This is a genomic window from Bacillus sp. FSL H8-0534, from assembly GCF_038005885.1.
GTDB classification, from domain to species: domain Bacteria; phylum Bacillota; class Bacilli; order Bacillales; family Bacillaceae_G; genus Bacillus_A; species Bacillus_A pseudomycoides.
Genome location: NZ_JBBOUC010000001.1, coordinates 3903211 through 4133896 on the forward strand (window position 1 = coordinate 3903211; position 230686 = coordinate 4133896).

Annotated in this window: 236 protein-coding genes, 10 pseudogenes and 7 other annotated features (2 of these 253 running past the window's edge); of the genes and pseudogenes, 177 read left to right on the top strand and 69 right to left on the bottom strand. The window is 37.2% G+C overall.

The genetic code is table 11. The annotated features are described in order from the left end of the window. From MHH71_RS19800 to MHH71_RS19830, 7 genes and pseudogenes are all read right to left on the bottom strand, one after another. Window positions 1-821: the 5' portion of a PepSY-associated TM helix domain-containing protein gene (locus MHH71_RS19800; protein ID WP_003208782.1), read on the bottom strand. Its footprint begins 490 nt before the window's first position; 821 of the gene's 1311 nt are visible here — the first part of the coding sequence; the start codon lies at window positions 819-821; its stop codon lies beyond the left edge, outside the window. Window positions 822-995: 174 nt separating this feature from the next. Further along, window positions 996-1538, bottom strand: coding sequence for a hypothetical protein (locus MHH71_RS19805; RefSeq protein WP_006096275.1), 543 nt, complete (start codon window positions 1536-1538; stop codon window positions 996-998). Between the two features lie 12 nt (window positions 1539-1550). Continuing rightward, the gene (locus MHH71_RS19810) at window positions 1551-2234 is read right to left on the bottom strand and encodes an aspartate/glutamate racemase family protein (RefSeq protein WP_033799168.1); all 684 of its coding nucleotides are present in this window, start codon (window positions 2232-2234) and stop codon (window positions 1551-1553) included. Between the two features lie 53 nt (window positions 2235-2287). Continuing rightward, a pseudogene (locus tag MHH71_RS19815) lies at window positions 2288-2497 on the bottom strand (ATP-binding cassette domain-containing protein); the annotation flags it as partial. Then, window positions 2480-2626: pseudogene (locus MHH71_RS19820) on the bottom strand (ATP-binding cassette domain-containing protein); the annotation flags it as partial. The pseudogenes MHH71_RS19820 and MHH71_RS19815, both read right to left, overlap by 18 nt. A 127-nt stretch (window positions 2627-2753) precedes the next feature. Further along, on the bottom strand, window positions 2754-3326 hold the full coding sequence (locus MHH71_RS19825; protein ID WP_033799167.1) for a class I SAM-dependent methyltransferase: 573 nt from the start codon (window positions 3324-3326) through the stop codon (window positions 2754-2756). Then, a complete protein-coding gene (locus tag MHH71_RS19830; protein WP_006096271.1) occupies window positions 3323-4282 on the bottom strand; it encodes a TIGR01212 family radical SAM protein in 960 nt (319 codons plus the stop codon). Before MHH71_RS19830 ends, MHH71_RS19825 begins: the two co-directional genes overlap by 4 nt. A 110-nt stretch (window positions 4283-4392) precedes the next feature. Here MHH71_RS19830 and MHH71_RS19835 point away from each other — a divergent pair, with 110 nt between their 5' ends. The 9 genes and pseudogenes from MHH71_RS19835 (at window position 4393) to MHH71_RS19875 (ending at window position 13907) form a co-directional block, all read left to right on the top strand. Next, complete coding sequence (locus MHH71_RS19835) at window positions 4393-4656, top strand: YtzC family protein (protein WP_003208776.1); 264 nt, start codon at window positions 4393-4395, stop codon at window positions 4654-4656. 15 nt (window positions 4657-4671) lie between these two features. After that, window positions 4672-4821, top strand: a complete 150-nt coding sequence (locus MHH71_RS19840; RefSeq protein WP_003208774.1) for a hypothetical protein — start codon at window positions 4672-4674, stop codon at window positions 4819-4821. Between the two features lie 4 nt (window positions 4822-4825). Next, window positions 4826-4957: pseudogene (locus MHH71_RS19845) on the top strand (DUF418 domain-containing protein); the annotation flags it as partial. A 151-nt stretch (window positions 4958-5108) separates the two neighbouring features. Next, window positions 5109-5471, top strand: a complete 363-nt coding sequence (locus tag MHH71_RS19850) for a VOC family protein (RefSeq protein ID WP_006096270.1) — start codon at window positions 5109-5111, stop codon at window positions 5469-5471. 450 nt (window positions 5472-5921) lie between these two features. Continuing rightward, the gene (locus MHH71_RS19855; RefSeq protein WP_018782089.1) at window positions 5922-6683 is read left to right on the top strand and encodes an ABC transporter ATP-binding protein; all 762 of its coding nucleotides are present in this window, start codon (window positions 5922-5924) and stop codon (window positions 6681-6683) included. A 16-nt stretch (window positions 6684-6699) separates the two neighbouring features. Continuing rightward, on the top strand, window positions 6700-8553 hold the full coding sequence (locus MHH71_RS19860; protein ID WP_006096268.1) for an FtsX-like permease family protein: 1854 nt from the start codon (window positions 6700-6702) through the stop codon (window positions 8551-8553). Window positions 8554-8717: 164 nt separating this feature from the next. Continuing rightward, on the top strand, window positions 8718-9911 hold the full coding sequence (locus MHH71_RS19865) for an MDR family MFS transporter (RefSeq protein ID WP_006096267.1): 1194 nt from the start codon (window positions 8718-8720) through the stop codon (window positions 9909-9911). Window positions 9912-9963: 52 nt separating this feature from the next. Beyond that, window positions 9964-10251 (top strand) — a binding site (T-box leader). A 66-nt stretch (window positions 10252-10317) separates the two neighbouring features. After that, on the top strand, window positions 10318-12726 hold the full coding sequence (gene leuS / locus MHH71_RS19870; RefSeq protein WP_006096266.1) for a leucine--tRNA ligase: 2409 nt from the start codon (window positions 10318-10320) through the stop codon (window positions 12724-12726). A 146-nt stretch (window positions 12727-12872) separates the two neighbouring features. Further along, on the top strand, window positions 12873-13907 hold the full coding sequence (locus MHH71_RS19875; protein ID WP_327844029.1) for a hypothetical protein: 1035 nt from the start codon (window positions 12873-12875) through the stop codon (window positions 13905-13907). A gap of 484 nt (window positions 13908-14391) precedes the next feature. Here MHH71_RS19875 and MHH71_RS19880 read toward each other — a convergent pair whose 3' ends face one another. The 5 genes from MHH71_RS19880 to MHH71_RS19900 form a co-directional block, all read right to left on the bottom strand. Beyond that, complete coding sequence (locus MHH71_RS19880) at window positions 14392-14820, bottom strand: haloacid dehalogenase (RefSeq protein ID WP_003201351.1); 429 nt, start codon at window positions 14818-14820, stop codon at window positions 14392-14394. A 96-nt stretch (window positions 14821-14916) separates the two neighbouring features. After that, window positions 14917-15102: a hypothetical protein gene (locus MHH71_RS19885; protein ID WP_003201353.1), complete on the bottom strand. Its 186-nt coding sequence runs from the start codon at window positions 15100-15102 to the stop codon at window positions 14917-14919. Window positions 15103-15227: 125 nt separating this feature from the next. Then, on the bottom strand, window positions 15228-16307 hold the full coding sequence (locus MHH71_RS19890) for a Ger(x)C family spore germination protein (RefSeq protein WP_033799166.1): 1080 nt from the start codon (window positions 16305-16307) through the stop codon (window positions 15228-15230). Further along, entirely contained in the window at window positions 16283-17377 is a 1095-nt protein-coding gene (locus tag MHH71_RS19895) for a spore germination protein (RefSeq protein WP_006096264.1), read from the bottom strand. Before MHH71_RS19895 ends, MHH71_RS19890 begins: the two co-directional genes overlap by 25 nt. 16 nt (window positions 17378-17393) lie before the next feature. Continuing rightward, entirely contained in the window at window positions 17394-19304 is a 1911-nt protein-coding gene (locus tag MHH71_RS19900; RefSeq protein WP_006096263.1) for a spore germination protein, read from the bottom strand. Window positions 19305-19506: 202 nt separating this feature from the next. On the opposite strand from MHH71_RS19900, the gene MHH71_RS19905 reads away from it, so the two are divergent. The 5 genes from MHH71_RS19905 to MHH71_RS19930 all read left to right on the top strand — a co-directional run bounded on the left by MHH71_RS19905 (window position 19507) and on the right by MHH71_RS19930 (window position 23342). Next, window positions 19507-20625, top strand: coding sequence for an alpha/beta fold hydrolase (locus tag MHH71_RS19905; protein WP_006096262.1), 1119 nt, complete (start codon window positions 19507-19509; stop codon window positions 20623-20625). 708 nt (window positions 20626-21333) lie between these two features. Continuing rightward, entirely contained in the window at window positions 21334-21639 is a 306-nt protein-coding gene (locus MHH71_RS19915; protein ID WP_003201171.1) for a rhodanese-like domain-containing protein, read from the top strand. 135 nt (window positions 21640-21774) lie between these two features. Then, window positions 21775-22002 (top strand): spore germination protein, encoded by a 228-nt coding sequence (locus MHH71_RS19920; protein WP_033794772.1) that lies wholly within the window; start codon window positions 21775-21777, stop codon window positions 22000-22002. A gap of 18 nt (window positions 22003-22020) precedes the next feature. Further along, the gene (locus MHH71_RS19925) at window positions 22021-22341 is read left to right on the top strand and encodes a hypothetical protein (RefSeq protein ID WP_003201175.1); all 321 of its coding nucleotides are present in this window, start codon (window positions 22021-22023) and stop codon (window positions 22339-22341) included. A gap of 404 nt (window positions 22342-22745) precedes the next feature. Continuing rightward, window positions 22746-23342, top strand: a complete 597-nt coding sequence (locus MHH71_RS19930; RefSeq protein WP_006096260.1) for a YHYH domain-containing protein — start codon at window positions 22746-22748, stop codon at window positions 23340-23342. Between the two features lie 73 nt (window positions 23343-23415). On the opposite strand, the gene narI is transcribed toward MHH71_RS19930, so the two are convergent. From narI to MHH71_RS19960, 6 genes are all read right to left on the bottom strand, one after another. Further along, window positions 23416-24117 (bottom strand): respiratory nitrate reductase subunit gamma, encoded by a 702-nt coding sequence (gene narI / locus MHH71_RS19935; RefSeq protein WP_006096259.1) that lies wholly within the window; start codon window positions 24115-24117, stop codon window positions 23416-23418. Between the two features lie 17 nt (window positions 24118-24134). Further along, window positions 24135-24665, bottom strand: coding sequence for a nitrate reductase molybdenum cofactor assembly chaperone (gene narJ / locus MHH71_RS19940; RefSeq protein WP_003201180.1), 531 nt, complete (start codon window positions 24663-24665; stop codon window positions 24135-24137). Between the two features lie 18 nt (window positions 24666-24683). Further along, window positions 24684-26159, bottom strand: coding sequence for a nitrate reductase subunit beta (gene narH / locus MHH71_RS19945; protein ID WP_018782825.1), 1476 nt, complete (start codon window positions 26157-26159; stop codon window positions 24684-24686). Next, on the bottom strand, window positions 26149-29832 hold the full coding sequence (locus MHH71_RS19950) for a nitrate reductase subunit alpha (protein WP_033799165.1): 3684 nt from the start codon (window positions 29830-29832) through the stop codon (window positions 26149-26151). The genes narH and MHH71_RS19950 overlap by 11 nt, the downstream gene beginning before the upstream one ends. A 217-nt stretch (window positions 29833-30049) precedes the next feature. Further along, entirely contained in the window at window positions 30050-30742 is a 693-nt protein-coding gene (locus MHH71_RS19955) for a Crp/Fnr family transcriptional regulator (protein WP_033799164.1), read from the bottom strand. Between the two features lie 172 nt (window positions 30743-30914). Next, window positions 30915-31586, bottom strand: a complete 672-nt coding sequence (locus MHH71_RS19960) for an NAD(P)H-dependent oxidoreductase (RefSeq protein ID WP_006096255.1) — start codon at window positions 31584-31586, stop codon at window positions 30915-30917. Between the two features lie 140 nt (window positions 31587-31726). On the opposite strand from MHH71_RS19960, the gene MHH71_RS19965 reads away from it, so the two are divergent. From MHH71_RS19965 to MHH71_RS19975, 3 genes are all read left to right on the top strand, one after another. Next, window positions 31727-32053, top strand: a complete 327-nt coding sequence (locus MHH71_RS19965; RefSeq protein WP_018764554.1) for a winged helix-turn-helix transcriptional regulator — start codon at window positions 31727-31729, stop codon at window positions 32051-32053. Window positions 32054-32278: 225 nt separating this feature from the next. Beyond that, on the top strand, window positions 32279-33292 hold the full coding sequence (gene moaA, locus MHH71_RS19970) for a GTP 3',8-cyclase MoaA (RefSeq protein WP_033799163.1): 1014 nt from the start codon (window positions 32279-32281) through the stop codon (window positions 33290-33292). Between the two features lie 16 nt (window positions 33293-33308). Beyond that, window positions 33309-34322: a molybdopterin-synthase adenylyltransferase MoeB gene (locus MHH71_RS19975; protein WP_033799162.1), complete on the top strand. Its 1014-nt coding sequence runs from the start codon at window positions 33309-33311 to the stop codon at window positions 34320-34322. A gap of 35 nt (window positions 34323-34357) precedes the next feature. Here MHH71_RS19975 and moaC read toward each other — a convergent pair whose 3' ends face one another. After that, on the bottom strand, window positions 34358-34849 hold the full coding sequence (gene moaC / locus MHH71_RS19980; RefSeq protein WP_018764551.1) for a cyclic pyranopterin monophosphate synthase MoaC: 492 nt from the start codon (window positions 34847-34849) through the stop codon (window positions 34358-34360). Window positions 34850-34944: 95 nt separating this feature from the next. Between moaC and MHH71_RS19985 the strand changes: the two genes are divergently transcribed. The 5 genes from MHH71_RS19985 (at window position 34945) to MHH71_RS20005 (ending at window position 38677) form a co-directional block, all read left to right on the top strand. Beyond that, on the top strand, window positions 34945-36234 hold the full coding sequence (locus tag MHH71_RS19985) for a molybdopterin molybdotransferase MoeA (RefSeq protein ID WP_033799161.1): 1290 nt from the start codon (window positions 34945-34947) through the stop codon (window positions 36232-36234). Further along, window positions 36198-36719, top strand: a complete 522-nt coding sequence (mobB, locus tag MHH71_RS19990; protein WP_026008463.1) for a molybdopterin-guanine dinucleotide biosynthesis protein B — start codon at window positions 36198-36200, stop codon at window positions 36717-36719. The genes MHH71_RS19985 and mobB overlap by 37 nt, the downstream gene beginning before the upstream one ends. After that, entirely contained in the window at window positions 36716-37186 is a 471-nt protein-coding gene (locus MHH71_RS19995; RefSeq protein WP_033799160.1) for a molybdenum cofactor biosynthesis protein MoaE, read from the top strand. Before mobB ends, MHH71_RS19995 begins: the two co-directional genes overlap by 4 nt. Beyond that, complete coding sequence (gene moaD / locus MHH71_RS20000) at window positions 37183-37416, top strand: molybdopterin converting factor subunit 1 (RefSeq protein WP_033799159.1); 234 nt, start codon at window positions 37183-37185, stop codon at window positions 37414-37416. The genes MHH71_RS19995 and moaD overlap by 4 nt, the downstream gene beginning before the upstream one ends. A 91-nt stretch (window positions 37417-37507) precedes the next feature. Beyond that, complete coding sequence (locus MHH71_RS20005; RefSeq protein WP_006096249.1) at window positions 37508-38677, top strand: nitrate/nitrite transporter; 1170 nt, start codon at window positions 37508-37510, stop codon at window positions 38675-38677. 303 nt (window positions 38678-38980) lie between these two features. On the opposite strand, the gene MHH71_RS20010 is transcribed toward MHH71_RS20005, so the two are convergent. Continuing rightward, a complete protein-coding gene (locus MHH71_RS20010; RefSeq protein WP_003201207.1) occupies window positions 38981-39475 on the bottom strand; it encodes a CarD family transcriptional regulator in 495 nt (164 codons plus the stop codon). 285 nt (window positions 39476-39760) lie between these two features. Between MHH71_RS20010 and MHH71_RS20015 the strand changes: the two genes are divergently transcribed. Together MHH71_RS20015 and MHH71_RS20020 are read left to right on the top strand one after the other, a co-directional pair. Then, complete coding sequence (locus tag MHH71_RS20015) at window positions 39761-39997, top strand: DUF2553 family protein (RefSeq protein WP_029427646.1); 237 nt, start codon at window positions 39761-39763, stop codon at window positions 39995-39997. Between the two features lies 1 nt (window position 39998). Beyond that, on the top strand, window positions 39999-40181 hold the full coding sequence (locus MHH71_RS20020; protein ID WP_003201211.1) for a sporulation protein Cse60: 183 nt from the start codon (window positions 39999-40001) through the stop codon (window positions 40179-40181). Between the two features lie 34 nt (window positions 40182-40215). On the opposite strand, the gene MHH71_RS20025 is transcribed toward MHH71_RS20020, so the two are convergent. Next, complete coding sequence (locus MHH71_RS20025) at window positions 40216-40434, bottom strand: DUF3973 domain-containing protein (protein ID WP_018764542.1); 219 nt, start codon at window positions 40432-40434, stop codon at window positions 40216-40218. 359 nt (window positions 40435-40793) lie between these two features. On the opposite strand from MHH71_RS20025, the gene MHH71_RS20030 reads away from it, so the two are divergent. After that, window positions 40794-41222 (top strand): SRPBCC family protein, encoded by a 429-nt coding sequence (locus MHH71_RS20030; protein WP_006096246.1) that lies wholly within the window; start codon window positions 40794-40796, stop codon window positions 41220-41222. Further along, a complete protein-coding gene (locus MHH71_RS20035; RefSeq protein WP_006096245.1) occupies window positions 41223-41546 on the top strand; it encodes an ArsR/SmtB family transcription factor in 324 nt (107 codons plus the stop codon). A gap of 71 nt (window positions 41547-41617) precedes the next feature. Here MHH71_RS20035 and MHH71_RS20040 read toward each other — a convergent pair whose 3' ends face one another. Both MHH71_RS20040 and MHH71_RS20045 read right to left on the bottom strand, forming a co-directional pair. Continuing rightward, on the bottom strand, window positions 41618-43051 hold the full coding sequence (locus tag MHH71_RS20040; protein ID WP_018782815.1) for an MDR family MFS transporter: 1434 nt from the start codon (window positions 43049-43051) through the stop codon (window positions 41618-41620). Between the two features lie 107 nt (window positions 43052-43158). Beyond that, complete coding sequence (locus MHH71_RS20045) at window positions 43159-44430, bottom strand: NAD(P)/FAD-dependent oxidoreductase (RefSeq protein WP_006096244.1); 1272 nt, start codon at window positions 44428-44430, stop codon at window positions 43159-43161. A 150-nt stretch (window positions 44431-44580) separates the two neighbouring features. Between MHH71_RS20045 and MHH71_RS20050 the strand changes: the two genes are divergently transcribed. Both MHH71_RS20050 and MHH71_RS20055 read left to right on the top strand, forming a co-directional pair. Then, window positions 44581-46233: a putative polysaccharide biosynthesis protein gene (locus MHH71_RS20050; RefSeq protein WP_006096243.1), complete on the top strand. Its 1653-nt coding sequence runs from the start codon at window positions 44581-44583 to the stop codon at window positions 46231-46233. 42 nt (window positions 46234-46275) lie between these two features. Further along, on the top strand, window positions 46276-47010 hold the full coding sequence (locus MHH71_RS20055) for a pseudouridine synthase (RefSeq protein WP_003201223.1): 735 nt from the start codon (window positions 46276-46278) through the stop codon (window positions 47008-47010). A gap of 82 nt (window positions 47011-47092) precedes the next feature. On the opposite strand, the gene MHH71_RS20060 is transcribed toward MHH71_RS20055, so the two are convergent. Further along, window positions 47093-47314, bottom strand: a complete 222-nt coding sequence (locus MHH71_RS20060) for a DeoR family transcriptional regulator (RefSeq protein ID WP_000805512.1) — start codon at window positions 47312-47314, stop codon at window positions 47093-47095. Window positions 47315-47671: 357 nt separating this feature from the next. Between MHH71_RS20060 and pepV the strand changes: the two genes are divergently transcribed. The 4 genes from pepV (at window position 47672) to MHH71_RS20080 (ending at window position 53601) form a co-directional block, all read left to right on the top strand. Next, window positions 47672-49078: a dipeptidase PepV gene (pepV, locus tag MHH71_RS20065; RefSeq protein WP_006096242.1), complete on the top strand. Its 1407-nt coding sequence runs from the start codon at window positions 47672-47674 to the stop codon at window positions 49076-49078. A gap of 113 nt (window positions 49079-49191) precedes the next feature. Beyond that, entirely contained in the window at window positions 49192-49746 is a 555-nt protein-coding gene (thpR, locus tag MHH71_RS20070; protein ID WP_018782813.1) for an RNA 2',3'-cyclic phosphodiesterase, read from the top strand. A gap of 429 nt (window positions 49747-50175) precedes the next feature. Continuing rightward, complete coding sequence (gene pulA / locus MHH71_RS20075; RefSeq protein ID WP_006096240.1) at window positions 50176-52317, top strand: type I pullulanase; 2142 nt, start codon at window positions 50176-50178, stop codon at window positions 52315-52317. Window positions 52318-52803: 486 nt separating this feature from the next. Beyond that, a complete protein-coding gene (locus MHH71_RS20080) occupies window positions 52804-53601 on the top strand; it encodes a phosphotransferase family protein (RefSeq protein ID WP_006096238.1) in 798 nt (265 codons plus the stop codon). An 8-nt stretch (window positions 53602-53609) separates the two neighbouring features. On the opposite strand, the gene MHH71_RS20085 is transcribed toward MHH71_RS20080, so the two are convergent. Continuing rightward, window positions 53610-53888: a YtzH-like family protein gene (locus MHH71_RS20085; protein WP_003201233.1), complete on the bottom strand. Its 279-nt coding sequence runs from the start codon at window positions 53886-53888 to the stop codon at window positions 53610-53612. Window positions 53889-54162: 274 nt separating this feature from the next. Here MHH71_RS20085 and trmB point away from each other — a divergent pair, with 274 nt between their 5' ends. The 7 genes and pseudogenes from trmB (at window position 54163) to MHH71_RS20120 (ending at window position 62082) form a co-directional block, all read left to right on the top strand. After that, a complete protein-coding gene (gene trmB, locus MHH71_RS20090; protein WP_003201235.1) occupies window positions 54163-54816 on the top strand; it encodes a tRNA (guanosine(46)-N7)-methyltransferase TrmB in 654 nt (217 codons plus the stop codon). Window positions 54817-55044: 228 nt separating this feature from the next. Continuing rightward, complete coding sequence (locus MHH71_RS20095; RefSeq protein ID WP_033799157.1) at window positions 55045-55908, top strand: YtnP family quorum-quenching lactonase; 864 nt, start codon at window positions 55045-55047, stop codon at window positions 55906-55908. A gap of 203 nt (window positions 55909-56111) precedes the next feature. Continuing rightward, window positions 56112-57674 (top strand): fatty acid--CoA ligase, encoded by a 1563-nt coding sequence (locus MHH71_RS20100; RefSeq protein ID WP_033799156.1) that lies wholly within the window; start codon window positions 56112-56114, stop codon window positions 57672-57674. Then, window positions 57674-58811: pseudogene (locus MHH71_RS20105) on the top strand (acyl-CoA dehydrogenase family protein). The gene MHH71_RS20100 and the pseudogene MHH71_RS20105 overlap by 1 nt, the downstream one beginning before the upstream one ends. Next, entirely contained in the window at window positions 58811-59926 is a 1116-nt protein-coding gene (locus MHH71_RS20110) for a CaiB/BaiF CoA transferase family protein (protein WP_006096233.1), read from the top strand. Before MHH71_RS20105 ends, MHH71_RS20110 begins: the two are co-directional and overlap by 1 nt. A 135-nt stretch (window positions 59927-60061) precedes the next feature. Continuing rightward, window positions 60062-60934 (top strand): 3-hydroxyacyl-CoA dehydrogenase family protein, encoded by an 873-nt coding sequence (locus MHH71_RS20115; protein WP_003201245.1) that lies wholly within the window; start codon window positions 60062-60064, stop codon window positions 60932-60934. Continuing rightward, window positions 60931-62082, top strand: a complete 1152-nt coding sequence (locus MHH71_RS20120) for a thiolase family protein (RefSeq protein WP_033799155.1) — start codon at window positions 60931-60933, stop codon at window positions 62080-62082. The genes MHH71_RS20115 and MHH71_RS20120 overlap by 4 nt, the downstream gene beginning before the upstream one ends. A 192-nt stretch (window positions 62083-62274) precedes the next feature. Here MHH71_RS20120 and MHH71_RS20125 read toward each other — a convergent pair whose 3' ends face one another. Then, window positions 62275-62586: a PepSY domain-containing protein gene (locus MHH71_RS20125; RefSeq protein ID WP_003201250.1), complete on the bottom strand. Its 312-nt coding sequence runs from the start codon at window positions 62584-62586 to the stop codon at window positions 62275-62277. Window positions 62587-62728: 142 nt separating this feature from the next. On the opposite strand from MHH71_RS20125, the gene MHH71_RS20130 reads away from it, so the two are divergent. From MHH71_RS20130 to MHH71_RS20200, 15 genes are all read left to right on the top strand, one after another. Beyond that, on the top strand, window positions 62729-63802 hold the full coding sequence (locus tag MHH71_RS20130; RefSeq protein ID WP_016116681.1) for a M42 family metallopeptidase: 1074 nt from the start codon (window positions 62729-62731) through the stop codon (window positions 63800-63802). A 201-nt stretch (window positions 63803-64003) separates the two neighbouring features. Next, window positions 64004-64513, top strand: a complete 510-nt coding sequence (locus MHH71_RS20135; protein ID WP_003201255.1) for a DUF84 family protein — start codon at window positions 64004-64006, stop codon at window positions 64511-64513. An 82-nt stretch (window positions 64514-64595) separates the two neighbouring features. Next, window positions 64596-64910, top strand: a complete 315-nt coding sequence (locus MHH71_RS20140) for a thioredoxin family protein (protein ID WP_006096230.1) — start codon at window positions 64596-64598, stop codon at window positions 64908-64910. An 80-nt stretch (window positions 64911-64990) separates the two neighbouring features. Beyond that, on the top strand, window positions 64991-65803 hold the full coding sequence (locus MHH71_RS20145; RefSeq protein WP_033799154.1) for a DUF1444 domain-containing protein: 813 nt from the start codon (window positions 64991-64993) through the stop codon (window positions 65801-65803). Further along, window positions 65800-66414, top strand: a complete 615-nt coding sequence (gene ytpR / locus MHH71_RS20150; protein WP_018764527.1) for a YtpR family tRNA-binding protein — start codon at window positions 65800-65802, stop codon at window positions 66412-66414. Before MHH71_RS20145 ends, ytpR begins: the two co-directional genes overlap by 4 nt. Window positions 66415-66947: 533 nt before the next feature. Then, window positions 66948-67304 carry a hypothetical protein gene (locus tag MHH71_RS20155; RefSeq protein ID WP_006096228.1) on the top strand — a complete coding sequence of 119 codons (357 nt, stop codon included), beginning with the start codon at window positions 66948-66950 and terminating at the stop codon, window positions 67302-67304. Window positions 67305-67543: 239 nt separating this feature from the next. Then, window positions 67544-68518: an N-acetylmuramoyl-L-alanine amidase gene (locus MHH71_RS20160; protein WP_033799153.1), complete on the top strand. Its 975-nt coding sequence runs from the start codon at window positions 67544-67546 to the stop codon at window positions 68516-68518. Between the two features lie 322 nt (window positions 68519-68840). Continuing rightward, on the top strand, window positions 68841-72284 hold the full coding sequence (locus tag MHH71_RS20165; protein ID WP_340724926.1) for a DNA translocase FtsK: 3444 nt from the start codon (window positions 68841-68843) through the stop codon (window positions 72282-72284). A 60-nt stretch (window positions 72285-72344) separates the two neighbouring features. Continuing rightward, a complete protein-coding gene (locus MHH71_RS20170; protein ID WP_006096096.1) occupies window positions 72345-73463 on the top strand; it encodes a nicotinate phosphoribosyltransferase in 1119 nt (372 codons plus the stop codon). 251 nt (window positions 73464-73714) lie between these two features. After that, window positions 73715-75025, top strand: coding sequence for a UDP-N-acetylmuramate--L-alanine ligase (gene murC / locus MHH71_RS20175; protein WP_003201097.1), 1311 nt, complete (start codon window positions 73715-73717; stop codon window positions 75023-75025). 38 nt (window positions 75026-75063) lie between these two features. Next, complete coding sequence (locus tag MHH71_RS20180; RefSeq protein WP_018782797.1) at window positions 75064-75498, top strand: DMT family transporter; 435 nt, start codon at window positions 75064-75066, stop codon at window positions 75496-75498. 64 nt (window positions 75499-75562) lie between these two features. After that, window positions 75563-76111 carry a GNAT family N-acetyltransferase gene (locus tag MHH71_RS20185; RefSeq protein ID WP_006096098.1) on the top strand — a complete coding sequence of 183 codons (549 nt, stop codon included), beginning with the start codon at window positions 75563-75565 and terminating at the stop codon, window positions 76109-76111. Beyond that, window positions 76108-76599 carry a GNAT family N-acetyltransferase gene (locus MHH71_RS20190; RefSeq protein ID WP_018782796.1) on the top strand — a complete coding sequence of 164 codons (492 nt, stop codon included), beginning with the start codon at window positions 76108-76110 and terminating at the stop codon, window positions 76597-76599. The genes MHH71_RS20185 and MHH71_RS20190 overlap by 4 nt, the downstream gene beginning before the upstream one ends. 90 nt (window positions 76600-76689) lie before the next feature. Further along, window positions 76690-77088 carry a PH domain-containing protein gene (locus MHH71_RS20195; protein WP_033799127.1) on the top strand — a complete coding sequence of 133 codons (399 nt, stop codon included), beginning with the start codon at window positions 76690-76692 and terminating at the stop codon, window positions 77086-77088. A gap of 13 nt (window positions 77089-77101) precedes the next feature. Further along, a complete protein-coding gene (locus tag MHH71_RS20200; RefSeq protein ID WP_018764520.1) occupies window positions 77102-77287 on the top strand; it encodes a hypothetical protein in 186 nt (61 codons plus the stop codon). A gap of 69 nt (window positions 77288-77356) precedes the next feature. On the opposite strand, the gene MHH71_RS20205 is transcribed toward MHH71_RS20200, so the two are convergent. Further along, the gene (locus MHH71_RS20205; protein ID WP_033796453.1) at window positions 77357-78472 is read right to left on the bottom strand and encodes an aminopeptidase; all 1116 of its coding nucleotides are present in this window, start codon (window positions 78470-78472) and stop codon (window positions 77357-77359) included. 142 nt (window positions 78473-78614) lie between these two features. Here MHH71_RS20205 and MHH71_RS20210 point away from each other — a divergent pair, with 142 nt between their 5' ends. The 6 genes from MHH71_RS20210 to MHH71_RS20235 all read left to right on the top strand — a co-directional run bounded on the left by MHH71_RS20210 (window position 78615) and on the right by MHH71_RS20235 (window position 83147). Continuing rightward, window positions 78615-79172 carry a DUF948 domain-containing protein gene (locus MHH71_RS20210; protein ID WP_003201109.1) on the top strand — a complete coding sequence of 186 codons (558 nt, stop codon included), beginning with the start codon at window positions 78615-78617 and terminating at the stop codon, window positions 79170-79172. Between the two features lies 1 nt (window position 79173). After that, window positions 79174-79500 (top strand): bacillithiol system redox-active protein YtxJ, encoded by a 327-nt coding sequence (ytxJ, locus tag MHH71_RS20215; protein ID WP_033799128.1) that lies wholly within the window; start codon window positions 79174-79176, stop codon window positions 79498-79500. Window positions 79501-79855: 355 nt separating this feature from the next. Then, window positions 79856-80926, top strand: a complete 1071-nt coding sequence (locus MHH71_RS20220; protein ID WP_006096104.1) for a bifunctional 3-deoxy-7-phosphoheptulonate synthase/chorismate mutase — start codon at window positions 79856-79858, stop codon at window positions 80924-80926. Between the two features lie 273 nt (window positions 80927-81199). Continuing rightward, window positions 81200-82198 carry a catabolite control protein A gene (gene ccpA / locus MHH71_RS20225; RefSeq protein ID WP_006096105.1) on the top strand — a complete coding sequence of 333 codons (999 nt, stop codon included), beginning with the start codon at window positions 81200-81202 and terminating at the stop codon, window positions 82196-82198. Between the two features lie 125 nt (window positions 82199-82323). Then, the gene (locus MHH71_RS20230) at window positions 82324-82452 is read left to right on the top strand and encodes a hypothetical protein (RefSeq protein WP_255261511.1); all 129 of its coding nucleotides are present in this window, start codon (window positions 82324-82326) and stop codon (window positions 82450-82452) included. 422 nt (window positions 82453-82874) lie between these two features. Then, window positions 82875-83147, top strand: coding sequence for a DUF3917 domain-containing protein (locus MHH71_RS20235; RefSeq protein WP_016116657.1), 273 nt, complete (start codon window positions 82875-82877; stop codon window positions 83145-83147). Window positions 83148-83194: 47 nt separating this feature from the next. On the opposite strand, the gene mscL is transcribed toward MHH71_RS20235, so the two are convergent. Together mscL and MHH71_RS20245 are read right to left on the bottom strand one after the other, a co-directional pair. After that, window positions 83195-83593 (bottom strand): large conductance mechanosensitive channel protein MscL, encoded by a 399-nt coding sequence (gene mscL / locus MHH71_RS20240; protein WP_006096108.1) that lies wholly within the window; start codon window positions 83591-83593, stop codon window positions 83195-83197. 156 nt (window positions 83594-83749) lie between these two features. Beyond that, window positions 83750-84676, bottom strand: coding sequence for a Gfo/Idh/MocA family protein (locus tag MHH71_RS20245; RefSeq protein ID WP_033799129.1), 927 nt, complete (start codon window positions 84674-84676; stop codon window positions 83750-83752). Between the two features lie 132 nt (window positions 84677-84808). Between MHH71_RS20245 and MHH71_RS20250 the strand changes: the two are divergent. After that, window positions 84809-84916: pseudogene (locus MHH71_RS20250) on the top strand (DNA-binding response regulator); the annotation flags it as partial. Window positions 84917-84921: 5 nt separating this feature from the next. Here MHH71_RS20250 and MHH71_RS20255 read toward each other — a convergent pair. Genes MHH71_RS20255 through MHH71_RS20270 form a run of 4 tightly spaced genes read right to left on the bottom strand, consistent with a single transcriptional unit; the run spans window position 84922 to window position 88289 of the window. Beyond that, the gene (locus MHH71_RS20255; RefSeq protein WP_006096110.1) at window positions 84922-85779 is read right to left on the bottom strand and encodes an alpha/beta fold hydrolase; all 858 of its coding nucleotides are present in this window, start codon (window positions 85777-85779) and stop codon (window positions 84922-84924) included. A gap of 52 nt (window positions 85780-85831) precedes the next feature. Next, window positions 85832-86998 carry an acetoin utilization protein AcuC gene (locus tag MHH71_RS20260; RefSeq protein WP_078211648.1) on the bottom strand — a complete coding sequence of 389 codons (1167 nt, stop codon included), beginning with the start codon at window positions 86996-86998 and terminating at the stop codon, window positions 85832-85834. Then, window positions 86995-87639 (bottom strand): acetoin utilization AcuB family protein, encoded by a 645-nt coding sequence (locus MHH71_RS20265; protein WP_003201129.1) that lies wholly within the window; start codon window positions 87637-87639, stop codon window positions 86995-86997. Before MHH71_RS20265 ends, MHH71_RS20260 begins: the two co-directional genes overlap by 4 nt. A 17-nt stretch (window positions 87640-87656) precedes the next feature. Beyond that, window positions 87657-88289 (bottom strand): GNAT family N-acetyltransferase, encoded by a 633-nt coding sequence (locus tag MHH71_RS20270; RefSeq protein WP_018764512.1) that lies wholly within the window; start codon window positions 88287-88289, stop codon window positions 87657-87659. Between the two features lie 180 nt (window positions 88290-88469). Between MHH71_RS20270 and acsA the strand changes: the two genes are divergently transcribed. From acsA to MHH71_RS20295, 5 genes are all read left to right on the top strand, one after another. Beyond that, window positions 88470-90188, top strand: a complete 1719-nt coding sequence (gene acsA, locus MHH71_RS20275; protein WP_006096112.1) for an acetate--CoA ligase — start codon at window positions 88470-88472, stop codon at window positions 90186-90188. 100 nt (window positions 90189-90288) lie between these two features. Further along, a complete protein-coding gene (locus MHH71_RS20280) occupies window positions 90289-90846 on the top strand; it encodes a maltose acetyltransferase domain-containing protein (RefSeq protein WP_033799131.1) in 558 nt (185 codons plus the stop codon). A gap of 66 nt (window positions 90847-90912) precedes the next feature. Next, entirely contained in the window at window positions 90913-91368 is a 456-nt protein-coding gene (locus MHH71_RS20285) for a hypothetical protein (RefSeq protein ID WP_006096114.1), read from the top strand. Further along, complete coding sequence (locus MHH71_RS20290; protein ID WP_033799132.1) at window positions 91349-91894, top strand: RNA polymerase sigma factor; 546 nt, start codon at window positions 91349-91351, stop codon at window positions 91892-91894. Before MHH71_RS20285 ends, MHH71_RS20290 begins: the two co-directional genes overlap by 20 nt. Next, entirely contained in the window at window positions 91875-92120 is a 246-nt protein-coding gene (locus MHH71_RS20295) for a hypothetical protein (RefSeq protein ID WP_018782782.1), read from the top strand. Before MHH71_RS20290 ends, MHH71_RS20295 begins: the two co-directional genes overlap by 20 nt. 92 nt (window positions 92121-92212) lie before the next feature. Here MHH71_RS20295 and MHH71_RS20300 read toward each other — a convergent pair whose 3' ends face one another. Further along, the gene (locus tag MHH71_RS20300) at window positions 92213-92908 is read right to left on the bottom strand and encodes a YqeB family protein (protein ID WP_006096117.1); all 696 of its coding nucleotides are present in this window, start codon (window positions 92906-92908) and stop codon (window positions 92213-92215) included. Between the two features lie 72 nt (window positions 92909-92980). Beyond that, window positions 92981-93571 (bottom strand): TetR/AcrR family transcriptional regulator, encoded by a 591-nt coding sequence (locus tag MHH71_RS20305; RefSeq protein WP_006096118.1) that lies wholly within the window; start codon window positions 93569-93571, stop codon window positions 92981-92983. A gap of 239 nt (window positions 93572-93810) precedes the next feature. Then, window positions 93811-94036: a binding site (T-box leader), on the top strand. A 67-nt stretch (window positions 94037-94103) separates the two neighbouring features. On the opposite strand from MHH71_RS20305, the gene tyrS reads away from it, so the two are divergent. From tyrS to MHH71_RS20320, 3 genes and pseudogenes are all read left to right on the top strand, one after another. After that, window positions 94104-95360, top strand: coding sequence for a tyrosine--tRNA ligase (gene tyrS, locus MHH71_RS20310; protein ID WP_003201146.1), 1257 nt, complete (start codon window positions 94104-94106; stop codon window positions 95358-95360). Between the two features lie 144 nt (window positions 95361-95504). Next, a complete protein-coding gene (locus tag MHH71_RS20315) occupies window positions 95505-95633 on the top strand; it encodes a hypothetical protein (protein ID WP_003201148.1) in 129 nt (42 codons plus the stop codon). 165 nt (window positions 95634-95798) lie between these two features. Further along, window positions 95799-97068 (top strand): annotated as a pseudogene (locus MHH71_RS20320) (IS3 family transposase). A 63-nt stretch (window positions 97069-97131) separates the two neighbouring features. Here MHH71_RS20320 and MHH71_RS20325 read toward each other — a convergent pair. Both MHH71_RS20325 and rpsD read right to left on the bottom strand, forming a co-directional pair. Further along, a complete protein-coding gene (locus MHH71_RS20325; RefSeq protein WP_006096121.1) occupies window positions 97132-97446 on the bottom strand; it encodes a hypothetical protein in 315 nt (104 codons plus the stop codon). An 817-nt stretch (window positions 97447-98263) separates the two neighbouring features. Next, window positions 98264-98866, bottom strand: a complete 603-nt coding sequence (gene rpsD, locus MHH71_RS20330) for a 30S ribosomal protein S4 (RefSeq protein WP_006096123.1) — start codon at window positions 98864-98866, stop codon at window positions 98264-98266. A gap of 352 nt (window positions 98867-99218) precedes the next feature. Between rpsD and megL the strand changes: the two genes are divergently transcribed. Beyond that, window positions 99219-100409 carry a methionine gamma-lyase gene (megL, locus tag MHH71_RS20335; protein ID WP_033799133.1) on the top strand — a complete coding sequence of 397 codons (1191 nt, stop codon included), beginning with the start codon at window positions 99219-99221 and terminating at the stop codon, window positions 100407-100409. A 43-nt stretch (window positions 100410-100452) separates the two neighbouring features. On the opposite strand, the gene MHH71_RS20340 is transcribed toward megL, so the two are convergent. Then, complete coding sequence (locus MHH71_RS20340; protein ID WP_033799134.1) at window positions 100453-100932, bottom strand: GAF domain-containing protein; 480 nt, start codon at window positions 100930-100932, stop codon at window positions 100453-100455. A gap of 149 nt (window positions 100933-101081) precedes the next feature. On the opposite strand from MHH71_RS20340, the gene refZ reads away from it, so the two are divergent. Then, window positions 101082-101720: a forespore capture DNA-binding protein RefZ gene (gene refZ, locus MHH71_RS20345; protein ID WP_018781589.1), complete on the top strand. Its 639-nt coding sequence runs from the start codon at window positions 101082-101084 to the stop codon at window positions 101718-101720. Between the two features lie 46 nt (window positions 101721-101766). Here the strand turns inward: refZ and MHH71_RS20350 are convergent, their stop codons facing one another. Then, a complete protein-coding gene (locus MHH71_RS20350) occupies window positions 101767-102711 on the bottom strand; it encodes a DMT family transporter (protein ID WP_003201158.1) in 945 nt (314 codons plus the stop codon). Window positions 102712-102852: 141 nt separating this feature from the next. On the opposite strand from MHH71_RS20350, the gene MHH71_RS20355 reads away from it, so the two are divergent. From MHH71_RS20355 to MHH71_RS20390, 8 genes are all read left to right on the top strand, one after another. Continuing rightward, the gene (locus MHH71_RS20355; protein ID WP_006096127.1) at window positions 102853-103683 is read left to right on the top strand and encodes a LysR family transcriptional regulator; all 831 of its coding nucleotides are present in this window, start codon (window positions 102853-102855) and stop codon (window positions 103681-103683) included. A gap of 243 nt (window positions 103684-103926) precedes the next feature. Beyond that, window positions 103927-105636: a septation ring formation regulator EzrA gene (gene ezrA / locus MHH71_RS20360; RefSeq protein ID WP_018764505.1), complete on the top strand. Its 1710-nt coding sequence runs from the start codon at window positions 103927-103929 to the stop codon at window positions 105634-105636. 210 nt (window positions 105637-105846) lie between these two features. Continuing rightward, on the top strand, window positions 105847-106989 hold the full coding sequence (locus MHH71_RS20365; RefSeq protein WP_006096129.1) for a cysteine desulfurase family protein: 1143 nt from the start codon (window positions 105847-105849) through the stop codon (window positions 106987-106989). A gap of 6 nt (window positions 106990-106995) precedes the next feature. Next, window positions 106996-108207 carry a tRNA uracil 4-sulfurtransferase ThiI gene (gene thiI, locus MHH71_RS20370; protein ID WP_006096130.1) on the top strand — a complete coding sequence of 404 codons (1212 nt, stop codon included), beginning with the start codon at window positions 106996-106998 and terminating at the stop codon, window positions 108205-108207. Window positions 108208-108286: 79 nt separating this feature from the next. Continuing rightward, complete coding sequence (locus MHH71_RS20375) at window positions 108287-108481, top strand: small, acid-soluble spore protein, alpha/beta type (protein ID WP_000168892.1); 195 nt, start codon at window positions 108287-108289, stop codon at window positions 108479-108481. 152 nt (window positions 108482-108633) lie between these two features. Next, window positions 108634-110220 carry an acyl-CoA synthetase MbcS gene (gene mbcS, locus MHH71_RS20380; protein WP_006096131.1) on the top strand — a complete coding sequence of 529 codons (1587 nt, stop codon included), beginning with the start codon at window positions 108634-108636 and terminating at the stop codon, window positions 110218-110220. 119 nt (window positions 110221-110339) lie between these two features. Continuing rightward, entirely contained in the window at window positions 110340-110771 is a 432-nt protein-coding gene (locus MHH71_RS20385; RefSeq protein WP_033799135.1) for a VOC family protein, read from the top strand. 86 nt (window positions 110772-110857) lie between these two features. After that, a complete protein-coding gene (locus MHH71_RS20390; RefSeq protein WP_006096133.1) occupies window positions 110858-112420 on the top strand; it encodes an amidohydrolase in 1563 nt (520 codons plus the stop codon). A gap of 97 nt (window positions 112421-112517) precedes the next feature. Here MHH71_RS20390 and MHH71_RS20395 read toward each other — a convergent pair whose 3' ends face one another. Continuing rightward, window positions 112518-113321, bottom strand: coding sequence for an NAD kinase (locus tag MHH71_RS20395; protein ID WP_018781597.1), 804 nt, complete (start codon window positions 113319-113321; stop codon window positions 112518-112520). 194 nt (window positions 113322-113515) lie between these two features. Here MHH71_RS20395 and MHH71_RS20400 point away from each other — a divergent pair, with 194 nt between their 5' ends. The 5 genes from MHH71_RS20400 to MHH71_RS20420 all read left to right on the top strand — a co-directional run bounded on the left by MHH71_RS20400 (window position 113516) and on the right by MHH71_RS20420 (window position 118015). Further along, a complete protein-coding gene (locus MHH71_RS20400; protein WP_006096134.1) occupies window positions 113516-114154 on the top strand; it encodes a DUF2953 domain-containing protein in 639 nt (212 codons plus the stop codon). Window positions 114155-114163: 9 nt separating this feature from the next. Then, a complete protein-coding gene (gene ytfJ, locus MHH71_RS20405; RefSeq protein WP_006096135.1) occupies window positions 114164-114559 on the top strand; it encodes a GerW family sporulation protein in 396 nt (131 codons plus the stop codon). Window positions 114560-114694: 135 nt separating this feature from the next. Next, window positions 114695-115195 (top strand): thiol peroxidase, encoded by a 501-nt coding sequence (gene tpx, locus MHH71_RS20410; RefSeq protein WP_003201032.1) that lies wholly within the window; start codon window positions 114695-114697, stop codon window positions 115193-115195. A gap of 343 nt (window positions 115196-115538) precedes the next feature. Beyond that, window positions 115539-116528: a class I SAM-dependent methyltransferase gene (locus tag MHH71_RS20415; protein ID WP_018781599.1), complete on the top strand. Its 990-nt coding sequence runs from the start codon at window positions 115539-115541 to the stop codon at window positions 116526-116528. A 293-nt stretch (window positions 116529-116821) separates the two neighbouring features. Further along, complete coding sequence (locus MHH71_RS20420) at window positions 116822-118015, top strand: acetate kinase (RefSeq protein ID WP_006096136.1); 1194 nt, start codon at window positions 116822-116824, stop codon at window positions 118013-118015. A gap of 22 nt (window positions 118016-118037) precedes the next feature. On the opposite strand, the gene MHH71_RS20425 is transcribed toward MHH71_RS20420, so the two are convergent. Next, window positions 118038-118475 carry an NUDIX hydrolase gene (locus MHH71_RS20425; RefSeq protein WP_033799136.1) on the bottom strand — a complete coding sequence of 146 codons (438 nt, stop codon included), beginning with the start codon at window positions 118473-118475 and terminating at the stop codon, window positions 118038-118040. 109 nt (window positions 118476-118584) lie between these two features. Between MHH71_RS20425 and MHH71_RS20430 the strand changes: the two genes are divergently transcribed. Beyond that, complete coding sequence (locus tag MHH71_RS20430; RefSeq protein ID WP_033799137.1) at window positions 118585-119418, top strand: EcsC family protein; 834 nt, start codon at window positions 118585-118587, stop codon at window positions 119416-119418. Between the two features lie 29 nt (window positions 119419-119447). Here the strand turns inward: MHH71_RS20430 and MHH71_RS20435 are convergent, their stop codons facing one another. After that, complete coding sequence (locus tag MHH71_RS20435) at window positions 119448-120098, bottom strand: YitT family protein (RefSeq protein ID WP_003201042.1); 651 nt, start codon at window positions 120096-120098, stop codon at window positions 119448-119450. A 904-nt stretch (window positions 120099-121002) separates the two neighbouring features. Here MHH71_RS20435 and MHH71_RS20440 point away from each other — a divergent pair. The 4 genes from MHH71_RS20440 to MHH71_RS20455 all read left to right on the top strand — a co-directional run bounded on the left by MHH71_RS20440 (window position 121003) and on the right by MHH71_RS20455 (window position 124305). Next, window positions 121003-121197 carry a hypothetical protein gene (locus tag MHH71_RS20440; protein WP_006096140.1) on the top strand — a complete coding sequence of 65 codons (195 nt, stop codon included), beginning with the start codon at window positions 121003-121005 and terminating at the stop codon, window positions 121195-121197. A 271-nt stretch (window positions 121198-121468) separates the two neighbouring features. Then, on the top strand, window positions 121469-122095 hold the full coding sequence (locus tag MHH71_RS20445; RefSeq protein WP_033799138.1) for a DUF4247 domain-containing protein: 627 nt from the start codon (window positions 121469-121471) through the stop codon (window positions 122093-122095). 13 nt (window positions 122096-122108) lie between these two features. Continuing rightward, the gene (locus MHH71_RS20450) at window positions 122109-122522 is read left to right on the top strand and encodes a DUF350 domain-containing protein (protein ID WP_006096142.1); all 414 of its coding nucleotides are present in this window, start codon (window positions 122109-122111) and stop codon (window positions 122520-122522) included. A gap of 235 nt (window positions 122523-122757) precedes the next feature. Then, entirely contained in the window at window positions 122758-124305 is a 1548-nt protein-coding gene (locus tag MHH71_RS20455) for a polyamine aminopropyltransferase (RefSeq protein WP_006096143.1), read from the top strand. 38 nt (window positions 124306-124343) lie between these two features. On the opposite strand, the gene MHH71_RS20460 is transcribed toward MHH71_RS20455, so the two are convergent. Continuing rightward, window positions 124344-124661: a radical SAM protein gene (locus MHH71_RS20460; RefSeq protein WP_018781605.1), complete on the bottom strand. Its 318-nt coding sequence runs from the start codon at window positions 124659-124661 to the stop codon at window positions 124344-124346. 167 nt (window positions 124662-124828) lie between these two features. Between MHH71_RS20460 and MHH71_RS20465 the strand changes: the two genes are divergently transcribed. From MHH71_RS20465 to MHH71_RS20480, 4 genes are all read left to right on the top strand, one after another. After that, on the top strand, window positions 124829-126034 hold the full coding sequence (locus MHH71_RS20465; protein WP_018781606.1) for an argininosuccinate synthase: 1206 nt from the start codon (window positions 124829-124831) through the stop codon (window positions 126032-126034). Then, window positions 126031-127419, top strand: coding sequence for an argininosuccinate lyase (gene argH / locus MHH71_RS20470; protein ID WP_018781607.1), 1389 nt, complete (start codon window positions 126031-126033; stop codon window positions 127417-127419). Before MHH71_RS20465 ends, argH begins: the two co-directional genes overlap by 4 nt. Before the next feature lie 205 nt (window positions 127420-127624). Next, on the top strand, window positions 127625-127978 hold the full coding sequence (locus tag MHH71_RS20475) for a DUF3139 domain-containing protein (RefSeq protein WP_033799713.1): 354 nt from the start codon (window positions 127625-127627) through the stop codon (window positions 127976-127978). Window positions 127979-128274: 296 nt separating this feature from the next. Continuing rightward, a complete protein-coding gene (locus tag MHH71_RS20480; protein WP_006096148.1) occupies window positions 128275-128505 on the top strand; it encodes a hypothetical protein in 231 nt (76 codons plus the stop codon). Between the two features lie 50 nt (window positions 128506-128555). Here the strand turns inward: MHH71_RS20480 and MHH71_RS20485 are convergent, their stop codons facing one another. Then, window positions 128556-129125: a DinB family protein gene (locus tag MHH71_RS20485; RefSeq protein ID WP_006096149.1), complete on the bottom strand. Its 570-nt coding sequence runs from the start codon at window positions 129123-129125 to the stop codon at window positions 128556-128558. 433 nt (window positions 129126-129558) lie between these two features. Between MHH71_RS20485 and MHH71_RS20490 the strand changes: the two genes are divergently transcribed. Further along, entirely contained in the window at window positions 129559-129900 is a 342-nt protein-coding gene (locus tag MHH71_RS20490) for a zinc ribbon domain-containing protein YjdM (RefSeq protein ID WP_003201064.1), read from the top strand. Window positions 129901-130035: 135 nt separating this feature from the next. Here MHH71_RS20490 and MHH71_RS20495 read toward each other — a convergent pair whose 3' ends face one another. Continuing rightward, window positions 130036-130215: a hypothetical protein gene (locus tag MHH71_RS20495; RefSeq protein ID WP_000502255.1), complete on the bottom strand. Its 180-nt coding sequence runs from the start codon at window positions 130213-130215 to the stop codon at window positions 130036-130038. A 115-nt stretch (window positions 130216-130330) separates the two neighbouring features. On the opposite strand from MHH71_RS20495, the gene MHH71_RS20500 reads away from it, so the two are divergent. Continuing rightward, complete coding sequence (locus MHH71_RS20500) at window positions 130331-131026, top strand: hypothetical protein (RefSeq protein ID WP_033799139.1); 696 nt, start codon at window positions 130331-130333, stop codon at window positions 131024-131026. A 43-nt stretch (window positions 131027-131069) separates the two neighbouring features. Here MHH71_RS20500 and MHH71_RS20505 read toward each other — a convergent pair whose 3' ends face one another. Beyond that, window positions 131070-131528 carry a universal stress protein gene (locus MHH71_RS20505; protein WP_006096151.1) on the bottom strand — a complete coding sequence of 153 codons (459 nt, stop codon included), beginning with the start codon at window positions 131526-131528 and terminating at the stop codon, window positions 131070-131072. 148 nt (window positions 131529-131676) lie between these two features. Here MHH71_RS20505 and MHH71_RS20510 point away from each other — a divergent pair, with 148 nt between their 5' ends. From MHH71_RS20510 to MHH71_RS20550, 9 genes and pseudogenes are all read left to right on the top strand, one after another. Further along, window positions 131677-132474, top strand: a complete 798-nt coding sequence (locus MHH71_RS20510) for an SDR family oxidoreductase (protein WP_003208709.1) — start codon at window positions 131677-131679, stop codon at window positions 132472-132474. A 276-nt stretch (window positions 132475-132750) separates the two neighbouring features. After that, a complete protein-coding gene (gene ald, locus MHH71_RS20515; RefSeq protein WP_006096152.1) occupies window positions 132751-133884 on the top strand; it encodes an alanine dehydrogenase in 1134 nt (377 codons plus the stop codon). Between the two features lie 145 nt (window positions 133885-134029). Then, window positions 134030-134464 carry a hypothetical protein gene (locus MHH71_RS20520; RefSeq protein ID WP_006096153.1) on the top strand — a complete coding sequence of 145 codons (435 nt, stop codon included), beginning with the start codon at window positions 134030-134032 and terminating at the stop codon, window positions 134462-134464. A gap of 119 nt (window positions 134465-134583) precedes the next feature. Continuing rightward, entirely contained in the window at window positions 134584-134802 is a 219-nt protein-coding gene (locus MHH71_RS20525) for a hypothetical protein (protein WP_006096154.1), read from the top strand. Window positions 134803-134828: 26 nt separating this feature from the next. Next, the gene (locus tag MHH71_RS20530) at window positions 134829-135161 is read left to right on the top strand and encodes a cupin domain-containing protein (RefSeq protein WP_003201081.1); all 333 of its coding nucleotides are present in this window, start codon (window positions 134829-134831) and stop codon (window positions 135159-135161) included. Further along, window positions 135158-135952, top strand: coding sequence for a GNAT family N-acetyltransferase (locus tag MHH71_RS20535; RefSeq protein ID WP_006096155.1), 795 nt, complete (start codon window positions 135158-135160; stop codon window positions 135950-135952). Before MHH71_RS20530 ends, MHH71_RS20535 begins: the two co-directional genes overlap by 4 nt. A 3-nt stretch (window positions 135953-135955) precedes the next feature. Next, window positions 135956-136300, top strand: coding sequence for a DUF6176 family protein (locus tag MHH71_RS20540; protein ID WP_033799140.1), 345 nt, complete (start codon window positions 135956-135958; stop codon window positions 136298-136300). A gap of 177 nt (window positions 136301-136477) precedes the next feature. Further along, window positions 136478-136612 (top strand): annotated as a pseudogene (locus MHH71_RS20545) (anti sigma factor C-terminal domain-containing protein); the annotation flags it as partial. A 64-nt stretch (window positions 136613-136676) separates the two neighbouring features. Continuing rightward, the gene (locus MHH71_RS20550; protein ID WP_018764479.1) at window positions 136677-136883 is read left to right on the top strand and encodes a hypothetical protein; all 207 of its coding nucleotides are present in this window, start codon (window positions 136677-136679) and stop codon (window positions 136881-136883) included. A 13-nt stretch (window positions 136884-136896) separates the two neighbouring features. Here MHH71_RS20550 and MHH71_RS20555 read toward each other — a convergent pair whose 3' ends face one another. Continuing rightward, window positions 136897-137730, bottom strand: coding sequence for a DUF2785 domain-containing protein (locus tag MHH71_RS20555; RefSeq protein WP_006096158.1), 834 nt, complete (start codon window positions 137728-137730; stop codon window positions 136897-136899). A 190-nt stretch (window positions 137731-137920) separates the two neighbouring features. Here MHH71_RS20555 and MHH71_RS20560 point away from each other — a divergent pair, with 190 nt between their 5' ends. Then, entirely contained in the window at window positions 137921-138325 is a 405-nt protein-coding gene (locus MHH71_RS20560; RefSeq protein WP_033799141.1) for a DUF3221 domain-containing protein, read from the top strand. Between the two features lie 29 nt (window positions 138326-138354). Here MHH71_RS20560 and pepQ read toward each other — a convergent pair whose 3' ends face one another. Further along, entirely contained in the window at window positions 138355-139452 is a 1098-nt protein-coding gene (gene pepQ, locus MHH71_RS20565; RefSeq protein ID WP_006096160.1) for a Xaa-Pro dipeptidase, read from the bottom strand. A gap of 147 nt (window positions 139453-139599) precedes the next feature. On the opposite strand from pepQ, the gene MHH71_RS20570 reads away from it, so the two are divergent. Further along, window positions 139600-140283 carry a metal-dependent hydrolase gene (locus tag MHH71_RS20570; protein ID WP_006096161.1) on the top strand — a complete coding sequence of 228 codons (684 nt, stop codon included), beginning with the start codon at window positions 139600-139602 and terminating at the stop codon, window positions 140281-140283. 41 nt (window positions 140284-140324) lie between these two features. On the opposite strand, the gene MHH71_RS20575 is transcribed toward MHH71_RS20570, so the two are convergent. Further along, the gene (locus MHH71_RS20575) at window positions 140325-140483 is read right to left on the bottom strand and encodes a hypothetical protein (RefSeq protein ID WP_078211643.1); all 159 of its coding nucleotides are present in this window, start codon (window positions 140481-140483) and stop codon (window positions 140325-140327) included. A 247-nt stretch (window positions 140484-140730) separates the two neighbouring features. Between MHH71_RS20575 and MHH71_RS20580 the strand changes: the two genes are divergently transcribed. Together MHH71_RS20580 and MHH71_RS20585 are read left to right on the top strand one after the other, a co-directional pair. Further along, window positions 140731-142044: a DRTGG domain-containing protein gene (locus MHH71_RS20580; RefSeq protein ID WP_006096163.1), complete on the top strand. Its 1314-nt coding sequence runs from the start codon at window positions 140731-140733 to the stop codon at window positions 142042-142044. Window positions 142045-142449: 405 nt separating this feature from the next. Further along, on the top strand, window positions 142450-142716 hold the full coding sequence (locus tag MHH71_RS20585; protein WP_006096164.1) for a DUF3949 domain-containing protein: 267 nt from the start codon (window positions 142450-142452) through the stop codon (window positions 142714-142716). A 6-nt stretch (window positions 142717-142722) separates the two neighbouring features. Here the strand turns inward: MHH71_RS20585 and MHH71_RS20590 are convergent, their stop codons facing one another. Then, entirely contained in the window at window positions 142723-143028 is a 306-nt protein-coding gene (locus MHH71_RS20590; protein ID WP_006096165.1) for a YtpI family protein, read from the bottom strand. Between the two features lie 439 nt (window positions 143029-143467). Between MHH71_RS20590 and MHH71_RS20595 the strand changes: the two genes are divergently transcribed. Continuing rightward, complete coding sequence (locus tag MHH71_RS20595; protein ID WP_033799714.1) at window positions 143468-144400, top strand: DHH family phosphoesterase; 933 nt, start codon at window positions 143468-143470, stop codon at window positions 144398-144400. 48 nt (window positions 144401-144448) lie between these two features. Here MHH71_RS20595 and ytrI read toward each other — a convergent pair whose 3' ends face one another. Together ytrI and MHH71_RS20605 are read right to left on the bottom strand one after the other, a co-directional pair. Then, entirely contained in the window at window positions 144449-144952 is a 504-nt protein-coding gene (gene ytrI / locus MHH71_RS20600; RefSeq protein WP_018764469.1) for a sporulation membrane protein YtrI, read from the bottom strand. Then, a complete protein-coding gene (locus tag MHH71_RS20605) occupies window positions 144949-145284 on the bottom strand; it encodes a YtrH family sporulation protein (RefSeq protein ID WP_026008455.1) in 336 nt (111 codons plus the stop codon). Before MHH71_RS20605 ends, ytrI begins: the two co-directional genes overlap by 4 nt. Before the next feature lie 117 nt (window positions 145285-145401). Between MHH71_RS20605 and dnaE the strand changes: the two genes are divergently transcribed. The 8 genes from dnaE (at window position 145402) to MHH71_RS20645 (ending at window position 156336) form a co-directional block, all read left to right on the top strand. Further along, window positions 145402-148731, top strand: a complete 3330-nt coding sequence (gene dnaE / locus MHH71_RS20610; RefSeq protein ID WP_033799142.1) for a DNA polymerase III subunit alpha — start codon at window positions 145402-145404, stop codon at window positions 148729-148731. A 133-nt stretch (window positions 148732-148864) separates the two neighbouring features. Beyond that, entirely contained in the window at window positions 148865-150073 is a 1209-nt protein-coding gene (locus MHH71_RS20615) for an NAD(P)-dependent malic enzyme (RefSeq protein WP_167535704.1), read from the top strand. A 14-nt stretch (window positions 150074-150087) separates the two neighbouring features. Then, complete coding sequence (locus MHH71_RS20620) at window positions 150088-150732, top strand: FadR/GntR family transcriptional regulator (protein WP_003200956.1); 645 nt, start codon at window positions 150088-150090, stop codon at window positions 150730-150732. A 254-nt stretch (window positions 150733-150986) separates the two neighbouring features. After that, window positions 150987-151856 (top strand): acetyl-CoA carboxylase, carboxyltransferase subunit beta, encoded by an 870-nt coding sequence (gene accD / locus MHH71_RS20625; RefSeq protein WP_006096170.1) that lies wholly within the window; start codon window positions 150987-150989, stop codon window positions 151854-151856. Then, window positions 151844-152818, top strand: coding sequence for an acetyl-CoA carboxylase carboxyl transferase subunit alpha (accA, locus tag MHH71_RS20630; protein WP_033799144.1), 975 nt, complete (start codon window positions 151844-151846; stop codon window positions 152816-152818). Before accD ends, accA begins: the two co-directional genes overlap by 13 nt. A gap of 128 nt (window positions 152819-152946) precedes the next feature. Next, a complete protein-coding gene (gene pfkA / locus MHH71_RS20635) occupies window positions 152947-153906 on the top strand; it encodes a 6-phosphofructokinase (RefSeq protein WP_006096172.1) in 960 nt (319 codons plus the stop codon). A 53-nt stretch (window positions 153907-153959) separates the two neighbouring features. After that, window positions 153960-155717 (top strand): pyruvate kinase, encoded by a 1758-nt coding sequence (gene pyk, locus MHH71_RS20640; RefSeq protein ID WP_006096173.1) that lies wholly within the window; start codon window positions 153960-153962, stop codon window positions 155715-155717. A 229-nt stretch (window positions 155718-155946) separates the two neighbouring features. After that, complete coding sequence (locus MHH71_RS20645; RefSeq protein ID WP_033799145.1) at window positions 155947-156336, top strand: FxsA family protein; 390 nt, start codon at window positions 155947-155949, stop codon at window positions 156334-156336. Between the two features lie 232 nt (window positions 156337-156568). Here MHH71_RS20645 and ytvI read toward each other — a convergent pair whose 3' ends face one another. Next, window positions 156569-157687, bottom strand: a complete 1119-nt coding sequence (ytvI, locus tag MHH71_RS20650) for a sporulation integral membrane protein YtvI (RefSeq protein ID WP_018764463.1) — start codon at window positions 157685-157687, stop codon at window positions 156569-156571. 407 nt (window positions 157688-158094) lie between these two features. On the opposite strand from ytvI, the gene MHH71_RS20655 reads away from it, so the two are divergent. The 5 genes from MHH71_RS20655 to MHH71_RS20675 all read left to right on the top strand — a co-directional run bounded on the left by MHH71_RS20655 (window position 158095) and on the right by MHH71_RS20675 (window position 163193). Then, on the top strand, window positions 158095-158556 hold the full coding sequence (locus tag MHH71_RS20655) for a DUF441 domain-containing protein (protein ID WP_003200968.1): 462 nt from the start codon (window positions 158095-158097) through the stop codon (window positions 158554-158556). A gap of 385 nt (window positions 158557-158941) precedes the next feature. Beyond that, window positions 158942-160090 (top strand): citrate synthase, encoded by a 1149-nt coding sequence (citZ, locus tag MHH71_RS20660; protein ID WP_003200970.1) that lies wholly within the window; start codon window positions 158942-158944, stop codon window positions 160088-160090. A gap of 161 nt (window positions 160091-160251) precedes the next feature. Then, a complete protein-coding gene (gene icd, locus MHH71_RS20665) occupies window positions 160252-161544 on the top strand; it encodes an NADP-dependent isocitrate dehydrogenase (protein ID WP_018764461.1) in 1293 nt (430 codons plus the stop codon). Between the two features lie 20 nt (window positions 161545-161564). Then, window positions 161565-162503: a malate dehydrogenase gene (gene mdh, locus MHH71_RS20670; RefSeq protein WP_006096176.1), complete on the top strand. Its 939-nt coding sequence runs from the start codon at window positions 161565-161567 to the stop codon at window positions 162501-162503. Window positions 162504-162719: 216 nt separating this feature from the next. Then, window positions 162720-163193, top strand: a complete 474-nt coding sequence (locus MHH71_RS20675) for a MaoC/PaaZ C-terminal domain-containing protein (RefSeq protein ID WP_006096177.1) — start codon at window positions 162720-162722, stop codon at window positions 163191-163193. Window positions 163194-163439: 246 nt separating this feature from the next. On the opposite strand, the gene MHH71_RS20680 is transcribed toward MHH71_RS20675, so the two are convergent. Next, complete coding sequence (locus MHH71_RS20680) at window positions 163440-163580, bottom strand: hypothetical protein (protein WP_003200980.1); 141 nt, start codon at window positions 163578-163580, stop codon at window positions 163440-163442. 97 nt (window positions 163581-163677) lie between these two features. Beyond that, on the bottom strand, window positions 163678-164001 hold the full coding sequence (locus tag MHH71_RS20685) for a YnfA family protein (RefSeq protein ID WP_006096178.1): 324 nt from the start codon (window positions 163999-164001) through the stop codon (window positions 163678-163680). Window positions 164002-164172: 171 nt separating this feature from the next. On the opposite strand from MHH71_RS20685, the gene MHH71_RS20690 reads away from it, so the two are divergent. From MHH71_RS20690 to MHH71_RS20780, 19 genes are all read left to right on the top strand, one after another. Next, window positions 164173-164889: a response regulator transcription factor gene (locus tag MHH71_RS20690; protein WP_003200984.1), complete on the top strand. Its 717-nt coding sequence runs from the start codon at window positions 164173-164175 to the stop codon at window positions 164887-164889. Continuing rightward, window positions 164882-166645, top strand: coding sequence for a two-component system histidine kinase PnpS (gene pnpS, locus MHH71_RS20695; RefSeq protein WP_033799146.1), 1764 nt, complete (start codon window positions 164882-164884; stop codon window positions 166643-166645). The genes MHH71_RS20690 and pnpS overlap by 8 nt, the downstream gene beginning before the upstream one ends. Before the next feature lie 951 nt (window positions 166646-167596). Continuing rightward, the gene (gene polA, locus MHH71_RS20700) at window positions 167597-170230 is read left to right on the top strand and encodes a DNA polymerase I (RefSeq protein ID WP_006096180.1); all 2634 of its coding nucleotides are present in this window, start codon (window positions 167597-167599) and stop codon (window positions 170228-170230) included. Between the two features lie 12 nt (window positions 170231-170242). After that, complete coding sequence (gene mutM / locus MHH71_RS20705; RefSeq protein WP_006096181.1) at window positions 170243-171073, top strand: DNA-formamidopyrimidine glycosylase; 831 nt, start codon at window positions 170243-170245, stop codon at window positions 171071-171073. A gap of 83 nt (window positions 171074-171156) precedes the next feature. Then, window positions 171157-171789 carry a sporulation membrane protein YtaF gene (gene ytaF, locus MHH71_RS20710; RefSeq protein ID WP_033799147.1) on the top strand — a complete coding sequence of 211 codons (633 nt, stop codon included), beginning with the start codon at window positions 171157-171159 and terminating at the stop codon, window positions 171787-171789. Between the two features lie 52 nt (window positions 171790-171841). After that, window positions 171842-172444: a dephospho-CoA kinase gene (gene coaE / locus MHH71_RS20715; RefSeq protein ID WP_006096183.1), complete on the top strand. Its 603-nt coding sequence runs from the start codon at window positions 171842-171844 to the stop codon at window positions 172442-172444. 109 nt (window positions 172445-172553) lie between these two features. Continuing rightward, window positions 172554-173582, top strand: coding sequence for a glyceraldehyde-3-phosphate dehydrogenase (locus MHH71_RS20720; protein ID WP_018764454.1), 1029 nt, complete (start codon window positions 172554-172556; stop codon window positions 173580-173582). 387 nt (window positions 173583-173969) lie between these two features. Further along, window positions 173970-174353 carry an adenosylmethionine decarboxylase gene (speD, locus tag MHH71_RS20725; RefSeq protein ID WP_006096185.1) on the top strand — a complete coding sequence of 128 codons (384 nt, stop codon included), beginning with the start codon at window positions 173970-173972 and terminating at the stop codon, window positions 174351-174353. Between the two features lie 264 nt (window positions 174354-174617). Further along, window positions 174618-175079, top strand: a complete 462-nt coding sequence (gene nrdR, locus MHH71_RS20730) for a transcriptional regulator NrdR (protein WP_016116577.1) — start codon at window positions 174618-174620, stop codon at window positions 175077-175079. 111 nt (window positions 175080-175190) lie between these two features. Then, a complete protein-coding gene (locus MHH71_RS20735) occupies window positions 175191-176597 on the top strand; it encodes a replication initiation and membrane attachment family protein (RefSeq protein WP_006096186.1) in 1407 nt (468 codons plus the stop codon). 33 nt (window positions 176598-176630) lie between these two features. After that, a complete protein-coding gene (gene dnaI, locus MHH71_RS20740; protein WP_006096187.1) occupies window positions 176631-177569 on the top strand; it encodes a primosomal protein DnaI in 939 nt (312 codons plus the stop codon). 232 nt (window positions 177570-177801) lie between these two features. After that, window positions 177802-178683 (top strand): putative sporulation protein YtxC, encoded by an 882-nt coding sequence (gene ytxC, locus MHH71_RS20745; RefSeq protein WP_006096188.1) that lies wholly within the window; start codon window positions 177802-177804, stop codon window positions 178681-178683. A gap of 31 nt (window positions 178684-178714) precedes the next feature. Next, window positions 178715-178943 (top strand) — a binding site (T-box leader). 47 nt (window positions 178944-178990) lie between these two features. Continuing rightward, window positions 178991-180922, top strand: a complete 1932-nt coding sequence (thrS, locus tag MHH71_RS20750) for a threonine--tRNA ligase (protein WP_006096189.1) — start codon at window positions 178991-178993, stop codon at window positions 180920-180922. A gap of 206 nt (window positions 180923-181128) precedes the next feature. Then, window positions 181129-181250 (top strand) — a sequence feature (ribosomal protein L20 leader region). Between the two features lie 61 nt (window positions 181251-181311). Then, entirely contained in the window at window positions 181312-181815 is a 504-nt protein-coding gene (gene infC / locus MHH71_RS20755; protein WP_000973214.1) for a translation initiation factor IF-3, read from the top strand. 21 nt (window positions 181816-181836) lie between these two features. Beyond that, the gene (rpmI, locus tag MHH71_RS20760; RefSeq protein WP_001125945.1) at window positions 181837-182037 is read left to right on the top strand and encodes a 50S ribosomal protein L35; all 201 of its coding nucleotides are present in this window, start codon (window positions 181837-181839) and stop codon (window positions 182035-182037) included. 37 nt (window positions 182038-182074) lie between these two features. After that, the gene (gene rplT, locus MHH71_RS20765) at window positions 182075-182431 is read left to right on the top strand and encodes a 50S ribosomal protein L20 (RefSeq protein WP_003201011.1); all 357 of its coding nucleotides are present in this window, start codon (window positions 182075-182077) and stop codon (window positions 182429-182431) included. Window positions 182432-182629: 198 nt separating this feature from the next. Then, window positions 182630-183646 (top strand): alcohol dehydrogenase AdhP, encoded by a 1017-nt coding sequence (gene adhP, locus MHH71_RS20770; RefSeq protein ID WP_003201014.1) that lies wholly within the window; start codon window positions 182630-182632, stop codon window positions 183644-183646. A 300-nt stretch (window positions 183647-183946) separates the two neighbouring features. Next, the gene (locus MHH71_RS20775; protein ID WP_003200923.1) at window positions 183947-184438 is read left to right on the top strand and encodes a dUTP diphosphatase; all 492 of its coding nucleotides are present in this window, start codon (window positions 183947-183949) and stop codon (window positions 184436-184438) included. 69 nt (window positions 184439-184507) lie between these two features. Then, a complete protein-coding gene (locus tag MHH71_RS20780; RefSeq protein ID WP_016116571.1) occupies window positions 184508-185593 on the top strand; it encodes a M42 family metallopeptidase in 1086 nt (361 codons plus the stop codon). A gap of 41 nt (window positions 185594-185634) precedes the next feature. On the opposite strand, the gene MHH71_RS20785 is transcribed toward MHH71_RS20780, so the two are convergent. Together MHH71_RS20785 and MHH71_RS20790 are read right to left on the bottom strand one after the other, a co-directional pair. Continuing rightward, window positions 185635-186111: a DUF2691 family protein gene (locus MHH71_RS20785; protein WP_006096190.1), complete on the bottom strand. Its 477-nt coding sequence runs from the start codon at window positions 186109-186111 to the stop codon at window positions 185635-185637. An 82-nt stretch (window positions 186112-186193) separates the two neighbouring features. Then, on the bottom strand, window positions 186194-186811 hold the full coding sequence (locus MHH71_RS20790; protein WP_006096191.1) for a TetR/AcrR family transcriptional regulator: 618 nt from the start codon (window positions 186809-186811) through the stop codon (window positions 186194-186196). A gap of 295 nt (window positions 186812-187106) precedes the next feature. On the opposite strand from MHH71_RS20790, the gene MHH71_RS20795 reads away from it, so the two are divergent. After that, window positions 187107-187760, top strand: coding sequence for an HlyD family secretion protein (locus MHH71_RS20795; protein WP_018764448.1), 654 nt, complete (start codon window positions 187107-187109; stop codon window positions 187758-187760). 14 nt (window positions 187761-187774) lie between these two features. Further along, window positions 187775-189559, top strand: coding sequence for a DHA2 family efflux MFS transporter permease subunit (locus MHH71_RS20800; protein ID WP_006096193.1), 1785 nt, complete (start codon window positions 187775-187777; stop codon window positions 189557-189559). 37 nt (window positions 189560-189596) lie between these two features. Here MHH71_RS20800 and MHH71_RS20805 read toward each other — a convergent pair whose 3' ends face one another. The 3 genes and pseudogenes from MHH71_RS20805 to MHH71_RS20815 form a co-directional block, all read right to left on the bottom strand. After that, window positions 189597-189962: a hypothetical protein gene (locus MHH71_RS20805; RefSeq protein ID WP_033799148.1), complete on the bottom strand. Its 366-nt coding sequence runs from the start codon at window positions 189960-189962 to the stop codon at window positions 189597-189599. A 51-nt stretch (window positions 189963-190013) separates the two neighbouring features. Continuing rightward, window positions 190014-190264, bottom strand: a pseudogene (locus MHH71_RS20810) (lysostaphin resistance A-like protein); the annotation flags it as partial. Window positions 190265-190431: 167 nt separating this feature from the next. Further along, entirely contained in the window at window positions 190432-191145 is a 714-nt protein-coding gene (locus MHH71_RS20815) for a CPBP family intramembrane glutamic endopeptidase (protein ID WP_006096196.1), read from the bottom strand. Between the two features lie 107 nt (window positions 191146-191252). Here MHH71_RS20815 and MHH71_RS20820 point away from each other — a divergent pair, with 107 nt between their 5' ends. Both MHH71_RS20820 and MHH71_RS20825 read left to right on the top strand, forming a co-directional pair. Next, the gene (locus tag MHH71_RS20820; RefSeq protein ID WP_006096197.1) at window positions 191253-191411 is read left to right on the top strand and encodes a hypothetical protein; all 159 of its coding nucleotides are present in this window, start codon (window positions 191253-191255) and stop codon (window positions 191409-191411) included. 17 nt (window positions 191412-191428) lie between these two features. Then, window positions 191429-191533: pseudogene (locus MHH71_RS20825) on the top strand (sigma-70 family RNA polymerase sigma factor); the annotation flags it as partial. A 121-nt stretch (window positions 191534-191654) separates the two neighbouring features. Here MHH71_RS20825 and MHH71_RS20830 read toward each other — a convergent pair. Continuing rightward, window positions 191655-192239 (bottom strand): HD domain-containing protein, encoded by a 585-nt coding sequence (locus tag MHH71_RS20830; protein WP_006096198.1) that lies wholly within the window; start codon window positions 192237-192239, stop codon window positions 191655-191657. A 213-nt stretch (window positions 192240-192452) separates the two neighbouring features. Further along, a complete protein-coding gene (gene sspI / locus MHH71_RS20835; protein ID WP_017153966.1) occupies window positions 192453-192662 on the bottom strand; it encodes a small acid-soluble spore protein SspI in 210 nt (69 codons plus the stop codon). A gap of 114 nt (window positions 192663-192776) precedes the next feature. On the opposite strand from sspI, the gene MHH71_RS20840 reads away from it, so the two are divergent. The 3 genes from MHH71_RS20840 (at window position 192777) to pheT (ending at window position 197350) form a co-directional block, all read left to right on the top strand. Continuing rightward, entirely contained in the window at window positions 192777-193541 is a 765-nt protein-coding gene (locus MHH71_RS20840; RefSeq protein ID WP_033799149.1) for a TrmH family RNA methyltransferase, read from the top strand. Window positions 193542-193604: 63 nt separating this feature from the next. Continuing rightward, window positions 193605-193833: a binding site (T-box leader), on the top strand. 43 nt (window positions 193834-193876) lie between these two features. Beyond that, window positions 193877-194911 (top strand): phenylalanine--tRNA ligase subunit alpha, encoded by a 1035-nt coding sequence (pheS, locus tag MHH71_RS20845; RefSeq protein ID WP_003200942.1) that lies wholly within the window; start codon window positions 193877-193879, stop codon window positions 194909-194911. A gap of 18 nt (window positions 194912-194929) precedes the next feature. Further along, a complete protein-coding gene (gene pheT / locus MHH71_RS20850; protein ID WP_006096200.1) occupies window positions 194930-197350 on the top strand; it encodes a phenylalanine--tRNA ligase subunit beta in 2421 nt (806 codons plus the stop codon). An 86-nt stretch (window positions 197351-197436) separates the two neighbouring features. Here pheT and MHH71_RS20855 read toward each other — a convergent pair whose 3' ends face one another. Beyond that, entirely contained in the window at window positions 197437-198123 is a 687-nt protein-coding gene (locus MHH71_RS20855) for a hypothetical protein (protein WP_006096201.1), read from the bottom strand. A 41-nt stretch (window positions 198124-198164) separates the two neighbouring features. Then, window positions 198165-198417: a binding site (T-box leader), on the top strand. A gap of 52 nt (window positions 198418-198469) precedes the next feature. Between MHH71_RS20855 and asnS the strand changes: the two genes are divergently transcribed. The 3 genes from asnS (at window position 198470) to MHH71_RS20870 (ending at window position 201215) form a co-directional block, all read left to right on the top strand. Next, a complete protein-coding gene (asnS, locus tag MHH71_RS20860; RefSeq protein WP_006096202.1) occupies window positions 198470-199861 on the top strand; it encodes an asparagine--tRNA ligase in 1392 nt (463 codons plus the stop codon). A gap of 179 nt (window positions 199862-200040) precedes the next feature. Continuing rightward, window positions 200041-200958, top strand: a complete 918-nt coding sequence (locus MHH71_RS20865; RefSeq protein WP_006096203.1) for an SDR family oxidoreductase — start codon at window positions 200041-200043, stop codon at window positions 200956-200958. A 122-nt stretch (window positions 200959-201080) separates the two neighbouring features. After that, window positions 201081-201215 (top strand): YuzL family protein, encoded by a 135-nt coding sequence (locus MHH71_RS20870; protein WP_006096204.1) that lies wholly within the window; start codon window positions 201081-201083, stop codon window positions 201213-201215. Between the two features lie 92 nt (window positions 201216-201307). Here the strand turns inward: MHH71_RS20870 and rnhC are convergent, their stop codons facing one another. Continuing rightward, window positions 201308-202246, bottom strand: coding sequence for a ribonuclease HIII (gene rnhC, locus MHH71_RS20875; RefSeq protein ID WP_018781638.1), 939 nt, complete (start codon window positions 202244-202246; stop codon window positions 201308-201310). A gap of 124 nt (window positions 202247-202370) precedes the next feature. Here rnhC and zapA point away from each other — a divergent pair, with 124 nt between their 5' ends. The 8 genes from zapA to MHH71_RS20915 all read left to right on the top strand — a co-directional run bounded on the left by zapA (window position 202371) and on the right by MHH71_RS20915 (window position 212564). Next, complete coding sequence (gene zapA, locus MHH71_RS20880; RefSeq protein WP_000082702.1) at window positions 202371-202640, top strand: cell division protein ZapA; 270 nt, start codon at window positions 202371-202373, stop codon at window positions 202638-202640. A gap of 3 nt (window positions 202641-202643) precedes the next feature. Continuing rightward, window positions 202644-203183: a CvpA family protein gene (locus tag MHH71_RS20885; RefSeq protein ID WP_003200894.1), complete on the top strand. Its 540-nt coding sequence runs from the start codon at window positions 202644-202646 to the stop codon at window positions 203181-203183. Window positions 203184-203237: 54 nt separating this feature from the next. Then, window positions 203238-204956: a DNA polymerase/3'-5' exonuclease PolX gene (polX, locus tag MHH71_RS20890; protein WP_006096206.1), complete on the top strand. Its 1719-nt coding sequence runs from the start codon at window positions 203238-203240 to the stop codon at window positions 204954-204956. 21 nt (window positions 204957-204977) lie between these two features. After that, window positions 204978-207338 (top strand): endonuclease MutS2, encoded by a 2361-nt coding sequence (locus MHH71_RS20895; RefSeq protein WP_006096207.1) that lies wholly within the window; start codon window positions 204978-204980, stop codon window positions 207336-207338. A 209-nt stretch (window positions 207339-207547) separates the two neighbouring features. Then, window positions 207548-208237: a 23S rRNA pseudouridine(2604) synthase RluF gene (locus MHH71_RS20900; protein WP_033799150.1), complete on the top strand. Its 690-nt coding sequence runs from the start codon at window positions 207548-207550 to the stop codon at window positions 208235-208237. Window positions 208238-208333: 96 nt separating this feature from the next. Then, window positions 208334-208585: a binding site (T-box leader), on the top strand. Between the two features lie 119 nt (window positions 208586-208704). Further along, window positions 208705-210030, top strand: coding sequence for a branched-chain amino acid transport system II carrier protein BrnQ6 (brnQ6, locus tag MHH71_RS20905; protein ID WP_018781641.1), 1326 nt, complete (start codon window positions 208705-208707; stop codon window positions 210028-210030). A gap of 318 nt (window positions 210031-210348) precedes the next feature. Next, window positions 210349-210936 carry a prolyl hydroxylase family protein gene (locus tag MHH71_RS20910; RefSeq protein WP_006096209.1) on the top strand — a complete coding sequence of 196 codons (588 nt, stop codon included), beginning with the start codon at window positions 210349-210351 and terminating at the stop codon, window positions 210934-210936. 428 nt (window positions 210937-211364) lie between these two features. Continuing rightward, window positions 211365-212564 carry a class I SAM-dependent rRNA methyltransferase gene (locus tag MHH71_RS20915; RefSeq protein WP_006096210.1) on the top strand — a complete coding sequence of 400 codons (1200 nt, stop codon included), beginning with the start codon at window positions 211365-211367 and terminating at the stop codon, window positions 212562-212564. 93 nt (window positions 212565-212657) lie between these two features. Here MHH71_RS20915 and MHH71_RS20920 read toward each other — a convergent pair whose 3' ends face one another. Together MHH71_RS20920 and MHH71_RS20925 are read right to left on the bottom strand one after the other, a co-directional pair. Next, entirely contained in the window at window positions 212658-212852 is a 195-nt protein-coding gene (locus MHH71_RS20920) for a YwbE family protein (RefSeq protein ID WP_006096211.1), read from the bottom strand. Next, complete coding sequence (locus MHH71_RS20925) at window positions 212853-213026, bottom strand: hypothetical protein (RefSeq protein ID WP_006096212.1); 174 nt, start codon at window positions 213024-213026, stop codon at window positions 212853-212855. Between the two features lie 169 nt (window positions 213027-213195). On the opposite strand from MHH71_RS20925, the gene MHH71_RS20930 reads away from it, so the two are divergent. From MHH71_RS20930 to MHH71_RS20965, 8 genes are all read left to right on the top strand, one after another. Then, window positions 213196-213888: a response regulator transcription factor gene (locus MHH71_RS20930; protein ID WP_003200910.1), complete on the top strand. Its 693-nt coding sequence runs from the start codon at window positions 213196-213198 to the stop codon at window positions 213886-213888. 1 nt (window position 213889) lies between these two features. After that, the gene (locus MHH71_RS20935) at window positions 213890-214825 is read left to right on the top strand and encodes a sensor histidine kinase (RefSeq protein ID WP_006096213.1); all 936 of its coding nucleotides are present in this window, start codon (window positions 213890-213892) and stop codon (window positions 214823-214825) included. A gap of 254 nt (window positions 214826-215079) precedes the next feature. Continuing rightward, the gene (locus MHH71_RS20940) at window positions 215080-216003 is read left to right on the top strand and encodes an ABC transporter ATP-binding protein (protein ID WP_026008453.1); all 924 of its coding nucleotides are present in this window, start codon (window positions 215080-215082) and stop codon (window positions 216001-216003) included. After that, window positions 215996-216679: an ABC transporter permease gene (locus MHH71_RS20945; RefSeq protein WP_033799151.1), complete on the top strand. Its 684-nt coding sequence runs from the start codon at window positions 215996-215998 to the stop codon at window positions 216677-216679. The genes MHH71_RS20940 and MHH71_RS20945 overlap by 8 nt, the downstream gene beginning before the upstream one ends. A gap of 95 nt (window positions 216680-216774) precedes the next feature. Beyond that, window positions 216775-217479: an ABC transporter permease gene (locus MHH71_RS20950; RefSeq protein ID WP_033797318.1), complete on the top strand. Its 705-nt coding sequence runs from the start codon at window positions 216775-216777 to the stop codon at window positions 217477-217479. 140 nt (window positions 217480-217619) lie between these two features. Then, window positions 217620-217877, top strand: a complete 258-nt coding sequence (locus MHH71_RS20955) for a DUF4097 family beta strand repeat-containing protein (RefSeq protein WP_006096215.1) — start codon at window positions 217620-217622, stop codon at window positions 217875-217877. A 23-nt stretch (window positions 217878-217900) separates the two neighbouring features. Next, complete coding sequence (locus MHH71_RS20960; protein WP_078211640.1) at window positions 217901-218257, top strand: hypothetical protein; 357 nt, start codon at window positions 217901-217903, stop codon at window positions 218255-218257. Window positions 218258-218311: 54 nt separating this feature from the next. Then, window positions 218312-219004 (top strand): ABC transporter permease, encoded by a 693-nt coding sequence (locus MHH71_RS20965; protein WP_003200921.1) that lies wholly within the window; start codon window positions 218312-218314, stop codon window positions 219002-219004. 66 nt (window positions 219005-219070) lie between these two features. Here MHH71_RS20965 and MHH71_RS20970 read toward each other — a convergent pair whose 3' ends face one another. After that, window positions 219071-219574 carry a DinB family protein gene (locus tag MHH71_RS20970; RefSeq protein ID WP_006096217.1) on the bottom strand — a complete coding sequence of 168 codons (504 nt, stop codon included), beginning with the start codon at window positions 219572-219574 and terminating at the stop codon, window positions 219071-219073. Window positions 219575-219696: 122 nt separating this feature from the next. On the opposite strand from MHH71_RS20970, the gene MHH71_RS20975 reads away from it, so the two are divergent. The 7 genes from MHH71_RS20975 to trxA all read left to right on the top strand — a co-directional run bounded on the left by MHH71_RS20975 (window position 219697) and on the right by trxA (window position 225813). Beyond that, window positions 219697-219999 carry an RNA polymerase sigma factor gene (locus MHH71_RS20975; RefSeq protein WP_240516940.1) on the top strand — a complete coding sequence of 101 codons (303 nt, stop codon included), beginning with the start codon at window positions 219697-219699 and terminating at the stop codon, window positions 219997-219999. A gap of 245 nt (window positions 220000-220244) precedes the next feature. Beyond that, window positions 220245-221930 (top strand): long-chain-fatty-acid--CoA ligase, encoded by a 1686-nt coding sequence (locus MHH71_RS20980; protein ID WP_033799152.1) that lies wholly within the window; start codon window positions 220245-220247, stop codon window positions 221928-221930. 115 nt (window positions 221931-222045) lie between these two features. Continuing rightward, window positions 222046-222633, top strand: a complete 588-nt coding sequence (locus MHH71_RS20985) for a TetR/AcrR family transcriptional regulator (protein WP_018764425.1) — start codon at window positions 222046-222048, stop codon at window positions 222631-222633. 11 nt (window positions 222634-222644) lie between these two features. After that, complete coding sequence (locus tag MHH71_RS20990; RefSeq protein WP_026008452.1) at window positions 222645-223421, top strand: enoyl-CoA hydratase; 777 nt, start codon at window positions 222645-222647, stop codon at window positions 223419-223421. Between the two features lie 79 nt (window positions 223422-223500). After that, the gene (gene etfB / locus MHH71_RS20995) at window positions 223501-224274 is read left to right on the top strand and encodes an electron transfer flavoprotein subunit beta (protein WP_018764423.1); all 774 of its coding nucleotides are present in this window, start codon (window positions 223501-223503) and stop codon (window positions 224272-224274) included. 36 nt (window positions 224275-224310) lie between these two features. Then, window positions 224311-225288, top strand: a complete 978-nt coding sequence (etfA, locus tag MHH71_RS21000; protein ID WP_018764422.1) for an electron transfer flavoprotein subunit alpha — start codon at window positions 224311-224313, stop codon at window positions 225286-225288. Between the two features lie 210 nt (window positions 225289-225498). Continuing rightward, window positions 225499-225813, top strand: a complete 315-nt coding sequence (gene trxA, locus MHH71_RS21005; protein WP_003200692.1) for a thioredoxin — start codon at window positions 225499-225501, stop codon at window positions 225811-225813. Window positions 225814-226098: 285 nt separating this feature from the next. On the opposite strand, the pseudogene MHH71_RS21010 reads toward trxA, so the two are convergent. Continuing rightward, window positions 226099-226343 (bottom strand): annotated as a pseudogene (locus MHH71_RS21010) (cytoplasmic protein). Between the two features lie 284 nt (window positions 226344-226627). Between MHH71_RS21010 and uvrC the strand changes: the two are divergent. After that, complete coding sequence (gene uvrC / locus MHH71_RS21015) at window positions 226628-228412, top strand: excinuclease ABC subunit C (protein ID WP_006096223.1); 1785 nt, start codon at window positions 226628-226630, stop codon at window positions 228410-228412. A gap of 312 nt (window positions 228413-228724) precedes the next feature. On the opposite strand, the gene MHH71_RS21020 is transcribed toward uvrC, so the two are convergent. Next, window positions 228725-229174 (bottom strand): YslB family protein, encoded by a 450-nt coding sequence (locus MHH71_RS21020; RefSeq protein WP_006096224.1) that lies wholly within the window; start codon window positions 229172-229174, stop codon window positions 228725-228727. A gap of 312 nt (window positions 229175-229486) precedes the next feature. Here MHH71_RS21020 and MHH71_RS21025 point away from each other — a divergent pair, with 312 nt between their 5' ends. Next, window positions 229487-230113: a succinate dehydrogenase cytochrome b558 subunit gene (locus MHH71_RS21025; RefSeq protein ID WP_003200710.1), complete on the top strand. Its 627-nt coding sequence runs from the start codon at window positions 229487-229489 to the stop codon at window positions 230111-230113. A gap of 13 nt (window positions 230114-230126) precedes the next feature. Continuing rightward, on the top strand, window positions 230127-230686 hold the 5' portion of the coding sequence (sdhA, locus tag MHH71_RS21030; RefSeq protein ID WP_003200712.1) for a succinate dehydrogenase flavoprotein subunit. Its footprint extends 1234 nt past the window's final position; the window shows 560 of its 1794 coding nt (coding positions 1-560); its start codon is at window positions 230127-230129; the stop codon falls past the right edge of the window.

Below are 230686 nucleotides of genomic sequence, written 5' to 3' on the forward strand. Positions count from 1 at the left end.
GGTTTTTCAATTTGAATCGATTTCTCTAACTCATCAATTGAAAGAGCTGTCTGTTCGTTTGAATCTGATTGTGGCGGTGTTTCTTGTCTAGTCGCCCACGGTAACTCTTTAAACTTAGACTCTGGAGGAGCCATATATAATTTCGGATATCCTAGTGATTCATTGGAAGTTGCTATGTTATAAATTTGTTTTCCCATGAAAGCAGACCAAGGTAATCCTGTTAGTACTAAGAGAACGAGTGGAATTGTAAATACAATACCGATTATGCTATGAAGTCGTTTGGATCTCTCTCTAGCGTTTGATACTGGGGGTTTCTTGAAGCGTTTTATACTCATATATAAACCAGTAACAATTAAAAAAATCGTCCAGCAAGCGGCTAGTTCGACTAAGTAGTTTACAACGGTACCGCCTACTAGAAGAGAGCTATGTAATTCTCGCATAATATTTGCAAACGTTGCATCAGCATTTTGATCCCCAACAATTTGGTTATGTTTATCTAAGTAAACATACTTCTGATCACCTGTATATTCATTTGCCATTGTGAGTCTTGTATTATGATCATCTTTAAAATAGCTAATTTTCGTCACGTTATAGTGAGGATATTTCTTTTCTGTTGTTGAAATGGATTCAGACATAGAAAGAGATTCTGTTTGCCTACTATTTCCAAAATATAAATCTTTATAGATGAAATTCTCAACTTCCTCTCGAAACAAATAACCAATGCCGCTGAGTGATAAAGTAATGAGTAGTGGTGCTATGAAGAGACCGGCGTAAAAATGCCACCTCCAGAAAATATAATGAAGCGATCGATTCTTTTTCATATTTTAAATCCCCCGTCCAACCTTTTATAAAATGAATGCTCATTTAATATATCGGGATAAAGTGTGATTACTTTGAAAGAATTGTGAAAAATGTTAAAAGTTTTAGGGGCATATAAAAAAGACGTGCAGCATGCGCACGTCTTTTTAGCGATTTCTGTCGAGGGATTGATATATTTATAGGCGCGAAGAACAATGTTGGATACATAGTTCTGTCGAGCGAATAAGTTCTTCATTTCCTTTTTTCATTCGAATTTGGAGTGCTTTTTGAAAGTAAGGTAAAGCTACATTCAGATCTCCTTCATCTAGTTTACTTTTTCCGTAATGTTGATAGAGAAAATCTTCGTAATTTGTTAAAGCATTTTGGTGCAACATATGAAAGAGTTCAGCAAAGATTTCATTTGCTTTTTCAAAGTCACTTTCCCAATGATATACATGAGCAAGGCGAAGTTTGTTAATAAAAATTCCTTGCGTATGTTGTAAGGCTTCATATCTTTCTATGGCCTTTTGTAAGTAGTATTTGCTCTCAGAAAGGTTTTCTACGATTCGGTCGTAAACACCAATTAAACCGCATTGCTTCGCATATGATATATCTGAATGAGCTAAATTTGTTTTTAAAAATGTAATCCCTTGCTTCATTTCAGCAAGGGATAGTGGTTTTTCGCGGAGATTTTCATCGAATGTATAGCCCATTTCAAAAGGGATGTTTTCTATTTGCATGGAATTCTCCTTCTATACTTTTTTGTTGGACAAGTATTCATTCACCACTGCCTTCGCAAGGCAAGCTGATGAATCCACTAAATAAAGGCTGTGTGCTCCGGTGTTTAATACAACGTTTAAATCTGTACAAGCTATAATAACTCCATCTACCGTTTCAGCTAATTCTATGCAAAGTGTACGCCATGATTTAGTTGCGTCAGGCAAGTCTCCTATTTTTATGTTTGAGATAATTTGAGTGATAGCCGTTTGCCAGCTATTTTTATGTATATAGTCCATACCACGTTTTGCGATCCCATCTTGATATATACCGGACTGAACAGTCGCATCGGTTGCTAAGAGAGCTACTTTCCTTACGTGATCGGGTATTTCTTTTATCGTCTCATCCACCATATTTAAAATGGGAACTGAAATTGAATTTTGTAATTCATAAAAATATAAGTGCGCTGTATTACAAGGCATGGCAATAAAATCGACACCTGTGTTTTCAAGTTTTTGAGCACCATTTATAATAGCCTTTTCCATGGCTTTATGATCAATCGGTCTATCTATATAAAAAGGTGTTGGACAAGAATAAATCATCATATGAGGAAAATCCATATCATGTTTCGCACCGTATACTCTTTGGCATTGCTCAACTACTGTATCAACGAAGGGGCCTGTCGATTTCGGCCCCATTCCTGCTAGTATTCCAATCATTGTTGTATATCCTCCTGATTTCATAATCTAAATTTAGAAATTCTTGTTTTCGTCTACATGTTCCTTCTTTTTCGTACAAGATAAAGAAACAAACTCATTAAAACAAATGAATATGCAAGTGCCTATGCAGTAAGCCAAAGCACGTGAACAAGCAAATGATGTTCATATTGTCCAAGCATCAGAAAACTATTGATAGGCGGAAAAACCCATAATAGTTCCGGCATTTCTTTTTTGAGATGAATGGAAGCAATCATTTTGAGTAAAGTACTTTTTCCAGTACCATTGCCACCGATAATGGCAACCGCTTGTCCTTTTGGAATAGATAAATGAATGTCTTTTAGTAGCAGTTGTTTGCCATAGGCCTTTTGTATTTCCTTTCGTTCTAATAACAAAATGATTGCCTCCTTCTTTATAGATTTCTCACATCCATTATATGGTATATTTTATTCTCGGAACAATAAAAAAACGTGCAGCACATGCACGTTTTTTATAACGATTCTTGTTGAATCGCCGATATATTTAGCGTTTCTCAATCGCCACAATAAATGGCGGATTATTTTGTTGGTTGATGAAGCCGTAACGAAGTACGTGAGCTTGTTTTTGATCCAGCTCTTCGGCGAATTGCAGGACAGCATCGCGCTCGACTTGTCCTTCTGAATGACCATGATAAATAACAAGGACGATGATGCCTTCTGGTGCCATGACTTCTAATAATTGTTCGATAGCAGCTATCGTTGAATTTGGTTTTGTAACGATATGCTTGTCACCGCCAGGAAGGTAACCTAAGTTGAAAATGGCTCCGGTTACTTTGCCTTTTGCTTCTTCTGGTAATACAGATAACAAAGTATCGTGGCTATCATGAACGAGAACAGTTCGTTCTTCAAGTCCTCTTTCTTTTAGGTGAGTAGCCGAACTTTCAATTGCTTTACGCTGAATATCAAATCCGAATACTTTCCCGTGTTCGCCAACAATCTCCGCTAAAAAACAAGTATCGTGACCGTTGCCAAGTGTTGCGTCTACAGCATAATCACCTTCTTTGACAGCTGTTTGCAAAAGCGTGCGTGCAAACGGTAATACACGTTCTAATTTCATACGGGTTTCACCTCATTTGCATATTTTCCTTGCCAGCTTCCGCGGCGTATAAATTCCGCATCGATGGAATTTAATACTTCCCATTTATTTAAGCTCCACATTGGACCAATCATTAAGTCAGGTGGACCGTCACCTGTGATGCGGTGCACAATGACATCTGCTGGAATGATTTCAAGTTGGTCCACAACAAGACTGACATAATCTTCAAGAGAAAGGAATTCTAACTGTCCTTTTTCATATTGCTTCACCATTGGTGTTCCTTTTAATAAATGAAGTAAGTGAATTTTAATACCTTGTACATCAAGTTTTGCGACTTCACGTGCAGTTTCCATCATCATGTCGTAGTCTTCAAGCGGAAGCCCATTAATAATATGGGAGCATACTTTAATGCCATGCTTACGAAGTTTGTTTACACCTTCTACATATGATGGATAATCATGAGCACGGTTAATGAGGTTCGCAGTGCGCTCATGAACGGTTTGCAGTCCAAGTTCAACCCAAAGATACGTGCGTTTATTTAAATCAGCTAAATATTCAACGACATCGTCAGGTAAACAGTCGGGACGAGTTGCGATTGAAAGACCAACAACATCTTTTTCTGCCAACAGCGGTTCGAATTTTTCTTTTAGCATTTCTAATGGAGCATGCGTATTGGTGTATGCTTGGAAATAAGCGATACACTTTCCATCTTTCCACTTCGAGTGCATTTTTTCTTTCATTTCATGATACTGCGTTACAACATCATCGCGGCGATCGCCAGCAAAGTCACCAGAACCAGCAGCGCTGCAAAATGTGCATCCGCCGTATGCGACTGTGCCATCACGGTTTGGGCAATCAAATCCAGCGTCTAATGAAACTTTAAAGATTTTTTCGCCGAATTCTTTTCGTAAGTGATAATTCCACGTATGGTAACGTTTATTGTCATTTGTATATGGAAAAGGGTTTTGAACCTTCATTACATATCCCTCCTAAAGCCTAAAATGAAACAAAATCCATTATAACATACTCATAAGGTCGATATGGAAGGGACACACTAAGGGAGAACTAAAGGCAAGGAGGCTACATCATGGCAGAGCGTCAATCACTTGAAGAATACATTACGCAAGCAGAGCAAGCTATAGAATATGCAAAAGAGCAATTAGATATCGGAAGTAGACAAGAGCATTACAATACAATGGAGTATTCTGATGCACAATTACAATTAGAACAAGCTTATAACGATTTACAAATTATGCAGCAACATGCGAATGATGAACAACGTGAGCAATTAAATCGTGCACGTATGGCAGTTCGTCAATTACAGCACCAAATGATTATTACACCGCACTAATAAGGAGTGAATGTAATGGCAAAGCGCTCAGATCAAAATAACCCAGAGCAAAAAACGCAAAATGGACATAACGCTGAGTTCTCAAATGAACTCGATCCAGTGGTACAAGCAAAACAGCGTAATCGTAAAAAAGGACAACCACAAAAATCAAAGCAATCAGAGTAAGCCAGGTCGCTTGTTTAATTTTACAGGAAACCTGACGTATATGCAGACTCTATATGTATGTATTGCAATTTATACAATCTAAATTATTTTCAGTGTCATCTAGATGAAGTTTTTCAAGATGGGGCCATTCGAATAAATTTGGCGTGTGATTACGTATTGGACAGTTACGCCTTTAAAAAAATAATGTTGGAGAAAAAACTGCTTCAGAAATGGAGCAGCTTTTTGTATTTTTGAATCTCTCCGTTATAATTAAGATTCAAGTAAGCAGAGTAACGGAGGAATAAACAATGATTGCACATATTGGTACAGTAGCAGTTTACGTAGATGATCAACAACAGGCACTTGAATTTTGGACAGAGAAAGCGGGATTTGAAGTATATCGTAACGATCCAATGGGACCAAACGCAAGCTGGATTGAAGTAGGACCAAAAGGCACACGTTCGCACTTAGTCATTTATCCCAAAACAATGATGCCAAATGCAAATGAGCTAAAAGCATCAATCGTGTTCGTAACAGAAAATATGACAGAAACGTATGAAACAATGAAGAAGAACGGGGTAGAATTTACACAAGAGCCAAATAAAATGCCTTGGGGTACATTCTCTATCTTTAACGATAATGAAGGGAATGAATTCGTTTTAAAAGGTTAAAACAATAAAAGGAAAAGCTGAGCTTACATGGGCTCGGCTTTTTGTGCGCCATTATAATCTGAATTGCCGAATATTACGAATTTTTTATCGTTATTTGTGGTAATATATGGTATGTTAATAGATGGACATTTAAATTTTTGGATGTATTGGTTTGTTTATAAAAAGCATGATAAGGAAAATGTGAAGGGGAAGGGATATAGACGAACAATACTATGAAAATAAAGAATGTCGATGTATATTACGAATGTAAATGTTAGCAAGGTAACACGTTTTTAATGTGATTTTTTCTATGAAACTGAATGGAATGAATCTATTGATATGGTTCTAAAAAAATGAAAAATAAGCATTTATATTACAAAAGTGTAAGGTAAATGTAATGTTAAACAATGGTAGATGATGCAGAAATGGTACAAACTAGGAAGTGGAAAAACAATTGTAGGAGGATATAGGATGAGCAAACCAGTTGTAGACGTAAAAAACGTCCAAAAAGTATACGGTAAAAAAGGCGAGAGCCAATCACATGCCTTAAAAGGTGTATCATTCTCTATTCAAGAGGGTGAATTTGTTGGAATTATGGGGCCATCTGGTTCAGGGAAAACAACGTTATTAAATGTAATTTCAACATTGGATAAAGCAACGGGCGGCGTTGTTGAAATTGCAGGTACAGATATTACAAAAATGAAGCAAGGAGAACTATCTGATTTCCGCTCACAAAAGTTAGGATTCATCTTCCAAGACTTTAACTTATTAGAAAACTTATCAATCTATGAAAATATTGCTCTGCCACTTTCTTTGCAAGGCGTTCCATCACGTAAAATTGGACCGAAAGTAGAAAAGGTAGCTGAAATGTTAGGAATTTCAGAAATACTTCAAAAGTACCCATCTGAAGTATCTGGTGGACAAAAACAGCGTTCAGCAGCAGCGCGTGCGCTTGTACATGAGCCAGCGATCATTTTAGGAGACGAGCCAACAGGAGCGCTTGATTCTAAAAATGCAACGAGTCTTTTAGATGCAATGACAAACTTAAATGAAGAACAAGGTGTATCGATTATGATGGTTACCCACGATCCATATAGCGCAAGTTACTGTCAGCGTATTTTATTCATTCAAGACGGCGAGTTATACAAAGAAATTCACCGCGGTGGTACGCGCGAAGCGTTCTATAAAGAAATTTTAGATGTGCTTGCAGACTTAGGCACACAAAAAGCATAAGAAAGGAGGTTCAGACATGTTATTTAAGCTTTCTATGTCAGGACTGAAAAGCAAGCTGAAAGATTACATTGTCTTACTTGTTGGTCTTGTAATGTCAATTTCGATCTTTTACATGTTCCAAACGTTAGCATTGAATAAAGCGTTTATTGAGGCGAATTCTGTAATCAGTAGTATTCAATTCGTCTTCCATGCTGGAGCGGTACTATTAGCTATCATTACATTCTTCTATATTTTATATGCTAATTCTTTCTTGCTATCACTTCGTCAAAAAGAATTTGGTATGTATATGATGTTAGGAGCCAAAAAGCATAAGGTGACACTGCTTATGTTTATTGAAACAATTGTATTAGGAGCAGCATCTCTTGTAGTTGGTATTGCAGTCGGTGTAGGGCTCGCGCAAGGAATTGGTAAACTACTTATGCAACAGCTTGAATTTACTGCAGGTGGCTATCATGCATTTTATGCTCCATCTATGCTTGTTACATGTATTTTCTTCTTAGTACTATTTGTTTTATCAGCAATTATGAATAGTATCAAATTATCACGTATTACGGTTCTACAACTGGTTCATGCTGATTCTAAAACGGATCGTGTTTCTAAAGCAGGAGTAAAGACTGTTATAGCTGCATTCGTTGGAATTATTCTATTAGCAATCGGCTATGCTTCTATGATTTACATGGGTAAGTTGGCGCAAATGGGGGTTATTATTGCATTAATCACTGTAACGTCTGGAACTTACATGTTATTTGGAACATTCCTTCCGCTTATTATTAAAAAGCTAAAGAGTAATAAAAAGCGTACTGAAAAAGGACTTAATGCTTTTACATTTGCACAGTTAAATTTCCGCATCAATAGCTTAACAAAAGTACTAGCTACAGTAGCGATGTTAGTGGCGCTTGGAGCGGGTGCGATTTCAGGCGGTATGGCGTTCAAAAATAACGTTATGCTTACTGTCGATGGTTTGGCAATTTATGATGTTGCGATTCATAATCCAACAGCCGAAGAGAAGAAAATTTTAGATGGTATTACATTTAAAGAGAAAAGTGAATATCGTTACAAAACAGACGATAAATATGTCTATTATTTAAAAGAAGATTTAGAGAAAAATCGTCCTTTAATACAAGATTTAAAAGATTTTAAAGGAATGAAAGATATTGGTAAAGTAAAACGAGTTTCTGAAGAACTGCCAGTAGGTGCGATTTCGAGTTCCGGTCAAGAAAAATCTGATAATGTGATTCCAAAGGAGTGGGATCAGGCATTAAGCACGATTCATCCAATTTATGTATCCCCTAATCAAACAATTAAAATTGTAGACCAAAAAATGTATGATGGTTTGCAAGGTAAAGAGGGCGTTGCATTACTTGGAAAAGTAGATGATTTCTTAACATATAAAAAAGAGTGGAAAAAAATTGACGAGTTGCAGCTAGTTAAATATAAAAATGTAAAAGAAAATTCCTTGCAAAGTAAGAACCAGTTTTATACTGGATTTTACGGCATCGCTAGTGGAACAGTATTTATGGGGCTCTTCCTAGGAATTGCTTTCTTAGCAATGATGGCAAGTTGTTTAATGTTTAAAATTCTATCGGGTGCATCAAGCGATATCACACGTTACCAAATGCTTCGTAAAATCGGTGTTCGCCGTGAATTATTAACGAAGTCTATCTATAAAGAATTATTCTTAGTATTCTTATTCCCAGCGATTGTCGGTATTGCTCACGTGTTAGTTGGTATGAATATTTTCGGATTTATCTTAATTGACCCGTATTTCCGTATTTGGTTACCAATTGTAATTTTCGTGGTCATTTACACAATTTACTACTTCATTACAGTTCAATTGTATAAAGGAATTGTTCTTCCGAAAGAGGACTAAGAGTTAGAAAATACCGAGTAGAGGGTGCTCGGTATTTTTTCTTTTTCATTTAAATATCATTATCTGAATTTCATCAACTATTAATCAGTTGCCTTCCTATTTAAAAACGACTACAATTTTACTGTTATGTATAGAACGAAAAAAACAGAATAGGAGGGGAAACTATGCCAAGGAAAGTATGGCTATTAGTAGCTGGGATGATTATTAATGTCACAGGTGCTTCTTTTTTATGGCCATTTAATACAATTTATTTACATGATCATTTAGGAAAATCGTTATCTGTGGCCGGAATGGTATTAATGATTAACTCGTTAACAGGAGTAATTGGTAACTTACTCGGCGGTGTTTTATTTGATAAATGGGGCGGATATAAGTCGATTTTAGTAGGAATTGTGATTACACTATTAGCGATTTTAGGTCTTGTATTCTTCCATGGTTGGCCATTATATATTGTGTGGCTTGCGTTAATTGGATTCGGTTCTGGTATGGTCTTTCCATCGATGTATGCGATGGTTGGTACGGTTTGGCCAGAAGGCGGACGGAGAGCATTTAATGCGATGTATGTTGGACAAAACGTTGGAATCGCTGTTGGTACAGCGTGCGGTGGTTTAGTTGCTTCTTATCGTTTTGATTATATTTTCTTAGCGAACTTTATTTTATACTTTATTTTCTTCTTAATTGCCTTTATCGGATTCCGTGGTATGGAAGATCAGAAAGATAAGAGTGTAGAAGTAAAAGAAGGAAAGAAAAAAGGTTGGTCACTTACACCAGGATTCAAGGCACTTCTTATCGTATGTGTAGCATATGCTTTATGCTGGGTTACATATGTACAATGGCAAGGTGCGATTGCGACACATATGCAGGAATTAAATATTAGCCTTCGTCATTACAGCCTGTTATGGACGATAAACGGGGCGATGATTGTTTGTGCGCAGCCATTAGTAAGTACGATTATTCGTGCGATGAAGCGTTCTTTGAAACAACAAATTATGATCGGAATCGGCATTTTTGCAGTGTCATTTATTGTACTTAGTCAAGCACAGCAATTTACCATGTTCCTTGTCGCGATGGTGACATTAACAATTGGTGAATTATTTGTTTGGCCAGCTGTTCCAACGATTGCGAATATCCTTGCACCAAATGATAAGCTCGGTTTTTATCAAGGTGTTGTAAATAGCGCAGCGACTGTTGGGAAAATGTTTGGCCCAGTTGTTGGCGGAGCAATTGTTGACTTATACAATATGGAAGTATTGTTTATAGCAATCATGGTAATGCTTGTAGTAGCGCTTATCGCAACAAGCATTTATGATAAACGAGTGAAAGTGGAAGAAACAGTAGAAGAAAAAATTGCAGTTTAGTTTGACGGAACATGTAACATGTTTTAGAATATATTTAAATTAACTCATACTTGTAATAACAGTGAGAAGGAGTAGTAGTAATAGAAGCTGGTTTAGAGAGTTGACGGTTGGTGCAAGTCAATCCACGTTTCGTTATGAACTCGCCTTTGAGTTGCAGTTGTGAACCAAAGTAGCAATTGCCGTCTATCCACGTTACGGATCTAAGCGAATGTATATATTAGTGCTTGTTCAAAAGGAAGATAAAGAAATGCGACAGCTATCTTTACCGAACGTTTTGAACATCCTTTATTACATTAATTTAGGGTGGTACCGCGGGAATCTATAACCTCTCGTCCCTTTCTAGGGATGAGAGGTTTTTTGTATTTTAGGCGGTGAAAATAAATACAATTTGAATGGAGGATATCTCATGAGCTTTAATCATCAAGAAATTGAGAAGAAGTGGCAAGCGTATTGGGAAGAGAATAAAACATTCCGCACGCCAGATGAGACAGAAAAACCAAAATTTTATGCACTAGATATGTTCCCATATCCATCAGGAGCTGGGCTACACGTAGGACATCCAGAAGGATATACAGCAACGGATATTTTATCTCGTATGAAACGTATGCAAGGATATAACGTTCTTCATCCAATGGGATGGGATGCATTCGGTCTTCCAGCAGAGCAATATGCACTTGATACTGGAAATAGCCCAGCAGAATTTACAGAGAAAAACATCAACACGTTCCGTAACCAAATTAAAGCACTTGGCTTCTCTTATGATTGGGACCGTGAAGTAAATACAACAGATCCAAACTACTACAAATGGACACAATGGATCTTCTTACAGCTATTTGAAAAAGGATTAGCTTACGTAGATGAAATACCTGTAAACTGGTGCCCAGCACTTGGTACAGTACTTGCGAACGAAGAAGTTATCGACGGTAAGAGTGAGCGCGGTGGACATCCTGTTGAGCGTCGTCCGATGAAACAATGGATGTTAAAAATCACTGCATATGCAGATCGTCTGCTTGAAGATTTAGATGATCTTGATTGGCCGGAAAGCTTAAAAGATATGCAACGTAACTGGATCGGTCGTTCTGAAGGTGCAGAAGTACACTTTAACATCGATGGTACAGATGAGAAGTTTACAGTCTTCACAACGCGTCCTGATACACTATTTGGTGCAACTTACTGTGTACTTGCTCCAGAGCATGCGCTTGTTGCGGAAATTACAACTGCGGATCAAAAAGAAGCAGTAGAAGCGTACATTGATTCTGTAAAAGCGAAAAGTGATTTAGAGCGTACAGAACTTGCGAAAGAAAAAACAGGCGTATTTACTGGTGCTTATGCAATTAACCCAGTAAACGGTGAGAAATTACCAATATGGATTGCTGACTATGTACTTGCAACTTACGGAACAGGTGCTGTAATGGCAGTTCCAGCCCACGATGAGCGTGATTATGAGTTTGCACAAGTATTTAGCCTTCCAATGAAAGAAGTTGTAAAAGGCGGAGACATCACGAAAGAAGTATATACAGGTGATGGTCCACACGTAAACTCAGCATTTCTTGATGGTCTAAATAAAGAAGAAGCAATTGCAAAAATGATTGAATGGCTTGAAGTAACAAGTGCAGGAAATCAAAAAGTAACATACCGTCTTCGTGACTGGTTATTCAGTCGTCAACGTTACTGGGGTGAGCCAATTCCAGTTATCCATTGGGAAGATGGCACAATGACAGCTGTGAAAGAAGAAGAATTACCATTAGTTCTTCCAAAAACAGAAAACATTCGTCCATCTGGTACAGGTGAATCACCACTTGCAAACATCGAAGAGTGGGTAAATGTTGTCGATCCTGAGACTGGTAAAAAAGGTCGTCGTGAAACAAATACAATGCCGCAATGGGCTGGTAGCTGCTGGTACTACCTACGTTACATCGACCCAAACAACAGCGAAGCACTTGTAGATCCTGAAAAAGTAAAACAATGGCTTCCAGTTGATATTTATATCGGCGGTGCAGAGCACGCTGTACTTCACTTACTATATGCTCGTTTCTGGCATAAAGTATTATATGATATCGGTGTGGTTCCAACGAAAGAGCCATTCCAACAATTATTTAACCAAGGTATGATTCTAGGTGAAAATAACGAGAAAATGAGTAAATCAAAAGGGAATGTTGTAAACCCTGATGATATCGTAGCAAGCCATGGTGCAGATACACTTCGTCTTTACGAAATGTTCATGGGACCATTAGATGCTTCAATTGCTTGGTCTGAAAATGGTCTTGACGGAGCTCGTCGTTTCTTAGATCGTGTATGGCGTCTATTTGTTCAAGATAATGGTGAACTAAGTGAGAAAATCACAGATGCCTCTAATCAAGAACTTGAGAAAGCATACCATCAAACAGTGAAGAAAGTTACAGAAGACTATGCAGAGCTTCGCTTTAACACTGCAATTTCTCAAATGATGATGTTCATTAACGATGCATATAAAACAGAAGTACTTCCGAAAGAATATGTAGAAGGTTTCGTGAAAATGATTGCACCAGTTGCACCGCACGCTGCGGAAGAACTTTGGAGCAAGCTTGGACACAGTGAAACAATCACATATGCAAGCTGGCCAACATTTGATGAGTCTAAACTTGTAGAAGATGAAGTTGAAATCGTTGTTCAAGTTATGGGTAAAGTTCGTGCGAAACTGAAAACGAAAAAAGACGCATCAAAAGAAGAAATGGAACAACTTGCTATCGAAGTAGTGAAAGAACAAATTGAAGGGAAAACAGTTCGTAAAGTAATTGTTGTTCCTGGAAAACTTGTTAATATCGTTGCAAATTAATAGGAAAGAGCAGTCCTTATGAGAGGGCTGCTCTTTTTTTTAGACAACTGAAAAATGAGTGGAATTCCCTTATAGACAAACACCTATTCTTGTATGAGAAATATGATAACAAAGGCAGGTTAAATTGAGAGAAAGAGGTGAAAGAAATGAAAGGGATGGATAATAACGCATCGCACGGCTTTATGATAGGTCAGGATGGCTATGCACAAATGCTAATGGGAGGAGCTGGACAACAAGGATATGGCGGGAACCCAACATGGATGGGCGGATCATCAGAAGGAGTTCCTACATCTGTAGCTGGAGCGCAAACCGGAATGCCAACATTCGTGGGAGGAGCGCAGGGTGGAGTTCCTATAGGAGTACCAACTACATTTCCGGCATTTGTAGGAGGAGCGCAAGGTGGAGTTCCTGTAGGAGCGCCAACTACATTTCCGGCATTTGTAGGAGGAGCGCAAGGTGGAGTTCCTGTAGGGGCACCAACTACATTTCCAACATTTGTAGGCGGGGCACAATCTGGCTTCCCTGCATCAGTTGGTCCGCAACCAGGATTTGGTGGTGTTGCTCCTATTCTAGTAGGAGGAGTAGGTCCACAAATGATTCATGGTCATCACGTCCATCACGGTCATCACGTCCATCACGGTCATCACGTCCATCACGGTCATCACGTCCATCACGGTCACCACCAACATCACGGTCACCACCAACATCACGGTCACCAGCAACATGGTCACCACCAGCAACACGGCCATCATCAGCAACAAGTACATCATCATGGTCACCATCAAATTCATCCACAGGCTGTTTTATATCAAACACAACACCATGGTCAGCATCAACACCATGGTCAGCATCAACACCATGGTCAGCATCAACACCATGGTCAGCATCAACACCATGGTCAGCATCAACACCATGGTCAGCATCAACACCATGGTCAGCATCAACACCATGGTCAGCATCAACACCATGGCCAGCATCAACATCATGGTCAGCATCAACATCATGGTCAGCATCAACACCATGGCCAGCATCAACATCATGGTCAGCATCAACACCATGGCCAGCATCAACACCATGGTCAACAACATCAACAACAGCAAACATGGTATGGCGGAGCGGGAAGTGCAGGAAGTACTGCAGGAACAGCGGGCGCGGCAGGGCATGCTGGACACGGACACTAATAGAGTAAATAAAAAACATAAAAAAATTCTCTTGTACGCAAGGGGATTTTTTATTTTGGGAATAGTAAGGAGGAGAGGAGGTGCATTACATATGGGAAAAGGTAGAAGTAATAATGCTGGTAAAAAGCAACCGAATTTCGATGATTCATCTAATTTCGCTAAACAAAGTCAACCGACAGAAAAGAAGAAAAAATAAAGTGAAACTTTAATCAGTGGGGGTTCTCTTCATCCCCCACTGATTATTAGCCCTCACCAATCGGGCTTTTACGGGCAGTTTATCTCTCACCTAACTTCTTTGCTTTCACCGAATTTTGAGGTGGGGGTATTACTGCCCGTTAATGCGGGATAAACAAAAAGGAGCTCTCTTCATAAAGAGAGCTCCTTTTTCAGATATATCGGCGTTTCGACACGAAATATCGTTCGCTCGAAAAAATAAGACATAAGTGCGGGGCTTAACTTCCCGCAAATGGTAGCCTATTCAATCTTATTTCCCTGCTTTTGCTAATGCTTCTTGGCGTTGACGCTCAATTTCAGCACGTAACTGTGGTTCTGGTGCTTGCCAGCCTTCTGGTTTTAAAATTTTGCCATCGCCTTCGCGGAAACGTGGTTTTCCGTCAGGGAATAGTTTTGCCATATTTGCATTGTTTACAATTTCAAAGCCTTTATCGGGACGAACTCCCATTTCTGCAAATGTTCCAAATGCGAAATAGATAAGGTCAATTAACGCATCATATTGATCTTCTACAGTATTAGCTTCTAAAAATTCCTCTAACTCTTCTTGCATAAAGCTTGCGCGAATTTTTGCGCGTTCTTCTGTTAATTTTGTTGGTACATCTGTAACAGGGTGTCCAAATACCTCGTGCATTTTTGCAACAAGTTCATATCCTTTATCTAAACCTTTTTCGTTAGCCATGTTGTTTCATCCTTTCACGTTTTGTGCCGAACTTTATTGTAACATAAGGAGATTGTTTAATAAAAAAAACACCTTATAAAATAAGGTGTTCTTTCCCTACTCTTCTTTCTTTATTAAAAATGATAAAGCGAGATCAATTCCGAACATCCCAACAAGTAGCGTCGGTACGACAACAAGTAAATAACGTGTAAATGAAACATTTTTTAAGTATGTATGAGCAAATAAAAAGACGCCGAGAAACAGAATACCATTTAAAATAGGTTTTACTAACTTTTTAGACATAAGCTCCCCCGTAAATATCTTTTTTCTTTATGTAAGTATTATCAAAAAACTCCTCTCTCCGTTGTATCATGCCCGGAAGAGGAGTTCAATCATTATCTGACATTTTGAGGAAACTATATTTCATATTATTCGATTACACCGGAGTTTGTAATATCAACTTCATATTTTACTGTGATAGGAACGTCTTTGTACATTTTTTTCCATTCTGCTAATTTAAATGGTCGATAGTGTTGTCTAAATTTAGCTCCTAGCCCAAGAGGATCAACATTTAAAGATTTAAATTTTTTGATGAGTTTTGTGGCTTCAGTATTTAAGCTTTTTTCAACTTCTTGTGATATTTTTTTTGTGTTCTGTTTATTTTCTAGGTTTACTTGTTTCGAAAGTTCTAAGATGCGTGCATCTATTTTTACTTTAATTAAAAAGGAAGGCTTTCCAGCTTTTATATTTACAGTATACGTTGGCTTGGAGCGTATATTATTGATCATTACATATCCATTATTACTTTTAAATTCGTGTGAATCTAACCGATGTTTTTCCAATAACCCCTTAAATACGAACATATCTTGTCGATCAATTTTTCCGACATACTTATCCTTTTTTAAAAGTCCAATGCCAGTGATTTTGATTTTGTCTTTACTCTTTTTTAGGATAGGCATATAAGAGTCTTGGCCTTCACGATAATAACGAAATGCACCTAAATGTAAATTATCAGTTGGTACGGGGCCAGTTTGCATGTTATGCTCTAACATTTTTTTTATATAGATAGCCACATTAGAAGAAGTTGTATATTTTCCTTTTAATAGCTCAGGTCCATTTCCTTCTAATAATCCAACATACACTGAGTTTCCGATGCTGACATCGCGAATCAGGGTATCAAAGGAGGTCGACAATCCTTTTTTTGCAATTCTTGTAGTAAATAAAGCAACGCGCATTTGTCCGCTTGCAAATGGTTGAGAAGATTCCAAAGAAGTATCAGCTTTTACTTGTTTAACGGCATTTGCTATTCCTTCAAAGACCTGTACTTTATTTCCTTTTCGCTGCACCGGACAAACCGATGTTACCTTTATTTTATTATTTTTTGCTGTATCAAAAACAACCCCTTGAATTAACTGAACATCATCAACAATATTTTTTTGCAAACAGCCTGTTATGATGAATAAACAAATACATGAAAGAAGAATTAGTTTTTTCTTGATTTTTTCCATTTTCTTTTCACCCACACGATAAGAAATAAGATTGGGATGTAAACATATATAAGCCAAAGACTAACTTTGGAAGTATGACTAATAAAATCGTTGATATCATGCCTGTTTGTTAAAAGTTGTGACACAATAATTGTAATGAACATGAAAGAAAGTAAAATGTATTTTTGCTTTACATGAAAGATTTCATGTGTTCCTCTTGTAGCAGCCCATAATGGAAGAATAAAACTTGTAAGAATTACAAGTGCATAGCCGGAGATGGCAATGTACTCTAGTCGTTCGATAAAGGGTAATTGAATAACTTGTGTCATGGAAAGCTGAGACCAAATTGTTTTTGATAACTGTTTTTCGCTAAAAAAAGCGAATGCCAAAATCGTGCTAAATAAATATAAAATGTTAGAGAATAATACACCATATTGTGCAAATTTATGAGATTTCTCGGGATTCTTCACAAATGGGTATGCCATAAGAAAAATTTCAAAGCCTGTCATGGTATAAATTGACAATTGAGATGCTTTTAAAATACTTCCCAAAGAATGCGTAAAAACAGGAAGTAAATTTTCCCAATGCGCGTACTTGAACATAAACAGGCTAAGAAAAATATAACCTAGTGTCCCACTAATTGAAACGACACAGATACCAGTGATGATGCGGAATCCTGATGAGATGATGTAGTAACTTAATAAACATAAAAAGGCGGTGAACATCCAAGTGGACCCGGTAGGAAACATCCATACTTGAACAATCTCAACATACGTTCGAACAACGGATATACTCGCAACCAAAAAATACAGCATGAATATAATATTAATGCCATTACCGAGCCACTTTCCAAAGGTTTGGTGATGAAGATCTATTAGGTTGCCTTCTGTATTTTTTAATAAGTAATACATCATCCAAACGAGAATGTGAATGATGATTCCTGTGATGAGAACACCAATCCAAGCGTCGTAGCCCGCAGCTTTGGCGATAATGCGTGCAAATCCGAGAACTCCAGCGCCGAACTGTGCACTATGAATCAAGAAGAAAACAAAGATAGGAGATATTTGATATTTTGTTTTGACTTTACTCATATGTGCACCTCGTTTCTTATTCATCAAAATCAGATGTATGTTTTGTTGAAATCCCATGTGCTGATTTTTTTACGTGTTGCGGCCTTGCTTGAATATCTCTTGTATCAATCATAGATAATGGAAACCGAATCCAAGAGTCTTTTAGTGATTGTCGCCTTGCTGGATAAAAGAGCGCGAATGGTTTCTGTAAAGAAGAAAGCCTGAATAGATGAGTAAATAAAAAGATAAAACCTAGTGAAATTCCGAATAGTCCACCTAATTCTGCAAATAAAAGGAATGGGAATCGTAGTAAGCGAACTGCGTTCCCCATCTTATAAATCGGTGTGATAAAGGAAGCTAACGCAGATAAGGCGACAATGATTAATAAAATATTACTTGTTAGTCCTGCTTGTACAGATGCTTGTCCGATTACGATACCGCCTACAATACCGAGTGTTTGGCCTACTTTCATTGGTAGTCTAGCCCCAGCCTCTCTAAGTAAATCAATAACCAGTTCTAGAAAGAGTGCTTCTATTAAAGGTGGGAAAGGAACTTGTGCTCTTGATAAAATTAATGTTTCGAGTAAATCGCTTGGAATTAATTCGTAATGATAACTTAAAATGGCAACATATAATGGTGCTGCGCAGATGGAAAACAGAACAGCAATGAGTCGTAAAAATCTTGAAAACGTAGCGTAAAGCCAAGATACGTTGTAATCCTCTGGCGAAACAAAAAAATCAAAGTATGAAACAGGAGTGAGTAAGACGCTCGGTGAACCATCTACAAAAATAGCGATTTTTCCATCAATTAATGCGGTCGTTACTCGGTCTGTACGTTCTGTATTAATAAATAGTGGGAAGATTGATTTTTCCCCCATCAATTCTTGAATATAGGAACTGTCGTTGATTTGATCGTATTCAATTGTACGAAGTGACTCTTCTAAATAATCAACACTGTCTTTTTCAGCAAGGTTCTCTAAATACATCATGACAACTTTTGTTTTAGAGAATGTCCCAATGATAACCTCTTTTGTTTGTAGTGCTAACACTGGAAGGCGTTTACGTACTAAGTTAAGATTCGTATCAAGATCCTCTACAAATCCCTCTTGTGGACCAATAACTGTAGATTCATTTAATGGAATAGATGGCGCCCGATAATTATCAATTGTGATATTTGCTAAGATACATTTTTGATCTTGTTCATGTAACTGTACGATAGCGTGCCCTTTTAAAACCATATCTTCGATTTTTTGAAGATCATTTGTGATCGTAATTCCGCTCATTGGAATATGCTCTTTTAATTCTTCTAATGTAGAACACGTATGCTCTAATAAAGCTGGCATTAAATACTTTTGTAATTTTTCACCATCAAGCGATGGCCGGTAATAAGAAATCCAATACGGCATTGTTTCATCATCTGATGTGTGATAACTTACAAAATCACTAGATGTTTTTAGGTTTTCTAATAAATCTTGAAGAGAGTGAACCTTTTCTTTCTCGGGTTTACTGAAATCATAAATGCTATTGCTACTATTATTTTGCTGCTTGCCTTGTATTTGCTGGTCCTGTTTAGTAGCTTGGGCAGATTGATGTTGTTTGTTTTGTGTTTGCGCGTCTTGTTTAGTACCTTGAGCAGATTGATGTTGCTTGTTTTGTGTTTGCTGGTCTTGTTTAGTAGCTTGGGCAAATTGATGTTGTTTGTTTTGTGTTTGCTGGTCTTGTTTAGCAGCTTGGGCAGATTGATGTTGTTTGTTTTGTGTCTGCGCGTCTTGTTTAGTACCTTGAGCAGATTGATGTTGTTTGTTTTGTGTTTGCGCGTCTTGTTTAGTACCTTGAGCAGATTGATGTTGTTTGTTTTGTGTTTGTTCCTCTTGTTTAGTAGTTTGATTTTGCTCTTTTGAATCTGTTTTACTTGATTTTTTTTTCTTTCGAAACCATTTCCATATCATACGTATTCCCTCTTTAACTCATGTAAGATAATGTTAGTTTATGGCGTATTTTGTATATTATGCACATGTTTATGGGGAATCAAAAATCCTTTTTGTTAAAAGAAGGGTTTCTTTTGGAAACGTAAAAGTGTTTTGGTAAACGGGATAGATTTGTTATGGAGGATTGATATATAATGACGTATTTACAATGGGGTAGAAATTTATGATGTATGTAAAAAAAGAAAGCTTTCATTTAAAAAAGTTTACATTTGAAAATGGCATAAAGATCCCTGTTCAGATTGGATATGAGACGTACGGTAAATTAAACCGGGAAAAATCAAATGCGATTTTAGTCTGTCATTATTTTAGTGCAACAAGCCATGCGGCAGGAAAATATACGGAGCAAGATCTCATTCCTGGTTGGTGGGACGGACTGATTGGACCGGGGAAAGCAATTGATACCGATCGCTATTTTGTGATATGTACCGATAATCTTTGTAATGTACAAGTGAAAAATCCTTACGTGATTACAACGGGACCAAAGTCAGTTAATCCAATAACGGGATCTGAATATGGGATGGGGTTTCCGGTATTTACATTTTTAGATGTAGCACGTGTGCAATATGAATTAGTGAATGCAATGGGAATTACAAGGTTACATGCGGTAATCGGACCATCAGCTGGTGGAATGATTGCGCAGCAATGGGCTGTTTGTTATCCCCATATGGTAGAGCGAATGATTGGTGTAATTACGAATCCGCAAAATCCGGTTGCGACATCGGTTAATGTTCTGCAAAATGCAATTGAAGCTATTCAGTTAGATCCAAAATGGAATGATGGAAATTATGGGGATGAACAGCCGACGAAAGGGCTGCATTTAGCAGGGAAAATGATGTTTATAAATGGGTTTGATGCTCACTATTATGAAACGACATTTCCGCGTAATAGTACGGAATCGCTACCTTATGAGAATTTCTCAGCACGGAATTCATTTGAACAAAATATAAATGCATTGACACTTCAAAATATTACTTTTGTGGATGCGAATTCATGGATGTATACAGCGAAAGCAACGTTATTACATGATCTTGCACACGGTTTTTCCTCTTTAGAAGAGGCACTTTCTCAAATAGAGGCAGATGTGCTTATGATTCCGTGTAAACAAGATTTACTGCAACCTTCTCGTTATAATTATAAAATGGTAGAGCTGCTCCAGAAACAAGGGAAATACGCAGAGGTTTATGAGATTGAAAGTATTAATGGCCATATGGCTGGTGTATTTGATGTTCATTTATTTGAAAAGAAAGTGGATGAGTTTTTAAAGAGAAGAGTGTTTGTATAAGTGCAAATTGAAAAAAACACATAAAACCTAATCTTTAGGTGGAAGAGAGCATCTGGCCATGAATAGAAGCGATCAGCCCCTTTTCCTTTTCCTGCCCCGTGCCAAGTGAAAACAAAGAGAGAAAACAAGTAGCGGTCACTTTTGGTTCTTCGGAGCCGCGACTTATACGCTTGAAAAATTGAAATGAATATATAGCAATGTGTGAAAAAAGGTGCGAGCCGTTAAGCGAGCACCTTCTTTTTAGATGATTTTTAAACGGAAGACGTATGTAGCAATGCATAATCCAAGGCAAGCGATACTAAGTAATAAATAAAAGAATGCTCGTTCTTGAGAGGATCGTGTGGGTCTTCTTTTGTTAAATATACCGAGTGAAATGATAGCGAGAATTAAAAAAATGAGACCTATAATGAAAAGAAAAAGTGTCATGTCGATCGACTCCTTTCGTAAAACAAGTATATTGAGGATACAATGTGAGAGGTAGATTTGTAAATGTAATAAATTTACAAATGAGTTGAGGAATAATGCAAATGAGGGAAGTTTCACTTCTTTGCGTTCGTAATTTTCCATGCTAAAATTGGTGATGAATAGATGAGTAGAGAAAAAATTTACTACGTCAACTACCCTTCACTTAAATACGAACGCGTTTTGAAGTGGGGACTTCTTTCGGAAATACGTTAAAGTTTTAATTATATTAAGGAGGAACGACATATGACAGAAGTAAAAACAATTACAACAGAAGAAGTGCAAGAGCGCTTAGAAAACGGGGAAACGTTATTTTTAGTAGATGTACGTGAAGATGAGGAAGTAGCACAAGGGAAAATTCCAGAAGCTGTACATATTAAAATGGGTGATATTCCAAATAAAGTAGAATTCTTTGATAAAGAAAATGAGTATATTTTTATTTGTCGATCAGGAATGCGCAGTGAAAATGTATGTCATTATTTAAATGAACAAGGGTTTAAAACAGTGAATATGGTCGGCGGTATGCTGCAATATGAAGGTGAAATTCAATAATTCATTTTTAAAACTTGAAACGCGTCTGTTTCAAGTTTTTTTCTTTTGCATACAGTGTATACAAGAATTGTTTTTCGCATATGAGTGAGCAACAATTCCTGCGATTATAATCGATTTATATAGAAAGGAGGGAGGATGGTGAGTGCGCGAATTCGTAAAATAAAGATTGTTAATAACACAGGAGCTGTTAATGTAGGTGATTGTTATACTATTGAACCATTTGCTGCTTCGAAAATATATGCTGGTTCTGGTGGATCGAGCATCGCTACTTTTTTGAATGGAAAACGGATGCCGCCAGTTACTCCTAGGACGCCAGAATTCCTTCCACCACTAGAAACAAGTGAATTAACATTAGGTTCATAACAGAAAGGTTGACTGGTCATGCCGGCAAATATTAAAGAGTTTGTGATTGTAAATAACTATGGGAATTTATTTACGGGGGATAACTTGCGGGATACTTCATTTGTTGCATCAAAGACATATAGTGGAGCAACAGGGCCAACTTGTATTGATGTTGTGACTGTAATAGGAACGGCAACAAATCTTTGCTTGAACCCAGGGGATGTAGTGACAACGACGTATACGAAAGGTTCAGCGATTGGAACAAGTATGAGCACGAATACCGCTCCAAGTGCCAACACGTCAGGTACTATGCAAGCTGTTCCGAATGCGGATAGCTTGGATTCTGTACCAGGTTTATAGAAAGAATCCTCTACTAAAAGTAGGGGATTTTCTTATTTTTTCATTGTTTACGTCTTTTTCGTACATATGGTTGTCAAGGAGAACAAGGAGAGGGAAAAGGTGGGGGCTTGCTGCCTGCAGATAGCGGGATAAATTGGATGTTCAATACCTTTGTTGTAATAGAAACAAGAGGTTCACCTAGTAATAATATAAAATCACTATTTATTTGGGTTAGTGCCAGATACTGCCGTAGTAAAACAATTTATAAAAGGAAACGCATTATTTTAGTAGATAGAGAATATTAGAAGTCTGGGAATTTATATTTTTATAATATGTAAAAAACACAATTCTTTATTAATATCATTCGGTTATCATATAATAATGCTTGATAAATAAATAGATAAAGAGAAGGGGAAAGTGAATCTATGAAAAAGAATATGAAAGTTTTAGCGATGGCAGTTGGTCTAACAATTATGGGATCAACGACAGCTGCTTATGCAAGCCCTGGTGGATTGGACAAAAATGGTGGACATACTTGCCGAACAAACTGTGGGAAATATGGGCTTGAAACAGGAGAATACCATTATCATAACAATTGGAAACAAGATAATGGAAAGTGGTATTTCTATGATCAAAATGGAACGAAAGCGAAAGGTTGGCAACAAGTAGGTACGATATGGTATTACTTTAACGGAAATGGAGCAATGCAAACAGGCTGGCAACAAGTAGGTACGACATGGTATTACTTCAACGGAAGCGGAGCAATGCAAACAGGCTGGCAGTCAATTAACGGTGCTTGGTACTACTTCAACGGAAGCGGAGCAATGCAAACAGGCTGGCAAGCAATTAGCGGCACATGGTACTACTTCAACGGAAGCGGAGCAATGCAAACAGGTTGGCAAGCAATTGATGGAAAATGGTACTACTTCAACGGAAGTGGGGCAATGCAAACAGGTTGGCAACTCATTAAAGGAGTAAAGTACTATTTCGAAAGTAATGGTGCTTGGAATCCGAATAAATAGTAAAATGAATATGGAAGATTAACGGAAAAATAAAATAGCACCTATCTTATTTTTATAGGATAGGTGCTATTTTTTATTGGATTTTTGCTTTTTCAGATTCAATAGGTTGTCTTTTTCGATAAATAACATAACTGCGTCGTAAATATTTCACTGGAACGCTAAAGACATGTACAAGTCTTGTAAATGGCCATGTTGCAAAGAGCCCCATCGCTGCAATGATATGGATTTTAAACCAAATAGGTACTTCTGCCATATATTCTGCTTTCGGCTGGAAAACAAAGAGGCTGCGGAACCATGGGCCAATTGTTGTTCGATAATCAAATCCTTTTGCATCAATATTGAAAAATGTAGAGGATAGACCTGCTAACATTACAATGAACAAGAGGACGAGGGCGACATAATCTCCTTTTGTACTTGTTGCGATAATGCGTTTTACTGTAAAGCGACGATACATTAAAATCACTAAACCAACAATTGAAGCAATTCCTGCAGGAAGACCGAAGCCGATAGCGACCATATGATACATATGCTCAGAAATACCGAAAGAGGTATATACAGATTCTGGTATTAATATTCCCATGATGTGTCCACCGATTACGAACATAATGCCAAAGTGAAAGAGTAAACTTCCGATTCGGAGCATTTTCTTCTCTAATAGTTCGCTAGATTTTGATGTCCAGCCAAATTGATCATAGTTGTATCTGAAAATGTGTCCACCGATAAAGATTGCGAAAATGATATAGGGGAACAGCACCCATAAAAATTGATCCATCATTTTGACGACACTCCTTTCTAATTCGCTTGTACTCCCCAGGCATCGATGGCGAGGAGAATGGCAGCAAGAATTGGTTCGTACATACAATTTGCTTCTTTTAACTGTCCGTGCAATGCTTGTATATCTTTCGTGTATCTACTCATAATTGGTTCGCTATCTTCTTCATTTGCGTTTGCGAGAAACTCAAGTAGAAGCGGTAGATAATCAGGTAGTTCTTTATCTGTTACCGCAAAGCCAGCTTTTTGATAGTGTTGTTTTAGCTCTAATAATTCAATTCCACGCTCTCTTTGTTCACCTGTGTTCATGTAAGTGAGATACATATTTGTTTTCTTTCCAAAGTCGAATGTATATACGTAAGAATCAATGAGTTGATCGTTTGTTTTTTCTTGAGCTTGTTTGATGAAAGCTGTAAGCAACGTGTGAATTTCTTCATGCGTAATCGTATCAATTGTTTCTTGTAGTTCTGGTAAAGCTTCTCTCCATCCTGTTTCAGGATAGGAGAGAAGGAAGGAAGCACAAGAAAAAGCAGTTTGTAAACCTTGTTTCATAGCTATTACCTCCTTAGTTTAAGAGAGTGTCATACAAGAACCTGGGCCGCCTGCGAAGGAAAGGCCGCAGCTTCCTTGTTCACTATATAAATCTGCAACTTGTTCACGGTGAGATGTAGGGATAACGAAACGGTCTTTATATTTTGCAATCGCAAGAAGGCGATACATATCTTCTACATCTTCTTTCGTTAAACCGAGTTCTTTTAATACAGCTTCATCTGGTTCTTTATTAATTTGCAGTGCTCTCATATGAGTTCGCATAACAGCCATTTTTTTCAATGTAAGACGAATATGTGATTCATCTCCTGCAGTAAGTAAGTTAGCTAAATATTGAATTGGAATACGCATATTATCAATAGCAGGGAAAATTTCTTCTGCTTGCCAGTTGCTTCCTTTCCCTTCCACCATATTCATAATCGGGCTAAGCGGTGGAATATACCAAACCATCGGCATTGTCCGGTACTCTGGGTGAAGAGGAAGGGCGATTTTCCAATCAATAATCATTTTATAAATTGGTGATTCTTGAGCTGCTTTAATCCATTCTTCAGGAATACCTTGTTTTTTTGCTTCCGCAGCTACTTCTGGATCATTTGGATCTAAGAAGACAGTAAGCTGAGATTCATATAAATCTTTTTCGTCTTCGACAGAAGCGGCTTCCTTTACTTTGTCAGCGTCATATAACATTACCCCAATATAACGAATGCGTCCTACGCATGTTTCCGAGCAAATCGTTGGCATACCAGCTTCGATACGCGGGAAGCACATTGTACATTTTTCTGCTTTATTTGTTTGCCAGTTAAAATATACTTTTTTATATGGACAAGAAGAAACGCAGAATCGCCAAGCGCGGCATGCATTTTGATCAACAAGGACAATCCCGTCTTCTTCACGTTTATACATCGCTCCAGATGGGCAAGAAGAAACGCAAGATGGATTCATACAATGTTCGCAAATGCGAGGCAGATACATCATAAAGACATTCTCAAAATCTGTTTTAATATCTTCTTCCATTTTCTTGACGTTCGGATCTTGCAAGCCTGTTATATGTCCGCCTGCTAAATCGTCTTCCCAGTTTGGGCCCCATTCAATTTTGTCGATAAACTCTCCAGTAATTGCTGATTTTGGGCGAGCTACCGGCTGATGTTTTCGCTGCGGACTATTTGTTAATGTTTCATAATCATAGTTCCAAGGTTCAAAGTAATCATCGATTGTAGGTTGATCTGGGTTATGAAAAATGTTCATGAGACGTTTCATTTTCGAACCGGATTTTAGCTGGATTTCACCGTTTTTTAATTCCCAGCCGCCTTTATATTTTTCTTGATCTTCCCACTGTTTTGGATAACCAATCCCAGGTTTTGTTTCCACGTTGTTGAAATACATATATTCAGCACCTGGACGATTCGTCCAGGTGTTTTTGCACGTTACGCTACAAGTATGGCAGCCGATGCATTTATCTAGGTTCATTACCATTCCGACTTGCGCTTTAATCTTCAAGCCAATCTACCTCCTTCAGTTTGCGGATCACGACGTTTAAGTCACGCTGGTTACCAGTTGGACCGTAGTAGTTAAATCCATAGCTTAATTGACCGTATCCACCAATCATATGTGTTGGTTTTACATGAATGCGGGTTGGGCTATTATGCGTTCCTCCGCGGTTGCTCGTTAATTTTGTACCAGGCACATTAATATGACGGTCTTGTGCGTGGTGCATAAAGGCCATTCCTCTTGGTATGCGGTGCGTTACAACGGCACGTGCTACGACAACGCCGTTACGGTTAAAGCATTCGATCCAGTCATTATCACTAACACCAGCTTCGGCGGCGTCATCTTTGTTCATCCAAACAGTTGGACCACCACGGAACAGCGTTAACATCGGTAAGGAATCGAAGTACATACTATGAATCGACCACTTATTATGCGGTGTTAAATAGTTTAGTGTAATTTCTTTTCCTTCTACCTCAGGGCGTGATTTACGGAACGGTTTATGTTGCAAGATTGGCTTGAATGTTGCCATTGTTTCACCGAATTCCTTCATCATATCGTGATCTAAGTAGAACGATTGTCGTCCAGTTATCGTTCTCCAAGGGATAAGGCGCTCAACATTTGTTGTAAATGGTGAGTAACGGCGTCCCCCTTTTTCAGAACCAGTAAAGGCAGGGGAAGTAATCACCGTTTTTGGCTGCGCAGTAATTTGTTCGAATGTAAAGCATTCTTCTTCGCGTTCTTCTGCTAAATCGCGCAGATGTAAATCTGTTTGTTTTTCAAGAGCTTCCCATGCTTTTACAGCCATATGACCGTTCGTTGTAGAAGAAAGGGTTAACACCGCTTCAGCAGCATTGATTGCTTCTGTTATATCAGGGCATCCTTTGGCGATAGAGTCAGTACGAATAACGCCTAATCGACTCTTTAATTGTTCATATTCTTTTTCTGCAGACCAAGAAATCCCTTTCGTACCAATGGGTTGCTTCCCAGTGTTTGGTCCAAGCGCTGTCATCTTGTCATAAATTGTTTTATAATCTCGTTCTACAACATGAATTTGCGGCATTGTCTTTCCTGGTATTGGTTCACACTCACCTTTGCTCCAATCTTTAATCTTGCCAAGCGGCTGTGCCAATTCTTGCGGTGTATCATGAAGAAGTGGTGTTGCCACAACTTCTTTCATCGGATCAAGATCAAGTTCTGTTGCTAAATCAGAGACTGCTTTAGAAAGGGAACAGAAAATATCCCAGTCAGAGCGTGCTTCCCACGGTGAACCGATTGCCGGATTAAATGGATGTACGAACGGATGCATATCTGTACTACTTAAATCGTGTTTTTCATACCAAGTTGAGGCAGGAAGGACGATATCAGAATAAAGTGCTGTTCCAGCCATACGGAAATCTAAGTTAATCAGTAGATCAAGCTTTCCTTCAGGTGCTTCTTCATGCCACTTTATTTCTTCTGGTCGTAATGAATCGCTATCGTCATTCATTAATCCGTTTGTTGTACCTAATAAATGTTTTAAGAAATACTCGTGCCCTTTACCAGAACTTGAGATTAAGTTTGCGCGCCATACGAATAAATTGCGCGGGAAGTTATTTTTGTTATCTGGGTCTTCAATGGCAAATTTAAGTTCTTTTTCTTTTAGCTTTTGCGCAACATATTTTCCGATTTCTTCCCCCGTTGTTGCGCCACTAGCGACAGCTTCTTTATATAGTTCAATTCCATTCTTCTCGAATGTTGGATAAGAAGGTAACCAACCAAGACGAGCAGCTAACACATTGTAATCACCGTGATGTTGATAGCGTGAGTTGCCGACAACTGGCGATGCTAAATGGCCAATTGGTGTATCTTCATAGCGCCACTGATCTGTTACAAAATAGAAGAAGGATGTACCGTTTTGTAATTTCGGCGGACCTTGCCAGTCTTTTGCCATTGCAATTGTTTGCCAGCCTTCTGCCGGACGTAATTTTTCTTGCCCAACATAATGCGCCCAACCGCCACCGTTTACACCTTGTGCACCAACGAGAAGAACAAGATTTAGAACCGCGCGATAAATCGTATCAGAGTTAAACCAATGGTTAATACCAGCGCCGACAATAATCATCGATCGTCCATTTGTATCAACAGCATTTTGAGCAAACTCACGAGCGATTTGAATAATCAGTTCTCGTTTTACTCCGGTCACTTTTTCTTGCCATGCTGGTGTAAATGGAACATCATCATTGAAGTCTTTCGGTTCTTGCCCGCCAAGTCCGCGGTTGACACCGTAGTTTGCTAACGTTAAGTCGTACACAGTTGTAACGAAAATGTCGCCTTTTTCTGTTGCAATTTTTTTCACTGGAATTGTTCGCTCTAATATTTTGTTTCCGTCATCGGAGAAGTATGGAATTTGTACAGTTTCAACTGCATCTTCCATGCCAAGTAAAGAAAGGCGTGGATCAATTTTTTCGCCTGTTTGCTCGTCTTCTAAACGTAAGTTCCATTTCTTTTCGTTATCCCAGCGTGACCCCATTGTGCCATGAGGCGTTGCAAAATTATTGGTGTTTTCGTTCCAAAGAACAGGTTTCCATTCGCCAAGCTTTGTTTCACGACCAATATCATTCGCGTTTAAGAAACGATCTGCAACAAATTGGTCTCCTTGTTGTTTTAATGTGACAAAGAACGGAAAATCAGTATATTGTTTTGCATAATTTGTGAAGTATTCCACTTGGTTGTCTACGTAAAACTCTTGTAAGATGACGTGTCCCATTGCCATCGCAAGCGCACCGTCTGTACCTTGTTTTACGCTAATCCAATCATCAGCAAATTTTGTGGATTCAGCAAAGTCAGGACTTACGGAAACGACTTTCGTTCCTTTATAACGTACCTCCGCTAAGAAATGGGCATCTGGTGTTCTTGTCATTGGTACGTTTGAACCCCATGTCATAATGTAACCAGAGTTGTACCAATCACTACTTTCAGGTACATCTGTTTGATCACCCCAAATTTGCGGAGAAGCTGGTGGTAAGTCAGCGTACCAATCGTAGAAGCTGAGCATAGGTCCACCCATGAGCTGCATAAAGCGGCTACCAGCAGCGTGACTTAACATCGACATAGCTGGAATTGGTGAGAAACCAACATTTCGGTCTGGACCATATTTGATCACTGTGTATAGTAAGGAAGCAGCGACTAGTTGTAATACTTCATCCCAACTAGCACGAATGAAGCCGCCTTTACCACGCGCCTCTTTATAAGTACGTGCTTTTTCAGGGTTTTCCACAATGCTTTTCCAAGCGTCTAGCGGTGATTTGTGATTTTGAAGTTCCTCTTGCCACATATTCCAAAGGACACCACGTACATATGGATATTTCACGCGAAGTGGACTATAAATGTACCAAGAAAAACTTGCCCCACGCGGACATCCACGCGGTTCAAAATCTGGCATATCAGGGCCGGTAGAAGGATAGTTCAGTTCTTGACCTTCCCAAGTTACAATTCCATCTTTCACATAAATATTCCAGCTGCAAGAACCAGTGCAGTTAACACCGTGTGTAGAACGGATTACTTTATCGTGTTGCCATCGTTTTCTATACACGTTTTCCCATTCACGGTCTTCATATGTTTCTTGTGTATGATTGTCGTTATAGCGATCTATCGGAGAAAAATATTTTAAACGTTTCATTAATGCTGAAGGTTTCTTTTTCATACTGTTCACTCCTTTATTGCGTCTCTCTTGCTTATTTTCACTATAAGAGAGCATGCAAAATAGAGATGTGATATCTATCACAGTTCAACAGATTGTCAAAAATCAGATTGATATTAAAAAAAATTCCGAAAGGTTGTGACATTCTGCACAGTACAGAGAGAGTTTTTTATGTAGAGTAAAGGAGAAAGAAAAAAGAGTAGCATCTCAAATAGAGAGGCTACTCAATGCTACAAATAGAGGTAGGGCAATCTTCACAAGCAATTTCACATTTTAAAAATTGTAAATTATGAATGGTAATCTTTCCTTTATGGATAGAAATAATTCCTTGTTTTTTTAAATCGTTTAACATACGGTTTACACTTTCACGTGAGGTTGCACAGAAATTCGCAAGCTCTTGATTTGTTAAAGGTAGATCGATAAGAATACCATTCTCTTTTAATATGCCATAACTGTTTGTCATGCGAATGAGCGTGGAATAAAGAGCTCCTTTTTTTCCATGTAACACTAAATCACGGAATTTTGTTTGCATTCTTCGTAAATGTTCACTAATCCATTTCATAAATTCAAATGCAAGAGCAGGTTTTTCAAGTAATGCCTTTTCTAAAGCATCTCGTTTAATGACTCCAACTTCAACATCTTCCAGGCATTTCGAATTTAATAAATATTTTGCATTGTCCGTAAATAATGTCAACTCCCCGATAATATCGTGTTTTGAACAAATGCGAAGTGTTAACTCTTGTCCGTCAGCACTAATTTTACTAATCTGTACTTTTCCAGAGCGGACGATATAGAGTTCTTTTGCCTCCAAACCTTCTTGGAAAATATAACTTCCTTTATTAATCTGCATTTTATATTCAACAGATGCAAGTAATTCCTTTAAGTCTTCCGATAATGCCGTACGGTTTGTCACAGCAATCACCTTTCTTTTTAAAGCAGTCTATTTCTTATTTTGGATGTAAATATGGTGAAAATGCAAGAAATATCTTTTTATTATAAGTAATAAGTTTATTTTTAGCAGTGAACAAGCGCACTTTTCACAATGAAAAAAAGAGTGTCCTTTGTAGACACTCTTTTCTTTTACATTACTTAATCCATTCAACAACCATATCCATTGTTTGACGAGTTTTATCACGTTTTGGTTCTTCCGCTCGATAACCAAAAGCAACTAAAACAGACACACCAAATGTATCACCTGAAACAATACCCTCTTCTTTTAAAATCGCTTCTACTTTTTCTTGATGGAATCCTTCAATTGGGCAAGAATCAATGCCGATTTGGGCAGCTGCAGTCATCATATTACCAAGAGCGATGTATGTTTGTTTAGAAGCCCAATCAAACATGGCACGGTCGCTTTCAAATAATTGAAAATCAGTTTCTTGAAACGCCTTATAAAAACCAAGCTTCATCGTTACGACTTCCTCGGGAAGCTGCTGAATATTTTTCATGAAGTTAGAAATATAGGAAGAGTCATAAATCATATCTTCTTTTTTACGAGCTAATATAACGACAAAATGGCTCGCTGTTGGTAATTGTTTTTGAGCTCCCCAAGCCACAGGGAGAAGTTTGTTGCGAATATCTTGATTTTGAATCACAACAAATTTCCAAGGTTCAAAACCAAATGAACTTGGAGAAAGTCGACCAGTTTCTAAAATAAAATGAAAATCTTTATCAGAGACTTTTTTATTTACATCAAATTCTTTACATGCATGTCTAAATTGATAAGCTTTTAAAATTTCTTCTTTTGTATGTTCCATTTAAATAACCACCTTTTAATTATTTACTTTTTTATAGTAAGTTGATTACAAAATCGATTCTACAATAGTACAATGAATGATATAAGTACGCACATTTTTAGCATATAGTATCAATTTGTATACTAATGGAGAGTGATAAAATGGAACAGAAAGATATAAATCGTTGTTCAGTGGAAGTAACGTTAGATGTAATCGGTGGAAAATGGAAAGGAGTTATCTTATTTCATTTAATGAATACCAAAGAGATTCGCTTTAATCAATTTTTGCGATTGATGCCTGGCATTACGCAGCGTATGTTAACAAGGCAGTTAAGAGAACTTGAGGCCGCTGGAGTAATCCACCGGGAAGTATATAAAGAAGTTCCGCCAAAAGTGGAGTATTCTTTAACGAAATTCGGAAAATCTCTTACACCAATTATTACACTTATGCGTGAGTGGGGAGAGGAATATCGGACACAAATAAAGTGATTTTAACTGAAATGTGAACAAAATTCGAACGGATTTGTGAAGAATTTTTGAATGGCAGGTACGATGTGAGAAATATCACAACGTATATCCTGCTTCTTTTTTATGATGGAGGCAAATAAAAAACATGGAAAATCAATAAAGAGCTCGAGCAAAAACATCGCAGTTTAAAAATATATTATAATAGAATGAAGACAGATAGAATTTAGCAGAAAAGGAGGGGTGACGATGCGCGAGAAGATTAGAGATTCTTTAGGGCGTCCGCTTCAAGATTTACGCATCTCTGTCATTGATCGTTGTAACTTTCGGTGCACATATTGTATGCCGGCAGAAGTATTCGGGCCTGATTATGCATTTTTACAAGAAGAATTTTTGCTTACATTTGATGAAATTGAAAGATTAGCAAAATTGTTTGTAGGTATGGGGGTAAAGAAAATTAGGCTTACAGGCGGTGAACCATTACTACGTAAAGAGTTGCCAAAGCTTATTGAACGGCTCGCGAAGTTGGATGGCTTAACAGATATTGGACTAACGACAAATGGCATTCACTTAACGAAGCAAGCAAAGGCGTTAAAAGAAGCAGGGTTACACCGAGTGAATGTTAGTTTAGATGCGATAGAGGACGATGTGTTTCGCAAAATTAATGGCCGGAATATTAGTACAAAACCTGTGCTAAAAGGGATTACGGCAGCAAAAGAAGCTGGACTTGATGTGAAAGTGAATATGGTTGTGAAAAAAGGGATGAATGATAGTCAAATTATTCCAATGGTTGCTTATTTCAAAGAACAGGAAATTCCGCTTCGCTTTATCGAGTTTATGGACGTCGGCAGTACGAACGGATGGAATTTTGAACAAGTAATTACGAAACAAGAATTGATTGAGAAGATTAGCGGAGTGTATTCGATTGAGCCTGTAGATCCTCATTATTTTGGAGAGGTTGCTAAGCGTTATCGTTACGTGGACAGTGATGCGGAAGTTGGATTTATCACTTCAGTTTCTGAATCTTTCTGTTCTTCTTGTACAAGAGCACGGATTTCGGCAGATGGTAAATTTTATACGTGTTTGTTTGCAACGAAAGGAACGGATTTACGGAAGCTCCTTCGAGAAGGTATTTCTGATCCCGATTTATTAAAGGTAGTGCAAGATGTATGGGAATATCGAGAAGACCGATATTCTGATGAGCGGACTGAAGAAAGTGCAAATAACCGTCCGAAAATTGAAATGTCTTATATCGGAGGGTAAGAAGGGGGGATGTCGCGTGCAGGAGCGTTATTCAAGACAAATGTTATTTTCCGGGGTTAGCGAAGCAGGCCAAAGGAAAATAAGAGAAAAGCATGTACTCATTATAGGTGCCGGTGCACTAGGAGCAGCAAGTGCAGAGGCGATTGTCAGAGCGGGAATTGGAAAACTGACGATTGCTGACCGTGATTATGTCGAGTGGAGTAACTTACAGCGGCAGCAGTTATATACAGAAGAAGATGCAAAGCAGTATAAGCCGAAAGCAGTCGCAGCATTCGAGCGTTTAAGGCAGATTAATTCTGAAGTAGAAATTGTACCAGTTGTAACAGATGTAGCGGTGCAAGAAATGGAAGAGTTAATTAAGAATGTGGATTTAATATTAGATGCGACTGACAATTTTGAAGCGCGTCTTCTTATTAATGACATTTCGCAAAAATACAATATTCCTTGGATATATGGAGGATGCGTTGGAAGCTATGGCGTCACATATACAATTCTTCCGGGAAAAACACCATGTTTTCGCTGTTTGATGGAGCATCCATCTAGTGGTGCAACGTGTGATACGGCAGGAATTATACAACCAGCTGTACAATTGGTCGTTGCGCATCAAGTGACAGAAGCACTTAAAATATTGGTAGAAGATTTTGGAGCGCTTCGTGAAACGATGCTGTCATTTGATCTTTGGAACAATCAGCACATGGCGTTTAAAGTGAATAGGCAGAAAAAAGACAAATGTCCATCTTGCGGAAAACTGCGCACGTACCCAAGTTTAACGTTTGAATCACAGATGAAAACAGAGGTTCTATGTGGGCGAAATACAGTTCAAATCCGTCCAGGGGCGCCGCAACTTCTTAATTTAGAAGAAATTAAAAAGCGCTTACAAAAAAGTATGGATGTGCAAACGACACCATATTTACTATCGTTTCGTGTTGATGAATATCGTTTCGTGTTATTTACAGATGGCAGGGCATTTATTCATGGGACAAATGATATGAAAGTGGCGAAGCGATTATATGCAAGATATATAGGCTGAACCTAAAGGTTGTCCTTTAGGTTCAGGGGACTAAATTAGGATTGTGAATTTCTAATATAATCTCCACTTTTTCCGCCTGTTTTTTCAAGTAAATATGTTTCGCCGATAATCATACCTTTGTCAACAGCTTTACACATATCATACACGGTAAGAGCGGTCGCAGAAGCTGCTGTTAAGGCTTCCATTTCAACGCCAGTGCTACCTTCTGTTTTTACTTTTACTTCAATTCGTAAACGGTATTGCCCTTTCGCCGTTTCCCAATCGAATGAAACATCTACTCCTTTTAGAAGTAAAGGGTGGCACATCGGAATAATATCAGAAGTGCGTTTAGCAGCCATAATACCGGCGATTTGTGCGACGGCTAATACATCGCCTTTCCCAATTTCATTATGAGAGATTTTATCATAAATTTCTTTCGTAACAAGGATGCTAGAGCAAGCAATTGCTGTTCGCACTGTCACTTTTTTATCGCTAATGTCGACCATTTTGGCACGGCCTTGGTCGTTAAAGTGAGTGAATGAAGACATGGAATTCCTCCTTGAAGTAATTGCTATTATAATTAGCATTGTACAATATAAAGTGTAATCAAGATGTGATATTTTGCAAATATGGGGTGAAAACAATGTTAGAAAAACGAGTACCAATTCCAGTTGCTGAAGCAGTGGCGCGAGTTATGACATATGCACACCAAGGTGGAATGGAAAAAGTTTCTATTACCGAAAGCTACGGAAGAATTCTTGGAGAAGATGTTGTGGCAGATCACGATGTTCCACATTTTGACCGCTCTCCATATGACGGATTTGCGATTCGGGCAGAGGATACGAAAGAGGCGGGGAACGAGCATTCAATTGAGTTTGAAGTGATAGGAGAAATAGGAGCTGGTTCTGTTTTTACAGACGAGGTAAAGGCCTTCGAAGCGGTTCGAATTATGACAGGAGCAGCGATTCCAAAAGATTGTGATGCGGTAGTTATGTTAGAGCTTACGGAAGGATTTGAAAGAAACGGAAGAACGTATATGAAGCTAAAGCGCTCTTTTCAAGTAGGTGATAATGTTTCATTCAAAGGTGAAGATGTAAAACAAAATCAAATACTTGTGAAAAAAGGTACGAAGATTAATCCAGGTGTAGCAGCACTTCTGGCGACATTTGGCTACAGTTCAGTAAACGTTATGAAACAGCCTATTGTCGGGATTGTAACGACGGGAAGTGAGTTGTTAGAAGTACATGAACCACTTGAACCAGGAAAAATTAGAAATAGTAATTCCTATATGATCGCAGCTCAAATTGTTAGAGCTGGCGGGAAAGTACGATATTATGGACAACTTGCTGACGATTTAGAAGCTTGCTATGAAGCAGTGAAAGCCGCGGTGGATGAAGTAGACATTTTAATCACAACTGGTGGTGTTTCGGTAGGTGATTACGATTATTTGCCTGCTATTTATAAAAAATTAAATGCCAATGTTCTTTTTAATAAAATAGCGATGCGACCAGGTAGTGTCACAACTGTAGCTGAAGTAAACGGGAAGCTGTTGTTTGGGTTATCTGGTAACCCGTCTGCTTGTTATGTCGGATTTGAATTACTCGTTTATCCAGTTATTCAAGCATTCCTTCATGCGAAAGAACCACATGCATATCGTACAGATGCTATATTGCAGAAAGATTTTCCAAAGGCAAACCCATTTACACGATTTGTAAGGGGGAAAGCAACGTTTATCAATGGTCAGCTGCAAGTTATACCAGTAGGGCTCGATAAATCAAGTGCGATTTCTTCTCTTGCAGATAGCAATGCTTTGATTGTATTGCCAGGAGGAACAAGAGGATTTGAAGCAGGAATGACAGTTTCGGTGTTATTACTAGAATCAAGCCAAGGAAGTGAGTGGCCGTGGGCAGAACCGCTCCAATCTTACAAATAGTTGGCTATCAAAATAGCGGAAAAACGACGCTCACGGAGAAGATGATTCAAGCTTTTTCGGATGAAGGTATGAAAGTTGCCACAATTAAGCATCACGGACATGGCGGCTACCCGGAAGTACCTCAAAAGGATAGTGAACGTCATAGGCGAGCAGGCGCTGTCGTAAGTGCTGTAGAAGGAGCAGGATTATTATCACTTTCTTCTCTTCGGGATGAATGGTCTTTACAGGAAATCATTCGACTATATGAATTTTTTGAAGTAGATCTCATTTTGATTGAAGGATATAAAAAAGAAAACTATCCAAAAGTGGTTTTGCTTCGGAGAAATGAAGATATTGCTTTACTAGATAAAATGGAGAATGTAATAGCGGTCATTATATGGAAAGAGGTTACACAAAGTTTACCAAAAGCGTATAAAACATTTCATATAACAGAGGAAGACGCATACATGGATTGGTTTACACAAACGATGAGAGGTGCACGATGACAATTTCACATTATGAAGTAGTAGATACACCAATTTCGATTGAAGAGGTTACAAATAAAGTGATTCGCCGTGAATGTGGTGCTGTGACAACTTTCACTGGTACTGTAAGAGAATTTACGAAAGGGCGTCGCACGTTATATTTAGAGTACGCAGCCTATAAGACAATGGCTGAAAAAATGCTTGCGAAAATTGGAGATGAAGTGAAAGAGAAGTGGCCTGGGACACACGTTGCGATTACACATCGCATCGGTACACTTCAAATTTCTGATATTGCCGTTGTTGTTGCTGTATCAACACCACACCGAAAAGCGGCATATGAAGCAAATGAATATATTATGGAGCGCATCAAACAAATTGTTCCGATTTGGAAAAAAGAGTTTTGGGAAGATGGTGACTCATGGATTGGTGATCAATTAGAAAAAATACCGTATCCAGACGGGGAGCCTGGAAAGGAGATGAAAAAATGATTCGGGTGTTATTATTTGCGCATTTACAAGAAGATGCGGGGACAAATGAGTTAAAAGTAGATTGTGAAAATATTACTGTTGCAGAATTAAAAAATATTATTACGAAAGAACATCATATCGTAGTTTCAGAGCAGATTATGGTCGCTATCAATGAAGAATATGCAAATGAAGATGACAAAATAAAATCTGGTGATATTGTGGCATTGATTCCCCCTGTGAGCGGTGGTTGATTTTTTCCAGTCTAATCACGGAAGTACGTGATTAGACTGGAGGGAATTAATATACATTGTGAAAAAATGAACAAAATAGGAGGCGAAAAGGATGAAAAGTCCGAATTTTCAGTTAGGTTTACAAACTTCTAATCTTATTATTGGTTTTATGGTGTGGGTGATTTTATCTTCACTAATGCCATTTATTAAAGTAGACATTGCGTTAACAGCAGGACAAATTTCCCTTGTCACAGCAGTACCTGTTATTTTAGGGTCGGTGCTTCGAATACCAATTGGTTATTGGACTAATCGTTACGGAGCGAGAAAATTATTCTTTATAAGCTTTATTATGTTATTATTCCCTGTCTTTTATATTAGTATTGCGAATTCTATGATGGATTTAATTATCGGCGGTTTATTTGCAGGGATTGGCGGAGCTGTATTCTCTGTAGGTGTAACGTCTCTGCCGAAATATTATCCGAAAGAGCGTCACGGTTTTGTAAATGGTATTTACGGTGTAGGTAATGCAGGAACAGCAGTTACATCTTTCTTAGCACCTGTGATCGCGACTTCATTTGGCTGGAGAGCAACTGTGCAATCCTTTTTAATCTTACTTGCTATTTTCGCACTTCTAAACTTTTTACTAGGTGATCGTAATGAGCGAAAAGTGAATACACCATTAATGGAACAGTTAAAAGGTGTATACAAAAATGAAAAACTTTGGTTCTTATGTATTTTCTATTTCTTAACTTTTGGATCGTTTGTTGCATTTACAGTATACTTACCAAACTTCTTAGTATCTCACTTTGGATTAGAAAAAGTAGATGCAGGTATGCGAACAGCTGGATTTATCGTCTTAGCAACAGTTATGCGCCCAATTGGTGGGTGGCTTGGTGATAAATTTAATCCATTTAAAATTTTAATCTTTGTATTCATCGGTTTAACACTATCTGGTATTATTTTATCGTTTATGCCAAGTATGAACGTGTATACATTTGGTTGCTTACTAGTCGCATTTTGCGCTGGAATTGGAAATGGAACAATCTTCAAACTTGTACCGATGTACTTTTCTGAGCAAGCAGGGGTTGTAAACGGACTTGTTGCAGCTTTAGGCGGCTTAGGGGGCTTTTTCCCACCGTTAATTTTAACGTTACTATTCCAACTAACTGGTCATTATGCAATTGGATTTATGGCACTTTCAGAAGTAGCGATTGCTTGTTTAATTATTACAGTGTGGATGTATAGTCAAGAAAAGTTGTTAGTGATGTTAAATAACAAATAGAGGGAACAATTACACTGTTTCTTAAAACAATCGAAAAATAAAGCAGCATGATTCTAGTTCTTGTACTGGAGTCATGTTGCTATTTGTATTGGTTTGAAGGGAAGAGTACAAGGTGACCGTTACTTGTTTTCTCCTTTTGTTTTTACTTGGCATGGGGCAGGAAGAGGGTCTGACCGCTTCTATGCATGGCTCCGGATGCATTCTCTCACCAAAAAAGAAAGGTTGTATGTCAGTTTTTCAATTTGTATTTATGCAAAAAAAAATAGCGGTCAGCTATTTTCAATTTGAATATATATTTTTAGATTAATGATTGATGGTATCTTGTAGGATATAAGTTGCTTGATTTTCTGAAACATTTTGCACAAGTGCAACTTCACTAATTAAAATTCTGCGCGCGTTGTCTAGCATCTGTTTTTCACTCGCATTTAATGCTCTTTCTTTATTGCGGCGAATTAAATCGCGAACAACTTCAGCGCCGTCTAGAAGATTCCCGTTTTTCATTTTCTCCATGTTCATGGTATATCTTTGTTTCCATGAGAGTGAGTGGTCAGCTTCACCATTATGAATGTCAACTAATACATCGTTTAATGTATTTTTGTCAACAACATAACGTATGCCTGAATTTTCTACTTTATCCATAGGAATCATCACTTGCATATCGCTAATAACCATGTGTATTACACAATACTGACGTATTTTTCCTAACACTTCTTTATCCTCAATCGCTTCGATTATTCCTGCTCCGTGCATAGGGTAAACAATTTTATCACCAATTTGAAACAAATCATCCACCTCCATATGTGGTAACTATATGTAATGATAACACATGTGGATAAAAATATCAAATTTATTATATTACCATATGTTATCTACCTGTGTCAATGATTTTAGTTCGTTTTTTAAATCTTGTTTTTAGTTGAAAAATCACAACATTTTTTTGAAAGAACTGCAAGTGAAAAGGGATGATATTCTGAGGAACTCTCACAGAAAAATACAAGGCATATCCACTCTTTTTTAATCATAAAATACAAAATCGTTAATACAATATACCTAAATCCGTTCTTTTTAAAGGAGGGAGAGATGGTGGGACGCACAATTAAAATTGATATTACGAATAAGGTAGTAGCAAGATTTAAATCGAATTATTTAGAATTATATACAAGTAAATTTATGATAGGTAAGTTTTATGTCTATACTGAAGATAAGCAATATGTGTTAGAAGACGGATATGTATATGAAGATGGTAAGTTTTATCGCATCATAGATACGCACCGTGGCAATAATCGAGCGGCGGAGAGCTGTGATCTAGGATGGTGTTAACATGATTCGTGTTAAGGTGTTTGATGAAAGTCATGAAAAGGACTTGGAAGACTCCGTAAATGTGTTTCTAAAGAAGCTGAATGACGAACAGCTTGTAGATATTAAATATCAAGTTGGTGTATCCATTAATGACGATGAAAATCAAATTTATTGTTTTTCGGCGATGGTTATCTATAAAACATAAAAAAGAGCTGGGGAACCAGCTCTTTTTTATGTTTTTAAGTAGAAATTATATGGGTTGGTAAAGCATTCATAATGGATTGTGGTGCCAGGTTTTCTTTTGTAGATAGAACTTTTTCACCAGTGGTAGCATCTTTACACATACCGAGATGGTAGCGTTCACCTAGGAATGGATCAATATAAAAACCATTTTTGAAGACTCGATCAGTCAAACCTCTTTCATGATGAATTTCAGAGCAATGAATGCAGTAATACATATCTTTCATCTCCTTTTATTGTTAAAAATTTTTAAAGAAAAAGAGTGAGTAGGTAGTCAGTTTATTGTTTTTGAAAATCGCCACCTGCTCAAATTACATTGCGTATACATATCTCGTTTATATCAATGTGTTTTCTAAATAAATCCCAAGGGAAGGAGGGAGGCTAAGGATTGAGATGTGTTTGCTTTTGTGAGTATATTATGACGAAATGTTGCACTGGTGTTTGTCCTGTTGAAAAAATGTTGAGAATTTCTCAACAGGCAAATGGAGATCTATTGACGCGAAACCAAAAGGTGTTATATTATAAAACGAAACCAAAAGGTGTTACATTGTAACGGCCTATATAAAGGAGAAATAGTATGGATCAGCAAAATACATTACAAGATATTAAACAAACAGTTATTTTTGAAGCGCCTATTCAAAAAGTATGGAATGCAGTATCGACTTCAGAAGGGATTGCATCTTGGTTTATGCCAAATGACTTTGAACCTAAGGTAGGGCATGAGTTTCATGTGCAATCACCTTTTGGACCATCTCCGTGTAAAGTGTTAGAAATTGATGAGCCTCATCGTTTATCTTTTTCATGGGATACAGATGGTTGGGTCGTCTCATTTATTTTGAAAGATTTAGGAGATAAAACGGAGTTTACTCTTATTCATGGTGGATGGAAGCAGGCTGATACAATTCTTCCGAAAGCAAACGAGAAAAGTTCTGTTATTCGCGATAGAATGGCAGGTGGCTGGGTAGCAATTGTAAATGAAAAACTGAAAAAGGTTGTTGAAGGATAAGTGTCCTCATCAGCAGCGAAATACGATGTCTTTCAAGCAATTGCTGATCCAACACGCCGCGAAGTACTCCGGTTATTAACTGAAAAAGAATTGCCGATTTCTAAAATAACAGATCATTTTCCAATGAGTCGTACAGCTGTAGCGAAACATCTTCACATTCTTTCAGAAGCGAAATTAGTAAGCGGAAGAAAAGTTGGGAGAGAAAAGATATATCGGTTGCAGCCTGAGTCGTTGGCCGAATTACAGCAGTGGCTTTCCTATTATGAACAGTTTTGGAATAATAAATTGTCTATGCTCAAATATGTGGTGGAACATGAAGAGTAAGTGTTGTCACATATTGTCGAAGCGCCGATATATAGAAAGAGGATGATCGCTATGAACGATCATCCTCTTTTTTACTGTTCAGTTGTTTGCGTAGCTGGCTTTAATAGAAGCCACCCGATAAATAGTGTAAGTAGTGCGAGTGCAAATGTACTCATATAAATGATGTGTACGCTCGAAGCTAATACTTCTTGTGATTTTGTTACTACATTTGTTGTACCGCCATGTCCACCTGAGACAAGATCAACATTTTGCATGCCTTGTGCATGAATCATCGTATTAAAGATTGTTCCGAAGATAGCGGCACCTAATGTTTGGCTAAATGTATTAACAAATGTGTTTAAACCAATTGCTGTTCCGCGTGTATGTGCAGGGACAGCTGCTTGGATGGTTACCATATAAATTGGTGTAATAAGTCCCATTCCTAAGCCGAATAGTCCGACTGCAACATAAATTAGAAATGCTGGTGAATGAGTTGATAATATGAATAATAAAAAGGTAGCGACTGATAAAATGCTAGCTCCAAGTAAAATGATTTGTTTCGTTTGTAACTTACCAACTAAATTCCCAGAAAGAATCGCACCAAATGTCCACATAACAGGAATTGGCATCAGAATAAGTCCAGCTTCTGTAGCATTTTTGCCTAATACCCCTTGGCTCCAAATTGGAAGGTACATTGTAATACTAATAATCATGGCGCCAGCAATAAGTGTTAGGACGTTTACAGTTGATAATGTACGGTTAGAGAAAAGTGCTAACGGAATTAATGGCTCCGGAGATTTTTTCTCAAAGAATAAGAAAATAATGAATGAAACAGCTGCAAAGATTAAGAGGCCGATAATTGTAATGTCGCCCCAGTTTTGCTTGCTGCTTCCTGTTAAGAGTGCATATAGTAACGCAATTGTACTTAATGAGAAGATAATTGCACCAGGATAATCGATATGGTGTTTTGCTGGTTTGATTGACTCCTTATAAGAAATTGCAATCATCGCACAAGCAAGAATTCCAAATGGAACATTTAAGAAGAAGATGTAGCGCCAAGAAAGAGAATCGACTAAAAATCCACCTACTAGCGGCCCAACAACACCAGAAACGCCCCAAACAGCACTCATCCAGCCTTGTGCTTTTGCGCGATCTTTCGCTTCACTATATAAGTCTCCGATAATCGTCATTGTAATTGGCATAACAGCGCCGGCACCTATACCTTGAAGAGCGCGAAAGACGATTAATTGTTCCATCGATGTCACGACTCCGCATAATGCAGAACCGATTAAAAAGATGGCTGCGCCGATGAGCAGTACTTTTTTACGTCCGAATAAATCTGCTAGTTTTCCGTAAATTGGAGTCGAGACAGCAGTTGCGAGCATATAAATTGCATACACCCAACTAACAAGTTCAACGCCAGATAAATCACTCGTTATACGAGGGATTGCCGTACTAACAATCGTTCCTTCCACAGCGGAAAGAAACGTCATTAACATTAAAGATATCATGACTTTTTTTCGCATATGTTTTCCCCTTTATAATATTCAACAATATAAAATATAAAGCTACTAAGCTATATAAGGCAACAAAAAAGAAACAGGAGGGGAAAGAATCCACCCGTGTTTCTTTTTTAGTACTGCACTTTTGCGTTTTGTCCTGCAGTTGTTCCGGCGATTCGCCCTGTGACAAGAGCGGAAGTGATATTGTAGCCGCCTGTATAGCCATGAATATCAAGAACTTCTCCGCAGAAGTATAGACCATTCATTAATTTAGAAGCCATTTCTTTCGGATGAATTTCTTTAACAGAAACGCCGCCGCCTGTAACGAATGCTTTTTCAAGTGGCTGTGTGCCATTTACTGTTACTTTAAACTCTTTGAAGTCTTTCACAAGTGCACGGATTTTTTCGTGTGAAACTTGCCCAGCTTGTTCGCTACCGTCAATTCCATTTCTTTCTAATAAGAATAGGAAATAACGTTCAGGAACATATCCTTTTAACACATTTTTGATTCCTTTTTTGGGTTCTTCTTTCATTTGTTTCATCATGCGTTGGAAGAGCTGTTCGCTATTTTCTTCTGGCAGTGCATCGATGCTCATTTCTACTGTGCGCATTTTAAATTTTTTCATCGTTTTTACAACGAATTGGCTACAGCGAAGAGCGGCTGGGCCAGAAATACCAAAGTGGGTAAAGAGCATGTCCATTTTATGAGAAATGACAGCTTTTCCTTTTGGATTTAATACGCTTAAGTTTACATCGCGTAAAGCAAGGCCTTGCAATGTACGGTCACGAATAAATGGTTCGTTTGAAGTAATTGGAACTTCCGTTGGGAAAAGTTCTGTAATTGTATGTCCCGCTTTTTCAGCCCAAGCGTAGCCATCCCCAGTTGAACCAGTGTGAGGGACAGATTTTCCGCCAACAGCAATTACAACATGATTTGTTTCCAAAACTTCACCTGTTTTGAGAATAACGGCTTTTGTTTGTCCGTTTTCATATTCTACCGTTTCAACTGGTGTGTTCGTACGCATTTTAACGCCTAGTTCTTTTAATCGTGTTAATAAAGCATCGACAACAGATTGCGCTTTATTTGATACAGGGAACATGCGCCCATGATCCTCTTCTTTTAGCTTTACACCAAGCTTTTCGAAGAATGTAATAATATCTTCATTATTAAAGATGGAAAAAGCACTGTATAAAAAGCGACCGTTTCCTGGTATATGTTTCACAATTTCATCAAGCGGTAAGCGGTTTGTTACGTTGCAACGCCCACCGCCAGAAATCGCAAGCTTACGTCCTAGTTTATTTCCTTTATCAAGAAGCAAGACTCGTGCGCCTTCTTCAGCAGCACCGATTGCGGCCATTAATCCTGAAGGGCCTCCTCCGATGACAATCACATCATAATGCATAGTATATCGACCTCATTTTCTACATTTCCTGCCTAAAAGAATAGCATGTTTTCATAGAAAAGAAAAATTCAGTGATATACTGTTTCGCTGAAGAATTGTGGTACAATACAAAGGTTAGAGTTCAGCGTTATATATGTAGGAGGATCATCTATGTCCGATTCAAAATTTCTGCGCGGAACGCTTATTGTGACGTTAGGAACTTTTTTAGTTAAGTTTCTAGGCATGATTTATGTCTTTCCATTTCATGCCTTAGTTGGCACAGAAGGCGGAACGCTCTATACGTATGGATATATTCCATATACGATCTTTTTAAGTATTGCAACGGCGGGAGTGCCGCTTGCTGTTTCAAAGTTTGTTTCTAAATATAATGCGCTTGGAGATTATAAGACGAGCCGGAGAATGTTCCGCTCGGGAATGGTTATGATGATTGCAACAGGAATCCTTTCCTTCTTAGTTCTTTACATGTCTGCGCCATTATTTGCTGAGGCAATGCTTGGTAAACAAAGTGTACGCAATAGTATAGAAGATGTTACGATGATTATTCGCCTCGTAAGTTTTGCGCTTATTGTTGTACCAGCAGCAAGTTTAATTCGTGGTTATTTCCAAGGTCATCAATCGATGGGACCGACTACGGTATCGCAAATTATTGAACAAATTATTCGCATTGCCTTTTTATTAGCGGGTAGTTTTATTGTCATTAAAGTAATAGGTGGATCAGTAGCAGCAGCAGTTGGAGTGGCAACTTTCGCAGCGTTTGTTTCAGCTGTGGGAGCGCTTGGTGTGTTAATATGGTACTGGTTAAAACGCAAAAAGCATCTCGATCAATATTTAATTGAACAAACTGTACCAGAATCAACAGTAAGTACAGCTCAATTATTTAAAGAATTATTTGCATATGCAATTCCTTATGTTGTTATTGGATTAACAATTCCTTTATATCAACAAATTGATACATTAACATTCAACTCTATTATGCAAGCGATTGGACAAGGCGATATTGCAGAGCGAGCACTCGGCATTTTTACGATGTGGACGCATAAATTAATTATGATTCCTGTGTCACTTGCGACGGCGTTTAGTTTAACTCTTGTTCCAGCAATTACAAAATCATTTACAGAAAAACAATTTCGCTATTTAAAACTACAAATTACACAAACATTCCAGGCAAATATGTTCTTGACATTACCAGCGGTAGTTGGTATTTCGACACTTGCGTATCCGATTTATACAGCGTTTTATGAAAAGGATCCATTAGGTGGACAAGTATTGATGTGGTATGCGCCAGTTGCGTTATTATTCGCGTTATTTACAGTGACTGCAGCGATATTACAAGGGATTAATCAGCAGAAGCATGCGATTATTGCGCTTGGCATGGGCGTTATTTTGAAGTTTTTATGTAATGTGATTTTAATTCGTTACTTCGGTACAGTTGGAGCTGTTTTAGCAACAGGTATTGGATTCCTAGCTTCCATTTGGTATACGAATAAACAAATTCGAAAACATGCACACTATTCATTCGGTGTTGTATATAAACGAACATTCCAAATTGCAATATTAACAATTGTGATGGTCATTGTCGTAAAACTATCACAAGGAATTTTATCCTTTGTGATTTCGCCCGAGGGCCGATTTGGTGCACTGATTACAGTTGCGGTTTGTGCAGGTATTGGTGGCCTTACTTACGGATTGTTAGCGATTCGCACAGGTGTACTTGTAAGAGTATTTGGCGGAGAAGCTTTAGAAAAGATTCAGCGTAAGCTTGGCGGTAAGCTGAAAATAAAGATGAAATCAAAAGGGGCGTAATACACGTCCCCTTTTCTATGATAAATACAAGAAGGTGAAAGAATGAGATTAGATAAATTATTAGCAAATATGGGATATGGAAGTAGAAAAGAAGTAAAGAAGTTATTAAAGGATGGCGTTGTAAAAATTGATGGAATTTCAGTAAAAGATGCGAAGTTTCATGTGAATGTAGAAGAACAAGAGGTTACGATTCACGGTGAGATTGTTGAGTATAAGGAATTTGTATATTTAATGATGCATAAACCACAAGGGGTCATTTCGGCAACAGAAGATGATAATCATGAAACAGTTGTTGATTTATTGGAATTAGAAGATGCAATCTTTGATCCGTTTCCAGTTGGAAGACTTGATATTGATACAGAAGGCTTCCTATTATTAACAAATGACGGGAAGCTTACGCATCAGTTATTATCTCCGAAAAAGCACGTTCCGAAAAAATATTATGCACACGTAGCTGGAGTTGTAACAGAAAAAGATGTAGAAGAATTTGCAAAAGGTGTTATTTTAGATGATGGCTATGAAACGAAGCCAGGTGAACTTACAATTTTGAAAAGCGATGATGTGTCTGAAATCGAGCTTGTCATTACAGAAGGGAAATTCCATCAAGTAAAGCGCATGTTTGAAGCGGTAGGGAAAAAGGTTGTCTACTTAAAGAGAACGGAGATGGGACCTTTAGTGTTAGATGAAGAATTAGAACTTGGTCAATACCGTGAATTAACAGATGAAGAAGTGGAAATGTTAAAAACGTATCAAGTTCAAACAGAGAGTCAAGATTGAGACCGATTCTAAAAATAGAAAGAACCCCTTTCTGTGAAATCAGAAAGGGGTATGTATTATATTTTAGATACAATTGTTTTCGTTATGAGGTCATTCTCACTTTCTTTCCTGTTGTTGTCCACTTACCGCGGCAAGGGCTATACACGAGTTCATTAAATTGCAACACATTCAGATCACGTTGTATCGTTCGCGGTGTGATCCCGAACTCATCTACAAGGTCTTTCGTCGTTACCGTACCATTCTCATTGATGTACATATAAATTGATTTAATGCGTGTTAGCATACGAGTAGTCGTAGGTTTCAAGAGAAAACCACTCCTCTACTAGTTTTTTTGACCCCATTCAGGAAAGAAGGTCCTTACTTCCATTGTACTCCACTTGACAAATTTCATGCTTTAACCTAGTTAAATTTTACAAAAGTTTAACAAATAATAAAATATAAAAATATTGGTAGTTGACATTCTATGTCTCTTCTATCAACTACCACATAAATTTCTACGTAAACCGTCAAATTCCTGCAAATTTTTTTAGAAAAATAAAAGAAAAATTAATGTGAAATATCTGAAATATTATAATCGTTCGTTATTTCATCTTCTCTTATTGGCATATCGGATTTTCGTTTGCTATGATGAAAGAGAGAATATAGAAGAGGTGAATGAGTTATGTCAGCAATTAATTGGACAGAAGAAGTTGAGAAAAGAAAAGATGAATTAATTCATGACACGCAGCAATTCCTGCAAATTAAAAGTGTATGGGAAGAAGAAACAGCAAAAGAAGGTGCACCGTTTGGAGAAGGTGTAGCGAAAGCACTATCCTTCATGTTACATAGAGGAGAAGTTGAAGGATTTACTTCTAAAAATTTAGAAGGGTATGCAGGACACCTTGAAATGGGACAAGGAGAAGAATTGGTGGGTATTCTTTGTCACGTTGATGTTGTGCCAGAAGGAGATGGATGGACAACACCTGCATATAGCGCTGATATTCGTGACGGAAAGATTTTTGCACGCGGTGCAATTGATGATAAAGGGCCGACAATGGCTGCTTACTATGCAATGAAAATTGTAAAAGAATTAGGATTGCCGCTTTCAAAACGCGTACGCATGATTTTAGGAACGGATGAAGAAAGCAACTGGAAATGTGTCGATCATTATTTCAAAAATGAAGAAATGCCAACGATGGGGTTCGCACCAGATGCAGATTTTCCTATTATTAATGCGGAAAAAGGGATTTCTGATATACAAGTTGTGCAAAAGAATAGCGAAACAGAAGGCGGGGAATATGAGCTTGTTTCATTTGCTTCAGGTCGCCGTTTAAATATGGTTCCTGATTTTGCGGAAGCAGTGATTACGACTGAAAAAGCAGAGGAACTCAGAAATGCTTATGAACAATACTTACAAACTGTGAAGAAGACAGGTAAAGCAAATGTAGCAGGAAATACCGTGACACTACAATTAGAAGGAGTTTCAGCTCACGGTTCTACTCCTGAAAAAGGTGAAAATGCAGGACTCTTATTAGCGAACTTTTTAACAACGATTGCTCTTGACGGTAAAGGAGCCTCATTTGCGGCATTTGTTACAGAAACATTTACGAATGATACGCTTGGAGAAAAAGCAGGAATCGCTTATAAAGATGAAATTAGCGGACCGTTAACAGTCAATGTAGGTCGTCTTTCTTATACGAAAGAAGAAGGCGGAAACTTAGGTTTAAATGTGCGCTATCCAGTAACAACGAATTTTGAAGAGACAGTGCAGAAATTAAAAGACTATGTCGGCAACAAAGGCTTCCAAGTAGCTGATTATTCTAACTCACGTCCGCATCACGTTGATAAAGATCATGTTTTAATTCGTACATTACAACGTGTGTATGAAGAACAAACAGGAGAGAAAGCGGAGCTATTAGCAATTGGTGGCGGTACATATGCTCGTTCATTAAAAGCTGGTGTAGCATTCGGTCCGCTTTTCCCTGGAAAAGAAGAACTTGCTCATCAAAAAGATGAGTATATTGAAATAGAAGATTTACTAAAAGCAACAGCAATTTATGCACAGGCAATTTATGAATTAGCGAAATAGGTTGATTTTACTGTGATATATGACCGCTCTCTATCTTAGGGAGCGGATTCTTTTTATCCAATTGAATGAGATACAAAAGAAAAGCAACAATAACAAGAAAGGAGAAGATACAAATGGTACCACATTATTTTTTAGCAGTTACCCTGCCGGATCATATAAAAGAAATACTTGAAAATTACAAAGAAGAAATGAAGGACAAGTTGCCGTTTCGCTCATGGGTATATAAGGAAGACTATCATATTACACTTGCTTTTTTAGGGAGTGCGACGCAGGAACAATTGCAAGGAATAGAGAAAGGATTACAACTCCTTACAAATAAAACGGAATTAGATCTCACGCTGCAAAATTTTTCTATATTTGGCCTAGTAGAGAGCCCACGTATATTTTGGGCTGGATTAAAAGAAAATCAAGCGTTATTTGATATGCAAAAACAGGTGCATGCTATTTGTGAAAGAAACGGTTTTTCGCTTGAAACACGTCCCTATCATCCGCATATTACTGTTGCTCGTAAGTGGATGGGAGAAGAAACATTTAATCTTAAAGATCTGAAGCAATTAGATGCGATAGTGTTTCAGGCTGATACGATTACATTGTATGAGTCTCACGTCCATCAAACTCCAAAGTATAAGTCAGTTTATGAAATAAAGTTACAGAATCTTAAAGTGTGAAAACGTTTCTTATGAATGTGAATATACTATAGAAAATAGTAAGTTTGTGTAACATCCCATTTATCCTGTTATTTTCGGGCAGTAAGCCCCCCCACCTCAATATTCAGAGAGAAACAAGGGAGATGGGTGGAAGATGAAGAAAACCCCCACTGATGGAAGTTTCACTTTATCTTTAGGGAATACCTATTTCTTACAGATATATAAAACCATTTTGATTTTTCAACATAAAATCCCCTGTTATGTAAAGCAAAAAGTGATCGCTACTTGTTTTCTCTCTTTGTTTTAACGTTGCACGGGGCTGGAAGAGGTTCTGACCGCTTTTATGAATGGCCAGTTATTCTCTCCCACCTAAAGATTGGGTTTTATGTCGGTTTTTCAAATTGTATTCATATAGTTTCATTTTAATTTCGAGAATGATGGTGATTTTTTATGCTGAAAGTAAAGCGTCCATTTGAAGCCTATTTAGATGAAATGAATAAAATTACAATTTTGCTCCCGCATACGTATGGAACAAGCCGGACATTTTTTATGCAGGAAGGAAATCATGTATGGGAGCTTAAGGTTGCTCAAATTATTTCCCTTGCAGATGTAACAAAGTATGAATGTTATATAGAATATCCACTTGATGTGGGGAAGTATTATACAGTGCGGGATGAGCGGAATGAAGAAACAGATTTACAAATTGGAGCGGTTATTCGAACGGCTGTATTTGATGAAAAATATTATTATGATGGTAGCGATTTAGGGGCTTGTTATAGAAAGGAAAAAACAATTTTTAAAATGTGGGCACCAACTGCAAGACTTGCGAAAGTAAGAATTTATAAAAATGATAAAGAGTATACGGATTATGAGATGCAAAGAGAAGAGAATGGTGTTTGGTCTCGTATTTTACAAGGAGACTTTGAATTAGCAAGGTATACATTTCTCGTTTGTATTAATTTAATATGGAATGAAGCTGTAGATCCATATGCAAAATCGGTATCGGTGAATGGTAAGTATGGAATTGTAATTGATCTTGCGAAGACATATGTAAAAGAACAAACTTCATTACCTAAACTTGAATCTTTTACGGATGCAATCCTTTATGAATTGCATATTCGTGATGCCACTATGCATCCAAATAGTGGTGTGGAAAAAAAGGGGACATATACTGGATTAACAGAAGAGAATACGAAGGGGAGACTTGGGACAGAGACGGCCTTTTCTTATATAAAAGGATTAGGAGTTACACATGTTGAGCTTTTACCTCTTCATCACTTTGCTGGAGTAGATGAAACGACCCCTTTTGTAACGTATAACTGGGGCTATAATCCATTATATTACAATGTTCCAACGGGAGTGTATGCAAGTGATCCTACCGACCCTTATAACCGAATCAAGGAATGTAAACAACTTATTGAAAAGTTTCATGAGCATGGACTCCGCGTTATTTTGGATGTTGTATACAACCATGTATATGAAAGAGAAACGTCATCTTTTGAAAAGCTTGTACCAGGATACTATTTCAGACATGATGAAAATGGCATGCCATCAAATGGAACTGGAGTTGGGAATGATCTAGCATCAGAGCGAAAAATGATGCGGAAATTTATTATTGATTCTGTTTTATATTGGCTTACTGAATATAACGTGGATGGTTTTCGATTTGATTTAATGGGAATTTTAGATGTAGAAACGATGAATGAATTAGAAAAGGAAATAAGGAAAAGAAAAAAGGATGCACTGTTATTAGGGGAAGGCTGGGATTTACAAACACCGCTTCCGGCAGAAGAGAAGGCAACGCTTAACAATGCAAACAAAATGCCACAGATCGCGCAGTTCAACGATCAATTTCGTGATGGGATAAAAGGTAGCACGTTTGATGTAAGTAAACGTGGTTTTGCATTTGGAGGAAGTGTAGACCCCGCGCATTTGCAATATGTGTTATCAGGAAGTCTTGTAAATGAAAAAGGAGACGGGTTATTTTTAGAACCCATTCAAAGTATTAACTATGTGGAATGTCATGACAATATGACGATGTGGGATAAACTCGTGCGTAGCAATCAGGAAACGGAAGAAGTGCAAAAAAGGCGTCATCGTTTAGCGACAGCGATGACATTACTCTCACAAGGAATTCCATTTTTACATGCAGGACAAGAGTTTTATCGTTCTAAGAAAGGAAATGAAAATAGTTATAATGCGCTTGACGAAATTAATCAACTCGATTGGGATCAAAAAGAGAAAGAAATAGAAACAATTGCTTATATACAAGGCTTGATTGCGATTCGTAAGGCACATAGAGCGTTTCGCTTACAGTCAGCGAATCTTATAAAGGAGCATATGACATTTTTACAAACATCTCCTACTGTTGTTGCTTATCATTTGCAAAATATAGGAAAGTTCGGTCCTTGGAAGGAAATTGTGGTGTTGTTTCATAATGGTGTGCAATTAGAAACGATTTCACTGCCGAAACACGAAATGTGGTACGTATTAGCAGACAGTGCAAAAGCGAAAGTACATCCGATTTCTTCATTTCAAGGAAGTGAACTTCAAATGGTTCCGATTAGCTCGTATATATTGGCGATAATGTGACAAATCGCTACTTGACGATGAGAATATAATAAATGTAGAATTGACAAAGGTGACGATTTCGATAAGTTGTCATTGTATTATTGGTTTTGTAAAATATAAAGAATAGACGGTTAGTTTGTCTTGATTTCTTGGCCCATGCCAAGTTTTCTTTTATCAAAAAAAAGCAAGAAAACTCCACCTTCAAGGAATATGCCCAGTATAGTCTTTGAGGATGAAGATGAATTGCTAGTAACTGTCTTTATACAATATATTAAAACAGTAGTTCCAGGGGCGTTTGCCAATGGAATAGAGGGGTTGTGCATCAGGCAGCTGTGTCAACTTCACTCGTGTTAATCATCTGTTAGAGAAGATATACACGAGAAACCCCTACTTCAAGAGTCAAAGGAGCTAAGTAGCGGGAGTTTTCATATGAATCCATAACATCTTCAAAAGGTGTTGCGGTTTTTCTTTTCATAACTATAAAAGATAAGGATTTGTTAACGGGTAATGAATATGGAATGGTTGGAACAATTATTAGGAGAAGAGTGGAGTCTTATACCAGCTGGTGGGGCAACAGGCGATGCATATATTGCGCAAAATGGACAACAAAAGCTATTTTTAAAGCGGAATACATCGCCTTTTTTAGCGGTATTGTCAGCAGAAGGAATTGTTCCAAAATTACTTTGGACAAGAAGAGTGACGAACGGTGATGTGATTTCAGCTCAAAAGTGGCTTCCAGGACAAAAGCTAGAGCCAGAGGATATGAAACTTGAGTGTGTTGCGAAGCTTTTAAAAAAAATACATTCATCTAAAGCGCTTGTGCAGATGATACAAAGGCTTGGAAAACAGCCGCTCTATGCGCAGGAGTTATTGCAACAATTGTATTTTGTTTTAAGAGGAGATTTAAGAACGGATGAAACGATTCAGACAGGGCTACGATATTTAAAAGCCACACTGAAAGATGTGGAATATGATGAGTTTGTCGTGTGCCACTGTGACGTCAATCATAACAATTGGTTATTATCGGACGAAGATGAATTATTTTTAATTGATTGGGATGGAGCGCTTATTGCGGATCCTGCTCTTGATCTTGGCATGTTATTATATTGGTATGTTCCGTGTCACGAATGGGACGAATGGTTAGCGTATTATGGAATTGAAATGAATGAATCATTGGTTCATCGTATGAAGTGGTATGTAGTGGCACAAACTATTTTATCTGTTCAATGGCATACAACAAAAAAACAGCAAGCAGAAGCTGAATATTGGCATCAATATTTACAGCAACTACTTGCTTCAGAGTAATAAATAATTTAAGAGAAATTGTCCATTCCAGAAATCCATTGCGTGAGTTGCTCTTGATTATTGGAAATATGATTGTCTAAATCAGGAGAATATTTACCCGATTGACTATAGTAATATACATCGTTTAGCATTGTTTTTACATCGCTGTTCACACTATCGTTTGCAAGCAATGATTGAATGAGCCGTTCTAATTGTTCGCACTCAGAAACCGTTCCACAGCAATCGCTTTGGTGATTGACTAGAATATCTTTTAAAATTTCTAATTGATGTTGTTGATTAATCGGCATGATTGGATCATCCTTTCGATTGTTGTTCAATTTGAACAAGTAAGAGAAATTTTCTATTTCGTCATGGAGTAGCTAATCATTGGCTAACGAAACGTTTCTACAGGAGAGTTTCGTTCTATGCTCTTTGTAGTTTGTATCAAAATGGAACACCTTATACTTGAAAGAAACGGACCGAGTGCTCGTACGTACTTGGTTTTTTGTTTGATAGATTGATTAAAAAAGAAAGAAGGAATAAACCTTCTAAAAATAGTCTGGTAAAGAGAGGAAGACATCTATGCGTTTAAGACATAAACCATATGCAATGGATCGAATTAATGAGTATTCACAGTTTGTAATTGGAAACCCAGAGGAGCGTTGTGGCAATTGGAAAGAAGTGTTTGGAAATGACCATCCGATCCATATTGAAGTAGGAACAGGTCGTGGTCGTTTCGTTTATGAGATGGCAAAAGCGAATCCACATATTAACTATATCGGAATTGAAAAATTCACAAGTGTTATCGTAGATGCGCTTGATAGGTTAATTGAAGAAGAAGTACCAAACTTAAAATTAATTAATAAAGATGCTGAAGATTTAACAGTTTTCTTTGCGGAAGGCGAAATTGACCGTGTGTATTTAAACTTCTCAGATCCATGGCCAAAAAATCGTCACGAGAAGCGTCGTTTAACGTATAAAACATTTTTACGCAATTATGAAGAAGTGTTAGTAACAGGCGGAGAGATTCATTTTAAAACGGATAACCAAAGTTTATTTGAATACTCTCTTATGAGTATGGCTGAATATGGCATGCTACTCACATTCCTTAGTTTAGATCTTCATAACAGTGATTTCGAAGGTAACATTATGACGGAATACGAAGAGAAGTTTTCTAGTAAAGGACATCGTATTTATCGTGTTGAAGCGAAATATCGAACAGAACCTGCGCAGTAATGCGCAGGTTTTTTTGTTGTGAAAAAACATTCTGAATTTTGTGTTAGAATAAAGAGAAACTGTAATCAGTGGGGGTCTTTTTCATCCCCCACTGATTATCAGCCCGCACCAATCGGGCTTTTACGGGCAGTTGATTCCCCGACTAACTTCTTTGCTTTTGCTGCATTTTGAGGTGGGAGTCTTACTGCACGCGAATAGCGGGGGAAAATGGAAAAGGGGGAATGTGGAATGGAATCTTTAAAAATCGGAGAAATAAAAGTGACATGGCTCCGCGGAGGGAACACTCATTTAGATGGGGGAGCGATGTTTGGTGTCGTACCAAAAATCTTATGGTCACGCAAATATAAACATAATGATACAAATCATATTTATTTAAGAACAGATCCGTTGCTTGTACAAACGAAAGAAGGAAATATGCTCATTGATTCAGGAATTGGAAATAATAAAATGAATGAAAAAATGAAGCGGAATCAAGGGGTAACAGAAGAATCGTCAGTTGAACATTCTCTAGCGGAACGCGGTCTAACAGCTGAAGATATTCATTATGTATTAATGACACACCTTCATTTTGATCATGCATCAGGATTAACAAAATCGGAAGATGGTGAGCTTGTTCCGACGTTTCCAAATGCAAAAGTGTATGTATCAGAAATAGAATGGAATGAAATGAGAAACCCTAATATCCGCTCTCGTAATACATATTGGAAAGAAAATTGGGAGCCAATTGTAGAGCAAATCGTCACTTTCAAAGACGAAATACAAATTTCAGATGAAGTCAGAATGGTACATACAGGAGGGCATAGTGATGGTCATGCTGTAATTGTTCTTGAAAGTAAAGGAGAAACGATGCTTCATTTAGCGGATCTCTTGCCAACGCATGCTCATCAAAACGTATTATGGGTGATGGCATATGATGATTATCCAATGACTTCAATTGAACATAAGCAAAAATGGATGAAGTATGGTACAGAAAAGAAAGCATGGTTCACCTTTTATCATGATGCCTATTATCGCGCTGTGAAGTGGGATGAGGAAGGGAATATGGTTGAGAAGGTAGAACGAAAAGAGGAAAATGTATCAAGTGAAGTGTAAGAAAGATAGAAGTATGGAGTGGAGGGTCACCCCCTCCACTAAAAAGTAAATTTTTTATGTTCTTGTTCAACTACAAACACATTGCAAGGATTTGTCGAAAGAAATACTGTTAAAATATTCTGAATATTGTTATAATATCTCTGAGTTACTGCATTATGACATGCTCTATATGTGAAGCTTTTTATTCGAAAGGGGGAAATATATTGCATATAACGATTGGAAATTTACTTGAACTGACTACTGGAAATTATCCAAATAAAGAAGCGATTGTTGAACCGAAAAAAAATATTCGCTGGACGTATACAGAATGGAATGAACAGGTGAATAAGCTAGCTCATGCGCTCCAAAAAAGTGGTATACAAAAAGGTGACCACGTCTCGACTTTTCTCTTTAATAGTAGTGAACTAGCAACTACATGTTTCGCTTGTGCAAAAATTGGCGCCGTATTTAATCCGATTAATTTTAGATTAAAACCACAAGAACTCAGTTATATATTAGAAGATGCTTCTCCAAAAATCGTACTTTTTGAAAAGCAATTATCCTCCCAAATACAAAGTATTCATAAACAATTTCCTCATATCCAGTTCTGGTACATTGACCAAAATCATCCACCGTTTTCTATTTCATATGAAGAAAAACTATCAAATGCATTACCGGATTTTGAAACAGTAGAAGTAAAAGAAGATGATATTTGTTCCATTATGTATACAAGTGGAACAACCGGTTATCCGAAGGGAGTACTTCACCGTCACCGAGAAATTATCGATCAAAGCTTGATGGGAATCGCATATTTACATTATACCGAGAATAGTCGTGGTCTTGTAACAGCACCGATGTTTCATTGTGCTGAGCTGCACTGTTGCTTCGTTCCAAGGGTACATAGCGGCGGGGCGAATATTATTCTGCACCATTTCGATGCAAAGAATGTGCTCGAAACGATTGAAAAAGAGAAGGTTACTGTTATGTTCGCGGCACCTACAATGTGGAATATGATGTTGCAGGAAGATTTAATGCAGTATGATTTATCTTCTCTTAGGTACGGTTTATATGGAGCAGCTTCAATGGCACCGGCACTTGTAAAAGCTTGTGATGAAAAATTGAATGTTTCATTAGTACAAGCCTATGGTATGACGGAAATGGGACCGGCAGTTACTTTTTTACGAGAGAATGAGCAACTTACTAAAGTAGGTTCTGCAGGAAAAGCTGCCTATAATCATGAAATTCGTGTTGTCCGTCCAAATGAAGAAGGGCCATCTGAGCCGAATGATATATTACGACCGTATGAAATCGGAGAAATTATTATGCGAGGTTCCTGTTTGATGAAAGGGTATTACAACAATGAAGAGGCAACAGCAAAAGCATTATATAAAGGATGGTACCATTCAGGAGATTTGGGGTATGTAGATACAGATGGTTATTTATACGTTGCGGATCGCGTTGACGATATGGTTGTTAGTGGTGGAGAAAACATTTACCCACGTGAGGTCGAGGATTTTTTGTATACACATGAAAGTGTTTTAGATGTTGCGGTGCTTGGAGAGAAAGATGAGCTTTGGGGAGAAAGTGTTCTAGCATACATCGTTTCAAAAGATCATTCTCTTACCGAAGAGATATTAGATGAGTATTGCAAAGTAAGTGATAAGCTTGCTGATTATAAACGTCCACGTCGCTATGTGTTTGTTGAACAACTTCCAAGAAATGCAAGCGGTAAAATTCAAAAGTTTATTTTGCGTAATGCAGAAACGGAAGCTAAGGGGAGGATATGATGAGGCATAAATATTTACAGGAGGAGCATCACATTTTTCGTGATGCTTTTCATAAATTTTTAGAAAAGGAAGCATATCCATACTATAACGAATGGGAAAAAGAAGGAATAATTCCTCGTGCTTTTTGGACAAGTATGGGGAGTAAAGGTTTTCTTTGTCCAATGGTAGGTGAGCGGTATGGAGGAGCAGGTGCTGATTTTGGATATTCGGTTGTCATTAACGAGGAACTTGAAAAGGTTGGATCAAGTTTAATCGGAATTGGTTTGCACAATGACATTGTCGTTCCATACTTCACGCAGTATGGAACAAAAGAAACGTTGGTTACCAAAATGTGTAAGCGGTGAATGTATAACTGCAATTGCGATGACGGAGCCAGGAGCAGGTTCGGACTTGGCGAGTATTCGAACAACTGCAAGAAAAGAAGGTGATTATTATGTCGTGAATGGAGAAAAAACATTTATTACAAATGGTATTCATGCAGATTTAGTTATCGTTGTTTGTAAGACAGACACAAATATTAAACCGGCTCATAAAGGCATGAGTCTACTTGTTTTAGAAAGAGGAATGGAGGGATTTAAAAGAGGAAAAAAACTAAAAAAAATCGGCTTACATAGTCAAGACACAGCAGAACTTATTTTTGAAGATGTAAAAGTGCCTGCTTCGAATTTGCTAGGGGAAGAAGGAAAAGGTTTTTATTATCTCATGGAAAAGTTGCAGCAAGAACGTCTCATTGTTGCAATTGCAGCTAAAACGGCCGCGGAAGTGATGCTACATATAACGAAAAACTATGTCCAAGAGCGAAAAGCATTTGGGAAAAGTATAAGCGATTTTCAAACAGTACAGTTTCGATTAGCAGAGATGTATACGGAAATTGAAATTGGTAGAACATTTGTCGATGACTGTATTGCCAATCACATGAATGGTGAGAACATCGTAACGAAAGTATCGATGGCGAAGTGGTGGCTGACAGATCTTGCAAAAAAAGTGTCAGCAGAGTGCGTACAACTGCACGGTGGATATGGATATATGGAAGAATACGAGATTGCGCGGCGTTATCGTGATATCCCAGTAAGCGCGATTTATGCTGGTGCGAATGAGATTATGAAAAATATAATTGCAAAGGGTATGGGCTTATGATGTTGAAAGGAATAACAGTTGTTGATTTTTCTCATTACTTACCAGGTCCGTATGCAGCACTTCGCCTTGCTGATTTAGGTGCAGAAGTGATAAAGGTAGAACCGCTTTATGGTGATTTAGCAAGAGGATTGGAATCTGATAATCAGGCATTTTTTTATGCGAATAATCGTAACAAGAAAAGTATTGCAATAAACGTAAAGCAACCAGAAGGAGTAGCGGTAGTGAAAAAACTTCTTCAAAAATCTGATGTTTTAATAGAAAGCTTTCGGCCTAACGTAATGAACCGTCTTGGTCTTGGATATGAAGAAGTTAAACGGATAAATAAAAGTATCATTTATACTTCATTAACTGGATATGGACAAAATAAAGAACATTCGGATCTTGCAAGCCACGATATAAATTTTATGGCAGTAAGCGGCGTATTAGCACAGTTGAAAGATCAAGAAGGAATTCCGGTTCATCCCAAAATTACCCTTGGGGATGAGATAGGCGGAATGATGACTTCAGAAAAAATTATGGCAGCATTGTTTCAAAGAGAGCGAACTGGGGAAGGGAGTTATCTCGATATTTCTCTCACAGATAGCTTAATGATGTTAATGAACAATCATATCATGCTTGAAAAAATGTATAACAAACGTCATGGGCTAGATTTGCTTAGCGGTAAGATTGTATGTTATTCCCTCTACGAAACGAGCGATGAAAGGTTTGTTGCGCTCGGAGCAGTTGAACAGAAATTTTGGCATTCCTTTTGTGAAGCGGTAGGAAGAGTAGAATGGGGGGATAAGCAATATGAACTAACTCAAGATGGTCAAATCATTTATGAGCAAATGAAAGCACTCTTTGCTAGTAAGCCATTGGCGTATTGGACGAAATTTGCGATGGAAGTGGATTGTTGTTTGGCGCCTGTTTTGGAGACAAATGAATTATCGTCGTCACCATTTACAAGGCATCTAGTAAATGAGAAAGGATATGTATTTACACATACGAGTCATACATTTGCGAATCCACCGAAGCTTGGTGAGCATACCGAAGAAGTGTTGCAAAAGCTTGGATTATCGAAGTTAGAGATTGAGAGATTGGAACAATTAGATGTAATTGAGCGAGTTCGTGTATGAATAATTAGAGAGAAGATAGAGAATCAAGAGGACATTTATTTCTCGTAAATATGCAAGACTATTTCGGAAAGTATTGATTCATTGTTGAAATGTATGTTGTGGAAATGAAAAGAAAATAATTAAAGGAGGAAAATAATGATTCAAAATATCGCAGTAATTGGTGCAGGAATTATGGGAAGTGGAATTGTCCAAGCGTTAGCGATGGGCGATAAACATGTGAAAATGTATGATATATCAGAAGAAAGTTTACAAAAAGCTTATGGAACTATCACCAAAAGCTTGGGTCGTTTCGTGAACGCAGGACGTATGACAGAGGAAGAAAAAAATGGCATTCTAGCTCATATTACTTCTACAGTTATATTGGAAGAAGCTTGCCAAAATGTAGAGCTTGTTATTGAAGCAGTACCAGAAATATTACAGTTAAAGAAGGAGATTTTTCAAAAGCTAGATTTGTATACATCGCAATCTACTATTCTAGCAACGAATACGTCTGAATTAAGTGTAACTGCAATTGCAAGTGTAACAAGTCGTCCAGAAAAAGTAGTGGGGATGCATTGGTTTAATCCCGCTCCTGTTATGAAGCTCGTTGAAATTGTACGAGGAGTGGTTACGGCAGAAAGTACGATACAAGCAGTAAGAACAGTCTCAGAAGGAATTGGGAAAGAAACGGTTGTTGTGAAAGATATGCAAGGATTTGTGACGTCGCGGGCAATTGCTATTCATATGTTAGAGTGCATGCGTATGTATGAAGAAGGAATTACAAGTAAAGAGGACATTGATAAGGCAATTAAGCTTGGTTTGAACTATCCAATGGGACCATTTGAATTAGCGGATTATGTAGGGCTAGATACGATGCTATTTGCGAGTACAGGACTAATGGAAGCATTTGGAGATAGGTTTAGAGCGCCGCAAACACTTGTGAAACTTGTAGAGGCAGGACATCTTGGAAGAAAGACTGGGAAAGGTTTTTATGATTATTCAAAAGGGAAAGTAGGCGAGAAAATATGAAGCGGGACGTTGTTATTGTTGAAGCTGTACGTACGCCAGTTGGTAAAAGAAATGGGGCATTTCGTTTACTTCACCCTATACAACTTGCGGCAGTTGCACTGAGTGAAGTAACAAAACGGGGGAATATAGAAAAAGGACTTATAGAAGATATAGTTATGGGGTGTGTAACGCCAATTAACGAACAAGGCTTTAATATTGGAAGACTTTCGGCACTTGAAGCAGATTTTCCTATAACGGTTCCAGCAGTAACGATTAATAGGCTCTGTGGTTCAGGGCAACAGGCTATTCACTTTGCTGCGCAAGAAATTAAATCAGGGGATATGGACATTACGATTGCAGCTGGTGTTGAACATATGACAAAAGTTCCTATTTTAAGTGATGGAAATGAGCAGACGATCCCGAGTAGTCTTCACGAAAAGTATCAAATTGTGCATCAAGGTGTATCTGCTGAGATGATTGCAGAAAAATATGGTATTACACGTGAACAGTTAGATGCTTACGCGCTAGAAAGTCATAGACGCGCACTTCAAGCTATTGAATCTGGACACTTTCAGCGAGAGATTGTACCACTGCATGGTGTAGATAAAGAAGGCAATGAAATATTAGTTGAAAATGATGAAGGCCCGAGAAGGGATACTTCTTATGAAGCGTTATCAAATTTAAAAACAGTGTTTAAAGAAAATGGAGTGATTACAGCAGGGAATGCAAGTCAAATTAGTGATGGTGCTGCAGCAATCTTGCTGATGGATAGTGAAAAGGCTAAAGAGCTAGGTTGTAAAGCACGTGCTCGTATTGTTAATCAAGTGGTTGTTGGTTCTGACCCGACAACAATGCTTGATGGCGTTATCCCTGCAACAAAAAAAGTGCTACAAAAATCAAATTTAACAATTCATGATATGGATGTTGTAGAAATCAATGAAGCATTTGCATCGGTTGTTTTAGCATGGCAAAAGGAAATGGAAGCGGATTTACAAAAGGTGAATGTTAATGGTGGTGCGATTGCGCTAGGTCATCCACTTGGGGCAACTGGTGCGAAATTAATGACTTCTCTTCTTCATGAATTGGAGCGGAGGCAGGGAAGGTACGGCCTACTGACAATTTGCATTGGACATGGGATGTCGACAGCGATGATAATTGAAAGAATGTGAAAAAGTGTGCAGAAATTCATCTGCACACTTTAATCTCACTACTCATGAGTGGTAGCCCTCACCTCAAAGTTATGCAAGCGGAGTATTATTGTCCGTAACAATCTAATTGGCCGGGAGTGAATAATCAATGTGGGAATGAAGCCCTCCACTGATCAAAGTTTCACTTTATGCTTTTTGATTTTCTGAGTTGTTTTAAGCAGCCGTTACTTCTAAAACGGTACCTGTTTTTGCATCTACTAAAAATTCAAATCGTTCTTGTATATCATTTAAAATTGTTGTAAGACCGCCGCGGTATACTTCGTACGCGACATCATATTTTTCAAACGTCTCTGGAACCATATGTACCCAAGAGCCAGTAATTTCGCCTTTATGACTTAATGCTTGTTTCACCATTTTTAATGCTTTCTCTGAAGAAATATGGGATTGTTCTTGAACTTTGTTTGCAACAAGATAACCAGCTGCAAAACCAACACCAACACCAGCTAGTAAACCTTTCCAGCGCATATATTCACCTCAATTCTATAAAGTAGTGTATTGATGATAATTATAATGCAATTTTAACGAAAAAAGAAGAAACTAGAAACATTTCGAAAATTTCGTTACAATAAAAGAGGTATTCTACTAAGGTTTGAAAGAAGGGAACTTCGTGAATAAAGAGACATTAGAATTATTTCGCACGTTAACAGAATTACAAGGTACATCAGGATTTGAGCATGATGTGCGCCGTTTTATGAAAGAGGAGTTAAGTAAATATGCAGATGAAATCGTCCAAGACGGTTTAGGTAGCGTGTTCGGTCTGAAAAAAGGGGATGAAAATGGCCCACGTGTACTTGTAGCTGGTCATATGGATGAAGTTGGCTTTATGGTTACGCAAATTACGAAAAACGGGATGATTCGTTTTCAAACGCTAGGCGGCTGGTGGAGCCAAGTGCTATTAGCACAACGTGTACAAATTATGACGAAAAACGGCCCAGTTGTTGGGGTTGTTGGTTCGATTCCACCTCATTTATTAAGTGATGCACAACGTGCGAAACCAATGGATATAAAAAATATGTTAATTGATATAGGTGCAGATAGTTATGAACAAGCGCTTGAAATTGGTGTGAAACCAGGGCAACAAATTGTTCCGATTTGTCCGTTTACACCAATGGCAAACGAAAAGAAAATTATGGCGAAAGCTTGGGATAACCGCTACGGCTGTGGTCTTGCGATTGAATTGTTAAAAGAATTAAAAGATGAAACATTACCAAACACGTTATACTCTGGTGCGACTGTACAAGAAGAAGTCGGTCTTCGCGGCGCACAAACAGCAGCTAATATGATTCAGCCAGATATTTTCTATGCGCTTGATGCGAGTCCAGCAAATGATGCATCTGGGGATAAAACGCAGTTCGGTCAATTAGGAAAAGGAGCACTTCTTCGCATTTATGACCGTACAATGGTAACACATAGAGGAATGCGTGAATTTATTTTAGATACAGCAGAAACACATAACATTCCGTACCAGTACTTTATTTCACAAGGTGGTACAGATGCAGGTCGTGTACATACGAGTAACTCTGGTATTCCGTCAGCAGTAATTGGTGTTTGCGCTCGTTACATTCATACTCATGCTTCTATTTTACATGTTGATGATTATGCAGCAGCGAAAGAATTGATTACAAAACTTGTGAAAGCAACAGATAAAACAACATTAGAAACAATTAAAAACAATGCTTAAAAGAAAGGGCCGGATTCGGCCTTTTCTTTTCGTATATGAAAAGAAATAAAAACACTCTTTTTAGATGGGAGAGAGCGTCCGCTTATGTATAGAAAAGTTCAGAATTTTCCCTATCCCATATAGAGTTAAAAACAAAGAAAGAACAAGAGTGTCAATTACCTTTTGTTCTTTGTAGCAATGACTTATATAGAGGTGAACAATATGAAAGTAGCAGTTGGCTCAAAAAATCAAACAAAAGTAGGAGCCGTACAAGAAGTATGGAAAGAGGTAAGTATTACTTCAGTTTCTGTTCCTTCAGGAGTTGCAGCACAGCCATTTTCTGATGAGGAAACGATGCAAGGCGCAATCAATAGAGCGAAGCGAGCACTAGAAGAAAAACAAGCTGACATCGGTATCGGACTAGAAGGCGGTGTAATGAAAACAGAGCACGGTTTGTTTATGTGCAATTGGGGTGCTTTGGCGACAAGCGCGGGGAAAGTATTTGTCGCAGGTGGGGCACGGATTATGCTTCCTGATGATTTTCTTTCTCCTCTTGAAGATGGAAAAGAGTTAAGTGAAGTAATGGAGGCATTTGTAAAACGAAAAGACATTCGTAGCCATGAAGGCGCAATCGGAATCTTTACAGATCATTATGTGGATCGTACACAATTATTTGTACATGTTGTAAAGCTGTTAATTGGGCAATATAAGTATGATGAAAAACAAGCATAAACCTTGCACCATACGTGATGTATGGTAGTATAAAAGAAGATTAGAGATGAAAAGATACACTTCGTTAGAGGAGGAAATATAGATGAAATCATTAGAAAGCATGGAACAATTTCAAGAATTAAAAAATGAAGAGAACGTCATTTTTATGTTCTCAGCAGAATGGTGCCCAGACTGCCGTTTTATTGACCCATTTATGCCAGAAGTAGAAGGAAAATATAGCGATTTCTCATTTTACTATGTAGATCGTGACGAATTTATTGACCTTTGCGTGAAATTAGACGTATTTGGCATTCCGAGCTTTGTAGCGTACAATAAAGGTGAAGAAACTGGACGCTATGTAAACAAAGATCGTAAAACACAAGAACAAATCGAAGCGTTTATTGAAGGGTTAAAATAAGGCGATCTCGCCAATTAAATTGTAAAAACAACCTCTACCTTCGCGGGGGAGGTTATTTTTTTGGAAGGGAGGTAAACGAAATGAGAATGACAAGCAAAAAGATGAAAGATGAGTTAATGACTAGATTAGCTCGTCCAGAGTGGGAATTTCATTATGATAGCGAGAAGGATACGCTCCGTATTGAACAAAAAGATACGAAAAAGGGAATTAATGTTTCACTTCCAGGAGTTGTAGCGAAATGGGAAGTGAAGAAGGAAGCAGCGATTGAAGATGTTGTGTATTACGTACAAGAGGCGCTACTTGCGATGCATAAAGAAGAAAGCGGCGCGGCAAAAATTTTACCGGTTATTCGATCCACTTCTTTTCCAAAGCAAGCTGAAGAAGGAAATCCTTTCGTAATGACAGATCATACAGCAGAAACGCGCATTTATTATGCATTAGATTCTAATAAAACATATCGATTAATTGATGAACGTTTGTTACAAAAACTAGGACTTACAGAGCAGCAAGTACGTGAAATGGCATTGTTTAATGTACGTTCCTTAAGTCATTCATTTAAACAAGATGAAGTGGCGGGGAATACATTTTATTTCTTAAACACAAATGATGGCTATGATGCGAGTCGTATTTTGAATGAATCATTATTACAATCGATGCGTGAAAAGATTTCAGGTGACATGGTTGTAGCTGTTCCGCACCAAGATGTATTAATTATTGCTGATATCGTGAACGAAATCGGTTATGATATTATTGCACAAATGACAATGAAGTTTTTTGCCGAAGGTCATGTTCCGATTACATCACTTTCATTCGTATATGAAGATGGGGATTTTGAGCCAATCTTTATTTTAGCGAAGAATCGGAAGAAGACAAATGGAAAAGAGAAAGGATGAACAAAGTGAACGTTTTTTACAACCTTGAAGGAATTGGCGACACATTAATCGTTGCCTTACAAGATATCACATTAGAAAACCGTACATTTGACCGCAAAGGAGATGTTGCACGCGTTTATGATCGTGAAAGCAACGTAACAGGAGGATTCAACATCTTTAATGCGTCTTCTTATGTAGAAGTAAAGGAAACAGGGAACATTACTTTAACAAAAGAGCTTGTTGAAAAAATCAATGACATTTTAGCAAAGAATGGCTTTGAAGAAAAAGTAGAAGCAGACCTCACGCCGAAATTCGTCGTTGGCTACGTAGCTGAAAAAGAAAAGCATCCAAATGCAGATAAACTAAACATTTGTAAAGTAGAAATCGGTACAGATACACTACAAATCGTATGTGGTGCACCAAACGTTGATGCAGGACAAAAAGTTGTTGTCGCAAAAATCGGTGCTGTAATGCCAAGTGGTATGTTAATTAAACCAGCTGAGCTTCGCGGCGTTCCATCTTCTGGAATGATTTGTTCTGCACGTGAATTAGAGCTTCCGGATGCTCCTCAGGAAAAAGGTATTCTTGTATTAGAAGACAGCTATGAGGTTGGACAAGAGTTCAAATTTTAATTGATATATAATTACAAATTGAAAACCCGACATAAAACCCAATCTTTAGGTGGGAGAGAGCATCCGGCCATGCATAGAAGTGGTCAGATCCTTTTCCTGCCCCATGCCAAGTGAAAACAAAGGGGAAAAACAAGTAGCGATCATCTTTTGTTCTTCGTAGCAGCGAACGATATGCCGGAAAATTAAAATAGAATTATATAGAAAAAATAGTCTCATGATAAAATGAGGCTATTTTTTTATTTACATGTCTTTATATTGTAACGCTTTTCTCAAAATCTATATTGTATTTCAAAAACAAATTAGTTAAAATTTAGAAAAATATATAAATGCAAATTGAAAACCCGACATAAAACCTTTCTTTTAGGGTGGGAAAGAGCATCCAGCCATGCATAGAAGCGGGCAGCCCCTTTTCTTGTCCCATGTCAAGTGAAAACAAAAAGAGAGAACGAGTAAAGGTCACCTTTGTTTTTTCATAGCAGCGACTTATATGTTGAAAAATTAAAATGGAGTTATATAGAAGGAGATAGGAACATATGAGACAATTTCCAAAAGTGAAAGAGCTTCTGGGGCTTATCGAAACTTCGAAGAAACATGATATTGAATTACAATCATTTGAAATATATTTATTGCATGAAAATGAATTGGAAAAGGGACAAATTGGATATCGATATGATAAAAACAAAAATTCACTCATGAGTGGGAAAAAGGGAGATTGGCAAGAGAGTTGGATTGTTATTGGATATGATACAGATATTGGTGATCCTATCTTTGTTGATATAGATAATCCACTCCATCCGATCTACACAGCTGAACAAGGATCGGAAATATGGGAACCAGTTTGTATAGCACGTAGTATAGATGAGATTATGAAACAGTTAAAAGAAATTTAGGGTGTTTTTATATAAATGCAAATTGAAAACCCGACATAAAACCTAATCTTTAGGTGGGAGAGAGCATCTGGCCATGCATAGAAGCGGTCAGTCCCTCTTTCAGCCCCATGCCAAGTGAAAACAAAAAGAGAGAACGAGTACAGGTCACCTTTTGTTTTTCATAGCAGCGACTTATACACTTGGAAACCAAAATGGATATATAAATAGAGTATGTGCAAAGTAGATGGGAGGAGGAAGCTATGAAATATATAAAAATGATGTGTGCAGTTGTATTACTTGGAATATATATGGGAGCGTGCTCGAAGGAACAAGAGAAGAAAATACCATCTACTGTGCAAGAAGAGAATAAAAAGGTTGTAGAACAAACGAAAGAAACGCCACCAGAGAAGCAAGCGGAAAAAGAGAAGAAAATAGAAGCTGAATTACCAGTGAAACAAAATGGAGAACAAGAGAAAAAAATTGAACAAGAACCATCCGTGGAGCAAGATGAAAAACAAGAGCTAAAGGTGGAGCAAGTACCACAGGCTGAGGAATCGGCCAAAACCCTTGAGGTAAAAGCAAATGCTGAGCAAAAACAAGCAAAATTTCTTGTTGTAATTGATCCAGGGCATCAAGAGAAAGCAAATGTAAATTTAGAACCAATTGGCCCGGGGGCAACTGAGCAAAAGTATAAAGTGACTGATGGAACAACAGGTGTTGTGACGAAAAAAAGAGAATCTGTTCTTGTATTAGAAGCTGCTGTCATATTGAAAGAGAAGCTCGAAGCAAAAGGTATGCAAGTACTTATGACAAGAACAACACATGATGTTGATATAAGTAATAAGGAGCGAGCGACATTTGCGAATGAGCATCAAGCAGATTTATTTTTACGCCTTCATGCGGATGGTTCAGAAAATCGAGCACAAAAAGGGTTTGCTGTGTTGACGCCAGCGGAAGGGAATACATATACAAAAGGAATCTATGCAGAAAGTTTACAAGTTTCTCAAATAATCGTAAAGAAAATGAAAGAAAACAGCCAGGTAAAAGTAAATGGAATCAAGTTTCGAGATGATCTTTCTGGATTTAATTGGTCGAAAATTCCAGGCGTTTTACTTGAGCTTGGATTTATGTCGAATCCTGAAGAAGATCAGAAACTATCAGACACACAATATTTAGACTCTTTACTGCAAAGTGTAACCGAGAGTGTAGAAGAATATCGGAAGAGTAAAGCTTAAACGGCAGTCTTATATATGAGGCTGTTTTTTTATGTATAAATACAAGTGAAAACCTTTCTTTTTGGGCGGGAGAGGGGGAACCGGCCATGTATAGAAGCGGTCAGGTCCTTTTTGAGCCCCGTGCCGGGTTTAAAACAAAGGGAGAAGGAGAGAGGAGGCCCTCTTTTGTGTTCATAGCAGCGACTTGTATGTTGAGAATCTATTGTACTTACTGAAAATTTGAATATGGTAGACAAAATACAAGAGCGTAATTTTACCTGCACTTTTTGCCGAATGCTGATACAATAAAGGATGTTACTATTTAGTAGAAAGAGTGGTAAACATGTTAGATTGGATGAAAAAGCTGTTTAACAAAGAGGAACATCAGGAAGAAAAAGCAGCGATAAATAAAGCAGTACCGAAGAACACTGAAAGTAAGCCGAAAACTCCTCGTGTAAACCACTACACTGAAGCAAGAGAAGCACAAATGGCTAGTCGGAATTTAGGTGTGAAATGCCGATTTCCGTTAATACCTGATGATGGATTTGATGAGGAGAATGTGGAAGAATCAACACATTTTGAGCAGCAACCTCTGCCAAGGGTAACGAACATGGAGAGACGCAGGCCAAGATATGTAGAAGAACCAGTTCATACATTTGCCCCGCCACAAGCCCAACAAGAAATTGAGCCAGAGCCTATCTTGCCAAAAAAATCTGTGCCAGTACAAGAAAGCCATCGAAGACCATTTCGCCCGACAGAAATGATTTCGCCTATCTTTGGATATAAACGTCCTTCGAGAGAGAAACAAGAAGTTAAGACGGAAGAAAAAGGGCAGGAAGATCTTGAAATATCCTTTGAAGGAAAATCTGTCGTCGATGCTTGGTTGGAGAAAAAAGGATACTCTCTTTCGAATTTCTCAGACGAATCCTTTATTCCTTCTAAGAAGCAGGAGAAAAATCTGGAGCATACTGGACAACAAGAAAGCCCAAAAGAGGAAAAATCAGTTGTTGATCAGTGGCTAGAGAAAAACGGTTACGATTCTGAGCGTTCATTCACTTCGTTAGAGGGGCAAGAAAAGGTAGATGCCATTTCAGACTCTCTTCCATTTGCAACTGATAACTTTTTACATAAATCAGTTGGACAGGATAATAAGAAAGAAGAGCATACTGTTGAAATCGTACAGGTATTTGAGCAAGAACCAGATGTAGTGGCGTTATCACAATATGATAACGCAGCGAAGGAAGAAATCCTGCAAGATGAGTTGCTAGATTCTACTGTAGAGAATATGGATACAACGTCAACGGAAGAAAATGAATATAAGAAAGAAATAGAAGAAGAACAGCTAGTGGAGAAAACTATTTTAGAAGAAAATATTGTTGAAGAAGCTGAAGAACCAACGCGGGAAGTTGAAGAAGTGGAAGAAGCTGAAGAACCAACGCGGGAAGTTGAAGAAGTGGAAGAAGCTGAAGAACCAACGCGGGAAGTTGGAGTGGTGGAAGAAGCTGAAGAACCAACGCGGGAAGTTGGAGCGGTTGAAGAAGCTGAAGAACCAACGCGGGAAGTTGGAGCGGTGGAAGAAGCTGAAGAATCAACGCGGGAAGTTGAAGCAGTGGAGGAACCCGAAGAAACGCTGGTAGCAGAAACATTTGAAGAAGCAAAAATTGCCGAAACAGCGAAAGAGTCTGCAGAAGAAACGGCTCAAGTAGTAGTTGAAAAAACGACAGAACAAGAGAATTTGGTTTCTAAAGCGGAAAACAATGTTTCAGAAACATCTTCAGCAGCAGACGAGCACACGAAGGAAGCAGTTCAAAACTTTGCAAATGTATTAATCGAAGAGGCAGAAGAAAAGCAAGAAGTTGCTGTGGAACAGCCTGTTAAGCAAAAAGAAGAACCGAAACGTGAGAAAAAGCGTCATGTGCCGTTTAATGTTGTGATGTTAAAACAAGATAGAAGAAAGTTAATAGAGAGACATGTGGCAGGAATGAAAACGCCGCAGACTCCTATAAAACAAGCTGAAGAACCAGTAAAGGTGCACGAGCAGCCTGTACAACAAGTGGAAGAAGCACCACAAGGAAAAGCGCAAACTGCACAGCAAATTATAGTGGAAACTCAAGTGGAAGAGAAACCAGTAGAACAAGTTATAGTGGAAACTCGAGAAGAAGAGAGACCAGCACAGCAAGTAGTGGTGGGAACTCAAGAAGAAGAGAAACCAGTAGAACGAGTGGCAGTGGAAAATCAAGTAACAGAGGAGCCAGTTCAACAAACGGAAATGAAGGCACCTGTTGCAAGTGCAGGAGTACAAGAGAAAGCATACGTTATAGCGCGAAGAGAGAATGATATGCGTAATGTACTGCAAACACCGCCTGAATATGCTATGCCACCATTAACACTATTGACGATTCCAAGTCAGTCGACATTAGATAATACGGAATGGTTAGAAGAACAGAAAGAATTATTAGATACGACGTTTAATAATTTCCATGTTGGGGCTCATGTTATCAATGTTTCACAAGGACCAGCTGTAACGCGCTTCGAAGTACAACCTGATCCGGGTGTGAAAGTAAATAAAATCACAAATTTAAGTGATGATATTAAGCTGAGTTTAGCTGCAAAAGATATTCGAATTGAAGCACCGATTCCAGGGAAGAGTGCCATCGGAATTGAGGTTCCGAATAAAGAAAGTAAGCCTGTATTCCTGCGAGAAATTTTGAGAAGTCCTGTGTTCACGAAAAGTGAATCACCGCTTACAGTTGCGCTTGGACTTGATATTTCTGGTGCTCCAATTGTAACGGATATAAGGAAGATGCCGCATGGACTGATCGCTGGTGCGACTGGTTCAGGGAAAAGTGTCTGTATTAACGCGATTTTAACAAGTATTTTATATAAAGCGAAACCACATGAAGTGAAGCTGATGTTGATTGATCCGAAAATGGTTGAGCTTGCACCATATAATTCTATTCCCCATCTTGTAGCACCTGTTATTACAGATGTGAAAGCAGCTACAGCAGCGTTAAAATGGGCTGTAGAAGAGATGGAACGCCGTTATGAATTGTTTGCGCATGTTGGTGCACGTGATTTAACTCGTTATAATACCATCGTAAGTAGCCGAGAAATCCCAGGTGAAGCATTGCCGTACATTGTTATTGTAATTGATGAGTTAGCCGATTTAATGATGGTTGCTCCTGGTGATGTAGAGGAAGCAATTTGCCGCATTGCACAAAAAGCACGTGCTTGTGGTATTCACTTATTAGTTGCAACGCAGCGTCCGTCTGTGGATGTTATTACAGGATTGATTAAATCAAACATTCCAACGCGTATTGCGTTTACAGTATCATCTCAAGTAGATTCACGTACAATCATTGATATTGGAGGAGCGGAAAAATTACTTGGTCGCGGTGATATGCTATTTTTAGGAAACGGTACGTCAAAACCCGTCCGTGTACAAGGGGTATACGTATCGGATGATGAAATTGAAAAAACAGTTGAACATGTGAAAAAGCAAATGAAGTCCAACTATTTATTTAAGCAAGAGGATTTATTGGCGAAAACAGAACAACATGAAGCCGAAGATGAACTGTTTTTTGATGCATGTCAATTTGTTGTAGAACAAGGGGGAGCGTCCACATCTTCTGTACAGAGAAAATTCCGCATCGGTTATAATCGTGCGGCACGTCTTATTGAAGAGATGGAAGCACAAGGAATTATATCTGAAGCACGGGGAACAAAACCGAGAGATGTCCTTATTTCAGAGGATGAATTTGCTGCTATGCAGGAAACGAATGTATAGGAAGCGGTTTTGCTGTATACTAAGAGAAAATGTTGGATAGTAAAGTAGGGAGTAAACGACATGAAAGAAATTGAATTAAAATTAAAAGGTGAAATCAATCGACTAACAAATAAAACATTTAAATTTGATGAACGAGTTGGGGAAGGTTGGTTCTCTGCCGTTTACTTTTTAAAAACTCGTGACATTATTCAAGAATTTCGCCCGAAAAGTGTTGTGACAATGCAATTTTTCCAAAAGGAACATGCGATACTTTGCGGAACAGATGAAGTATTAGCATTGTTACAAACATTTGCTGAACATCCGGAAGAGCTTGAAATCCATTCTTTAAAAGATGGGGACAATATTAATCCATTTGAAACAGTTTTAACAATCTCTGGACCTTATGAATATTTCGGGTTTTTAGAAGGTGTAATCGATGGGATTTTAGCTCGTCGTACATCTGTTGCAACAAATGTATATAATGTTGTACAAGCTGCTCGCAGCGGTGAAAAAGAAAAACCGGTTATTTTCATGGGAGACCGTGATGATCATTATACACAGCAAGCTGGTGATGGATATGCGGCGTATATTGGTGGTATGAGTGCACAAGCAACGCATGCAATGAATGAATGGTGGGGCAAGAGTGGAATGGGGACAATGCCTCACGCATTGATTCAAATGTTTAATGGAGATGTTGTAGAAGCTGCAAAAGCGTACTATAAAAAGTTTCCAGAGGATGATTTAGTTGTACTGATTGACTACAATAATGATGTGATTACAGATGGTCTTCGTGTTGCACGTGAATTCGGCTCAGAATTAAAAGGTGTACGCATTGATACATCACGTACAATGATTGATCAGTATTTCATTCGTCATCCAGAAGTACTTGGCACATTTGACCCTCGTGGTGTAAATCCATCCCTTGTTTTCGCGCTCCGTAAAGCGCTTGATGAAGAAGGGTTCCAGCATGTAAATATTGTTGTAACTGGTGGATTTGATGAAAAACGTATTCATGAATTTGAAGCGCAAAATGTTCCTGTAGATCTATACGGAGTGGGCAGCAGTTTATTAAAAATGAACATTGGTTTTACAGGTGATAATGTAGAATTAAATGGAAAACCAGAAGCGAAAGCTGGACGTAAATATCGTCCAAACCCACGTTTAGAGCGTGTTCAATTAGAAAAAAGAGAAGATATGTAAGAAGAGGAAAAACTGATAGGGAATTGACCCTATCAGTTTTTCTGTTATCATAGTATAACGGATTGTTTTTTGCTATAATAAGTTTGTTATGGACATATAAGAAGTACGTACGTGTTTATCCCGATTGGTGAGAGCTAATGAAAGTTCCGCTGTATCGAGAATGTATGATGATTACCAAAATAAGAAAAGATTCATATACTGTCTTATAGATAGGCCGTTGTATTAGTTCGAAATGTTGGAGGTTCTTTAAGATGACAGTTTACCATTTTGTAGGAATTAAAGGAACAGGAATGAGTTCATTAGCACAAATTCTTCATGACATGAAGCATACTGTTCAAGGTTCTGATTTTGAAAAACGTTTCTTTACACAAGTAGCTTTGGAAAAGCGTGGTATCTCCATCCTTCCTTTTGATAAAAATAATGTAAAAGAAGGACAAGTGATTATCGCAGGAAATGCGTTCCCTGATACGCATGAAGAGATTGTAGCAGCGAAAGAGTTAAATATCCCAGTACACCGTTACCATCATTTTTTAGGGAATCTTATGAGTAAGTATACAAGTGTTGCTGTAACAGGTGCACATGGAAAAACATCAACAACCGGCTTGTTAGCCCATGTAATGCAAGGTGCACACCCAACGTCTTACCTTATTGGAGATGGAACAGGGCATGGGGTAGAAAATAGTAAGTATTTTGTGTTTGAGGCATGTGAGTACCGTCGTCATTTCTTGTCTTACTATCCAGACTATGCAATTATGACAAATATTGATTTTGACCATCCGGATTACTTTACAGACATTAATGATGTATTTAGTGCATTCCAAGAGATGGCACTTCAAGTGAAAAAAGGAATCATTGCATGTGGTGATGATGAAGAACTGCAAAAAATTCAAGCGAAAGTACCTGTTATTTTCTATGGATTTGGTGAAGATAATGATTTCCAAGCACGTAACATCCAAAAGAGAACAGATGGTACTGTATTTGATGTGTTCGTTCGTAATACGTATTATGAAACATTCAAAATTACAGGTTACGGCAATCACAGCGTATTAAATGCATTAGCAGTTATCGCGCTTTGTCACTATGAAAATGTTGATGTAGAAGCAGTAAAACATCAATTGACAACGTTTGGAGGCGTAAAACGTCGCTTTAATGAAAAACCGATGGGAGAACAGGTCATCATCGATGATTATGCACACCATCCGACAGAAATTAACGCAACGATTGAAGCTGCTCGTCAAAAGCATCCAGAGCGTGAAATTGTCGCTGTATTCCAGCCACACACATTCTCACGTACTGAAAAGTTCTTAGATGAGTTCGCGGAAAGCCTAAGCAAGGCTGATCAAGTATACCTATGTGATATTTTCGGATCAGCACGTGAAAACAAAGGTGACTTAACAATTCAAGATCTGCAAAAGCGTATTGATGGTGCAGAATTGATTACCGATACAACAACGAATGTATTAAAGAAACATAAAAACGGCGTTCTTATTTTCATGGGCGCAGGTGATATTCAAAAATTCGAAGCGGCTTACGTGAAAGAAGTGCAAGTTGCGGAGAAGTAATAAAGCGAAGACGTGCAGCGGTGGCTGCACGTCTTTTTATGTCAATTGTTGTAGAATGGTCGCTATATGGTGTACTAGGTAAAAAATTTATTAAAGTTGGTAGTCAAAGACAAACAACGACATATACAATGACTGTTGGAGTGCTTGCTTTCATCATTGTGTCCTTTATGCAACAGAGTGTAGTAGCGATTCCAGAAATTCCTCTATTAGCATGGTTATCTATTTTATTTATGGCAATTGGAATAAGCGTGCTTGGTTATCTTTGGTGGAATAAAGGAATCGCGCAAATTGGGGCAGAAAAAACCTCTTTGTTCTTTAACTTAGTTCCCGTTGTTACAATGCTTGTTTCTTTTGTAGAAGGAGTGAGTATCACAATCTCGCAATGTTTAGGGATGATTTTAGTCATTACAGGTGTTCTATATTCTTCCGGTTTTCTTGCTATAAAATCCAAAAAAGAAAGTGTGAATATATAACCCTTAACATTTTATAATTAGAAATGTTAGAATAATAAGAAAAAGTGTTAGAGGGGATAGAGCAATGTTTACACTTCGAGTCGATGATGAAATCAAACTTCAATTGTTAGAAAAACATCATAAAGAAGAATTGTATCAATTAGTAGATCAAAACAGGGAGCATTTAAGAAAATGGCTTCCATGGGTAGATGGGACAAAATCTGCTGATGCATATGACGAAATTCTTCCGATGTGGCTAAAGAAATATGCGGATGGAAACGGTTTTGAAACAGGTATACGTTATAAAGGAAAGCTCGTTGGAATGGTCGGTATTCACGAGGTGAACTGGGCTAAGAAAGCAACAAGTCTTGGATACTACCTTGCAGAAGAAGCAGGTGGAAAAGGAATTATGACAAGGAGTGTAAAAGCGGTGCTTCGCTATGCGTTTGAAGAACTAAAATTGAATAAGATAGAAATCCGTTGTGGGGTAGAGAATCAGAAAAGCCGTGCGATTCCGGAGCGACTTGGCTTTAAGTTAGATGGAGTTATGCGTGATGAAGAGTGGCTTTATGACCATTTCCATGATCTTGCTGTGTATAGTTTACTAGCTTCAGAATGGAAGGAGATTCGATGAGCGATACGATTTACATTCAGTCATATGAAAGTAAGTACCAATCTGAAGTAGTCGATTTAATTATTCACATTCAGCAAAAAGAATATAACGTACCAATTACAAAGGAAGAACAGCCAGATTTACAAGAAATTGAGCAGTTTTACCAAAGAGATAACGGAAGTTTCTGGGTAGCAACACATGATGGGAAAGTAGTTGGAACTGTAGCTTTATTAGATATTGGGAATCAACAAGTAGCCTTGAGGAAAATGTTTGTGAAAAAAGAATTTCGGGGCAAGGTGTGGAATACCGCGAGCATGTTACTCCAAACAGCTATCTCTTGGGCAAAAGAAAGAGAATTAGAAGGAATTTATTTAGGAACAACAGTACAGTTTTTAGCGGCACATCGTTTTTATGAGAAAAATGGATTTCAGAGTATGAAAGTGGAAGAGTTACCAGGGAGTTTTCCGGTGCTGCAGGTAGATAAGAAATTTTATAGGTATGGTTTGTGAAGAATAGAGATCATTCAAATCGAGAATGATCTCTATTTTTTTGTTAAGGAAAATGGAAATGATGGTATAATTTAGGTGAGAGGTGATGGTATGAAATTTCCTATCCAAAGAAGCACACCAATTATGATTTTTGTAAGTGCAATGTTGATCCTTATGGTTGTTTGGCCAAGCGGAATGCTGATTATAGACAATGGAAACTGGGGATCAGCACTGATTGGGATGGCAATTTGCCTCATTGTAAATGTCCCTCTTGTTTGGGATGTATTCATTAAGAAACATACAGTCGAAAATGGTGTATTGAAATATGGCATATTGAACGAAGACGTTACACTATCTGATATAAGAATGGTGCGTCAAGTTGGAAAATCACTCGAAATTACAACGAACCGATACAAAGTCCATATGATTGCTATGCCAACAGATAAAGAAAAGTTGTTGTCACTCATTCAAGAAGCGAACCCACATGTGAAAATAGATCTAAAAGCATAATGGAGGACGAGGAATGAAACATTTTCGGCTGTTATTTTGTTTTGAATTATTGATGGTACTGGTCGTTTGCGTTAGAGGGTATGTTCGTTGGGAGTGGCCGTTGTATTTGTCGATAGGTGTAGGCATTTTAGCAGTTGTACTTTTATTTTATTACCATTCTCGTCAAATCAGAAACAAAGGACAGGAAGTGGAGAAATAATATTGACCGTCCGACAAAACGAGACGTACCAAAAGAGCTCTCCCATCAAAAGGAGAGCTCCTTCACATTTTATTTTAAGTTCTCAGGATTTAAAGCTTCTAATTCAGGTACAACGAAGCGACCGTCTTTACGGATTAATACGTCGTCGAAGTAAATTTCACCGCCGCCGTATTCAGGGCGCTGGATGCATACTAAATCCCAGTGGATGTTAGAGTTGTTGCCATTCCATGCATCGTCATAAGCTTGTCCAGGTGTAAAGTGGAAGCTACCGTCGATTTTTTCATCAAATAGGATATCACCCATTGGATGTAAGATATATGGGTTTACGCCGATTGCAAATTCACCAACGTAGCGTGCACCTTCATCTGTATCGAAGATTTTGTTAATGCGTTCTGTATCGTTTGCAGTTGCTTCAACGATTTGACCGTTTTTAAATGTAAGCTGTACGTTTTCGAATGTATAGCCGTTGTAAGGTGATGGCGTGTTATAAGAAACTGTACCGTTAACAGAATCGCGAACTGGTGCAGAGTATACTTCACCGTCTGGAATGTTCAAATGACCAGAGCATTTAATAGCTGGAATATCTTTAATGGAGAATGTTAAGTCAGTTCCAGGACCAGCAAGGCGAACTTTATCTGTTTTGTTCATTAATTCAACAAGGTTATCCATTGCTTTATCCATTTTGCCATAATCCAAGTTACATACTTCGAAGTAGAAGTCTTCGAATGCTTCTGTGCTCATTTTTGCAAGTTGTGCCATAGATGCATTTGGGTAGCGAAGAACAACCCAGCGTGTTTTTGGAACACGAATGTCTCTATGAACTTTTTTACCAACTGTTTGACCGTGGATCTTCATGCGTTCACTTGGAACGTCGGCTTGTTCGTTAATGTTATCGCCAGAGCGAAGACCGATGTAAGCGTCCATATCTTTCATTACGCTTGCTTCATATGCAGCGATTTGCTCGAAGTGTTCTTCAGTAGCGCCCATTAATAATGAGCGATCGACTTGATGATCTTTCAATGAAACAAATGGGAAACCACCAGCTGCATAGGCTTCTTTTACAAGTGCAGTTACAAGTTCTTTTTGCAAGCCAAAGTTTTCAATCAATACTTTTTCGCCTTTTTGTAAGCGGATTGAGTAGTTAATTAAATTGTGTGCTAAAGTTTCAATACGTGGATCTTTCATATGTAAAGCCTCCCTACTAATTATGTATCCTTCCTTATTGTACCCTACTTGCTGGAATTTGTTTAATAATTTATGGTACATTTGACGAACAAGTGTGAAAATTCTAATGAAATCATAAGGATTAGAACGAAACGGAAAATGATTGTATAATAGGAGAAAGTATGAAAAAGATAAAGGAAGTGATGAAATGCAAGTTCTTTTATACGTAAGTGCAGCTATAGCTGCCGTTGCTTTTGCAATTTTAGTGATATATACATGTAGAACATTATTATCATTGCAGAAGACGTTAGAAAATGTTGCAAGTACATTAGAAGGCTTAGAGAAGCAAATGCAAGGGATAAGCGTAGAGACAGAACAATTATTACATAAGACGAATGCATTAGCTGATGATATTCAGCAGAAATCTCAGTCATTAAATAAAGTAGTAGAAGGCGTAGATGGAATTGGAACAACAATTCATTCTTTAAATACGAAACTTCGCAATGTATCAGATTCTGTAACAAATGAAATTGAAAATAATGCAGACAAAGTTGCACAAGTTGTACAATGGAGTAGTGCAGCGATTGAAGTGTATAATCATTTTCGTGCTACTAGACAAGAGAAGAAATTAGAAAAAGCTGAGAAGAAGCTAGAGAAGGAAGAGAAAAAAGAGAAAAAAGAGAAGCGCTCTAGACTTCCAATTCGTATGAGAGGTGAATAAAGTGAGCATGACAAAAATCGAAACAATGGAAGAGTTTGAAGCATTATTAGAAACAGCGGAACCATATATTCTTTTTAAACATAGTACAACATGTCCAATTAGCCAAGGAGCCTACGCAGAATTTGAGGCATATTGTCAAGATACAAAAGAAACACCTACTTATTATTTATACGTACAAGATGCAAGAGATGTTTCGAATCGTATTGCAGAGCACTTTGGTATTAAACATGAGTCGCCGCAAGTGCTATATATAAAAGATGGGGTAGCGGTATGGCATACATCCCATTGGAATATTAAGAAGCAAACTTTAGAAGAGAATGTGAAGTAGGGAGAAGTAAGCGGAGACGCTTGCTTCTTTTTTTAGGATTCATGAACTATGTAAATACAGATTGAAAAACTGATAGAAAACTGTTCTTTTTAGGTGGAAGAGAGGATCTACTCATGCATAGAAGTGGTCAGAGCCTCTTCTGCTCCCATGCCAAGTGAAAACAAAGAGAGAAAACGAGTGAAGGTTGAGTATGCTTTGTGTAAGTGAAAGGTAACAATATATATTTCAAATAAGAGAACGATTCCATTCACAATGTATATCATGTGACAACCTGATATCTATCGGATATAATAAATTATCTTAACCATGATAATAAGGTAATCTTTATATATAACTTGAAAGAGGTGGCTTTCTTATGGCATCACAAGAATTAGATCGTTTACGCTCTCAAATTGATCAAATGAACCTACAAATTTTAGAATTATTAAATGAAAGAGGTCGTCTTGTTCAAGAGGTTGGTAAGTTGAAAGAAGTACAAGGTGTGAAACGATTTGATCCTGTACGTGAGCGTAATATGCTTGATTTAATTGCTGAGAAGAATGATGGACCGTTTGAAACATCAACTCTTCAACATATTTTTAAACAAATTTTTCAAACAAGCCTAGAATTACAAGAAGATGATCACCGTAAAGCACTTCTTGTTTCACGTAAGACAAAGCCAGAGGATACGATTGTTGATATAAAAGGTGAAAAAATTGGTGATGGCAATCCTCACTTTATTATGGGACCATGTGCGGTTGAAAGTTATGAGCAAGTGCGCCAAGTTGCGGAAGCAATGAAGGAACAAGGGTTAAAGCTAATGCGCGGCGGTGCATTCAAACCTCGTACATCGCCGTATGATTTCCAAGGGCTTGGCTTAGAAGGCTTGCAAATTTTACGACAAGTGGCGGATGAATATGATTTAGCGGTCATTAGTGAAATTTTAAATCCGAATGATATTGAAAGGGCATTAGATTATGTTGATGTCATTCAAATTGGTGCTCGTAATATGCAAAACTTCGATCTACTCAAGGCTGCTGGATCGGTGAAAAAGCCAGTATTGTTAAAACGTGGTTTATCAGCAACGATTGAAGAATTTATGTATGCGGCAGAATATATTATTGCACAAGGTAACGGAGATATTATTTTATGTGAGCGCGGCATCAGGACGTATGAAAAGGCAACGCGTAATACGCTTGATATTTCTGCTGTGCCAATTTTGAAGAAAGAAACACATTTACCTGTCGTAGTGGATGTAACGCACTCTACAGGACGACGTGATCTCTTATTACCAGCTGCAAAAGCAGCGATGGCAATCGGTGCTGATGCGGTTATGGCTGAAGTACATCCGGACCCGGCTGTTGCGTTATCAGATTCAGCGCAACAAATGGATATTCCAGAATTCAATGAGTTTATGAAAGAATTAAAAGCATTCCGCGGTAGATAGTCAGAAGGGGCTGTAGGGTCTATGTGACACTTGTTGCATAGACTTTTTTGCAGAAAATGTCCTTTTTTACATAAAAAATACGAAAATAGGAGAAAAGAAGCGAATTTTTTCGAAACTTTTGCGGGAAAATATTGTATGAGCCTGCATTTTTATCGTATCATTAGTAAAAGGACTCGGGAGTGACATCTTCAAGTAGAGTTGATGTCTTTTTTTCATTTTAGTGAACCGATACATAAAGATAGATAACATAATATAGAAGGAGTGTGCGAAGAGATGAACGTAACAATCTATGATGTAGCGCGCGAAGCGAACGTTTCGATGGCAACCGTATCACGTGTTGTAAACGGTAATCCAAATGTAAAGCCTACAACAAGAAAGAAAGTATTAGAAGCAATTGATCGTTTAGGATATCGCCCAAATGCGGTAGCACGTGGACTAGCAAGTAAGAAAACAACAACAGTAGGTGTTATTATTCCAGATATCTCTAATACGTTTTATGCAGAACTTGCACGTGGAATCGAAGATATCGCAACAATGTACAAATATAACATCATTTTAAGTAACTCTGACCAAAATAAAGAAAAAGAGTTTCATTTATTAAATACAATGCTTGGTAAACAAGTGGACGGTATTGTATTCATGGGTGAAGATATTACAGATGCTCATGTAGAAGAGTTTAAAAAGTCTCCAGTACCAATCGTTTTAGCAGCATCATTTGATGAGAACAATGAAACATCATCAGTAAATATCGATTATACACAAGCAGCTTATGATGCAATGAAGCATTTCTTAGGACAGGGTCATAAACGTATTGGTTTTGTATCAGGCCCTTACATTGATAAAGCGGGAAGCGCAAAGAAATTACAAGGTTATAAAAAAGCTTTAGAAGAAGCTAGTATCGCTTATGATGAAAATCTTGTAATCGACGGAGATTACACATACGACTCAGGTCTAGAAGCATTTGAAAAGCTTTGGGAACTTGATCAAAAACCAACAGCAATCTTTGTATCTTCAGATGAAATGGCACTAGGTGTAATTCATGCAGCGCAAGATGCAGGATTAAATGTACCAGAAAACGTAGAAGTACTTGGTTTTGACAACACACGCCTTGCATTAATGGTACGCCCGCAGCTTTCAACAGTTGTACAACCAATGTATGACATCGGTGCAGTAGCAATGCGTCTACTTACAAAATACATGAACAAAGAAAACGTAGAAGATCATACAGTTATCTTACCTCACCGTATTCAATTTAGAGATTCAACGAAGTAAGAATAGGAAAACTCACAGGGAATCCTGTGAGTTTTTTTGTTCTAATGATATAAGATGTAATTTCTTTCATTAAGAAAGTGATTTAATACTAGCAGATGAACCTACGGCTAGCTTAGATGCTGAAAATGAAAAAAGTAATACTAGAGTATTTGAAACAATTGAATGAAAAAGGAAAAACAATAGTAGTTGTTACACATAATCAAGATATATTGCCTTATTTTTCGCGTGTCATTTGTTTACATGAATTGTTTTAAAGATAGAGGAGAGTGCAGAGTTATGAGAAGGAATTTTCATAACTCTGCACTTTTCTATTTCTCAAAGCAACTGATTCTTCTTAGTTGTACGAATAAAAAAGAATAACATGGATTATGATCTTAATTATTTTCAATAAACGCCCATAGTTCATCTGTATTACGCAGATTATTATCTATACACATTTGCGCAGTTATTTTGAATCCTGTTAACAAATCATCAATTTGTAAAGTATGATAATTCTCTATATCTCCTTCCCTCTAGCATACTCTGTTTAACAGTACTTCAACATTCATCCCCTTTCCCAAGCACTTGCAGGACATAGTCCATGTGGTAGGGAGGGGGCATTCACCGGTAAAATTTCCTACAATTACGAAATGTCATGTATAATAGAAAGAAAAGGTTTGTGAGGGGGGAAGAAAAGATGATCGTTCTTTGGATGATTACGCTTTGTATGACTACTGTTTTTGCATATATGACGTTAAAACAAAATGGTCTAAAGCGCTTTGTTCCAGGAAGTATTCTTGCAGGAATTGCCCTTATCACGTATGTAACTTCTATTTTTATTGAAAGTATTTCAGTGAATTTGAGCACAAGCTTCGTATTTGTTGCAATTACATTATTTGCAGGTTCTATTATGATATTAGTGGTTGCCGGTATTATTTTGTTCATTCATATGAATTCGGAAACGCTATAAGATATAAAAAAGCATGTCCTATATGGGCATGCTTTTTATCCGTTCAATTATGCGTTGTCTTTTGAAGTATTTTGTTGTTTCAATAAGTCGCGAATTTCGCCAAGAAGTAATTCTTCTTTTGTTGGTTCTGGAATTTCTTCTTTCTTTTCTTCTTCTTTTTTGAATGTTAGTTTGTTGAAAACTTTAATAAATGCAAAGATAGCACCTGCGATGATTAAGAAGTCAAAGATAGTTTGGATGAAGTTACCATACATAATAGCTGTTTTACCAAATGTAATTTTCAAACCTGTAAAGTCGATACCACCCATTAACATACCGATTAATGGTGTGATAATATCTTTTACTAAAGAACTTACAATTTTTCCGAAAGCAGCTCCGATTACAACCCCGATAGCTAAATCAATAACATTCCCTTTTAGGGCGAACTTTTTAAACTCGTTCCACATTTATAATTCCCATCCTTTCCATGACTCAGTATGAAATTTATAATTCCTATCAACATATTCTATAGAATATGTTGATAGAAATAAAGGGAAAATGGGAATGAAAGTAAATTCTGAAAAGTGTATCCGTTTCCTTCTATAAAATCCAAATTATGTGATTTATTTTTTTTCGATAGATTGTAATAATGATTCTAGCATTTGTTGGGATTTTAATCCTTCTACTCCATCAACTAGTGGCTTTGTATCCCCTTGTACACAATCGATGAAATGCTGCACAGCATCCTCAAATCCGCGTTGTTTTAATGTTGTTTCCCATGAAGGGGAACCGCTTTGTGTAATGCGATTATCTTGTTCAATCTCTAGTAGGTTCATGTTTTTTACACGAATGATTTTCCCTGTTGTCACAAGTTCGATTTGTTCTAAATTTGTTCCGGCATGGCGATGCATAGCAGTAGAGAGTAATGTGCCATTTGTGCTTGTATACGTATGATGACCATAAAAGAGTTCGTTTTTTTCGTTAGTTTGTATCATATTATGAACAACACGAAGATCATCATCAGCTAACCAGCGTGCTGTATCGACGATGTGTAAATAATCATCAAGCATTGTGAAGTCATATGTATATGGACCAACTTTGTTTGTGCGATGTTTTTCAATACGAATCCATGAAATATCATTTGCTTGTTCTTTTGCTGTAACATACATAGGGACAAATCGACGGTTAAAACCAACCATTAGTTTACGATTATGTTTTTCACTCAGTTCCACTAATCTTTCTGCTTGTTCGACTGTAGCAGCTAATGGTTTGTCAACGTAAACATCGATTCCTTTTTGAAGAAGTTCGGAAACGATTTCATAATGTGTTGCAGTGGAACTATGGACAAATATTGCGTCACATTCTGAAGCGAGAGTTTGTAAATTAGAGAAGTCTTGAATACGGTATTGCTCACAAATTTGTTTGCGTTTTTCAGCATTTGGTGTAAACGTTCCTGTAAATATCCAATCTGTTTCTTTTGTGAGAGTTGGAAGATAAGCTTTTTGTGCAATGCTGCCTATTCCAATCATACCAATCCGAGGTTTATTCATATGTTTTCCCACCCTGCTATGGATTTTTATAAGTTGTATAGTTGTATAGCAACTATACTGTAGCATATGTATTAGAAGGAAACAAAGATTAAAGTTTTGATATACTCGAAGCACTCTTTTACTGCAAGCACTTCGGATGATTATATTACAAAGCCGTTCAGTTCAAGTGAATGAGTTGCAAGAGTAAAAGCACATATCGCTCGTTATGAACGATTATCTGGAAATATGATCAAGCAGCAAGTGATTTAGTACTTGCTGCTTTCGTGCTGGAATGGTTTATAGAAAGTTTTAATAATAGACGAAAAATGATCGCTTTCTTCTAAAAAAGGATAATGGTTGCTATGTTCAAACGGAATAAAGATAGAACCAGGTATACCTTTGTGCATCTCGATAGAATATTGCACTGGACACTGAACGTCATGATTTCCACAAATGATTAATGTTTTTGCTGTAATAGATGAAAGCTGATCTCTTAAGTCGAATTGTGGGTATTCGTTAGCGAAAGCGTTCATCCGACTTACAGCCATTGTTTTATAAATCGGTTTCGAGAAGTATGTTTTATAGCGTTCTGGCTCATATAAAGATAATTTTGTTCGTTCAGATGATAATACACTTCGCTCTTTTGGAGTAAGTTTAGGGAGTTTCAATTCTTCGATGACATCTTGCATATATTGAAATTGTGGATGGCTTGGATGATAAATACAATCTGTTGTTTCTGTATAGTTACTAGCAGCGGCACCGACAACAACTAAGGATTGTAAGGAGGTAGGATAGGTAATTGCATACAGAAGACCAAGCATACCACCTGTAGAATGACCAGCGAAATGCAACGCTGAAAGGTGCAGTGATTCTTTTATTGCTTCTAAATCTTCAATTGTTTCGCTCATACTTAATTCATGTTCCGTTGTAGCTTTCGCAGAATGACCAGCATTTCTTAAATTAATAAGAAATACTTGGTGAGTAGAAGTAAAGATTTCAGCAAAATAATCACCAGATTCGTTAAACTCGGAGTAATGATGTGTAACGCATAGTGGGTCACCGCTGCCTTTTATAAATACTTCAAAAATACCACGCTTTGTATGTAAGAGTTTTTGTTCCCACATAAATATCACCTTTCATAAAAAAGAATAGGAGAAAGTCCCCTATTCTTATCATTTAATATAAAGCCTTTTTCGTATTATTCCGAATAATTTCAAGGGATTTTGCCACTGTTAATGCATTTTTTTCTTCAATTTCTGGCTTTCGAGGGATAGGGCTATACATGTTGTTAGGGTCTTCCCATGTGATGGGAAGTTCAATAGGTGCTTGTCCTTTCCAAGCTTCAATCCATTCTGGGGGGAGATAACCTGAGATGTTTTGGATATTGTTCATTTCGAGCCAAATGAGTGCCCATGCTCTTGGAACGACGCGCCATATATCATAGCCGCCACCACCAACGGCGATCCAGCGTCCGTCGCAGTATTCATTGGCGATTTCATGAGCAAGCTTTGGAATTTCACGATAAATTTGCATCGTTGCACAAAGGTGAGTAAGAGGATCGTAATAATGTGCATCGGCTCCGTTTTGCGTTAAAATGATATCCGGTTTAAAGTAAGCTGCGACTTCTTTTACCACGGTACGATAAGATTGTAAAAAAGATTCGTCTTCTGTAAAGGCATCGAGTGGAACGTTAAAAGAATAACTATAGCCAACACCTTGACCGCGCTCGTTTACAGCGCCGGTTCCAGGAAATAAATAGCGCCCAGTTTCATGTAGTGAGATGGTGCAGACGTTAGGGTCATCATAAAAGGACCATTGTACACCATCACCATGATGGGCATCTGTGTCAATGTATAAAACACGCAATCCATATTTTTTTTGCATATATTTTATAGCAATCGAGCTATCGTTATAAATGCAAAAACCAGATGCTTTGCCGCGAAATCCGTGGTGCAGGCCACCACCTAAATTTAATGCATGCTTTACTTGACCTGAAAGAACGGCATCTACAGCTGTTAATGTACCGCCAACAAGTAATGCGCTCGCTTCATGCATATTTGGAAACATCGGTGTATCTTCTGTTCCAAGACCGTATGACATGGCGATTGATCTTACTAATTTTCCTTCTCCAGCAAGTTTTACCGCATTTATGTATTCCTCTGTATGAATGAAAGCAATCTCCTCATCTGTTGCCATTCGCGGTGGAATGACTTGAGAAGGGTGAATCAGCCCACTCTTTTCTAGTAAATCGTAGGTGAGTGTAACACGAAGCTGATTAAAGGGATGTTCAGGGCTAAAGGAATAGCCCCGAAAATCATCTGAATAAATGAAGGCACTCTTCATGCCTGCATCCCCATTATGTTTGGCCATAAGACATGATAACCTTTTTGCTCTAATGTTTCGATCACTCTTAGAGGATTCATCGTTTGAATGCGGAAAACGAGTACTTTATCATTCTCGTCTCTTGCTGGATAGACGAGAACGCTCACAATATTAATATGTAAATCACTAAAAATAGCAACTACCTTTCCGAGAATACCAGGCTCATTTTTTACTTGAATTTCAATTTGTGAACTTGGCTGATGAGCACCTGTAAGTTTGACGAGTGTATGTAATACTGTAGATTCTGATATGATTCCAACAAGCTTTCCGCCCTTTGTAACAGGAAGACAGCCAATTTTATTTTCAAAAAATAACGTCGCAATTTCCTCAACAAAATCGAGAGGATGACACGTCATTACTGGCTGTTTCATAATTAACTGAATCGGTTGTTTAAGCATATCCATTGAAACTTGTTCATCGAGAATTGAAGGACTTGCATCACGTACATCGCGGTCAGAAATGATACCGACTACGTTGTTGTTATGACCAACAATTGGAATGTGACGAATGCCCTTTGTACGTATTGTTCGAATTGCGGTTTCGATTGTGTCATCTGGGTGCAGTGCGATTACATCATGATTCATAATTTCTTCTACAATCATTCCATATGTCCCCTTTCTTAATACATAAAACGATTTTTAAAGCGTAAACGGTCAAAATCTTGGATGGAATTTGTATCGACGCGGTTGCCGATACGAACCATTAAACAGTTAGCTGGGTGGGAACAAATTTCTGGATCATCTGTTGCCATCCATTCTAGTCCGCCGGCATTCATCATCTTTTCCATTACTTTACGGTATTCCCAAACATTTAAACCAGTTTGTTTTAAATCCCAGTGCCAATAATATTCAGTCGTTAATATAATATAATCTTCCATATGATCATCCATCATCGAAACCTCTAATAGATTTTTTCCAACCGAGCATCCGCGAAATGCGGGAATGACTTCAATTGCTCCGAGTTCAATTAAGTTTTCCATGTTTCCTTCTGACCATCGTTCTAGCGGATCAGGATATAAATATGTAACATATCCGACAATTGTTTGGTCATGTCTTGCGATAATGAGACGAGCTTCTGGTAATTTAGAAATTTCGACAATCGCTTTATATTGTTGATCAGCGGGACGAAAGGCAACTAAGTCTGGATGAAATTCATACATTTCAAGATTATGGGTAGATACAGGACCTTCAATGATTAAGGTTCCTCGCGTTGTTTTTAAGTTTCTTGCATTATATATTTTTTTATGAATCAATGTTTTGCTCACCACCTTGAGGGTTTGTGAATCTACTATATATTATCGTACTTTATAATATATGCGATGTGAATCGAATTTTGTCAGTAAAAATTTGTCTAAAAATCAACAAAAATACTGAAAATTTTAAATAATGTTATTATAATAGATAATAGAATACATAGGAGGGAGATGTAAAGTATGAAAGTAGAAACGCTTCCGGTTATTAAAGGGGAAAATAATTTGTTGAATTATGAAGAAACATATGCAGGTTTCAACTGGGAAGAGGTTAATAAAAACTTTTCTTGGTATGAAACAGGGCGAGTAAATATGGCATATGAGGCAATTGATAAACATGCGAAATCTGATCGAAAAAATAAAGTGGCACTTTATTATCAAAATGGATCGCGCAAAGAGAAATATACATTTAAAGAAATGAAGGAGTTCTCCAACAAAGCGGGAAATGTCCTGAAAAACTATGGTGATGTAGAAAAAGGAGATCGCGTTTTTATTTTCATGCCGCGTTCACCAGAATTATATTTCGCACTTCTTGGTGCAGTGAAATTAGGAGCAATTGTTGGTCCGTTATTTGAAGCATTTATGGAAGGAGCGGTGCGCGATCGTTTAGAAGATAGCGAAGCGAAAGTGTTAATTACAACGCCTGAATTGTTAGAGCGTGTCCCGCTTAATGATTTACCAGCGTTAAAAACAGTCTTTCTTGTTGGAGAGAATGCAGAAGAAGGCGGAAAACTTGTTGCGTTTAATCCATTATTTGAACAAGCTTCTAACAAACTTCAAATCGAATGGTTAGACCGTGAGGATGGATTAATTCTTCATTATACATCCGGTTCTACAGGGAAGCCAAAAGGTGTTCTTCACGCACAGAATGCAATGGTGCAGCATTATCAAACGGCAAAATGGGTGCTTGATTTAAAAGAAGACGATGTATACTGGTGCACAGCTGACCCAGGCTGGGTAACAGGAACTGCTTACGGGATTTTTGCGCCGTGGTTAGTAGGTGGATCAAATGTCGTTTTAGGGGGACGTTTTAGTCCAGAGGCATGGTACGAAGCGTTGCAAGATTACGGTGTAACAGTTTGGTATAGTGCGCCAACAGCATTCCGCATGTTAATGGGAGCTGGCGAAGAAGCGATTAAGAAATACGATTTATCAGCACTCCGTCACGTACTAAGTGTTGGTGAACCATTAAACCCAGAAGTAATTCGCTGGGGAATGAACGCATTTGGTCTTCGAATTCATGATACATGGTGGATGACAGAAACAGGTGCGCAAGTGATTTGTAATTATCCTTGTATGGAAATTCGCCCAGGATCAATGGGGAAACCGATTCCAGGTGTGAAAGCAGCGATTGTTGATAATGAAGGGAATGAAGTACCGCCATATACAATGGGGAACTTAGCGATTGCTAAGGGCTGGCCATCGATGATGCGCGCAGTTTGGAACAATCTGCAAAAATATGAGTCTTACTTTATGCCGGGAGATTGGTATGTATCAGGTGACTCTGCTTATATGGATGGAGATGGATATTTCTGGTTCCAAGGGCGTATTGATGATGTCATTATGACTTCTGGTGAGCGCGTTGGTCCATTTGAAGTAGAAAGTAAATTAATTGAACACTCTGCGGTAGCAGAAGCTGGTGTAATCGGTATTCCAGACCCAGTGCGCGGTGAGATTATTAAAGCGTTTATCGCACTGCGCGCAGGTTATGAAGCATCTGATGAATTAAAAGAAGAGATTCGTCAATTTGTGAAAAAAGGACTTGCAGCTCATGCAGCGCCAAGACAAATTGAGTTCCGAGATAAACTACCGAAAACGAGAAGTGGTAAAATTATGCGACGCGTGTTAAAAGCGTGGGAGCTAAACTTACCAACAGGTGACTTATCAACAATGGAAGATTAAGAAAGAAAGGTCTGAACGTATATTCCGTTCAGGCTTTTCTTTTTTTGTGCTATCATAAAGGATGAACAACTTATATATACGTGTTAAAGGAGATGCTATCATGAAAACAGAAAAAGAAAAAATGATACAAGGGGAAATGTATGTACCTGCTGATCCAGTGTTAGTAGAAGGTAGGGAGCATGCTCGTATATTAACAAGAGAATTAAATGAAACACCGGAAACAAAATATGAAGAGCGTAGTTTAATTGTAAAAGAATTATTTGGATCAACTGGTGACAACTTTCATATTGAATCTTCTTTTAAATGTGATTATGGCTACAACATTCATGTTGGAGAAAACTTTTACGCGAACTTTGATTGCATCATTTTAGATGTATGTCCTGTCACAATTGGTGAGAACTGTATGCTCGCTCCAGGTGTCCACATTTATACAGCAACACATCCACTTGACTGGGTCGAGCGCATAAGTGGTGCTGAGTTTGGGAAGCCAGTAACAATTGGGGATAACGTTTGGATTGGCGGGAGAGCCATTATTAATCCGGGTGTGACGATTGGTGATAATGCTGTTATTGCTTCTGGTGCGGTTGTAACAAGGGATGTACCTGATAACGTTGTGGTTGGTGGAAATCCTGCGAAAATAATAAAAAAAATAAATTAAGCTTTGAACCAAGTGCCTCCCTCATCTGTATACATTTATGAAACAATAGACGAGGGAGGCCTTTATATGTTTAATAAATGGATGCTTATTTTTGCCTTAATAGGAATTATAGTCGTATTTTCTTGTGGTATGTTATTACCTATAGCAATTGGATTTAAAGTCTCAATGATTACAGGCGGGATAATAATGATTGTTATGTTTTCTATCATTATTCCTTTTGATAAGAAATATATTGTGAGAAAAAAGGGGAGTAAAATTGATTTTACAAAAACAAAAGTTTACTTTCGCTGGAATGTATTTGATACAATCTCTGCCTGTATTGCGGCATATGCTTGTCTATGTGTACAGGTGCTTAATTTTTTAGTTTTAAGCGGATTAACAATTCAAAATCCATATGTACAGTTTTTTACGAATCAAGCGCAGGTTTGGACATTAGTCGCAAGTATTTATTTAGTTAGCCGAATCTCTTTAACGTTAAAAGGAATAAAGGAGATTAAAAAACATGGCGCAGATTGGGATTGAGGAAGAGCTCATGCTTGCGTATCAAAATGGAGATAAGCAGGCTGGAGAAAAACTATATGTTTTGATCAAACCAGCGCTATATAAATTTTTGTATCGATTTAACCGTGATGAGCAATTGAGTATAGATCTCGTTCAAGATACGTTTTTATCGTTAGAACGTAAGAAGCATATGTATGAGATTGAAAAGGGGAAAATTAAAACGTATTTGTTTCAAATCGGTTATCGCCTTATGATTAATAAATTGAATCGAAGAAAAAAGTGGCGCTCTCTTTTACCGTTTTTAGTACCGATTCAGGAGAAGGAGTTTTCACAAGAAGACCGGCTCACCGTAAGAGAGGCAATTTTGAAAGTTCCTGAAGATCAGCGGGCTGTCCTTATTCTTTCTTATTATCATGATATGCCGCAAAAGGAAATTGCAGAGGTGCTTAATATTCCTGTAGGAACGGTGAAATCTAGGCTTCATAACGGCATTAAGAAATTGAAGCAATTGCTGGAGGTAGATGAATTTGAACGAAAATCCCTTTGAGAAAGAGTATAAATTGAAACAGTATTTAGATGGCGATCATGTGGCTGTCCCAGATTTTTCAGAGAAAGTAAATCGCTTTGAACGATTGCTGCGTTTTCTTGCCTCTCCAGCAAAAGATCCTGTGGAAGCAACGATTGGAAATGATTTATCGATTGCTTTTCATATGTCGTTATTAGTGGGGGGGATGGGGCTTTCTTTGCTTACAATATTTATTACAAGTCTTTAATTAGAATATGCGAGAGTGTGTCGGTAAAGCGCGAATACAGTAAGATAAGTAAAAACAGTCGATTCCATATATATGGAATCGACTGTTTTGCATTAGCCTTCATCGCTAGCATCTTTAATGAGTCGGACATACTGACCATTTTTTTCATCTCTAATAACAACTCCTAATTTAGCTAAATCTTCTCGGAGGTATTTAGCAGTATCCACTTTTTTCTCTTTTAGTGCGAGTTCCCTAGCATGTAGTAATGCATTAATTTTTTCAGGGAAATCGGGATGTCCTAAAGCCCATCTTTGGTATTCAATGTGAAAAGGATCTTTCTCTTCCCAAGGATAGTGGTAATTATGAAGTGCTTCTCGAACTGTACCTTTTTTTGTTTCAATAACGGCTCTGTATAATTCATTACCATTTTTTCCAAGGATAATAAATTGCTTATTTTCCATATAAATTGTTGAAATGCTCGATTTTTCAATGGTATTTACTGTATCTCCTAATTTTAATTGCAAGCTAGTATAAGAAATTGTAACTTCAAGACTTTCATCAAAAATCGTCAATGTTAATAACATACCAATAATAATGCCGATAATGGTAGCAACAATTGAAACCCATAGACTGTTAAAGGATGTGATGAATAGGAATAACTTTTCCATTGGAACTACAGGAAGTTTTAATATCCAATTTGCAATGACTGGAATGAACCATCCAACCAAACCACCTAATATAATTGGAATGAAAATGACAAGTGTTTTTTCGAACTTACTAAGTCCAATAACGGTTTTGTTATCTCTCATAATTTCATACCTTTCATTTTTTATTAATGTGTATCTTCATTTTTTGAGGTGATTTGAATTTTTCTATTCTTATCACTTCACCATTTCCAATATGGTTTTAATAAGTTCTGCACTAAAATTTTCTAAACTTAGTTGTTTTTGAGGTGATAACAGCGATTCTGATATTGCTCCTTGAATAACGGTTGCAATCACTTGGGGATGAAAGTCTTTAAATTCTTTTGATTCTTGCCCTTGTAGAAGAATGTTTTGCAGTAAGCTATTCTTTAAATCTTCGTCGTCTTCTAATAAATAATAAGGGATGTGATCTGGTGTACGGGCATTAAAAATGATTTCAACTAAAGCGATATTATTTGTTCGGTTTGTAATTTGATAAGCTAAACTCGCTTCTATAAATGTAGTTAATTTTTCTGTAAATGTTTGCTTCTTTACAACTCGTTCATGAATATATGACCATTCTTGTTCAACTAAATATATTAGTGTGTTGTTCATTAAATCTTCTTTGCCAGAGAAATGATAAGAAATGAGCCCTGTACTTATATTTGCTTTTTTCGCTATTTTGGACAAACTTGTGCTTACGTACCCGATTTCCTTTAAAACTTCAATAGCTGCAGTAATGATTTGTTCTCTTCGAGCCTCTGCTATAAATGATTGTTTATTTTCCATCAAAATCTCCCCTAAAAAATTGACTAATCAATTTAAAATTTGAACATTCAATCAAATTTATTATATATAGGTTTCTCATTTTCTGTCAAATCGGAAATTACAGCAAGAGAGTCGAACTGTAACACCTCTTTTTAACTTTTCATTAGCATAGCACGAAAAAACTTAGGTAGTTCATATATACCATTTTCTTCGATTTGACACACACTAGCAAATAATGATATAAAGAAAAGTATATAAATAATTGAGCGTGGAAAGGGAGAAGTAGTGATCATTTCCCTGTTTTAGAGAGCTGATGGTCGGTGAAAATCAGCACATAGATGATCGCGAATTACGCCCCTAGAGCATCTTTTTTCGATTGAATCGTATTCAAAAGGGAAAAGACGGTGCTGAGCCGTTATGTGAATGAGGTGGTAGGCTTTTGCCTGCAACTAGGGTGGTAACGCGATAATCAAAATCGTCCCTTATTTGAGGGGCGATTTTTTTATGTTTTCAAATTTCGCGCTCGATTAATTTAAAGGAGAGTATGTAGGATATGGGTATTTTACAAGATCTTGAATTTCGCGGACTAATTAATCAGCAAACAGATGCTGAAGGTTTACAACAATTATTAGAAAAAGAAAGCGTTAAATTATACTGTGGTTTTGATCCGACAGCAGATAGCTTACACATTGGTCATATGTTACCAGTATTAATGCTACGTCGTTTCCAATTAGCTGGTCATCAACCAATCGCACTTGTTGGTGGCGGTACTGGTATGATCGGTGACCCAAGTGGTAAAAAAGCAGAGCGTACATTAAATACGAAAGATACAGTTGCTTACTACACGGAAAGTATTAAAAATCAGCTTTCAAACTTCTTAGAGTTTGAAAATGTAGAAAATCCAGCAACGATGGCTAATAACTATGATTGGCTTGGTAACTTAGATGTAATTACATTCTTACGCGACATCGGTAAAAACTTCGGTTTAAACTATATGTTAGCAAAAGATACAGTAGCATCTCGTTTAGAGACTGGTATTTCATTTACTGAATTTAGTTACATGATTTTACAATCATACGACTTCTTAAATCTATACCAACAACAAGGTTGCCGCCTGCAAATTGGTGGTAGTGACCAATGGGGTAACATTACAGCTGGTCTTGAATTAATTCGTAAATCAGAAGAAGATGCGAAAGCATTCGGTTTAACAATTCCGCTTGTTACGAAATCTGATGGTACGAAGTTTGGTAAAACAGAAGGCGGCGCAATTTGGTTAGATCCAGAGAAAACAACTCCTTACGAGTTCTACCAATTCTGGATCAATACAGACGACCGCGATGTTGTAAAATACTTAAAATACTTCACATTCTTATCTCATGAAGAAATTCTTGAGTTAGAAAAACAAGTATCTGAAGCGCCAGAAAAACGTGCAGCACAAAAAGCACTAGCTTCTGAAATGACAAAACTTGTTCATGGCGCTGAAGCATTAGAGCAAGCAATTAAAATTTCTGCAGCATTATTTAGCGGTTCTGTAGCTGAACTAACTGCAAACGAAATTGAGCAAGGTTTCAAAGATGTACCATCTGTAGAACGCAGTGCAGAAGATACAGTATTAATCGACTTGCTTGTTGAAAGCAAAATTTCACCATCAAAACGCCAAGCGCGTGAAGATGTAACAAATGGTGCAATTTACGTAAACGGTGAGCGTACACAAGCATTAGATTATGTTGTAACAGAAAAAGACCGCATTGAAGGTAAATTTACAATTATCCGCCGCGGTAAAAAGAAATATTTCTTAATTCGTTACTAATCAATAAAGATTTATGAAAAGGGCTTTGAGGAGACATACTCCTCAAAGCCCTTTTGTTTTAATCTTCTTTCTATGTTCATACGGAAATCACAAGTGAGGAGTATGATATATGTATAAGATAAAAGAAAGGAGTGGTAAAAGAAAATGTCACTAGAAGCGCTCATCATCTTTTCTTTGCTAAATGCTGGTCAGCTTGCGGAGAATACACAAAGTGATGTACATAAAAATCCTAAAGATGCTTATGTGTATGTGGAGAAACAAGAAGATAAATAAACTTTATTTTATATATAAGAATAAGATAAAAAAGGATGATAAAGATAGCGTTCGCTTTCGTTATCATCCTTTTTTAATAAGTGCTATAAGAACGAAAAAAGCCGATCCAAATGAAGTGCACCCCGATTGTTAGACACAGTCTAACAATCGGAGGTGCACTTTTTTATGGCTAAATTTTCTTCAAAAGAAAAAATACGAGCGATAAGACGATATTTAGAGGGGACTGAAGGTGGAAAAACAATTGCTAAATCTATTGATGTTCACCCCAGTATGCTCTATCAGTAGATTAAACAATATGAATCCTTAGGTGAAAATGCTTTTGAAAAACGCTATACATCCTACTCTACCCAGTATAAACTAGATGTACTTAATTATATGAACGAACAAGGGACATCTATCAGGGAAACAGCGGCGTCCATCCATGGAAAGGAAAAGAAAAAAACAAATACAACTAAAGATCAAGGAATAGTTGAAGGTTCGATAGAGGCACTACAAGCGGAAAATGAGCGTTTACGTATGGAAAATGCATATTTAAAAAAGTTGAATGCCTTAGTTCAAAACAAGGAGAAATCACGAAACAAGACAAAGCCCAAGTAGTCTATGAATTAAGGCATGAATTTTCAGTGAAGGTGCTACTTCAGCTCGCAGGTATTCCGCGCAGTACGTATTATTATTGGGTTAAAAGATTCAATCTTCCTGATTCAGATGTAGAACTAAAAGGATTGATTCGAACCATTTATGACGAACATGAGGGGTTTTATGGTTATCGTCGTATTCGTGATGAACTTACGAATCGCGGACATAAAGTAAATCATAAAAAAGTGTATCGTATCATGAAAGAATTGGGATTAAAATGTCTCGTTCGTATGAAAAAATATCGCTCTTATAAAGGAACAGTTGGAAAAATTGCACCTAATATTTTAAATCGTAACTTCCAAGCTGAAAAACCAAATAAAAAGTGGGTTACGGATATTACGGAGTTTAAATTATTTGGAGAAAAGCTATATCTATCGCCAATGTTGGACTTATTTAATGGTGAAATTATCACATACACAATTGGTTTAAGACCAACTTATTCACTTGTTTCAACGATGTTAGACCAAGCGTTTGAACACTTAACAGTCAAAGATACACTCTTGATCCATTCTGATCAAGGTTGGCACTATCAAATGAAACAATACCGTCATTCCCTTGCTAAACGTGGCATTACACAAAGCATGTCTCGTAAAGGAAACTGTTACGATAACGCAGTGATTGAAAACTTCTTTGGCATCATGAAGTCAGAATTTCTGTATCGAAAAGAATTTAAGAGTATAGAACATTTTAAGAAAGAACTAGCAAAATATATAAAGTACTATAATCATAAAAGAATTAAGGCAACCTTTTGGGCATGAGCCCGGTACAATACCGGACCCATGCCCAAAAGGTTGCCTAATGAAATAACCTGTCTAACTTTATGGGGTCACTTCATTTTTAGGTGGGCGGCTTACCATTTAATTCAAATATTTTCTATATAACTTTCTGCTATATCAATATCTTTTGTCATTTCTAATTCTGGAAATTTTTCATCTAATTTTCTTAAACAATTAATAAATTCTTTACTTTGCACAATTTCTGCTATATCTTCAAAAACTTCACTTATCCAATATAAATCTTCTTTACTACAATTCTCTAAATATCTTATAGTATTTTCCTCATTTTCTGAGAGAACTTCTATTATTTCATTCCAACTTGTTTGTATTCCATAATCATCATTTAAATTTAATTTTTTTCTTTTATCTAATATAACTTGCATTTTATTTTCTATATTCATATTAATCCTCCAAACTCTATCTACGGTTGTTGAGTAGCATCCGGGAAAATAGTCCCTATCTCTCCATTTATTGTTTAAATCCTTTCTACTATATTCATGGAAAATTATACCATATCCCTAAACTCCTTCATTAGAGATTATGTTGATAATGAAAAAGGATATATAGTTAAGGTAAATCTAACAATAGAACGATGGAGAACGTTTTTTACATCTTTAATACCAGCTGAAAGAGAGTTAATTTTAAAAAGAAGATTGAAATAGAAGAAACTTCAAAAAAAGAAGGTGAATAACATTCTTTTTTGAAGTTAGACGAGCAGAAGATTGAAGATTTTTTTTCGAAGAGTTACGGAAACGTCTAGATAACATTGAACAGAGAAAAACATTTTAAGATATAAAAGAACTATGCAGACAAACAAGTATGAGTGGAAATACCATCAAAGAAAATTTCTTTTATGATGAACATTTTACGAAATATAAAATAGGTGGAAAGTGGTATTTTTCAGCACTAGAAACAGAAAAATTTCTCCTTATGTGGATAAAAGAGCAATGAAAATTTTTGAAGAAAAGAAGGGCTAATAATCATTAACTACAAATAAGATAAATGTACTATGGATTTACAGAGCTTTTTAGTATTTTGTTTACACTTATCCATTTCTATACACACGCCAGCCTTTTTAATTGTGGCCCCAAACTGGCCCCAATTACATTCTTTTTTATGCCTTATTTTGCATTATTAAATAAAATAAAAAAAGCCCAGAAACCTTGATTTAACAAGATTTCTAAGACTTTTAATACTACTCTTTGCAGAGCATCGAGATTAACGAGAGTAGAACTCTACGATTAACGCTTCGTTGATTTCAGCAGCTAATTCAGCGCGCTCTGGTAAGCGAGTGAAAGTAGCTGCTAATTTATCAGCATCGAAAGTTAAGTATTCTGGTACGAAGTTGTTAACTTCGATCGCTTCTTTAACAACAACAAGGTTGTTAGATTTTTCGCGAACGCTGATAGTTTGACCAGGTTTTACACGGTAAGATGGGATGTCTACGCGAGCACCATCAACCATGATGTGACCGTGGTTTACTAATTGGCGAGCTGCACGACGAGTGCGAGCTAAGCCCATGCGGTAAACTAGGTTGTCAAGACGAGCTTCAAGAAGAATCATGAAGTTTTCGCCGTGTTTACCTGGCATTTTACCTGCTTGGTCAAATGTGCGACGGAATTGACGCTCAGTCATGCCGTACATGTGACGAAGTTTTTGTTTCTCTTGTAATTGTAAACCGTATTCTGAAAGTTTCTTACGTTGGTTAGGACCGTGAGGACCTGGTGCGTAAGGGCGTTTTTCTAATTCTTTACCTGTGCCGCTTAGAGAGATTCCAAGACGACGAGACAGTTTCCAAGCTGGACCTGTATAACGAGCCATAGTTGACTCCTCCTTTAAGTGTTTTTATTTTCGTAAAATAAAAACAGACGTAATCGACATTTATGCGCATTTTGTTTTCATGTACCTTCGCTCCAGCAGCAGGGAGTTACGAGATACACCTCAAACGTGAGGAACAAAATACAAACGATAAACTCACATCACAAGGCTGCCTTTTTATTTTACACAAACGCTATTATATCTTTTGAATCTTATTTCGTCAAGTGAGTTCGTATTTTGTTTTATACATGTAAAGTTTGGAAATTACAAGAAGGAATTTAAAACAACATGAAAGAAAGGATAGCAACAGATAGAAAACGCTTACATAAAATAGAAACATAAGGGGGATGTTTGTATGAAAAAGAAACAGATAGAAACAGCGCTGATTCATCACGGGTATGATTCCAAGATGCATAAAGGGAGTTTAACGCCACCGCTATTTCAAACTTCAACGTATACATTTGAAACAGCGCAGCAAGGAGAAGCAAGTTTCGCTGGGCAGGATCCATCTTACATTTATTCAAGACTTGGAAATCCGACTGTGGAATTGTTTGAGGAGCGTATGGCTGTTTTAGAAGGAGGAGAATCGGCGTTAGCGTTCGGTTCTGGAATGGCCGCAATTTCGGCGACACTTCTCGCATTTTTACGTGCTGGAGATCATATCATTTGTTCAAACGGTTTGTATGGATGTACGTACGGTTTTTTAGAAGTGTTAGAAGAGAAGTTTATGATTACACATTCATTATGTGATATGGAAACAGAAGAAGAGATTCAGGCAAGTATGCGTCCAAATACAAAGTTGATATTTGTTGAAACGCCCATTAATCCGACAATGAAGCTCATCGATTTAGAAAAGGTTATTAAAGTGGCAAAACAAAATGAACTGCTTGTCATTGTCGATAATACATTTTGCTCGCCTTATTTACAAACGCCTCTTACACTCGGCTGTGATGTTGTTCTTCATAGTGCTACAAAATATATTGGCGGTCACGGTGATGTTGTTGCTGGTGTGACGGTTTGTAAAACGAAGGAGCTAACTGAACAAATTCGGCCGATTCGAAAAGATATTGGCGGAATTATGGCGCCTTTTGATGCATGGCTTTTGCTGCGTGGTTTAAAGACGTTAGCTGTACGAATGGACCGGCACTGTGATAATGCGGAAAAAGTCGTGGCCTTTTTGAAAAATCACGAAAGTGTTGAGGCAGTTTGGTATCCAGAAGGAGAAATAGCATTGTCTCAAATGAAGCGCGGAGGCGGTGTGATTTCATTTACGATTAAAGGTGGAAAAGAAGAAGCACAGGCATTCATGAATGAATTGCAATTTATTACAATTGCGGTGAGTCTTGGTGACACAGAGACGTTAGTGCAACATCCAGCAACGATGACGCACGCTGTCATTCCAGCGACAGTACGCCATGAAATGGGCATTTCTGATAATTTAATACGCTTATCTGTTGGATTAGAATCATGGGAGGATATTGTCTCGGATTTAGCGTACGCGTTCCAGAAGCAATCGAATGCATTTTCTCATGTGAATGGGGAATGAAAAAAATGAGCCATCGATTTACTAAATAGATGGCTCGCATCTTTTACATATGTTTTAGGAGCGTTTCCACAAACTTCTCTAAGTAGTGCTGATCCACTTCATCGAAACGATTTTTTTCAGGACTATCAATATCGAGTACACCGATGACGGTGCCTTCTTTTATAATCGGTACAACAATTTCGGAATTAGAAGCGCTGTCACAAGCGATATGCCCTGGAAATTGATGAACATCTGCAACAAGTTGTGTTTTTTTTGTTTCAGCTGCTACGCCGCAAACACCGCGTCCAAATGGAATACGAACGCACGCAGGCATTCCTTGAAATGGCCCGAGTACAAGTTGATTTCCTTCTGTCACATAAAAGCCAACCCAGTTAATACGCTCTAAAAATTGGTTTAAAAGAGCAGAAGCATTTGCTAAATTTGCGACCACATTTGATTCACCCGTTAACAATGCATTAAGTTGTTTGATTACTGTTTCATATTGCTGCTCACGTGATCCTGCATAACTTTCTTTTGTAAACATGGAAACGGCACCCTTTCTATCGAGAAATGTAAAATCATAGCAAAATACGCTGTATTTCATATGACTTTGTCGATAGAAAATTAAAGGAATTTGTCTTAAAAGTCAAGAAATTTACATTATAGCTGTTCAGGGTGAGAGGAAGTGAGCGCATGAAGCAGACGAAACAAAAGGTAATTGATGCGGCAATTTCATTGTTTTATACGAAAGGGTACGATGGAACATCGGTGCGAGATATTGCAAAGCGGGCGGATGTGAATGTGGCCAATATTTCATATTATTTTGCTGGAAAGCAAGGTTTATTAGAACAGCTTATAACTGATTTTTTAGAAGGATATGTCGGGGTAATTGAAAGGTCATTTGAACAAAGAGAGTATTTGCCAGCTAAAGAAGTGATGAATCAAATTGTACGAGGAATTTTACGCTATCAGTTTGAGCATAGGGAACTTACTCGGTTTTTTTACCGAGAGCTTTCAATTGATACAACGTTGATCCGGGAAGTGATGACTGTTTATTTTTCTAAAGAAAGATATTATATAGAGCAAATCATTAAGCAGGGGCAAGTGCAGCAAGAGTTTCAAAAGGTGTCTTTTACAATGTTTATGACGCAATTAAAGGGCATGATAAACATGCCGTATTTATATCCACAATATATATCGGAGGTACTGCATTCGTTTCCATCAGAAACATTCTTTTTGGAAATGTATACGAAAGAAGTAGAGCAATGGATGGAACAAATATTATGTTTAACGCATATGTATTATCCGTTACCGAGAGCAGTCCATATGTAAAATACCCCCGCCATATTTTAGGTGGGGATATTTTTTGGCGTGTTTTTCAAGAAGTGATTTCTTCTTGGATACGCTCTTGCTTTCGTTGCCATAAGTTGTTGCATAGTAAAGCGATAATGGTAATCATCGCTCCAATTACTTCAATTTCTTCAATTTTATAGCCTCGAAAAATCGATCCGATAAGTGCCAGTACAGGAACTAAATTCATAAATAAAATACCGTTAATGGATGAAATATATCGATTGCCCATATTCCAACAAAAGACGGCGATAACTCCTGCGATAATCGACATATAAAATAGCTCAAAGCGAACTGTGACGATTGTATGGAGAGGCGGTACAGAAATCAAGTTTGTATACGTTAGCAAAGCCACAATAAGGACGAGTGAAATGGATCCGAATAAGCAAGTAAGTGCTGTATATCGAAGCGGTGACCAATTTTGAAAACGGGAACCACCATTTGTATAAATGACCCAACACATCACGCCGCATAACATAAATAGATTTGTGGAGACATGACTAGCGGCTCCAAATAATAGGTGAATATTACCTTTTGAAATGACAAGCATAACACCGATAAGTGCACAAAGCATACAAAGAAATGTATAGTTTTGTGGTTTTTTATTTTTTAAGATCCATTGTAATAGTAAAGCAAGCAGCGGCATAAGAGATTGAATCATGGCTGCATGAATAGCCCCTGAAGGTCCTGCTAATTGCTGTCCATAGAAAACAAGAAATCCGTATCCGGCAAAACCGACTGTACCATAAAATAACAAATGGAGAGCTTGTTTTTCTAAGTGAAAAGCGACTTTTCCTTCAATCATGAAGAGAAGAACAGTAAAAATAATAGCTGCGGATCCATAGCGGATTGTTGTGAAAAAGAATGGATCTATAAACTGCAGAGCGCTGGCCATAACAGGAAACATAAATCCCCAAGCTGTTACGGCAAGTAAGCATAAAAGGGACCCAAGTAGCATTTGTTTTTTACTCACGAGTATCTTTCTCCTTTTTATTCCGATATTATAGTAAGTTCATAAAAATAAGCATGAGATGAGTATAGCGCTCGCTTTCTATGGATAGGAAATATTGATTTTTTATAGCGGTTATAACTTTTGGTTAGAGGTGTGTATCATATGGATTTTGAAGCAGTACAATCGTTTATTGAGGTGAAACATACAAGAAGTTTATCGAAAGCGAGTAAACTTCTGCATATTTCGCAGCCAGCCCTCAGTAAACAAATTCAAAGATTAGAGGCGGACTTAGGAGTCAAGTTATTAAAACGGTCTGCACAAGGAGTGGAATTAACAGAGGCTGGGGAGCTATTTATAAAACGGATTGAGCCAATTATAGAACAAATAAATGATGTGAAAGGAGAGTTGAAAGAGTATCAAGAGAAGAAAAAGATTTCAATTGGGGTATTGCCGAGTTTAGCTGCTCATTACATATCAAAATGCAGAGGTACATTAGAACAAATATATGAAGTAGAATGGCAAATTGAACATACGAAAGTGCTAATGGAATTATTTCGGGAGCGAAAGATTGACGCAATGTTAGTTGATTCAATCGTGGAAGGAGCAAAGCTTGTAAAAGAAGTAAGAAGAGAAAATATTGTTTGTGTTGTTTCGGATGAACATGCCTATAAAGATGAACATACGATTCAAATAAAAGATTTGCAGCATGAAAAACTTATTATTTATCCGGAAATTTGCGATATTAGAAAAATGATTATGACAATGTTCAAAGGGATAGGTGTTACGCCTACTATCGCCGTAGAAACATCCTACGCTGAGCCGATGCTTGCGATGGTTCGGGCTGGCCTGGGTATTACGTTGTTGCCAAAAATTGCAGTGGAGCAGGCAGTGCAAGATGGGATTCGTATTATACATGTGGAGCCAACGTTAACGAGAGTGGTTTATTTTATATCCCATAGAAAAGATGTATCTTTATTACAGTCTTTCCAGTAAATGTTTATAAATGCAGCGGAGTATGGAAAAAAGAAAATCGAGAAATTTTTAGAAGGAATATTACAAACGCAACAAAAGAAACAAGAAATTTTAAAAAAAACTAGGTCAAAAACACGTCATTACATGGTATGATTAGTACATTGTTAGTTGTTAAATATAGGGGATTTCCCTTTTTATACATAATGCCTTCCATTTCATAAACGGAACGGACAAAAAAAGAGATATAATAGGAGGCTATTTTACATGGATTCTATTCTGACGATCGTTATCATCGTAGTAAGCTCTATTCTAGTGCTGCTCATGATAGAGCTCGTGATAAGAAATCGTTTATATAAAGATATTGAAGCACTTGAGCAGTGGAAACAAGAAGTCAAAGATAAACCTGTTGCAGATGAATTGAAACGGGTTAAGGATTTAAATATGACTGGACAAACAGAGGAACTGTTTGGAAAGTGGCGTGAAGAATGGGATGAAATTGTTGCAAACCTTCTGCCAAAAGCTGATAAAACATTAGAAAATGCCCAAAAGTCAGCCTCACAATTTTCCTTCCGAAAAGCAAAGCGTTTGATGAGTGAATCCATTCGTGATTTAGATGAAGCGGATAACCGCATTACGGAGATTTTAAATGAGCTACAGCAATTATTAGAGAGCTATGAGAAAAATAGTTCGGAAATTGAAGGTTTACGTGATACATATCGTAGTATGAAAAAGAATGTATTGGCTCATCGTCATATGTTTGGACAATCCGAACAGAAAATTGAAGAGTTACTTGATATAGAATCAGCGAAGTTTCAAGAGTTTGACGAGACAACGGCAAACGGTGATTATTTAAAGGCACGTGATATTGTAAAAAGTTTGGAAGATGGATTGGCGAACTTAGAAATTATCGTTCATGAAATTCCTGATTTATTAGTGGAGTGTCAAGCAACATTACTGGTACAATTGGATGATTTATTACAAGGTCATGATGATATGAAAAAACAAGGGTATGTATTAAATCATTTAGAAATCCCTAAAGAAGTACGGGATATGAACAAACAACTACAAACATGTCTGATTGATTTAGAAGAGCTTCATATAACAGAAGTAAACGAGAAAATAGAAGGCTTAAAAAAGCGTTTGGATATGTTGTATGATCAATTAGAACAAGAAGTACATGCGAAGCATTATGTAGAGAAAAAGTCAGTTAGTATTTACGAAGATTTAGAGGAAATTCATGAAAAAGCAATTGAGACAAAATCCGAAACGCAATTTGTGAAACAAAGCTATCAGCTGCAAGACAAAGACATTGAATCACAAAAGTTGATTGAAAAACAAATGCATATTTTAATGAAACGCTTTGAAGTATTGCAATTACGTGTTGCAGAGCAAGATATTGCATTCTCTGTTATTCGTGAAGAACTGGAAGAGATTTATGAGCAATGTGAAACATTGAAGGTACTTCATGTAGAGTATAAAGATATGTTGCAAATGATGCGTAAAGAAGAATTTGAAGCGCGTGAGAAATTAAATGAAATGCGCAATATGATCATAGAAGCTAAACGCTTTATGCAAAAGTCTAACTTACCAGGTCTTCCAGAAAGCATTATGGAAGATTTACAAAGAGGACAAGAGGCAATGCAAGGTGTATATGAACAGTTAGAATTAAAACCACTAAATATGAATGTTGTAAATAGTATGTTAGAAGAAACATATACAATGGTAAACGGTGTATATGAAAAGACGCAGGAGTTAATTGGACAAGCGTACTTAGTAGAAAAGCTAATCCAATATGGTAATCGCTACCGTAGTCATGATGTGGATTTGGCGCAAAGCTTAGAGAATGCAGAGAGATTGTTCCGCGAATATGAATATGATGCAGCTTTAGAACAAGCAGCTTCTGTTTTGGAACAACTTGAACCTGGTGTTGTACAAAAAATTGCTGAATTTGTTGATAATGAACAAACCCCTTGATGAAAAAGGGGTTTGTTTTTTTGCACTGGATCTGTGTAAATTCTAGAGCGATATTGCTATAATGAATAGCGGAATACAACAGTGTTTTTCGTTTCAAAATATAGAAGTATACTTCTATATTGAAAAATGGAACCTTTGAGTATGTTTAGCGTAATTACACGTATTTGTGATATGATTATATGATGTGACAGCGCTGAAAGGGGAAGAACGATGATCTATTTTGATAATAGTGCGACGACGAAACCATATCCAGAAGTCCTTCAATCTTACGTAACGGTTGCAGGAAAATATTTTGGGAATCCTTCTTCTATTCATTCGCTCGGGGGAGAAGCGGAGCGTTTATTAACACAATCGAGAACGATTGCAGCAGGGCTTCTTCATGTTAAGCCTTCCGAGATTATTTTCACATCGGGTGGAACGGAAGGGAATAACCTTGCGATTAAAGGAATAGCGATGAAGAATCGCTCTCGTGGTAAGCATATTATTACAACAAATATTGAACACGCGTCTGTGTTTGAAGCATATAAACAATTAGAAGGGCTCGGCTTTGATGTTACCTATTTACCTGTAAACGAACATGGTATTGTATCAGTAGAAAATGTAAAACGAGCGCTTCGTGAGGATACAATCCTTGTTTCAATGATCCATGTGAATAATGAAACAGGGGCGATTCAACCTGTTTCTGAAGTTGGTGAATTGCTAGCGAACTATCCAAAAATAAGATTCCATGTGGATCATGTACAAGGAATTGGAAAAGTACCACTTGATTTATATGCTTCTCATATTGATCTTTGTTCGATATCTGGACATAAATTTCATAGCGTAAAGGGAACAGGACTTTTATATGTACGCGATGGTGTAAGATTAGATCCGATTTTATCAGGTGGTCAGCAGGAGCTGCGTTATCGCTCGGGTACAGAGAACCTACCTGGTATTGTCGCGATGGTAAAGGCACTACGTATGACAATGGAACATATGAGAGAAAAGAGTGACCACTTACAGAAATTGCAAGCAGAACTCGTACGTTTCTTAGAGGGAATGGAAGATGTAACAATTAATACATCGCTTGCGTATGCTGCGCCGCATATTTTAAATGTATCATTCGTTGGGTTGAAACCAGAAGTAGTGGTTCATGCTCTAGAAGAACGTGACGTATATATATCAACCAAATCAGCTTGTTCCTCAAAAGCAAATGAAGTGAGTCGTGTGTTAGTATCAATGGGAATACCGCATGCTGCAGCAGCGAGTGCGATTCGCATTAGTTTAGCACCTGAAAATACGATGGAAGAAGTAACACAATTTGAAGAAATTATAAAAGAAACATTGCCAAAATTATATGAAGTGATGAGGTAAAGAAATATGATGACATATGAATATATTTTAGTTCGTTATGGAGAAATGACGACAAAAGGAAAAAACCGTTCTAAGTTTGTAAACACGTTAAAAGATAACGTTAAATTTAAATTGAAGAAATTCCCAAATATCAAAATCGATGCAACACACGACCGCATGTACATTCAGTTAAATGGTGAAGATCATGAGGCGATTGCAGAGAGATTGAAAGATGTATTTGGTATTCATAAGTTTAACTTAGCAATGAAAGTACCGTCAGAATTAGAAGACATTAAAAAAGGAGCGCTTGCTGCTTTCTTACAAGTAAAAGGCGATGTTAAAACATTTAAAATTACAGTACACCGTTCTTATAAACACTTCCCGATGCAGACGATGGAGTTGCTTCCGGAGATTGGCGGCTATATTTTAGATAATACAGAAGACATTACAGTAGATGTTCATAATCCAGATGTAAATGTTCGTGTAGAAATTCGCAGCGGTTATAGCTATATTATGTGTGATGAGCGCATGGGAGCTGGCGGATTACCAGTTGGCGTTGGCGGAAAAGTAATGGTACTTCTTTCTGGTGGGATCGATAGCCCAGTAGCTGCTTTCTTAACAATGAAGCGCGGTGTATCAGTGGAGGCAGTTCACTTCCATAGTCCGCCATTCACAAGTGAGCGTGCGAAGCAAAAAGTAATTGATTTAGCACAAGAGTTAACAAAGTATTGTAAACGTGTGACGCTTCACCTTGTTCCGTTTACTGAAGTGCAAAAAACAATTAATAAGGAAATTCCATCTAGTTATTCTATGACAGTTATGCGCCGTATGATGATGCGTATTACAGAACGTATTGCAGAGGAGCGTAATGCACTTGCGATAACAACGGGTGAAAGTCTTGGACAAGTAGCGAGCCAAACGTTAGATAGTATGCATACGATTAATGAGGTTACAAACTATCCAGTAATTCGCCCGCTTATTACGATGGATAAACTAGAAATTATTAAAGTTGCAAATGCAATTGGAACATATGATATTTCGATTCGTCCGTATGAAGACTGCTGTACAGTATTCACACCAGCAAGTCCATCGACAAAACCGAAGCGTGAAAAAGCAAATCGCTTTGAATCAAAATATGACTTTACACCACTTATTGAAGAAGCTGTTGCTAATACAGAAAAGATGGTATTACAAACAGTAGAAGTGAGTGAAGAAGAACAATTTGAAGATCTTTTCTAAAACCATAAATTACCATCATTAGATATGTATGAAGTCCTATGGTTTATCACACTCTATACTCACAAGGAGGTGATACCATATGGCAAGCACAAACAAATTAGCAGTGTCTGGTGCTCAAGCAGCATTAGATCAAATGAAATACGAAATCGCTCAAGAGTTTGGTGTTCAACTTGGAGCTGATTCAACATCTCGCGCTAACGGATCTGTTGGTGGCGAAATTACAAAACGTCTAGTTTCACTAGCTGAACAACAATTAGGCGGTTTCCATAAATAATTCCATATATGATGGCTTAGAAGGAGCGGGTTTCTCGCTCCTTCTTTTTTATGTCGACAGATCACTAAAAAATTTGTCAAAAGAAGTAGGTTTAAAATTTACTGAAAATTCTTTATTATATAAGGGAGGCATAGATAAAGGAGGATGAGATTATGAATAGAGAAGAATTGTTAGCACCAATGTCTTATAACTTAGTTGCGGAGATAGAAAAATATACAAATGAAAAAGAGAAGCTGGCTTTAATTTGGCAAGATGACGAAGGGAATAGACGAGAGGTTACATACCTTGAATTAATACAAGGTGCGAATAAAATTGGAAACGCTTTTATAAAGAGTGGTTTGCAAAAAGGGGATAAGCTTCTCATTATGATGCCACGCTTAATTGAGGCGTATATGACGTACATTGCGGCAATTAAAGCAGGGTTTGTGGTCATTCCAAGTTCAGAAATGCTTCGAAAAAAAGATATTGAATATCGTTTGCGGCATGGAGAAGTAAAGGCAATTGTCAGTTATGAACCGTATATCGAACAATTTGAAGATGTAGAGATGATGGAGTCCCTTCGAAAATTTGTACTGAGCGAGCAGTCAGTAGATGGTTGGATTAATTTAAAAGATGCGTTAGAAACAGAAAGTGATGAATTAGAAATCGCAAAGACAGACCGAGAAGATATGGTCTTTTTATCCTATACATCAGGGACGACAGGGAATCCAAAGGGCGTTGTACATACACACGCTTGGGCATATGCACATTTGCGTACAAGCGCTCCGAATTGGCTTGGAATAGAGGAGAATGATGTTGTATGGGCAACAGCAAGTCCAGGATGGCAAAAATGGATTTGGAGCCCGTTTTTAGCAACACTCGGTTCAGGCGCAACAGGATTTGTATATCACGGTAAATTCGAACCGAAAACATATTTGCAATTATTAGATGATAATAAAGTGAATGTGCTTTGCTGTACGCCGACAGAATATCGTTTAATGGCAAAAGTAGAGAACTTACAGCAATATAATTTAACAGCTTTACATAGTGCTGTATCTGCAGGAGAGCCACTGAACCGAGAGGTAATAGAAACATTTCAAAATCATTTTAACGTTACAGTCAGGGATGGGTATGGACAAACAGAAAATACGTTGCTCGTTGGCGTTATGAAAGGAATGGAAATTAAGCCAGGATCAATGGGAAAACCGACGCTAGGTAATCATGTAGATATTGTAAATGAAGAAGGACAACCTGTATCTGTAGGAGAAGTCGGTGATATTGCTGTTCATATTGAAACGCCAGCACTTTTTAAACAATATTATAAAGATGATGAGCGGACAGCAATGCAATTTCGCGGTGATTATTATATTACAGGTGATAAAGCGAAGAAAGACGAAGAAGGCTATTTTTGGTTCGAGGGGCGCGGGGATGATATTATCATTAGCTCTGGCTATACAATTGGACCATTTGAAGTTGAAGATGCACTTGTGAAACATCCGTATGTAAGAGAGTGTGCTGTTGTGGCAAGTCCAGATGAAATTCGCGGAAGTGTCGTAAAGGCATTTATCGTTTTAAGAGAAAATGTACAAGAAAAAGAAGACACACTGATTCCTTTACTTCAAGAACATGTTAAAGAATTAACAGCACCATATAAATACCCTCGCAAAATTGAATTTATAGACGAACTACCAAAAACAATTTCCGGAAAAATTAGACGCGTCGAACTTAGAAAACAAGAAATGGGATTAGGGATAAAGTAAGAAAAAATGAAATTAGATTGTTGCAAGTACATGTAAGATTATGATATTATTTATAGGAACGTACGTTCTGTTTGCGGTGTGAAATGACTACTAAAAAATTGGAAAAAGAGGTGCCTTTTATGATTTTAGGTATTAATCCGTATTTAGTTTTGGATGGTAATGGACAAGAAGCAGTGAAGTTTTATGAACATGCATTGGATGCAAAAGTTGAAGTCATTCAGACTTTTGGAGAAATGCCTGAAAATTCAGAATTCACTGTTCCAGATGAAGTGAAAGACCGCGTTTTACATGCACATTTAAAAGTCGGTAATACGGACCTTATGATTTCTGATACATTCCCAGGACAACCGTACCAAATTGGATCACAAGTAACTGTAGCTATTAGAATAAGTGATGCAGAAAAAGCAAAAGAAGTATTTGAGAAATTACAAGATGGCGGTCAAGTAATCATGCCAATCCAAGAAACTTTCTGGAGCCCAGCGTATGGGCAAGTAAAAGATAAATTTAATGTAGAATGGCAAGTTTCAACAGTTCCAGCTGATCATAATTAATTTTTGGAAAAGCACCATGTTACGTAAAGTGGTGCTTTTTTTCTACGTTTTAATTTCGTAGACTAAAAAGAAGAGGGGATGAGAAGATGGGAGAGATTTGGCACGGCGGAAATATTTACACGATGAAGGAAGAGAATGAGAAAGTAGAAGCTGTTTATATAGAAGATGGGATGATTATAGGTGTAGGGGATAAAAAGGGCTTAGAGAGTCGTTATCAGCCTGAGAAGATACACAATTTAGAAGGAAGAACGATGATACCAGGTCTTGTTGATAGCCATATGCATCTTATTGGGCATGGAGAACGACTGCTCCGTTTAGACTTATCCGCTTGTACGTCTTATAAGGAAATGATTGAGCTTGTAGCTGAACGAGTGAAAGAAACAAGATTAGGTACATGGATTATTGGCGAAGGCTGGAATGAAAATAATTTCACAGATACCAAAAGCGTCCACGTTCGTGATTTAGATGCCATTTCTAAGGAGCATCCCATTTTATTAAAGCGTGTTTGTCGTCATGTGACATGGGTGAATTCTTACATACTCGAAAAAGCAAATATAACAGCGGAAACGTCAGACCCAAAAGGTGGAAAGATTGGGCGTGGAGTATCCGGAGAACTAACAGGCCTGTTGTATGAACAAGCGCAAGAATTAATTAAGCATGTCCAGCCGGAAATTGATGAAGCTTATTTGCAAAGAGCGCTACAAACAGCCATTCAAGATTGCTGGAAATATGGATTAGTAGGTGGGCATACAGAAGACTTACATTATTACGGTGGTTTTCAAAAAACGTATAATGCATTTTTACACGTAATAAAGGAAATGCCTTTTAAAGCACATTTACTCGTTCATCATGAAGTAGCAGATGAACGAAAAGAATATGAAAATGAGCATTATATTGAATTTGGAGCGATGAAGATTTTTTCTGATGGTTCTTTTGGCGGACGAACAGCACTATTAAGCGAGCCATATGAAGATGCGAAGGAAACAAATGGAGTAGCTATTTTTTCTCGTGAAGAGCTCGCGGGATTAGTGAAGAAAGCACGTAATTTACGGATGCCAGTTGCGATTCATACAATCGGTGATTTATCCCTTGAATATGTAATTGATGCACTGGAGTTATATCCTCCGGCAGAGGGACTGCGTGATCGTATTATTCATTGTCAGCTTGCTCGTGAAGAGTTAATACAGCGGATGAAGCATTTGCAAGCTATTATTGATATTCAGCCTGTATTTGTCTCATCTGATTTTCCCTCAGTCATTGAAAAGTTAGGGGAGCATCGTCTTCAGTATGCCTATGCATGGAAAATATTACTCGGCGTGGGATTACATTGTTGCGGTGGATCAGACGCGCCAATTGAACAAGTAAATCCGTTTTTAGGAATCTATAGTGCAGTCACGCGGCGAAGTTTTATTGATGGAACATGTTACATACCTGAAGAGAGATTAACGGTATATGAAGCAGTTTCCTTATTTACGGCTGGAAGTGCTTATGCGATTGGTAAGGAAAATAAGCGTGGTAAAATTGTTAAAGGGTATGAAGCTGATTTTACTATCATGGACCGTGACATATTTGAAGTTGAAGCAGAGGAAATAAAGGATATTCAAGTTAATGTAACTATAATAGATGGTCGAATTGTATATCAGAAATAATATTGGTGTTTCGACACAAGATATGAATGTTTCTGCAAAAAAACGACATGTGAATCATGAAAAAAGAGTGCTGGGAAACCTCTCAGCACTCTTTTTTCTATAAAAACGTTCGCTGTACTTTTTCCCAGAACGAATTATTTTTAAGTTTTACTGTTTTAATTTGTTTATCACTTAAGCGAACAACTGCTTTTTCAACTTGTTTAATGCTAAGCGCTTCGTTATCCATTCCCATAACAGGATAATCATTACCGTCCGGAGTAAGCTTTAATGTTAATGTTCGTTCATGATTTAAGATGAACGGTGATCCAAGTGTACGGTATGTGTTGTTATTTAAAGAAGCAAGTTCGCTTATTTGGAAGCATGGAATTAATGGGTCAACAACTGCACCATGCAATGACTTATTATAAGCTGTACTTCCTGTCGGTGTAGAAATAACTAGACCGTCTCCTCTAAATGTCTCGAAATATAAATCATCAACATGCACATCCACTACAAATGTTTTAATGATACTAGAGCGTAAAGAAAACTCATTTAAACAATGGAAAGATGTATCTTGATCAACATCTATTTGGATTGTTGGATATTTTCGCACTTCAATTTCATTTTGTGTAATTTCTTGAAGGGCTGTATCGACATGGTCAATATGGAAATCACAGTAGAAAGAAATTTCATCTTTCGTAGAAACTCCTGCATATAAGCAATCTTCCCTGAAGCCTGTTTTACGAACGGCTTGTAAGAAGGTGCCGTCATCTCCAACACTGACGATAGCGTTTGCATTTTTTGGATGATCTAATATGGTAAATCCATTGTCCTCTAAAATACGATATATTGGCTTCATTTTTTCGACAAGCGTAGCTTTGTCATCACCATAAAAGAAAAATAAATTGCGACGATCTGCCATTGTGTATCCCTCCATTGCAGTCAAATTTAGCGTTGTGCTCCATTAGAAAAAATTCTGATGGTATGCTCAAATAATATATTTCGATATAAAATGTCAAAATCCCTCTTTATTTTTAGAAAAATTCCTATATTCAATTTCATTGCGGATTGTTTAATCCTGTTTGAACCTGTCGATAATGGATATGGAGTGAAAGGATGGTACGTATGAAATGGCTTGTAATTGGAATTGGCATTTTTCTCTTGCTCATTTTATTTATACTATTGTCGAAACTATCGCTTAAAGTGACGTTTTTATATTCAGAAATGGAGAAACAATGTTTATTTCAAGTGAAAATATGGATGATTGGATATACATTTGATGTGCTGGAAAGAATTGAAAAACAGCAAAAAAAGACTGGACAAAAAATCGAAAAGGCAGAGAAAGATGGGGGTATGGAAAATAAAATCATGGCGCAGCTTGATAGCATCGGGGAACTGATAAAAAAGCTTCAAGAGATCCATACTATTATTAAAGGTTTTCTTAAAAAAGTGAAAATCAATAGCTGGAAATGGCATTCGCAAATTGGAACGGGTGATGCAGCTAGTACCGGAATTGTCACTGGATATGCATGGGGGATAAAAGGAATGGCAGCCGGGGTCTTGGGACAATATACGCATGTTATTGATATACCGGAATTTGAGATTACACCTGTGTTTCAAGGGAAGGGATTTGCATCGAAAGGTGAATTAACAGCCTCCTTTCGTATATATCGTGCCATAACAACAGGAGTGAAATTACTCTTGTTTATGAGAAAACAAAGATCTGGTATAACAGAAAAATCTGTACAAGCATAGGGGGATAAAATGGACCATCCAATTCAAGGTTTAATGACAACTGCAATGCAGCATTTAAAACAAATGACTGATGTAAATACAATTATTGGCGACCCAATTAAAGCAGCTGACGGAAGCGTCATTTTAACAGTTTCTAAAGTAAGTTTTGGGTTTGCTGCTGGTGGGAGCGAATTTGGAAAAGTAGAGAGCTCTGGTCGTCATCCATTTGGAGGCGGGAGTGGTGGCGGTGTTTCAATTAACCCTGTCGCTTTTCTCGTTATAAATGGACAAGGCGTAAAAGTGTTACATTTAGATAAACAGACACATGTGATTGATAAGATCATTGAGTTAGCACCACAAGCTGTTGATAAAGTGAAGGAAATGATGGAGAAGCGAAAAGGCGATGAACCAGAATTTGAAATTTAACAGCGAAAAGAAGCTAATCGATTGATTAGCTTCTTTATTTTTTTTGTAAATAAAGCGATTTTGTTTGCATTCTGTATAGGGACAAACTATCATTTACAGTGTACATATTTTGTTTAAATAAGGGAGGATTTTCAAGTGGCAAACGTAACTTTTAAAGGTAACCCAATCACTTTAGTTGGAACAGAAGTTAAAGTTGGCGATCAAGCGCCAAACTTCCAAGTATTGGCAAATGACTTATCTCCAGTAAGTTTAGAAACATACAAAGGTGAAGTAAAATTAATTAGTGTTGTACCATCTATCGATACAGGTGTATGCGATGCACAAACTCGTCGTTTTAACCAAGATGCAGCTGGTATTGAGAACGCAAAAGTACTAACAATTAGTGTGGACTTACCATTCGCTCAAAAACGCTGGTGTGCAGCAAACGGCTTAGAAAACGTAGCAACACTTTCTGATCACCGTGACCTTTCATTCGGTGAAGCTTACGGCGTAGTAATGAAAGAGCTTCGTTTACTTGCTCGTGCAGTATTCGTAGTAGACAGCAACGACAAAGTAGTTTACGTAGAATACGTAAGTGAAGGTACGAGCCATCCAAATTATGAAGCAGCATTAGAAGCAGCAAAAGCTGCGAAGTAATGAAGACGATCTCTTATAGAGGTCGTTTTTTCTTGTCAGGCGTGTTGTATATTGTCGAACTGTCGATATATTTGAAAAAGCGTCGATATAATTTAGCGGTCTCATGACATAGAGGCTGCTTTTTCTTTTGGGAAAAAATTAGATTACCCCGCATTAACGGGCAGTAAATCTCCTACCTTAAGGTGCAGTAACACAAAGAAGCTAGTTGGGAGATAAACTGCCCGTAAATGCCCGATTGGTGAGGGCTAATAATCAGTGGGGATGAAGAAACCTCCCCACTGATTAAAGTTTCACTTTATGGTATGATATAAGTTATGTGTAATTGACAGAAGGAGGAGTGTATGTGAGTCAGACAGTAGAAACATTATTTTCTATTTTTGATTCTTCTACCGTAATTTTACGTAAAGAATTAGATGTAACATATTTAGAAGCGCTTGTGGAAACAGGGGATAACCTGTTTGAAGGAGCGGTTCTGCAAGAGGGATTATCTGAATCAACAATTGAACGGTTGAATCGTGAATATAGTAAGTTTAATGAAGAAAAATATAAAAGCGAGGAACTTCGCAAAGCATTTCAGCTTGCCATTTTAAAAGGAATGAAAGATGGCATACAAGCCAATCATGAAATGACGCCTGATGCAGTTGGGATGTTTATGAACTACTTGTTCCAGAAATTTATGAAGGGTCAAAAAGAAATCACGGTGTTAGATCCTGCTATTGGAACAGGAAACTTAATGACAACAATCTTTAATGGTGCTCAAGAAGGGACAACGATAAGTGGATTTGGTGTAGAAGTGGATGACTTACTCGTTAGACTTGCTTTAGTGAATGCAAATTTACAAAAGCAAGCAATTGAGTTCTTTAATCAAGATGGGTTAGCGCCGCTATATATTGATCCAGTTGATGTGGTTGTTTGTGATTTACCAATCGGGTTTTATCCAAACGAAATCGGTGCAAGTGAATATACTTTAAAAGCAGATGAAGGAATGTCTTATGCACACCATCTTTTTATTGAACAAAGCGTAAAACATACAAAAGAAGGTGGCTATTTATTCTTCTTAGTACCAAACTTCATCTTTGAAAGTGATCAAGCACCAAAACTACATGCTTTTATTAAAGAAACAAGCTATATTCAAGGATTATTACAGCTTCCTGTTTCCATGTTTAAAAACGAGAAAAATGCAAAAAGTATATTTGTTCTCCAAAAGAAAGGTCCAAATGTAGTGATGCCAAAACAAGCGTTATTAGTGGAATTACCTAAGTTTTCCAATATGAAAGCGATGGAGAATATGATGGCTCAATTGAACAGTTGGTTTGCAACTCATAAATCGTAATGTGTGTAACAGAATTATTCTTAGATATAGTACAGTTTTGTATTGTGCGTAATAATTTTAAATATATACAAGATAAAACTGAATTTTTTTGAAATCTGTAATATATATTTTTTCTTGGTGTTACAATTTTTTCACTTGAAATATATGTCGTACGATGTTTAAATTAAATTCGTGAGTATAAAATTTACTGGGGATGAAACGTTTTCATCTTTGGTACATTTAATCAGATAAAATCGAGCGGTTTGTGGTCTTATCCACACAACTACCAAGAGAAAAAAGGGGCGAAAGACTAGATGTCAAAAATCATCGCGATTAATGCAGGAAGCTCTTCCTTGAAATTCCAATTATTTGAAATGCCAAGTGAAACAGTACTAACAAAAGGTTTAGTAGAACGTATCGGTTTAGAAGATAGTATCTTCACAATTACTGTGAACGGTGAAAAACAAACAGAAGTAACAAATATACCAGATCATGGAGTAGCAGTTAATATATTACTTAACAAATTAACTGAAAACGGAATCGTAAAATCTCTTGATGAGATTAGCGGTATCGGTCACCGCGTTGTACACGGCGGTGAAAAATTTGATGATTCTGCTTTAATTACTGACGAAGTATTAGCGGAAATTGAAAATTTAAGCGAATTAGCACCACTTCATAATCCAGCACACGTTGTTGGTATTAAAGCGTTCCAAGCAGTACTTCCGAACGTACCAGCAGTTGCAGTATTCGATACAGCATTCCATCAAACAATGCCGGAAGAATCTTTCTTATACAGCTTACCATATGAATACTATGAGAAATACGGCATCCGTAAATACGGTTTCCATGGAACTTCTCATAAATATGTAACACAGCGTGCAGCTGAATTATTAGGTCGTCCACTTGAAAGCTTACGTTTACTTTCTTGCCACTTAGGTAACGGTGCAAGTATTGCAGCTGTAGAAGGTGGAAAATCTATTGATACTTCTATGGGCTTCACTCCACTTGCTGGTGTAACAATGGGTACACGTTCTGGTAACCTTGACCCTGCGTTAATTCCATACATCATGCAAAAAACAGGACAATCTGTAGAAGAAGTTCTGAACGTATTAAACAAGAAAAGTGGTATGCTAGGCCTTTCTGGATTCTCTAGTGACTTACGTGACATCGAACAAGCGGAAAAAGAAGGAAACCACCGTGCAGAAGTAGCGTTAGATGTATTCGTAGAGCGTATTCATAAATATATCGGTTCTTATGCAGCTCGTATGAAAGGTGTAGACGCAATCATCTTTACAGCTGGTATTGGAGAAAACAGTACTCTAATTCGTGAGCGTGTATTAGAAGGCCTTGAGTTTATGGGAGTATACTTCGATCCAAAACGTAACAACATTCATGGCGAAGAAGCATTCATCAGCTTCCCACACTCTCCAGTAAAAATTATCGTAATTCCAACTGACGAAGAAGTTATGATTGCTCGTGACGTATTACGTCTTGGAAACCTTGGTTAATATATGTAAAAAAGACGGAATCCTATAGGATTCCGTCTTTTCTTTTTGTGGCAACAAATTTCGTTAGTCCATTTGGATACAATACTTTTTCTTGATTCAGAAATGTTGTAATCGGAATCCACGTCGCATATGTATGGGGTTCTCCGTTTATAATAGGAATTGTTTTGATCTCATAAAGCGACGTATCTACAAAATGAAGAGAATACAATTGAATGATCTCATGGCCGATTTCTTCGTTTGCGTAAAAGATATTTTCAAGACATCCTAAGTAAGTTGTAATTTCTACTTGTTCATTAAGTTCTTCCTTAAATTCACGAATCACTGTTTCATCTGATTTCTCTCCAAATTCAATAGAACCGCTGAGTGGTCTGTAATACGCTTCACTTTCCGTAAGATACTCTTGAACGAGAATTCGTTCGTTGTGAAGTACAATTCCAAATGCCTTTGCGCGTGGGTACACATAGTAACCTCCCATGTACTGGATAAATATATGTTTAGCTTATCAGATTTACAAAGAAAAATCGGAAATATGTTACAATAGAAAAAAATTGAGCGAGGTGGTTGTTACGATGCGATCAAAGCGAGAACAAGCCATTTTACAAGATATTAAAAATTGGGAAAGGAAATTATTAGAACAGGAGCCTACCGATTTTCAAAAGGTATTTGATAAGTGGTTGCATAGTACTGTTGCAAAGTTTCCTGAGAAAAAGCGAAAAGAGTTTTTTGCGAAAGTAGACGGATGGTTATTCCATCTCCATGCATTGATTCAAAGTTCACAATCACAGCTTGATGCAAGAAATCGTATTTTAGGAACAGCACGGTTGTTTGATGAATCGGTTGAACAGCTAGAAGAATTGAAAGCATTATCCATTGATCAATTAACATACATAGCAGAGCAGCAGACGGCGCGTCATCGTTTATATTCTTTCGTACAGGGAGGCACAACCGGAGTAGGTGGTTTGTTATTATTAACAGCTGACTTTCCTGTTATGATTGCATTAAATGTAAAGGCGGTTCAGCTTATTGCAACATCGTTTGGTCATGATGTGAACAAGCCTTATGAAATGATGCTCGCTTTAAAGGTATTCCATGCGGCATCGTTACCAACAAGGCTCCAGCAATATGCTTGGTATAACTTACTTCAAGAACTAGAACAAGAAGATTCGTTCTTTTATGAAGGGGAAGAAGAAGTATTAAAACCAGCTTCTACAGAAGTTGTGTTAAAACAAATTTTGAAGACTTTTTCTATTTATGCGCTTCGCCATAAACTATTTCAAGGCATTCCTGTGTTAGGAATTGCAATTGGTTCTACGGTGAATTATCGTCTAACACGGAATGTAACAGAGTTTGCAAACAGGTTTTATCAAGTGCGTTACATAGTAGAAAAAGAAAAAAGAGCATAAAAAAGCGAGAGGCCGGAGCCTTTCGCTTTTTAGTTTGTTGCATGTTGTTTTGACATTGGAATAGATACTGTTTTCTTTTCTTTTGCTGGATAATAAATTAAATCGAGCGTCTTTGCCTGTAGGGCAATTGAAAGAATAGTAAAAGCAATTTCTGTCCAAGTTAAATAATATAATGAAAGTGCAAGCACGATCGCATCAAAGACGAAGAAAATCTGACCAATTGTAAAGCGAGTTCTTTTACTTAGTACAATTGTTAAAATATCGTCGCCGCCGGTTGCACCACCAAATCGCAATATAAAACCGAGTCCAATACCAGCTAGCACACCGCCCAATACTGCGGCTATCCATAAATGATTTGATAAATCTACCGTGAATGGAGAATAGTTTTCCATTAAAGAATAAAACACTCCGAATGAAATTGAACCCATAAATGAATAACCAACCATCTTTTTACCTAAAAATGTAGCGCATAGTAAAATGATCGGGATATCCATCAATACAGTTGAAATTGACGGTGAAATATCAAAAAAGTTTTGTATAAATAGCGCGATTCCTACAAAGCCACCTTCTGTTAAGTGGTTTTGAAAATGAATGTGATATAGTGCTGCAGATAGGATAAATGAACCGATTAAAACCATAAAAATTTCTTTAATAATTTGTCGACTTTGGATGTTCCTCATCGTTATTCCTTCTTTCCGTAGTTAGTAGTTCTTTTCGTCTTGTAAACTAACTACGAGCCTTATAGCTTTCAGTTAGTTTACATCAAACTAACTACGCTATATATCGCTGAAGAAATAACGAATAATCCTCTCGTCCATCAATTCTCCCTACTTTCGTTTTAGTTTAAGCCTAAAAACGACTAAACAAAACGTGGAGTAGGATTTGTTATTTAGCAATCCTGCCCTCTTCTTTGTTTTGTTTAGCAATGATCAATGCGACTTAAACAAAACGCTATGTGTAAGAAGAGTCTTTTCGTTGCCAAATTATCCTTCGGGCAATCATAATTTCCCCACTCTCGTATTTTTTTCGCTAGACTAAAGGATCTGAGCTGAAAAAGTACGCTACGTGTAAGATTCGTCAATTCGATGCCACATGCTCCTTCGAGCGATCATGATATCTAAATCCTTTCTGTAAAAGATTTTATATTATTATATCATACTTTCAAAAAATGTATGCGGATGGAAACCGACAATAACCGGAGAAAAACTACAGAATTTGTCGGTTTACAAGAAGCATGCTGTTATTCTTAAATGTTTTTGTAGGATAGTCCTAGTTGTTTAGAAATTGGAAAATGGTTCTAAGGGTTTGTCCAATAAGTGATGGAAAGAATCATTGAAGTTTAATCGTCCGTTTTTGGGGTATCATCTTTCTCTTTGAAGAAAGCATCCCAACTAATGACACTAAGAAGAGTTAAAATGATAATAAATAAAGCTTTCATAAGATTCTACCTCCGTTAGAGTAGTGTTTTTCTTACAAACTTTTTTCATTAGTATATGAAAAAGAGGACATGAAATGTGAATTTTTCACAAAAGTAAATCTTTATGAGATGATATTAATATAGATTGATGGGGGGAAGAATATAGCATGTTCAAAGATATGTTTAAAAGAAAAGAATTGAAGTGTTCTGCTTGCCAGAGAAAGGTTCAATATGAAGAAGAACTTGTTGCTTTTATAAAGTTACCGAAAGAACGGAACTTGTTAGTTGGACCGTTTGATGTATGCTTGGCTAAATCAGCACAAGAAGTATATTGCAAAGCTTGTTATAAAGTGAAACTTTAATCAGTGGGAGGTTCTTCATCCCCCATTGATTATCAGCCCTCACCAATCGGGATTTTACGGGCAGTTCATCCCCCGCCTAACCTCTTTGCTTTTGCTGAATTTTGAGGTGGGGGTCTTACTGCCCGTTAATGCGGGATAAAAAATGAAATGAAACGTATTTCTCGTAAGCAGGAAGGATTTTTTGTAGCGATATCATATTTTAGTGGTTTTTCCTATATAACCCAATTATAATTGAAAACGTAATTTACTACAGGGGGTAATATCGTTCACAATGAAAAAATTTTTTTTGATTATCTCATCGTTACTATTAATTTTAACAGCTTGTAGTACAGATGGGTTTGTCTCATCTAACTATGAGCACATTGAAACAATGGAAAATGATTTAGGTGATAGTGCTCAGGTCTACACAGTGGAAAACAAAACTGTAAAAGAAGTGGCGCAAGAAATTATTGCTAATGAAAAGCCAAAGTATGTTTCGAAAGAAAGTGATACAGAAATGTTTATTCTGTATCCTCAAAGTTCCAATGAAGAATTTATCCAAATCACTCAGGATCCAATAAATTCAAATCATACAGTTGTTGAGGTAGCAAATGAAGATTTTGCTGAAAATAGTTATGATTTCTCTTTACTTGAAGCAATGGGTGTATTAGGTGTTGCTGCTACGCTTTATGGTTGGAATAAAGCAGATTTTGATAATAAGAAAAAAAGAAGTGGTTACAGAGGATACGTAAGTGCTTTTAGCAATAATCCTGCTAATTTTCAAGAGGAAGAAGGCTCGAGTTCTTCAGGATCTGGCGGTAGAGGCTTTTCAGTGAACATTGAAAAAAAATCATCAGAGAGCGGCTCCATACGAAGCGGGAGTACAGTTCGTGGCGGTGGCCCAGGAACAGGGAAATAGGGGGATATGGTTTATGTTTAATGAAATTTTAGATGTACAAGAAGTATTACATACGCTTCTTTATTTTGTTGTTTTATTAGGTGTAACAATCATTTGTATGTTTATTTTTGAAATGATTACACCGTATAATGATCGGGAGCAGTTACTAAAAGGAAATAAAGCTGTTGCCATTCAGTTTTTTGGAAAAATAATAGGGATTACGTTAATTATGAAATCAGCTATTGCTACGAATGATTCTCTTCTTGGTGCGGCAATTTGGGGTGTTATTGGTTTTGTACTTATGCTAATTGGTTATTTTATCTTTGAGTTTCTCACTCCGCGCGTTCGTGTTGATAAAGAAATTGAAAGTGGAAATGTTGCGGTAGGAATTATCGCTGCAAGTATTTCCTTAGCAATAGCATTAATAACATCGGGAGCTATTTCGTAGAAGAACTTGCCAGCGCAGGTTCTTTTTTCTATGAAACAATGAAAGTATATTTTATTCTGATTAAATGAAAAGAGTTTATCTCGTTTTATCGGACGGTAAGTATCTCACCTCAATATTCAGAGAGAGCGAGGAATATAGGTGGAAGATAACTGCCCGTTAAAGCCTGATTGGAGCGGACTTTCCATCAGCGGGGCCTTCACTGGTGGAAGTTCTACTTTATTAAAGGAGTGCAGGTATGACAGAAAAGGAAAAATCGATTCAGAAAAGAAGAATCTTCACTTCATCAGGGATTGTATCAATTTGTGGCATTGTATATCAGGTTTTATATGGAGCGGCAGGTGGATATTTGTTTGGGGATTCTACGCTTTTTTATTGTTTAACGATAGGGCTCTTTTTAAGTGGCATGGGTATTGGAGCGATGCATAGTGAAAAATTTCATCGTCACTTATTATCGACGTTTATTGTAACAGAATACCTTATTGCCATTATTGGTGGATTTTCTATTTTTATGGTTTTCTTTATGCAAGCTCACTTTGGTGACGGGACAGCTAAAATTATCTTATATTCCATTATTGTTGTCACAGGTTATTTAACTGGTTTAGAATTACCGCTTTTAATTCGGAAATCAGAAGAAATTAATGCTGATTTAAAGGAATCTACTGCAAAAGTGCTTTTCTTTGATTATGCGGGCAGTTTAATCGGAACCGTGACGTTTGCTTTATTATTGAGACCAATGTTAGGTCTTATTAAGACAGCCTTTTTCATTGCGCTCATCAATATCCTTGTTGCGGTATGGTTAAGCTTTGTCTTTAAAAAAGAAATGAATCAGGTTTACTTACGAGTTACTGGCATGATTTTAACGATTATAATAGCACTTGGTTTTCTGTTTGGAGAAAGATATGCGTATACATTAGAAAATAAGTTATATCGAGATCCGGTTGTATTAAAAAAGCAAACAAAATATCAAAAAATTATTATGACGAAAGGCCCTGGAGATATACGGTTATACCAAAACGGACAGCTGCAATTCTCAGAGGCCGATGAACATAGATACCATGAAGCTTTAGTACATATTCCGATGTCTCTCGCTCCTAAAAAACAAAATGTTTTAGTATTAGGCGGGGGAGATGGTTTAGCGACGAGAGAGATTTTAAAATACAAAGAGGTAAAAAGAATTACTTTAGTTGATTTAGATCCAGAGATGATTAAGCTAGCTAAAGAAAATCCTCATTTACTACGATTAAATCAAAATTCATTTCGTTCTAGCAAAATGAATTTTGTTAATGATGATGCATTCAACTTTTTAAAACAAACGAATGATTTTTATGATGTAATCATCATTGATTTACCCGATCCCAATAATGAGGCACTGAATAAACTTTACACATGGGAATTTTACAGTCTTGTTAGAAATCATTTATCTCAGGAAGGATTTGTTTCCATCCAATCTACGTCACCAGTATTTGCAACAGAAGCTTTTTGGACAATTAGTAAGACAGTAAAATCTACAGGACTATATGCAAAAAATTATCATTTAGATATCCCTTCATTTGGAAATTGGGGATTTACAATTGCGTCTAGAGAACAATTTAAAATAAATAGTATGAAGCTTACTGTAGATACGGAATATTTGGCAGAAGAAATGATTCCATCTCTATTTCAATTTGGGAAAGATGAAGATGAGATAATCACAAAGAATGGGGAGGTAATTGAATTACCGGTTAACCGTTTGAATGAGCCCAATTTATTAGACCTATATGAAAAGGGATGGAATTACTATTAAAAAAGCATCTATTTGTAGATGCTTTTTTATTTGGCTTATTATTGATGCGCTTTCCCCTCAGATACATTTTGAGTAAGGCGATACCAAAGCCATAAATCGTTAATGATGGAGGCAAGATCAGCAATTTCAGAATTGAGGCTACAGGAAATTTCAAAGTTTTCTTCGTTATTTAAACGATGTTGTTTTTGATTAATATGATATTCAAGTTTTTTTATACGATCAGGTATTTTTCCGCGAATTTGTTCCCACTTTAATAAAATAGCATGCTGCATTTTTTCAGGGATATCTTCCCATTCTTCTTGTAGTTCAGGTACTTCTATTCCTAGGTGTTCATCGTATATAAAATATTGTTCCATATAGACACCCCCATTTTCTGTTTCCATTGTATCGAAAAAAAGAAAGAAGTTCGACGGAATTGTTAGAAATTTTTTTGCTAATATCCCTTGATTCATTTTGTAAAAGGTGTTAAAGTGTGAATTAATATTAATAATAATGAATATTTATTCTTTGGGGGGATATGAAAATGGAGAAGAAAAAAGTTGTTCTAGCATATTCCGGAGGTCTTGATACTTCCGTTGCAATTAAATGGTTACAAGAGAAAAATTATGATATCATTGCACTTTGTTTAGATTTAGGGGAAGGTAAAGATTTAGAGTTTGTAAAAGAAAAAGCACTTTCAGTAGGTGCAATTAAATCTTATATGATTGATGTGCAAGAAGAATTTGCGAATGAATATGCATTGATGGCTCTGCAAGGTCATACGTTATACGAAGGAAAATATCCACTTGTTTCGGCATTATCGCGTCCATTAATTGCAAAAAAACTAGTAGAAATTGCGGAGCAAGAAGGAGCAAGTGCTGTTGCACATGGATGTACAGGAAAAGGGAACGACCAAGTTCGTTTTGAAGTTTCTATTCAAGCATTAAATCCGTATTTAGAAGTGATTGCGCCGGTACGTGAATGGAAATGGTCACGTGAAGAAGAAATTGCGTATGCAAAAGAAAATGATGTACCAATTCCAATCAATTTAGATAGTCCGTTTTCCATTGACCAAAACTTATGGGGACGTAGTAATGAATGTGGAATTTTAGAAGATCCATGGGCAGCACCTCCAGAAGATGCATATGAAATGACATTAGCATTAGAAGATACACCGAATAAACCAGAGTTTGTGGAAATTGGATTTGAATCAGGGGTACCAACAACATTAAACGGCACTTCTTATTCACTTTCAGAACTTATCAAAACGTTAAATTCGCTTGCTGGAAAACACGGTGTTGGACGTATCGACCATGTAGAAAATCGTCTTGTTGGGATTAAATCACGTGAAGTGTATGAATGCCCAGCGGCAATGACATTACTTACAGCGCATAAAGAATTAGAAGATTTAACACTTGTAAAAGAAGTCGCTCATTTTAAACCGATGATTGAACAAAAATTAACAGAATTAATTTATAACGGTTTATGGTTCTCACCTTTAAAACAAGCACTTGCTGCTTTCTTACAAGAAACACAAAAATCCGTAACAGGCACAGTACGTGTGAAATTGTTTAAAGGTCATGCAATTGTAGAAGGACGTAAATCAGAATACTCTCTATATGATGAAAAATTAGCGACATATACAGTGGATGATGAATTTAACCATGATGCAGCAGTTGGCTTTATTTCTTTATTTGGTCTTCCAACAAAAGTATACAGCCAAGTGAATCAAAAGAAGGTGAAAGCGTGAGCAAACTTTGGGGAGGTCGCTTTACAGCAGAAGCAGAAGAATGGGTCGAGGAGTTTGGAGCTTCCATCTCCTTTGACCAGCAATTAGCGAATCAAGATATTGAAGGTAGTATTGCGCATATTACGATGCTGGCGAAACAGGGAATTGTAACAAAAGAAGAAGCAGAGAAAATAAAAGAAGGTTTACAACATTTACTAGATGAAGCAAAAGAAAATAAGCTTGCGTTTTCTGTCCAAGCTGAGGATATTCATTTAAATATTGAAAAGATGTTAATTGAAAAAATCGGTGAAGTAGGAGGCAAGCTTCATACAGGCCGAAGTCGTAACGATCAAGTTGCTACAGATATGCACTTATATTTAAAGGAAAAAGTGCAGGCCATCATAAAGGCTGCGAAGAAGTTGCAGAAGGTTCTTGTTCATCAAGCAGAAGAGAATATTGAAACGATTATGCCGGGATATACACATTTACAACGTGCACAGCCAATTTCGTTCGCTCATCATGTACTTGCATATTTTTGGATGTTAGAGCGCGATGTAAATCGTTATGAGGATTCACTGGGGCGTATTAATATTTCTCCGCTTGGCGCAGGTGCTCTTGCAGGGACGACATTTCCGATTGACCGTGCGTATAGTGCGGAGCTTCTCGGCTTTGAAGGAATCTATGAAAATAGCTTAGATGCGGTAAGTGACCGTGATTTCATATTAGAGTTTCTTAGCAATTCATCCATATTAATGATGCATTTATCTCGCTTTTGTGAAGAACTCATTTTATGGAGCAGTCAGGAGTTTCAATTTATTGAAATGAGCGATCAATATGCAACAGGAAGCAGCATTATGCCGCAAAAGAAAAATCCTGATATGGCTGAACTTATTCGTGGTAAAACAGGAAGAGTATACGGCAACCTATTTAGTTTATTAACGGTAATGAAAGGTTTACCGCTTGCTTATAATAAAGATTTGCAAGAGGATAAAGAAGGAATGTTTGATACGGTGAAGACAGTGGAAGGCTGCCTGCACATTATGGCTGGTATGCTAGAAACAATGACTGTAAATAAAGAAAAAATGGGGCAAGCCGTGAAACAAGACTTCTCTAATGCAACAGAAATTGCTGATTACTTAGCAAGCAAAGGGCTTCCATTCCGTCAGGCACATGAAATTGTCGGAAAGCTTGTTCTTCATTGCACACAAAAAGGAATTTATTTATTAGATGTACCGCTAGAAACATATCAAGAGATGAGTCCGTTATTTGAAGAGGATTTATATGAAGTTCTTTCTTCTTATGCAGCAGTGAAACGTCGTAATAGTGCAGGTGGGACAGGGTTCGAACAAATTCAAAAAGCGCTGGAAAAAGCGAAGGTGCTAGTGGGAGAGACCGTAAATTTATAAGGATGAGAAGAGGGTAATCTGTTCTGTATAGGAGCATATTACCCTCTTTTTTGTATATATCATATTTTTATACAGATGTTTATCTAATATTTAATTTTCTATATTTTAGGAAATGAGTATGGTATCCTTTTATAATATAGAGAAAAAAGGTTCAAATTTTTTTGTTGTTGATCATGAACGATATTTGTACTTGATAGGAGAATGTATGAAAAAGATAATTTTTATTCTTGTACTACTAATTAGTTTAAGTTTTAACGCGAAAATTTTTCTGGTAGATAAATATATGTATGTAGGAGAACGTGAAAAACGAGAAGAAGCAATTATGCTAACAATGTGGCACTTACAGGAAAAAGGATATAAAGAAAGTGATATTTTATCAATAAAACCGGCCTTTTATAGTAAAGAAGGTTCTTATGGTATGAATGTAATGTTTAAAGATGAATCTAATGAGTCGTATACTTATAAAGTTTGGCGGGATCCTAAGACAAATAAACCCTCTGTTCATCAACAAACAAATGCACGAGGTGGTATGGGCGGAAAACACCAAGAGCTTAAATAGTAAAGAAAGTGTTGAGTGGATACTTGAACTTTGAAGTGTAAAATCGATATAAATAGAATGATTTCTCATGAACATGAGAGGATACTAAGTTCTGTCCAGGAACCAAGTATCCTCTTTTTTATTATATTTCCACTAGCAAAAGATATAAGTATGCTAACGGAAAAAAGGAGTTTCGTAATCTTAGGTTGAAATTTGGATAGATGGAAAATTTAGTAATGCAAGGAGCGTCCATTATGCCAACTTATTAAAGAGTTTACTTCAAATGAAATTCAAAAAGAATAGAGAGGTAATACTCTATGTTATCTATAAAAGATATTGAATTACAGATAGAGGAACAAGTGCAAAATAAACCAGTGTTTGTAGATGAAGATCAGTACTATCCTTGTTTCCCTATCACCTCTTCCATATTTTATGCAGGAGAATACGGACTTCTTCGGTTTACAAAGAATTTAGATGAAACTTCAGTCTTATCTATTCAAGATGCCTGGCATTTGGAATATGTAGGAGAAGAAGTAAAGATAAAGTGAAACTTAAACTTAAATCAGTGGGGGATTCAGCCCTCACTGATTTAGTGCTTTTATACTTCTATACTACGTGCATGCATCGTTTTATAGATATTTTCAATGATTAAAAAATGATGGTTCTCATGTATCGCTAAAAGTTGAATGGCTTGAATTAGGTTTGGATACTTAGCGATTGGATCCAAAAATACAATGTGCCCCGCGATATTTTCTTCTATATTCTGAACGCATACTTTGATTGCATTTGTTTCGTTCACTAGCAATCGTTCTAGTTCTTTACCATCCATAGAATAATAGATTTTTTTTGATGGTACTAGAATCCAAGGAGCTTTCATTCCTTTACCGTTTTTTTTCTTGTATTCTGCATAGATGTCATGTATTTCAGTTGCAAACGGGGCATTTCTTCTTATCTTGGCATAGGGAAGAAGTGTCAAAGAAAACTTAATTGCAACTTTTAGCATTTTTGTAATTAAGTACAGGTGGTAGAGATGTTCCCCAATCGACCATTTCCCATTTTCATTTCGATGCCATAGTTCTTCTTGCGGAAGTGATTGTAGTTTAGGGAGAAATTGAGATCTTTGCTGATGTAATGTATGGAAATGTTTTGCGATACTTTCAGATTTCATTTATTAGACTCCTCCATTCTATTACGCGCCAAATCTTCAAGCGTATGAAAGGTGATGCTTCAGCGATACGGTGAGATGAATTTATGTATTCATTCTGATTTTCCTAATTATACCATTAGTGTGACTGTTTTGTGTTTCAGGAGGGGGAATTAATGCTAAAACAACTCTTCATATGAGGTCGTATATTTGAAAATCTACGTTAACCGTACCGACATAGGAGTAAGAAAAAGGAGAGCGCATGATACGATGTACTCTCCTTTTATTTTTTAGAAAACATGTTCATGTAAAGCTGGCTTGTCAATCTGGAAATACTATGGCAGTATATAAGGAACATCCCTATTTCTTGTGAATTTCAATTTCGTAATTGTTATGTTTACGAGGATATAAGAAAGGGAATTGAAAGTAATTTTTATAATGGAGGAAATAAAAAAGTATGCAAAACTTACCAAACTGCCCGAAATGTAATTCAGAATATACTTATGAAGATGGAAGTCTTTTTGTTTGTCCAGAGTGTGCTCATGAGTGGGCTTTAGAATCAGAAACTGAAAACAGTGAAGGTAAAAAGGTTGTTAAAGATGCAAATGGAAATATTTTAAATGATGGTGATGCTGTAACAGTAATCAAAGACCTGAAAGTAAAAGGAACTTCATCAGTTATAAAAATAGGTACAAAAGTAAAAAGTATCCGTTTAGTTGATGGAGATCATGATATTGATTGCAAAATTGACGGTTTTGGAGCTATGAAATTAAAATCTGAATTTGTTAAAAAGGCATAAAGATAATCATATAAAAGTGATTGAAAAGACGTTCAGTAAGGTGATTTTGTCACGTAATGAATGTCTTTTTATTATGAAAAAAGAGGATATACGTTTGTATATCCTCTAATAAGTGTAATGTTATGTCATTTTTCCTTATTCATATTTATGTCTGTTTTCTGTAATACGAATATACTCAATATCCATCAAATCACGGAGGAGTGCACCATGGCTCAGCTCAACGCCATGTTTTTCTTTAAAATGCGAACAGATCGTATCGAGCATTTCCAGCTCTTCATCATTTACATCTAAAATAATTCGTTCGTGATCTCCCATGTAGTAGCCCTCGTTTCGTTTTTTCTTAGCGTAACCGAAATTTCCTTATTGTATAACAATACCTGTATTTTATATGTTAACATTTCGTTATTAGGACATTAAAAAAGAAGGGAAGATGAAGTTGTTTTATAGGTTTGTTATTATTTTATATACGGCTATTATACTTAAATATGCTTTTCCTGCCATTGTTACTTTACAATATATAAAACCTACGTATATCGCCCTATTTATTTTTTGTATACTTGTAATGGATTGTTGTATTTCACTCTGGATATATAGAAAAAAGCAGAAACAAAATGAACAAGAGAGGCAACGGACAAAGCGAAAAAAAACGTTTTGGATGATGACATATGTTTTTGTTTTTCCAATAGTTCTGAGTTTTGTAAGTGAACGTATAGCGGAAAAGGGATTCGATTTAAAGCTTGGAGCAATAATGTTTTTCTATTATTTCTTTTTTCACTTTATTCCTTATATGAGTGAAAAGAATGGGGAAGATGAGGATCCTTTTGAAAAAGATATAAAGGAACAAGAGGATAGAATAATAGAAGAAGAAATGGAGCAACTTGCTAAACAAAAATGGTATTTCAATTCAACACTTATCTTCATTCTTTGTTTGGTTACACCACCAATTGGTTATTTATATGTAGTTCTTTTACGAAAAAAAATGACATACTATGCGAAAATGAGTTATTTGACACTTGCAACCATTACAATGGGATTATGGGCAATGAAGTTTTTACCGTCATCCTTATATGCAATTGTCATAGTCTGTATAGCATGTTTTATATTTATTGGAAAATACATAAAATAAAAAAACACCAAGTCTGCATAAGACTTGGTGTTTTCGTTATTTATTAAATGTCACCTTGCTCTTCTTCACCACGAACAACAAGGACATCGCATTTTGCATAGCGAATAATATGTTCAGAGACGCTACCGATTAAGAATCGTTCTACAGCGTTTAAACCAGTTGCACCACACATAATTAAATCTACTTTTTGTTTTGGAGCAATTTCTTTTGAGATTTTAGATTTTGGATTACCGAATTCTAATACAGTTTCTACTTTTTCAAGGCCAGCTTCAGTTGCAGTCTTTTTGTAGTCTTCTAATAAATCTTCTGCAAAGAGATTTGCCCGCTCAGCGATTGCGCGGCTATATGCCTCTACAGCAGAGTATGCTTTTACATCAACGATATGAGCGATTGTTAATGTTGCGTTGTTGCGCTTTGCGACTTGAATTGCTTTTTTAAAGGCTTTTTCTGCTTCTTTGGAACCGTCCACTGCAATTAAAATATTTGTATATGTATTATTCATAGTAGATTCCTCCCAATTCGTTTTTATAAGCTTTTACAACTTAATTATAAAACAAAATATGGTAACGTGCTTGCCAGAAACGTTACAGAATTTTGAAAACTCTGTTCCAATTCTTTTTAGTTGTAATTGTAGGGAGAACTTGTTACATATGAAGTATAGCAATTTAAAAGGAGGCATGTTTGTGAGACACGCGCTCATTACGGCCGGTACGAAAGGTTTAGGAAAGCAAGTAACAGAGAATTTATTAGCTAAAGGATATTCAGTAACTGTAACATATCATAGCGATATGAGTGCTGTAGAAACAATGAAAGAAAAGTATAAAAATATAGAAGAACGTCTACAGTTTGTGCAAGCAGATGTCACGAAAAAAGAAGATTTACATAAAATAGTAGAAGAAGCGATTAGCCGTTTTGGCAAAATTGATTTTTTGATTAATAATGCAGGTCCTTATGTGTTTGAACGTAAAAAGTTAATTGATTACGAAGAAGATGAATGGAATGAAATGATACAAGGGAATTTAACAGCAGTGTTCCGTTTATTAAAACTTGTCGTTCCCATTATGAGGAAGCAGCATTTTGGTCGCATTATCAATTACGGATTTCAAGGGGCAGATAGTGCACCTGGCTGGATGTACCGTTCTGCATTTGCGGCTGCAAAGGTAGGACTTGTTTCGTTAACGAAAACAATTGCCTATGAAGAAGCGGAATATGGCATTACAGCGAATATGGTTTGTCCAGGAGATATTATTGGTGAAATGAAAGAGGCGACAATTCAGCAGGCGCGTACGATGAAAGACATTAGAACACCAATTGGTAGATCTGGAACAGGTGAAGATATTGCTCGAACAATTTCGTTTCTATGCGAAGAAGATTCCGATATGATTACAGGCACAATTATAGAAGTAACAGGGGCAGTTGATGTTATTCACCGATATCGACAAAAATAGATAAAGTGAAACTTCCATCATTGGGGAGCTTTATCCCTCAATGATGGTTAGCCCTCACCAATCGGGCATTTATGGATAGTGTATCCCCCACCTGATTTTGGGGCTTTTTCATCTTGAGAGGGGGATATTACTGTCCGTTAATGCGGGGCAAAATCTATCGGAAAACTCGCATTATTTTTTGTCAAATATTGAGATATTATGTTAGAATATAAGAGCGTAGAAAGCGCTTTAAAAAATGATTCAGGGGTCATTTCATAACTCAAGGGGGAATTAATAATGCGTATCGGTATTCCAACAGAAATTAAAAACAACGAAAACCGCGTGGCAATGACGCCAGCTGGTGCTGTACATTTAGTACACAATGGTCATGAAATTTTTGTTCAAAAGGGTGCAGGTTTAGGATCTGGCTTTACAGATGAAGAGTACGTACAAGCTGGAGCAAAACTTGTTGAAACTGCTGAGGAAGCATGGAATCAAGAGATGGTTATGAAGGTAAAAGAGCCAGTAGAAAGCGAATATGGTTATTTCCACGAAGGTTTAATTTTATTCACATACTTACACTTAGCTCCAGAACCAGAATTAACAAAAGCATTAATTGACAACAAAGTAGTATCAATCGCTTATGAAACAGTACAATTAGACAATCGTTCTTTACCACTACTTGCACCGATGAGTGAAGTAGCTGGTCGTATGTCTGCACAAATCGGTGCGCAATTCCTTGAGAAAAATAAAGGCGGCAAAGGTATCTTACTTGCAGGCGTTCCAGGGGTAAAACGCGGTAAAGTAACAATTATCGGCGGTGGCCAAGCTGGTACAAACGCAGCGAAAATCGCAGTAGGCTTAGGTGCTGACGTAACAATTATCGACTTAAGTGCAGAACGTCTTCGCCAATTAGATGATATTTTTGGCAATCAAGTCAAAACATTAATGTCTAATCCATATAACATTGCAGAAGCTGTAAAAGAATCTGATCTTGTAATCGGTGCAGTATTAATTCCAGGTGCAAAAGCTCCAAAACTTGTAACAGAAGAAATGATTAAATCAATGGAGCCAGGTTCTGTTGTAGTAGATATCGCGATTGACCAAGGTGGTATTTTCGAAACAACTGACCGCATTACAACTCATGATAACCCAACTTATGAAAAACACGGCGTTGTTCATTATGCAGTTGCAAATATGCCTGGTGCGGTTCCACGTACATCAACTCTTGCATTAACAAACGTAACAGTACCATATGCAGTACAAATTGCAAACAAAGGCTACAAACAAGCTTGCCTAGGCAACTCTGCATTATTAAAAGGTATTAATACATTAGATGGTTATGTAACATTTGAAGCAGTTGCAGAAGCACACGGCTTACAATACGCTGATGCGAAAGAGCTTCTTGAAAAAGCTCCTGCTTTATCATAATAAATATTAGATGAGGCCCTCCTTGTGATAAGGAGGGTTTTTTGTTTGGAAATTTATCGGAATGGAATTTTTTTCTTGTTAATACGATTCCTCTTATGATAGTTTGAAATTATATATGTGAGATAGATTTTAGAGAGGGGATAAAATGGGGAGAAAAAGTAGCAAGAAAAAACAAATAAGAAGGCAGAAATATATAAAGAAAAAGCAGGAAACGAATATATCATTTCAAAAGAAGTTGGTTCTTAGTATAGAGAAAATAGCCAGATATATTAGTATGGTCATTTATGTAATCGTATGCTTTTTTGTGTTAGGTGTATTTTATCAGATAGAGATAAGACCTGAATTTTTGGAAGACATCTTACAGGGCATTGCTTTTTTGGTACCATTCGGTATGTTTTTTGTAGTGTTTGATAAAGTATGGCCAAGCCGTGAAAGTGAAAAAGATAAGAAAAGAAAGCGGAAAAGGAAACGCTCTTCCTATTCCTCCAGCTCATCAAGTGGATTTGTAAATTACAGCGATAACGATTGTAGTAGTGCAAGTGATAGTGGGGGTGGAGATTGCGGAGGTGGTGGGGATTAAAACTGAAAGTAATTTACTTTGAAATGTTTTATTTTTCAGAATGATGAAAGGCAAAAATAGATTTGGAAAAAACGAGATCATTAGAATGGAATAGAACGTCGCGAAAAGGGTGCATAGCAATGAACTTAGCAAAAGAGTCAGAAGAAAAAGTACAAGAGAACAGTGAACTGAATGAAATGAAAGAAGCAATTGTTAAATTAGAACAAAGTGTACAAGAGTTAAAAGAAGAAGTAAAAAAGGTAAGGAAGAAAAAGCAGGAAAAAGATATTGATTTTGGAACAATCGGCTTTTGGGTTTGTATGATGATTATTGCACTTGGATGGTTTTGGGGAAAATAATAAATCACTAGGGGATGAGGAGAACAATGGAGAAAGTGAATCTTTTAGAACTCACAAAAGATATTACAGAAAGGCACAAAAATTTTGTTGTATCGAATGTGAATAGTCATTGTTTACGAATTGCTGTGTTTACGGGGGAATATGATTGGCATCTTCACTCGAACTCGGATGAATTATTTATAGTACTCGAGGGAGAATTACTTATCGATTTTCAAGATAAGGATACAGCTGTATTAAAACCAAACGATTCTATTTTAATTCCAGCCGGTACCGTTCACCGAACAAGGGCACTACAGCGCACTGTTAATCTTTGCTTCGAAAACTTAGATGCGGATACCGTTATTGTGGAGAACGTATGAGAAAGTTAGCGTTAGCAGAATATCATACGATTCTTCCAGTTTTAGAAGATAACAAACAGACATCTACTTTTGCTTATGCAGTATGTGATCGAATAATAGATGGTGAGATTTTTGTAAATGAGAGATTAACAACAGGAATGATTGCGACTGCTAATGGCATTTACTATCTGTTTGGAGATACACATGATCAGGAATTTCAACACACTTTGTTTTCTTATATTGAAAATGATGTTTTAACAACGGAGAAGCGATTCACATTATTTGTTTCTAGCATAGAGTGGGAAAGCATTATTGAAAATCATTTCAAGGATTCTTTTAGAAAAATCCCTCGAAAAAAATTTCTATTTCAGAGAGATATCTTTGAAGATAGAAAAAGAGAATTAGAAGATTCTACATACAAAGTTAAGCGGATTGATAAAAACATAATCGAAAAAAGTACTGAATTTACGGAACAGTATTATACAGAATATTGGGGATCAAAAGAAGTGTTTTTGAAGCGTGGTTTTGGATTTTGTATTGTACAAGATCAAAAGGTAGTGGCTGAATGTGTCTCAATTTTTAGAAGTAATGGTTTTGCTGAAATTGATATCGCAACAGATCCAGACTATCAAGGAAAAGGGCTCGCTCGATTAGTCGCAACTTATTTCATAGAACATTGTATACAAAATAGTATTACGCCGTGCTGGGATTGTAATGTGGATAATATACCCTCACAAAGACTTGCTAGTAAACTAGGTTTTGACCATCCAATGGAATATGTTTTATATGTACGTAAGAAAGTAGAGGGATAAAACATGAATGTCGAATTAACAAGATTCAAAGTGAAGCCAGGGAAAAGTCACCGTGTTGATGAATGGATGAAGATGCTAAATGATCATATGAAAGAAGTGTTATTGACATTAAACGACGAGAAAATGTATGTAGAGACAATTTTCCGGGAAATAAGAGATGGAGAAGAATATTTGTATTGGTATTCTGTCCAAGGAGAAGGCGGGATAGCTATCGAAGCTTCTCGGCACGAAGTTGATAAAAAGCATTTGGAATTTTGGTATGAATGTATTGATGAGGAAGCACCTGCTGACCATATGAAAACAGAAGTTGTCATGATTCAAGATGTTGTCAAAGATGCGATGAAATAATAAAATAGTATTCTTTGTATATACGAAAAAGCACACCAGAATAGATGGGCTTTTTTATTTGTGAAAAATTTTCAGCAGAAACTTGTATACATTTCAAGCTCTCAAACGTTGAGTATATAGGAAGGAGAGCAGAATGAGTCATGAAACGTTTGAATCATTATTAATAGAAAAGTCAATATAAAGAATATCTCACCTCGAGATTTACCGATCTACGGCGTAGTCGTAACAGGAAAAACAGAGGATTTAAAAGATTTACAAAGTTCACCGTATATAAAAGCGGCTGTAAGAGGTGTAACAGTTGAGAAATATTGATTACGAAACATTAATTAGAATAATCTGAAAATTTATGGTATAATATGGAGAAAAGGGGGCCTATATGAAGCAAATACATGGAGCAATCTACATCTACATAACAATGTTTTTCATTGGAGCGTCTTATGGTTTAGGGCATTTATACTCGCACCCGATTTTAACTTTTTTGAGCGGGACATGTATGGCCATTGCGATTTGTATACACTTTTTCTCAGTTTGGATTGTAAAGTTTCAACTAAATATTAGTGAGATGGAAGAAGGCACTTTTTAAGTAGCCTTCTTTTTTAGTAGTATCTGTTTAACTCTTTTAATAATATTTCAATTTGTTTCTCCGCTTCTTCACACATGGATAAGGTTCTTAATCTAAAGAATAGGCTTCGTAAGAATGATTTTACATTTCCATACAACGTTTCATAAGACACGATAGATAATTCTGCTTTTTGAATTTGCATTTGATTAACTAAGGAATGTAAGGCTGCAATGAGTTCTTTTTCATCTAAACCATTTTTCAGCATGGCAATGATAGGAGTGATAATTCGCTCATCTTCTTCGTACTTGTAATACATTGTATGCACATTTATCTTTTCTAACAAGGTTTGTAGTATTTCAGGATAATGGAAGACTTCAAGTTTCGGGTTTATAACAAGTTCATCGAATGTATCTGAGACGTGAGCGATGCTGTGAGCCCAACCTCGGTCGTTAACATATCCGCGAAAATCATGTTCTTGGTTCATATATAAAATTAATTTGTCTTTCACATCTAATATGTCAGACGGTGATAAGAAGTTATGTTTTGTATCGGCGTTTATGATTAAAGCAATTAATAGTGCTGTAAATGATCGGGTGAACACAGCATCTTTATCTTCTGTAGTGATTTTATAAAATAAATATTGTTCGCTTATACTTTGTGATAATAAGTGCTGTAATTGAGTTTGTGTAATATGGTCATTTATGATGAGGTGCCAAAAGGTCGTACAGATTAATTTGTCTCGTAAATAGCCGTCTGGTGTGCCGATATGTTGGAGCATTTTTGAACTTAAATCATGAATGTCTATCGTGGAATCTATGGCGTATTGGTTAGCTTTTATTTCTTCTAATTGTTTTTGAAGTTGTTGCATGTAATCTCCCCTTTTTATTTAGAAAATTCTGTATTTAAATATTATGATAGAAACGGAGAATATACAAGAAATAAATGCCTTTCTTCAACAAATCAATCATTTATTGAGGATTTCAAAAAAACGATTAGAGACGAACAAAAAATGTTAGAAATAGGATTGATTAATGAGGTTTCTATAATGGAGGCATGAAATGAAGAGAAACACATGGATGTTGTGTGTGTATGTTTTATTTACCGTTTCTTTCGTGATATTAACAGCATGTACACGTAATGAGCAAGCTGAGAATGAGCCGGTGAATATACAACAACAAACAGAAAAAGGTGTTATGGAAGGATACGTTATAGTGAAAAATACAACTGTATATTTCATTAGTAACAAAAAGTTCAAAACGAAAAAAGGGTTGCAGGAGTATGTGGAGCTACAACAACATTTGGATACCCCAGCGGACACGATTCTACATTTTGGTGATAAAAATGCATATAAACAGTTGAAATCAGGATATAAAATAAAAGTATGGTTTTCTAAGATACTTGAAAGTTACCCAGGGAAAATGACTGTTAATCAGTTTGAAATCGTAGAGAAAAATGGTATTTAAAAAAGGTAGCGTATTCGCTACCTTTTTTCTTATTTTACAAACTGTAATTCTTTTGGGAATTTCGTTAAAATTTCTGATCCGTCTTTCGTGATGTAGATATCATCTTCAATACGAACGCCACCTACGTTTGGTACGTAAATACCTGGTTCGATTGTGAAGACCATGCCTTCTTTTAATAGAGACTCGTTTCCTTCTTTTATATCTGGATATTCGTGTACGCTAATGCCAAGTCCATGACCAAGACGGTGCGGGAAGAATTCTCCGTAACCTGCATCTGCGATAACAGAGCGAGCAGCATTGTCAATTTCGCCAAGTGTAACGCCTGGTTTACAAGCTTCAACCGCTTGTAATTGTCCTGCTAGTACAGTGTTGTAAATACGTGTTTGTTCTTCTGAAAGATCGCCAAATGCGACTGTACGTGTAATGTCAGAGCAATAACCGTCAATGATTACACCTAAGTCAAATAGTACGAAGTCACCGCGCTTCATTTTGTTTCCGCCTGGGATACCGTGTGGCAAGGCAGAGTTTGCACCTGTTAATACCATTGTGTCAAAGGACATTTTATGTATACCTTTTTTCTTCATTTCATGTTCGATGATTGCTAACACTTCTAATTCGCTGCGATTTTCTTCAATTGCATTTACACCGATTTCAACAGCATAGTCTGCCATGTGGGCTGCTTGACGCAAAATAGAAAGTTCTTTTTCGTCTTTAATTAAACGAAGTTCGCGTACTTTTTCTTCAGCGGATTTGAAAGATGCTTTCGGGAATAATTTTGTTAATTCTTCATAGCGCTCTACATTTAAATGTTCTTTTTCAATTGCCACTGCATTTACATCAATGCCGCGATCTGCGATTGCTTTTGCAATCATATCCCATGGTTTGTCTGTATCAGTAAATCCGATAATTTCATGTGCCCAGCCAGCGTTTCTAGCTTGACCTTCTTCCATTTTAGGACAAATTAAAATTGGTTCTTTTTCTTGGAATACAAATAGACCGAGTAGTCTTTCGTGTGGTTCGCAATGGAAGTTTGTCATATAGAAGACGTTTGGTGTAGAAGTTAAAAATGCAGCTTCCACGTTCTGTTCTTGTAGCCATTGCATTAAGTTTTCTAATCTAGTATTCATAAATTCGCACCTCCGAGATTTTAATTACATATATAACTTTACATCGGATGAAAGTGTTATGACAAGCAAATCGCTGTTTGAAAAGACAGGAAATTGTGAAATCATGTAGAATAGAAGGTGTGAATGTGAATAAGGAGGAATGTAACAATGAAAGTATCCTATCACGGGCATTCAGTTGTAAAGATTGAAACGAATGGAAAGGTTATCTTAATTGATCCGTTTTTAACAGGTAATCCGAAAACAGATTTAAAGACTGAAGATGTTAAGGTAGACGCGATTATTTTATCGCACGGCCATGGTGATCATGTCGGCGATACAGTAGCACTTGCGAAGAAAAATAATGCAGTTGTTGTAGCGCCGTTTGAACTCGCAACATTTTTAGGGTGGCAAGGTGTAAATACACATCCGATGCATATCGGCGGTTCACATGTGTTTAATTTTGGGAAAGTGAAATTTACACAAGCATTCCATGGGTCTAGTTATATTGATGAAGAAAACAAGACGATTACATATACAGGAATGCCAGCTGGAATTTTATTTACGGCAGAAGAGAAAACAGTGTACCATGCGGGAGATACTGCCTTATTTTCCGATATGAAGTTAATTGGTGCTCTTAATAACATTGATGTAGCATTTTTACCAATTGGTGATAATTTTACAATGGGACCAGAGGATGCAGTGTTGGCTGCGGAATGGATTGGTGCTAAAACAGTTGTGCCGATGCACTATAATACGTTCCCAATTATCCAGCAAGACCCGCATCTTTTTGTCCAAAAACTAACAAGTAGTACAGGTAAGGTATTAGAAGTTGGAGAAAGTATTACACTATAAAAAAAGCAACCCTTCATTTGAAAAGACAAGTGAAGGGTTTTTTATGTGTGTAAAACAGGTTTGAAAGTCTGTGCTTGTTTTGGTGTTTCTTTTATTTCCAGTAATGTTTGTTCCGGTGTTTCATTTAATTCCATTGCAATTTTTTTGCCATCAACGAAAGCTAAAAATACAGCACCTACAACTTCTAAAAATTTTTTCATTTTCATTCGCTCCTTCGTTTGATTTCTTGTCTTTATTGTATCTTGGAACTAGAAAACAAACCATCGAATGAGATGACAATAGTCTTACACTGGTGTAAGAATGTGACTGATAGAATGTAAGGGTCATTTTTGTTATAAAAAAAATAGTACAGATACATAAAAGTACAGTGTAACAGTTTCGGAAATATAGTATACTAAAAATACAACACATGAAGAATTTAGGGAAAAGAAAGTATGGTGAAACCATTTGGCTACCAAACATAATCAAATTTTAGAACATATTAATAGCCTGCCGGTAGGGCATAAAATTTCTGTGCGCCAAATTGCAAAAGATTTGAGTGTAAGTGAAGGAACGGCCTATCGTGCGATTAAAGATGCAGAGAATAAAGGGTATGTTAGTACAATTGAACGTGTCGGAACAATCCGAATTGAACAAAAGAAAAAGGAAAATATTGAAAAACTAACATATGCCGAAGTGGTCAATATAGTTGATGGCCAAGTGCTTGGCGGAAGAGAAGGGTTACATAAAACATTAAATAAATTCGTGATTGGGGCCATGAAATTAGAAGCGATGATGCGCTATACAGAAGCAGGGAACTTGCTAATTATCGGTAACCGTACGAATGCACATCAACTAGCATTAGAAGCAGGAGCTGCAGTATTAATTACAGGTGGATTTGATACAGAAGATCATGTGAAAAAGTTAGCAGATGAATTAAAGTTGCCGATTATTTCAAGTAGCTATGATACATTTACTGTAGCAACGCTTATTAACCGTGCCATTTATGATCAGCTTATCAAAAAGGAAATTGTACTCGTTGAAGATATTTTAACGCCAATTGAAGAAACGTTATATTTAAAACCTAGTGATAAAGTAGCGCAATGGCATGCGTATAATAAAGAAACAATGCATGGGCGTTATCCAATTGTAGATGAAAATAAAAAGGTATTAGGAATTGTTACTTCAAAAGATATGATTGGCATCGCAAAAGAAACACCAATTGAAAAAGTGATGACAAAGCAACCGATTACAGTGAATGGGAAAATGTCTGTTGCAGCGGCAGCGCGCATGATGGTATGGGAAGGGATTGAACTTCTTCCTGTTGTCGATGAAAGCAACCGATTGCAAGGGATTATTAGCCGTCAAGATGTACTTCAAGCATTGCAAATGATTCAACGTCAACCGCAAGTTGGAGAAACGATTGAGGATATCGTCACAAATCAATTTGTGACTCCGAAAGAAGCAAAGAATGAACACAGTTATCAATTTTCTGTGACACCACAAATGACGAGTTCATTTGGAACATTATCATATGGTGTATTTACAACCGTTGTCACAGAAGCAACAAATCGCGCCATCCGTGCGCAGAAAAAAAGCGATTCAATTGTTGAGAATTTAACAATTTATTTTGTAAAGCCGGTGCAGATTGATAATGTTGTTTCTGTACATCCAAAGGTATTAGAAATCGGTCGTAAATTTGGAAAGGTAGATGTAGAAGTGCGTCACGGAGGAGAGGTTGTTGGGAAAGCGCTATTAATGGTGCAGCTGATTGACCGATAAGTATGGAAAAAAGCTGAATGAAGAATCCCTTTTATGGTGAGATGTTCATTCAGCCATTTTTTTATAAAAGTGTATGAATACAGCTAATAGTAATGAAATGGTGGGGAAGATTATATTTCATGAAGTAAAGGTGATAGGAGAATCGGGATAGTAATGTTTCGTATGCCAAATTTCGTATAGAGCGTTTAGAATGAGCGTGATGATAGGAGCTAAGAAAATTTTCTTCATGATTAACGCATAAACCTAAACCAATGACGATAAAAGGAACAATGCACAATTACATAAGAAACGGGTTAATTTTGTTAATCCAAACGCTAACACCTCCCTTTATTTGGTAGTTCAATTGTAGTATAATTGAATTATCAGATAATTGATATATATAAAGAAAAAAGGATGGTGTTCACTATGTCATCAGAGTTGCTCTTTTTTGGTGGTGTTGCATTGTTTTATTTTCTTGCCATGATACCTATTCAGTATCTTTACATTGAAGGACTAAATGAGCAAAAACAACGAACAAAGCTTTCACAACAAGAGTTGTATAAAAATATGTCTTTTGAAGAAGAACAATTACATTTTCACGTGCAAGGAAATCTTTTTAATATTCCACCTGCATTTGTTGCATATATGATTTTAAAAATAAAACAATGTAAAAAGCATCAGCATTTATGCTGATGCTTTTTACATTGTTTTATACGCTTCTGCTTCTTCGACTGCAAGAGGTGAGAAATGTTTATACTGACGGAATCCATTAAAAATACTCGCACCACCAAATAAGATAAATAACACGCCAACGATAATACGTGCGGTAGAGAGTTCTAAGAAAAATTGGTTTGCACCAAATAGCGCAACGAATACACCGAGCGCCATTGCGGATTTTCCAGCAAGCCATCCTTTTTCCATCGGACGATTTGTACGAAAATATTTTGTTTTATAGAAGAGATACAACATAAATGAGATGATAATACAAAAGACTAATACTGGCATGATATGATCCTCCGTTAGTTTGTATTTAGGTAAATTTAAAAATAAAACCCCATCGTTTTAGTTGGGAGAGAGGATCCGTCCATGCATAGAGACGGTCAGATCCTGTTTTAGCCCCATGCCGAGTGAAAATAAAGGGAGGGAATGAGTGGAGAATCCCTTTTGTTTTCATAGCCGAGACTGATATGGTGGGAAAATAAACTGGATAAAATTGAACTGAAACCCCATCGTTTTAGTTGGGAGAGAGGATCCGTTCATGCATAGAGGCGGTCAGATTCTGTTTCAGCCCCATGCTAAGTGGAAACACAAAACATTATCGAAACTTTCTAACTATTATTATAAAGCAATTGTCCACATGGATAAATTATTTTCAGTTATAATGAAGGATAAAGTGAGAAAATTGATTACAGAGGTAGAAATCAATAAAAAGGAGACTATACATATGCACGAACAAATTTTAACAGCGATTAAAGAGTTTGATACGATTATTATTCACCGTCATGTGCGCCCAGATCCAGATGCATTAGGTTCACAATGTGGGTTAGGAACCGTTCTTCAAGAATCGTTCCCAGAGAAAAAGATTTATATGGTTGGATACAATGAACCTTCTTTATCGTATTTACGAGTAATGGATGAAATTGATGATGAGACTTATGAAAATGCGCTTGTTATCGTTTGTGATACAGCGAACCAAGAGCGTGTTTGTGATCAGCGTTATACAAAAGGAAAGAAGCTTATTAAAATTGATCATCACCCAAATGAAGATCCATATGGGGACATTACGTGGGTTGATACGACATCAAGTTCTACAAGTGAGCTTATTTATGAGTTTTACTCTTACGGAAAAGATAAAGGTTTAACAATCTCAAAAGAAGCGGCTCGTCTTATTTTAGCTGGGATTGTTGGAGATACAGGTCGCTTCTTATTCCCGAATACATCAGCAAGAACACTTCGCTATGCAGGCGAGCTTGTAGAAATGGGAGTGGACTTTCCAGCGTTATATAACGAAATGTATAAAACGAAAGAGAAAATCGCTCGTTTAAATGGATTCATTTTACAAAACTTTACGATGACAGAGGAAGGTGCAGCTTATATTAAGCTGACAAAAGAAGTACTAGAAGAATTTGATGTACTTCCTTCAGAGGCATCTGGTGTTGTTGGAGCGCTTGGCAATATTGATGGATTAAAAGCTTGGGTTCTATTTTTAGAGGAGGAAGATGTGATTCGCGTTCGTCTTCGTTCAAAGGGACCGGTAATTAATAAATTAGCGATGCAGTATAACGGCGGAGGTCATCCGATGGCTTCTGGTGCGAAAGCATCTTCTTGGGAAGAAGCAGATCGTCTTTTCGCGGACTTGTGTGAGATCTGTAAATAAAACAAGTACTTCATGTGTTAAAAACAAGAAAAGTCGGGCCCAGAAGCTCTACTTTTCTTGTTTTATATTGATGCTAATTTCGAGCACAGTATCAAAGGAAATTGTTTCGATTTTAAAGCGGTAGCTTCGGTCATAATGTTTGTATACTTTATTTTCAATTGTTTTTATTAACAATTCTTTGTTTTTTGCTACGCTTTGAACGTTTTTTGTTACGAGGTGCTGGAGGTCTTCTTGAAGAGAAGTAATCATATTTTCAAGAGTAACACGGTCTAAATCGTATTTATCATGATTCGGAATCTCAATTTTAATTTCTTGGATCGTTAAAAGGCTTTTATTTTCCTCATTTAATTTAGTACGATCTTCCGTAAGAACATGAAGATTCTTTTTTAGCCTTGTAATTTCCGTTTCCTGAAACACAATTTTTTTTGCATAATCTTCTTGAAAAACGCCGTATATGTACAAAAAAATAAACCAACTCAAAATCCCTCCAACGGCAGCGCCACCTAAAAATAAATACCACTTTTTAGCTATTGTAGCGCTTGGAACCCTCATACATGATCCTGCGTAATCCATTTAATAATAATAAGGCCGGTTTGCATGCCGCCTGTTGCGAAAAAAATAAGTAAAATTTGTTTCACAATATCTTTTGTGGCACCTTCGAAAAAGGTTCGTTCAAAGCTATAAAATGTATCAAAAGTTCCGCCAATTGCTGCAACGAGTGCCCAAATACGTAAGTTTTCTGCGAATTGTTTTATGGCAGTAAGAGCTGGTTTTCCAACAAGAAATGCTCCAATTCCTCCGATTAAAGAACCACCAAGCATTACTCCAAATGCAATAAAGTAAGTTGTAATGAGAAGAGAGAAAAAAGTTTGTCTTACATCCATCGTCATTCCCCTTTCTCCTCCATATATATGGACAAAGTATAAGAAGTATGTTTTGATTTCCGCTTTCTTCATCACCTATAATGAAAGTAGTCAAATAGATAAAGAGAGGGTACAACAGTGAAGTTTGTGCATTTACAATGTCAAACCGTTTATAGTTTGTTAAAAAGTGCTTGTAAAATTGATGAACTTGTAAGCCGTGCGAAAGAGCTTGGATTTTCATCACTTGCAATTACAGATGAAAATGTGATGTACGGAGTGATTCCATTTTATAAAGCATGTAAGAAGAATGGCGTGCGGCCAATTATCGGATTAACAGCCTCTGTTTTTAGTGAGGAAGAAGAGCAATCCTATCCGCTTGTACTGTTAGCAGAAAATGAGATAGGATACCAAAACTTATTGAAAATTTCTAGCACCATCATGACTAAGTCTAAAGACGGGATTCCGAAAAAGTGGCTTTCTCATTATGCAAAAGGGTTGATTGCGATTTCTCCAGGAAAAGATGGGGAAATTGAACAGTTATTGTTACAAGGAAGAGACGAGATTGCTGAAGAAGTAGCTCGTGCGTATCAAAATATGTTTGGAAGTTTTTATATGAGTTTGCAGCATCACGCAATTCAGGATGAACTATTCTTGCAAGAAAAATTACCACAATTTGCAAACGAAATAAACATTCCAGTCGTTGCGACAAATGATGTTCGTTATGTGAACCAAAGCGATGCGCTTGTGCAGGAATGCTTGCTATCTGTTCAGAGCGGAACAAAGATGACTGATCCAGACAGACCAAGGCTCAAAACAGACCAGTATTATTTAAAATCATCGGCTGAAATGGAAGCTTTATTTTCTCATGCAGAAGAAGCCCTTCAAAATACAGTTCGTATAGCTGAACGTTGCCACGTAGAAATTCCTTTCCACGTCAATCAATTGCCAAAGTTTCCTGTTCCATCTAACGAAACATCAGATGCTTATTTGCGCCGCATTTGTGAAGATGGGCTAAATAAGCGATATGGGGCGGTTCAAGATGTACATAGGAAACGTCTGAATCATGAACTTGAAGTTATCTCTCGCATGGGATTTAGTGATTATTTTCTCATTGTTTGGGACTTTATGAAATACGGACATGAACATGGTATTTTAACAGGACCGGGCCGTGGCTCGGCAGCAGGTTCTCTTGTTTCTTATGTGTTAGAAATTACAGATATCGATCCAATTGAGTACAACTTGCTTTTTGAACGATTTCTAAATCCTGAACGTGTTACGCTTCCAGATATTGATATTGATTTTCCGGACATTAGGCGTGATGAGATGATTCGTTATGTAAAAGATAAGTATGGTCAACTTCGCGTTGCCCAAATTGTTACGTTCGGAACGCTTGCTGCAAAAGCAGCGATTCGGGATATCGCCCGCGTAATGGGGCTTCCGCCGAGAGATATTGACATATTTTCGAAACTGATTCCATCAAGGGTTGGGATTACATTAAAAGAAGCATATGAAGAATCCGGGTCCCTTCGTGAATTTGTACAAGGAAATCTCTTGCATGAGCGTGTTTTTGAAATTGCGAAACGTGTAGAAGGTTTACCACGTCATACGTCTATTCATGCAGCAGGAGTCATTATGAGTCAGGAGCCATTAACGGGAAGTGTTGCGATTCAAGAAGGGCATAACGATGTATATGTAACGCAATATCCAGCAGAAGTGTTAGAAGAACTTGGTCTGTTAAAAATGGACTTCTTAGGCTTACGTAATTTAACGTTACTTGAAAATATTCTTACATTTATTGTGAACAAAACAGGTAAACAAATTGATATACGGAATTTACCTCTTCAAGATGAAAAGACATTCCAATTACTAGGAAGAGGAGATACAACAGGTGTATTCCAGCTCGAATCTGGGGGAATGCGGAATGTACTCCGCAGTTTAAAACCAAATGAGTTTGAAGATATTGTTGCCGTCAACGCTTTATATCGTCCAGGGCCAATGGAACAAATCCCAACCTTTATTGAGTCAAAGCACGGGAAGCGTCAAATTCATTATTTACATTCAGATTTAAAGCCAATTTTAAAAAGCACATATGGCGTTATTGTATACCAAGAACAGATTATGCAAATTGCTTCGCAGTTAGCGGGATTTTCACTCGGAGAAGCCGATTTGCTCCGCCGTGCAGTGAGTAAGAAAAACCGTGAGATTTTAGATCAAGAACGAAAGCATTTTGTACAAGGGTGTTTACGAAATGGATACGATGAAACATCTGCAGAACAAATTTATGATTTAATTGTTAGATTTGCAAATTACGGTTTTAACCGAAGCCATGCTGTAGCGTACAGTATGATTGGATATCAGCTCGCTTATTTAAAAGCGAATTATCCTTTAGAGTTTATGACGGCACTCTTATCCAGTGCGATAGGTAACGAAGATAAGATTGTGCAATATATACGTGAAACGAAGCGCAAAGGTTTTCATGTTTTACCGCCGTCTCTTCATAGAAGTAGTTATAATTTCCAAATAGAAGGGAATGCAATTCGCTATAGTTTGCTTTCGATTCGAAATATCGGGATGGCTACAGTGAATGCGGTGATCGAGGAAAGAGAAAGAAATCCATTTCAAGATTTATTTGAGTTCTGTCTTCGTATGCCAGCAAAGTTTGTTACGGAGCGTAATTTAGAGGCATTTGTTTGGGCTGGCTGTTTCGATGATTTTCAAGTTTCGAGAACAACTTTGTTTAACAGTATTAAGGGTGCTTTAGAGTATGCAAGCCTTGCGCGTGAATTGGGGGAAGAAAGTGTCCCAAAATCAGTATACGTACAAGGAGAAGAGCTATCTTTTATTGAACAATTAAATAATGAGAAAGAAGCGCTTGGCTTTTATTTATCCAGTTATCCAACGGCGCAGTATGCAAAGCTTGTAAAAGAACTAGAAATTCCGTCTCTTGCGCAAGCGATGAGGCAAAAGCGAAACGTACAGCGTGCGATTGTTTATGTAACAGGTGTAAAAGTCATTCGGACGAAAAAATTGCAAAAAATGGCGTTCGTCACTTTTTGTGATCAAAATGATGAAATGGAAGCGGTTGTCTTTCCGGAGACGTATATTCATTTTTCGGAGAGGTTAAAAGAAGGTGAAATTGTTTTAGTGGAAGGGACGATTGAACAACGAAATCATAAATTGCAATGGATTGTGAACGGTCTTTATCCATTAGAACAAATGGATGTTTACAATGAAATGAAAGAAGCATCGATTTATGTAAAACTACCGTCGCAGTATGAAAAGAAGTTGTTAAATCAAGTTACAAAAATATTGTTTCACTATTCAGGTTTTGCGAAAGTACTAATTTATTATGAAAAGGAACATAAAATGGTACAATTATCTCGTAGTTTGTCAATTCATCCAAGTGAAGAATGTTTAGGAGCACTTCGCGAAATAGTCGGTGAGGAAAATGTCGTAGTGAAAATATAATGGACAATTTCCCTATAGTTCGATTATTATAGTAATAGTGTTCGTGGTCAGACCACTTGGAGAGAATGATATCAGCAAGAATAATTTGAGGAGAGTGGATAGTTTGTCAACACTTCGTGAAGAAGCACTTCACATGCATAAAGTGCATCAAGGAAAATTAGAAACTGTATCAAAAGTAAAAGTAGAAAATGCTAAAGACTTAAGTCTTGCGTATTCTCCAGGGGTTGCAGAACCTTGTAAAGAAATTTATGACGATAAAAGTAAGGTATATGAATATACAATGAAGGGAAACATGGTAGCAGTTGTGACGGACGGAACAGCTGTACTTGGTCTTGGTAATATCGGACCAGAAGCATCTCTTCCAGTAATGGAAGGTAAAGCTGTATTATTCAAAAGCTTTGCTGGCGTAGATGCATTCCCTATTGCTTTAAATACAAACGATGTAGATAAAATTGTTGAAACTGTAAAATTAATGGAGCCGACATTTGGCGGTGTAAACTTAGAGGATATTGCAGCACCCAACTGCTTTATCATTGAAGAACGTTTGAAAAAAGAAACAAATATTCCTGTATTCCATGATGATCAACACGGAACAGCTATCGTAACAGTAGCAGGTCTTGTAAACGCACTTAAGCTAGTTGGAAAGAAAATGTCTGACATTAAAGTTGTAGCAAATGGTGCAGGTGCAGCAGGTATTGCAATCATTAAACTTTTATATCGCTATGGTGTACGCGACATTATTATGTGTGACCGAAAAGGTGCGATTTATGAAGGTCGCCCTGTTGGTATGAATCCGGTGAAAGATGAAGTTGCAAAATATACGAATAAAAATCGTGTAGAAGGTTCATTAGCGGATGTTCTGCAAGGCGCGGATGTATTTATCGGTGTATCTGTAGCGGGTGCATTGACTGAGGAAATGGTTCGTACAATGAATGACGATGCAATTATTTTTGCAATGGCAAACCCAGTTCCAGAAATTATGCCGGAACTGGCAAAAGCAGCAGGAGCAGCTGTTGTTGGAACTGGTCGTTCTGACTTCCCGAACCAAGTAAATAATGTACTAGCGTTCCCTGGTATTTTCCGTGGTGCACTTGATGTACATGCTACGCAAATCAATGAAGAAATGAAAATGGCAGCTGTACAAGCCATTGCAGAGCTTGTAGCGGCAGATGAGCTAAATGCAGACTATATCATTCCAGCTCCGTTCGACGCGCGTGTAGCGCCTCAGGTGGCGGCTTATGTTGCAAAAGCTGCGATGGAGACAGGAGTAGCTCGCTGTCAAGTAGATCCAAATGAAATCGCTGAGAAAACAAAAAATTTAGCGTTGATTGGTAAAGAGTAAGCGAGGAATTTCTATTGACATCATCAAATACAAAAGTATATCTCGAAATTGTAAAGAAAATCCGTTCCATTATGGAAGAGGATGGTTTAGTCGCAGGTGATCGTTTACCATCTGAGCGCGAGTTAAGTGCGCGTTTAAACGTTGGGCGTTCATCTGTACGGGAAGCATTGCGAGCTTTAGAACTCGTAGGATTAATTGAAACAAGACGCGGTGAAGGAACGTTTATTCGAAACTTCTATGACAATGGTCTTGTTCAATTAATCGCACCATTTTTATTACAAGATGAGAAAACAATTCGTGATTTGTTACAGACGAAACGCTTGCTTGAAAAAGATGTTATTCGAATCGTATGTGATTTACCGAAAGAAACGTTTTCTAGTGTATTAGGTATGTTGAAACAAGTTCTTAAAAAGGACGAAAGTTCAATTCAGGAGTTTCATCAAATGTTTTTCAAAACACTTATTGAACGAGTGGACAATTATTTACTATATCGAATTTGGAGAATTGTAAATGATTACGTTGCGACTCTTTCTTATGAAATTTCACTAGAATCTATAGAAATCTATAGAAAGCTTTATGAAGTGTTATACGCGAAAAAAGAAGAAGAGGCGCTAAAAATTTATGATGAACTAATGGAAAACATACAGTTTCACTCGTAATGTATAAAATTTGTCGAAATGACCATGACACGTTATGACAAACAATCTATCGCATAGCGGTTAAAGTTAAACGTAAAGAGAGAGGTTATGAGTGCGTGTTCAAAAAAAGAGGATAAAGAGAGCTGAGTAGCTATCTTGACTGGACTGTTTGAATATCCTCTATTAGACAGATTGAGAAGATAAGGCTAACATCGATCTTTGGTGTTAGCCACATTTTCTTCCTAACCTTAGCTCTCAACAAAGGGGGTCAAATTGTGCTAAGAGATTTATTCGTAAAAAAGAAAAAGTACGCTGCAATTCCTTCAGAACAAGTACGAAGAGATGTACCGGACGGTGTTATGACAAAATGTCCGAAATGTAAGAAAATCATGTATACAAAAGAGCTTCTTAAAAATTTAAAAGTATGTGTAAACTGTGGCTATCATCATCCTATGAATGCATGGGAACGCCTTGATAGTGTATTGGACGAAGGTTCATTTCGTGAGTATGACAAAGAGATGGTTTCGTTAAATCCACTTGGGTTCCCAAATTATGAAGAAAAATTAGAGAGTGATCGCAAGAAAACAGAATTAAATGAAGCAGTTGTGACAGGTGAAGGAACAATTGATGAAATGCTTGTTGTGATTGCAGTAATGGATTCTCGCTTTCGAATGGGCAGCATGGGCTCTGTTGTAGGAGAAAAAATTGCACGTGCAGTTGAAAAAGCATACGAATTACAAGTTCCATTTATTATCTTTACTGCATCGGGCGGTGCGCGTATGCAAGAAGGTATTTTAAGCTTAATGCAAATGGCAAAAACGAGCGTAGCTTTGAAAAAGCATAGCAATGCTGGAGGGTTATTTATTTCTGTTATGACTCATCCGACGACAGGTGGTGTTTCAGCGAGTTTCGCTTCACTTGGTGACTATAATCTTGCAGAGCCGGGTGCACTTATCGGTTTTGCTGGTAGACGTGTAATTGAACAAACAGTGCGTGAGAAGCTGCCAGAAGACTTTCAAACGGCAGAGTTCTTACTAGAGCACGGTCAATTGGATGCGGTTGTGCATCGCGATGATATGAGAGAGTCGCTCCGTAAGATTTTAGAAGTTCATCAAGGAGGGGAAACGGCTATATGGCAGAGCTAGAATTTGAAAAACCAGTTGTTGAGCTAAGAAATAAGATTCGAGAACTGAAAGACTATACGAAAAACACCCAGATGGACTTCAGCGAGGAGATTCGTATTTTGGAAGACAAGCTAGAAAATTTAGAGGAAGAAATATACGGCAATATGAAAGTATGGGACCGCGTTCAAATTGCTCGTCATGCAGAACGACCGACAACGCTCGATTATATTGAGCACTTATTTACTGATTTTTTTGAATGTCATGGAGATCGTCTATATGGCGATGATGCAGCGATTGTCGGCGGCATCGCGAAATATGATGGCATGCCTGTAACAGTAATTGGGCACCAGCGCGGGAAAGATACGAAAGAAAATATTCGTCGTAATTTTGGAATGCCTCATCCAGAAGGATATCGAAAGGCGCTACGTTTAATGAAGCAAGCGGAGAAATTTAATCGTCCAATCATCTGCTTCATTGATACGAAAGGTGCTTATCCTGGTAAGGCTGCTGAAGAACGTGGGCAAAGTGAAGCGATTGCACGTAATTTATTCGAAATGGCAGGGCTTACTGTACCTGTGGTTTGCGTTGTTATCGGTGAAGGTGGCAGTGGTGGTGCGTTAGGTCTTGGAGTAGGAGATTACATTCATATGCTAGAAAATTCCACTTATTCTGTTATTACACCAGAGGGAGCGGCAGCGATTCTTTGGAAAGATGCAGGAAAAGCGAAAGAAGCTGCAGAAGCGATGAAAATCACGGCGGCGGATTTGAAAGAATTAGGTGTAATTGACGAAATTATTCCAGAAACACGCGGCGGTGCGCATCGTAATATTTTAAAGCAATCAGAAAATATTGACTTAATGTTGAAAAAAACATTCGGGCAATTAAACGGTATTTCGAAAGATGAATTAATCGAAAAACGTTATGAAAAATATATGAAAATTGGGCAAGTTTCGTTTTCAAACGCTTCCATTTGGATAAAATAAGAAAAGCGTGCGTTCCATTTCGCGAATGCACGTTTTTATTGTGAAAAGACACATCTTCTCCATTGTATTTTTATATTTCTTCATGTTATTTTATTATAAGGTAAATAATCTTTATGAGGTGAGTACAAATGAAACGTATTGGTGTATTAACAAGTGGTGGAGATTCACCTGGTATGAATGCTGCCATTCGTGCAGTTGTTCGTAAAGCGATTTTCCATGATGTAGAAGTATATGGTATCTACCATGGATACGCTGGATTAATTTCTGGTCACATTGAAAAATTAGAACTTGGTTCTGTTGGCGATATTATCCACCGCGGTGGTACAAAATTATATACAGCAAGATGTCCTGAGTTTAAAGACCCAGAAGTACGACTAAAAGGTATCGAGCAATTAAAGAAATTTGGCATTGAAGGACTTGTTGTTATTGGTGGAGACGGTTCTTACCAAGGTGCTAAAAAATTAACAGAGCAAGGATTCCCATGTGTCGGTGTACCAGGTACAATTGATAATGATATTCCTGGGACAGACTTCACAATTGGTTTCGATACAGCATTAAACACTGTTATTGATGCAATTGATAAAATTCGTGATACAGCTACATCTCATGAACGTACATATGTTATCGAAGTAATGGGGCGTCACGCTGGTGATATCGCATTATGGGCTGGTTTAGCAGATGGCGCAGAAACAATCTTAATTCCAGAAGAAGAGTATGACATGGAAGATGTTATTGCTCGTTTAAAACGTGGTAGTGAGCGTGGAAAGAAACATAGTATTATCGTTGTAGCAGAAGGTGTTGGAAGCGCGATTGACATCGGTAAACACATTGAAGAAGCAACAAACTTTGATACTCGTGTAACTGTATTAGGTCACGTACAACGTGGTGGATCACCAAGTGCACAAGATCGTGTATTAGCAAGCCGTCTTGGCGCAAGAGCAGTTGAACTGTTGATTGAAGGTAGAGGTGGACGCTGCGTTGGTATCCAAAATAACAAACTTGTTGATCATGACATTATCGAAGCGTTAGCTCAAAAGCATACGATTGATAAAGATATGTATCAATTATCTAAAGAATTATCCATCTAATTGGCGTAATATCGAATATTTGGGAACGGTTTCATAATTTTCGGAGGTGCAATATGCGTAAAACTAAAATTGTATGTACTATAGGTCCTGCTAGTGAAAGTATTGAGAAATTAGAGCAATTAATCGAAGCGGGTATGAACGTCGCTCGTTTAAACTTCTCTCATGGTAGCCATGAAGAGCACGGAGCACGTATTAAAAACATTCGTGAAGCTTCAAAGAAAACTGGTAAAACAGTTGCAATCTTACTTGATACAAAAGGTCCAGAAATCCGTACACATGACTTCGTAGACGGACAAGCTGAGCTTGTAACAGGTGCAGAAGTAGTTCTCTCTACTGAGCAAGTATTAGGAACTGCAGAAAAGTTCTCTGTATCTTATGCTGGTCTTTATGAGGATGTAGACCCAGGTTCTCGTATTCTAATCGATGACGGCCTTATCGAACTAGAAGTAATCGAGAAAGCTGACGGAAACATCCGTACAAAAGTATTGAACAGCGGAACTGTGAAAAATAAAAAAGGTGTTAACGTACCAAACGTAAGCATTAAGCTTCCTGGTATCACTGAAAAAGACGTAAAAGATATCGTCTTCGGTATCGAGCAAAAAGTTGATTTCATCGCGGCATCTTTCGTTCGTAAAGCAGCTGACGTGTTAGAAATCCGTGAACTGTTAGAAGCGCATAATGCACAATTCATTCAAATCGTACCAAAAATTGAAAACCAAGAAGGTATCGATAACATCGATTCTATCTTAGAAGTTTCTGACGGTTTAATGGTAGCTCGTGGTGACATGGGTGTAGAAATTCCACCAGAAGAAGTGCCGCTAGTACAAAAACGTCTAATCAAAAAATGTAACGTATTAGGTAAACCGGTTATTACTGCAACACAAATGTTAGATTCTATGCAACGTAACCCACGTCCAACTCGTGCGGAAGCAAGTGACGTAGCGAACGCGATCTTTGATGGTACAGATGCAATCATGCTTTCTGGTGAAACTGCAGCGGGACAATACCCGGTAGAAGCGGTAACAATGATGGCGAACATCGCAGTACGTGTTGAAAAATCATTGCAATATGAAGATATGTTCAAAAAGCGTATTAAAGAGTTCACTCCAACAATTACAGATGCAATTAGTCAATCTGTTGCACACACAGCGCTTGCTCTTGATGTAGCTGCAATCGTAGCTCCAACAGAAAGTGGATATACTGCAAAAATGATCTCTAAATATCGTCCAAAATCTCCAATCGTAGCTGTAACAACTGACGAGCAAGTGGGCCGTCGTCTTGCACTTGTTTGGGGTGTACAAGCGTTTATGGCTGAAAAACGTGCAGCATCTACTGATGAAATGTTAGATACTGCAATTCAAACAGGTATGGATGCAGGTCTAATCGGACTTGGAGATACAGTTGTAATTACTGCTGGTGTACCAGTTGCTGAAACTGGCACAACAAACTTAATGAAAATCCATGTTGTTGGTGAAGAAATCGCTAAAGGACAAGGGATTGGTCGCAAAGCTGCAAAAGGTAAAGTAGTTGTAGCGAAAACAGCTGCAGAAGCTGTAGCGAACGTAACAGAAGGTGACATCCTTGTTACAACAAGCACTGATAAAGATATGATTCCTGCAATTGAAAAAGCTGCAGCTCTAGTTGTAGAAGAAGGTGGCTTAACAAGCCATGCGGCTGTTGTAGGTGTATCAATCGGTATCCCAGTTATCGTTGGGGTAAACGGTGTAACAACGACTTTAAAAAATGGCCAAGAAGTAACAGTTGATGCAGCGCGCGGAATTGTTTATAATGGACATGCGGAAGTGCTATAAGAAGTAATATGGAGAGAAGGATCGGAGTCCTTCTCTTTTTTTTGCAATTTAAATACAAAAACCATTCTGAAAAAAGAAATCTTCGGTAGTGGGAAAGGGATTTCATTTTTTGTTTGATGTTTTGTGGGTTGTTTTGAGGGTGTGAGGAAATCGAGAGAGTCTAATTAGGCTGTTGGGTAGCATGAGTATCTTACTTCCTGTAAATAGTATGATGAAGGAGGATGAGGGAATGAAGTGGCTTCTTATTCTTTTAATTTTAATCCCTGCTGTTGAAATAACAGTATTAATTGGATCTAGTCATTTAATTGGTATGTGGCCGACGTTTGCTATGATCGTGTTTACAGGTATACTTGGCGCTTATTTAGCAAAACGACAAGGGCTTATAGTGTTGAAGGAGATTCAATTTCGGTTAAATAGAGGTGAAATGCCAGGAGATGCTGTATTAGATGGTATTTTTGTTTTTATAGGTGGACTTCTTCTTTTGACACCAGGATATGTGACGGATGTAATCGGGTTTATTTTTATATTTTCGGTAACACGACAGCCGTTTAAGTTCATGATGATTAAATGGTTAGAGCGGAAAATAAGAAGAAACACGACAATTATTGTACAAAAATAACACTTGAAACAGAAATGTTTTAAGTGTTATTTTTTTGTCGAAATATAAAGTGTATATTTATTCATTTGTAGAAAAAGGAAGAAAAGGGATTGATATTTATGTTGAAAATAGAATAAAAATACAAAGATATTCTCAGTCGTATTATTTTATGCAAAAAACAAGGGAATCCCCCATTTATTAATAGGGAATTCCCTTGCTTATTTTATTGCGAACAACGACTATTGTGGGAAATTTATTTTAATGGTGTGCCTTTAATAAACTTCCATAAATCATGAAATACATGAGCTTTGTGCAATGTGTTTAATAATACTAATGTAACTGGGCCAATAATTAATCCTAAGAAACCATATAGCTTAAATCCAACGAATAACGCAATAAGTGTTGGTAATGGATCGAGTCCGATGTTGGAGGATAACACTTTCGGTTCCATAATTTGTCTTTGAACAATGACAACAATATATAAAATAAGTAGACCAATTGTGAAAGCTGTGTCCCCTGTGAAAAATACATATATAATCCAAGGAACAAAGACTGCTCCCGTTCCTAAATAAGGAAGTAAGTCTACAATTCCTGTAATGATTGCGATTGTGATGGCGTATGGTACGCGCAAAATTAATAGTCCAATTAGTACGATGACGGTGGTCATAGATACAAGTGTGAGTTGTGCTTTTACAAATCCAAATAATGCTTTTCGTAAATCAACAAAAATAGTCTTTCCGTATCCGTGTATGCGATTTGGAAGTAATCGCTTTACTTTATGAGCGAGTGTATGCCAATCAAAACTAATAAAGAAAGTCGCTAATAGGATGAAGACGAGGACTGTTAAAGTTGTTGGGAGTGCACTGATGAAATTTGTTAATCCACTTATAATGGCGGTTAACAGCTCTTTCATTTGCTTTGTTGCTTCCGTTCCTAGATTTTGAATGTTTTGTGTAATTGTATATTGTTGTGATTCACCAAGATGATTAAATTTAGAAATTAAATCATCATATAAAGGCATAATATTATTGAGTGCAAATTGCTGTGCATACTGTACAATTGCTGGAAACTTTTCTGTGACGATTTGTAGTAAGTAAGTTGTGGCGGAAATCGCTTCTGTCACAAGATATGTAACAAGTCCGACGATGGCACCGAACACGAGAATTAAGCTGACGAGTACCGCTAAGGCACGAGGGAATTGTAGTTTTTGATTGAGAAAATTTACGACTGGATTAATCAAATAAGCAAAAGCTAATGCGATGATAAAAGGGTATATAAGACCTGAAACATACAAAAGCGCATAAAACCCAATTGTTGTTGCTAAAATGACAAATATAAGTCGCAATACGATATACAGTGAGTTTCGATTCAAAGGTGCTTACCTCCCATTCCAAATTGTATTTATGTTATAGTGGAATGATGGATTTATCCTGCTATTCACGGGCAGTATGAATTACTTCAAGGTGCGAAGTAATCGGCGCGTAAAAGCTTGACGGTGAAGGCTAATCAATAGTAAATGTTTTCTCTGTACTGATTGACGAGAGCTTCACTTTACCTACTTTTTATTTTACCGGTTTCTTATAAGAAAAGAAAGAAGTGTGCTTTTCTTTCTCGGTAAATATAAAAACAACTTATTTTGGTCTCGTTTAGAGCGTTTAAGGTCTGCTGTATCATCTATATTGATTGATGAATACTCTTGCCTATATCGTGTATAACGATATGTTTAACAGCGATTTACTTTGTAAACAGGTTCATTATTTTCAGAAAGGAAGTGTAATCATGATTAGTCAATCAACGTTATTTTTATTCATACTACTTATTATTGGACTTATTGCTAAAAATCAATCGCTCACTGTAGCGGTTGGCGTTTTATTTTTATTAAAGTGGACGTTTCTAGGAGAGAAAATTCTTCCATATTTACAAACGAAAGGAATTAATCTTGGTGTAACGGTTATTACGATTGCGGTTCTTGTTCCGATCGCTACGGGTGAAATTGGATTTAAGCAGCTTGGTGAAGCAGCTAAATCGTATTATGCATGGATTGCGCTCGCTTCAGGGATAGCGGTTGCTTTGTTAGCAAAGGGTGGTGTGCAGTTATTAACGAACGATCCTCATATTACAACTGCGCTTGTATTTGGAACAATTATTGCAGTTGCATTATTTAATGGAGTTGCTGTAGGACCATTAATTGGAGCTGGAATTGCCTATGCTGTGATGAACATTATACAGATGTTTAAGTGAAAAATTTTATAGTAATATAAAATTTTTGAATTCTTTCCATTCACAAAAGTCAGATAATTGTTTATAATAGAATTAGAAAACATGTAAAGGCTACATAGCAACGAAGACTTACACCAGATAAAATAAAAACAACATAAAATAATTTTCTGCTGACATTGTTTTATGTTGTTTTTATCATAAACTCTTCGAAACTAGTTTTCCTCACCATCTATTGTTCTAAGCGTGAGGATTCGGAGAGAAACTCACGCTCATGCTTTGATAAAGCAATGGAACAACGAGATGGGAACATCACAACAAATTTGCATGATCGTGCATTTTGCTTGCCTAAAGAGTGAACGGGCGTTCATAATTTAGGAGGGAAGCAAACAGATATAAGGGAGCAAGGTTGGGAGAATTTTCAGGAAAAGGAGAGAATGTCATGACTGTTATTCGAGGATTAGAAGGGGTAGTAGCAACAACATCATCTGTGAGTTCTATTATTGATGATACATTAACGTATGTTGGGTATAATATTGATGATTTAGCGGAAAATGCTACGTTTGAAGAAGTGGTATATTTATTATGGCACCGTAAACTTCCTAATGAAGAGGAATTAAATGAGTTAAAAGAAACTCTATCTGAATATTCTAAAGTTCCAAGTGAGATTTTATCATATTTAAAACAAGTAGATTTAAAGATTGCACATCCGATGTCTGTTTTACGAACTGCGATTTCCATGTTATCATTATACGATGAGAGCGCTGAATTAATGGATGAGAAGTCCAATTATTTGAAAGCGGTTAAATTACAGGCTCAAGTAGGGACTCTGGTTGCAGCGTATGCAAGAATTCGTAAAGGTTTAGAAGTGGTTGAGCCACGAAAAGATTTATCATTAGCTGCAAACTTTATTTATATGTTAAATAACCGCGAACCAAATGAAGTGGAAATTGAAGCTTTTGATAAAGCTCTTGTACTTCATGCGGATCATGAATTAAATGCTTCTACATTTACAGCTCGCGTTTGCGTTGCGACACTTTCAGACGTATATTCTGGTATTACAGCAGCGATTGGTGCTTTAAAAGGACCTCTTCACGGCGGAGCGAATGAAAATGTAATGAAGATGTTAAAAGAAATTGGCGAAGAAGAAAATGTAGAATCCTATATTCATAACGCACTTCAAAATAAGGTGAAAATTATGGGATTTGGCCATCGCGTATATGAGCACGGTGATCCTCGCGCGAAACATTTACGTGAAATGTCTAAGAAATTATGCGTGCTTTTAGGGGAAGAGAAATGGTATAATATGTCTATCAAAATCGAAGACATTGTCACAAAAGAAAAAGGTCTTCCACCAAATGTCGATTTCTATTCTGCTTCTGTTTACCATTGTTTAGGAATTGATCATGATTTATTTACACCAATCTTTGCAATCAGTCGTATGTCAGGTTGGTTAGCTCATATTCTAGAACAATATGAAAATAACCGCTTAATTCGTCCGCGTGCTGATTATAATGGACCAACGCACCAACGCTATGTTCCATTAGCACAACGATAAGTTAAAAACACTATTTAGATAGTGGAAATACACTTTCAAAAATCTGATTTTTTCGCAAAGATATAATGATTGGAATATTTTAATTTGACTAACGGTTTGAACTGAGGGTTTTATTCCCTCAGTTTCACACATATGAAATTTCAAACATGGGGGTTATCACAGTGACGACAGGAGAAAAAATTACTGTAACGAATGGTGTTATGAATGTACCAAACAATCCGATTATTCCTTTTATTGAAGGTGATGGAATTGGACCAGATATTTGGGCGGCAGCATCTCGTGTATTAGAAGCAGCTGTTGAAAAAGCTTATGATGGTGAGAAGAAAATCGTTTGGAAAGAAGTGCTTGCAGGGGAAAAAGCATTCAACCAAACAGGTGAATGGTTACCAGAAGAGACGTTAAATGAAATTCGCGAATATTTAATCGCGATTAAAGGCCCACTTACAACGCCTGTTGGTGGCGGCATTCGTTCTCTAAACGTAGCGCTTCGTCAAGAGTTAGACTTATACGTATGTTTACGTCCAGTTCGTTATTTTGAAGGTGTTCCTTCACCTGTAAAACGTCCGGAAGATACTGATATGGTGATTTTCCGTGAAAATACAGAAGACATTTATGCTGGTATTGAATATGCACAAGGATCTCCAGAAGCACAAAAAGTGCTTGAGTTCTTAAAAGAAACAATGGGTGTAAACAAAATTCGCTTCCCAGAAACATCAGGGATTGGTATTAAACCAATTTCAGAAGAAGGAACAAAGCGTCTTGTTCGTGCTGCAATTCAATATGCAATTAACGAAAAACGCTCTTCTGTTACATTAGTTCATAAAGGAAACATTATGAAATTTACAGAAGGTGCTTTCAAAAACTGGGGTTATGAAGTTGCGGAACAAGAATTCGGCGATAAAGTATTCACTTGGTCTGAATATGACCGTATTGTTGAAAAAGATGGTAAAGATGCAGCGAATAAAGCGATGACAGAGGCTGAAGCAGCTGGTAAAATCATTGTTAAAGATTCTATTGCAGATATCTTCTTACAACAAATTTTAACACGTCCACGTGAGTTTGATGTTGTTGCAACAATGAACTTAAATGGTGATTATATTTCTGATGCACTTGCAGCACAAGTAGGTGGCATTGGTATTGCACCTGGTGCAAACATTAACTATGTTACTGGACATGCTATTTTTGAAGCGACACATGGTACAGCTCCAAAATATGCAGGTTTAGATAAAGTAAATCCATCTTCTGTTCTTCTTTCAGGAGTATTATTATTAGAGCATTTAGGATGGAATGAAGCTGCGAAATTAGTAACTGCTTCAGTAGAAAAAACAATTGCTTCAAAAGTGGTAACATATGACTTCGCACGTCTTATGGATGGCGCAACTGAAGTGAAATGTTCCGAATTTGCTGATGCCCTTATTAACAATATGGACTTAGCGGTAATCAAAAACGCATAATTCAAAGTGGGGGAGAAATTATGACAATCAAACGCAAAAAAGTATCAGTCATCGGTGCAGGATTTACCGGAGCAACAACAGCGTTTTTATTAGCTCAAAAAGAGCTTGCAGATGTTGTATTAGTGGACATTCCACAACTGGAGAATCCAACAAAAGGGAAAGCGTTAGATATGTTAGAAGCAAGCCCTGTACAAGGTTTTGATGCTAACATTATCGGCACATCTGATTACGTAGATACTGCTGATTCTGACGTTGTTGTTATTACAGCAGGAATTGCACGTAAACCAGGTATGAGCCGTGATGATTTAGTAGCAACAAACTCTAAAATTATGAAAAGTATTACGAAAGATATCGCAAAACATTCACCAAACGCAATTATTGTTGTGTTAACAAATCCAGTTGATGCAATGACATATTCTGTATTTAAAGAAGCTGGATTCCCGAAAGAGCGTGTTATCGGTCAATCTGGTGTATTAGATACAGCTCGTTTCCGTACATTCATCGCACAAGAATTAAATCTTTCTGTTAAAGACATTACAGGATTCGTTCTTGGTGGCCACGGTGATGACATGGTGCCTCTTGTACGTTATTCTTACGCAGGTGGTATTCCATTAGAAACATTAATTCCTGCAGAACGCTTAGAAGCAATCGTAGAACGTACGCGTAAAGGCGGCGGCGAAATTGTAAGTTTACTAGGAAACGGTAGTGCATACTACGCGCCAGCTGCTTCTTTAGTTGAAATGACTGAAGCGATTTTAAAAGATCAACGCCGTGTATTACCAGCTATCGCATACCTTGAAGGTGAATATGGCTATAGCGACCTTTACCTAGGTGTACCAGTAATTCTAGGTGGTAACGGAATTGAAAAAATTATTGAATTAGAACTTCGTGAAGAAGAAAAAGAAGCGTTAGATCGTTCAGTAGAATCTGTACGTAACGTTATGAAAGTTCTTATTTAATACAAAATATATGTTAGAAAAAGATTCGGGGCCCCGAATCTTTTTCTACTATTTAGAGGATTATTTTTTTAAAATAATATGAAAACGCTATCATTAATTATGTCCTACAATGGGAACATAGACTTATAATATACATTGCCCTCATTATAGTAGCGCTTCGGATAATATATTGCTTTTGGTAGGATAATAAAATAAAAATTGGAGGGGGATTGTAACATGTTAAAGAAAAAAATTCAAATTGGTCGTCGAATGGATGAGATTACAGTAGGAGAAAAGTTATCTATCACTGAAAAAATTGAGGATAAAGATCTGTTATTGTATTTAGGATTAACAAATGATTCAAATCCATTATATATTCAGCATGATTACGCATCCCAAACTCCGTATGAAAAACCAATTGTACCAAGCATTATGTTAACGGGTATGATTACAACGGCAGTTACGAAATATTTACCAGGTCCAGGCAGTCATGTTGTTAGGAAGGACCTGACTTTTGTGAAGCCTGTACATCATTATGAAACTTTGCAAATTCATTTTGAAGTTGTAGCAGTTGCGGGGGAAGAGCATACGATTGATATGCGTGTATTCGCTTATGATGAAAAAGAAGAAGTGGTTGTGAAAGGTGTACTAACAGTAGCGCCGCCTTACAAATCAGCTTCTATTTTAGAAAAAGCATTGGATAATTTTTAATAATGAGTTAGTAAGAGTGTAATGAAAAATAGTGCTAACCTATTATATGCTAGGTTAGCACTATTTTTTTATCCCGCATTAACGGACAGTAACACTCCCACCTCAAAATTCAGCGAAAGCAAAGAAGTTAGGTGGGAGATGAACTGTCCGTAAAAGCCCGATTGGTGAGGGCTAATAATCAGTGGGGGACGAAGAAAACCCCCACTGATTAAAGTTTTACTTTATAGGATCGAATGTAAGTATAACTTAACTGAAAAACCCTTCTGCAAACCCTTCTGAGAAATCAGAGATGCCAGTTTGTAATGTTTCCCAGTTTGAAAAGCCGGCAGTAAAACCAACTACAAATAATAAAGCGAAGCCAGATAATACCCAATTTTTACGATTCATTTTGAATTCGCTCCTTAATAGTTTAATCTTTATATTAAAATTTAATTATATTAATTATTACATTTTAAGGAGATATAAGTCAAATGGATACCTGTTTTTAGCCACGTGGCCAAAGAATAATAAACACACCGACAAGGCAAACAGCTGCACCAGCCCAATCGAACAAATCAGGTGTTTTCTTATCAACCATCCATCCCCATAATAAACTCATGAGAATAAATACACCGCCATAAGCTGCGTATACACGTCCGAAACTAGAAAATACTTGGAATGTGGCAATTACACCATATAAACATAAAATGATTCCTCCTATTAGACCGAACCAGATGGAACCACCTTCTCGTATCCATTTCCAGATGAGATATCCACCACCAATTTCAGCTAGTCCGGCAAGAATGAAAATAACAGCTGCTTTAAACATGAATATGTACCATCGCTTTCTATTAGATATATTTTCCTATATAACTATAGCACAATCAAACTTAGTGAATGGACAATTCTATTGAGAGGGGGATTGTTTTCTAGTATGATGGAAATAGTGGGGAAATACTAGGATGAAGAAGGTTTCAAGTCTATAACTTGGAGGAAGAGAATGAGCAATCGAATTTTAGTTGTTGATGATGAGGAGTTTATTTTAACTTTAATTGAATTCAATTTGCAGCAAGCAGGATTTGAAGTGATAACAGCGATGGATGGTGAAGTTGCGCTTCATAAAGCAACAACGGAACGTCCAGATCTGATTATATTAGATTTAATGCTTCCAAAAATGGATGGTATGGAAGTGTGTAAAGAATTACGTTTGCAGCGTATTATGACACCTATTTTAATGCTAACAGCGAAAGATGATGAGTTTGATAAAGTGTTAGGTCTTGAGCTTGGGGCAGATGATTATATGACAAAGCCATTTAGCCCAAGGGAAGTTGTTGCACGTGTGAAGGCGATTTTACGTCGTACGAAATTGCAAGATGAACCAGTTTCAGAAGTGCAGGATGAAAATAGTATCAATATCTATGATTTAAGAATTTTACCTGAATTTTATGAGGCGTATTTCCAAGGAGAAAAGCTAGAACTAACGCCAAAAGAATTTGAGTTACTTGTATATTTAGCAAGGAATAAGGGTCGTGTATTAACACGTGATCAGTTACTAAGTGCTGTATGGAATTATGATTTTGCCGGCGATACAAGAATCGTCGATGTTCATATTAGTCATTTGCGGGATAAAATTGAAAAGAATACGAAAAAACCAGCGTACATTAAAACAATTCGTGGATTAGGTTATAAATTAGAGGAGCCAAAGGGGGATGAATAAATTTCGCTCGAGGCTTCTCTTTACATTTGTTTCTCTTATTATTCTTATTTTAGTTGGACTAGGAGTACTTTTGGAAACGGTGTTTGAGAATTACTACATCGATCATGCGAAAGACAGAACGGTAAAAGAGGCAAGATATGTTGCTTCATTAGTAGAGGCAGAAGGTATTGATCATGTTCTAAAAGCGCCAAACGTATTTGAGAAATTAGAAGAACAAGTGCCGGTTTCGGTTATATTTACTGATGAAGCGAAGAAAGTCAAATATAGTAAAGGTAAGCAACCTATATTCGACCAAGCGACAATTGAGGAACTTTCCTCTGAAACAGCAAAACAAAAAAATAGAGTGATTACGAAGGAAACAGATGATAAAAATGTATTCCATCATGCGGTGTTTGTTCAAGATGCAGAGGGGAAGCAAGGGTACATCATTCTAAAAAGTACAATTGCTCCTTTGAAAGATGTTCATCAAAAAACGTGGGGATTACTCATTGTAGGGTTTGTGATTGCTTGTCTTGTTGTTGTTTTTCTTGGTGTGAAAATTACAGGTCAATATATTCGTCCGATAGAGTCTGTTACGAAAGTAGCGATTGAATTGGCGAAGGGGAATTATAAAGCGCGTGCTTATGAAAGTCATTCAGATGAAACGGGGATGTTAAGTAAGGCAATCAATATTTTAGCGCGTAATTTACAAGAAATGACGCTAGAGCAAGAAATGCAACAAGATCGTTTACATACACTGATTGAAAATATGGGAAGCGGTATGATTTTAATTGATAGCCGTGGTTATATAAGTCTTGTAAACCGTTCGTATAAAGAAATATTTCATGTAACGGATGAAGAGTATTTAGATCGTTTGTATTATGAAGCATTTCTTCATGCAGAAATCATTGAACTTGTGGAAGAAATTTTTATGACAGAAGTGAAAGTACGCAAGCAAATGCTACTGCCACTTGGTATTGAAAGAAAGCACTTTGAAGTATATGGCGCACCAATTATTGGGACAAATCATGAATGGAAAGGGATTGTTCTCGTATTCCACGATATAACAGAGCTAAAGAAACTAGAGCAAATGCGAAAAGACTTTTTAGCAAATGTTTCACATGAATTAAAGACGCCAATTACTTCTATTAAAGGATTTTCTGAAACGTTACTTGATGGTGCGATGGAAAATCAGCAGTTTTGCGAGCATTTCCTGAACATTATTTTAAAGGAAAGCGAGCGTATGCAAGGCTTAATCGAAGACTTATTGGATCTATCAAAGATTGAACAACAAGGATTTAAGTTAAATATGGGTACTGTTGAGATGAAGGAATTGCTTGAAGAAATTAAAATGGTGCTAGAGAATAAATCACAAGATAAAGAAATTTCCTTACAAGTTGATGTGTTGAGACACGTTTCAGTGATAGGAGATCCGAGCCGATTAAAACAAATCTTTATCAATTTAGTTAATAATGCAATTGTATACACACCAGCCGGCGGGACGGTTTCTGTAGAGTTGTTAGAGGATGAACATAACGCTTATATAAAGGTATCTGATACAGGAATTGGGATTAGTAAAGAAGAAATCCCGCGTATTTTTGAACGTTTTTATCGTGTAGATAAAGCGAGAAGCAGAAATACAGGCGGTACAGGCCTTGGGTTATCGATTGTAAAACATTTAGTAGAAGCCCATCATGGGACAGTTACTGTAGAGAGTGAAGTAGGGGAAGGAACAACATTTACAGTTGCTTTACCGAAATCGGATTTGGAGAAGTAATGATAATGTGCAACCTTTATCCCGCTATTCGCGGGCAGTAAGACCCCCACCTCAAAGTTCAGCAAAAGCAAAGAAGGTAGGTGGAGTCGGACTGCCCGTAAAAGCCCGATTGGTGAGGGCTAATAATCAGTGGGGTATGGAAAAACCACTGATTAAAGTTTCACTTTATTGGATGAGAGCTATATAAATCTATTTTGATTTTTCGATATATAAGTCGTTGATATGAAAAAGGTGACCTACACTCGTTTTTTCTCTCTGCTTTAACTTGGCATGGAGCAGGAAGAGGGTCTGACCGCTTCTATGCATGGCCGGATACTCTCTCTCGCCTAAAAAGAAAGGGTTTATGTCGGTTTCTTAATTTGGATTTATATAGTAAACGTTTGAACGGGATATATTTACATTATATTAACAATAGCTTCATTAAATATTAATAAAGTCCTGTTAATATAATACATGAAAACCCCTTCATCCAAGGAGTAATTTTGGACGAGAATAGGTGCTCTATTCTCGTCACTTCCCTTTTTGTGAAACTATAATATCTTTGTTTTTGAAATATCTCTATGTAACTTATATCAAAGTGTTATATCAATACGATAAGGTTATTTTAATTCATGAGATATTGTGACAGCATCTCCATTTTACATTAAATATATGTAGTAGGAAGAACCGTTATTTTTCTTCTCTCTCTTAGTCGTGTTAATATAGAGAGAAGGAAAAGACGGTTTTTTCTTTCTATATAAATCCATTTTGATTTTTCAATATATAAGTCACTGCTATGAAGAACAAAAGGTGACCTGCGCTCGTTTTCTCTTTTTGTTTTAACTTGGCATGGGGTGACCGCTTCTATGCATGGCTGGACGCTCTCTCCCTCCTAAAAAAAGGGGTTATGTCGGTTTTTCAATTTGGATTTATATATAAATCGTTTTAAATTTGTATGGGGAGGTTTCTAATTTGGAAAAAAAGGTCGTATTAGTCGATGGAAATAATATCGCGTATCGTGCTTTCTTTGCACTGCCGCTTTTAAATAACGACAAAGGTATACATACGAACGCAATTTATGGTTTTACGATGATGTTAATGAGAATATTAGAAGAAGAAAAACCAACACATATGCTTGTTGCGTTTGATGCGGGTAAAACAACATTTCGTCACAAAACATTTAGCGAATATAAAGGAGGTCGTCAAAAAACGCCACCTGAGCTATCAGAGCAATTCCCATTTATTCGTGAACTGTTAGATGCGTTTCACGTACCACGCTATGAGTTAGAGAACTATGAAGCAGATGACATTATGGGCACACTAGCGAAAGAAGCGAACGAACAAGGTGCTCACGTAAAAGTTATTTCTGGAGATAAAGATTTACTGCAGCTTGTTTCTGATACTACGCTTGTATGTATTCCGCGTAAAGGGATTACAGAAGTAGATGAATATACGAAAGAAGCGTTATTCGAAAAATATAGTTTATCACCAAAGCAAATTATTGATATGAAAGGTTTAATGGGAGATCAATCGGATAACATCCCAGGTGTACCGGGAGTTGGTGAGAAGACAGCAATCAAATTGTTAACGCAATTTGAAACAGTAGAAGCAGTATATGAGAACTTAGACAAGGTGAGTGGAAAAAAATTAAAAGAAAATCTAGAAATGAATAAAGAGCAAGCGTTTATGAGTAAAGAGCTTGCCACAATTATTACCGATGCACCAATTACAGTGCATGTAGATGATATCGAATACAAAGGATATGAAGCAAGTGACGTCATTCCAATGTTCGAGAATTTAGGATTTACTTCGCTATTAAATAAGCTCGGTGCGACTCCTGAAGAAACAGCTCCAGCTGAATTAGATGATATTTCATTTGATATTGCAGAAGAAGTGACAGAAGAAATGCTGCAGCAAGATAGTGCAATTATTGTGGAAGTACAAGAAGACAATTATCATAAAGCTGACATTCAAGGGTTCGGTATTCAAAATGAAAATGGCTGTTATTTCATTCCGAGCGATGTTGCGCTAAAATCTGAAGCTTTTAAGAAGTGGCTTGCAGATGATGAAATGAGAAAGTATACGTTTGATGCGAAACGTGCCATTGTTGCACTTAAGTGGAAAGGTATAGAGATTCAAGGGATTGACTTTGATTTACTAATTGCCGCTTATTTACTTGATCCAGCAGATACAGATAAAGATTTCCGTGCCGTAGCGAAAATGAAAGAAACGCATGCTGTTAAATCTGATGAAGAAGTGTATGGAAAAGGTGCAAAACGTGCGGTTCCTGCGCAAGATATAGTCGCGGAGCACGTAGCTCGAAAAGTACATGTATTATACGATGTGCAAAAAACATTTGTAGAAGAACTACAAAAAAATGAACAATATGAACTATTTACTGAGCTTGAAATGCCGCTTGCTCGTGTGTTAGCTGAAATGGAAGTGAAAGGTGTTACGGTTGATACAGAGCGCTTACGTAGTATGGGAGATGAGCTTGCTGGAAGGCTTAAGGAAATGGAACAAGAAATTTATGAGCTTGCAGGAACGGAATTTAATATTAATTCTCCAAAGCAGCTTGGCGTGATTCTATTTGAGAATTTAAACCTACCGGTTATTAAAAAGACGAAAACAGGATATTCTACGTCAGCTGATGTGCTGGACAAGTTAATGGAGCATCATGAAATTATTCCTAAAATTTTACACTATCGTCAATTAGGAAAATTAAATTCGACATATATTGAAGGATTATTAAAAGTTGTTCATGAAGATTCATCTAAAATTCATACTCGTTTTAATCAAGTGTTAACGCAAACGGGCCGATTAAGTTCTACAGACCCAAACTTGCAAAATATCCCGATCCGTTTAGAAGAAGGAAGAAAGATTCGTCAGGCGTTCATTCCTTCAAAAGAAGGCTGGGTTATGTATGCAGCCGACTATTCACAAATTGAACTGCGTGTCTTGGCGCATATTGCAAAAGACAAAGGGTTAGTAGAAGCGTTCCAGCATGATATGGATATTCATACGAAAACTGCAATGGACGTGTTTGGCGTTGGAAAAGATGAAGTAACATCGAATATGAGACGTCAAGCAAAAGCGGTTAACTTCGGAATTGTGTATGGTATTAGTGACTATGGGCTTTCACAAAACTTAGGAATCACACGAAAAGCAGCAGGGGAATTTATTGAAAAGTATTTCGCAAGCTTCCCTGGTGTAAAAGAATATATGGATGAGATTGTACAAGAAGCGAAGCAAAAAGGATACGTTTCTACATTATTAAATCGTCGCCGTTATATTCCGGAAATTACGAGTCGTAATTTTAATTTGCGTAGCTTTGCGGAGCGTACTGCGATGAATACACCAATTCAAGGTAGTGCGGCAGATATTATTAAAAAAGCGATGATTATTATGGCGGATCGCTTAGAAGAAGAAGGCTTACAAGCGCGTCTTCTTCTGCAAGTACACGATGAATTGATCTTTGAAGTGCCAAAAGAAGAAGTAGAAAAATTAGAAAAGCTTGTACCTGAAGTGATGGAGCATGCGATTGAACTTGCTGTTCCTCTAAAAGTTGATTATTCTTCTGGTCCAACTTGGTATGACGCAAAATAAGGAAGTGATTGAATGCCTGAACTACCAGAGGTTGAAAATGTTAGAAGGACACTTGAAAACCTTGTAACGGGAAAAACAATTCAAGATGTGATCGTAACATATCCAAAATTAGTAAAGCGACCAGATGACGCAGAGCTCTTTAAAGAAATGTTACGAGGTGAAAAGATTGAACGGATTGAGCGAAGAGGTAAGTTTTTACTTCTATATGTAACAAAGTATGTTATTGTTTCACATTTGCGTATGGAAGGGAAATATTTGCTTCATAAAGATGATGAGCCGGTAGATAAACATACGCATGTGCGTTTCCAGTTTACAGATGGTACAGAGTTACACTATAAAGATGTAAGAAAGTTCGGCACGATGCATCTCTTTAAAAGAGGTGAAGAATTTGACCAAATGCCACTTGCTGATTTAGGGCCTGAGCCATTTGACGCTGAACTGACAGTAGGGTATTTGCAAGAAAGATTGCAAAAGACAAACCGTAAAATAAAAGTTGTATTGCTCGATCAACGTCTTTTAGTCGGGCTTGGTAATATATATGTAGATGAAGTTTTATTCCGTTCCGGGATTCACCCGGAACGAGAAGCTTCATCTTTAACGAAAGCTGAAATAGAAAAGATTCATGCGGCGACCGTTGCAACATTAGCGGAGGCTGTTGAGCGCGGTGGAAGTACAATCAGAACGTATATCAATTCGCAAGGACAAATCGGCTCGTTCCAAGAGCTTCTAAATGTGTATGGAAGAAAAGGTGAACCATGCGTAACTTGTGGGAACGTGATTGAAAAGACAGTTGTTGGTGGACGAGGAACGCATTATTGTCCTATGTGCCAGCCAAAAAGCTAAGAAAGATATCGTTTTCTAATAACATCGGATAGGCATTTGTCATATACATACAGCAAAGCTATGTATAGGGAAGGAGCTTACCGATGTATCATTATTTCTCTCTTATTTTATTAGCTTTTACATTAAGTTTGGATAGCTGTAGTGTAGGGCTTACTTATGGTTTGCGGAGCGTACGGATTCCGTTAAAATCGATACTCATCATTGGAATGTGTTCAGCGGCTGTTATGCTTGTGTCGATGGGAATTGGACATATGATTGCTAAGGTGTTTTCTCCGGTGATTGCAACGCGCATTGGCGGAATCGTTTTAGTGGTTATTGGAGCGTGGGTGTTGTATCAGTTTTTTCGGAGTGATAAAAAAGACGAACCGCAGCAAGAAGAGAAAGTTTGGAAGTTAGAAATTGCTTCGCTTGGGTTAGTCATTCAAATTTTACGGAAACCGACTGTTGCCGATTTTGATAAATCAGGCACGATTTCTGGTGGGGAAGCCTTGCTTTTAGGTATCGCTCTTTCAGTAGACTCGTTTGGAGCAGGGATTGGTGCATCCTTACTAGGATATACACCCGCCATGATGGCAGTGTTAGTTGCCGTTATGAGTTCTCTGTTTTTATTTATCGGAATGAGGCTAGGAACGGTTTTATCGAATATGCGATGGTTACAAAAATTTACGTTCCTACCTGGGATTTTACTTATTATTATTGGAATTTGGAAAATGTAAGTGGGAGCGTGAAACATAAGTTTCACGCTTCTATTTGTGAGGAGGAAATAGAATGACAATTGTTATAGGTTTAACAGGAGGTATTGCAAGTGGAAAAAGTACTGTTTCACAAATGTTTCGTGAACTGCAAATACCTGTAATTGACGCGGATATTATTGCAAGAGAAGTTGTAGAACAAGGTAAAGAAGCATATAAAGAAATTGTAGAGGTATTCGGTGAAGATGTATTACAAGTAGATGGCAAACTAGATCGCCAAAAGCTTGGGAGTATTGTATTTCATAATGAAGAAAAACGATTGCAGTTAAACAAAATTGTTCATCCTGCTGTTCGGAAAGAAATGAATGTTCAGAAGGATATGTACATAAAAGAAGGAGTGCAAGCGGTTGTGTTAGATATTCCGCTTCTATTTGAGAGTAAGTTAACAGCACTTGTTGATCGGATTGTAGTTGTAGCTGTATCACCTAGTATGCAATTAGAACGTTTAATGAAGCGAAATGGCTTTACAGAAGAGGATGCGAAAGCACGTATTGATTCGCAAATGCCTTTAGCGGAGAAAGCAACATTAGCTAATAAAGTTATTTATAATGATGGCACAATTGCTGAGACAAAAGCGCAATTACAGCTCATTTTAAAAGAATGGAACATTATTAACTAAAAAATTGTGAAATTAGTGAAAATGCTTAGTGACATATCTTCTTTTTGTGTTATACTATTATTGGGATTGGAGATAAATAGTATAACGCATTCAAGGGGGATAACATATTATGACTCGTGTGGCAATTAATGGATTTGGACGTATTGGGAGAATGGTATTTCGTCAAGCGATAAAAGAAAGCGCATTCGAAATTGTAGCGATTAACGCAAGCTATCCACCAGAAACATTAGCACATTTAATCAAGTATGATACAGTTCATGGCAAGTTTGACGGAACAGTGGAAGCATTTGAAGATCATTTATTAGTGGATGGGAAAATGATTCGCCTTCTAAACAACCGCGATCCAAAAGAATTGCCTTGGAAAGAACTGGATGTTGAAATTGTAATTGAAGCAACTGGTAAATTTAATGCGAAAGAAAAAGCAATTCTTCACGTAGAAGCTGGGGCGAAAAAGGTTATTTTAACAGCACCTGGTAAAAATGAAGATGTAACAATTGTAGTTGGTGTAAACGAAGAACAATTAGATATTACAAACCATACTGTGATTTCAAATGCATCTTGTACAACAAACTGTTTAGCGCCTGTTGTTAAGGTGTTAGATGAGCAATTTGGAATTGAAAACGGTTTAATGACAACTGTTCATGCTTATACAAATGACCAAAAAAATATTGATAACCCACATAAAGATTTACGAAGAGCGCGTGCTTGTGGACAGTCTATTATTCCTACAACAACAGGCGCTGCGAAAGCTCTAGCGAAAGTTCTTCCACATTTAAACGGAAAACTTCATGGGATGGCACTTCGTGTTCCGACACCAAACGTGTCTCTTGTTGACTTAGTAGTAGATGTAAAACGTGATGTAACAGTTGAGGAAATTAATGAAGCGTTTAAAACTGTTGCAAACGGTCCATTGAAAGGGATTATTGAGTTCAGTGAGGAACCTTTAGTTTCGATTGACTTTAATACAAATACACACTCAGCTATCATTGATAGTTTATCTACAATGGTAATGGGCGAACGTAAAGTGAAAGTACTTGCTTGGTATGATAACGAGTGGGGTTACTCTCGCCGCGTTGTAGATCTTGTGAAGTTAGTTGGCGCTGAATTAACAAAACAAGAAAGTGTGCAACACATTTAATGATACAAGGAAGGCAAGCGATTGCTTGTCTTCTTTTTTATGCTTTTTTCTGAAAAGGAAAAAAATTATATGAGTATATTTTTATAAATGGTACATATAAAAAACATTGTGATTACTGCATTTGTGAATCAATTATTTTTTTTGGGGAAAAGTAAAGAAGAGAATATGACAAAAAATCGAAAAAACTGTTGTTGCAAAATGAAAATAAACAAAGTATACTAACACTCGTAAACTTAAGAGCTGAGGTACGTAGTTACTACTTAAAGGGTTAGGACCTCTCTGGACTAACTTTCCCCCGTGGTAGTAGAGCAAGCCAAATTGCAAATTAGTTTTCAATTCGAACAGTTAGATTAAATTTTTATGAGGGGGAACTGTAGAATGGATACTATGGACACGATGGGTCGTCACGTAATCGCTGAACTTTGGGATTGCGATTTCGACAAGCTTAATGATATGCCGTTTATTGAACAATTATTTGTGGATGCAGCACTAAGAGCTGGTGCTGAAGTACGTGAGGTTGCTTTTCATAAATTTGCGCCACAGGGTGTAAGTGGAGTTGTAATCATTTCGGAGTCACATTTAACAATTCATAGCTTTCCAGAGCACGGCTATGCAAGTATTGATGTTTATACTTGCGGGGATCGTATTGATCCAAATGTTGCTGCAGAGTATATTGCAGAAGGTTTAAATGCGAAAACGCGAGAGAGCATCGAGCTTCCTCGAGGCACAGGTAGCTTCGAAATTAAGCATAGAGAAACAAAAGCTCTTTAAAAAAGAACATAATTGATTTAAAATGTAAAGAGGTGTATAATGCACCTCTTTTTAGTTTATATAAATTTGAAATTGTAAAATGGTAGACTGTTTTTGACGAATGCTTGCTATAAAGTAAATTTTTAAAAAGTAATGTATTATTGAACGTGAATAGTAGGATAAGGTAGTGAGCAAATACAAATAGGTTATATAATATTGTATATATATTTTCACATGTAGATGAAGTAAAAAGAATGAAGATTAAATTGCAAGGGAGTGAATGAGTTGCGTTGTCCAGCCTGTTTTCATAATGGTACAAGAGTATTGGATTCACGTCCGGTAGATGAGGGACGCTCCATTCGAAGAAGAAGAGAGTGTGAAAGTTGTTTAAATCGATTTACGACATTTGAACGAGTAGAAGAACCACCTCTTATTGTTGTAAAAAAAGAGGGAACACGAGAAGAGTTTAATAAAGAAAAGATTTTGCGTGGATTAATTAAAGCGTGTGAAAAAAGACCTGTATCGTTAAAACAATTAGAAGAAGTAACACAAAATGTGGAGCGTGAACTTCGTAATTTAGGAATATCAGAAGTGAAAAGTGATATGATCGGTGAAATCGTAATGGAAGCACTTCGAGATATTGATGATGTTGCTTATGTACGATTTGCCTCCGTATATCGTCAATTTAAAGATTTAAATGTATTTATTGAAGAATTAAAAGATATACTGCAAAAAGAACGAGAATAAAGTGAAACTTTGAGCCCGCAAATAGTGGTGAAAAAGAGCTAGAAGCGAAAGCTATTAGCTCTTTTTCACTAAGGAATTATATACGTAGAATGGAAGAAAGGAATTGCAAGGATGGAAAAACAGTCATGGATGGAGCTATTGCCAATTGATCGTTATAAAGTAAGTGCGAAAGGGTTGCTGCATAGTTACGATCGGAAGGTATTAACGATGTTATATCAACCATTAGTGGGTAGTAAGGCTTTTAGCTTATACATGACGCTGTGGGGAGAGCTAGAACAGGATCGTGTATTTGGAAAAGAGAATACACACCACTCTCTTATGGTGACAATGCAAATGCAGCTTCCTGAAGTATATGAAGAACGGATGAAATTAGAAGCAATTGGGCTTTTAAACGTATATATAAAAAAAGAAAAAGATATTCGAATGTTTATATACGAATTGCAGCCGCCGTTATCACCAAAACAATTTTTTGATGATATTGTCCTGAGCATCTTTTTGTATAATCGATTAAGCCGTGCGAAATATAATCAAGTTAAACAATATTTTTTAGAAGAAGAGTTTGATTTTGCTTCTTATGAAAATGTTACACATTCCTTTAATGATGTATTTGGGTCTTTTAATCCAGGGCAATTTGAACATGCGCAAGAGGAACTTCGAATTCCAAGTAGCGCAGTTATGCCGGGCAATGAAAAAGGAACTGCCCCACAACTTTGGAACGATTTCTTTGATTTTTCTTTATTTGTAGAAGGGTTATCGACTCTTGTGCCGCGAAAAGCGATTACGGACCAAGTGCGTGAATGTGTTGTTACACTCTCTTACGTGTATGGTGTGGATGTGCTGTCGATGCAAAATATTGTGCTTGGTGCAATGACAGAATTGCAAACGATTGATATGGAAAGGCTTCGGAAAGGAGCGCGTGATTGGTATCAATTTGAAAATGGTCAAGCGCTTCCAGTGTTAAGTGAACGAGTACAGCCTCATGCTGCACGTACGATGAAAGAGAAAGAGCCGTCTACGCAAGAAGAGATGCTCATTAAACAGCTAGAAGAAATTTCTCCAAAACAATTGTTAAAAGAAATTTCAGGCGGGGCAGAAGCAACGAAAGCAGATTTGCAAATTGTAGAAGAAGTAATGATGAATCAAAAACTAACGCCAGGTGTGGTCAATGTACTTATTTATTATGTGATGCTGCGTTCGGATATGAAGCTTGCCAAAACATATGTTGAGAAAATTGCGGGGCACTGGGCACGAAAAAAAGTAGGTACGGTATCAGAAGCGATGGCATTGGCGAAAGAAGAGAATCGTCAATATCAAGAATGGGCTGAAACGAAGAAAAAGGGTCATACTTCGAAGAAAACAGTGCGGAAAGAAATGGTGCCCGATTGGTTGAAAGAACAATCCGAGGAACAACCAGAAGAACAGCCTAAGGAACTTACGAATGTGGCGAAAAAATCGAGCAAGTTAGAAGAAGAACGAAAGAGATTGGAAGAAGAGTTGAAAAAATATAAGCGTGATTAATAGAAGAGAATGAACGCTCTTTGAGGTGAGAGAATGGAGCATATTCAAAATTCATTTGCAAAGTTGATGCAAAATGAGAATTTTAAAAATAGATACGAAGTGTTAAAGGCGGAAGTGATGGCACATCCGCGTGTGAAAGAGTTTATTGAAGAACATAAAGGTGAAGTGACGACTTCCATGATAGAGCGAAGTCTTGTGAAACTGTATGAATACATTGGGCAAAGTGTTGGATGTGCAGATTGTCCGAACTTAGAATCATGTAAAAATATGATTCAAGGATATGAGCCGAAACTGATTATTCAAGGTAAGATGATTGATATTCAATATGATCGCTGCGTAAGAAAAGTGGCTTATGATGAGCGGAAGAAATATGAAAAATTAGTTCAAAGTGTCTATATGCCAAGTGATATTTTACAGGCTTCTATGGAAAATTTAGATCCATCAGATTTAGAACCGCGAATTGAGGCGATTCGTGCAGCAAATGAATTTTTAAATGCATACGAACCTGGAAAAAAAGTACAAGCGTTATATTTCTACGGTAAATTTGGTGTAGGGAAAACGTATCTCTTAGGAGCGATTGCGAATGAATTAGCCTTAAAAAAAATAAGTTCAATGATCGTATACTTACCAGAATTTTTACGAGAAATTAAAAGTTCACTGCAAAATAATACGATAGGTGAAAAAATTGATGCGGTGAAGCGTGTACAAGTATTAATGTTAGATGATATTGGGGCGGAAGCAATGTCAAGCTTTGTGCGTGATGATGTGCTTGGTGCTATACTGCAGTTCCGAATGCTTGAAAACTTACCGACGTTCTTTACGTCTAATTTTGACTTTAAACAGCTAGAACATCATTTAACCTACACACAGCGTGGAGAAGCAGAAGAAATGAAAGCGGCGCGTATTATGGAGCGTATTAAGTATTTGGCGAAGCCAGTTCCAATTGGTGGGAAAAATCGTCGTCATACGTAAAGAGTGAGCATACTGCTTGCTCTTTTTTTATGTTTCTTCAGTATATGTTTGAAATTTCATACGAGCTTGTATCATTTTTTTTCTAGTCCCTTAATATATATAAAATTAGCAAGGATTGTAGAGTGAAGCGGAAGCAGGTATTGCTACTTAGCGCCTAGCTTTCGTGAACTGGACTCTTATGGGGGCTTGAGAGAAAGTAACTCCGTAGAGCGGGATAAAAGGGGGGACAGGAGTGATTGAAATCTGCTTCGAAGAAAAAAATGATGCTGCGCACGTATATCAACAACTGATAAAGAGAACGGAAAAGCTATATAAAGAAACAAGTGTTTATTTATATGAACAAAAGGTAACGATTCATATACCAATATGCGAATCGAATTATATTGAGAAAGTTTTAACACCAGTACTTCTTTATTTTATTGTTAATATAAAACAAAACGAATGGCTTCGTACTATTTTAAAAGAGAAATTTTTTTATGAAGAACAAGAAGAGTGCCATCAAATTTTACATATGGCACATGCTATCTTAAATGGAAAGCGAAAAGGGATTGCCCGTGATCTAACACGTAATAAGATTGAAGTCCGTATTATGTCTTCTTTAAAAGGATGGCTCTGTGACCCACTTTCTTTTTCTTTTTCATCTTATATTCGTTTTCGCCTCCGCGCATATAGGGAGATGGTACACCGACTTGCGGAAGTGGCGATCGATGAATATAAAATGGAGCAAGAATATCAAGTGTTTGTAGAAATGCTAAGGCAACAAGTGAGCAGCCGAAAATCACGTTTACCATGTCTACATCTTGTATTTGATGAAAGTTTTATTTTTTATGATGAAAAAGGAATACGTTTAAAACAAGAAAAATTGGTTCAATATATAGAAGAGGATTTACTAAATAAGCAGGGCGTATATATTGACACGAAGGTAATTGCACCGCTTCTTTCTATTGCGCCGAGAATGATTTATTTGTACACGAAAGAGCAAGATCACAATATGATTGTTACCCTTCAAAATGTATTTCAAGAACGAGTTCAGTTATGTGCACTGCATGAATTTGAACACAACGTGAAAAATTTAAAAAATAAAGGGAACACCCTTGATTTTCTAAGTTTTTGAGCATATAATTACCTACATAAATGAAATATATTGAAATGTTACGATGAGGACATGAGTGATTTACTACGATTTTCAGAGAGGGAAGCCTTAGGGTGTGAGCTTCCTAGTACGGGTTTATTACTTACCACCTCTAAACTTTAGCAGTGAACACTTTTTCTAGTAATTGCTAACGGCCAACACCGTTATGTTGAACTTGAGCAATTGACAGTTTAGTTAATTGGAACAAGGGTGGAACCACGAATTCAACACTCGTCCCTTTTTACGGGATGAGTGTTTTTTATTTTGAGAAAAAAAGGAGTGACCAGTGATGGCAGATGTAGTTAAAATTATTTTCCCTGATGGAGCTGTGAAGGAGTTTCCAAAAGGAACAACAACTGAAGAAATCGCAGCTTCTATTAGCCCAGGCTTAAAGAAAAAAGCTGTGGCTGGAAAATTAAATGATGAGATGATCGATCTTCGTACACCAATTGAAGAAGATGGTGCAGTTTCAATCATTACATTAGATTCTGAAGATGGCTTATACATTTTACGCCACTCAACAGCCCATCTTTTAGCACAAGCGTTAAAACGTTTATATAAAGATGTAAAACTTGGTATTGGTCCAGTAATCGAAAATGGTTTCTACTACGATATCGATATGGAAGAAGCAATTACAGTTGAGGACTTCCCAAAAATCGAAAAAGAGATGCAAAAAATTGTGAACGAGAATTTAGAAATCGTTCGTCATGAAGTGCCACGTGCGGAAGCACTTCGCCGTTATGAAGAAATTGGCGATGAGCTAAAATTAGAATTAATTAACGATCTTCCAGAAGATGCGATTATTTCAATTTATGAACAAGGCGAATTCTACGACCTTTGCCGTGGGGTTCACCTTCCATCTACAGGGAAAATTAAAATGTTTAAATTGTTAAGTGTTGCAGGTGCTTACTGGCGTGGCGATAGCAATAATAAAATGCTACAGCGTATTTACGGTACTGCATTCGTGAAGAAAGCAGAATTAGATGAGCATTTACGTATGCTTGAAGAAGCGAAAGAGCGTGACCACCGTAAATTAGGTAAAGAGTTGAAATTATTTACAAATAGCCAAAAAGTAGGACAAGGTTTACCGCTTTGGTTACCAAAAGGTGCAACAATCCGTCGTATTATTGAGCGTTACATTGTTGATAAAGAAGCGAGCTTAGGATATGACCACGTATATACTCCAGTATTAGGAAGCAGAGAGCTTTATGAAACTTCTGGTCACTGGAATCACTACCGAGATGGCATGTTCCCATCAATGGAAATGGATAATGAGGAATTAGTACTTCGTCCAATGAACTGCCCTCACCATATGATGGTGTATAAAAACGATATCCACAGCTATCGTGAATTACCAATTCGTATTGCAGAGCTTGGAACAATGCACCGCTATGAAATGTCGGGTGCACTATCTGGATTACAACGTGTACGTGGAATGACTTTAAATGATGCGCACATTTTCGTTCGTCCAGATCAAATTAAAGAAGAATTAAAACGCGTTGTAAACTTAACTTTAGAAGTATATAAAGACTTCGGTTTAGAAAATTATTCATTCCGCTTATCTTATCGTGATCCAGAAGATACTAAAAAGTATTATGCTGACGATGAAATGTGGGAAAAAGCACAATCTATGTTAAAAGAAGCTATGGATGAAATGGGTCTTGAGTACTATGAAGCTGAAGGTGAAGCTGCATTCTACGGTCCAAAACTTGACGTTCAAGTTCGTACTGCACTTGGAAAAGACGAAACACTTTCAACTGTACAATTAGACTTCTTACTTCCGGAGCGCTTTGAATTAACTTACGTTGGGGAAGATGGTAAACCTCATCGTCCAGTTGTTATTCACCGCGGTGTTGTATCAACTATGGAACGTTTCGTTGCTTTCTTAATCGAAGAGTACAAAGGTGCATTCCCAACATGGTTAGCGCCAGTTCAAGTACAAGTAATCCCAGTTTCTCCGCAAGTACATTTAGACTACGCGAAGAAAGTACAGGAAGACTTGCAACGTGCTGGTATCCGTGTGGAAGTGGATACTCGTGAAGAGAAAATCGGTTATAAAATCCGTGAAGCACAAATGCAAAAAATTCCGTATATGCTTGTAGTAGGTGACAATGAAGTTGCTGAAAACGGCGTAAACGTACGTAAATACGGTGAACAAAAATCAGAAACAATCGCATTAGATGCGTTTGTTGATATGATTAAAGTTGAAGGAAAACGCTAAGGAAAAGGCGCGGCATGCCGCGCCTTTGTTTTATGGGTAAGGGGAACAAAAATTAGAAATAATAACCAAACAAGACTTATCATAAAAAAGTATTGCATGTATTCGTGTTGTTTGTTACAATATTTCTTGTTGTTAGTAAAACGCGTCTTCTTGACAGACTTTATATCCTATGGTAAACTCATCAAGGATAATAGAATATTGTTTTGTAGAACAAGTAGAAGCACCCGCTTCTCACCTGATTGACGCATACGCAGTTAGCAGGTAAATGTCTTTCTTACTTAAGATTGTACAAGTGTGGGTGTCCGTATGCCCACACTTTTTTGTTTGGGTTCTATGACTACAAACGTATTCTAAGAAAACCTTGGAGGTGGCTTACTATTAGCAAGGATATGATGATTAACGAGCAAATTCGTGCACGTGAAGTACGTTTAGTTGGTGCGAATGGTGATCAACTTGGCATCAAGTCTCGTAATGACGCTTTAGACTTAGCTGCAAATCTTAATCTTGATTTAGTATTGGTTGCTCCAAATGCGAAACCGCCAGTATGCCGCATTATGGACTACGGTAAATTCCGCTTTGAGCAACAAAAGAAAGAAAAAGAACAGCGCAAAAATCAAAAAGTAATTAGCATGAAAGAAGTTCGTTTAAGTCCAACAATTGATGAACACGACTTTAACACAAAACTTCGTAATGCTATCAAGTTTTTAGAGAAAGGCGACAAGGTTAAAGCGTCAATTCGCTTTAAAGGACGTGCCATTACTCATAAAGAAATCGGTCAACGTGTTTTAGATCGCTTCTCAGAAGCTTGTGCTGAAGTTAGTACAATCGAATCTAAGCCTAAAATGGAAGGACGTAGTATGTTCTTAGTTTTAGCACCGAAAAACGATAAGTAATAGATAGAGGAGGAAATACCTATGCCTAAACAAAAAACTCATCGCGGCGCTGCAAAGCGTTTCAAAAAGACTGGATCTGGTAAACTTAAGCGTTCACACGCTTACACAAGCCATTTATTCGCTAACAAATCTACGAAAGCTAAACGTAAACTACGTAAAGCTGGCGTAGTAAGCGCTGGTGACTTCAAACGCATTCGTCAAATGCTTGACAACTTAAAATAAGTTCGGCTGATATATAGAACAAATAGGAGGTAATATTATGCCAAGAGTAAAAGGTGGTACAGTTACTCGTCAACGTCGTAAAAAAGTTATAAAATTAGCAAAAGGTTACTACGGTTCTAAAAATACATTATTTAAGGTTGCTAACCAACAGGTTATGAAATCTTTACTATATGCATTCCGTGACCGTCGTCAAAAGAAACGTGACTTCCGTAAATTATGGATCACTCGTATCAACGCAGCTGCTCGTATTAACGGTCTTTCTTACAGCCGTTTAATGCACGGTTTAAAAGTTGCTGGTATCGAAGTTAACCGCAAGATGCTTGCTGACTTAGCTGTTCATGACGAAAAAGCTTTCGCTGAATTAGCAACAGTTGCAAAAAACAACTTAAACTAATTGTTCAAAAACCTTAGAAGAATTTTCTTCTGAGGTTTTTTTTATTGTTTGGAGCTACTTTTATAATTAATATAATTGTTCAATAATTTGTGATATATTTCGCAAATTATTGTCATAATTCAACTGCCTCTCGTTTCTTCTATTATATTAAGATGAACTTGTAAGAACTTTTTGTATCTATAACTAGGAGGCGTTTACATGAAAGCAGCAGTTGTAAATGAGTTCAAAGAGAAGTTAGAAGTGAAAGAAGTTCCAAAACCAAAAGCTGAACTTGGTGAAGTTCTTGTACATATTGAAGCATGCGGCGTTTGCCATACAGATTTACATGCGGCGCACGGTGATTGGCCGGTAAAACCGAAACTCCCATTAATTCCAGGACATGAAGGTGTTGGAGTTATTGAAGAAGTAGGGGAAGGTGTTACTCACGTGAAAGTTGGTGACCGGGTTGGAGTACCATGGCTATATTCAGCGTGTGGTCATTGTGAATATTGTTTATCTGGCCGTGAAACGCTTTGCTTAGATCAACATAATGCAGGTTACTCAGTTGATGGTGGTTATGCAGAGTATTGCGTTGCGGCAGCTGATTATGTTGTGAAAGTACCGGATAACTTAGAGTTCGTTGATGCAGCACCGCTATTTTGTGCCGGTGTTACAACATATAAAGCATTAAAAGTATCAGAAGCAAAACCTGGTGATTGGGTTGCGATTTTTGGTATCGGTGGCCTTGGGCATTTAGCCGTTCAATATGCAAAAGCAATGGGGTTACATGTTGTTGCTGTTGATACCGTAGATGATAAATTAGAGCTTGCCAAAGAACTTGGTGCAGATTTAGCTGTGAATCCACTTAAAGAAGATGCGGCAGCGTGGATATTCGAGAAAGTAAAAGGTGTGCATGCATCTATTTGCACAGCTGTATCAAAGCCGGCATTTGATCAAGCGTATCGTTCTGTTAGACGAGGTGGCGCGTGTGTGGCAGTAGGGTTACCACCAGAAATGATGGAAGTACCAATCTTTGATACCGTCTTAAATGGCGTGAAAATTATTGGCTCTATCGTAGGGACAAGAAAAGACTTACAAGAAACATTGCAATTTGCCGCAGAAGGAAAAGTAAAAGCAATTATAGAAACACGTCATCTTGATGAAATTAATGAGATTTTTAGTGAAATGGAAGAAGGAAAGATTAATGGACGTGTTGTACTTGATATGACAAAATAAGTATAAAAGCTATAACAATATAGAAGAATATGTAGTAAAAAAGTCGGAGGTTTCCTCTGGCTTTTTTACTGTCGTTTAAAGGCATCTTTCCTAGTAGAAACGACACTGCTATAATGGAAAGATGATATGGAAGTTTCATCATATGTAGATGATGTCTGAAACGTATTGATGATTTAGGGACAAGCTATTTTATAAGGGGCTAGGAAGCTAACTAGATAATAAAGGGTAGGATTTTTAAAGCTTACAATAAATATGAGATGAAACAACATTGTTTTTATGCGATGTTGGAGGAGGAATAGAATGGATTTACTACAGCTATTTAAATTACAAAAAGAGTTAGATGATCGTATTGTGAAAGAACATGATTTACAACCGAAGAAATTATTAAAAGAAAAAATGCTAGCACTCCTTGTTGAAATTGGAGAACTTGCAAATGAAACACGTTGTTTTAAATATTGGAGCAAAAAACCAGCAGCTGAACGTGAAGTTATACTTGAAGAATATGTAGATGGCCTGCACTTTATTTTATCGATTGGAATTGACCTGGGAATTGATAAAAACTTCCTATTTTATAAATGTGCTCAAACGAACAAAACACAAGTTGAAATTTTCTTAGACACGTATGCGAAAGTAATTCGTTTTACGGACCAACCGTCTATTACAAATTATATTGAACTATTTACAAGCTACCTTCGTTTAGGACAAGCTCTTGAGTTTGGTCAAGAAGAAATTGAAAAAGCATATTTAGATAAAAACGAAGTCAATCATCAGCGTCAAACACAAGGGTATTGATTTGTTTTTTGAATATTTCAATTTACTTTTGTATAATGAAGTGAATGAAGAAAAAGGAGGGTGTTGGCAATGACAAAATTAGATTCGACATTGACAATGCTAAAAGAATTAACAGATGCACGCGGGATTGCAGGTAATGAGCGCGAACCACGTGAAGTTATGAAAAAATATATCGAACCATTTGCAGATGAACTTTCTACAGATAATTTAGGAAGTTTAGTTGCGAAAAAAGTTGGGGAAGAAAATGGTCCGAAAATTATGGTAGCTGGCCACTTAGATGAAGTTGGCTTTATGATTACTCAAATTGATGACAAAGGTTTCCTTCGTTTTCAAACAGTTGGTGGCTGGTGGTCACAAGTTATGCTTGCGCAGCGCGTAACAATTGTAACACGTAAAGGTGATGTAACAGGTGTAATTGGTTCAAAACCACCACACATTTTACCAGCAGAAGCTCGTAAAAAACCGGTTGAAATTAAGGACATGTTCATTGATATCGGTGCTTCTAGCAAAGAAGAAGCAATGGAATGGGGCGTACGACCAGGGGATCAAGTTGTACCATACTTTGAATTCCAAGTGATGAAAAATGAAAAGATGCTACTTGCAAAAGCATGGGATAATCGCATTGGCTGTGCTATTGCAATTGACGTGTTAAAACAATTAAAAGATGAAAAGCATCCAAACGTTGTATACGGCGTTGGAACTGTTCAAGAAGAAGTAGGTCTTCGCGGTGCGAAAACATCTGCACATTATATTAAACCGGATATCGCATTTGCTGTAGATGTTGGTATTGCCGGCGACACACCAGGAGTAACAGAAAAAGAAGCGCAAAGTAAAATGGGAGATGGACCACAAATCATTTTATATGATGCATCAGTCATTGGACATACTGGGCTTCGCAATTTCGTAGTTGATGTGGCGGATGAATTAGATATCCCTTATCAATATGATTCTGTAGCTGGTGGCGGGACTGACGCAGGTGCAATTCATATTTCTGTCAATGGTATTCCATCTATGGCGATTACGATTGCAACTCGTTATATTCACTCTCATGCAGCAATGTTACATCGTGATGATTATGAGAATGCAGTGAAGTTAATTGTAGAAGTTATCAAACGTCTTGATAAAGAGGCTGTACATAATATCACATTTAATTAATAAGAAAAAGCGAAGGGGGTTCCTTCGCTTTTTTTATGTTTTTACCATGCAGTTATTCTTGTTCTTGTATCATTTTCATCAGTAATAAATTGTATATTTTCAAATCCGAAGACTTCTGCGTTCTTATAAAGTAATTCGAGTTTTTCTTTATCTTTGCAGTAAATGACAGTGTAGTAGCTGTCCACTACGAAAAGAACAAGTTCACACTCACTTTCAACGAATTCTTCATAAGTTTCAATTTCTGAAACTTTGCCTTTCGGATATGCTTGTAAATCAGCGAAAATAATATAATAGACATTGTTTTCTAATAGCTTTTTAAGATCAGCACCTTCCATTATTTTATTATCTGTTTCAAAAAGGTCTTTATCTATATCTAACTCATCATTAACTACTAAATAAGACTCTACGGGGGTAACTCTCCAACTGAAAGTAGAAATGTCTATTGGTTTTAATGCATCCCCAAGACAAGAGTCATATTTATCAGTATTAGGTAGTTGAAAACTTATTCCTCTCTTCATAAAATAATACTCCCTCTGATGATTTTGTAAATATTACTAAATACTATATGAAAGATCTTTAATGCGTTATAAATATATCTTGTTAAAAAGGTCTCTCTAGTCCAGCAGCAGTATGCGCTCCTAAAATAATCAACCTTGTAAGCTGCATCGCCATAAAGTGCGGCGTATAAATCATCCCTCTTTTTAACCACGACATAATCATACCGATATGCGCACCTGTTACATAGCTAATGAGAATATCACGAGGAACCATAAGTTCGTCATCATCTGGCTGTGAAATAGAAAGACTTAATGTTAAATGTGTTTGAATGGTTTTCATCATTTTATAAGAATAGTTTCCAGCTGCTTTGTCTCCGAGCATTACGTTATAAAAGGTTGCATTCTCAGCGATGTGTTCAAATAAGGCTAGAAAAATTGGATTAGGTGAATCGAATGTAAGCTGAAAATCTTCTTTTGTTTGCTTTTTTGGCTTAATCACTTCTGATAAAGATGCTAACATTTCCTCTATACTCTTATCCAATAAATCGTATTTATCATGATAATGGCTATAAAAGGTAGCGCGATTGACAGGAGCACGTTCAGCGATATGTTGCACTGTGACATTTTCAAATCCTTTTTCGCCTACTAAAGCGACAAAAGCATCCTGTATTAATTGTCTCGTTCGTTTCACACGCGGATCGTTTGTATTTTTAATAGACATTTTATTTCTCCTTGCTGAATTTTAATCACTTAAACAACAAATAGATAGCAAAGTGTTGGATAACCAACACATATGCTCGCATTGTCGGTTGTAGATTCAAAATAATTATTTATAATTATAAACGATATTCCTTTAGAAAACAGCACCGCGAGCATGCAGGTAAAGATTGTGTTGCATAGCAAAGGGTGTGATTTTTTTGTTTAATGGTTAATATAATTAACCATTAAACAGTATAAACAAAAGGGGTAGAAATAGTTTAGAAAAAAATTATATGCGATATAAGGAGAGGAAAGCAATGAATCAGTTTCGAAGAATGGTGATTATTAATATTATCACATTAATTGTATTAGTTGGCGGCGGTATTGGCGGTTATTACTACTATAATCAAGCTGAAAACTATTTAAAAACAGATAATGCGAAAATCGATGGGAAAGTGATCCCAATCGCATCACCAGTAGCAGGGAAATTAGCAGAATGGAAAGCCGAAGTAGGTAAGAGCTACAATGAAAACGATAAATTAGGTGCTGTTACTGTATCAGGACAAAATGGTGAGCAAACAATCGACGTAACAATTCCTAAAAATGCAACAGTTGTTCAATCCAATGCAACAACAAATGCGTTTGTCGGAGCAGGTAGTCCAATTGCATATGCATACGATATGAACGATTTATGGGTAACAGCAAACATTGAAGAAACAGACATTGATAGTGTACAAAAAGGTCAAGAAGTAGACGTATATGTAGATGCATATCCTGATACAACGTTAACAGGAAAAGTAGAACAAGTTGGATTAACAACAGCAAATACGTTCTCTATGTTACCATCAAGCAATGCAACAGCAAATTATACGAAAGTAACACAAGTTGTACCAGTTAAAGTTTCTTTAGATCATAGCAAATCAGTAAATATTGTTCCTGGAATGAATGTGACAGTTCGTATTCATAAGTAAGGGGGGAAGATAAAATGTCCTCAGGTTTAATTGTAGGATATGCATTATTTTGTATCATCGTCTTCTTCCTTGTAAATCGTCTTTTAAGAAAGAAAAAAACGAACGCGGGAGAAGAACAAGTCCCAGCCGTAAGTAAGATAGAAACAACGCAATCAGAACAACCAGAACCAGAACCTTCCAATGTAGTAGAATTAGAAACGACAAAAAAAGAAGTAGTAGAACAAGAAATACAGAAAATGACAAAAGAAGTACCGAAAAAGCAATTGCCGGTAGAGAATGTCAATGTAAAAGCAGTTGTAGCGGTATTAATTCTCGGTATGTTCGTTTCCATTTTAAACCAAACAATCATTAATGTTGCATTGCCTCCATTAATGAATGAGTTCAATGTATCAACTTCAACAGCGCAATGGTTAATTACAGGATTTATGCTCGTGAACGGGATTTTAGTACCAATTAGCGCCTTCTTAGTTTCTCGGTTTACGTATCGAAAATTGTTTGTAGCAGCTATGTTATTCTTTACAGTCGGCTCTATGATTTGTGCGTTATCTGGAAACTTCACAATGATGATGACAGGGCGTGTAATTCAAGCGGTAGGCGCTGGTATTTTAATGCCAGTTGGTATGAATATTTTCATGACTTTGTTCCCGCCGCATAAGCGCGGAGCTGCAATGGGATTACTTGGGGTAGCGATGATTTTAGCGCCGGCTATCGGACCAACTGTAACAGGATGGGTGATTGAAAATTATAGCTGGAACTTAATGTTCTATGCGATGTTTGCCATTGGTTTAATCATCATATTATTATCTTTAAGATTCTTTACACTAGCTCAGCCAGTTTCTAAAACAAAGTTAGATATGTTTGGTGTTATTAGTTCAAGTATTGGACTTGGTAGCTTACTGTATGGATTTAGTGAAGCTGGAAACAACAGCTGGAGCAGTGCCGAAGTTGTTATTTCACTTATTATTGGTGTAATTGGTTTAGCAGTGTTCATTTGGAGAGAGATGACGACGGATAACAAAATGCTGGATTTACAAGTGTTTAAATATCCAACGTTTACTTTTACATTATTAATTAACGCGATTGTAACAATGGCATTATTCGGAGGTATGTTATTACTTCCTGTATACCTGCAAAACATTCGTGGCTTTACGCCAATTGAATCAGGTCTCCTGCTTCTTCCAGGATCATTAATTATGGGGATTATGGGACCGATCGCAGGGAAACTATTTGATAAGTATGGCATTCGTCCATTAGCAGTAGTTGGATTAGCGATTACGACATATGCAACGTATGAGTTTACGCAGCTAACGATGGATACACCATATAGCGTCATTATGACGGATTATATTATACGTTCATTTGGTATGTCATTCATTATGATGCCAATTATGACAGCAGGTATGAACGCACTGCCGATGAAATTAATTTCTCACGGTACAGCAACACAAAATACATCTAGACAAGTAGCAGGTTCAATTGGTACAGCAATCTTAATTACAATTATGACGCAGCAAACAACAGCTCACGTAGCGGATTACGGAAATATGCTAACAAAAACAAACCCAATTTTAGTGGATAAAGTACACGGAATGGGACAAAGTTTAGCAGCGGTTGCCGGATCAGCACAAGCTGGGGATGCGATGAGCTCACAACTATTATTCGGACAAATTTCGAAGCTGTCTGCGATTAATGGTATTAATGATGCTTTCTTAATTGCAACAATATTAGCGGGTATTGCCTGGGTATTATCATTATTCTTGCCATCAGGTAATAAGCCGAACCGAAAAGCAGGGAATTAATTTCTCTGCTTTTTCTGTGTTCTTATATTTTAAAAAACTACATCGGCAGAGACATCAATTGATAGAAGATAGCTCCCAGTACTCCTGCCGAACAAATGATAATCCCCATATTGCGAATGCTCTTAATTTGATTACGTATCCCGCTTATACTTGCCAATAAGCCAGCTAAAGCGAAAAGAATCCAGTACAGGACAGTTGGAATTGGTAAGATCTTATCGCTATCAATCCCCATTCCCCAGAAAATAAAAGGCATAGCGACGAATGAGAAACAAATAATCCCCATTGTAATAACAAGTAGCTTTCGATACCTGACTCCTGCTATAACTAAATAAATTCCACCAACTATTCCACATGATACAAGTACGGGCATAAAGAAAACCCACAGAAAGCTTAACATTTGCATATTATAAATTCCACCTAATTTGTAAGTTATATTTTACAATAAAAGGTTTATTTAATAAAAGAAAGAAGAAGTATTGATAATGATATGAAGTAACATAGCTGGAATGATAGATTTTGTTTATATAACAATGCGGCAAATAGTCCAGTAATAAATGCACTCGCCATCACACCAACTGAATATGTATGAGCGATGCCAAATAATAGACTGGATAAAAGCGCAGCTGGCCAAAATGTAAACTCCTCTTCAAAGAAACGTAAAAGCAATCCCCTGCATACAAGTTCTTCATAAATAGGTTCAATGATCTAACTGTGTACGTATTTGCAAAGTTATACTCCTTTTTCATTTAATAGATTAAAGTTTCAATTTATCACGTTATTTGTAGGCAGTAAGACTCCCCGCCTCAAGATTCAGAGAGAAACAAGGGAGATAGGTGGGGGATGAGGAAACCCCCACTGATTAAAGTTTCACTTTATAAAAACGCAAGCGTATTATTCATAATATGAAATAGCATGGCTGGAAGGATGGAATTTGTTCGTTTGCATAAAATCGCCATCAATAGCCCCATAAGGAAAGTAATAAGCATTACACCAAGTGAGTATGTATGAGCGACTCCGAAAATTAAGCTCGTCCCAATTGCAGCAATCCAAAATGGAAAACGTTCTGAGAAGAAACGAAGGATGATACCTCGGAAAATGATTTCTTCAAAAATAGGAATGAAAATTGCAGATCCAATAATTAATAAAATTCGATATTGCTTTAGAACATCCAAGTTTAAAGCGGATGCTTGTTGCGCTGTTGCATCGGGAAATAGATGTGTTGAGATTAGTGAATTCAAGACGATATTTAAGGCGAAGAAAAGAGTTAGGTATACGTAAGTACTTACCTTTTTGAGTGCCCTGAAATTGAAAGCAGATGATAATAGCTTTTTCACCGGTTCATACTTATAGATGAATAACAATAAAACGAGCAGTTGTAATAAAGTGCTCGCAGTATTTCCAAGTGACTCATATAGAGCAATTGTCTTTTTATTTGTAATGCCTTCACTATAAATCGTAAGCGGGAGTAATATAAATAAGCCGCTTAGTAGTCCTGTTCCAAAAAAGGCAAATAAGGAAGAACCAAAAAATTGTAACCAGGACATAGATTGTTTTGGACCGTATGTAAGTTGTGTAGTCGATTGCATATATCGAATCTCCTCTTTATATTTATATATAAAAATTATACACATTTAGTTTCAGTATGTCATTGTCTAATATTACATAATAATCAGATATTTAAAGTTGGAAATGAATGATTAAGAAACAAAATGGAAAAGTACGATATTTCGTTATTGATAGGGTGGACTCATCAAAGGTATTTATTCAAAAGCATTTAATTTCTTTAGACGACGCACATGAAGAATGTATGGATGATATACAGTTAGTTATTCGGGGGAACATTGAAAAATAGAATATAGTCTGATATAAATTGTTTTTACACCCACAGTCACATCAGGTGAAGAGGGAGAAAAGAAAATAGATTACCGAAAAGTGTTAAATAAGGAAGTGTTTGAAGTTGTTGTAAAATCATAAAAGAGGTATCGCTATGTAGCGGTGCCTCTTTTATAATTCAATTTATGATTATCCTAATTCCATTCACTTATATGTGTGATGGATGTTGTATGGATTGCCAATCCGGTATATTAAAAATATATTACTGTTTAACAAATTCGCTCTGTTCTTTTCTTTTATTTACAGAAATACGAGCAAGGGACGCTGGTTGTTGTTTTTGTAATTCACGCTCTACCATTCGATCTAATCGCTGAATTGCTTTCAATGCTTTTCCATAAGAGATTGTTCGATAGTGATGTGCTCCACCTGGTTCTTCATCTGCTTCGTCCGCCCACTTAATAATATTTTGTAACGGTGTTCTTTCAAGCGTTTGTGCTAGTAAAAAGGAATCTGTGTGCAAGAGAATCGCAACAGAAATTTCCTTTGCTTGTTTTGGATGTTCTCCTAATCGAATTAGTAATTTATGAGCTCGTTCCGCTCCTTTAATCGCATGTATATCATTCTTTTTATACAATTCATAGTCCCATTCTCCGCCTGTGTACCATGTATGATGTCCTATATCATGAAGAAAACCAGCCTTTGTTGCAGCATCGACTGAGGCGTGATGCTTTTTTGCTAAGTGAAACGCATGGTAAGCGACGGCGATCGCGTGGACCATTCCGGAACGGTTTATATATTTTTGTGCGATGTGATGTTGGAAAATTTGTTCAAGCGTGATACGGCGCATAAAACATTCACTCCTTTTATTCGTTGATGTGTATGATGGAAACAAAAAGATAGACGTAAATATATTTTGAATATTTTACTCCATCATGCCTGTGTTAGTAAAGTAGAAATGTTTAGGAAAGAGGTGGTGACAGTTTCTAAGAATGGAAGAATTGGGGAGATTGTTGCTAACATAAAAGTCACCCTAGCTCAAGCTAAGGTGACTTCCTATGCCTTATTTTTTTAACCCTTGCTCAAGTGTCTCTAACATCTCATGCTTTCCATTTTCGTCGGCATTTTGCCAAATCACTTCAAATAAAACACCAAGACCTGGAAGCATTTTTTCTTCACCACTTTGAATTGCTTCTACAATTGTTTCTTGTAATTCGCCTTGTGTATTTCCTGCAACGTTTGCTAATACAGCGCCGCGTAAATTAAAGTTCATCACTTTCACCTCTTCTTCTGAATTGAAACTGACGTTAGTTTTTGTTCTTTTTTATGTAAATATGTATAAAAAATAGGCTATAATGAGAAGACAAGAAGAGAGGGAATGCATAGAATGAAAAACATTGATTCAGTACAAAATCCGCGCGTAAAGCAGTGGAAAAAGCTGCAGACGAAAAAAGAGCGCGATAAAAAAGGTTTATTCTTTGTAGAAGGATTTCATTTAGTAGAGGAAGCTTTAAAAGCAGGAGTTATAACAGAACTTATCGTCTCAGATCAGACAGATCTTCCGAAAGATTGGACGGTTACTGATGTTGAAATGTATATTGTGCCGGAAGCAATTGTAAAGGTACTTCGTGAAACAGAAACGACGCAAGGTGTATTTGCTGTTTGTGAGAAGCATGAGAAAGAAATCGCTCTTACAGATGGGAAATTTCTATTATTAGATGGCCTACAAGACCCAGGTAATTTAGGAACAATTATTCGTACAGCAGATGCAGCTGGTATTCATGCCGTTGTGCTTGGAGAAGGATGCGTGGATGCTTATAATAGTAAAGTACTTCGCTCTACACAAGGCTCTATCTTTCATTTACCAATTGTGAAAGGAAACTTAGAAGAATGGGTAGATAAGTTAAAAGAAAAGAACGTTCCTGTATACGGAACCGCTCTTGAAAACGGAGTTCCATATGGTGAAGTAACACCGGCAGGAAGTTTTGCATTAATTGTAGGAAACGAAGGAAATGGTGTACGCCAAGAGGTTCTTGCAAAATGTGATCAAAACTTGTATATTCCGATTTACGGCGGGGCAGAATCATTAAATGTCGCGGTTGCTGCTGGGATTTTAACATATTATTTACAAAGCCCGGTTGCGAATCGATAAAAAACTTCTTATAATAAGTTGAAGTACATGTTCATGATGAACATATAATAAAAGTGAAATAATGAAAAGACGTTGATAGAGAAGAGTAGCTTGCAAAATCGCCATATAGGGAGAGAGTGCCGTAGACTGAAAGCATTCTTATGGTAGACGGAAGTGAATTCACCTCTGGAGTTGACGCCAGGACCATTGATATGTAAAGGCGTTCCGGCCTAACAAGCCGTTATAACTAATTGAGTGGACAGACTTGTTCTGTCAATTTAGGGTGGTACCGCGAATTTACCTCGTCCCTTTTTGGGAGCGAGGTTTTTTTATTTTTAAAATTAGGAGGGTTCCAAATGGAAGCACGTTTAAAAGAGCTAAAGCAAAAAGCGTTAGAGCTGATTGAAGAAGCGAAAGAGCTAAAGGGCTTAAACGATGTACGCGTAGCGTATTTAGGAAAAAAAGGTCCGATTACAGAAGTATTACGCGGCATGGGGAAATTATCTCCAGAAGAGCGTCCACGTATGGGAGCATTAGTAAATGAAGTACGTGAAGCAATTCAAACGCGTTTAGAAGACAAAATTAACAATATCGAAAAAGCAGTAATTGAAGCGAAATTAGCATCTGAAACAATTGATGTTACATTACCAGGCCGTCCTGTAGAAACAGGTTGTCATCATCCGTTAACAGCGGTTGTTGAACAAATTGAAGATGTATTTATCGGTATGGGGTATGAAGTAGCTGAAGGAACAGAAGTAGAGAAAGACTACTACAATTTCGAAGCATTAAACTTACCGAAAGATCACCCAGCGCGTGATATGCAAGATACATTTTACATTACAGAAGAAACATTGCTACGCACACATACATCTTCTGTGCAAGCAAGAACAATGGAAAATAATAAAGAAAAAGGTCCAATTAAAATTATTTGTCCTGGTAAAGTGTATCGCCGTGATGATGACGATGCGACGCATTCACATCAGTTCATGCAAATTGAAGGTCTTGTAATTGACAAGAATATTCGTATGAGTGATTTAAAAGGTACATTGCAAGTATTCGTGAAAAAGATGTTCGGTGAAGACCGTGAAATTCGTCTTCGTCCAAGTTTCTTCCCATTCACAGAACCATCTGTTGAGATGGATATTTCTTGTATGATGTGTCACGGAAAAGGTTGCGGCACTTGTAAAGGAACAGGATGGATTGAAATTTTAGGTGCAGGTATGGTTCATCCAAACGTACTTGAAATGGCTGGCTATGATTCAAAAGAATATCAAGGTTTCGCATTCGGTATGGGTGCAGAGCGTATCGCAATGTTAAAATACGGCGTTGATGACATTCGCCATTTCTATACAAATGATGTACGTTTCTTACAACAATTCAAACGAGCGTAAGGGAAGGAGAGGATAAATATGTTCGTATCATATCGTTGGTTACAAGAATATGTAGATATTAAAGATGTAACGGCACAAGAACTAGCAGATAAAATCACGAAAAGTGGTATCGAAGTAGAAGGCGTTGAAGTATTAAATAAAGGTGTAAAAGGTGTTGTGGTTGGTCACGTATTAGAATGTGAAAAACACCCAGAAGCTGATAAATTAAGCAAATGTCTAATCGACATCGGTGAAGAAGAACCAGTACAAATCATTTGCGGTGCTCCTAACATTGCAAAAGGTTTAAAAGTACCAGTTGCGAAAGTTGGCGCGGTTCTTCCTGGTAACTTCAAAATTAAAAAAGCAAAACTACGCGGCGAAGCTTCTCACGGTATGGTTTGTGCCCTACAAGAGCTTGGTATTGATGGTAAATTAGTTGCGAAAGATTATGCAGATGGTATCTTCATCTTCCCAAGTGACGCTGAAGTTGGTGCAGATGCACTTGAAATCTTAAACTTACATGATGAAGTACTCGAGCTTGGTTTAACACCAAATCGTGCTGATTGCTTAAACATGTTAGGTGTTGCATATGAAGTAGCTGCTATTTATGGCCGCGAAGTGAAACTACCAGCCGCTGACTTACAAGAGGTAGAAGAAAAAACTTCTGACTATATTTCTGTGAGTGTAGAAGCAACAGAGCAAAATCCATTATATATCGCAAAAATGGTGAAAAACGTAAAGGTAGGTCCATCACCAATGTGGATGCAAACGCGCCTTATGGCAGCGGGTATTCGTCCAATTAGCAACGTAGTTGATATTACAAACTACATTTTAATTGAATATGGTCAACCATTACATGCATTTGACTATGATAAATTAGGTTCAAAAGAAATCATTGTTCGTCTTGCAAAAGAAGGCGAAAAGATTCAAACATTAGACGATCAAGAGCGTACACTACAAGAGCATCACCTTGTTATTACAAACGGTACAAAAGCATTGGCTGTTGCTGGTGTAATGGGTGGGGCTGAATCTGAAGTTGACAACGATACAGTAAACGTTCTGATCGAGTCTGCATACTTTGCAGGGCAAACAGTGCGCCGCACATCAAAAGATTTAGGTCTTCGCAGTGAATCAAGTGCACGTTTTGAAAAAGGAATTGATCCAACACGTACATTTGAAGCAATTCAACATGCAGCAGCTTTAATGGCGAAATATGCTGGTGGTGAAGCACTTGAAGGTGTAGTAGAAGTTGATAACTTACAAGTACAAGAGCGTACAGTATCTGTTACAGCTGAAAAAGTAAACCGTGTATTAGGTACAGACATCTCTGCAAGTGAAATGGGTACAATCTTTACAAACTTGAAATTCCCATTTACAGAAGTAGAAGGAACATTCCATGTAAACGTACCAGTACGTCGTCCTGATATTACAATTGCAGAAGACTTAGTAGAAGAAGTAGGTCGTCTGTACGGCTACGATCATATTCCAGTTACACTACCAACTGGTACAATGACACGTGGTAAATTAACAGTAGCGCAAGCAAAACGTCGTAAAGTACGTCGTTACTTAGAAGGTGCTGGCTTATATGAAGCGATTACGTATTCATTAACAAGCGTTGATAAAGCAAAACAATATATGGTTGAGCCGAACGAAAAAGCTCCTGTTAATCTTGCGCTTCCAATGAGTGAAGAGCGCAGCCAACTTCGTTTAAGCTTAGTACCACAATTGTTAGAAGCAGTTTCATATAACAACGCTCGTAAAAACGACAGTGTTGCATTATATGAAGTAGGTTCTATCTTCCTACCAACAGCAGAAGGCGAGCTTCCGAAAGAAGAACAACATCTTGCTGGTGTTATGACAGGTCTTGCACTTCATCATGCATGGCAAGGTGAGAAGAAAGTTGTTGATTTCTTCGTTGCAAAAGGTGTATTAGAAGGATTGTTCGACGTACTTGGCGTTTCAAACAATATCACATACCTACCAACAAAACGTGAAGGTATGCACCCAGGCCGTACAGCTGATATCTTACTAGACGAAGAAGTGATAGGTTTCATCGGTCAGTTACACCCAGAAGCACAAAAACAATTAGATGTGAAAGATACGTTCGTATTCGAATTGTCTCTAGTAAAAGTATTTGCTGCTGATACAGAAGAAACTTACTACTCAGCAATTCCACGTTTCCCATCTATGACACGTGATATGGCAGTTGTAGTAAATACGGAAGTAAAAGCTGGCGAAATGAAGCAAGTAATTGCAGAAGCAGGTGGAGAACTTCTAAAAGAAGTAACACTATTCGACTTATACGAAGGTGAAAAAATGGAAGAAGGCAAGAAATCACTTGCATTCTCTATGAACTACTTCGACCCAGAGCGTACATTAACAGATGAAGAAGTGACAGAAGCACATAGCCGTGTATTAGCGGTGGTAGAAGAGAAATTTGGTGCGGAGTTACGTAAATAATAAAAAAGCAGCCATTTGGCTGCTTTTTTATTATTTTTTTCACTTGCGCAACTTGTTCAAATTCCGCTGATGGAATCTTCATTTCATCACACGCAAGGTGAAGGGGTGGTTACTTCTCCGAAGAAAGGAACCCCATTTACTGTACCTGAAGCTATAAGGGTTATATCTCCAGGTCCAAAAGCAGTGACGGTAGTGTGGAAGAATCCATCTGCTTCTGTAAAAACTGTAGTTGGAGAGACAGTTGCTGCACCTTGTATTGTGAAAGAAACTGGTATTCCTGCAAATCCAATGCCATTCACTAACAAACGACCTGGTGCAACAACGGGAACGTTACAATCTGCACTTGTAAATCCTAGTCCAATAGCTACTTCAGTACCAGTTACTCCTAGTCTTCTAATGCAGACTTTGACGATCTCTTTTTCTTGGAATTTAAAAGCAACTCGCAAGTCGTTTATAAATCCAAAATTTTGTTCTTGGGCAGAAACTTGTCCAAGAATTGCTACACCCGTGACTTCGAAAAGGTCTCCTTCATTGGCATCTTCGCGGTCAATAACACATTGAAAAGGGATATCGTCGAAAACTTGAAAACCCGGTACTAGAGTGCCATTTTCTAAAACAGCAGTGTAAGTTAAAGTTTTATGAACTACCCCACAGATTACAACTTTTTCTGGGATTACGCTTTCAATATCCGCTTCAACCGTTTGTGTGAAGGTAACGGTATTTGCAAGTGCTGGGGGGACAAGCTGTGTGGTGCGCTCAACAACAACTTGCATCTTTCCCTCGAATGTAGTACATTAATTTTAGTTTAACAAAATGAAAGACGATGATAAGGAAAAGTAGTATATACTATAATCCATAGCGAGTCAGGGACGGTGAGAGCCTGATGAGGCGGTATATATGAAGAACACCTTGGAGTTGCTAACCGAAATTGAATCTTATATTCAAGAGTAGACTTAGACGGGAAGCCGGCCTGTTACAAACCGGGAAGTATGTACATACATACGAGTTAAAGTTGGTCTTTATGACAAATTGGGTGGTACCGCGAAGTTTAACCTTTCGTCCCTTTATGGATGAAAGGTTTTTTTGTATTCAAATATATCAGCAAAGGAGAATTTCACTATGGAAAACACATTAGTAAAAAGTCTGTATAGAGATACAGATAAATACGCAGATCAAACAGTACAAGTATCAGGTTGGATTCGTAACTTACGTGATTCAAAAGCATTTGGTTTCATCGAATTAAACGATGGTAGCTTCTTCAAAAGCGTTCAAATCGTTTTCGATACAGAATTAGATAACTTCAAAGAAATTGCAAAACTTCCACTTAGCTCTTCAGTTAAAGTAGAAGGTAAGCTAGTTGCAACCCCTGGAGCGAAGCAACCATTTGAAATTAAAGCAGAAAAAATTGACATCGAGGGCTTATCAGATTCTGATTACCCACTTCAAAAGAAGCGTCACACGTTTGAATACTTACGTACAATCGCTCATTTACGTCCAAGAACAAATGCATTCTCTGCAACATTCCGCGTGCGTTCTATCGCAGCGTTTGCAATCCACCAATTCTTCCAAGAGCGTGGATTCGTACATGTTCACACACCAATTATTACTGGTAGTGATACAGAAGGTGCGGGCGAAATGTTCCGCGTAACAACGCAAGATATGAACAACTTGCCAAAAGGTGAAGACGGAAAAGTTGATGAATCAAAAGACTTCTTCGGAAAAGAAACAAACTTAACAGTAAGTGGACAGCTTAATGCGGAAGCTTATGCATTAGCGTTCCGTGATGTATACACATTCGGACCTACATTCCGCGCAGAAAACTCAAACACAACTCGCCACGCAGCTGAGTTCTGGATGGTGGAGCCTGAGATTGCATTCGCTGAACTTGAAGATGTAATGGATCTTACAGAAGATATGCTGAAATATGCAATGAAATATGTACTAGAGCATGCACCAGAAGAGATGGAATTCTTCAACAGCTTTGTCGATAAAACAGTTCTAGAGCGCATGAACAACGTAATTAACTCTGACTTCGGCCGTATCACATATACAGAAGCAATTAAAGTGCTTCAAGAGTCAGGTGCAGACTTCAAATATCCAGTAGAATGGGGTATTGATTTACAAACAGAGCACGAAAGATACTTGTCAGAAGAAATCTTCAAACGCCCTGTATTCGTAACTGACTATCCGAAAGACATTAAAGCATTCTACATGCGTATGAATGATGACGGTAAAACAGTAGCTGCTACTGACCTTCTAGTTCCTGGCATCGGCGAATTAATCGGCGGTAGCCAACGTGAAGAAAGAATGGATGTTTTAGTAGATAGAATTAAAGAATTAGGCATGAATGAAGAAGACTATTGGTGGTACTTAGAACTTAGAAAATATGGCGGTACAAAACACGCTGGATTCGGTCTAGGTTTCGAACGTTTCCTAATGTACATCACTGGTATGGCGAACATCCGTGACGTAATTCCATTCCCAAGAACTCCAGGTTCTTCGGAGTTTTAAGATAAAAAAGCGAGAGCAATTGCTCTCGCTTTTTTATTTAGAAGAGGATGTAACCAGAGCTCAAATCTATAAAGTATTTTGAGATAGGATAAAAAATATTGTTCATAGTTCCCTTTTCATTTCATATATAGTAAAACGAATGAAACAATTATGAAAATCGTGAGAGGGGTTTTGTGGTGATGGGGGGAATTACCAGTCGTTTAGAGTGGACGGTGCGTGACAAGTATGTAGTAATCACTGGCGCGACAAGTGGTATTGGGCTAGCGGCAGCTAAGGTACTTGCGGAGCGTGGTGCCAAGCTAGGAATCATTGCACGTAATGAAGCAAAAGTAAATGATATTGTGACTCAAATTAAGGGTTTAGCGGATGGGAATACAGTGGTAGACGTATTTCTAGCTGATATGGCTTCCCAGCGGTCTATACGCCAAGTAGCTACTGATATTTTAGAAAAGTGCCCTAGAATAGATATATTAGCTAATAATGCGGGTGCTTTATTTCAAACACGGCAACTTACGGAGGACGGTTTGGAGATGACCTGGGCGGTTAACCATTTAGGTCCATTTCTACTTACTAATTTGCTGCTTGATCGTTTAAAGGAAAGTGCCCCTGCTCGCGTCATTACTACCGCATCTCATGGTCATAAAATGGCTAAAAAGGGAATTGATTTCAGTGATTTAGATGCAGAACAACTTTATCGTGGTGTTAAGAAATTAATGGGTGGTCCTACGATGCGTTATGGGCAAACAAAACTGGCTAACATTTTATTCACTTCTGAGTTGGCACGGCGGCTAGAGGGAACAGGTGTCACAGCTTACTGCTTCGACCCGGGACTGGTGGCCACGAATTTCAATCAGGATAATGGTTTTGTAGCTCGCTTAACTATGGCAGCAATGAAACCTTTCTCTCGTACTCCTGAAGAGGGCGCTGAAACTTTAGTGTGGCTGGCAGAAGCAATCGATGTTACCAAACATAGTGGCGGTTACTATGCCGATAGGCAAGTGAAAACACCATCTGAGGTTGCATTGGATATGGATGCCGCAAAGCGTCTATGGGATATTAGTGAAGAACAGACTCGTTCCTCAGGAAAGTACACTTAGCGTTAATAGAAATGAAAGTGGAAGAGCGATTTTCTATTGCTTGAGTAAGCAGTGTATATTCTGATTGTTAGGCTGCATAGTTTCTCACCTCTAAGCAAAAAGTAACGTTGGGGGTGAACAAAATGGGTAAAAAAGTAAAAAAAGATCCTTCTAGAGCAGGTCTTGGTTCTCCGCAAGTTGAAGGTCAAGGAACTACAACATACGAAACGGGTTCCTTTAAAGTACCTTCATCAAATAAGAGGCAAAAACGAAGCTAAACATATAAATAAGAGTAGTCATGTCGACTACTCTTATTTATATGTTTTTATTTTGTTTAGTTTATTTATATATTGTCGATACTAAAAAATAGCTATTTTTTCAACAAACGAAATGCTTTTTCCGTATTTGCAAAGTGAAGTTTTACAAACTCAGGAAGGTGTTCTTTTCCTAGTTTTTGAATCAATTTAGCTGCGGCAATATCAACTTGCTTGCCCGCTCCTTTCGGAAGTGGCATACCTGCTTTTTTACTTAGTTCATCAAACTGTTTTACGAATGAGTAACGAGCTAAAATGGAAGCTGCGGCAACTGCTAAATGGACACTTTCGCCTTTGGTTGCAAAATACACGTTTTCACGCTGTACTTCTTTTTGTTTTGTTAAGTATTTATAATATGTATCAGGTTGTGTAAATTGGTCAATTAGGATGCCTTCTGGCTTTGTCGGCGCAATCTTTTTTAGTAAATTTGTAAGAGCTTTATTGTGTAAGAGCGCTTTTAGTTTACCTTGATTGTTCCCTTTTTCGAACAGTTCGTTATATTTTTCATTATGCAAAACGAGAGAGCTGTAAGGAACAACGCTAAGTAGTTGCTTTGCAATTTCAGCAATTTGCGCATCGTTTAAATTTTTAGAGTCTTTTACACCAAGTTCTTTTAACAATGGAATTTGCTTTGCATCTACATATACAGCAACAACTGTCATCGGTCCGAAGTAATCTCCAGTACCTACTTCATCGGATCCTGCTATAGACATTGTTCCAATGGAAGAAGGCGGAGCATAGCGGTGTGAATTTGCTGTTTTCTTAACAGAAGATTTAGGTGCTTGAGAAACATTTTGCCAACGTGCAGCTTCTTCCTGAGCACGAATACCTTGAAACATTACTTTACCTGATTTATAGGCTGTAATTGTACAAGATGGGACTTTTGCCATAAAGACACCGCCTTGCGGAACTTTTGGGCTAATAGCTTGTTTATACTGCTGTTTCATGTCTTCAATTGCTCTAGAACTTGTTTGGATTACGATAGAATTTGACAAAGTAGTCGCTCCTTTTTTTATATTGTTATTTTTATCATATCGGATTGTTCTTTCTGTTTCCATATTATGATTGTTCATGGTATGATAAACTTTAGGATTCTGTACGTGATTGGAGGCCGGTGAGTTGTCACAACAAAAGGGAAATAAAAGTCGAATTAATGTAGAAATCTATGGTCAACAATATTCAGTTGTTGGCGATGAAAGTACAAGTCATATCCGCATGGTAGCAGCGATTGTGGATGATAAAATGCGCGAACTCAATGCCAAGAATCCTTCGCTTGATACGAGTAGACTAGCGGTATTGACGGCGGTAAACGTCATACACGATTACATAAAATTAAAAGATGAACATGAAAAATTGAAAGAAAGTATGACAAAAAAAGGAATGGAATAAAACATGATTGATATTATTATCATTTTACTGCTTGTTATGGGATTTTTCCTTGGTTTAAAAAGAGGATTTGTCCTGCAACTTGTAAAGTTAACAAGCTTTATTATCGCATACCTTGTTGCATACTGGTACTGCAAAGATTTAGCACCAACGTTTGAGAAATTTATTCCATATCCATTTGATAAGAATGTATCTGTTCCAGAATGGATTGATGCGAATAATATCGAAGCAGTATTCTATCAAGCAATTGCGTTCATTGTATTATTTATTATTACAAGAATCGCACTTTCATTGCTTGGGAATTTGCTGAATATGTTTACAGAAATCCCAGTTATAAAACAGGTGAATGCGTTTGCTGGGGCACTTCTTGGCTTTTTAGAAGTGTACATTATTTTGTTTGTCTTAATTATTATTGGAACAATTCTTCCGATTGAACAAGTACAAACGCCACTGCAAAAATCATCAATCAGCAAAATAATTGTAGACGATACACCGATTCTTTCTGAAAAGGTGAAGGAACTATGGCAGACAGGTAGCAAAGTATAACTTCTCTTTTCTCTGAAAGAGAAGTTTTTTCTATGAAAGAAAGGCGGGGCAAGAATGAAAGTAAATAAAAAACAAGTGATTAAATTACTGGAGACAATCGGCCTTTTTATGGAACTTAAGGGCGCAAATCCATTTAAAATATCCGCATTTCGTAAAGCGGCAGCAGCATTAGAAAGCGATGATCGTAGTCTTTCTGAAATTGAAGATTTTACAAAGATTCCGGGCATTGGAAAAGGAACAGCGGCAGTTATTCAAGAATATATTGAAGCGGGAACTTCAGAAGTATTGGAGGAACTTGAAAAAGAAGTGCCGAGCAGCCTATTACCATTATTAAAATTACCGGGGCTTGGTGGCAAGAAAGTAGCAAAGTTGTACAAAGAGCTTGGCATTATTGATATGGAAACATTGCAAAGGGCTTGTGAAGAAAATAAAGTACAGGTATTAGCAGGGTTCGGTAAGAAAACGGAAGAGAAAATATTAGAAGCGATTGCTCAAGTTGGATCTCGTCCAGAGCGTTTACCGATTGCAATGGTCCTACCTATTGCCGGGGAAATAGAAGAGAAATTGTCGAATATCCAGGAAATTGTTCGATTCTCTCGCGCTGGTAGTTTACGACGCGTTCGCGAAACAGTGAAAGATTTAGATTTCATCATCGCAACGACAGAGCCAGCAGCGGTACGTGAACATTTATTACAGTTTGATAATATGATTGAAGTCATTGCAAGCGGTGATACAAAAGTATCCGTTCGACTTCAATATGAATATGATATTTCGATTGATTTCCGTCTTGTAAAACCTGAGGAATTTATTACAACTCTTCATCATTTCACAGGTTCAAAAGATCATAACGTAAGAATGCGCCAAATTGCGAAAGATAAAGGTGAAAAGATTAGTGAGTACGGTGTGGAAAACTTAGAAACGGGTGAAGTGAAGACGTTTGAAACAGAAGAAGCATTTTTTGCTCATTTTGGATTGCCGTTCATTCCACCAGAAGTACGTGAAGATGGAAAAGAGGTCGAATTAATTAAAGAATATCCGAATTTAATTCAGTTCTCTGACATACAAGGTGATTTACATATGCATACAACATGGAGCGACGGTGCTTTTTCCATTGAAGAAATGGTACAAGCGTGCCGAGGGCGTGGGTATAAATTTATGGCAATTACTGATCACTCGCAATATTTGAAAGTAGCAAATGGTTTAACGAAAGAGCGTCTTCGTGAACAAGGAAAAGAGATTGAGCGCATTAACGAAAAATACCCGGATATCACAATTTTACGCGGAATCGAAATGGACATTTTACCAGATGCAACGCTAGATTTTGATGATGAAGTATTAGCAGAACTTGATTATGTAATTGGTGCAATCCACTCTAGTTTCTCACAAGACCGTGAAACGATTATGAAACGTTTGCGCACAGCAATTGAAAATAAGCATGTTACAATGATTGCCCACCCAACAGGTCGTCTCCTTGGACGACGCGAAGGGTATGATGTAGATACAGATTTACTCATTGAACTTGCGAAAGAAACAGATACAGTTTTAGAGTTAAATGCGAATCCGAACCGATTAGATTTAAGCGCAAAATTACTAAAGCAAGCGCAAGATGCTGGTGTGAAAGTAGCAATTAATACCGATGCTCATACACTTGAAATGTTAGAAGATATGGAAACAGGTGTAGCGGCAGCACGTAAAGGCTGGATTCAAAAAGATACTGTGATTAACACATGGGATATTAAACGTTTATTAGATTTTATTAAACGGAATAAGTAACACAAGGGGGACAGGCAACTTATGTTAGAACGAACGTTGCGTGTATTAGAATATAACAAAGTAAAAGAACAATTACTTGAGCATGTTGCTTCTTCACTTGGTCGTGATAAAGTGAAGAGCCTTGTGCCAAGTACAGATTTTGAAGAAATTGTAGAAATGCAAGAGACAACGGATGAAGCAGCAAAAGTCATTCGCTTAAAAGGACATGTGCCGCTCGGTGGGATTTTTGATATTCGTCCAAATGTAAAACGTGCGAAAATTGGAAGTATGTTAAGTCCACATGAACTTCTTGATATTGCAAGTACGATGTATGGTAGCCGCCAAATGAAGCGATTTATTGAAGATATGGTTGATAATGGCGTAGAGCTTCCAATCTTAGAAACCTATGTGGCGCAAATTGTGTCTCTATATGATTTAGAAAAGAAAATTACAAGCTGCATTGGTGATGGTGGCGAAGTAGTTGATAGTGCCAGTGATAAACTGCGCGGTATCCGTAACCAAATCCGTACTGCGGAAAGCCGCATTCGTGAGAAACTTGAAAATATGACGCGATCTTCTAATGCACAGAAGATGCTATCAGATGCAATCGTAACAATTCGTAATGATCGCTATGTAATTCCTGTGAAGCAAGAATACCGCGGTGTTTATGGTGGTATTGTTCATGACCAATCGGCATCTGGACAAACGTTATTTATTGAGCCACAAGTCATTGTGGAACTAAATAACGCATTGCAAGAAGCACGCGTGAAAGAAAAACAAGAAGTAGAGCGCATCTTAATGGTGTTAACAGAAGAAGTAGCACTAGAAGCAGATACTGTATTAGCAAACGTAGAGGTTATTGCGAATCTTGATTTCATTTTTGCGAGAGCATTTTATGCAAAGCGAATCAAAGCTACAAAACCAATTGTAAATAATGAACGCTATATGAATTTAAGACAAGCACGTCATCCGCTTATCGACCCGGAAATCATTGTGCCAAACGATATTATGCTTGGTAAAGACTTCACAACAATCGTTATTACAGGTCCGAATACAGGTGGTAAGACAGTTACATTAAAAACAGTCGGTATCTGTGTATTAATGGCGCAATCTGGCCTTCATATTCCAGTATTAGACGAATCTGAGATTTGTGTGTTTAAAAACATTTTTGCTGATATCGGTGATGAACAATCGATTGAACAAAGCTTAAGTACGTTCTCCTCACATATGGTGAACATTGTAGATATTTTAGAAAAAGCTGACTTTGAAAGCTTAGTATTATTCGATGAATTAGGTGCCGGAACAGACCCACAAGAAGGGGCTGCGCTTGCCATTTCAATCTTAGATGAAGTATACAACCGCGGAGCGCGCGTTGTCGCAACAACGCATTATCCAGAGCTAAAAGCATATGGTTACAATCGTGAACAAGTTATTAACGCAAGTGTTGAGTTTGATGTAAATACATTAAGCCCAACGTATAAATTATTAATCGGTGTACCAGGACGCAGTAACGCTTTTGAAATTTCCAAACGCCTTGGATTATCTGATCGCGTGATTGACCGTGCTCGTAATCATATTGGTACAGATACGAATAAAATCGAAAATATGATTGCGAAGCTAGAAGAAAGTCAAAAAAATGCAGAGCGCGAATGGAACGAAGCAGAAGAGCATCGTAAACAATCTGAAAAACTTCATCGTGAATTACAGCGTCAAATCATTGAATTTAACGATGAGCGTGATGAAAGATTATTAAAAGCGCAAAAAGAGGGCGAAGAAAAAGTAGAAGCTGCGAAAAAAGAAGCAGAAGGTATCATTCATGAACTTCGTCAACTGCGTAAAGCGCAGCTTGCAAACGTGAAAGATCATGAGCTCATTGAAGCGAAAAGTCGTCTAGAAGGGGCAGCGCCAGAGCTTGTGAAAAAACAAAGAGTAAAAGTGAAAAACACAGCGCCAAAACAACAATTGCGAGCAGGCGACGAAGTGAAAGTATTAACATTCGGTCAAAAAGGACAGCTGCTGAAAAAAGTAAGCGATAATGAGTGGAACGTCCAAATTGGTATTCTGAAGATGAAAGTGAAAGAATCCGATATGGAGTACATTAATACGCCACAACCGGTTGAGAAGAAAGCAGTCGCGACTGTTAAGGGAAGAGACTATCACGTTTCCTTAGAGCTTGACCTTCGTGGCGAGCGTTTTGAAAATGCGATGATGCGCGTTGAAAAATATTTAGATGATGCACAGCTTGCAAACTATCCGCGTGTATCCATCATTCACGGAAAAGGAACAGGAGCACTTCGCCAAGGTGTACAAGACTACTTGAAAAAACATCGCGGCGTGAAAAACTACCGTTACGGTGACATGGGCGAGGGAGGCCTAGGCGTAACAGTTGTCGAATTAAAATAACACAAAACCAAGCAAAAGGGGAAACCATTATATGTTTATGGACAAACTTGCAAAAGTATTGTTAGCTTGTTGCGGAATATTTTTGGTGATTGGGGTTATTTATTTAGTGGTTTTTGCGAAGTAAGGGAGCGTCAATCTCGGCATCAGTATACCGCCTGAGATTGATGCTTTTTCTTTTCGGATAATCTATAAGAAAAAAGGAATATGACATGAAAATTAACCAATTTATAAGCGAAGCATTATCCTGCTCAAGGCGAGAAACAGACCGCCTTATTAAAGCGGACCTCGTGGCAATTAACGGTGAAGTGTGTAAGCACGGTACGATTGTTACAGAGAATGATATTGTAATGATTGATGGCAAAACGATTGAAAAAGAGGACAAAGAAAAAATCTACATTGCCTTCCATAAACCAGTTGGCATTACTTGTACAGCTGCGGATCATATTGACGGGAATATCATCGAGTATATCAATCATCCCGAAAGAATCTTTCCAGTTGGCCGCTTAGATAAAGCGTCGGAAGGATTGATTTTGTTAACGAATGATGGAAGGATTGCCAATCAAATTTTACACGGAGATTATGAGCATGAAAAAGAATATATTGTAACGGTCGATAAGCCATTTACAGATTGGTTTATTGACGGAATGTCCCGTGGCGTGAAGATTAAAGATGGAATAACGAAGCAGTGTAAAGTGACACGAGTAAATAGTTCTACATTTCGAATTATTTTAACGCAAGGAATGAACAGACAAATTCGTCGAATGAGCCGTGCTTTTGGATATACAGTAACAAAACTGAAGCGCGTACGAATTATGAATATTAAGCTTGATGGATTAGAGGCTGGAGAGTGGCGGAATGTCACAGTGCAAGAGTTACAGGAATTATTGAAGCAGTTATAGTTGTTTTTCTGTGTTTATTTTTAAAAAAATAAAACTATTGATTTTTTTAAAAATAGCCCATATAATAAAAAACAACAATATTCGACAATATATTTTATAAAAGTAATGATGAGGACACGAGTTATTTTTTACGATTCTCAGAGAGGGGAGCCTTAGGCTGTGAGCTTCCTAATACGAAAAGATACACTTACCACCTCTAAACTTCAAGAGTGAACGGCATGATGCATTGTAATTCTTGACGGATAAAACCGTTATCAATTTACACGAGCTATAAAATGAGTTTATTTCGTTATACATTCATTTTATTAGAATAAGGGTGGAACCACGATTTCAACACTCGTCCCTTTGTTAGGGACGAGTGTTTTTTGCGTTCTTTTATAGGGGAAGTAGGATTGAAAGAGGAAATGTAACGAGTTTTTATTTCTGAATATTTTGTCTATTTATTGATTTTTAGGAGGTAAATGAAAATGAAATCATCTTTAAAGTTATCTGAGATGTTTGCAATAAGTTTAATGTTATTTGCACTATTCTTCGGCGCAGGTAATATGATTTTTCCACCAGCGTTAGGACAAGGTGCTGGAACAGATGTATGGATTGCGTTGTTTGGTTTTATCATTACAGGGGTAGGACTTCCTTTACTAGGGGTTATTGTCATTGCTTTAAAAGGAGATATCAATGAATTAGCAGGTCGCGTGCATCCGTTATTTGCACTTGTTTTTACAGTTGCGATTTATTTATGTTTAGGTGTATTTGTCAGCGTTCCGCGTACAGGAACGGTTGCTTATGAGATGGGAGTCGCTCCATTTTTATCAAGTTCAGTAGCGAGCCAAGCATATCCACTTGTTATCTTTACATTCATTTTCTTTGCAGTTACTTTCTATTTAGCATTAAACCCTTCAAAATTAGTAGGGCGCATCGGAAAAGTATTAACACCAATTTTATTAGCTGTCATTGCAATTATTGTTATTAAAGCACTTATTACACCAATTGGAGAGTTCGGTGCACCGACAGAAACATACAAAGATCCACTGTTTAAAGGATTTATTGATGGATATTTAACATTAGACGGATTAGCAGCACTTGTTTTCGGAAATGTGGTTATCAATGCTTTAAAAGGAAAAGGGATTACAAATAAGAAAAGTATTGCGAAAGTAACAATCTTTGCAGGAATTATTGCAGCACTTGGCTTACTTATCGTTTACTTAGCACTCGCTTACCTTGGGGCTTCTAGTGTATCGCTTGGAATGGGAGAAAACGGCGGTGTTATTTTAACAAACGTTGTTCATCATTTATTTGGAAATTACGGCACACTACTACTTGGGGTAGCAATTGCGGCTGCATGTTTAACAACTTCTGTTGGGATTGTCGCAGCTTGTGGAGATTTTTTCTCAGCACTACTACCAAAGCTGTCTTATCAAAAAGTTGTTTTTATCTTCTGCGTGTTAGCATTTATGGTAGCAAACCTAGGTTTAACACAATTAAATGCATTAGCATTACCAATCTTAATAGCAATCTATCCAATTGGAATCGTATTAATCATATTATCGCTAATTGAAAATTACCTTCGTATCCCGTTGGCAATGTATGTGGGTGGTATTATAGGAGCATTTGTTATTAGCTTTTTCGATGGATTAAATAATGCACACATTCAAATTGCAGCATTAGCGCCGATTTTAGAAAAAGTTCCGTTTTATAGTGTAGGGATTGGATGGTTAATTCCAGGAATGATCGGTATGTTTGTTGGGTATGTTGTTTCGGCTTTTCAGAAGCGAGAAGTTGTTGTAGGGAAATAAGGTAAAGAGGCTTTCTTTGAAAGAAAGTCTCTTTTTTTTGTAGAAAAGCTTACATATATAGAAAGTGAGATGTTGGGAAATGTACCCCGCATTACTGCCTGTAAAAGCCCGATTGGTGAGGGCCAATAATCAGTGGGGGATGAAGAAAATCCCCACCGATTAAAGTTTCACTTTATCTAAATCTATTGTTCATTGACGAAGGAGTTTTCAAGCTAAAAAAGACTGTCATTTTATTAATCCTTGTTTGTAACACCTATTCAGTTTCACCCACATAATATAATATCGTCGTTCAATAAAGTTTGAGGAGGAATACACCTTATGAATAAAAAGCCAATTGTTCTCCATGATGAGCCTTTTGTAGCCCAGTATGAACAAATAATTACACCAGCAGAATGCCAAGAGTTAATCGAACTATCTAAAAAGCACATCCAACCCGCACAAGCCTATGGACATACAGGGGAACGGAAATCAGATTTTACTTGGCTTCCACACTATTCACATGGACTTGTTAGTCAAGTATCTGAACTTATTGCTACTGCTATGCCCTTGCCGCTTAATCACGCTGAGCCATTACAAGCAGCGAGATATGAAGTTGGGGGGAAATTTGATGCTCATATTGATTGTTATGGTACCTGGCACGAAGATGGGAGGAACCGAGTTGAACAAGGGGGACAACGACTTTATACAGCTATTCTTTATTTGAATACAGTTAATGCAGGTGGAGAAACTTTTTTTCCCTCTCTGAATCTTACAGTTACTCCAAGCGAAGGGAAATTATTAGTTTTTGAAAATTGTAAAAGAGGGACAAATGAACCACATCCCCTTTCATTGCATGAAGGTTGTGCGGTACATGAAGGAGAAAAATGGATTGCTACATTATGGTTTCGTGAAAAACCACAATATTAAAAATCTATTATTTGGTTTTTGAGAGAAATGAAAGTTTTTGTTTATTCTTGTTTATGTACAGGGTTTTTCCGTTGGACAGTGCTCTAAGACTGATCTTTAGATAAGAGTCTCATCTTTTACATCGTATAAAGTGAAACTTTAATCAGTAGGGATTTTCTTCATCCTCCACTGATTATTGGCCCTCACCAATCGGGCTTTTACGGGCAGTTGATCTCCCACCTAACTTCTTTGCTTTTGCCGAATTTTGAGATGGGAGTCTTACTGCCCGCAAATAGCGGGATAAATATATAACAGTCGTTCTAGGCAACGAGCTGGTTGTACTCGCAAAGCAATAATATGGTATAGTGAAACGAGGCTGTTTTTTCAGTCTCGTTTTTTAAATGCTTCCTATAGAATAGAAAGCATTCAAATGGAAAGGAAGACATTACATGCGATCAGAAGTAACTGTAAAGATAAAACCGAAATTTATAAAAGAAATTAAAAGTGGCTATCCACTTATTTTAAAAGATGCAATTCAAAACTTAAATGATATACGTGAAGAGGGGGCAATCATCAAAATTGTTGATGAGAAGAACCAATTTCTTGGTAAAGGATATTACGGAAAGCAAAATAAAGGATATGGCTGGATTTTAACAAGAAAAGAGCAGGAGCACATTGACCAAGCTTTCTTTGAAAGAAAAATCAAATCAGCGTTACATAAGAGAAAAGGTTTTTACAAATCGAATGACACGACTGCATTCCGCGCTGTAAATGGTGAAGGTGATGGCCTTGGTGGTTTAATCATCGATTATTACGATGGCTATTATGTAATTAGCTGGTATAGTGAAGGGATTTATTCTTTTAAAGATGAAATCATTGGGGCTCTTCAAAAAGTAGCAAACTTTAAAGGAATCTACCAGAAGAAGCGTTTTGATACAAAAGGAAAGTATATGGAAGACGATGATTTTGTTGCTGGAGAGCGCGGCGAGTTCCCAATCATCGTGAAAGAGAACGGTGTAAACTTTGCCGTGTATTTAAATGATGGTGCGATGGTTGGCGTATTCTTAGATCAGCGTAACGTTCGAAAACAAATTCGTGACACATACGCGAAAGGTAAAACAGTGTTAAATATGTTCTCTTATACAGGTGCTTTCTCTGTATTCGCAGCGCTTGGCGGAGCGACAAAAACAACAAGTGTTGATCTTGCGAATCGTAGTTTAAGTAAAACAATTGAACAATTTAGCGTGAACGGCATTGACTATGAAGCACAAGATATTATTGTAGAAGACGTTTTCCATTACTTTAAATACGCAGCGAAGAAACAGATGAAGTTTGACATGGTTGTATTAGATCCACCAAGCTTTGCACGGTCTAAAAAATATACATTTAGTGCAGCAAAAGACTATAAAAACCTATTAAAAGAAACAATCTCCATTACAGAAAACAACGGTATTATCGTTGCTTCTACAAACTGCAGTACATTTGATATGAAAAAATTTAAAGGCTTTATTGATACAGCGTTCAAAGAAATGAATGGCAAATATAAAATATTAGAAGAATATTCTTTGCCAGAAGATTTCCGTACGATTGACCAATTTAAAGAAGGCGACTATTTAAAGGTTGTTTTTATTGAAAAAATTAAAGGATAATTAAAATATATCAACATTTTGACAAAGGATATCGATTTACAGATAAAAAACGATATAAGAAAAGGAGCTCAATTTCAAAATGAGCTCCTTTTCCTATTGAACAATATGCTGCACTCTGCCAACTTGTCCGTCTTGTAAGCGCACTTTAATACCGTGCGGATGAGACGGTGAGTTTGTCAAAATATCTTTTACAATCCCTCTAGTGAGTGTACCAGTACGTTGGTCTTTTTTTAAGACAATATCAACTTCAAGACCTGGTGAAATGTTAGCTCGTTTTTGCCCGTTCATTTACACACCTGTACGTCTACGTTGGTTGTTCGTTTTCTTCGTTTGTTGGTTTTGTAGTTTTTTCGTTGCTTGACTTTGATTTGCAGTATTTGCTCCGTTTCCATTTCCTTGCTTTTTCTTTGCAAGTTGTTCGCGCATTAAATCAGCTAAGCTTACTTTTTTATTTTCTGACATGGTAAAACTCCTTTATATTAGGTTAATTGTAAACAATGGTTGTGAGTTCCATCATAACATTGTTATGAAAAGAAATGAAGTCGGATTGAATTTTCATATAATTCTTTTCACCTTTATTGACTTCAGTTACAATTAAATTGTTAATGTTTGTAAAAAAGGGGGTAGAAGCATGTCACATCATATTTTGTTAGTGGAAGATGATAGCTCTATTCAAGAAATGGTCGAGAAATATTTAACTAAAGAGGGCTTTCAAATAACAATTGCATCTGATGGAGAAGAAGGAGTTCTCACATTTCTAAAAGGCTCATTTGATTTAATCATTCTCGATATCATGATGCCAAAGCTAGACGGATTAGAAGTTGTGAGAATCATTCGCGAAAAAAGTGCTGTGCCGATTTTAATGATGTCCGCAAAAGATACGGATGTGGATAAGGCGGTCGGTTTAGGACTTGGAGCAGATGACTACATCTGTAAACCATTTTCTATGATTGAACTGGCAGCTCGGGTAAAGGCAAGCATTCGAAGATCTACAAAGTATTCAGCCACGGAGCAGAAAGAAGAAACGATTGAGATTGGTGATTTAAAAATTGATCTGATTAATTTCACTGTGCAAAAAAAAGAAAAACAGCTAAAATTGACTTTGAAAGAATTTGAGATTTTAAAACTATTTGTGAAGAATCAAAATCGTGTATTTACAAAAGCACAAATCTATAACCTGATTTGGAATGAAGAATATTATGGTGATGATAACGTGATTAATGTTCACATGAGACGGTTGCGTGAAAAGATTGAAGATGATCCTTCTAATCCAGAATATATTAAAACATTATGGGGCATTGGCTATAAGTTGGAAGTGATGTAGTATGATCTCTCTTTTAACGATCGTTATCTTCATATTATTAGGTGTTATTTATTTTCAATATAGAATACAGAAAAGTAAAAGTGCAAATGTACGCTATACATATGAAAAGTTACAGGATATTGTAAAGCAGCAAACAGGTGAGAAATTATTAGTTGTGACGGATGATAAAGAACTGCAAAAATTATTAGTAGCAATTAATCATTTATTAGATGCGAAACAAAAAACGAATGCTGATCATGCGAAGGTTGAAATTTCGATGAGAAAGATGCTTTCTAACATTTCACATGACTTAAAAACACCGCTCACTGTTATTCTTGGGTATACAGAAATGTTAAATGTGGATAAAACGATAAGTGAAGAAGAACGACAAGTATTGCTAGAAAAGGTACATTTGAAAACTTTGGAAGTAATGGAACTTATTCATAAATTTTTTGATTTGGCGAAATTAGAATCTGGAGATAAAGCAGTCGAAATGACAAAGGTGAATATGAATGAAGTATGCCGAGAAAAGATTTTAACGTTTTATGATTTAGTAACGACCAAAGGATTTGAGGTGCATATTGATATACCGGAGAAAAATGTATATGCACTTGGAAATACAGAAGTATTAGGTAGGGTGTTGAATAATTTAATATCCAATGCAATTGCGTATGGATATGATGGGAAAACACTTGGTATTACATTAAGAGATGATGATAGGTGCGTGTATGTTGATGTGTGGGACTGTGGTAAAGGAATTGATGAATCGCATATTGATAAAGTATTTGAACGCATGTATACGTTAGAAGATTCAAGGAACCGATTGTATCAAGGCAGCGGTCTTGGGCTTACGATTACAAAACGACTTGTGGAAGCGTTAGGAGGAGAAATTCATCTTTCTAGTACGCCATATAAGAAAACGGTATTTACAATTGTACTGAAAAAAATAGAGTTTTAGCTTGTAGAAAAGAGTATTCTACAAGCTTTTTTTTGAACGTAAGGAATTTGTAAGGAATGGGTAAGAAAAAAGAGATTTTCATTGTCTATGATATAAAGTGAAACTTCCATCAGTGGGGAGGCTTTATCCCCCACTGATGGTTAGTTGAACCAATCGGGCATTTACGGGCAGTTTTATCTTCCTTCGAGTTAGGGGAATCTTACTGCCCGTTAATGCGGGGGAAGTATGAAGTGGAAGCGAAAGGGGAAAATGATATGTCCTATGTATTAAAAACAAATCAGTTAACAAAAGTATTTGAGGGGAAAGAAGTAATTTCTGGGGTTAATATGCATGTGAAAAAAGGGGAGATCTACGGTTTTTTAGGGCCAAACGGTGCTGGTAAAACAACGATTATGAAGATGATTACAAATTTAATAAAACCAACGAGTGGGGATATTGAAATTTTCGGTGAGAAATTAACAGATACATCTTATGATGTGTTAAAACGTATGGGAACAATTATTGAATACCCTATTTTTTATGACAAGTTAACAGCTAAGGAAAATTTATATCTTCATTGCGAATATATGGGTTACTACGACAAGAAGGGGATCCAGCATGCATTAGACCTTGTCAATTTACACAACGTGGAGAATAAAAAGGTAAAAGATTTTTCATTAGGGATGAAACAAAGGTTAGGAATTGCCAGAGCGATTCTGACAAAGCCAGAGCTATTAATTTTAGATGAACCAATTAATGGTTTAGATCCAATTGGGATTAGAGAATTGCGTGATCTATTTAAAATGCTTTGTAAAGAATATGGAATTACTTTATTAGTATCTAGTCATATTTTAGGTGAAATGGAGCAAATGGCAGATACAATAGGGGTTATTCAAAATGGGAAATTGATAAAAGAAGTTTCAATGAACAGTATTAATGGTAAGCAAACGGAGTATATTGAAATTCACGTTCAAGATGTAAAACGAGCAGCGTATGTTTTAGAAAACAAACTACGTATAACAAATTACAAAATTCTGAGTGAGAATATCATTCGCGTGTACGAAATGACAGAGACGCAACAAGCGATTTCTAAAGCGCTCATCATGAATGACGTAGAAATTGAAAGTATAAACAAAAAGCATAGTTCATTAGAAGAATATTTCTTGAATCTCGTGAATGGAGAGGGGATCCATGCTTAATTTAATGAGACTTGAGCTTATGAAATTTAAGTTGTGGCCGGTTATTAGAGGCGCACTCATCGCAATTTGTATTCTTTCTATATGTATTCCGTTGATATTATGGGATGAAGCAGGAGTAAATGGATATAATCAAACGTTTGCAATAATTGAAACATTTTCACGAGGAGTGTTTATGATTTTCGGAGCAAGTCTAATTGCGAGATTTATTATTCAAGAGTTTCAAGAAAAGACGATGACAGTGATGTTTATGTATCCAATCAATCGTAAAAAGATGATGTTTGCAAAAATGTTTATTATCATTTGTTTTACTCTTTGCTTTATTATGATTTCAGATCTTGTCATTTTTGGCGTTGTTTATATATTCAATTTGTATCATCCAGTCATTACGGGATCATTAACCGTATCAATCTTACTCCAAAATGCATTAAAGCTATTCATGAATGCATTAGCAGCAACGGGAATTAGTTTAATCCCAATATACTTTGGAATGAGAAAATATTCTGTGCGTACAACGTTTGTATCAGCGATAGTGATTGTAGCTATGTTAAATTCAGGTAGGGGGACTGAAAGTACATTGTTCGATTTTGTTGCTATTCCCATTATATTAGCTTGTATTGGTTTGTTGATTGCCTATATGGCAATAAGAAAGATTGAACAGGTAGATTTGTTTAAATAGGGCGAGTTTAAAGAATAGGAAATAGAAGATAGAAACGAAAAAGTATAACCCATTAGAAACATATTTTTAAAATCTAATGATTAGAGGAGAACAACATGCTTAAACTTATGAAACTAGAATGGAAAAAACATCGCTTATCTCGTTATTTTAAAGGAGTAGCAATTTGCATTGTAGCAATTTTCGTTGCTGTCGGTCTTATGGCATGGGGTTCTAGAGCTGAGAGTGAGCAAATGTTTCTAGATTATGCAGGATTTATGTCTTTAACAAATATTTTTATTAGAACAACATTTATGATTTTTTCAGCTGTCATTTTATCACGTTTAGTAATTGATGAATACAAAAGTAAAACGATGCAATTATTGTTTACCTATCCGTTACAACGAAAAAAACTCATGCAAGCGAAGTTAGCAATTGTTTTTGGGTTTTGTTTTTGCAGCATAATCATTGCTACTTTTATCATCAATATGTTAATTTTCTTCTTAAATCCAATAATAGGATTCTTTGAAACACCTGTTAGTGTAGGTGAAATCATTGCTACAGTTCCAGCTACTTTTATTAGCGCATTTATGATGGCTGGAGTAAGTCTCATTCCTTTATATTTTGGCATGAGAAAAAAATCAACTCCTACAACGATTACCTCGTCTATATTAATAGGATTATTGATTAACTCCACTGTTTCTAATGGGGGAGGACAGCTTAGTTTGTTTGACTTCATTATAGTACCGATTGTGCTCTGTCTATTAGGTCTTGCAATTGGCTACCTTTCTTATCATAAAGTGGATAAAATAGATGTGGCTTAAATAAAAATACAATCTTGAATGAGATGTGGGCTTAAAATGAACTGGGGAATAAAACATGAAGAAAACGATATTAGCTTCTATTTTAACAATTGTAGTTGCAGGAGTAGTTTTTAGTCTCAAGGAAGTAGGGACAAAGAGTTTTGAAAAAGAAAATTTTTTTTGCAGTAGATAGTGTAGAAGAAATAGAAATAAATAACGAAAATTGGGATGTTGCGTTCAAAAGTGCGGAATCAAGCAAAGTAACAATCGCAGTTGAGGGAAAACAGGAAGATAAGAAGAATGATCCTGTAACAATGAAAAAGGATGGAAAGAAAATTGTAGTGAATCAGAAAGAGCGAAAGGAAGGTTTTGCGGGAGGATTCAGTTTTGGAAAGAAAGGCACTATATATATCAAATAATAATTAGAAGAGGTGAATATATCATGCAGAAAAAACCAACTCGTTCCGTCAGTGACGTATTTGCTATGCTGTTTTTTTACTGTACGACGGGACTATTAAGCGTTATTGTTGTTCCAGTTTTGGCAACGATTGCGTACGGTTTCGGTTTTTGCACTGTACTTATATTTATTGCAGGTATTATTCGTTCCCTTGGAGCTACATGGGTACAAATGGATATCGGACCTGGTTTATCAATCCCTCAGGAGTGGAGCATGGTTTTGGCTCTGGGCATAGGTGGAATCGTGGGAAGTATCGCCTATTTTAGTTGGAAGTATCTCCGTATTTATTTGAATTTTCTATCTAGAAGTTATCGTAAAGTATTACCAGTGAATAAACAATAAAATCGAGCAGGAGGATTTATTTAATAAAACATATGAACTAGGGAGGGAAATAACATGCTGCAACTAATAAAGCTAGAAATAAAGAAAAGTAAGCTCGGCTGGTATATAAAAGGTGCGATTATCGCAAATATAGTGATGGTTGCGATGTTGTTTTTTGTAAGCTATGTGTCACAAATTGAAGGGGATGTAGAATTAGGAAACCCTCAAGGTATTCTTTTAATGGCGAGTGCAATGGTAAGAGGGACGTTTATTGTCTTTGCAGGAGTATTAATTGCGAAATTAGTAATTGAAGAATATAAAAATAAAACAATATTGCTCATGTTTTCGTATCCGATTAATCGAAAAAAAATCATTGCAAGTAAGTTATTAATTACCGCAATACTAACATTCATAACAATCTTATTATCTAACATTTTTATAGTAGGTGTCTTCTTTACAGTAAATAGCTATATTTTAGTTATTCCGAATACAATAACGATAGATGAGTTGATTCAAGAAGGTATAAAAGTGGTTCCTTTTGCCGTTGCAGCTGCAGGAGCAGGTATAATCCCATTATATTTTGGTATGCGTAAATATTCTGTTCCAACAACGATTGTTTCTTCCTTAATTGTTGTGATGATTGCATGTCAAAGCCAGCCAGAGTTTTCATTAGCAACTTTTCTGCCACTTCAATTAGCGCTTGCGGCTATTGGCATTATGATTGCTTATTATGGAATCAGAAATATTGAGAAAGAGGATATGCTATAACGTTTCACATGAAACAAGTTACATAAAAAAGACAAGGTGCTGAATCACCTTGTCTTTTTTATGTCATTACATTTTCGGAGCATCCATCCCCGCGGCAGTCCATTCTTCCTTAGTGGGCCCATAAATACCTGGAACCTTTAATCCAGCTTGGCGCATTAAAACAGTCATTTGACCGCGGTGATGGTTTTGATGGTTAATGAGAGTCATTAAAAATATAGAATTCGGCATTGGGCGTCCAAAAAAATCGTTGATTGTTGTTAAATCTTTATCGGTCCACTGCGTTTGAATTGCTTCAACAAAAGCTGTGTTTACTTTACGGTAATTTTCTGCAATCGTCTTTGTGGAAGTTGGAACAGGATAATCTTTTGTTTCCCCCTCAAACTGTAAACCTGTCCCTGACAACATTACTGGAATCGCGGTGACGATATGCCAAGCAACTCTACCTAAAGTCCAATGACCAGGTGCAATCTCTTGAGTCAACGATTCATCTGTTAATGCATCCAATACCTTTTGCGTAGAATCAGCCTCGTATTTCCACGTTTTTAGAAAGCCTTCAATTGTTTGATACATGCTATCCCTCCTATGGTTACATTCATATGGTAAATTCGTGAAAGGAGGAGGTTTTTCCTTTCATGAATTAGTTATATTGTTAACATAAGATGAAAGCATCCAAAACGGGGGAATTTAAAGTATTGAGTGTAAAAGAACCAGCATATTTTAAAACGTGGATTACGAAAATATTAATTAATAAGTGTAACGATATGGTACGGAAAAATAAAGTTTTATATGTGGGAGATTACGGAGAAGTGGGTAGTGGGCACGCAGTAAAAGAAAATATGGAACAAAAGCTAGAATTTGAAAATATGCTTAGTCATTTAAGTTTAGAGTATCGACTCGTGATTGTACTCTACTATGTGAATAAATTCAAAACAAAGGAAATTGCGGAGATTTTAAATGAAAAAGGAGGAACTATAAAATCAAGACAAAAGATATAAGCCGAAAGAGAAAAAAGTTGTATGTAATAACTATTAGAATGTACATCTTGGCTCCTCCTATACAATTAGAATAGATGCAAAAGATCTTGTAGGAGGGCTAGTACATATATGAGGTTATAAATGAATAGTTGCGTAAGAGTCAGAATATTATGATTGTAACACGATTATGGCTATAATATAATGAAAATAATCATCATGAATGGACATTCATTTTATTTGTGTAAGAACAGGAAGGAGGAATGGGAATGGAGAAACCTTGGTTACAAAATTATCCAAAGGAAATTCCGCATACAATTTCTAATGATATGCAGCCGCTCCATGTATATTTACAGCAGATGTCTTCTCGGTACCCAGAAAAGAAAGCGCTTCATTTTTTAGGGAAAGATATTACATTTGCAGTGTTAGATCGTAAGGTGAGACAATTTGCAAATTACCTTAAAAGGCTTGGTGTGAAAAAAGGTGACCGAGTTGCGATTATGTTACCAAATTGTCCGCAAGCTGTGATTGGATATTATGGTACGTTACTTGTAGGTGGTATAGTGGTACAAACAAATCCCCTTTATACAGAGAGGGAGTTAGAATATCAGCTCCATGATTCCAGGGCGAAAGTTATTCTTTGTGTTGACCTAGTTTTTCCGAAAGTCACCAATGTTCAATCTGCTACAAAGGTGGAGCACGTTATTGTAACCCGCATTGCTGACTTTTTGCCATTTCCAAAAAATTTACTCTATCCAGTTGTACAAAAGAAGCAAAGCAACCTGGTTGTAACAGTAACGGAAAGTGATACGATTCATGTTTGGAGATCGGTAGAAAAAGAAAGTGATGAAATGGTAGAAGTGCCGTGTGATCCTGAAAATGATTTAGCACTCTTACAATATACTGGAGGTACGACAGGTTTTCCGAAAGGAGTTATGTTAACACACAAAAACCTTGTATCGAATACACTAATGGGTGTGCATTGGCTATATAACTGTACAGAGGGAGAGGAAGTCATTCTCGGTGTTCTTCCATTTTTTCATGTGTATGGAATGACTGCTGTAATGAATTTGGCTATTATGCAAGGATATAAAATGGTATTGATTCCGAAGTTTGATATGAAAATGGTGTTTGAAGCGATTAAAAAACATAAAGTTACACTATTTCCAGGAGCTCCAACAATTTATATTGCCCTTTTAAATAGTCCTCTACTTCGGGAATATGATATTTCTTCGATTCGGGCTTGTATTAGTGGCTCTGCCCCACTTCCAGTAGAGGTACAAGAGAAATTTGAAAAGATTACAGGCGGTAAGCTGGTAGAAGGATATGGACTCACAGAATCATCTCCAGTTACACACGGCAATTTTTTATGGGAAAAACGTGTGCCGGGAAGTATTGGTGTTCCGTGGCCAGATACAGATGCACGCATTATGTCACTTGAAACAGGAGAATATTTGCCACCCGGTGAGATTGGTGAAATTGTAGTGAAGGGCCCGCAAGTGATGAAAGGATACTGGAATAAGCCTGAGGAAACAGCAGCGGTATTACAGGACGGGTGGTTACACACAGGTGATATTGGGTATATGGATGAAGAGGGTTTTTTCTATGTGAAAGATCGCAAGAAAGACATGATTGTTGCCAGCGGATTCAATGTTTATCCGCGCGAAGTGGAAGAAGTATTATATGAGCATGAAAAAGTGCAGGAAGTGGTTACGATTGGTGTTCCAGATCCGTATCGCGGGGAGACTGTGAAAGCTTTTGTTGTGCTAAAAGAAGGAGAAGTTTGTTCTGAAGAAGAGTTAGATCAATTTGCTCGTAAATATTTGGCTGCTTATAAAGTCCCAAAAGTATATGAGTTTCGGAGCGAGTTACCAAAAACAACAGTAGGGAAGATTTTACGCCGTGTCCTTATAGATGAAGAACAGAAGAAGAAAGAGGATGAGAAGACGGGCTAAAGGCCCTTTCTTTTTGAAAATATAGGATATAGGATTGACATTTTTTTAAATAGTCAGTATTATATGAAATATGAATGACCACTCATTCAGTCATCTTCTTGAAGGGGACAGTAAAGTGAAAAAAAATCGACCAAAATATAACCAAATTATTGATGCTGCGGTTATTGTAATTGCAGAAAATGGATACCATCAAGCGCAAGTTTCTAAAATTGCAAAGCAAGCTGGTGTTGCTGATGGAACTATTTATTTATATTTTAAAAATAAAGAAGATATATTAATATCCTTATTCCAAGAGAAGATGGGAGAATTTATAGAAAAAATTCGCCAAAAAACAGCAGGAATTGAAAGCGCTGTAGCGAAGTTATTTATGTTGGTAGAAACGCACTTCTTGCTGTTGTCACAAAATGATCCTCTTGCTATTGTCACGCAACTAGAGCTTCGTCAATCCAACCAAGAGTTACGCCTCAAAATAAATGAAGTATTAAAAGGATACTTACAAGTTATCGATGAGATTTTGGAAACGGGTATAAGACAAGGAGAATTCCAAGCGGATTTAAATGTTCGCGTAGCAAGACAAATGATCTTCGGAACAGTAGATGAAGTTGTGACCAATTGGGTAATGAGCGATCATAAATATGATTTGGTCGCACTTTCAAAAACGGTACATGGGCTGCTTATTTCAGCTTGTGGTTATCGTCAATAATGGGAGGGATCATGTTGAAATTCCTATCTGTAACAGTAGAAGACCATATTGCGGTGGCAACGTTAAATCATCCGCCAGCTAATGCGATGTCTTCACAAGTTATGCATGACGTTACTGAGCTAATTGATCAAGTCGAAAAGGATGAAAATATCCGCGTTGTTGTTCTTCATGGTGAAGGCCGCTTCTTTTCAGCAGGAGCAGATATTAAAGAGTTTACTTCTGTTGAGGAAGCGAAACAGGCAACAGAGTTGGCACAGCTTGGACAAGTTACGTTTGAGCGTGTCGAAAAGTGCTCAAAACCAATCATTGCGGCAATTCATGGAGCGGCACTTGGCGGTGGCCTTGAATTCGCTATGTCTTGCCACATGCGCTTTGCAACTGAAAGTGCAAAGCTTGGTTTACCAGAGCTAACGCTTGGACTTATTCCTGGCTTTGCAGGTACACAGCGTTTGCCACGCTATGTTGGTAAAGCGAAGGCTTGTGAAATGATGCTAACAAGTACACCAATTACAGGTGCACAGGCATTAGAATGGGGACTTGTTAACGGCGTGTTCCCAGAAGAAACACTTTTAGAAGAGACTCTCAAAATCGCAAAACAAATTGCTGGCAAAAGCCCAGCGACAACTCGTGCTGTGTTAGAGCTATTACAAACAACAAAATCATCTCATTATTATGAAGGTGTACAGCGTGAGGCACAAATATTTGGTGAAGTGTTTACGGGTGAAGATGGAAGAGAAGGTGTAGCGGCATTTTTAGAAAAACGCAAACCTTCATTTAGTGGTAGGTAGTTCAAATTATTTTTTTAATATAAATTACCAGAATATTAAAATTGATAGAATCTTTCTGAAAAACAAGGGGGTAAATGGAATGAACATCTACGTACTCATGAAACGAACATTTGATACAGAAGAAAAAATCGTAATTAAAAACGGTGCAATTTATGATGGCGAAGCGGAATTCATCATCAACCCTTACGATGAATATGCGATTGAAGAAGCAATTCAAGTAAGAGATGCACAAGGCGGTGAAATTACGGTTGTAACAGTTGGCGGAGAAGATAGTGAAAAAGAACTTCGCACTGCGCTAGCGATGGGCTGTGATAAAGCGGTATTAATCAATATTGAAGATGATGTTGAGAATGGTGACCAATTTACAACAGCGAAAGTGCTTGCTGAATATTTAAAAGATAAAGAAGTAGATTTAATTTTAGGTGGAAACGTAGCGATTGATGGTGCGTCTGGACAAGTTGGACCACGCGTAGCAGAAGCGCTAAATATTCCATATGTAACAACAATTACGAAGCTTGAAATTAATGGCACAAGCGTGAAAATTGAGCGCGATGTCGAAGGTGATACTGAAGTGATTGAAACATCACTACCACTTTTAGCAACAGCACAACAAGGTTTAAATGAACCGCGTTATCCATCGCTTCCAGGTATTATGAAAGCGAAGAAAAAACCGCTTGAAGAACTAGAATTAGATGATTTAGATTTAGAGGAAGATGATGTGGAAGCAAAAACAAAAACAATCGAAATCTATTTACCTCCTAAGAAAGATGCAGGAAAAGTGTTACAAGGCGAGCTGCAAGATCAAGTAAAAGAACTTGTATCGTTGCTCCATACAGAAGCGAAAGTAATCTAATAAAATACGAAATTATATATGCAGGAGGGAAAATCTATGGCTCGTAAAGTATTAGTAATGGGTGAAGTTCGTGACGGATCACTACGTAACGTTTCTTTTGAAGCAGTAGCAGCAGCGAAAACAATCGCAGAAGGCGGTGAAGTGGTTGGCCTTCTAGTTGGAGAGAGCGTTGCATCTTTTGCAAATGAATTGATTCATTACGGTGCAGATCGCGTTGTGACAGTTGAAAATGATAAATTAAAATCATATACATCCGATGGTTATGCACAAGCATTTTTAGCTGTGTATGGTGAAGAGAAGCCAGAAGGTATTGTCTTTGGACATACAGCACTCGGTAAAGATTTATCACCAAAGTTAGCTGCTAAGCTTGAAGCTGGCCTTGTTTCTGATGTAACTGCATTAGAAGTTACAGGTGGAAATGTTGTCTTCACACGTCCAATTTATTCTGGTAAAGCGTTTGAGAAGAAGGTTGTAACAGATGGTATTCTATTTGCGACAGTTCGTCCAAATAACATTACGCCACTTGAAAAAGATGAAGCGCGTACAGGTGATGTATCTTCTATTACAGTTGATGTAAAAGATTTACGTACAATTATTCAAGATGTTGTGCGTAAAACAGCAGAAGGTGTAGATCTTTCAGAAGCGAAAGTTATTATTGCTGGTGGACGCGGAGTGAAAAGTGAAGACGGTTTTAAACCGTTAAAAGAATTAGCAGATGTATTAGGTGGTGCTGTTGGTGCATCACGTGGTGCTTGTGACGCAGAGTATTGCGATTACTCATTACAAATTGGACAAACAGGTAAAGTTGTTACGCCAGACTTATATATTGCATGCGGTATTTCTGGCGCAATTCAGCATTTAGCTGGTATGTCTAACTCAAAAGTAATCGTTGCAATTAATAAAGATCCAGAAGCAAGTATTTTCAAAGTAGCTGATTATGGTATTGTTGGCGACTTATTTGAAGTGGTTCCTTTATTAACAGAAGAGTTTAAAAAGTTAAAAGTACATTCTTAATTTGAGTGACCCTTGAGTTCCAAGTGAAATACCCCTATATATAGAAAAACGAGAGGTCCCCTGCCTCTCGTTTTTTAGCATATACCATAGATTTTTTGTATAGTATAAAGGTACATTTTTTTGTTACAATACATAACGATACATAATATTCGCCACGTATATAACTTAATGATATACTTTTGGTAGAATATACTTGAAGGAGGAAACAAAATGGCAATTGTAAACGCAACTGACCAAAACTTCGCAGCTGAAACAAGCGAAGGTATTGTATTATTAGATTTCTGGGCACCATGGTGTGGGCCTTGTAAAATGATCGCTCCTGTATTAGAGGAAATCGATGCAGAATTAGGCGAAAAAGTAAAAGTAGTAAAAGTAGACGTTGATGAAAACCAAGAAACTGCTCGCAGTTTTGAAGTAATGAGCATTCCATCTCTTTTCGTATTAAAAGATGGTAAAGTGGTTGACCAAGCGTTAGGATACAAACCAAAAGAAGCGTTAGTAGAATTAGTTTCTAAACACTTCTAAAACAAAAAAGCTGCCATGAGGTAGCTTTTTTGTTTTAAGTCTCTGTTAGATGATAATAATACAATTAGTAAGGGATGAAGAACCCCACCAATTAAAGTTTCACTTTACCCCTCATTAATGGGTATTAAGACTTCACTTCAAAATTCAGTGAAAGCAAAGAAGTTAGGTGGGGATCAGCTGCCCGTAAAAGTCTGATTGGTGAGGGCTGATAATCAGCGAGGGATAAAGCCCACCACTGATTAAAATTTCACGTTATGGTTTGTGTAATAAGGAGAATAAATTTAATTATTCAAAGCATCTTTGGCGCATTTCTTTTAAAAAGGTTTCAGTGATTTTAAATCCAGAACCCTCTCCTATAATAGAGTCAATACCACAATAGGGGCAAACTGCTGTATCATCATCCCACCATTCATTAATTTTACTTGGGATGAAAATTTCTAAATAATAAAAACAACCACACATAGTGTCTTTTTTAAGTAAATTCTATTATGAGAACAGAAACGGTGTGCTTCTTCAAAATATTTCTCCATTGTATCCTCCTTTTTACGCATTTCTTTGATGTTTTATTTGAAAGCTTCTTTTGGATATTTCATGCACGAATTGTTTATATAATACATCATGATCAAAGGTTAAAAAACAAAATCAAAAATTCTATTTTGTTAGTTTAACATGAAAATTAATAGTACAATTCTATGTGAAAAGAAGAAAATATGTATAATGTTTTCATTTTTTTGTTCTTTCCGTTACAATAAAAGAACGTATGTTGGGTGTTTTGGAATAATAATGATAAATATGTAGAAACGGGGGTTTGCGAGTGCACGAGCATTTAAAAGAAAAATTATCAATTTTACCAGATCAACCAGGCTGTTACTTAATGAAAGATAAGCAAGGAACGGTTATATATGTCGGGAAGGCAAAGGTGTTAAAAAATCGTGTGCGCTCGTATTTTACTGGTTCACATGATGGGAAGACACTCCGTCTTGTCGGAGAAATTGTTGATTTTGAATATATTGTTACCTCCTCGAATCTAGAGGCACTTATTTTAGAATTAAATTTAATCAAAAAATATGATCCAAAATATAATATCCAATTAAAAGATGATAAAACATATCCATTTATTAAAATTACAGCTGAAAAACAGCCACGTTTGCTCATTACGAGAAATGTAAAAAAGGATAAAGGGAAGTATTTTGGTCCGTATCCAAATGCGCAATCAGCTCATGAAACAAAAAAACTATTAGATCGCATGTATCCGCTTCGGAAATGTACAAATATACCAGATAAAGTTTGTTTATATTATCATATGGGACAATGCTTAGCACCTTGTGTACAAGAGGTAACGGATGAACAGAATCAAGAAATTGTAGATGGAATTGTTAAGTTTTTGAATGGTGGACATAAAGAAGTTCGTTCAGAATTAGAAGCGAAAATGTATGAAGCATCGGAAAAATTAGAGTTTGAACGTGCAAAAGAATTACGTGATCAAATTTCTCATATAGATGCGATTATGGAAAAGCAGAAGATGATTATGAGCGACTTAGTTGACCGCGATGTGTTTGGTTATGCGGTGGATAAAGGCTGGATGTGCGTGCAAGTTTTCTTTGTCCGAAAAGGTAAGTTAATCGAGCGCGATGTTTCTATGTTCCCAATTTATGATGAGCCGGAAGAAGGGTTTTTAACATTTATCGGTCAATTTTATGAACAAAACAATCATTTTAAACCAAAGGAAATTGTAGTGCCAGGCAGTATTGATCCTGAATTAGTAGAGCGTTTTTTAGAAGTGGATGTAACGCAGCCAAAACGAGGAAAGAAAAAAGACCTCGTTGAATTAGCAAACAAGAATGCGAAGATCGCTTTAGGGGAGAAGTTTTATTTAATTGAACGTGATGAAGAGCGAACAATTAAGGCTGTTGAAAATTTAGGTAAGCAGCTTGACATTGAAACACCATATCGTATTGAAGCATTTGATAACTCAAATATTCAAGGGACGAATCCAGTTTCAGCAATGATTGTCTTTATTGATGGAAAACCAGCGAAAAAAGAGTATCGAAAATATAAGATAAAGACAGTTCAAGGGCCAGATGATTATGAATCGATGCGAGAGGTTGTACGCCGGCGGTATACGCGTGCTTTAAAAGAGAATTTGCCACTACCTGATTTAATTGTGATTGATGGCGGGAAAGGACATCTTGCAGCTGCTAGTGATGTGCTTGAAAATGAACTTGGCTTATATATTCCGATGGCTGGACTTGTTAAGGATGATAAACACCGTACATCGCATTTAATGATTGGTGATCCTCCTGATCCTGTTATGCTTGAAAGAAATAGCCAAGAATTTTATTTATTGCAGCGTATTCAAGACGAGGTACACCGATTTGCAATTACATTTCACCGTCAGCTTCACGGGAAATCAGTGATTCAATCTGCTTTAGATGGGATTCCTGGAGTTGGTGAAAAGCGAAAAAAAGTATTGTTAAAACATTTTGGCTCCCTAAAAAAGATGAAAGAAGCTTCTGTGACGGAATTTGTCGAAGCGGGAATGCCGCAAAATGTTGCAGAAACCATTTATTCCTATTTAACAGATAAGAAGACGTTGTAGTTTACAATGTCTTCTATTTTTTGATATAATTTCAGAAGATTAAAAATTATTAAAAATGAATGAATATGCAATATAAATCCATTTTGATTTTTCGACATATAAGCTGTAGCTATGAAAACAAAAACAGTTCTTCACACATTTCCTCCTTTTGTTTACACACGGTAGGGGGAGAAAAAAGGCACTGACCGCTTCTATGCATGGCCGGATACTCTCTCCCACCTAAAAAGAAATGGTTTATGTCGTTTTTTTAATTTGGATTTATATAGAAAAGTCAACTAAACCTATATGTCTAGTTGACTGTTAATGTAGATTCTACACTTCGATAGGATCTTTTACGTCCCATTTCACAAGAAATGTGATAGAATCCGAACGTTTTTTTTGCTCTTCATATGACTCTGCAACAACATTTCGTTGCTTTTGAATTTGTTCTGCAACAAATCCAGTTTCTAATTGGTAAGAAGAATGTCTATTTTGCTTTTGACGCTCTGTAATGAGCGGGCCTGTTAGCTGAAAATGCATTTCACGGCGTTTATGCTCGATGATGTTCAAGCGACCCCAGCCAGCTTTTTCAAAAAAATAAATGACTTCTTCAATCGTCTCTAGCGGATATTTTCGTGCTAGGTTTCTGCCGGCCCAGTATAAGATGTCATCTAATTCTTTACCAATTAGGTCAGGTAGTACTTCTTCCCGCAGCAGTTCATAAGCGAAAGCGTTCAATGAAACATCTTCTAAAGATGCTATATCAATTGTATTTTTGCTCAAAATATTCCCCTCTTTCTATAGGGATTATTATATAACATTTCCCATTTATAAAAACAGCACTTTCTTTAGGAAAATCTAAATATATAGAAAGAAAAAAGGAAGTGGCAAATTATATGCAAATTATGTACAAATTATGTATACGTTTTCTTGACGCTTCGACAAAAATAGGAGTAAAATGAATTTGGTATCAAATTATGCTGAAATATTTCGAATAATTTTTTCAGTTTTTCTTATAGCAATAGTGAAAAAACATTATTGTTATAAACTAATACTGAAAGCAGCAGTTAAACACTCAAGGGGGGTAATGGGGACATGAAAGGCCGCGAGTATACGTTTCGCAAGTGGCACTCATTAATGGGGGTCATTCCGGTTGGTGTCTTTTTGACGCAACATTTAGTAGTAAACAATTTTGCAACAAGAGGGGCAGAGGCTTTTAACAAAGCTGCTCATTTTATGGAGCTCCTTCCATTCCGGTATGCGCTAGAAATTTTCGTCATCTTTTTACCGATACTGTACCATGCTATATATGGATTATATATTGCATTTACAGCTAAGAACAATGCGACATCTTATAGTTATTTCCGTAACTGGATGTTCGTCTTCCAACGAATCTCAGGTGTCGTTACGCTTATTTTCTTATCTTGGCACGTTTGGGAAACACGTATTCAGGCAGCAATGGGTAAGCAGGTAAATTATGACATGATGGCAGATATTTTAAGCAACCCAGTTATGTTTGGTTTCTACTTAGTTGGGGTTGTATCAACAATTTTCCACTTTGCGAATGGATTATGGACATTCTGCATTAGCTGGGGAATTACAGTATCGCCACGTTCACAACGTATCTCTACTTATGTAACATTAGCTATTTTCTTAGGTTTATCTTATGTAGGTGTGAGTGCATTATTAGCGTTCATCGATCCACAGCTAGCAAATCAGTAAGGAGTGGGAGAGCATGAAAGGGAAACTTATAGTAGTCGGTGGTGGCTTAGCCGGCTTAATGGCAACGATTAAGGCAGCAGAAGCAGGAGTAAACGTGGAACTGTTCTCTTTAGTACCAGTAAAACGTTCGCATTCTGTATGTGCACAGGGTGGCATGAACGGTGCTGTAAATACGAAAGGTGAAGGGGATTCTCCATGGATTCACTTTGACGATACAATCTATGGTGGTGACTTCTTAGCGAACCAGCCGCCAGTTAAAGCAATGTGTGAAGCAGCGCCTGGTATTATTCATTTAATGGACCGTATGGGTGTTATGTTTAACCGTACAGAAGAAGGACTTCTTGATTTCCGTCGTTTCGGGGGAACACAACATCACCGTACAGCATTCGCTGGTGCAACAACTGGCCAACAATTATTGTACGCATTAGATGAGCAAGTACGCCGTCATGAAGTAGCAGGACTTGTAACGAAATATGAAGGTTGGGATTTCTTACGTGCTGTTGTGGATGACGAAGGCGTATGTCGCGGAATCGTCGCACAAGACTTACAATCTATGGAGATTAAGAGTTTCCA

Coding starts and splice junctions, on each gene's coding strand:
- MHH71_RS20365 (WP_006096129.1), top strand. CDS start 105,847: ATGATCTATTTTGATAATAGTGCGACGACGAAACCATATCCAGAAGTC.
- MHH71_RS20375 (WP_000168892.1), top strand. CDS start 108,287: ATGGCAAGCACAAACAAATTAGCAGTGTCTGGTGCTCAAGCAGCATTA.
- MHH71_RS19920 (WP_033794772.1), top strand. CDS start 21,775: ATGGTGAGTGCGCGAATTCGTAAAATAAAGATTGTTAATAACACAGGA.
- MHH71_RS20010 (WP_003201207.1), bottom strand. CDS start 39,475: ATGGAGGTGGATGATTTGTTTCAAATTGGTGATAAAATTGTTTACCCT.
- MHH71_RS20005 (WP_006096249.1), top strand. CDS start 37,508: ATGAAAAGTCCGAATTTTCAGTTAGGTTTACAAACTTCTAATCTTATT.
- narJ (WP_003201180.1), bottom strand. CDS start 24,665: ATGAAACAAGGTTTACAAACTGCTTTTTCTTGTGCTTCCTTCCTTCTC.
- MHH71_RS20950 (WP_033797318.1), top strand. CDS start 216,775: ATGCTTAAACTTATGAAACTAGAATGGAAAAAACATCGCTTATCTCGT.
- MHH71_RS20680 (WP_003200980.1), bottom strand. CDS start 163,580: ATGAATCGTAAAAATTGGGTATTATCTGGCTTCGCTTTATTATTTGTA.
- pulA (WP_006096240.1), top strand. CDS start 50,176: ATGCTGAAAGTAAAGCGTCCATTTGAAGCCTATTTAGATGAAATGAAT.
- MHH71_RS20785 (WP_006096190.1), bottom strand. CDS start 186,111: ATGAAGAGAGGAATAAGTTTTCAACTACCTAATACTGATAAATATGAC.
- MHH71_RS20485 (WP_006096149.1), bottom strand. CDS start 129,125: ATGAAATCTGAAAGTATCGCAAAACATTTCCATACATTACATCAGCAA.
- MHH71_RS20135 (WP_003201255.1), top strand. CDS start 64,004: ATGAAAGTAGCAGTTGGCTCAAAAAATCAAACAAAAGTAGGAGCCGTA.
- MHH71_RS20525 (WP_006096154.1), top strand. CDS start 134,584: ATGAACTTAGCAAAAGAGTCAGAAGAAAAAGTACAAGAGAACAGTGAA.
- pepQ (WP_006096160.1), bottom strand. CDS start 139,452: ATGAATACTAGATTAGAAAACTTAATGCAATGGCTACAAGAACAGAAC.
- MHH71_RS19805 (WP_006096275.1), bottom strand. CDS start 1,538: ATGCAAATAGAAAACATCCCTTTTGAAATGGGCTATACATTCGATGAA.
- MHH71_RS20540 (WP_033799140.1), top strand. CDS start 135,956: ATGAATGTCGAATTAACAAGATTCAAAGTGAAGCCAGGGAAAAGTCAC.
- rpmI (WP_001125945.1), top strand. CDS start 181,837: ATGCCTAAACAAAAAACTCATCGCGGCGCTGCAAAGCGTTTCAAAAAG.
- ytfJ (WP_006096135.1), top strand. CDS start 114,164: ATGGACCATCCAATTCAAGGTTTAATGACAACTGCAATGCAGCATTTA.
- MHH71_RS20575 (WP_078211643.1), bottom strand. CDS start 140,483: ATGAAAAAATTTTTAGAAGTTGTAGGTGCTGTATTTTTAGCTTTCGTT.
- MHH71_RS20480 (WP_006096148.1), top strand. CDS start 128,275: ATGTTATCTATAAAAGATATTGAATTACAGATAGAGGAACAAGTGCAA.
- MHH71_RS20805 (WP_033799148.1), bottom strand. CDS start 189,962: ATGCAAATGTTAAGCTTTCTGTGGGTTTTCTTTATGCCCGTACTTGTA.
- MHH71_RS20605 (WP_026008455.1), bottom strand. CDS start 145,284: ATGGATGTAAGACAAACTTTTTTCTCTCTTCTCATTACAACTTACTTT.
- MHH71_RS19830 (WP_006096271.1), bottom strand. CDS start 4,282: ATGAAGGTTCAAAACCCTTTTCCATATACAAATGACAATAAACGTTAC.
- MHH71_RS20020 (WP_003201211.1), top strand. CDS start 39,999: ATGATTCGTGTTAAGGTGTTTGATGAAAGTCATGAAAAGGACTTGGAA.
- MHH71_RS20685 (WP_006096178.1), bottom strand. CDS start 164,001: ATGTTTAAAGCAGCTGTTATTTTCATTCTTGCCGGACTAGCTGAAATT.
- MHH71_RS19950 (WP_033799165.1), bottom strand. CDS start 29,832: ATGAAAAAGAAACCTTCAGCATTAATGAAACGTTTAAAATATTTTTCT.
- ccpA (WP_006096105.1), top strand. CDS start 81,200: ATGAACGTAACAATCTATGATGTAGCGCGCGAAGCGAACGTTTCGATG.
- pfkA (WP_006096172.1), top strand. CDS start 152,947: ATGAAACGTATTGGTGTATTAACAAGTGGTGGAGATTCACCTGGTATG.
- MHH71_RS19995 (WP_033799160.1), top strand. CDS start 36,716: ATGACAATTTCACATTATGAAGTAGTAGATACACCAATTTCGATTGAA.
- MHH71_RS20870 (WP_006096204.1), top strand. CDS start 201,081: ATGGGTAAAAAAGTAAAAAAAGATCCTTCTAGAGCAGGTCTTGGTTCT.
- MHH71_RS19855 (WP_018782089.1), top strand. CDS start 5,922: ATGAGCAAACCAGTTGTAGACGTAAAAAACGTCCAAAAAGTATACGGT.
- MHH71_RS20165 (WP_340724926.1), top strand. CDS start 68,841: ATGTTAGATTGGATGAAAAAGCTGTTTAACAAAGAGGAACATCAGGAA.
- thpR (WP_018782813.1), top strand. CDS start 49,192: ATGGTACCACATTATTTTTTAGCAGTTACCCTGCCGGATCATATAAAA.
- MHH71_RS20900 (WP_033799150.1), top strand. CDS start 207,548: ATGAAAATTAACCAATTTATAAGCGAAGCATTATCCTGCTCAAGGCGA.
- infC (WP_000973214.1), top strand. CDS start 181,312: ATGATGATTAACGAGCAAATTCGTGCACGTGAAGTACGTTTAGTTGGT.
- MHH71_RS20285 (WP_006096114.1), top strand. CDS start 90,913: ATGTTTAATAAATGGATGCTTATTTTTGCCTTAATAGGAATTATAGTC.
- MHH71_RS20255 (WP_006096110.1), bottom strand. CDS start 85,779: ATGTGGGAACAAAAACTCTTACATACAAAGCGTGGTATTTTTGAAGTA.
- MHH71_RS20865 (WP_006096203.1), top strand. CDS start 200,041: ATGGGGGGAATTACCAGTCGTTTAGAGTGGACGGTGCGTGACAAGTAT.
- MHH71_RS20980 (WP_033799152.1), top strand. CDS start 220,245: ATGGAGAAACCTTGGTTACAAAATTATCCAAAGGAAATTCCGCATACA.
- MHH71_RS19925 (WP_003201175.1), top strand. CDS start 22,021: ATGCCGGCAAATATTAAAGAGTTTGTGATTGTAAATAACTATGGGAAT.
- MHH71_RS19915 (WP_003201171.1), top strand. CDS start 21,334: ATGACAGAAGTAAAAACAATTACAACAGAAGAAGTGCAAGAGCGCTTA.
- MHH71_RS19930 (WP_006096260.1), top strand. CDS start 22,746: ATGAAAAAGAATATGAAAGTTTTAGCGATGGCAGTTGGTCTAACAATT.
- MHH71_RS19810 (WP_033799168.1), bottom strand. CDS start 2,234: ATGATTGGAATACTAGCAGGAATGGGGCCGAAATCGACAGGCCCCTTC.
- MHH71_RS20115 (WP_003201245.1), top strand. CDS start 60,062: ATGATTCAAAATATCGCAGTAATTGGTGCAGGAATTATGGGAAGTGGA.
- MHH71_RS20055 (WP_003201223.1), top strand. CDS start 46,276: ATGAGATTAGATAAATTATTAGCAAATATGGGATATGGAAGTAGAAAA.
- pheT (WP_006096200.1), top strand. CDS start 194,930: ATGTTCGTATCATATCGTTGGTTACAAGAATATGTAGATATTAAAGAT.
- moaC (WP_018764551.1), bottom strand. CDS start 34,849: ATGTCTTCATTCACTCACTTTAACGACCAAGGCCGTGCCAAAATGGTC.
- pepV (WP_006096242.1), top strand. CDS start 47,672: ATGTCAGCAATTAATTGGACAGAAGAAGTTGAGAAAAGAAAAGATGAA.
- MHH71_RS20910 (WP_006096209.1), top strand. CDS start 210,349: ATGAATAAAAAGCCAATTGTTCTCCATGATGAGCCTTTTGTAGCCCAG.
- MHH71_RS20200 (WP_018764520.1), top strand. CDS start 77,102: ATGAAACATTTTCGGCTGTTATTTTGTTTTGAATTATTGATGGTACTG.
- brnQ6 (WP_018781641.1), top strand. CDS start 208,705: ATGAAATCATCTTTAAAGTTATCTGAGATGTTTGCAATAAGTTTAATG.
- MHH71_RS20190 (WP_018782796.1), top strand. CDS start 76,108: ATGAGCGATACGATTTACATTCAGTCATATGAAAGTAAGTACCAATCT.
- MHH71_RS20220 (WP_006096104.1), top strand. CDS start 79,856: ATGGCATCACAAGAATTAGATCGTTTACGCTCTCAAATTGATCAAATG.
- MHH71_RS20395 (WP_018781597.1), bottom strand. CDS start 113,321: ATGGCAGATCGTCGCAATTTATTTTTCTTTTATGGTGATGACAAAGCT.
- MHH71_RS20420 (WP_006096136.1), top strand. CDS start 116,822: ATGTCAAAAATCATCGCGATTAATGCAGGAAGCTCTTCCTTGAAATTC.
- MHH71_RS20170 (WP_006096096.1), top strand. CDS start 72,345: ATGAAAGAAATTGAATTAAAATTAAAAGGTGAAATCAATCGACTAACA.
- MHH71_RS20160 (WP_033799153.1), top strand. CDS start 67,544: ATGAAATATATAAAAATGATGTGTGCAGTTGTATTACTTGGAATATAT.
- MHH71_RS19900 (WP_006096263.1), bottom strand. CDS start 19,304: ATGATATGGAAATGGTTTCGAAAGAAAAAAAAATCAAGTAAAACAGAT.
- MHH71_RS20645 (WP_033799145.1), top strand. CDS start 155,947: ATGAAGTGGCTTCTTATTCTTTTAATTTTAATCCCTGCTGTTGAAATA.
- pheS (WP_003200942.1), top strand. CDS start 193,877: ATGGAAGCACGTTTAAAAGAGCTAAAGCAAAAAGCGTTAGAGCTGATT.
- etfB (WP_018764423.1), top strand. CDS start 223,501: ATGAACATCTACGTACTCATGAAACGAACATTTGATACAGAAGAAAAA.
- refZ (WP_018781589.1), top strand. CDS start 101,082: ATGAAGCAGACGAAACAAAAGGTAATTGATGCGGCAATTTCATTGTTT.
- MHH71_RS20840 (WP_033799149.1), top strand. CDS start 192,777: ATGAAAAACATTGATTCAGTACAAAATCCGCGCGTAAAGCAGTGGAAA.
- MHH71_RS20790 (WP_006096191.1), bottom strand. CDS start 186,811: ATGTCTATTAAAAATACAAACGATCCGCGTGTGAAACGAACGAGACAA.
- MHH71_RS20830 (WP_006096198.1), bottom strand. CDS start 192,239: ATGCGCCGTATCACGCTTGAACAAATTTTCCAACATCACATCGCACAA.
- trxA (WP_003200692.1), top strand. CDS start 225,499: ATGGCAATTGTAAACGCAACTGACCAAAACTTCGCAGCTGAAACAAGC.
- MHH71_RS20040 (WP_018782815.1), bottom strand. CDS start 43,051: ATGCGAAAAAAAGTCATGATATCTTTAATGTTAATGACGTTTCTTTCC.
- MHH71_RS20450 (WP_006096142.1), top strand. CDS start 122,109: ATGTTTAATGAAATTTTAGATGTACAAGAAGTATTACATACGCTTCTT.
- MHH71_RS20970 (WP_006096217.1), bottom strand. CDS start 219,574: ATGTATCAAACAATTGAAGGCTTTCTAAAAACGTGGAAATACGAGGCT.
- MHH71_RS20530 (WP_003201081.1), top strand. CDS start 134,829: ATGGAGAAAGTGAATCTTTTAGAACTCACAAAAGATATTACAGAAAGG.
- MHH71_RS19960 (WP_006096255.1), bottom strand. CDS start 31,586: ATGGAACATACAAAAGAAGAAATTTTAAAAGCTTATCAATTTAGACAT.
- mbcS (WP_006096131.1), top strand. CDS start 108,634: ATGAATAGAGAAGAATTGTTAGCACCAATGTCTTATAACTTAGTTGCG.
- MHH71_RS19890 (WP_033799166.1), bottom strand. CDS start 16,307: ATGGAAAAAATCAAGAAAAAACTAATTCTTCTTTCATGTATTTGTTTA.
- MHH71_RS20855 (WP_006096201.1), bottom strand. CDS start 198,123: ATGCAAGTTGTTGTTGAGCGCACCACACAGCTTGTCCCCCCAGCACTT.
- MHH71_RS20260 (WP_078211648.1), bottom strand. CDS start 86,998: ATGAAGAGTGCCTTCATTTATTCAGATGATTTTCGGGGCTATTCCTTT.
- MHH71_RS20535 (WP_006096155.1), top strand. CDS start 135,158: ATGAGAAAGTTAGCGTTAGCAGAATATCATACGATTCTTCCAGTTTTA.
- MHH71_RS20180 (WP_018782797.1), top strand. CDS start 75,064: ATGTCAATTGTTGTAGAATGGTCGCTATATGGTGTACTAGGTAAAAAA.
- MHH71_RS20435 (WP_003201042.1), bottom strand. CDS start 120,098: ATGAGGAACATCCAAAGTCGACAAATTATTAAAGAAATTTTTATGGTT.
- MHH71_RS20400 (WP_006096134.1), top strand. CDS start 113,516: ATGGTACGTATGAAATGGCTTGTAATTGGAATTGGCATTTTTCTCTTG.
- MHH71_RS19885 (WP_003201353.1), bottom strand. CDS start 15,102: ATGTCTAAAAAGTTAGTAAAACCTATTTTAAATGGTATTCTGTTTCTC.
- MHH71_RS20145 (WP_033799154.1), top strand. CDS start 64,991: ATGAGAATGACAAGCAAAAAGATGAAAGATGAGTTAATGACTAGATTA.
- MHH71_RS20690 (WP_003200984.1), top strand. CDS start 164,173: ATGAGCAATCGAATTTTAGTTGTTGATGATGAGGAGTTTATTTTAACT.
- MHH71_RS20920 (WP_006096211.1), bottom strand. CDS start 212,852: ATGAACGGGCAAAAACGAGCTAACATTTCACCAGGTCTTGAAGTTGAT.
- ald (WP_006096152.1), top strand. CDS start 132,751: ATGCGTATCGGTATTCCAACAGAAATTAAAAACAACGAAAACCGCGTG.
- dnaI (WP_006096187.1), top strand. CDS start 176,631: ATGGAGCATATTCAAAATTCATTTGCAAAGTTGATGCAAAATGAGAAT.
- murC (WP_003201097.1), top strand. CDS start 73,715: ATGACAGTTTACCATTTTGTAGGAATTAAAGGAACAGGAATGAGTTCA.
- MHH71_RS20265 (WP_003201129.1), bottom strand. CDS start 87,639: ATGATTGTAGAAGAAATTATGAATCATGATGTAATCGCACTGCACCCA.
- MHH71_RS20655 (WP_003200968.1), top strand. CDS start 158,095: ATGATTAGTCAATCAACGTTATTTTTATTCATACTACTTATTATTGGA.
- megL (WP_033799133.1), top strand. CDS start 99,219: ATGAAAAAGAAACAGATAGAAACAGCGCTGATTCATCACGGGTATGAT.
- ezrA (WP_018764505.1), top strand. CDS start 103,927: ATGGATTCTATTCTGACGATCGTTATCATCGTAGTAAGCTCTATTCTA.
- MHH71_RS20245 (WP_033799129.1), bottom strand. CDS start 84,676: ATGAATAAACCTCGGATTGGTATGATTGGAATAGGCAGCATTGCACAA.
- MHH71_RS20120 (WP_033799155.1), top strand. CDS start 60,931: ATGAAGCGGGACGTTGTTATTGTTGAAGCTGTACGTACGCCAGTTGGT.
- acsA (WP_006096112.1), top strand. CDS start 88,470: ATGAAAGTAGAAACGCTTCCGGTTATTAAAGGGGAAAATAATTTGTTG.
- MHH71_RS20615 (WP_167535704.1), top strand. CDS start 148,865: ATGCATAAAGTGCATCAAGGAAAATTAGAAACTGTATCAAAAGTAAAA.
- MHH71_RS20325 (WP_006096121.1), bottom strand. CDS start 97,446: ATGAATATAGAAAATAAAATGCAAGTTATATTAGATAAAAGAAAAAAA.
- MHH71_RS20110 (WP_006096233.1), top strand. CDS start 58,811: ATGTTGAAAGGAATAACAGTTGTTGATTTTTCTCATTACTTACCAGGT.
- MHH71_RS20430 (WP_033799137.1), top strand. CDS start 118,585: ATGCGATCAAAGCGAGAACAAGCCATTTTACAAGATATTAAAAATTGG.
- MHH71_RS20550 (WP_018764479.1), top strand. CDS start 136,677: ATGAAGCAAATACATGGAGCAATCTACATCTACATAACAATGTTTTTC.
- MHH71_RS20455 (WP_006096143.1), top strand. CDS start 122,758: ATGACAGAAAAGGAAAAATCGATTCAGAAAAGAAGAATCTTCACTTCA.
- asnS (WP_006096202.1), top strand. CDS start 198,470: ATGGAAAACACATTAGTAAAAAGTCTGTATAGAGATACAGATAAATAC.
- MHH71_RS20340 (WP_033799134.1), bottom strand. CDS start 100,932: ATGTTTACAAAAGAAAGTTATGCAGGATCACGTGAGCAGCAATATGAA.
- MHH71_RS20935 (WP_006096213.1), top strand. CDS start 213,890: ATGATCTCTCTTTTAACGATCGTTATCTTCATATTATTAGGTGTTATT.
- MHH71_RS20960 (WP_078211640.1), top strand. CDS start 217,901: ATGCAGAAAAAACCAACTCGTTCCGTCAGTGACGTATTTGCTATGCTG.
- rpsD (WP_006096123.1), bottom strand. CDS start 98,866: ATGGCTCGTTATACAGGTCCAGCTTGGAAACTGTCTCGTCGTCTTGGA.
- MHH71_RS20675 (WP_006096177.1), top strand. CDS start 162,720: ATGTTAAAGAAAAAAATTCAAATTGGTCGTCGAATGGATGAGATTACA.
- MHH71_RS20390 (WP_006096133.1), top strand. CDS start 110,858: ATGGGAGAGATTTGGCACGGCGGAAATATTTACACGATGAAGGAAGAG.
- MHH71_RS20555 (WP_006096158.1), bottom strand. CDS start 137,730: ATGCAACAACTTCAAAAACAATTAGAAGAAATAAAAGCTAACCAATAC.
- MHH71_RS20280 (WP_033799131.1), top strand. CDS start 90,289: ATGAAAACAGAAAAAGAAAAAATGATACAAGGGGAAATGTATGTACCT.
- polX (WP_006096206.1), top strand. CDS start 203,238: ATGAAAGTAAATAAAAAACAAGTGATTAAATTACTGGAGACAATCGGC.
- MHH71_RS20235 (WP_016116657.1), top strand. CDS start 82,875: ATGATCGTTCTTTGGATGATTACGCTTTGTATGACTACTGTTTTTGCA.
- MHH71_RS20820 (WP_006096197.1), top strand. CDS start 191,253: ATGATTAAGAAACAAAATGGAAAAGTACGATATTTCGTTATTGATAGG.
- MHH71_RS20585 (WP_006096164.1), top strand. CDS start 142,450: ATGTCATCAGAGTTGCTCTTTTTTGGTGGTGTTGCATTGTTTTATTTT.
- MHH71_RS20030 (WP_006096246.1), top strand. CDS start 40,794: ATGGATCAGCAAAATACATTACAAGATATTAAACAAACAGTTATTTTT.
- MHH71_RS20385 (WP_033799135.1), top strand. CDS start 110,340: ATGATTTTAGGTATTAATCCGTATTTAGTTTTGGATGGTAATGGACAA.
- etfA (WP_018764422.1), top strand. CDS start 224,311: ATGGCTCGTAAAGTATTAGTAATGGGTGAAGTTCGTGACGGATCACTA.
- MHH71_RS20045 (WP_006096244.1), bottom strand. CDS start 44,430: ATGCATTATGATGTGATTGTCATCGGAGGAGGCCCTTCAGGATTAATG.
- MHH71_RS20915 (WP_006096210.1), top strand. CDS start 211,365: ATGCGATCAGAAGTAACTGTAAAGATAAAACCGAAATTTATAAAAGAA.
- MHH71_RS20195 (WP_033799127.1), top strand. CDS start 76,690: ATGAAATTTCCTATCCAAAGAAGCACACCAATTATGATTTTTGTAAGT.
- MHH71_RS19905 (WP_006096262.1), top strand. CDS start 19,507: ATGATGTATGTAAAAAAAGAAAGCTTTCATTTAAAAAAGTTTACATTT.
- coaE (WP_006096183.1), top strand. CDS start 171,842: ATGACAATTGTTATAGGTTTAACAGGAGGTATTGCAAGTGGAAAAAGT.
- MHH71_RS20290 (WP_033799132.1), top strand. CDS start 91,349: ATGGCGCAGATTGGGATTGAGGAAGAGCTCATGCTTGCGTATCAAAAT.
- mscL (WP_006096108.1), bottom strand. CDS start 83,593: ATGTGGAACGAGTTTAAAAAGTTCGCCCTAAAAGGGAATGTTATTGAT.
- MHH71_RS20590 (WP_006096165.1), bottom strand. CDS start 143,028: ATGCCAGTATTAGTCTTTTGTATTATCATCTCATTTATGTTGTATCTC.
- MHH71_RS20230 (WP_255261511.1), top strand. CDS start 82,324: ATGAAAAAAGTAATACTAGAGTATTTGAAACAATTGAATGAAAAAGGA.
- MHH71_RS20465 (WP_018781606.1), top strand. CDS start 124,829: ATGGAGAAGAAAAAAGTTGTTCTAGCATATTCCGGAGGTCTTGATACT.
- MHH71_RS20460 (WP_018781605.1), bottom strand. CDS start 124,661: ATGGAACAATATTTTATATACGATGAACACCTAGGAATAGAAGTACCT.
- MHH71_RS20050 (WP_006096243.1), top strand. CDS start 44,581: ATGTCCGATTCAAAATTTCTGCGCGGAACGCTTATTGTGACGTTAGGA.
- trmB (WP_003201235.1), top strand. CDS start 54,163: ATGCGTTTAAGACATAAACCATATGCAATGGATCGAATTAATGAGTAT.
- MHH71_RS20505 (WP_006096151.1), bottom strand. CDS start 131,528: ATGAATAATACATATACAAATATTTTAATTGCAGTGGACGGTTCCAAA.
- MHH71_RS20940 (WP_026008453.1), top strand. CDS start 215,080: ATGTCCTATGTATTAAAAACAAATCAGTTAACAAAAGTATTTGAGGGG.
- MHH71_RS19825 (WP_033799167.1), bottom strand. CDS start 3,326: ATGAAATTAGAACGTGTATTACCGTTTGCACGCACGCTTTTGCAAACA.
- MHH71_RS19860 (WP_006096268.1), top strand. CDS start 6,700: ATGTTATTTAAGCTTTCTATGTCAGGACTGAAAAGCAAGCTGAAAGAT.
- moaA (WP_033799163.1), top strand. CDS start 32,279: ATGCGCGAGAAGATTAGAGATTCTTTAGGGCGTCCGCTTCAAGATTTA.
- MHH71_RS20490 (WP_003201064.1), top strand. CDS start 129,559: ATGCAAAACTTACCAAACTGCCCGAAATGTAATTCAGAATATACTTAT.
- MHH71_RS20510 (WP_003208709.1), top strand. CDS start 131,677: ATGAAGTATAGCAATTTAAAAGGAGGCATGTTTGTGAGACACGCGCTC.
- MHH71_RS20720 (WP_018764454.1), top strand. CDS start 172,554: ATGACTCGTGTGGCAATTAATGGATTTGGACGTATTGGGAGAATGGTA.
- MHH71_RS20205 (WP_033796453.1), bottom strand. CDS start 78,472: ATGAAAGATCCACGTATTGAAACTTTAGCACACAATTTAATTAACTAC.
- MHH71_RS20780 (WP_016116571.1), top strand. CDS start 184,508: ATGACAAAATTAGATTCGACATTGACAATGCTAAAAGAATTAACAGAT.
- MHH71_RS19850 (WP_006096270.1), top strand. CDS start 5,109: ATGATTGCACATATTGGTACAGTAGCAGTTTACGTAGATGATCAACAA.
- MHH71_RS19895 (WP_006096264.1), bottom strand. CDS start 17,377: ATGAGTAAAGTCAAAACAAAATATCAAATATCTCCTATCTTTGTTTTC.
- MHH71_RS20315 (WP_003201148.1), top strand. CDS start 95,505: ATGTCACTAGAAGCGCTCATCATCTTTTCTTTGCTAAATGCTGGTCAG.
- MHH71_RS20795 (WP_018764448.1), top strand. CDS start 187,107: ATGAATCAGTTTCGAAGAATGGTGATTATTAATATTATCACATTAATT.
- MHH71_RS20945 (WP_033799151.1), top strand. CDS start 215,996: ATGCTTAATTTAATGAGACTTGAGCTTATGAAATTTAAGTTGTGGCCG.
- MHH71_RS19875 (WP_327844029.1), top strand. CDS start 12,873: ATGAAAGGGATGGATAATAACGCATCGCACGGCTTTATGATAGGTCAG.
- MHH71_RS20440 (WP_006096140.1), top strand. CDS start 121,003: ATGTTCAAAGATATGTTTAAAAGAAAAGAATTGAAGTGTTCTGCTTGC.
- MHH71_RS19985 (WP_033799161.1), top strand. CDS start 34,945: ATGTTAGAAAAACGAGTACCAATTCCAGTTGCTGAAGCAGTGGCGCGA.
- MHH71_RS20475 (WP_033799713.1), top strand. CDS start 127,625: ATGAAAAAGATAATTTTTATTCTTGTACTACTAATTAGTTTAAGTTTT.
- adhP (WP_003201014.1), top strand. CDS start 182,630: ATGAAAGCAGCAGTTGTAAATGAGTTCAAAGAGAAGTTAGAAGTGAAA.
- mdh (WP_006096176.1), top strand. CDS start 161,565: ATGACAATCAAACGCAAAAAAGTATCAGTCATCGGTGCAGGATTTACC.
- MHH71_RS19840 (WP_003208774.1), top strand. CDS start 4,672: ATGGCAAAGCGCTCAGATCAAAATAACCCAGAGCAAAAAACGCAAAAT.
- MHH71_RS20355 (WP_006096127.1), top strand. CDS start 102,853: ATGGATTTTGAAGCAGTACAATCGTTTATTGAGGTGAAACATACAAGA.
- ytrI (WP_018764469.1), bottom strand. CDS start 144,952: ATGAGGGTTCCAAGCGCTACAATAGCTAAAAAGTGGTATTTATTTTTA.
- MHH71_RS20305 (WP_006096118.1), bottom strand. CDS start 93,571: ATGGAAAATAAACAATCATTTATAGCAGAGGCTCGAAGAGAACAAATC.
- pyk (WP_006096173.1), top strand. CDS start 153,960: ATGCGTAAAACTAAAATTGTATGTACTATAGGTCCTGCTAGTGAAAGT.
- MHH71_RS20595 (WP_033799714.1), top strand. CDS start 143,468: ATGCACGAACAAATTTTAACAGCGATTAAAGAGTTTGATACGATTATT.
- moaD (WP_033799159.1), top strand. CDS start 37,183: ATGATTCGGGTGTTATTATTTGCGCATTTACAAGAAGATGCGGGGACA.
- MHH71_RS20800 (WP_006096193.1), top strand. CDS start 187,775: ATGTCCTCAGGTTTAATTGTAGGATATGCATTATTTTGTATCATCGTC.
- MHH71_RS20925 (WP_006096212.1), bottom strand. CDS start 213,026: ATGTCAGAAAATAAAAAAGTAAGCTTAGCTGATTTAATGCGCGAACAA.
- MHH71_RS20495 (WP_000502255.1), bottom strand. CDS start 130,215: ATGGGAGATCACGAACGAATTATTTTAGATGTAAATGATGAAGAGCTG.
- MHH71_RS20085 (WP_003201233.1), bottom strand. CDS start 53,888: ATGCCGATTAATCAACAACATCAATTAGAAATTTTAAAAGATATTCTA.
- leuS (WP_006096266.1), top strand. CDS start 10,318: ATGAGCTTTAATCATCAAGAAATTGAGAAGAAGTGGCAAGCGTATTGG.
- accA (WP_033799144.1), top strand. CDS start 151,844: ATGGCAGAGCTAGAATTTGAAAAACCAGTTGTTGAGCTAAGAAATAAG.
- MHH71_RS20520 (WP_006096153.1), top strand. CDS start 134,030: ATGGGGAGAAAAAGTAGCAAGAAAAAACAAATAAGAAGGCAGAAATAT.
- MHH71_RS21025 (WP_003200710.1), top strand. CDS start 229,487: ATGAAAGGCCGCGAGTATACGTTTCGCAAGTGGCACTCATTAATGGGG.
- MHH71_RS19965 (WP_018764554.1), top strand. CDS start 31,727: ATGGAACAGAAAGATATAAATCGTTGTTCAGTGGAAGTAACGTTAGAT.
- MHH71_RS20735 (WP_006096186.1), top strand. CDS start 175,191: ATGGAAAAACAGTCATGGATGGAGCTATTGCCAATTGATCGTTATAAA.
- narI (WP_006096259.1), bottom strand. CDS start 24,117: ATGATGGATCAATTTTTATGGGTGCTGTTCCCCTATATCATTTTCGCA.
- tyrS (WP_003201146.1), top strand. CDS start 94,104: ATGGGTATTTTACAAGATCTTGAATTTCGCGGACTAATTAATCAGCAA.
- MHH71_RS20775 (WP_003200923.1), top strand. CDS start 183,947: ATGGATTTACTACAGCTATTTAAATTACAAAAAGAGTTAGATGATCGT.
- MHH71_RS20885 (WP_003200894.1), top strand. CDS start 202,644: ATGATTGATATTATTATCATTTTACTGCTTGTTATGGGATTTTTCCTT.
- MHH71_RS20080 (WP_006096238.1), top strand. CDS start 52,804: ATGAATATGGAATGGTTGGAACAATTATTAGGAGAAGAGTGGAGTCTT.
- MHH71_RS20560 (WP_033799141.1), top strand. CDS start 137,921: ATGAAGAGAAACACATGGATGTTGTGTGTGTATGTTTTATTTACCGTT.
- MHH71_RS20300 (WP_006096117.1), bottom strand. CDS start 92,908: ATGAGAGATAACAAAACCGTTATTGGACTTAGTAAGTTCGAAAAAACA.
- MHH71_RS20140 (WP_006096230.1), top strand. CDS start 64,596: ATGAAATCATTAGAAAGCATGGAACAATTTCAAGAATTAAAAAATGAA.
- speD (WP_006096185.1), top strand. CDS start 173,970: ATGGACACGATGGGTCGTCACGTAATCGCTGAACTTTGGGATTGCGAT.
- MHH71_RS20570 (WP_006096161.1), top strand. CDS start 139,600: ATGAAAGTATCCTATCACGGGCATTCAGTTGTAAAGATTGAAACGAAT.
- pnpS (WP_033799146.1), top strand. CDS start 164,882: ATGAATAAATTTCGCTCGAGGCTTCTCTTTACATTTGTTTCTCTTATT.
- MHH71_RS19865 (WP_006096267.1), top strand. CDS start 8,718: ATGCCAAGGAAAGTATGGCTATTAGTAGCTGGGATGATTATTAATGTC.
- MHH71_RS20500 (WP_033799139.1), top strand. CDS start 130,331: ATGAAGTTGTTTTATAGGTTTGTTATTATTTTATATACGGCTATTATA.
- MHH71_RS20445 (WP_033799138.1), top strand. CDS start 121,469: ATGAAAAAATTTTTTTTGATTATCTCATCGTTACTATTAATTTTAACA.
- MHH71_RS20815 (WP_006096196.1), bottom strand. CDS start 191,145: ATGCAATCGACTACACAACTTACATACGGTCCAAAACAATCTATGTCC.
- thiI (WP_006096130.1), top strand. CDS start 106,996: ATGATGACATATGAATATATTTTAGTTCGTTATGGAGAAATGACGACA.
- thrS (WP_006096189.1), top strand. CDS start 178,991: ATGGCAGATGTAGTTAAAATTATTTTCCCTGATGGAGCTGTGAAGGAG.
- ytaF (WP_033799147.1), top strand. CDS start 171,157: ATGTATCATTATTTCTCTCTTATTTTATTAGCTTTTACATTAAGTTTG.
- mutM (WP_006096181.1), top strand. CDS start 170,243: ATGCCTGAACTACCAGAGGTTGAAAATGTTAGAAGGACACTTGAAAAC.
- MHH71_RS20025 (WP_018764542.1), bottom strand. CDS start 40,434: ATGTATTACTGCATTCATTGCTCTGAAATTCATCATGAAAGAGGTTTG.
- MHH71_RS20155 (WP_006096228.1), top strand. CDS start 66,948: ATGAGACAATTTCCAAAAGTGAAAGAGCTTCTGGGGCTTATCGAAACT.
- ytpR (WP_018764527.1), top strand. CDS start 65,800: ATGAACAAAGTGAACGTTTTTTACAACCTTGAAGGAATTGGCGACACA.
- MHH71_RS20930 (WP_003200910.1), top strand. CDS start 213,196: ATGTCACATCATATTTTGTTAGTGGAAGATGATAGCTCTATTCAAGAA.
- MHH71_RS20895 (WP_006096207.1), top strand. CDS start 204,978: ATGTTAGAACGAACGTTGCGTGTATTAGAATATAACAAAGTAAAAGAA.
- MHH71_RS20125 (WP_003201250.1), bottom strand. CDS start 62,586: ATGCGCTGGAAAGGTTTACTAGCTGGTGTTGGTGTTGGTTTTGCAGCT.
- MHH71_RS20965 (WP_003200921.1), top strand. CDS start 218,312: ATGCTGCAACTAATAAAGCTAGAAATAAAGAAAAGTAAGCTCGGCTGG.
- MHH71_RS20095 (WP_033799157.1), top strand. CDS start 55,045: ATGGAATCTTTAAAAATCGGAGAAATAAAAGTGACATGGCTCCGCGGA.
- MHH71_RS19880 (WP_003201351.1), bottom strand. CDS start 14,820: ATGGCTAACGAAAAAGGTTTAGATAAAGGATATGAACTTGTTGCAAAA.
- sspI (WP_017153966.1), bottom strand. CDS start 192,662: ATGAACTTTAATTTACGCGGCGCTGTATTAGCAAACGTTGCAGGAAAT.
- MHH71_RS20185 (WP_006096098.1), top strand. CDS start 75,563: ATGTTTACACTTCGAGTCGATGATGAAATCAAACTTCAATTGTTAGAA.
- MHH71_RS20990 (WP_026008452.1), top strand. CDS start 222,645: ATGTTGAAATTCCTATCTGTAACAGTAGAAGACCATATTGCGGTGGCA.
- rplT (WP_003201011.1), top strand. CDS start 182,075: ATGCCAAGAGTAAAAGGTGGTACAGTTACTCGTCAACGTCGTAAAAAA.
- MHH71_RS19835 (WP_003208776.1), top strand. CDS start 4,393: ATGGCAGAGCGTCAATCACTTGAAGAATACATTACGCAAGCAGAGCAA.